Below are 230,686 nucleotides of genomic sequence, written 5' to 3'. Positions count from 1 at the left end.
GTATGCTCATGAACGGCTGGCGGAGGCGAACGCGTTATTGGCAGCAGGCAAGGAGGATGCAGCGGCGCAAACGCTTCAGCTCTCCCTTGAGACGCAACAGCTGGCGCTAGAGAAGGTGTCTGCGAAATCCGAAACTAAGAAAGCAGCTGAAGCTATTCAGCCGGCCACTGTGAATACCGTAGAAAAGGAAGACGCCGATTCGGAAGCTGCAGCAGAAGCAGCTGCGGCTGTGAAGGCGGCAACGAAAGCAGAAGCAACCGAGGAAGCGGCAGAGGCTGTGAAGGCGAATATGAAGCAAAATATTGTTGCGCTAACGGCGGCTCTAGAGAAGGTTGGAAATCCGAAGGCACAGCTGGCGCTGCTTCGCAATATTGAGAAGTCTTTCGAGCACATGGAGAAAAAACTGGCGAAATCGGAGCAGAAGCCGGCAAAGGAGCCTGCGAAAGCAGAAGAAACGATAGGGGAAACGGTACCTGAAGCCGCACAGGTTACCTCTGCAGTCACAGCAGCATCCATTACGACATCTGCTGCTGTTGTGATAGAAACGGAGCAGGAGCTTAAAGCAAAGTCGCTCAAGGTAAAAGAAAACGAGACCGATACAGATGCAGAACACCCTAAGCAGCAAATGAAGCAACAACCAAAAGAGAAGAACGAGAATCACGCGAACGGCAAGGAAAAAGCACCTGGTCAGTTGAAGGAAAAGGAGAACGGAAACGATCGCGGAAAGCAGTAATCATACATACGATTATGAAAAAAAGAATCGCCTTACAAGCGCTTAAAGCACTTGCAAAGGCGATTTTTTTTACTTCCTCATGACGTATTCCCAATATTTCAGATGAGCGTAAGGATTCATAGCGACCCAATTGGCATCGTACATGCCGAAATGAAGATGAGAGACGAAGGTGCCCGAGGTTCCTTCCGGACCGTAGCCGGTGCTGCCTACATAACCGATCAGCTGCCCCTTTGTTACGGTTGCGCCTTTACTCATGCCTTGAGCATATTTGCTCATATGAGCATAGTACAGAATATATCCCTCGCTTGTACGTACGGTCAGCCTCCAGCCGCCAAGCGTATTCCAGCCGTAATTGATAACAACGCCATCCGTCGCCGAGTAGATCGGCGTTCCTTCAGCAGCCAGGATATCCGTTCCCTCATGCGTGCGGTCGCCGCCATAGGATCGCGACTCCGCCCACGTGTCGGTGAAGGGCTCATAGGTACTTGACCTTAAGGGGAACTGAGCATCCTTAAGAAAGGCAGGGGCGGAAGGTCCGGATTCTGCTGCCTTCATAGTCATATTGTTACTTGACGCTGTGAGCTTCAGGACTTGTCCAACATAAATGACATCGGAGGTTAGCTGATTAAAGCTCTTGAGTTCGGCAATGGTTAGACCATAATCCCTTGCAACGATAAATAGAGAGTCCCCAGCAATGACCGTATGAGTGGCATAAGAGCCTTTTTGGGCTGGGATAGACAGCACCGTTCCTGTCTGGAGGTTATCGGAGGTGAGCTGATTGCGCAGCTTGATATCCGCTACAAGCACCTGGTATGTCTGCGCGATTAAATATAAAGAGTCGCCTGCTTTCACGGTATAGCGGATCTCCGGAGCTGTAAGGCGCAGCGTTTGGCCTACGTAGATCATGTCGCCCGTTAATCCGTTCCACTGCTTAAGCTGAGCAATGGTTACGTTGTGTGCTGCAGCAATTTTCCAAAGCACGTCGCCCGCTTTTACTTGATAGGTTGGCTCCGCGGCATAAACGGGACCGAAGGCTGAGGCTGTGAGCGCCGCGGCGAGCGCTAGGGAAATCCAATTCTTGTTGGTCTTTTTCCTTTTCATGATGTCTCGGACTCCTCCCTTGGTTCTGGGTATACAACCATATTTATCGGAATTCATGTCTGCTTCGGTAAGAACCAAATAATGGAGCGGGGACAGATAAATTAACTGTTGTTAATTTTTGAGAGGGGTGGTAAAATGGCTATACTTCTATCCCTCAAATTGGCAGGTGTCTATGCAGTATTTAAAGAAGGAATTGAAAGAGCTTCTATTGAAGGTTGCCTTGCGACAGTTTTCGCTCTATGGCTATGAAGCAACGACCATGAGGAGTATATCGAAGGAAGCGGGCATTACGGCACCTAACATTTACCGGTATTTTAGCAGCAAAGAGGAGCTGTACAAGCAACTGGTTGTACCGGCTTATCATGTCATCAAAGACCTTTTTCGAATGAATGCGAATGCCACGTTAACTCCAGCTGAGGTAGGGCAGATACTGCTGGGACGTTTGCCGCAGCTATTGCAGCATTACCGGGATGAATTGATCATCCTACTCGACGGCAGTAAAGGAACCACGTTCGCCGGTGCGAAGGAAGAAATTACGGTAATTCTAAGTGAGGATATAGCAAGACATATCGGCGTTCTGAATAAAGAAACGGGAGCCCCAGTGTTTGACCAGATGATGGCAAGACCTATGGCGGTCAGCTTTCTTGAGGGAGTGATGGATATCATTCGCCGACATGAACATCCTGATGATATCGTCAAGCTGACAACCCAGTTCATTCAGATGTATTTTTTCTGGAGCGTACGAGTTTAAATTTTTTTTACTCCAATAATGAACGATTGTAAATTATTCATCATGAGCATAGATAAGGAGCGGACAGCCATGAACGGACAGGAAGTTGATTTGGCAAAGTTGAATTATGAAAATAGTATTGAGCTATTGATTGAGGGACAGTGTTACTTGCTGGAGGACAAATTGTTCGGGATGATCACTCAAATACAAGAAATCAGCTGGGAAGCGACGAAGGGAAATAACCTGCCCCTGATCATTCAAGAGCTTATTCAGCTCCAACAGGAGTTTTGCGTGCTTACGAGAGAATTACAGCGGCAATTAATGAGCTTCGATGGAAGCCTGGAGCTTAAAGAGAAGAAATGCGGATAAGTAGTCTCTTCGTCCTAGGACCCTATGGATGAAAAATGAATATTTTTGTAGATTCCACAACAGGAAGAGAGTATAATCATATTATTGACTAAAAATTTACCAAATAAATGCATTGAGGTGTGTCGTATGGATTCGAATCACTTTAGTCATTATACGGGAAATCACGATCAGCAATATGATGCCTTTGATAAGACCTACGGACTAGGACGTTCGGATAATCCTGTGTTCGTCGATGATTACTTCCGCACGGACGGAACTTATGTGAAGGCTCATGTGCGATCACATCCCGATCATAATCCGTTTAACAATTATTCCTATCCCGGGAATGTGAATCCGTTTACCGGTGAAGTGGCGACAGGGGACCCGCTTACTTATCTAAGCCATTATGACGTATCCTTTCAGAGTGTATTACAGCATGCCAATCCGCTTGCTCACATCCAAGAATATACAATGCCGCCGCTAACATTTAATTAATCCTGATCCCGGAAGGGGCCTGCAACTAGGATGTGCGGGTCTCTTTTTTCTTCCCTATTTGTTGTGAGAAAGGAGCTTGTTACTAACATGACGGGAATTGATTTAACATGGTATCGCACGCGAAGCCGGAAAATTATGGGTGCACTGGAGCGAATACAGGAGGCAGCGAAGCAGCTTGGTGTCGAATCGGCGGGGCACACGCTTGAATCGACGAAACGGGAACTAGCTGACGAGGTGTTTAAACTCGTTGTCGTCGGTGAGTTTTCCAGGGGGAAATCTACCTTTGTCAATGGCCTTCTCGGCAGGCGCCTGCTCCCATCTTCGCCGAGTCCGACAACAACAGTATTAAGCAAGCTGAAGTTCGCAGCCGAACCGTACTACTGTCTCCATTACCGTGACGGCAGACCTAGTGAGAAGATAACGGAAGAGCAATTTCAAAACATCGTTGCACCGGTTGAACCGGATACAGATGATTCCGGTGCAGTGTTGGAGCGGGAGCGGAGGATGGAGCAGCTTGGCGAGATTGCTCACGCTGAAATCGGATATCCGACGGCGATATGCCAAGGCGGGGTTGAGCTCATAGATACTCCGGGAACGAATGATCTGGATGCGGCACGGGAGGAGATTACCTATAATTTTATCCCAAGTGCCGATGCTGCGATCATCGTATTATCCGGAAGGCAACAGCTGACGGAAACGGAAATGAGTTTTTTGAAGGACAGGTTACTGAAGGCAGACATTCAAAAGCTTTTCTTTGTCGTCAATTTCAAGGATGTATTGAAAACGGAAGCTTCACAAAGAAAGGTAATGGACTACATACAGGAGCATCTTGCTCCGATCACAAAGAATGCGAAGGTGTTCCTCTTATCCGCCAAGCAAGCGTTGGCCGCACGCAGGCACGCTCTGGGCGAAGCGGTTAAGGGGGAGATCGTACCAATGGAGCAAACGGGTTACTTGGAATTCGAGGCGGCTCTCGGAGCCTTTCTAAGTGAGGAACGGGGAGGAGCTAAGCTGGCGAAGCCGCTCGAACGTGCGATGCGTATAGCAGATGAGCTGAAAAGAAATGCAATCCGGCTTCCGCTTTCCACCATTGGCATGAATCTCATAGAGCTGGAAACCCGGACGGCCAAAGTACAGGAGGAGCTCAACCGGGTGAGCCGAGCTGCAATGGAAACTGTACAGCGGTTGCGGACAGCGCTCACAAGCGGCGGCTTGCAGCTTCGTTCGCAATGGGAGTCGGGCCTGCATCAAGTCGCGACAACCGCTGTTCAGGCCGTATCCTTCTACACGGGTCCGCTCCAAAAGGAGGAATTGGCACGCACGATTGAAGCGGCTGTGGCCCCCGTACAAACGAAGCTGCAAGAGCGCATTCGTACTGAGCAGCATGCCCTTCTCGAAGAAGAGGTGAACCGGGCGAACCGCCGATTGGAGCAGGAATGGGAGGCCATTGACCGCACCATTGTAAAATCGCTGCTGCCCCGCACCGGAGACGAATCAGGGCAAGACGAGGAATATAGCGTATATTACGACGAGGACGAGGTCATTGTGAAGACAGGGCTCGGATCGCTGGGACTGCTTGGCGTGGTAATCGGACTTCATGTCGCCCTGCCGCTTGCCATACCGGCCCTCTTCTTTGGGGGTAAGTTCTTGTATTCTTATTTTGACGGAAAGGTCCGGGAACGTGCACTGGCTGAAATTCGCGTACAAGTGGAGCGGCGGTACCGGGATGTGATTCCGGGGATGTGTACTGATTTCGACAGGCAGTGGAGCCGTATGGTTGACGATACTATAGGACACTTTGAAACAGAAATTCGTCGAAAGCTCGGCTCCATTGAACAGCAGCTGCAGAGGGTGCTGGCGGAGAGGAATTCAGAAGCGTCGCAGATTGAGCAAAGAAAATTGTTCCTACACCGTCTTGAGAAGCAATTGAACGATATTATTGCAGGCTTAGCCCCTCTTGCCGAAGAACTGACGGGGAGGCAGCGTGCGCATACTTTAGGAGGAGGCACCCAGTGATGAGCAATTACGATATGGATAAGGAGCAATTGCTTGAGAGGCTGAACAGGGTACGGACGGCTGTAAGCGAGCTTCTCCCTGATTCGGTTTTCCTTACCCAATTGGAGGAGCTTCGATCGGAGCTTTATGACGATTTCTGTACGGTAGTGGTGTTAGGCGAATTCAAAAGAGGGAAATCGACCTTCGTTAACGCCCTGCTTGGCGAAGAACTGCTTCCGGTGGATGTGACCCCGACAACGGCTACCATAAATGCGATTCACTACGGGGAGCAGTCGGGGCTCGCCGTCTACAAGCAGGACGGATCCGTCGAGCGCGAGGAGCTGTCTGCAGAGGCTTTGCGTAAGTATTCCGTAGATGGAGCGGCGAACCCGGAAGAGGTTCGATATTTGAAAATAACCATGCCGGCGCCGCTGCTTCAGCCGAACGTCGTACTTGTCGATACGCCGGGTGTGGACGATCTGAACCGGCAAAGGGCAGAGGTTACCTATCAGTTCATACCTAAGGCGGATGTATGTATTTTTTTACTGGATGCAGTATCGCCGGTGAAACGCTCGGAAAAGGATTTTCTTACAGATACTCTCTTGTCCGAAGGACTGGATCGTATGATTTTTATTGCCAACTTCTATGACCAAGTGGACCAAGAGGAGGCAGAAGGACATCTGGAGAATATAAAAAGACGTCTGGCGGGGGTACTTGGAGGCCAGAAGCCGAAGGTGCTTCCTTTCAGCGCGACGGATGCACTCGACGCCAGAGTGACGAAGGACTTCGACAAGCTTCAGCAGTCCGGTTTTACCGCTGTGCTCGAGGCAGTAGAGGGGCTCATTCAGCACGGCTCCCGGGGTGAGACGAAGCTGACCCGCTTCCGCAGCCGTTTGAAAGCTCTAAACGGTTCTATCGGGAGGGAACTGGAGGGGCGCTTGGCACAATTGAACGAATCCAGTGCAGAGCTGGCCCTGAAGCTGGAGGGCGTGGAGGGATTGATTCGTCGTCATGGTGCGATCCGTGTCCAAATGGAGGACTATGCGAGGGACCGGGAAACCGAAATGCTGGCGATCGTCCGCAAATCGCTGCGGCACTTTGAAGAGCAGTTGAAGGAGGATATGCAGTTTACCGTCCAGCAGTATATGGGGCCCCAGTTAAAGGAATTTGTAGAAACGCAAATCCCTATGCAGGTCAAGCGTCGATTCAAGCAGTGGATCGAGCAGCATACTCCTTCCATACTAAAGCTGCTTCAAATGTTGGAGCAGGAGCTGGCCACGGCTCTTGCAACGGAGTTCAATACTTCGCTTCGATCGCTGGAAGTCAAGCAGCGTTCAGATGAAATCGATTCCCCGGAGGGAAATGTTTCAATCACCGCAGCAGACCTTTCCAATACGCCTATAATGGCGGGCCTGTTAGCAGGCGGCGCAGGCATGCTGGCAATGCTACTCGGCGGACCTTTGCTTCTGCCCTTGGTGGGAATGGCCGGATATCCTTTTATCCAGAAGCACATGATGCAGGATCAATTGAAGAAAGCAAAGGAAAAATTGCTGCCGGAGCTGGATGCGGTACTGGATCAGGTCATGGAGGAGTTCGGGCGAAGCGTCGAGCAGTGGCTGCTTCAGAATGCGGCTTCCATCCGGAAAGCCGCCGATTCACGTTATATGGAGATCGTGCGCATGCATCGAATGAGGATTGATCAGGATATCGCGGGAGTCATGCGCGCCCAGGAGGAAAAGGAGCATGAACAGCAGCGGTTGATCCAAGCAAGAGAGGATCTTATCACATGGGGGTACAGCCTATGATGCTGCCTCTCTTTGGCATTACCGTGCTGATCGTTGCCTTGATTGCAGGTCTTGGCTTACTGTGGTCCCGGCTAAGTCGTTCTGACTCCAAGGGAAAACCTTACGAAGCTTTGATAGAAGGAAGCTCTGATTTCAGTAAGCTAGAACAGGGGGCTTTGTCGACAGCATCACTTGTACAGAAGATAACGAGAATGTCCGCATCTGAGCTGAGCGCCATAAAGACGCCATCGTACCCCGCCATACCCGAGAAAGCATACTTGCTGCCTGCTGACGTCATGGTAGGTACAGCGGCGGAACGGATGGCTTCCCTCCTGGAGCCTTATCCAGAGCTGCAGGAGCACAAGCAAAAGCTGGAAAAGCTTGCACAGGATGCAGCCAAGCCGTTGCTCCTAGTCATTATGGGACAATTCAAGACCGGTAAATCCAGCTTTATCAATCAGCTTCTCTGCATGGAGGACTGCCTGAAGGTGGAGGTCACGCCGGCAACTGCCGCTGTGACGATGCTTAGCTACGGGGAGCAGCCCGAGGTTGTCGCCCACCTGCTAGACCGCACGGAGCAGCGCTTTCCGTACGAGAGTCTGCACTCCCTTTCAGCGGAAGGGGACGCGGAAGGAGCTCGCTTGAGGAGCGAATTAGATTATCTGGAGGTTCGACTTCCGGTCGAGCTGCTTAAGAAGGTTACCATTGTTGATACTCCGGGACTCAATTCCGACATCCAACACCACACGAGGGCGACAGAGTACTTTATCGACCGAGCGGATCAGGTGTTATGGCTGTTCTCCTATGGGCATGCGGCAACGAAGATGGAAGTTTTAACGCTGGGCAGACTCAGGGGAGCATGGAAGCCGATCGGTGTTGTGAACCGCATTGATGAACACGATCCTGAGGAGGGCGACTTGGATGCCTTCCTGAGGCAGGTGCATCGCCGACTGGGAGATCATGTGTGCCGCTTAGTGGGCGTTTCCGCCCTCCAAGCAGCGGAAGCCAGGACGAACAATGACGCGATGCTCCTCGCAGAAAGCCGATGGCCGCAGCTGGAGCAGGTGCTGCAGGAGGAACTATACGATAAGGCGGCGATGAAGAAAGGGGTTCGCCTGTTATCCTGTCTCCGGGAGATTGTGACCGGGCTGCATGAGCAAGTGCTTGCAGAGCACGCTCAATTCTCGCAGGCGGATGCGTTCGTAAGGGACCAAGAAAAAGCGATGGAAGCAGCGGCGGGTAACCGCAAGAAAGTAGCCGAGCTGCTCAGCATATGGTCGGGCTTCGATCCCGAAAGCGCCTTCTATCGGTTGAAATCCAACTATCCGCTGCCGGAGCTGATTCAAGAGCAGGACAAGCTAAATCAACAGGTGAACATGATGATCGGTGTCCAAGAGGAGCTGGGCAGGGAGCGGAAGCTGCTCGATCAAGCCTATGAAGCGAATCAGCAAGCCATTGAGCACCATAACAAGGAACATGTGCAGCTGGAGAAGGAGTATGCGGAGTACAACAAATCCGGGATGTTTGGAGGACGGCCCATTTTTGATTTCGACGGTATCAGCAAACGGCTTGATGCCCGTGCGAAGCTGCTTGATGAGCGGGCGAATGAGCTGAATTCGGAGAAGGAGCAGCTGCTCTCGCGGCACCAATTATTTCTTGCCCGTCTGGAGCGTAACGAGCAAGAAGCCTATGAGCTTTCGCAGCTTGCGGTTAAACACATCCAAGCTACACTGGATGAACTGGACAAGCTGCTGAATCATCAGGGGGAGGCTGAGGCGAAAGCAAAAGCTACGGCTTCGCAGTTGTATTGGACGGTAGCGGCGAAGCCGAAAACCGAGATGTTAGTAGGAGGCGAGCTTGCCGCCATTGTTACTTCGCTTGAGAGAGAAGTAGGGCTAGCTGATCGCGACAGTACAGCAGCGTCCTTAAACTATTCTTTAGCCCGATTGCAAGAGCTGGAGCAGCTACTTCTCTCCGAACCGGCTGAGGTGTACCATGGGGCGGCAGAAACAGCGGCTGCGGCAGAAGTCGGACAATTTGAGGCAATCCAGTCGGGCAAGAACCGAATTGCTGAACTCGATCTGCCGGCTTTGATCGCAGCATTGCAGCCGGGAGAGGAGCTTGTTTTGGAGAAAGGGACTTACATACTAACGCAAACTTTGGTATTAGACAAACCGATTCGTATACGAGGTGCCGGAAAACAAGCTACCGTTATTCAAGGAGCTATTGAGACCCTGCTTAAGCTGGACGGGAATCATAAGTGGTACATCGAAGGCATCTCTTTAGACTTGTGTAATACCGTTGGAACCATTGCCCGGATCGATAGCGGAGAAGCCCACTTCCAAAACTGCGGTTTCACCGGTGCAAGAACCGTGGAGCATCCGACGGATACGGAGGAAAGAGGGGCGGCTCTTGCCTGGAGAGACTCTTCCGCCGGCAGCATAATCGATTGTCATTTTCACGGCAACAGCGCCGGTTGCAGCATGCTTTCTTCAAGTAAGGTCACCGTACAATCCAGCCGTTTTTGGGACCATCCCTATACTGCGCTTTATGCAGGGGATCACACGACTCTAAAAGTAACAAACTCCGAGATCACGCATAGTGGAATAGGCGTCTACTTGGATGGGCAAGCCAAGGGATATTTCGAAGGGAACCGCTTGTGGTGCAACGAAGTGGGAATCGCCGGAAGCGACGAAACGGAGCTTACTATCAAAGAGAATGAATTCAATCATAATGAAGAGGATGGCATTCAAGGACGCGGGAAGGCTTTTATCACCGCGCTTGGTAACAGCTGCTCGATGAACATTCGTGGCATCAGCTTGTTGGATTCGTCCAGCGGTTATATTGCTGCTAATGTTTGCACAAGCAATCTGTCTACTGGTATCAGCTATGAAACCAAAAGCTCGCTTATTGTTGAAAGGAATATCTGCACATGGAACGGAGAGGCGGGGATCTGCCATCAGGCCGACGGACCGACGCTGTTGGCCGGTAACGATTGCAGCCATAATATGCTGCATGGCATGTACTTCACGGGCACAGGCCAACATGCGGCGGAAGAAAACAAATGTAACCACAACCACGACGGCGGTATGACCGTGCATGATAATATAGTCCTAACAGCCAAGTCCAATGAATGCAGCGATAACTTCTTTGGTATCATTCTTTGGAAACAGGTAGAAGCTACGCTTGAAGACAACCGCTGTAATAACAACAGAACCGGGGGAATTTTCTGCGGCGGTCAGAGCAGTGTAACAGCGCTGCGTAACGAGTGCAACGGCAACAAGACGGGAATAGGCTTAGGAAATGAGGCACATGGCACCATATCAGAGTGTATGGCTAATAACAATGAGCTGTACGGTATCGGCTTCGGACAGCTATCGTCAGGGCGCGTTGTTGCGAATGCTTGCAGGCACAACGGTGAGGGGGGCATTGCTGTTATCGAGCAATCGGAAGCTGAGGTGTATAGCAATACGTGCAATGATAATAAGTTTGCAGGCATTCTCATCAGCAGCAGCGGAAAGTGCAGGGCTCATCAGAATCGGTGCATGACCAACGAGCAGGGGATCCAGGTTGCTTTTCAATCCAGTCCTGAGCTGAACAAAAATGAGTGCTATCACAACCGGGGCGACGGGATCGCCTTCACGGATGAGGCTGCAGGCTCCGCCGTGGAGAACGACTGCTACCAGAATGGGCTGGACGGTATATATGTCACCGGATTGAGTAAACCGCGGCTGGAGAGGAACATATTAACAAAAAATGGAAACAGCGGCATTCACGCGGATGAACGAGCCAAGCCTGTTATTCATTACAACGTGCTGAAACAAAACGAAGGTTATGGCATTCAATTGAGCGGACAAGCCCTTCCGAATATCGGAAAGAATACGATGCAAGCGAATGAAGCCGGAGACATTTCAAAATAATTCGATTGTTTGTTAACATAATAAATAATATGTAAACAAAAAGAAACCGCAGCTACCTCCCCAGAAGGGGAAAGGCTTGCGGTTTTTCCATTTTTTTCACTCTAGTCCGTAATGGGCTTTCCATCCAGCGTAATCGCATCACTGCTCTGAATGCGGTATACAGGGCCAAGCTTGGGCTGTATCGAGACGTTTCGGAAATGAATATCCCGTGCATAGGAGCACTCGACACCTTCGTTAGCAGTGACGGTCAGCCCATCGATTTCAATGCGCTCGATCGGCATTTCCGGCAAGCCCTTGAACAAGACGGCTTTTCCCGCCCCGACACAGAGGGAATCGTAAATATGGATGTCCCGGAACCTAGGCGTCTCCTCGCTAACCGGAACGGCGTCTTCTCCTGAAGGATCCTTCACCTCATAATACATGTTGAAGGTAATAGCCTCCCCGGCAATGTCCTTCATCCGCACGTTACGAATATGGATATGCTCGACTTCTCCGCCGCGGCCGCGTGTGCTTTTGAACCGCAAGCCTACATCCGTACCGATAAAGGTACAATCCGTAACCCACACATGCTTCACGCCGCCGGACATTTCGCTCCCGATCACAAATCCGCCATGACCGTGATACACCGTGCAATTCGAGATGAAGACATATTCGCAGGGCTTGCCCAGGCGGCGGCCGTCCTCATTCTTACCGGATTTCATGCAAATCGCATCATCCCCGACGTCAAAATGGGAATCCAGGATTTGTACATAGCGGCACGATTCCACATCAATACCGTCTCCGTTTTGCGCGTACCACGGATTTCTTACGGTCACGTTCCGGACGGTTACGTGCTCGCACAGCCAAGGGTGGAGGTTCCAGCTGGGTGAATTTTGAAACGTCGGCCCCTCCAGTAATACGTTTCGGCACTGTCGAAAGCTAAGGAGAACAGGTCGAAGGTAATCTCTTGCAGGAGTGAACAGCTCGATATCCGTCGCCTCGGATGCCAGCAGCTCCTTGACAAGAGCTTGTGCCTGAAGGGCTTTCTCCGTCGGCCACCAGATCTCTTCCTTGCCGTGATCCACCACACCGCCTGACTGAACGAGCTTGCTCCACTGGCGATCCGTCATCTTCCATTTTTTCACCGGGCGCCACGCATCGCCTGAGCCGTCAAAAACGCCGCTTCCTGTAATTGCGATGTTCTCCGCGTTCTCGGCTGTCAGCGGGGAGGTACAGCGAACCGTACGCAAGCCCTCATACGTCGAGTAGATCAACGGATAGTCGTTGAAGTTCGAGCTGAAGATGACGAGGGCACCGGCTTCCGCATGGAGATTCACATTGCTTTTTAGATGGATAGGACCGGTAAGCCAAATACCGGCTGGAATGACGACTCTGCCGCCGCCGGAAGCGGAGCAGGCCTCGATCGCCTGGGAAAATGCGGATGAATTGTGGAATATTCCGTCCCCGACCGCACCGTAATCGGTAACGAGGAAATCCCGGTCCGGAAACTGCGGTACGACGACCGGGGGCATATCTTGTATGGATTGCTGCCATTGTTCATGTACTGAAGCTTTCATACGATCTCTACCTTTCCCTGAGTCATGTTGTTGAACACCTACTATTATTAGTGAAACGGGTTAAAAAATCCATCATTCGCAAGAAAGGACAAGATAGAGAAGCCAAGGGCAATATATGAGAAGTTCAGGGAAGCTTACTAGGAAGGCGAGTGGTTTTGTAAAATAAACTGAAAATTCAGAACAAAATTCGTTCTGATTCCCAAGGTTTGGGAATATTAATGTATCGTGTACGATAGTGTTTGTTGTCTCCCATAAAGAGCAGTGAAGGATCCATGTCATGTAAGATCTTCATGCGAGCGTTTACTAAGCTAACAGGAGGCTATCGCGAGAATTGAAATGGGACACGCTTGCAGTATTCTGGAAACAAAATGAGGTGATCGCTCTGGAAGCAGCGAACAAGGAAGCCATGCTATCCTCGACGGATCAAGTAAGGCTAAGGAAGGCATCGCCGCTTAAGAAAATGAGTAAGGTTTGGCAGCTGTACGTACTGATAGCCCTCCCGGTGATTTATATTTTCCTCTTCAAGTACATCCCGATGTACGGGGCTCAAATCGCATTTAAAAATTATGTCGTCACCAAAGGAATTTGGGGCAGCGACTGGGTGGGGTTTCGGCATTTCATCCGATTTTTTCATTCTTATGAATTTTGGCGGCTCATGCAGAATACGCTGGTTTTGAGCTTTTACAGCCTGCTGGCCGGGTTTCCGTTTCCCATCATTCTTGCGTTAAGTCTTAACTATGTGAAAAACCGGCTGTTTAAAAAATCGGTCCAGATGATCACCTACGCGCCGCACTTCATTTCGGTTGTCGTCATGGTGGGCATTATTCTCGAGCTGCTGGATCCGAGAAACGGCATTGTCAATATGATTCTGAAGGCTCTGGGCTTTGAAGCGATCAATTTTATGGGCGTACCCGAGTACTTTAAATCCATTTATGTATGGTCCGGCATCTGGCAAAGCGTCGGCTTCTCCTGCATCATCTATCTCGCAGCCCTCTCGAGCATCGATCCGGCGCTTCATGAAACGGCGGTGGTGGACGGAGCAAGCAAGCTTCGCAGAATGTGGCACATCGATCTGCCGGGAATCATGCCGATCGCCATCATCATGCTGATTATGAACACCGGCCACGTGCTGGACGTCGGATTTGAGAAGGTGCTGCTTATGCAAAATCCGCTTAACCTCCGCACGTCCGAGGTCATTGATACTTACGTGTATAAGGTGGGGCTCGCTTCCCAAGCGATGAATTATTCGTATTCCTCCGCCATCGGTTTGTTCAAATCGGTCATCAATTTGATTCTTCTGATTCTCGTCAATAAGATTGCTCAGAAAACGAAGCAAAACAGCCTATGGTAAAGAGAGGAGGGACAGAAATGGAGAACCTCCGAGAGTCTGCCGGGGACCGATTGTTTTCGATCATCAATTATACGGTGCTGTCCTTATTTCTCATTACCATCCTGTATCCGCTAATCTATATTGCAAGCGCTTCAATCAGCGATTCGCAGGCCGTCATTGCAGGCGAGGTGTGGCTATGGCCCGTAAATCCAAGCTTGGACGGCTACACTGCAGTATTCAAGCACAAGCTCATCTGGATCGGCTTTCGGAATTCACTGTATTATACGGTGGTCGGTACCCTGATCAATGTCGTCATGACGATTCTTGCGGCCTATCCGCTGGCACGGAAAGATTTTTACGGGAAAAACGCTTTCATGTTTTACTTCGTCTTCACCATGATGTTCTCGGGCGGCTTGATTCCTACTTACATGATCGTGAAGGATCTCGGGCTGCTCAACACCACTTGGGCGATGCTTCTTCCCGGGGCGCTCGCCGTCTGGAATATGATCATTACCCGGACTTATTTTCAAACGACGATTCCCGACGAGCTGCTCGAGGCCGCACAGCTGGACGGCTGCAGCGATTTCGGTTTTGTGTGGAGGATCGTCATTCCGCTTTCGGGACCGATCATCGCCGTAATTACCCTTTTCTACGCAGTGGGCCATTGGAATTCCTTCTTTAACGCGTTCATCTATTTGAAAAATCAAAACCTGTACCCGCTTCAGCTCGTCCTTCGGGATATTCTTGTGCAAAATGACGTCGATCTGACGATGCTCACCGATGTGCAGGAAGCTGCGAGAAAGGAAGGCTTGCGGGAGCTGCTGAAATACTCTCTCATTGTCGTTGCCACACTGCCGTTGCTTGTCGTGTATCCGTTCGTCCAGAAATATTTTGTCAAAGGCATTATGATCGGTTCTCTAAAGGGGTAATGGCTGAAAAGGTCCTAAGGAGGGGTTCCATTGAAAAAGTGGTCTGTGCTTTTGGTTGCCCTTGTATTTGCCGTTGTCACGGTGCTTAGCGGTTGTTCATCGGATTCGGGCCAAGGGGGCGATTCGGGCGATGCGAAAGGAAAAACGGCGATCACTCCGCCAGGTCAGCTGCCCATTGTGAATGAGAAGGTCACGCTCAAAGTACTTGTACGAGGCAACAGCTCGGTAGAGGACTTTGCAACGAACGAATTTACGAAATGGCTGGAGGAAAAAACAAACATCCACATTGACTGGGAGGTTGCCCCCGAGAAGTCGGCGACGGAAAAGCTGAACCTGGTGCTCTCCAGCGGGGAATATCCCGATGTGATCATGGGCTTCGGCGTGTCCCCGACACAGATGATGATCTTCGGCACCCAAGGCGTCTTTCTCCCGCTGAACAAGCTGATTGAGGAATACGGCGTCGAGACGAAGCGGATGTTCCAGGAAACGCCGAGCGCTAAGGATTTGATTACAGCCCCGGACGGCAATATTTATGCGCTGCCTCAGGTCAACGAATGCTACCATTGCTTCCTGTCCCAGAGAATGTGGATCTACAAGCCTTGGCTCGATAAGCTTGGGCTCGCCATGCCGACAACGACGGAGGAATTCCGCGAGGTGCTGAAGGCGTTCAAAACGAAGGATCCGAACGGCAACGGCAAGGCCGACGAAATCCCGATGGCCGGTAATCCGATTAATTTCCGCGACGGGGTCGATTCCTTCCTCATGAATTCCTTCATTTATAACCCGGCGGATAAGAGGCTATTGCTGAATAACGGCAAGGTAGATGTGTCCTTTAATAAGCCGGAGTTCAAGGAGGGCCTGAAATACCTCCGAAGCTTGTATGCGGAAGGCCTTATCAGTCCGCTCTCGTTCACACAGGACGCCAATCAGCTAAAGCAGATGGGGGAGAGCGAGGTACCGATTCTGGGGGCTTCGTCCGGTCATAATATGGGAACGCTGGCTACGCTGAACGGCAAGAGCGGTCGATGGCTGGAATATGTCGCCGTACCGCCGCTGAAAGGACCGAAGGGGGTGCGGCTCGCCGCTTACAATCCCTACGCCGTAAGCAACGGCCAGTACGTGATCACCAAGTCGGCGAAACATCCGGAGGCTGCCTTCCGGTTGGCAGACTATATGTACAATCAAGAAGTAACCTTGCGTTCCATCCACGGCAGGATCGGGCAAGAGGTGCGGATGGCGGAGAAAAACGAAATCGGCATTAACGGCAAGCCGGCGCTTTGGAAGCAGCTCGTCGGTTGGGGACAGATCCAGAATGTCCATTGGAGCCAGACCGGACCGAGCTACCGCACGAGCGACTTCCGCTTAGGGGAGGTGGCGAGCCCCGACCAGCCTCTGGAGCCAACGCTGTACAAGGAGACGAAGGAAAAGATGGAGCCCTACAAGGTATCGCTTGATCAAGTGCTGCCGCCCCTGTTCTTTACCTCTGATCAGGCCTCCGAGCTGGCGGATCTCGATAAGGTGATCAATGATCATGTGAAAGAAATGATTGCCCGCTTCGTGACAGGAGATGTTGATCTCGACAAGGGCTGGGACGGATATATAAAGAATCTGGAGAATATGAATCTGAAGCGTTATTTGGATATTTATCAGCAAGCCTACGATGCAAAGTTTAAGAAAAAGTAGCCTTAGTCAGCTTGTCCCCGAGCCATCGTGACTCGGGGAGCTTTTTTATCTAGCGGTAATTTCGTTTGTAGTCCAAGGGGGTGATCCCTTCGTGCTGTTTGAAGACGGCGCAAAAATAGCTGGTATCCCAGAACCCTACGCTCCTGCCGGCCTGCGTAATGGTGACGTCCCTCTCAAGCAGAAGCTCCTTCGCTTTCTGCAAGCGAAGCTTGGTCAGGTAGGCGGTCGGGGTCATTTGCATCGTCTGTTTAAAAATCCGGCATAAGTACTGATGAGAAATCCCTGCGGCGCCGGCCATCTCGCTCAGAGAGATATTCCTGTCGTAATGCTGCTCCATATACTCCTGCACTTGATTCAAGAGACTGTAGGCTGCCGTATTGGCGGGAGTTCGCTCATCCACGACGCAGCTCGGCAAATCCAGGAGAAAGTTGTACAGCTTCCCGGTGGTGTTCAAGCCGATATCGTGATGCTTGCTGCAGGCGGCGGTAAAAATGTCATGAATGTGCCTTTCCAGAAGCTGTGCGTTTTGCAAACGGTATACCTTGGATTTCGTCATGAGAAGCTTTTGCAGCAGCGGCCGTATCCCGAAACCGTGAAAGGCGATCCAGTGGGTTTCCCATGGCTCCTCGAGCGAATGGTATTTGTGCGCGACTCCGGGGTAGATCAGCATCCCCATATTCGGTTCCAGCACATATTCCGCTGCGTCCAGCAGCAGCCGGCCTTTCCCTTGAATCGTATGAAGCCATATAAACTCCGTATAGCCGTGCTGGCGATGGATCGGGATTTGGTTCTCCATTCCCCCGACGCTATATAAATACACAGGCAGCAGCGACCGGTTCGTTATGACAGGAACAATAAATTGCCTCATCGCGTTCTCCTTATCGTTTCAAAAATCAATAGAATACGAAATATTTCGGATTGATAACGCCATGGAAACGCCTTACGATGGTAGAGAAACAAAGGTTATCAAGGGCTGTGTGTATGCTAGTTTTACTTTAATATATTCTTATAACTGATTCAATGGAACAAAAGAAAGGAGCCATCCATTTAATATGAACCAACAGGAGCTGCTGCTTTGGTATAACAAGCCGGCTGAAGTATGGGAGGAAGCTCTTCCTATAGGAAACGGACGGCTGGGCGGTATGATGTTCGGGGGTACGCAAAAGGAGCTCATCCAATTGAACGAGGATACGGTATGGTCCGGTCCTCCGGGTAGGGAGGAGATGGACCGTCCGTTTGCCGGTTTGGATCGGGTAAGGAAGCTTATCGCCGAGAAGCAATTCGTGGAAGCGGAGAAAATCATCGCGCAGGAGGTGCAGGGACCGTATACGCAATCATTTCTGCCCTTGGGGGATTTGCATATCGACTTCCATGGAACGGAAGCCGTCACATCCTATAGGCGGAAGCTCGATTTGCGAAATGCCACAGCCCAAGTGGAATATGAGCAAGCAGGGCGGAAGTACGGTCGGGAGGTATTCGCCAGCGCGCCGGAGCAGCTTTTGGCCGTAAGGCTTTCCTGCAGCGAACCGACGCTTCGATTCTCAGCCTCGCTCGATTCGCAGCTTGAGCACAGCATCGAACGTCTTTCCGATCGTCATCTCGTACTGAAGGCCAAATGCCCGACCCATGTGGAGCCGAACTATCGCCGGCATATCGAGAATCCTGTTCGCTATGAGAATCGGCCCAGTGTGGAGCTTGAGCTTCATTTGTATGTACATATTGAGCAGGGAGCGGTTGTAACGAATGACGCAACTCATGTTGAGATACACGATACGAGCTCCGCGCTATTGATTATAACGGCGGCTACATCGTATCCCGATTTGACGGCGGAGGACCGACATGATCGGCTAAGAGCCCAGTGTATGGAAAGGTTACAACGCGCTCTCTCTATGACCTATTCCGAGCTGTACCTTAGGCATCAAGAGGAGCACCGGTCGTTATTCGACCGGGTAGAGCTTGATCTCGGCATCACAGAGGCTGCCCATCTGCCGACCAACGAACGGTTGGACCGATTTCGCCATGGCTCGGATGACCCCCAGCTGGCAGCGCTTTTCTACCAGTTCGGCCGATATTTGCTGATTGCCTCCTCCCGGGAGGGTACGCAGCCGGCCAATCTGCAGGGCATCTGGAATCGGCAGCTTCGGCCGCCCTGGAGCTCCAACTATACGACCAATATCAATACGGAGATGAATTACTGGCTTGCCGAAACCGGTAACCTAAGCGAATGTCATGAGCCTTTATTTACGATGATTCGCGAGCTAAGCCAATCAGGTCGCAAGACGGCGGCAACGAGCTTCGGCTGCCGCGGCTGGACGGCTAACCATAACGCGGATCTTTGGCGGCTCAGCAACCCGGTCGGGGAAGAAGGAGGCGACCCCAAATGGGCGTTCTGGCCGATGGCCGGGGCGTGGCTCTGCCGTCATCTTTGGGAGCACTATGCATTTGGCCTCGACGAGGATTTCCTAAGGAATCAAGCTTATCCGATCATGAAAGAAGCGGCGCTATTCTGCCTGGATTGGCTAGTTGAGGACGCCACCGGGTACCTCGTAACAAGTCCGTCCGCCTCTCCGGAAAATAAATTTATTGCGGATAACGGCCAAGAGGCCTCGATCAGTATGGCCTCCACAATGGACATGTCGTTGATCCGGGACTTGTTTGCGAACTGTATAAAGGCAATCGACATCGTGGGGGAAGACGCAGAGCTCCGGGAGCAGCTAAGAAAGGCGAGCGAGAGGCTGTACCCGTTTAAGATCGGGAAGCACGGCCAGCTGCAGGAGTGGTACCTGGACTTTGAGGAGGCAGAGCCGGGGCATCGCCACATTTCCCATCTATACGGGCTGTACCCCGGTGACGAAATACAGCTTCGCCGAGATGCGGAGCTTAGCGAAGCGGCCCGCATATCGCTGGCGAGAAGACTGGAGCACGGCGGCGGGCACACCGGCTGGAGCTGCGCCTGGATCATCAACGTCTTCGCACGGCTCGAGGATGCCGCTAACGCCTATCAATACGTGAAGACGCTATTGCAAAAATCCACCTATCCGAATCTGTTCGATGCACATCCGCCTTTCCAGATCGACGGGAACTTCGGAGGTGCAGCCGGAATCGCGGAGATGCTGCTGCAAAGCCATGCCGGAGAGATCAGTCTGCTGCCCGCGCTGCCGGAAGAATGGAAGAAGGGATCCGTTAAGGGATTGCGGGCACGAGGTAACTTTGAGGTCGACCTGTCCTGGGATGCAGGCCGATTGCGGGAAGCATCCATTCGGTCGGGTTCGGGCGGACGCTGTATCGTTAGAACGAAGCATACGGTCATCAAAGTCACAACGGATGGCGAACCGGTTGCTTGGGAAGAAGCAGGCCCGCTGCAAATTTCATTTTTAACCGAAGCGGGAGCCGTATATCGAATTTATTGCTGAGCTTCAGCATGAGATTAGTTAATGTAAAGAGGAGGGGCTCGGAATGGACGTAGTACACAAGCCACGGCAAATGGAGCGGATCGGGCGCGGTTTGGTAGCGATGAAGGCGGATGCAGGAGTATATGTCGGATGGCGGCTGCTCGGAACTGAGCCGGAGGACATCGGATTTCATCTGTATCGGGATGGGGTAAGGGTGAATTCCGAGCCTATTACCACTAGCACCAATTATATGGATACGGAAGGACAGCCCGATTCCAAATACACGGTTCGCGCGGTGGTTGGCGGCGTCGAGCAGCCTCCTTCCGAAACGGTAGGGGTGTGGGATACGAATTACACGACAATCCCGCTCCAGAAGCCCGAAGGAGGTATTTCACCGGATGGCGTCGCCTATACGTACAGCGCGAATGATGCAAGTGTAGGGGATGTCGACGGGGACGGCGAATATGAAATCATCCTCAAATGGGACCCTTCGAACTCACATGATAATGCTCATTCCGGCTACACCGGAAATGTATATTTGGACGCCTATAAGCTGGACGGACGTTTCCTGTGGAGAATCGATCTGGGGAGAAACATTCGCGCAGGGGCACATTATACACAGTTCCTAGTTTATGATTTGGATGGTGACGGCAAGGCGGAAATCGCTTGTAAAACGGCGGACGGCACGATCGACGGCGAAGGAAACGTCATCGGAGACCCCGAGGCGGATTACCGCAATGAGCGGGGCTTTATCCTTGAAGGCCCCGAGTACCTGACCGTATTCGGCGGAGAGACGGGCAGGGCGCTGGCAACAACGTTCTATGAGCCTCCTCGGGGAAATGTCGCCGATTGGGGCGATAGCAAAGGAAATCGCGTCGACCGGTTTCTTGCCTGTGTCGCTTATTTGGACGGAGAACGCCCAAGCCTGGTCATGTGCCGCGGATATTACACAAGAGCGGTGTTGGCGGCGTACAATTGGAGAGGCGGAGAGCTGACGAAGGTATGGACCTTTGACAGCCATGAGCCCGGAAATGAAGGCTATGCAGGACAAGGCAACCATAGCGTAGCCGTCGCCGATGTCGATGAGGACGGCAAGGACGAGATCATCTACGGCTCCTGTGTAATCGATCATGACGGGACGGGACTTTATACGACAGGGCTCGGACATGGCGATGCCATGCATGTAAGCAGCTTGAACCCGAACCGGCAAGGGCTGGAAGTGTTCCAGGTTCATGAGAATCCTTCGGAGCATGGCATCGAGGTCCATGACGCCCGGACGGGAGAAATTCTCTGGGGGCTGCCTTCGGCCAGCGATATCGGCAGGGGGATGGCGGCGGATATTGACCCGCGTTATGACGGAGCGGAGGTTTGGGCGTCGGACAACTGGAAAACCGGCGGCTTCGGGCTGCACAGCGTCTCCGGGGAGAAGATATCGGACCGCACCCCGCAATCCTTTAATTTTGCGATATGGTGGGACGGGGATTTGCTTCGTGAGCTTCTGGATCACGACTTTGATCCGGGGACAGGGATCGGCGTAGGCCGGATCGATAAGTGGGACTACATGAATGAGCGGCTTGTGAACCTAATCACCTTCGAGGGAACCCGCTCCAACAACTGGACGAAGGGAAACCCTTGTCTTCAAGCGGATCTGTTCGGGGACTGGAGAGAGGAGGTCATCTGGCGTACAGAGGACAGCACTGCCTTACGAATCTACTCGACCGCAGATGTGACGGAGCACCGGATCCATACCTTAATGCATGACCCTGTATACCGGCTCAGCGTAGCATGGCAGAACGTCGCCTACAATCAGCCGCCGCATCCCAGCTTCTTTCTGGGGCACGGGATGAAGCAGCCCCCGAAGCCATCGATTTATGTAACCCGATAGACGGATCTATACGATACAAAATGCACCCCTTATCCTTATCGGCCCCAAGCGGAGTCCGATTCGAAGATAAGGGGTGCATTCCTGTTTAGCAAGCCATATCAGGGAAGTTTTCTCTGCTGCCAAGCCGAGTATTGCTCATTGATTTCCCGGATATAATCGCTCCCGCCGCTTTGATTCCATCTGTCCATGGCCGCACGATGCCCGGCTTCATCAATTTCTCCGTAGATGAACCTGACGAGCGCCTCCTTGACGATCCCATCCAGCTTCTCGCCCTGCGAACCATACGTTTCTGAAGAAAAGGGCTCCGCAGGATTGAGCACGAAGTGCTTCTCGCTGGACTGCATCAGGGCAGGGAACGTTTGCCTTAGCCGGGTCGGCTGCGGGGAGTGGTATCGCTCCTCAGGAATATACATCAGCATCTGATTCAATCCGAAGATCTCGCTATTATTTTTGGTCGACTTTACATACCCGCCCTCAAGCTCGTAATGCCGGCCCTCCAATCCGTTCGTCAGCAGGCTCTGCAGCTCCGGCTCATTCAGCCGGTCCAGGAAGCCGAGAACCTTGCGAAGCTCCGCTTCGGACGACACCGAGGACTTCGGAATGACAAGCATCCCGTTATAGCCTGACGTAGGAAGGAGGCGCAGGCCCTTGGGTCCGGCAGCTCCGGAAATCGCATCCATTACGTCGGCTTTAGGATCCTTCTTGCGAATCCCCGTTTCGATTTGTCCCGCCCGCTCCAATACATCAATGACAGCACCGGCCTTGCCCTGTATGACAGGGAGATTCCAGCGGCTGGAATCCATCACTGCGAAATCAGGGTTGATCAGCTTCTCGTCGTACAGCCTCTTAAAAAACCTTAGAGCCTCCATGTACTCTTCCGTGAGATGAGCGGGGATGAGACGGCCCTGCGGATCGACTCCCCATTTATTAGGAACTCCCAGCCAGGTGCCCATGATGTCAAAGGGACCGAAATACTTGGTGATCACCATGCCGTAGGTGTCGTCGACGCCGTTCCCATCCGGATCTTGATATGTAAAAGCATGGAGCATCCGGTAAAAATCCTCTACGGTCGTCGGTCTCGGCAGGCCCACCTTGTCAAGCCAATCCTTTCGAAAGGCGATTCCGTAACGTCCCATCGGTCTGGAACGATAGATGGAATAGATTCGGCCATTCACCGAAAGATTGTCCAGTACTGTGCGGTTCGACTGACGCAGATGCGGGAACTCCGACAGGTAAGGCCCCAGCTCCCAGAACAAGCCCGCCTCGGCAGCCTTGATGAAAGCGGCGGATTTCTCCTTCATGACCATGACGGTCGGCTTACTGTGCGATTCCAGTTTGATGCTAACCTTATCGTCATAGATTGGATCCGGTACGAATTCGAGCTCCAGATCGACATTCGTACGCCGCTCGAGCTCCTGAATGACGGGAGAGTCCGCGCTCGGGTAATTGCTGCGCCCGGTAGGGACCATGAAACGAATCTTGAGCTTTGCCTGTGCTGCGGCATCGTGGATCCTGTCGGCAGAAAGAGCGGCAATCCCCTTCGTCTCCAGACCGGAGCAGCCGGTCATCACACCCGTAAGGAGCAGGAGCATGCCGGCCGTATAAGAATACAGCGCCGGGTGACGCTTGGCCATTTACGGTTTCACCCCCATGGTGCCTTCATAGCGGTCCTGATAGGCCTCTCTGAACTGGGTGGGAGTTACCCCCTCCAGCTTTTTGAATATGCGGTTGAAATAGCTTTGCTGGTAACCGGACCGCTCCGCAACTTCTTGTACCTTCAAATCCGTATTCAGTAATAAATCCTTGGCGTTTGAGATTCGCAGCTCCGTTACATAATCGATAAAGTTCTGTCCTGTAATTTGCTTAAAGGCTCTGCTTAGAAAATAAGGATTGGTTCCAAACTGGTCGGCACAACGTTCCAGAGAAAGATCGAAATCAGCATAGTGCAGCGACAAATAGTCCTTGGTTCTGTGCACCAACAGCTTGGCTTGATCATTGGCACGGTCCTTCATTCCCTCGAGATAGGGGAAGACGATCATATCGCGCAAGTATTCCACCATCCTCTCCGGCTCCCGGATCTGCGCCAGCTGTTCAAAATGGTTTGTTCCCTTACCCGGGCGCTTTAGGCTGAACCCCGCATACATCGTGGCATGCTGAAGGCTGCCAAGAAGCTGAAGCATGCCCTGCTGCACATCGATGTCTTTCATCTCGCCATTGGCCGTAAGCTCTGTTAGAAACGCCTCGATCCACTGCATCGTTTCCAGCTCGCGCCCTCTGCGGAGGGATTGGATGATTTCCTTCTCCAGATGAAACGGATACCGGATTTCCTTGTCCTCGTGCGTTTCATGCCAGGGGCCGATCTCAAGGATTTGGTTCTCGGCCTCGTAGCTTCGGTATCGAAGCGTGCGTCTCGCGTCCTCAACAATGGAAGGAATCCGCGAGGGGGAGAGGGTAGGGCGACCAACGGCCGCCGTAATCTGAAGCTTGAGGATGCGATTGACGGCTTTGGTGAAATCTTGGATCAGTGCTTGAAGCTGATCGGATGAGAGCACTTGGGCAGGGAAGAGAAGCAGTCCGACGGTGACATCCTGAAAATCTATCGCCTCAAACTGGTCCGTATACTTCGCCGTTGTTTCCTCAATTATATTGGCTGCGGCAAAAGAAAGGAGAGACTCATCTCCATTGGCAAAACGATCTTTCACGTTTGCAAGGCCGGTCAGCTGGATATAGATCACTTGAATTCTGCGGTTCGTTATCGTCCAGCCATAATGCTCCATTCGTTTCACCAGCTCGCTATCGGTATAGGAGCTGAGGTAGCCAAGCACCAGCTGCAGCATAAAGCCTTTGCGCGTCACAGGCAGCTGTTCCTCCAGCTTGGTTTGAAGCTCCGAGGTTTTAGAGGTTACATGTTTCCATTGCTCTTCAATCAATTGGAATTCATCCTCGTCCCTAGGGAGGGAGCGCTTCTCGCCGGAGAGCAGACGAACCAGTTTATCCAGAGGGACGTAAAGCCGTTTGGAAGCATGCCATGACAGTGCGAAAGCGACAATCAGCACGGCGCAGCCCAGGAACAGCAGCAGTTTGGACACGAAGATTACCGTATCCGTGATGACATGGAGCGGAGCTGCGGTCACATAATACCAATTTGTATTGAGCTTGGGATATTTTCCAAAGGTTACGGTGTAGCGGTTATCATTCCAATCGAGGAGGAAGGAGCCCGCTTCCATGTCCCGCTCTGAAGACAGTGATATGAGCTTCTCCGTAATCGCCTGAGATATGCCGGATAAGGCAGGGGGTTCTCCGCTGGAAACCAACGGAGTTCCGTCCTCCTGCAATAGGAGGGAAAGACCGTTCTGATAAGGAGTCATCGTTTTGAGCAAATCCGTTATCTTATCCTTATCCAGCTGTACCAGGAGCGTGCCTTTTTGCTGGGATTGATTCGACGCAATTTTATGAACTAAGGTCACCTGCTTCGGCTCGGAGCCATTTAAGTCCGAAGACCAATTGGACCAGAATACCTTGTCCTTCTGATTCGAGAGCGTCCGATAGTTCGCCAGTGCGGCTTCCTCCGACATCGGAATATAATCCGGTTTGAATAACGTCGGCTGGGGGCCGTCGATAAACAGCTCGATCTTGGAAGCAAGCGGGTGAGAGCCCTGCAGAACCATCAGGCTTTTTGAAATATTCCACGTTTCTTGAAAGCCCTTAACAAAATCCTTGTGATTCAAAGCCGATTGGAACATCGGATCAAACGTCCAATGAACCATCGAGTGCTCCAAATGAGTAAATTGATCGTTCAGTACTTGGATTCTTCGTGCGATTTGGGCGGTATGAAGCTCATAGAGCTCCCGCTCTACGCGGCCGCCTACAAGCCAATAGACGATAGAAGCGACAGCGATGCCGGGAAGCGTGCTGACGAGTAAGATGATCAGCAGGCTTTTCTTGAAATGATGTCCCTTTTGGAAGAACGAAAGCGATTTCAACGGCATATACAGCCGCTTCATGCTAGGAATCATAAGCTCCTCCCTGAACGAAACAAAATAATAACAAGATATTCAAAATGAAATAAAACCTATTCCTTATTCTTACAGACAAATACAAAAAAGGCAAGCCTCACAAACAGATATCGGATCTGCTTGTGCAGCTTGCCTCATAACAGCCTTATTTCGCCGCGGCGGATTGCAGCGCCTTGTTCGATTCCTCTTCTGCGGTACGCAGCATGGTGTTGATATCCATCTCGCCGTTGATGACCTTCACAACATCCTTCGTATATTTCCCCAAGACGGCAGCTTTGCTTTCACTTACTGTTTTCTCAGCCATGGCCGGGAACTTGGAGAAGAAAGCATTGAAGTTTCTATCCTTGTACGGCGTATCCTGACCGAGCGTTTTTTGAATGGCTTCGTTCTTTAACACCGTCATATTTCCTTTCTTCGAGGCTTCCGTCTGATATTCGTCCGAGGTCAGGAATTTGATAACCTCCATCGCCGCATCCTTGTTCTTGGACATCTTTGTGACGGAAATAATGCCCGGGTAAGCTTGGGCGCCCACCCCCGGAAGCTCCTTGAACGCAGGGAACGTTACGACATCCCAGTTAAACGAAGCCATGTCCTGGCTGAATACGACCGGCAGCAGAGGTGAGGCCGTATACATGGCCAAGGTTTTCTCCTTGACGAAGGTATTCGAATCCGGCAGCTTTCCTTTCAGCTGCTCGATCTTCTTCTTATAGGCTTGACTTGCGGCAGGGCGGACGAGCATCGTATCTACGATTTTTTTCCATGTATCGTTATTGATCGTAGCTTTATTCGTCGCACTGTCTACAAGCGGCAAGGAGAAGGGGTTGGCCAGAAATACATGATTGATGGAGGCGGCCAAGCCGGTATAGATGACACCCGCATCCTCTTGGGTTATTTGATTGGACAGCTCGATGACCTCGTCCCAGGTCATGCCGTCCTTAGGATAAGGCACGCCGAATTTATCGAAGATATCTTTGTTGTAATATAACGCCATCCGGTCGTTATATAGCGGCAAGCCGTAAAGCCCTCCTCCGGACATCTTCTCCAGCGCGCTGATGATGCTCGGCTCGAACCGGCTGAGATCGATATTATGCTGCTTGATTAAATCCTTCATATCAAAAGCCGTTCCGCTGTCCAGCACCGAGCCGGTGAACGATGCAATGGAGTCCCATTGGATATCGATTTGCGCCCCGGACGTTAAGAGCTGCTGCAAATCCGTACTGTTCGGAACCCGTTGAATGTACTTAATAGTATAATGGGGGAATTTTTGGCGAATCGCATTGCCGAATCGTTCGTTGAAATTTTCCTCCGAATCCCGGCTCGTGGAATAAAACACAAGCTCAGCCGGCTCCGAGTTTTTTTTCGCTTCCGCTGCTTTGCCCTCGCCGGTGTTGCCTTGACCCGGTGCGGCGGTGCTGCAGCCTCCCGCGATAAGTGTGAATGCCGTAAGCAAGGTGATGGGGACCGCCCATTGGTTTCTCTGTTTCATTGTAATCCTCCTTGAAAGTAATGAAAGTACTTGCATTCAACATACTCTTCCGGTAAGGCGTTGTTCAATCGGACATATTTGATTGGAAACTGTCAGGTCAAAATCAAAAAAATCCGCTATGCATTGTCAGCTCATAATTGGCATCTATCCGTACAAAAAAGTGCAAACCAACGGATTTTACTCCCCAATAAGTACCGATCAAAAATGTGCAATTGACGGAAAGGCGGCACGTCACTATATTGGTAGGTGATTTCAATCAAAGTTGTCAACCAAGATGGGTTCTATAGGAGGAAAGGCATATGAGTTCTAAGGAAGCGGTTCCGATGCACTGGTTGAAGCGTCCGGCTTTGTCCGCGGCGGCTACTTGGGGTGTCCCTTGGGCGGAAGGTTCGTTACGCAGAGAAGAGGAATTATCTTTACATAATCCGAGCAGCGGTGCCTCCATACCCGTTCAAAGCTGGCCAACCGCTTACTGGCCCGACGGCAGTATTAAGTGGTCAGCCCATGCCGCCGTACTGGAGGGACAGGGTGCCGAGAACTATACCCTTACCAAAGGGAAACCTGCAATAGCGGAGCAACGATTGAGAACGGTCGATCATCCCGAATATATCGAAGTTGATACAGGAAGTATGGTGTGCCGTTTTCAAAAAAAAGGTACGGAGCTGATTCGCGACATTGTGATGGGGGGGCGGGTCATTTGCTCCGGCGGCCGACTGGTCGGCTTTCGGGAGGATCGCAGCGAAACGGAGGGCTTCGAAGTGCGGAAGAGCATCCCGTTTCAAAGCAGTCTGGCTTCCGTTGAAGTGGAACAGGACGGACCGATTCGTGCGGTCGTGAAGGTTAGCGGACGCCATCGATTATCCGGGGGAACGCGGGAATGGCTGCCGTTCACGCTGCGCTTCTATTTGTTTGCGAACCATCCTGAAATCAAAATCGTCCATACCTTTGTTTATGACGGGAATCCGCATCAAGATTATGTGAAAGGACTTGGCCTTGCCTTTCGAGTGCCGATGAAAGGACCGTTGTATAACCGGTATGTCCGGTTTGCCGGCGATACGGGCTTTTTTATCGAATCACCGAAGGGACTTATGAACTGGCGGCTGAGCGAGAAGGTGGAGGAGCTCTACAAACAGCAAATGAGAGGCATTCCTGTTTCCTTCGATAGCGACGAAGATGCCAAATTTCTGGGCATTTTGGACGATTCGGCGGTATGGGACGGATTCAAGCTGACCCAGCTGTCGGCGGATTCCTATGCGGTCTCCAAGCGGACGAAGGAGGGCTGCAGCTGGATCAAGGCGGTGAACGGGCGCAGGGCCGGCGGCCTTGGCTACGTGGGAAGCGAAAGCGGAGGGATGGCCGTAACGATGCGCCACTTCTGGAGAAAATACCCTTCGTCCTTGGAAGCTTTCCACCTGTCGAAGGACGAGGCGGAGCTCACGGCTTGGCTGTGGTCACCGGACGCCGATGCGATGGACTTGCGGCACTATGACACGGAAACGCACGTGGAGTCAGCTTATGAGGGCGCTCACGAAATGCGGAGCACGCCGTACGGTGTCGGCAATACCAATGAGCTTTCCCTTTGGTGCTTCGAGAGTACCCCGGAGCCGAAGATGCTCGAATCAATCGTGGAGGAAAACGAATCTCCCTCGCTGCTCGTTTGTCCGCCGGAGCGCTATCAAAGCACCTATGTGTTCGGTCCATGGAGCCTGCCGGATCGCAGTACACCGCTTAAAGCGTATTTGGAGGAGGGGCTGGAGGAGGTCGTCCGCTTCTACCAAGATGAGGTAGAACGGCGCGGCTGGTACGGCTTCTGGGACTACGGGGATGTGATGCACAGCTACGATCCTGTGCGGCACACCTGGAAATACGATATCGGCGGCTGCGCTTGGCAGAATACGGAGCTGGCCACGAATTATTGGCTTTGGTATGTATTCCTTCGTACGGGCAAGGAGGACTTCTTCCGTTTAGCGGAAGCGATGACGCGCCATACAAGTGAAACGGACATATATCATGCCGGTGAATATGCCGGTCTTGGCTCCAGACATAATGTCCTGCATTGGGGCTGCGGCTGCAAGGAGGCCCGGATTGCCATGGCCGGACTGCACCGGATGTACTATTATTTGACGGCTGACGAACGGATCGGTGATGTGATGGACGAGGTGAAGGACGCCGATTACTCGGTGGAGCATCTGGATCCGATGCGCTATTATTTTCCGAAGGATGAATTTCCGACTCACGTTCGTTCCGGTCCTGACTGGGCGGCGTTCTGCTCCAATTGGTCCACGCGATGGGAGCGCTATGAGGATACCCGTTACCGTGATAAAATGGTAAAAGGGATCGAATGCCTGAAGTCCATGCCGTATCGGCTTCTGACCGGACCGACCTTCGGCTATAACGCCAAAACCGGCGACCTGCTCTTCATGGGCAACGAGAATTCAGGACATCAATTGATGATGAGCATGGGCGGCGCCCAGGTATGGATGGAATTGGTTCATCTTCTCAAGGATCCGGAGTGGGAGGACATGGTGGTCGAGTTCGGGGAATTTTATAATCTCCCGAAGGAGGAGAAGGCCCGCCGGACCGATGGCGAGATTGTAGGGAAGGACTGGGGCATCCCTATGCTCTCGAGCCCGCTCGTCGCATTCGCGGCTGCCAAGAAACAGGATAAGGAGCTTGCGGACTTGGCATGGCAGCTGCTGCTCGGGGAAAATACGCATTGGCAGCTGAAGTTTCCTATGGAAACGAAAACGCCGGACCCTTGGGAATATGCCACTCCGGTCCGCGAAATTCCTTGGATGTCGACGAATACCGCGGCACAGTGGTCGCTGAATGTGATTATTTGCCTCGAGCTGATAGGAAATTACTTGCCCGGGGACGAAATAGTATAGGAGCTTCATTATAGATTAGGAGGACATTCGCATGACTTTGAAATTAGGAATTCGCGCTCATGATTTTGGCAAGCTTCCCTTGGAGCAAATGGCCGCAAAGGTCGGCTCTTTCGGGTTTCGTTCGATTCAGCTGGCTTTAGCGAAGGCAATCGCCGATATGGACAGCGGTCTTGGCAAGCTAAGCCCCGGCTACGCCAATCATGTTGCGGAGACATTCGGCAAGCATGGGGTCCGGGTGGCTGTTCTGGGCTGTTACATTAATCCGATCAACCCGGATAAGGCGGAACGCCGGTACGAAATCGACCGCTTTAAGGAGCACCTTCGCTATGCCCGCGATTTTGGCACATCACTGGTTGCTACGGAGACGGGCCGATTGGATACATACCTGAAGGACTACCCGAACGACTATAAGGAGAAAGCCTGGACGATTCTGCGGGAAACCGTAGAGGAGCTTGCGGAGCAAGCGGAGAAATACGGGGTGATTGCGGCCATCGAGCCGGCGACGTCGCTGGTCATTCATTCTACGGAAGGCATGCTGCGTATGCTGGAAGAGGTTCCGTCTCCGAACCTGGGCGTATTGATCGATCCGTGTAACCTTATGGATACGGACAATATTGTAAGGCAGGACGAGGTAATGAAGGAAGCGTTCGAGGCGCTTGCCGCCCGTACCGTATTAATTCATGCCAAAGATATCAAGGAAAACGAGAAGGGCCGGTTCGAATATACAGGCCTCGGAACCGGGTTGCTCAACTACCCGTTGTTCCTCCAGCTGGTCCGCCAGTACAAGCCTCATATCGATATTACACTGGAAGGCGTCACGGAAGAGCACCTTCCTGCTTCACTTGATTTCTTCACCAAAACATGGAATGAAGTCAAGCTGTAGGAAATCAATTCCCTGATTATTATCCTCATTAAGGAAGGGTTTACAGCGATAACACCGATAATCATCCTATTCGGTGCCATTGCCGTAGGCCCTTTTCTCTGTAAAGCCCGGCATTCAACCAATCATCGGATTATATACAAATGCCTGATATTGGTTTATCCTCAACTTTGTAAATCGAGGAGAGTGGGGGGCTATAACCGATGAGTCGGAAAAAGAAAGCGGTAAGGATCATCGCGGGCGCTGTGCTTATGGCTTTCCTTGCTGCTGGCTGTCAAGGTAAAAACGCTGCGGTAAGCGTTCCGGCAGATACCCCGGTCATTACTATGATGGCGAATTTGTTTACTACCGAAGTGCCGTCCGATCGCATCGAAAAGCTGCTTGAAGAGAAAACGGGGACAAGGCTGGAAATTCAGTGGGTGCCGGACGACAGCTATGAAGAGAAGCTGAATGCCGCATTTGCCACAGGTACGCTTCCTAAAGCAGCCTTTCTGAAAAATCAGACCTCGCTGCTTCTGTTCAAGGATGCCATACGAAATGATCAATTCTGGGAAATCGGGCCTTATCTAAAGGATTATCCGAATCTCCAAAGGCTGGATCCCCAGGTGTTGTCCAATACAGCTGTTGACGGCAAAATCTACGCGCTTTATAAGGAAACGCCGACAGCTCGCTCGGGTATTATTTACCGGAAGGACTGGGCTGACCGACTCGGCCTGACGGCTCCCCAGACGATTAACGACGTGTATAATATGCTTAAGGCCTTTAAGGAGAAGGACCCGGATCAAAACGGCCTCCAAGACACCATCGGGCTTGCCGATCGGAACGATCTTGTCTACGGCGCTTTCAAAACGGTAGCGTCCTGGTTCGGTACGCCGAATCAATTTGCGGTAAGCGGCGGCAGCATCGTTGCCGATTTTATGGATCCCTCCTATATGGAAACGATGAAATTTTTCAAAAAGCTGCATCAAGAGGGCTTAATGAACCAGGATTTCCCTGTCACCTCCAAGAACGATCAGCAAAACCTGTTGATTTCCGGCAAAGCCGGCATGTACATCGGTTCGATGGGCGACGTGGTCAGCCTGCATAAGAAGATGACGGAGGTTAACCCGAGAATCGAATTGGACGTGCAAAATGTTATTCAAGGCGGACCGAAGGGCTACGGCATCTGGGGGGTACCAGGCTTCGGCAATGCCGTGCTGTTCCCGAAATCGGCAGTCAAAACGGAGGCGGAGCTGAGAAGCTTGCTGTCCTTTTTCGACAAGCTGATGACCCCCGAGCTCGGGCTGCTGATCTACAGCGGTCTGGAGGGCGAGCACTATACGATGAAGGACGGCAAGGTGGCGCCGGTTCAGGATGTGAAGCTGACGGACAAGGAAGTCAAGCCATATCAATCCCTGCAGATCGGGGGGCCGAGCACAATCAGCAGCCTGGTGTTCTATCATGAGCTTCCAGTGAAGCAGAAGGCGGAGGAATTGACAATCGATAACGGTAAATACCTTATCCAAGACCCAACGTTGTCACTCGATTCCAAAACGTATATCGAGAAGGGCGCTCGTCTGCAGGAATGGATCAAGGACGCCACGTACATGTTCATCCTGGGTCGCATGGACGAAGCAGGCTTTCGTAAAGAAGTGGAACGCTGGAAGGCGGAAGGCGGCAATGAAATCTTGAAGGAATTTACCTTATCGTACCAAGCGGCTAAGAAGTAATCAGCAGGAAAGACCATAGACATACTTGTCTGACAGTCTTCTGTATATGGAGGAGAGGCATCATATGCAAATCATTGTGGCGCAAGACGGAACAGGAGATTATACCCGAATTCAGGAGGCTATCGATCATTCCCCGGACCATTCGAAGGAGCCGATCCTGATTTATATTAAAAACGGGGAGTATCGAGAGAAGCTGCACATCGAAAAGCCATGGATTACGCTTCTTGGCGAAAGCGCAGAGTCAACCGTCATTGCCTTTGACGATTATGCGAAGAAGGTCTACCCGAGCGGTGAGCTCTACAATACCTTCAACTCGTACTCTGTATTGATCGGGGCGAATGATTTCACCGCGAAAAATCTGACCATCGCCAATACGTCAGGAAGCGGGGACCTCGTAGGTCAAGCCGTAGCCGCTTATGTTGACGGGGATCGGATTGTATTCGACGGCTGCCGGCTGCTAGGTCATCAGGATACTTTATTTACAGGACCGCTTCCCGAGCAACCGATGGATCGTTCCACCTTCGGCGGACCCAAGGAGGGAGCGCCTCGCGTGTACGGACGACAGTACTACAAAAATTGCTATATCGAAGGGGATGTCGATTTCATTTTCGGCTCCGCTATAGCAGTATTTGAGCAATGTGAAATTTTTTCCAAGAAACGTTCAGCCGACCACGCCATTCAGGGATACATCACTGCGGCATCCACACCGGAGCACCTTTCCTACGGTTATGTGTTCCATCAGTGCAAGCTGACGGGGGATGCGCCAAAGCATTCGGTTTACCTGGGCCGACCTTGGCGGATCCATGCGAAGACCGCTTTTATCAATTGCTGGATGGGGGAGCATATTCATCCGGAAGGCTGGCACAATTGGAACAAGCTGGAAAGCGAACAGACCACCCGTTACTGCGAGTATAACAATACCGGACCGGGTGCCACTACTGATGCAAGAGTGAACTGGTCACATCAATTAACTCCCGAGAAGGCCGGCGCCTATGCAGTACGCGATATACTGGCCGGTCAAGACGGATGGAATCCGGAGGTAGACGTATGAAAGTATACAAAATAGGTCTTATCGGTCTTGGCAAAATGGGCCGCTCTTATTTGAAGCATTTGGCCGGCAATCCGAAATATGAAGTAGTGACGGTTTGTGACGTGAACCCGGAATCTCTCGCGTTGGCAAGCAGTATGCTTCCGGGAGTAACAACATCCCACCGCCCGGACGATATTTTCCTCGATCCGGAAATTGAGGTCGTCGGAATCTTTACTTACGCGGACACCAGACCGGACCTGATCCGTCAGGCGATCGCCGCGCGGAAGCATATCATTGCCGAGAAGCCTCTTGGAATGAGTATTCAGGAGGAAGAGAAGCTTCTTGAGGAAATCGAGCAAAGCGGACTCATGGTCGCCGTCAACTTATTCAATCGCAGCGCCTGGTACCATCGGGAGATACAGGACTTTATCCGCAGCGGCGAAATCGGACAGCTGTCCGTCATCCGTATTTCCCACCAGACTCCGGGAGATATGCCGACCGAGAGTCAACTGCTCGAGGTCGAGGGGGCGCCGTTCCATACCTGCGGCATGCATTATATTGATGTGGCCCGCTGGTACGCAGGCAGCGAGATCAACCGCTGGGATGCACAGGGTGTCAGGACTTGGGGCTGGAAGGAGCCTTGGTGGGTTCATGTGCACGGCAGCTTTCACAACGGAATCGTCTTTGACATCACGCAAGGCTTCACCTACGGACAAATGGCCCAAACCAAGACGAACAATTCCGGCATCGAGCTGCTGGGCACGTTAGGCTTGGTCCGGATGTCTCATGATTTCACCAACGCAACGGTTGAATATTTCGGTGTGAACCGAACCGACAGAAAGGTCGGACCTTACGGCGGCAAAAATATCGACGTACTCTGCTCCGAGTTCGCTCAGTCACTCGATACGAAGGAGAACGTCGGCTTCCCGACGCCTCGGGATAGTGTCATTGCTTCCCGCCTTTCCTGGGACATGCTGGAGTACGCCACAGGCCATGCTCCGGTCGTAGGCAGCCCGGATGAGATGGAGCGCATTCTCGCGCATAAAAAGCGGAAGCAATAAACTTCGTAGCAACAGTTATCTCAGCCATGACAAGGGATACATCTAAGTATTTCGGCCTGCTATGTTTATAGCGGGCTTTTTCGTTGTATCAACACCAGCAGTCAGGTATGATCCTGCTGAAAATGATACAAGATATAGGGAATCTAACCTAACATTTGCTAAAAAGGAATGGAGAACCTATGGATCCGAAATGGTGGCATAAGTCTGTTGTCTATCAAATTTATCCCAAAAGCTTCTATGATGCCAACAACGACGGTACAGGCGATATCCAGGGAATTACCGATAAATTGGATTACCTGCAGGCGCTAGGTATCGATATCATTTGGATATGTCCTGTGAACCGCTCTCCCATGGCCGATAATGGTTACGACATATCCGATTACTACGAAATCGCTCCTGAGTTCGGGACGAATGAACAGTTCGAGCAATTAATCGGGGAAGCGGATCGCCGCGGCATCAAGATTATGATGGATCTTGTTATCAATCATACCTCGGACGAGCATCCGTGGTTTATCGTATCCAGAAGCGGCAAGGATAACCCGAAGCGGGATTGGTACATATGGCGGGAGCCGAAGCAGGGCAGGGAGCCTAATAATTGGGCTTCCTACTTTAGCGGTTCGGCATGGGAATTCGATTCGTTGACCGGTGAATATTATCTTCATCTGTACTCAAAGCAGCAGCCTGACTTGAATTGGGAAAATCAGCAGATGCGCGAGGAGATTTACCGGGTGATCCGGTATTGGGCGGAAAAAGGGGTCAAGGGTTTCCGCTTTGATGTGATTAGTAAGCTGTCGAAACATCAGGATTTCCCGGATGTGCCGGATGTGGAGGAAGGAAGCTATGCGCTCGGAAGAAGATACTATTTGGACGGCCCCCGCATCCACGAGTTCATGAAGGAAATTCACCAGGTGTATGAGCCGTATGATATCGTAACCGTCGGTGAAACAAGCGGTGTTACGATTGAGAATGCCAGACTGTATACCGAGCCTTCACGGAAGGAGCTCGATATGGTATTTCAATTTGACCACATGGCTGTGGATGCGGGTCCTTATCCAGCCGGCAAATGGGAGGTCAGCCCCTTTCGATTTTTGGAATTCAAGGAAATTATGAGCAGGTGGCAGAAGGGGCTGCATGGGATCGGATGGAACAGCTTATATTGGTCCAATCATGATCAACCCCGCGCCGTGTCACGCTTTGGCAATGACGGAAAGTACCGAGTGAAAAGCGCGAAAATGCTCGCAACCTGCCTTCATCTGATGCAGGGCACTCCTTATATTTACCAGGGAGAAGAGATTGGCATGACGAACGTCAAATTCGAATCGATCGAGGACTACAACGATATCGAATTACTGAATATGTATAAGGAGAATCTGCAAAAAGGCCATACTCATGAAGAGCTGATGCAAAAAATTTGGGCGAAGGGCCGCGACAATGCGAGAACTCCCATGCAGTGGGATGACGGAGAGCATGCGGGCTTTTCCCAATCCTCACCGTGGCTTAAAGTGAATCCGAATTATAAACATATCAATGTGAAGACAGCCATTGCGGATCCCGACTCCCTATTTTACTATTACAAGCGTCTGATCGGGCTTCGCAAGGACAGCGAGTACAGCGACGTCATCGTTTATGGAAGCTACGATTTATTATTTGCGTCTCATCCGCGGTTGTATATTTACAAAAGATCACACATGGATAAGACGTTAGTAGTGATTTGTAATTTTTTCGATCAGACGGAAACGATCGACGTGAAGGATGAATTGCATTACAAGGAAATCCAATATGTCATCGGCAATGGCGATGTGACAATTCCTGGCGAGGACGGAAGCTTGTCATTGAGCCCTTATGAATGTATGGTTTATGAGATTGACTAGAAACTAGTTCACGAGTCCTTCGGAAACTGCGAGGGACTTTTCTTTGTGGCTTGTTTGTAAAATGCACAAAAGCTGCTCATCAGCTTATTATCCATATTGGATAAATCGATTTTCCATTTACTACAAAAGTCTTTGATTTATAATGAAATGTGAAAGGGGTTACAACGTTGGTGAATCCATAGTAGGGGGTTTTTCGATGAAGGGTATAAACAAAAGAGGCATCGCTTGTTTTGCGGCAATATCCATCGTAGCATTGTCCGCATGCACCGGCGGAGGCGCATCAACGGATAGTCCTAAGCAAGAGGGCCAACCGGTACGTGTGAGCGATGCGAAGCTGGAGGCGGCTGAGCTGCTGGTTTTGTCGAGAGTCGCTTCGATAACGCAAGAAGAGTTTGAGCGAACGATGGCGGCGCCGATTCGAGCCAAATATCCTCATTATAAGCTGAATTATATCATCGAAGGCAAGGATACCAACATTGAAAAGTTAATGGTTGCCGGCACCGCCCCCGACATTACGATCACTTCGCTGGCCGGTCTGCATACCGCATTAATGCCACGCAGCTTGGAGTACGATCTGACCGATCTCATTAAGAAATATAATTATGATATGAACCGAATCGAGCCCAGCTTGATTGAATCCCTGAAGAACGCAACGTCCAAAGGCGGTATTTATGGCCTGCCCAAGTACACGAACACCGTCGTCATGTTCTACAACAAGGATATATTTAACCGTTTTGGAGTCCCCTTTCCTAAAGACGGCATGACTTGGGAGGAAGTAACCCGGCTTGCAGCGAGCTTGACGCGCAATGAGGGCGGTATGCAATACCGCGGGCTCTCCATGTTCTTATCCAATATGCTGCTGGAGAATCAATTGTCGCTTCCGCTGCTGGATCCGAAGGAGGACAAAAGCTCTGTGAATGTGCCGGGCTTTCAGAAGCTGTTCCAGACCTACAAAGCCATTTACGATATTCCTGGAAATAAGCCTGAGGGGGATATTACGCCGGATAAGGAGCTCACTTCGTTCCATAAGGATAAGAATGTGGCTATGGTGCTTTCTCCGATGTCGGGCTTCGGCCGATTCGAAAGCGATCCGGAGCTGAATTGGGATATCGTTGCCGCCCCTACATTTCCGGATGCCCAGGGCATGGGCTATCAGGCGAACGGAATTTATTATTTCGTAAGCAATGCAAATAAGAAGGCGGAGCAAGCGTTCCAGGTCGCGGCGGAGCTGCTGTCCGATGAGGTTCAGCTGCAAGCGAGCAAGGAGGGGCGACCTACCGTTCTGAAGGACGAGAAGATTCACGCCAGTCTTGGCAGCGACCACAGGCTGTTTAAAGACAAACATTTCAAATCGATTTTCTATAACAAATTTGCTGCTGCGCCTCCGGCCAATGCCAATCTTGCTCCGTTGGTGAATGCCTCCAGCATACTGCAGACGGAATTTTTCACAATGATCAAAAACGGCACGGATATCAATACAGCGTTGCGGCAGGCGGATGAAAAGATCAATCAGGCGATTGTAACCGCCAAAAACAAATAACAGTTCCATCAGCAGATAGGAGGGGGAACGGTTATCGAAAAGGAATTTCTCCATCAATTTTATCCGAAAATTCTCGATGTTGTGCACCGTCCCGCCTCGTACTGGGAATTGCACAAATATCGCGTGGTGCGTCCGACGACAAGCCTCTACAATTTGGCGTTTATCTATGCGGGAGAAGGGGTGTTGGAATTAGACGGCGACGTCTATGAGCTGGGTTCCGGGTGCGTGTTTCATGTGAATCCCGGAAGGCGAATGGACTTGAAAAGCTCGCAGGAGCAGCCGCTGCAGTATTTTGGAGTTCACTTCCATCAGCTGCGGATTCAATGGGAAGGCGGTGATTATCAGGCATCGTTCACGGACACTCCTCTTCCGTTCCAGAGGCTGCTGGCTCTACGCGGCCATCCGGTGCATGAAGACATACGGACGATGTACGAGTGCTGGCATGTCAAAGCAGCCGGTTATGAGTGGCAGACCAAGCTCGGGCTGTTCCAGCTGCTCAACGAATTGTCCAATGTTGTGATAACGGAGAGGACGCTGCAGGACAGCTCCTATCGCAAAATGGAAAGCTCCGTCCGCTATATCCGGCAGCATTATGCCGAACCGCTTCAACGGGAGACGTTAGCGGAGCATGCGGATTTATCAGTCAGCCATTATTCGGCCATGTTTAAGAAGGTCATCGGGATCAGTCCGTTACAGTTCGTCGAGAAGGTCCGAATGGATCAGGCAAAGTCCATGCTAACCGGCACCTCCAAGCCCATCAGCGAAATCGCCAAGGATGTCGGGTATAGCGATCCCTTGTATTTTACCCGCGTATTTACCAAGGTTACCGGCATGGCCCCCCGTCAATACAGGGGCGGTTAGGTAGTGGTGATATAGATAGGAGAGGAGAGAGGCATATGAAGCAAGCAAAGCGGTATTCCGTGTTAGTGGTTGGTGCCACCTTCACCGGTCTCGGGGCAGCATGCGCCTTAAGGGAGCAATCGCTCGTTCTCGAAAAAACAGGGGCGGTGGGCTCAGAGTTTACCTCGTCCTACCGTGAGGGTAAGGTAGAGCTGGACCACATCGTATCGCCGCATGCATCAGAGCTTAGGCAAGAAGCCCTTCAGAGGAATATGCTCAGCGAAGCCGGAGGGATCCACTGGCCGGCCTTCGTTCCTGTTCTGCATCAACTAATTTCTAAGCAGAAGCTGGAGGTTTTGTTTCTAACAAGAATTATTGAAGTAACTGCGCTCGCAAGCGGCAGATTTGAGGTCGTTCTAATGAATGGAGCAGGATTGTCCAAGGTACGAGCGGATCGAATTATCGACACTACCAGCCTTTGTGATTCGGCTCCTGTCAGAGCTGCCGGGAAGGTGCGCAGCCAACGGCTGAATGCCGTTGTTGTCGGTCCGGAAGGAGGGGAGGAAATCCCGCCTCAGGTGGAAGGGTTCTCCTTTCACCAAGGCCGATTCCCCTCGGAATGGGTCGTTAGCTTTCCGATCGGGCCTAAGGACGATTGGTCCGCTGCGAGAGCGAGAGTACTCGCTAACTGGGCGGCCAGACCTGCAGCTTTGCAGCCTTGGAGACTGGCGACCATCGGCGATGCATTCGATGTCGACCTTACAATGACCGACGAGGAGCTGGAGCCGGACTGGCACTGGCATCCGTCATGCAGGTATACGGATCCGATCGCTGCATTCGAAGCGGGTATCCAGTACTCATTGGAGGTGCCGTCCAATTGATTCTTTCCGAACGATGGGATGACGAGGTTGTACAGCAATCCGCTGAGCCTGCTTTTGATGAAATGTATGACGTCATTGTAGTTGGGCTTGGGACTGCCGGCTCCATTGCAGCTATTCGCGCTGCACAGCTTGGACTGAAGGTGCTGGGTATTGAGCAAATGCATGGAATGGGCGGTGCCGGTACGCTTGGCGGCGTGACGGGTTATTATTTTGGAACGCGTGGCGGTATTTATGAAAAGGTGGATCAAGAGACGGCTGAGCTGGAGGCTGCCCTATTCCAGAAGGCCGGGGGAGTCAACGCCAATGCCAAGAGTATCGTCCTGGAAAGGTCGGCAGCGGAGGCGGGGGCCGTTTATTTCTATGATTCGACCGTACTTGGTGTGTTTATGGAAGGAAGGCAGGTCAAAGGATTACGCTGGATAGGTCCCGAAGGGATTCGGAGCACCGGAAGCAAGGTCATTATAGATGCGACCGGGGAAGCCGAGGTTTGCGCCTTGGCAGGATGTGAGGTGCGTCGAGGCCGTTCGGCAGACGGACAGGTGCAGCCTTTCTCCAACGTCGTACAGCTGCTCAGGGAGAACAAGGTTCAACACTACTATACGGATTCAGGCTATGTTGATGCTGCAGATCCGGTAGGCTTATCTCGTGCCATTGTTCAATCGTCATTATTGGAAACGCATTTGAAGCCCGTATATCAAGAAGAGGCGAGGCTGCTCAAAATCGTTCCGCAGCTGGGTCTGCGGGAAGGCCGTCTCATCGTAGGCGAAGAGACCGTAACCTTTAGGGATTTTATCGAAGACCGTTATACGGCGAAGCCGATTTTTTACGCATATTCGAATCTGGATAATCATAGCAAGGATATTGCTCTTGAAAGTGAAGCTCAGCAGGATTGGTCAGTGGTTTCGAGTCTATGGGGATTAAATTTCCGGCTTCCGATTCCGATGGGGACTCATATTCCCCGAGATACGGAGGGGCTCCTGATTGCCGGACGAAGTCTGTCATTGGATCATGATTTGGCAGGGTGTATCCGTATGAAGCGGGACATGCAAAAAAGCGGGGAAGCGGCGGCAGATATGGCTTTCTTAAGTATTACCAAAGACTGCACCCTGAAAAATGTGCCTTATGAGGAGCTCAGGACTCTGCTGGAGGAAACCGGCTGCTTCGAAAAGGATAAAGGGGTAGAGTTCAAAGATAGCTCCGTCCGCACGAACAACGACTTCCTTGCTTGCAAGTGGCTGACAAATCCCGAGGAGATTAAAGCGGGTTTGGCAAGCACCAAGCCGGGTATTGCGATCTGGTCGGCAAAGCGCTTAGGCGACAGGCTTGTTCCCCGGCTTCTTGATTGGATGGCAAATGCCGAAGGGTTGCATCTCGCTAGACATAGCGCAATGACGCTCGGCTTACTTGGCTATACTGAAGCGATGCCTGTTCTACGAAGCATGGTAAAGGAGCGGGATATGTTCGTTCCTTACACGAGCCGTAAATATAATCAGGCACGCGGCTATGCAGCCGTCTATCTTCTCGGGAAGCTTCGGGATAAAGAAATCGTGCCCGAGCTGCTGGACCTTATTCAGGATGCTTCTACATTGCCGCAGATGCAGACGGAGGAAAGAAATTGGGAGTTTATTTCCGACCCGCAGGAGCTCTATTTTCAATACTTCTCATATTCGGTGATGGCTTTGTTACGCATTGCAGACCGACATCCGGAGCTAAGAGAATCCGTAGCTAAGGCTATCCAAGAGCGGTTAAACGACCCTGAGCTGGAGCTGAAAATATCCTTTAAAGGCTCACGGGTCATCAAATATTCGATGAAGGAGCGGATTGCGCAGCTTGTCCGTAAGAGGACGGAGGACTGGAACATCACCGTTCAAACATAGATATAACATGGATCCCCCGGCTTACCCAAGTCAGGGGATTTTTGTATAATCCGGGAATAATTCAAATTGGAGCTGGGAACATTAGACACATCCTGATGAAGGTGTGTGAAGTCGATTGAGTCAAAAGTATGTAAACGAAACTAGAGTTATGAAAATCTCTCGGGTGTTTCCCCTTGATGTTAATAATCACAACACCTTGTTCGGCGGAAAGCTGATGTCTCTGATCGACGATATCGCTTCGATCTCCGCCTCCAAGCTATGCCGTGGAACCGCCGTAACGGCCTCAACGGATTCGGTAGACTTTCTGAAGCCGATCAGGCCTACGGACAGCGTTTCTTTGGAGTCGTTCGTTACCTGGACAGGCAGAACCTCTATGGAGGTTTTTGTGAAGGTCATGACGGAAAATCTGTATACAGGCAAAAGAGATATCGCCGCAACCTCCTTTTTGACCTTTGTCGGATTGGATGACAATAATCAACCGATCCCTGTCCCGCGGATTATTCCGGAAACGGAAGAAGAGAAGAAGCTGTTCGAGACGGCTCAGCAGCGGGCTGAAATGCGCAAAATCCGTAGAGAAGAAAGCAAGAAATTTGCGGACTTTTTGCTGACGAAATACCCTTGGGAGTGAAGAAAAAACCACATGAATGTGGTTTTTTCTTTTCCCCCGGATATATTGCGGAGGGTGTTACCACAAGGTGGGGATGACCTTGATTTTTTTGTCCAGCTTCGATAATACGGAATGATGGGCATTAAAAGTGAACATATGACGGATCCGGTAGGTCGACATGACAATAGCCGTTAACGCTTCACTTAACGAATATTTCAGATCGGGTCGTTCTATCAGCAAACGCCGCGACTCCAGCTCCAGCTCCGGGTTACCTGAAATGACCGTTAACTTCCCAAGTCCGGACGCCTTATCTACCGTATTGAGAAAATATTCAGCCTCCGCGTAACCAAATTCATTACGCAGCCATTCATGGACATCAAATAAAATATAGTTCGTCGTGACAAAATGCCGGTCAAGATCATCCAGGTCAATAAACAAGGATTTGGCTTTCATGTATTGAGGATTGGACGGATTCATAAACGCGGTAAACGCGGTTTCATCAATGAATACAGATTGGGGATAGGATTCAAACTCAGCCATCGCACTTACACCTCCGGTTATTTTCCACATAGGCCATCCAATAAGAGGAGTGGATTGTTCTCCTTTTGCTCCGTGGTTACTTGACGGGCCGAGCCGGTTTGACGGTGGGCCAAGTGCTGCTCAATAATGTAGTTCACGAGTCCTTGTACCGTGGTATCTTGTTCCTCCGCCGAGGTTTTCAAGCTTTCATACAAAGCGGGCTCCAGTTCAATCACAGCTTGATTCTCTTCATAGCGTGACAGTAGAAGCTCAGATGCGGAGCTTCTCATTTTATCAATGCGATTTCGCAGGTAATGCTTATAATTTGTCATGACGTTATCCCTCTTTCTTCGACAAATCCTGTAAAAATATTCGTGCTTCTTTGTATTTTTTTGGGTGTATTTCGGGAAAATGTTCTAATTACAGTAAAATATTAATGATATTAAACATTAATAACATCAAATTATGTCGAATACCAGATTTCAGTCTTCATGTTAAATTAATCCAAATTTCAGGTTATTTTCAGCTTTGTCGCCTATAATCATGCACAGGTTGACGACAGCAATTTCATGCACTACAATATGTAGTGTGAGGTGAGCGCAGATGAAGATCAACAACTTCAAATTTCATGAAAGGGGACTGAACCGATTTTTTGGACCGTTAGAAGCACGTATCCTGGAAATTCTATGGGAAACGCCGGGGCAATCGATTAAAGCGGTTCAGGAAAAGCTGGACCAGGAGAAATCAATCAATTTCAATACCGTGATGACGGTGATGAACCGGCTGGTAGAGAAGGGCATTTTATCCAAGAAGGTATCGGGGCGTACGTCGCTGTATAGTCCGACGCAATCGAAGGAGCTGTTTCTCGAAGAACAGTCGAAGGAAATCACGCATGAGCTGATTGAAGATTTCGGCCCCCTGGTTGTGAATCATATGATTGATGCCTTGGAGGAAGCGGATCCTGACCTTCTTGAGCAGCTGGAACAAAAAATTAAAGCGATGAAAAAGGAAAAATAACGTTATGTGGGAACGTCGTTCGAAAACGATTTTCTGGTCAACGGTGCTTTTGTCCGGCTTCATTTTCTTTCAAATGATCATGCATGCATCCCATCTCACCTTTCACTGGTCGCCGGGGTTTAATATTTTCGAAATCTGCAGCAGCTGGATCCAGTCATTAGGACTTTCCTTTGCAGTCTATCTAATGAATGCTTTGGTCATTTGTACCTTACTGCATTGCTGCTGGCTAGCCGTCAAGCAAGCTTACTTGGTTAGGCGGGCGGTTGTTAGGCTGGAGCGTAGTCGGAATGAAGAGCTTACACAGAAGGTTACGGAACGATACCGGCTAAACCAAGGAAGTATCATTGTTACAGACCATTCTGAAGCGGTTGCGATGACTATGGGCTTTGTTCGTCCTCAAATCGTCATTTCCGCCGGGTTAATTCAATTAATAAATGAAGCTGAGCTTGAAGCCGTATTGCTGCATGAGCAGTATCATTTGACGAAGAGGCATCCGTTCAAAAGCTTCCTGACATTGTGGTTTTCTTCTTCGTTATGGTTTATCCCGATCCTTTCCTGGTGGCACCGGTATTACAAAATAACTCTAGAGGTGCTAGCCGATAAATTTGCGATCCAAGTCAAAGGAGCGGAGACAGACTTAGGCAGCGCACTGTTAAAGCTAATGAAGCGGAATCAAGCATCGATACAGGCTGCCCACTCTGCATTCGCCGATACGTCGGTTAACTATCGGATCAAACACATGATCGACCCTGAAGCGGAACTGAAATTCCACTTACCATGGCATCATCAGTTGTTATCCTACTTGGTCATTATTTTTTTGACCGGTTTATTTGTCCTGCTGGGCAGATAAATTTTTTTACACTTAAACACTACGTTATGTAGTGTGATTCGGATAATAGGAGGAATAGAAAAATGAAGAAACAGATGTTATTTTCAGGTGTTGTTGTAGCGTTATTAGCGGGTGGGTACGGCGCTTACGATTATTATGCCGGGAATCATGTAGAAGTTAAGGAAGTGGTCTCCAGCAGCAGTGCAGCTCCAGTACAAGCGGGGAATGGGGCGGCTCAGCAGCTGAACGGCCAGTGGACGATTCAACCGGAGTCAGAGGTATATTTCTCCGTCACTACCTCCAAAGAGACGGTTAACTTTGCAATTAATGCGGTTCATGGAAATTGGCAGTTAGATTCCAGCGACGTCAGCAAAACGGCAGGGACCGCCAATGTCGACCTTACCAAGCTTAGTTCGGGGAACGGACAACGGGATAATCACATTAAAGGGAATGACTATTTGCAAGTAGAGAAATTCCCCGAGGCGAAATTCACGGTAAAATCGTTCGATAAGCTGCCGACGGCCTGGCAAGAAGGCGTGAAAGTGCCGTTCACGATGACGGGAACACTGGACGTCAAGGGGATTTCGAAGGAGGTTACCTTCCAGAACGAAGCTGTATACGACCAAGGACTGCTGAAAATGCAAGGGAAAACCGTCGTCACTTTTGCTGACTTCGGGATGAAAAACCCTCATACGGTTATGCTGGATACGGAGAATAACGTTACATTACAGCTGAGCTTGGTATTTAAGCGGCAATAGAGCAGAGGAAAAAGCCTGAGGATTCTTGGGCTTTTTTTGCTTCATGAGCTTTCATAGAAAGAGGACCTGGCCGCTGACCAGGTCCTGTTTGAGCTGCAGATTGATTTAAAAGAATGTCACAAGTTCCTTCTTAATCTCTTCATTGGTTCCGCCGACAACCTTTTGGAATTGCTGCATGCCGAAGAGAGCTTGGATTTGACTCGGATAGGTTTGAGTAATATTGCGCAGACGAATGGCTTCGTCGAACTTCGCCGGATGGGCGGTTGACAGGACTACCGTTACTTCGCCCGGCGGCGTAAGCTTGTCTGCCGCGGCAGCTCCGCACGCCGTGTGGGGATCGAGCAGGTATCCGTGTTTTTCATGATATTCGCTTATGGTGTTAAGACACTCTTCATTACCCACGCTGTGAGCACCGAAATCGGCTTGCACTTGCTTAAGCGCGTCGCCGGTGATGTCGATGCGTCCTTCGGCTTTGAACTGAGCCATGAGCCCGGTCACCGTTTCGCTGTTCTCCCCGTACAAGTAGAACAGATAACGTTCGAAGTTGCTTGCTACTTGAATATCCATGGACGGACTGTGCGTTCCGCGGAACTCGCCGGGCTGATAGACGCCATCCTTCACAAAACGGGCAAGGATATTGTTCTCATTCGTCGCAAGAATCAATTGATCGATGGGAAGGCCCATCTTTTTAGCCAAATAACCGGCAAAAATATCGCCGAAGTTGCCTGTCGGCACGCTGAAATTGATTTTTCCCGCAATCCCTTGGTTCGCCAACTGGAAATACGCGTAGAAATAGTATACGGTTTGCGCGAGAATCCGGGCGATATTGATGGAATTGATTGCGCGGAGATGATAGCGATGCTTGAATTCAACGTCTGCGAACAGTTCCTTAATGATGCGCTGACAGTCATCGAAGGTACCTTCTACAGATAAATTCAATACGTTAGCGTCATCGACTGTAGTCATCTGAAGCTCTTGAACCTTGCTCACCTTCTGGTGCGGATGCAGAATACAGATGCGGATGCCTTCCTTGCCCCGTACGCCTTCGATCGCGGAAGCACCTGTGTCCCCTGACGTTGCACCAAGAATGTGAATGATGGAATTCGTTTTACGGGAGACATAGGAGTACAGATTACCAAGGAATTGCAGAGCGATATCCTTGAAGGCGAAGGTCGGTCCGTGAAACAGCTCCAATACATATCGGCCTTCATGGAGACGGAGGACCGGTGTTACAGCCTCGTGACGGAATGTCGAATAGCTGTCGTCGACCAGCTTTTTCAGGTCCGCCCGTGGAATTTCATCATTCACATATAAGGAGAATACCTCCAAAGCCAGCTCCTGGTAAGTGAGCTTTTGCCATTGCTTCAGGGTGTCTTCCGATACTTGCGGAATTCGTTCCGGGACGAGCAAGCCGCCATCGTCGGCGAGTCCCATCAAAATGGCGTCGATGAAGCCGATAGGGGATACTTGTCCCCGAGTACTGACATAATTCATGTAAATTCCCCTTGTGTGAGTTATTTTAGTGTATTGTATCAAAAATTTGCGCTTCAAGACAGTGCTGAAAGCAAAAACTCCATACGATCCTGCCGGAATTCCCAATTTTAACCGCTTTCATGATGCAAGTCTTAACAGAGCAACATTTTTAAATAATGCAGCGGCACAATTTCAGATATAAATTTCATATAGTTATAGCAAATAGTCCACCCATTCCCTGTCATAATCTCTATTCTAGCAAGTAACAGTTTAGCGGTATCCGAACGGTTGGACGCCGGACTATGGCAGACGGGAGGCTGTTAATGAATCCAAGGGGGAATGAATTTTGAAAATGTGTAAGCGCTTACTGATATCATCGTTTCTAACTGCTTCTTTATTGACGGCTTCCGCATGCACCGGGACGGGAGGCTCCAATGAGACGGCCCCGAGCCGGATCAAAGAACAGAATACGAACCGGGAGCCTGTTGAAATCACTTTTTATCGGCCGAATACCGGAACGACGGAAGAGCAATTTATGGATCTCATGGGGAAGAAGATCAAGGAGAAGTTTCCTTTCGTGACACCGAAGTTTATTCCGTTCGGTACCGGAACAAGCGTGAATGAGGTAATCGCCTCCGGTCAGCCGCTGGATATCGTCATCCTTTCCATCGGGTTTGTACCGCAGTTCCACAACCTAAATTTATCTACTGATCTCGACGAATTGATCAAGAAGCATAATTATGATACGAACCGCTTGGAAACAACGACCTTTGACTTCGTCAAACAGTTCGGGAACGGCAAGGTTACCTTTCTCCCGATCTTCACGACTGCACACACTTTGATGTACAACAAGGATATATTTGATAGATTCGGTGTACCTTATCCTACCGAAGGAATGACTTGGGACGATATTTATGAATTGTCCAAAAAGCTTTCCCGCACGGACGGGGGAACGAAATACTACGGCTTCTTAACCTCAGTGGGCCATATGATGCGTACGAATCAATTGGCGCTCTCCTTCGTCGACCCAAAGACACAACAGCCTCTGACAGGGTCGGAAAAGTTTAAGCAGGTGGTCGAAAACTTTGCACGGTTTTATAACATGCCCGGCTCCGAGCTGCCGAAGGAAAAATACGGTAAAGAGGCCGACATGTTCCTTAAGGAGCGTACACTAGCGATGTATGCCTACTTCAACAGCACGATGGTGAGCGCACCGGCTGATTTGAATTTGGAGGCTGTGCAATTACCATCGTTTAAGGAGGCTCCCGGAGTCGGCTCCCAGATGTATCCTACCTTCGCAAGCGTATCGAGCACCAGCAAAAACAAAGATGTCGCGTTTGAAATATTGGCTTATTTGACATCCGATGAGATGCAAACCAAATTCGCCAAAGACGCCCTAGGCATGCCGATCGTGAAGAACAGTTCAAACATAATGGAGTCGTTCGGTGCAGACATAGCGACGTTAAAGGGGAAAAACTTGAAGGGTTTTTATCCCGTAAAACCAGCAGCCATAGCGCCCAAGACGATTTATGACGATCTAGCGGAAAAGCATTTGACTACTGCGTTTAGAGAATACGCACAGGGCGCAAGCGATGTGAATACCGCTCTCCGTAAGGCAGTGGAGTCCGCGGTGAAGGATATTGAAGCGGCGAAGCAAAAATAAGCGTAAGTTTCCATAGAAAGGGAGGGGGGTCAGGCTATAGTATTCGGAAAACTTCGAAGTTTTATGAAATATTCGTATAGTAAATGATTTTTTCGATAGGAAACCCGAACAATTAACTTGATTTAATCCGAAACCCTATGTAATATAATGATTAAGTTCTGAGTTATGGGTCAATAATCGTGCTAGAAGGTGATCCCATGCCCCCAATCGACACCAATGAATACAAGAAGAAGCTGTGTCACCTTTACAATGAAATTTCTAAGGAGCTATTCGGGTTTGGTACTACTTCATTGAAAGCTTCGCTGGAGGATAACATCATCACCCTTTATGCCAAGCACCGTAAGTCACCGCGCTCCACCGCCTTGGAAGGGGAAGCTCCTTTGTTAAAGCACGAGGTTGATTTTTACATGTCCTCGATATACAAGAAGCGGATCCGGGAGAAGCTGGAGCAGGAGTTTGGACTGACGATTGAAGCAGTACTGCGAGACTATGATCCGCATACTCAATGGTCCATTACGAACATAATTGTTAAGGAAAACTGAATACAAAGCCTGCGGTGATTCTCTTTTGATCTATCTTAAGTGTTTCCCGCCCCGTTTACAATTTAGATGTCACTTGGCTTCGTTTACGATGAAAAGTGCTCTTGTGAGAATGTTTTTTCTTCTTCCAAGGGTACTTTTCTTTTTTTTGGGGGATTTTCAGGGCAGAGCATGACTAGCATCGTTGGCTCTCGGGAACCATACTTGTAAAAATAGGCAAGGGTTTGCGGACAAAAACATGTAGAAATGAAAATGGGAGGAAAAAATGATGAAAAAGCATATGACTCGAAGCCTTATTTCTTTAACGATCGTTGGACTGGCCTTGACGGGCTGCGGGGCCGCTAAAGATCAAGCAGGGGGCGGTACGAACGCAGGAACCAATGCGGGAGCTGCCAAAAGCGGCGAGCCGACTCAGCTGGTCATTTCCACATGGGGCTTTTCCGACGATTTCTTCAAAAATGAAGTATATGCCCCATTTGAAAAGTCTCATAATGTCAAGATCGTTTTGGACAAAGGCAACAACGCCGATCGCCTGAACAAAGTTCGCCAAGGCACTTCTAACGTGGACCTTATTTATTTATCCGATTATTATGCCCAGCAAGGTATCGAAGCCGGCATGTTCGAAAAGATTGATCGCAGCCGCCTTACGAACCTCAATGACATTTACGATATGGCCAAGGCGCCGCTTGGTGAAGACTACGGCCCGGCGTATACGGTCGGCCAGCTCGGCATTGCGTACAATCCCAAAGCACTAGGGGGAAAAGAGATCACCTCATGGAGCGACTTATGGAGTCCGGAGCTTGCCAAGAAGCTGACCATGCCTAACATTACGGGAACGGCCGGTCCGATGGTTGTCGATGCCGCGTCCGTCGTAGCAGGGAGCGCGCAGTTCAATGAAGATCAGGCGTTTGCCAAGCTGACGGAGCTGAACAAAAGCGTCGTGAAGTATTACGGACAAACCTCGGAGTTTGTGAATATGTTTGCCCAGGGTGAAATCGCTGCGGGACCGATCATGGAAATGTACGTGAAGGATCTTCGCGCTTCCGTGCCGGAAACGAAGTTCATCACGCCTAAGGAAGGCGGATACGCTGTCTTGAATACGGTCAATATCGTAAAAGGCAGCAAAAACAAGCAGCTTGCCGAGGATTTCATTAACTACCACTTAAGTAAGGAAGTACAGGAGAAGCTTGCTAAGGCAAAAATCGATTCGCCGGTCAACACGAAGCTGCAGCTTACGGGAGACGATACGAAGGGCATCACCTACGGTGCCGAAACGGTAACCAAGCTGCGCAAGCTGGATATGAAATTTGTGAATGCGAACTTGAAAGGCTGGATCGACCGCTTCAACAAGCAAGTTGCTCAGTAAATAGGATTGGACAAGGGTATATGACTACTGCATGTACCCTTGTTTTATTTAACCCGTGGAAGGAGCACGTGTGATGAAGAAGAAAGTCATTCTCGATGTAGATACCGGGGTGGATGACGCACTTGGCATTATGCTCGCCGTCCGAAGCGGGCAATTCGACCTTCACGGGATTACGACGGTAAACGGGAACGTTTCTCTCGAGCAAGCTACAGTGAATACATGCAAAATATTGCAGCTCCTCGGGGCGGAAAACATACCGGTGATTCAGGGAGCTAACAAGCCGTTATTGCGCCCGGTTCATTATGAGCATCGGGTCCACGGAAAGGACGGTCTCGGCGGAGCCCTCCGGGACATGCAGCTGCATAAAAAGCCTAGTGAAGGACATGCAGCCGATTTCCTGGTCGACCAGGTGCGGAGTAACCCCGGCGAAATGACGTTGGTTATGACGGGTCCGTTAACGAATCTGGCATTGGCCTTGATGAAATATCCCGAGCTTGTGAGGGACGTGAAGGAAGTTATCGTGATGGGAGGCGTCGTCCTGGGCTTCGGCAATATTACGCCTACCGCGGAATACAATATGTTCGTCGACCCGGAGGCGGCCAAGCTCGTGCTTCAAGCAGGCTTCCCCTCGTTAACGCTGGTAGGCTTGGATGTAACACGCAAAGCGCTCCTGACCGAGGAGCACATCCGTGAACTGGGCGAGACGGACATCGGGCGATATGTATGGGAAAGCACGGCTGATTATCTTCAGCGTTATTATGATAGAAACGGGGTAAGAGCCTGTGCTATGCATGACCCGTTAGCGGTAGCCGTGGCGCTGAACCCGGAGCTTGTGACGACGAAGCGCTATTATGTCGATGTGGAGACAAGAAGCGACCTGTGCGACGGACAAACCGTTTGCGATTTCCAGAACCGTCTGCTTAAGGAGCCGAATGTAAATGTATGCACCGATGTGGCGGTGGACGCGTTTCTCAAATTGTTTATCCGCACGCTAAGGGAGCAGCGAACCGACGAACAGGAGAATCAAACATGAAGAAAGCGTATCTATCGTTATTACTGCTGCCGGGACTGTTGTTTTTGGCGGCATTCATGCTCGTTCCGATTCTATTGACGATCGGCTCGACATTTTTCCCGGAAGGCAGGCTGTCCTTCGGCGGCTATTCGCATTTTTTTCAAGACCCTTATTTTCTCAAAATATTAGGGACGACACTGCGGGTCAGCCTCGTTACTACGGTGATCTGTATATTGCTTGGCTTCCCGGTCTCTTACTATATTTCGCGGCGGCCTCCAAGGCAAAAGGCGCTGCTGCTGGCGCTGGCGATTTTCCCGCTGCTGACCAGCTCCGTCGTTCGCTCCTTTAGCTGGATGATCATCCTCGGCAAAAAAGGACTGCTCAACAACACGCTTGTTGCGCTGGGAATCGTAACCGAGCCGCTCGATATTTTATACACGCCGACGGCTATGATGATCGGATTGATTCACTTGTTTCTCCCGCTCATTATCATCACCTTGGTTGGGGTCATGGAGAATATCGATCCCGATTTGATGAAAGCGGCGGAGAGTCTCGGAGCTAGCCGCTTTCGGGCGTTTATGAGGGTCGTCGTGCCGCTTAGCGTGCCGGGCTTGATTATCGGGAGCATCCTGGTGTTCGTCGGAAGCTTGACCGCATATACAACGCCTGCACTTCTCGGGGGCAAACAAAGAGTCATTTCCACGTTTCTTTATCAGAACGCCATCACGCTGAACGACTGGCATTTGGCATCCGTGATCGCAACGATCATGATCGTAATCACTTTCGTCGTCATCGGACTGATGAACGCACTCGCCAATAAAGTAAATCCGAAGGGGTAGAAGGGATGCAGGAAAAAAATCGAGGGCTGGGCCTGTTTACTCTGCTGGTATATGTATTTTTGCTTGGTCCGCTGCTCATTATTGCCGCAGCTTCGTTCGAACCGGGTACCGTGCTTAAATTTCCTCCGCAAGGATTCTCTCTGAAATGGTACAGTAACATACTTGAAGAGGAAATGTTCTTAAAAACGTTCTACACCTCCATACTTGTTTCCTTCGCGGGAAATGTGCTCGCGCTGCTCTTGGGTATGCCCGCAGCCTACGCTTTAAGCCGCTTTAGTTTTAAAGGCAAGGATGCGCTTAACGCCATTTTTATTTCGCCGGTGCTGATCCCGGGTATTGTTCTCGGGTTTACCATGCTTAAGTATTTGATCGCCGTTTATCATCTGCCGATTTATGCGGCGCTGTTATTCGGACATACCATCATTATGCTGCCTTTTATCATCCGGGTCATCGCGTCCAGCCTCGCCAATTTCGATTTTGCCGTGGAGGAAGCGGCTTTGAGCCTGGGTGCCGGGCGATTGGCAACCTTTTTCAAGGTGGTGCTGCCGAATATAAAATCCGGTATTATTGCGGCCGTGCTTATCGCTTTTCTGGAATCGTTCAATAATGTCGACATCTCCGTATTTATGACGGGACCGGGCGTTAGTACGCTGCCGATCCAAATGCTTACGTATGTGGAAAACCATTTCGACCCGACGATCGCCGCCATTTCCGTTCTGCTGATGCTGTTTACGGCAGTGCTTATGTTTATGATCGAACGGCTGATGGGACTGTCCTATTTTACTAAACGATAATGGAGGCCTTCGTCCATGGCATTGCTTTCTTTGGAAAATGTATCGGTCGCTTACGGCCAGCAATATATTTTGAAAGACTTTAACCTTCAAGTGGAAAAAGGAAATCTGATTTCGCTGCTCGGTCCGAGCGGCTGCGGGAAAACGACCACGCTGCGCCTGATCGCCGGTTTTTTGGAGGCGAAGGACGGGAAATTCAGCTTAAACGGAAAGGACTATACGCGTGTACCGGTCAACAAACGCAATTTCGGTTTTGTTTTTCAAAGCTACGCTTTATTTCCGCACTTGAACGTATTTGACAATGTCGCGTTCGGCCTCCGACTGCGTAAAGTAAGCGGGGCCGAATTGGAGCGGAGGGTAACCCGCATCCTCGAAACGGTCAGCTTGTCAGGCTTCGAGAAACGGCTGCCGAAAGAGCTTTCCGGCGGTCAAAGACAGCGGGTGGCGATAGCCCGGGCACTTGTCATCGAGCCGGATTTGCTGCTGTTTGACGAGCCGCTCAGCAATTTGGACGCGAATCTGCGCGTGAATATGCGGGTCGAGATTCGCCGCATCCAACAGGAGCTTGGCATTACGACTGTTTACGTATCGCACGATCAGGAAGAATGCTTCTCGATCTCCGATCAGGTCGCGATTATGAACAAAGGGATCATTGAACAGCTGGATAAGCCTTCCGTCGCATATAAATATCCGAAAACGGAATTTGTTGCACGCTTTATCGGATTTACGAACTTTATTTCCTTTGATGAACGGCATGACCATGGCGAGCAGATCACGTTAAGGGCTAAGGACTTCACGTTCCTCGCGGCTAAGGGGCCGGGTAGAGGGGAGCAAAGCGGGATGAAAGGTGCCATTCGGCCTGACGATGTGGTGCTCGGGTCCGTTTCGGAGATAGAGGAAGGCGCCAACCGTCTGACAGGCCGTGTGAAGGTAAGCACCTTCCTTGGAAGAAGCTACCAGTATGTCGTCGAAACGGGGCTTGGCGATTTTACCGTAAACAAAGAAATGGAACATCCTTATGCGAGCGGTCAAGAAGTCCGGCTGCTCATGCCAATGGAAAAGCTCGTATTAGTGGAATAGGGGACCTGGAGGTGCAGACATCATGCGCGTAGATTTATGGATAGACAATGCTAACATCTATAACAGCTATTTCAAAAAATTTATTCTCGGCAATGCGGCAGTTGTAGACGGGAAATTTGTATATATCGGTCCTAGGGGTTCAGACGGCTTCGAGGCAAAACAACGGATAGACGCGGGCGGCCGCTGGATGATCCCCGGTTTGATCGACATTCATTTGCATATCGAAAGCACGATGGTGACGCCGGAAACGTTCTCGCACGGGTTGATCAAAAACGGTGTGACCACTATTGTACCGGAGCCTCACGAAATTGCGAACGTGTTCGGTTTGGAGGGTGTAAAGCAGATCATTGCGGCGAGCAAGGAATGTGTTGCGGATATGTTCTACGCGCTCCCAAGCTCGGTGCCGGCGACCTCAATGGAAACGACCGGCGGCTCGATAGAAATCGAGGATATGGACGAGCTCCTTCGAACGGAAAGCATCATTTGTTTGGGCGAGATCATGAATTACGTCGACGTCATTACGGACCCGGACTGTAAAACAAACCGCATTTTACAGCATATTCGCAAGCATTATCCGCATCTTATCATCGAAGGCCATTGCCCGAAGCTGTTAGACCTGGATCTTCATCGGATCATTTACAGTGGCGTCGATTCCGATCATACGCATCAAACGATTGAGGGAATGGAAGCCCGAATCGCGGCAGGTATGTTCCTTGAAATACAGGAAAAATCGATGACGGCCGAAGTGATGGACTATCTGATCAAGCAAGATGTAGCCGAGCACTTCTGCTTTGTAACCGACGACGTCATGCCGGATTCGTTCCAGCGCCGCGGGCATTTGAACCACATCGTTCGCAAGGCGATCGGAATGGGGATGACACCGGAAAAAGCAATTTACGCCAGCACCTATACACCATCCCGGCGGATGAGAATGTATGACCGGGGAGTCATTGCACCGGGAAAAATTGCGGATTTCGTGCTTTTATCGAATCTTGAAGAGCTGACCATCGAGCAGGTATTCAAGTGCGGCCGGCGTGTTTACGACTCGAATGAGCCTTATCCGGTTAAAGCGGACACGTATCCGTTTCCGCCGCATTTTTACCGCAGTGTCAAGCTGTCGGAGCTGCGTGAGGAAGACTTCACGGTACCGGCCGACCTCGAAGACGGGCGTTATGCCTGCCGGGTCATGATGGTCAAAGACGGCTCTACGTTTACCGAGGAGCATATCGGCGAAGCGGAAGTCCGGGAAGGGCGGATACGCTGGGAGGAGAGCGGCTTCGGGCTCATCGCTACGTTTGAGCGTTACGGCAAAGGCGGCAGCCGCGCCTACGGCCTTATCGGGGGCGACACGATTCTGCGCGGCGCGATTGCCACCACCTACTCTCACGATAATCACAACCTGCTTGTCATAGGTCATAATGCAGCGGATATGATGCTTGCAGCCAACGAGGTCATTAAAGGGCAGGGCGGCTTTTGCGTTGTGGAGGATGGACAACTATTGGCCAGCCTCAGGCTCCCCATAGGAGGAATCTTATCCGACGCCCCGCTGGAGAAGCTGGCTGAAGAAACAGATCAGCTGATAACAGCGATGAAATCGTTAGGCTATAAACACTACAATCCCATTATGTCGATCAGCACGCATTCCTTACCTGTCAGCCCGGCGCTTAAAATTACCGATTTCGGGTTAATCAACGTCAACGAAGGAAAAGTTGTTCCTTTACTCATTCATAGCTAAACGGAGGACAGCCGCTCTATCCTTGGGGATATAGCGGCTGTTCTTTTATTTAGATCCGTATAGAGCCGAGTGAATCATTCGTTAACCCATGGTATAATTGGATAAATCACCCTATGAAAGCGCTTTATAAATAATGAAAGGGAGAATTCCAATGTCGGCTGCTACGTATTCTTTAAAGTTTCGCTTGATTTTGATTTTATTTATCAGCTCGATCACCCCCTTGGTCCTCATTGGCAGCATATCCTATTTCTCTATGACGGAGATTCTGCAGAATAAAGCGGAGGGAGGGGTCAAGAGTAAGCTGCATCAGGTCAAGCTTTCATTGGAGGAAACCTTGAGTCAATTAAATCATGCTTCCCAGCAGCTTGCCTTTGATGGCCGAGTGGGGAAAAGTGTGGAAAGCTACTTGTCGGCTGACATCTACGAAAAGAAAACACTTCAAGACGAAATTCGGAGCGCGCTTGGCCTTATTCATTTTACGAATCCCACACTAGGGCTGATGTATTATTATTTTGCGGAGGATAATCAAACGCTGTTCGCTAATTATAATGTGCGTGAGGACATTGACATCAAGAAGCTCCCCATCCTGATTCAATTCGATAAAATTTCTTATTTCGGGCCGCATTTGTCACTGAATCCCATTGACGGCAATCAAGTGCTGTCTGTATTTCGAAAGGTGGAGCTGCCTTCGAGGGACGATGTGTACGTGTATATAGAAACGAATTTTAAGTGGGCTGAAAACATCATAAAGGATACGGAACAATTCGGAGGTGAACTGGTTCATCTAATTATTGAGCCCGGCGGGAAGGTCGTATACAGTGAGAACACCGATGACTTCCCCTTAGGCATGGTACATGCCCTTGACAAGTCGAACCCATCGATTCACAGTAAATATTTTTTGTTCGAGGAAACGAGCAACCAAGCATGGAAGGTCGTAGCGGCGATTCCCAAATCCGTCTATCTTCTTGAAGTGAACCGTTGGATGAGACAATTCGCTTTTTTCGCGGCTTTGACGATTGCCGTCAGCGGATTTCTGGGATGGCTCATTTGGCGAATGGTTTACCGTCCTCTTCGGATGCTGCATCTTGATATCCGCCATATGAAATATCAGCATGAGGCCATTTCAGCAAGACAATCTCCTATTACAGAGTTTAGCGTAATTTATAGAGAGTTCGCCGATATGAGGAGACGTATTTACGAATTAATCGATGAGGTGGAGCAAAAGGAGAAAAGCAAGGCGCTTCTGGAGGTGGAGAAGCTAATGACGCAAATTAACCCTCATTTTATTCATAATACGCTTGATACCATTCGATGGCTTGCCAGAGCCAACGGGCAAAAAGAAATTGATCGATTGGTTTCCACGCTGAATAAAGTGCTCTACTACAACCTAGGCAAAGGGGGGCCGGCCAAAATAAGCGATGAAATCGAAGCCTTGAAGCATTATGTCGAGCTTCAGGGGATTCGTTATCACTTTGAGTTTGACGTGAGACTTCAAGCGGATCCTAAGGCGCTTAGTCTACCGATCCCCCGATTCATTCTTCAGCCTCTCGTGGAGAATGCGCTTTATCACGGGTTAGAGGACAAAGGGGTGATCGAAGTCAGTGTAAAGGAAGACGGCGAAACGCATGTCATGATTGAGGTGAGGGATAACGGAGACGGTATGACCGAGGAAGAGATGGAACGTATCATGAGCGAAGACACAGGGGAACGGAAGCAGGTCGGCATGGGCATAGGGCTCAAGTATGTTTACCGAATGGTGAAGTTCCAATTCGGCACGGCCGCCAGCTTCCGTATCAGCAGCCAGGTGGGATCCGGGACGACGATTTCGCTTCGCCTGCCGATTTCACGAACGGAGGGATGTTGATTGATCAAGGTGTTGGTTGTCGATGATGATCATTTGGTCCGCAAAGGTTTTATTTTGATGATGCCGTGGGCAGAACACGGGCTGGAGGTTGTCGGTGAAGCCGGCAATGGCAGGAAGGCACTGGAATTCATGGATAGTCACGAGGTGGATTTGCTCATTACGGATTTAGCCATGCCGGTCATGTCAGGGATCGATCTAATGAGGAATGTGAAGCAGCGTTACCCCAATGTCCATATGGTAGTATTGACATTTCATCAAGATTTCGAACTGATTCAGGAAGCACTTCGCCTTGGGGCGATTGATTATATCACGAAGGTGGAGCTTGAGCATGAGAAAATGGACCAGGTTCTTCAGAGAATCGTACATAAAATAGGGGAAAACCATCCTAAGGCGGTAGAGCCGGTTCTCCTAGCGGCAGCGAACGGGTATGAGCTGGAGGAGTCGGGTGCGTACTCTCCCGAGGTGAAGGCCAGTATACTCAAGGCGGTTCAAATCATTCATCAAGAGCTGCAGCAGGACCTTCATCTTCCCGATGTGGCGAAACGTGTGAACATGAGCCGAAGCTACTTCAGCCGCTGTTTTCGGGATATCGCAGGGAAAACGTTCAATGACTTCATTCGTGAGGTGCGCATAGAGCGGGCAAAGGAACTACTGGTCAATACGGGCAGGACTATCGGTTGGATTGCTTCGCATTCGGGTTATCCGAACGAGAAATATTTCGGCAGAGTCTTCCGTGAAATGACCGGTATGCTTCCCAGTGAGTTTCGTAAGCGGGAAGGGAAGGTCACAAATCGTCTACAATAAAGTTCACTTTCGTCTAAAATGGGTCTCTATGCCGAAACATGAGATGATTTATGCTCTAATCGCAGGACCGATTCTACCCACAACCATCCGGAGAACGATTATCATAAAGGTGTACGAAAGAAACGAGGAGGGGACGTATGAAGAAACAAGCGTTAGTAACTTTGACGACGCTGGCTTTGTTGATGGCTGCGTGCTCAGGAAACCAGGAAGGTGCGGGTAACACGGTCAAAGAACCGGCCGCTGCCGACCCGAATGCGAAAGTTGATCCGTTCAAAATGCCTAGCCCCGTTGAAGTAACCACCTTCAAGAGTGTAAGTGCCGGTGCCAAGCTGCCTGCCGGAGACACCGTAGAGAGCAATCAGTATATGAAATATATTTCGCAAAAAACGAATATCAATTTCAAAATTCTCTGGTACGCCTCCGGGCCGGATTATGATCAAAAGATGAAGCTGGCCGTAGCGAGCAATGATCTTCCTGATATGATGCTTGTTGACGAACAGATGTTTTTGGCGCTGGCTGAAGCGGGTCAGATTGAAGACTTAACGAAGGTGTACGAAAGGTATGCTTCCCCTCTTACGAAGGAATTGTATGCCTCCACGAATAACAAAGCGCTGGAAAAAGCCACCTATAAAGGAAAGCTGATGGGGATTCCGAACATAAGCGTACAAGCCGATGCTGCGAGCCTATTGTGGGTACGTAAGGATTGGCTTGACAAGCTCGGGCTTCAGCCGCCCAAAACGGTCGACGATGTCATTGCGATCGCCAAAGCCTTCGTCGAGAAGGATCCTGACGGCAACGGTAAAGCGGATACTGTAGGTTTGGCCGGTTCTGAAAGCTCGCTAAGCGTACCGGGAAAGGCTCAGAGAATCGATTTTAAGGGCTTCTTCCAGGCATTCGGAGCCTATCCTTCCAACTGGATCAAGGATAGCTCAGGCAAAATCGTTTATGCTTCGATTCTTCCTGAAACCAAGCAAGCGCTGGGCAAGCTGCGGGAGATGTATGCCGCCGGGCTGATCGACAAGGAATTCGCCTTGCTGAAGGACCCGAATCAGGTTGTCGTGAGCGGAAGAGCGGGCATGTTCTTCGGACCTTGGTGGTCCGGCGGGCTGATAGCGGACGCAATGAAAAACAATCCCAAGGTAGATTACGTTCCCTATCTGATTCCGGATGCCAAGGGAGTCGTTAACAATATGATGATCCCCGTTAGCAATCGTTTTATTGTAGTGAAAAAAGGAATGAAGCACCCCGAAGCAGCCATGATCTATGCGAATACGTTCATTGCAGCTCAGCGCAAGGTTGACCCGGATGCCTTGAAGCTTGATTTCACGGTTAGTGCGGAATATTGGCCGATCGGCAATGCCACCTATGATTATGCCGATGCCGTTGAGAGGAAGTCGGATACGCTGAAAAAGGCGATGAGCGGAGAAGTCAAGCCGGAGGCGCTGAATCCCGAAATGAAGGAAATGTACGATAAAGCGATGCGGGATAAGCAAAATCCGAAGGCTGACCTAAAGGACTGGTCGGGATATTACGGCTATACAGTACCGGCTGACTTACTCAAGACGAAAATGAATCAAATGTTTAGTGAATATACGGCTGTCACCAAGACGATGGAGCGGAAATGGGCGAACCTCCAGAAGCTGGAGAAAGAGACCTTCTTCAAAATCGTAATGGGCCAGCAGCCGCTTGAATCGTTCGACCAATTCGTAACGGACTGGAAAGCGCAAGGCGGCGATGAAATTACGAAGGAAATCACCGACGAAATAAACAAGGCCAAAAAGTAGAGTAAGCCCAATCCAAGAAAGCACCCCATATCGCTATTGGCGGTGCTTTCTTCATTCCTTAGCGTTAGAGGTGAGTCATCCATGAATATTAAGTCTTATTACAAGCACTACCATCTGATGCTCTTGCCGGGGATTCTGTTTCTCATCGTATTTCATTTGGTTCCGATGTTTGGGATCGTGATTGCGTTTCAGCATTTTAAAATCGGACTTGGCATATGGAACTCTCCATGGATAGGTCTGGAGAATTTCGAATACATGTTTCAAATTAAGGATAGCGGTCAGATCTTCTACAACACTGTGTTTATCTCCGTAGGCAAAATCATTGCGCACCTCATCGTTCCCTTGATTTTTGCTATCCTTTTGAATGAGGTTCGATTCATAGCCTTTAAAAGATGGGTGCAAACGATTGTTTATTTGCCTCACTTCTTGTCTTGGGTGATCCTGGCCGGTGTCGTCATTGATATGCTGTCGCTCAACGGGATTGTCAATCAAATCATGAAAGCCTTCGGATATGAGCCCGTCATGTTTTTGGCCAGCAACCAATGGTTTCCGGCCATCATCGTTTCCAGCGATATTTGGAAGGAATTCGGCTTCGCCGCCATTATTTATTTAGCGGCTCTTGCCGGAATCAACCCTGCTCTGTATGAAGCGGCCGAGATGGATGGAGCTTCGAGATTTCAGCAGCTGATCTACATCACTTTGCCGAGCTTGCTTCCGACCGTTGTTTTGCTGGCTACACTAAGCATCGGAAACATTCTGAATGCAGGCTTCGATCAAATATTCAATTTGTACAATCCCTTAGTCTATGAATCCGGAGATATTATCGATACTTATGTGTACAGAGTGGGACTCGTGCAGGCGCAATACGGGTTTGCTACGGCCGTAGGTCTAATGAAATCCGTTATCGGATTTATCCTGATCATCATCTCCTATAAGGTTGCTTATAAATATGCAAACTACCGTATTTTCTAACAAAGCAGGTGAATAAGAATGGTTCGGAACAAAACGTTACCGGCCCGAGCGGCCGAAGCTGTTTTATTGCTTCTAATGCTGTTGATATCTCTCGTTTCTATCGGTCCTGTGCTTCATACGATCTCCGTTTCATTCAGCGATAATGCAGCGGCGGCTGGCGGGTTTGTTAAGCTATGGCCAGTGGGCTTTAATTTTGAATCGTATAAGCGGATTATGGAAGAGCCTCATTTCGTCAATTCCTTCCTCGTCTCGGTCAAGAGAGTATTACTTGGAGGTACGATCAACCTTGTCCTTACCATCATGATGGCATATCCGCTATCGAGAAGCGTCAAGGAGTTCCCATACCGGAACATCTACATGTGGTTCATGCTCTTCACGATGCTGTTTAGCGGCGGCATTATCCCACTCTACTTGACGGTGAAGGGACTAGGTTTATTTAACACGATCTGGGCATTGGTTCTCCCGGGGGCCGTCCCCGTGTTTAATGTGATTTTGTTGATGAATTTCTTTCGTAATATGCCGAAGGAGCTTAGCGATGCAGGCTATATCGACGGGGCTGGGCCTTGGTATATGATGATCAAAGTTTTTGTCCCGCTTTCGCTGCCGGCACTCGCGACGGTAACGTTATTCAGCGTTGTAGGGCATTGGAATGCGTTTTTCGACGGCATGATCTTTATGCGCAGTGCGGAGAACTACCCGCTGCAAACCTACATTCAGCAGCTAGTTATTAATTTGAACATTGTAGAGCTCGATTCGACGCAAGCTGAACTGCTCTTGAAGGTGTCTGATAAAACACTCAATGCAGCCAAAATCGTCGTGTCGATGGTACCCATTTTAGTCGTATACCCATTTTTGCAAAAGTATTTTATCCATGGCATTATGCTTGGATCCGTCAAAGAATAGCCGGTGGGCTAATATGTGCCCCGAATACAAGGAGAGATGTCATGCGGTTGTATATCATTCGTCATGCCGACCCGGATTATGAACGAGGGACGATAACGCCGGACGGCCATTTGGAAGCGCAGGCGCTGGCAGACAGATTGATGGAGCACGGGCTTGACCGAATTTATTGCTCACCTATGGGTCGGGCGATCCACACGATGCAGTACACTACGGACCGGCTGCGCATGCAAGCGATTATTGTGGACTGGATGCAAGAGATAAATGGAATGAATGTAACTGTCGGTGAATGGGGAAGCATGAGCCCGTTCGAGCTGCCGGGAGAAGTGATCCTGGAGAAGGAGCCTTTCCCGGGACATCATAATTGGCACGAAAATCCTTTTCTTTCCGATGGGCGGTTACAAGCCAAAGTGAAAGAAATTCAAGAGAGTTCGGATGCGTTCCTGAGCTCTCTCGGTTATGAACGGGAAGGAGGCAGGTATCGCTGCGTTCGACCGAACGAGGAACAGGTTGCCGTTTTTTGTCATGGCGGACTCGGTCTAACATGGCTTGCCCATCTGTTGCAGCTGCCTACCTCGCTTGCATGGTCAGCGTTCTGGCTGGCTCCAAGCTCGGTTACCACAATTCTCATGGACCGGCGCTCGGACGAGTGGGCGGTTCCCCGCTGCATCGGGCTGGGGGATACGTCGCATTTGCATAAGGCAGGGCTGCCGATTAAGCCAAGAGGCATACTTGCGAATTATTATTAAAGAGTAACCTCATGGAATCTCCCGCGAATTTCTTGGGAGGTACGACAAAATCAATGGCGCATGAAGCTGCCGGCTACCGGATGGATGCATTGACTTATGCGGCTGTCGGTCGATATTTTTGAAACAATGTAAATTGACGAGCAGCACGAAGTTGTGCAATAATAATTTTGGAATCGGTTCCAAAATTGATGCGATGGGCGGTACGAAATGAACAGAATCGTAGTAGTCGGCAGTATTAATGTGGATATTGTAAGCAGAATTAAGCAGTATCCCGTGCCGGGTGAAACAATTAAAAGCGAAAGCACAGAGATACATTATGGAGGCAAGGGTGCCAACCAAGCAGTTGCCGCTGCCCTTTCCGGCGGCGATGTGACGATAATCGGGGCTGTAGGATCAGACCCTTACGGCCAGGATCTTATCCGGTCATTGCAAGGCCACGGTGTTGATACATCGATGGTGACAAGGAAACCCGGCACTTCCGGGATGGCCTATATTATGGTGGAAGCTTCCGGTCAGAATATTATTGTACTCGCAGAAGGGGCCAACGGAAAGCTGATGCCGGATGATGCGAGACTTGAAGCCGGGAAAGATACCGGGGGCATTTTGGTATTGCAAAATGAAATTCCCTGGGCAACAAATGAAAGTGTCATTCGTCGAGCCAGATCCTGCGGAATGAGTGTCATATTTAACCCTGCCCCGGCCGTCAAGATTCCGAAGGATGAGCTGCCGCTTATTGACACACTGATTCTTAATGAATCCGAAACCGAGTATATTACAGGCAGGGCAATCGGCGGTAAGAACGATGCCGAATTGGCCGCACGCCAATTGCTTGATGGAGGAGTCGGAGAAATCATTGTAACCATGGGAGCATTGGGCTCTCTATACATGAATTCCAATGGGGCGAGCGTCTATACGCCGGCACGGAAGGTTAAAGCAGTGGATACTACTTCAGCCGGAGACACGTTCATAGGCTGTTATGCCGCTGAGCTATGCGCCGGTAAACAAGTTGAAGAAGCCCTGCAATATGCATCTGCAGCTGCTGCCATTGCCGTCACGCGGAAGGGGGCCCAGTCTTCCATTCCGACACGCGATGAGGTAGAGCATTTTATGAAACTGGCTAACGGAGAAAGCGGAGATGCAGGAGAAACGGACGAAAGTAACCATTGATGATGTAGCTAAAAAGGCGGGAGTCGCCAAGTCTACTGTTTCAAGAATTATTAACAATGCGCCGGGGGTAAAGCCGGTTACTAAGCTCAAGGTAAATCGGATTATACAGGAGCTTGGCTTTACACCTAATCTTATGGCTCGGAGCTTGAAAACCAAGCTGCGCAGACAGATCGCATTGGCCATCGACGATATCCGAAATCCCTACTACCCGGAGCTTGCCTGGGCTGCGGAGCAGGTGGCCAAACAAAACGATTACAGGCTTGTATTGATCAACCATTACGGTAACCCTTCCGAGGAACTGGCGGTTATTAAGGAGGCGAACGATATGCACGTTGACGGTATCGTCCTGCTCTCCATCAGCCACCCGAAGACACTGCCTTCCGCCGTCAAACAATCGTCCATTCCGGTCAGCTTGATCGGCAGTTACGGTGAGGACATTCAAGCCGACACCGTAGGACTCAGCAGATCGGAAGGATACCTGGCAATGGAGCATCTGATCCGTATCGGCAGAAGGCGTATTGCTTATGCCGGCGGTCCTTCGACATTGCATCGCGGGGGGCGGTATGCCGCTTACGAGAAATCCCTTGCCTCCCACGCAATACCGCTCGATTCTTCGCTCGTGTTCACTGGAGAGAGACTAGCTCTGGAAACAGGAATAGAAGCGGCGCGGTATTTCTGTAAACTAGAGGAGCTGCCCGATGCGGTTTTCGCGGCCAATGACCTGGTTGCAATCGGACTCCTTCAAGAATTTACCGAGCAGGGCGTAAGGGTACCGGAGGATATAGCTGTATTAGGAATCGATAATATTCCATGGTGTACGCTGGTACGGCCCCAATTGACATCCGTTTCGAATTTAGTAACGGAAATGGGGCGGATTGCAGTTGAAATGCTGCTGAATCGAATCGATCGCGAAGTCGAGCTGCCTTTCCAAAAGGTGCTCTTGGAGCCGCGTTTGATCGTGAGGGAATCGACGGTGAAGCAGAATTGAGCAGTTGATGGCTGCCTTAATCATGGATGAATGGGGAGGCAGACCATCGGCACTCTTTTGCGAAAAATAAAACCGGTTCCATAATGATTATTTTGTTCCCTATATTTTAACAAAAAGAACCTACGGATGAGCGAGGGTGGTAGGACTTATGACGATTCAACAGGATTATGTAGAAAAAGTGTACGCCGGCTGGCTGGCCAAGGTGATCGGCGTCAGGCACGGAGGAAATATTGAGAATTGGACTTATGAGCGAATTGAACGAACGTTTGGTGAAGTAACCGAATATCTGCACGAATTTAAAAATTTTGCCGCCGACGACGATACGAACGGCCCGCTTTTTTTCCTGAGAGCGCTGGAGGATTATGTATGCGGACCCGAGATCACCGCTGAGCAAATGGGACTTACCTGGTTGAACTATGCGCCGGACGGCCATGGCTTTTACTGGTGGGGGGGCTATGGGAAGTCTACAGAGCATACAGCCTACTTAAATTTGAAAAACGGTATTATGGCGCCCCGCTCCGGCTCGATCGAGCAGAACGGGCTTGCGGTAGCCGAGCAGATCGGCGGTCAAATCTTTATCGACGTGTGGGGACTTGTGGCTCCCGGCAATCCGGAGCTGGCCGCGCATCTGGCTGAGAAAATCGCTTCCGTTTCGCATGACGGAAACGGGAAATACGGCGGCATGTTTGTTGCCGCGTGCATCGCCGCTGCCTTCGTAGAAACGGATATCGTGCAAATTATCGAGCGCGGGCTGGCCGTGATTCCCGAGGATTGCGAATACACGCGTGTTACGAGGAATGTAATCGCTTACTATAAAGCGCACCCGGACAATTGGCGCGACGCATTTCACTATGTAAAAGCAAACTTTGGCTACGATAAATATCCGGGGCAATGCCACATTATCCCGAATTCAGCCGTTATGATCTTATCGCTCATGTATGGGGAGGGTGATTTCAGCAGGACGATCAACATATGCAACATGTGCGGCTGGGATACGGACTGCAACGTTGCCAATGTAGCGACTATCGTTGGGGTAAGAAACGGGCTTGCAGGCATTGACGAGAAGTGGCGGAAGCCGATCAACGATTTTCTGTGCTGCTCCAGCGTCATCGGTTCCTTGAACATTCTTGACATACCGTGGTGCGCTTCCTACATCGCACGTCTTGGCTACAAGCTGGCAGGCGAGCAGATTCCTGAGAAATGGGCGCCCATACTCAAGAAAAGCGGATTGAAATTTCATTTTGAATATCCCGGCTCCACGCATGCGTTCCGTTTGGAGCATAATGACCCGCTTCATGTTACGGGCACGATTCGTAATACGGCTGAAGCAGCCGCTTCGGGAAGCCGTTCCTTAAAGGTGCTCTTCGATAAGGTGCAGGGAGGTAACGCGTATCGCGTGTTTCATCAAACGTACTATCGTCCGAGCGATTTTAACGACAGCCGTTATGACCCAAGCTTCTCTCCAATACTGTATCCGGGGCAGCATATCGAGGCGAAGGTGATGCTCCCTGGTAACGGCATTCGGCGTGTGAAAGTCCGTTTATATGTAAAAGACGGGAACAGCGGCGCCTATCATTACGGTGAAGCCGTTCCGTTGATCCATAACGAGTGGACACAGCTGCAATATCAAATTCCCCGCATGAGCGGCTGCTGTCTGGAGCAGGCAGGCATCGAGCTCGTTCCGATGGACGGTAAAGGAGCTCATGGCCCGAGTCTCGTTTGCTTCCTCGACGACTTTGAATTCGGCGGCAAACCAAGCTATCAGATCGATTTTGCCAAGGAGCGAATGGAGAAGTGGAACGGGCTCCATCTTGAAGTGAGCCAGCTGAGCTATTTGCGAGGTATATGGACGCTTGAGGACGGAGAGCTGAGCGGAAGCTACTTCGGAGAAAGTGCGGAGAGCTATACGGGATGCCTGGATTGGGATGATTATACGTTTGAAGCGGTCATGGTGCCGAAGCTCGGCGATCATCACCGAATCAATTTCCGTGTTCAGGGTGGGATCCGTTCGTATGCGGTCGGTTTCGCTCCCGGCGGCAAGCTGGCGCTGCTCAAGAACGACAACGGCTACAGCACGTTGAGGGAGGTCGACTTTGGATGGCAGCTGGGGCAGGCGGCGACCGTTACGGTGAAGGCCGTGGGCAATCGTTTTGAAATCTCCGTCAATGGGGTAACGTTAATGGAATATATGGATAACAACCATCCGTATCTGACCGGGATGATCGGGTTTTCGAACGCAGAGGGAAGCCATACGCATTACCGCGGCTTTTCGCTGACAAGCTTATAATTAGTGCAAAACCTTTGCCGATCTCCTTGCAGACCCATATGAGCGTAACAACTTTTCCGCCTTCAAAAAATGGTATAATCACTTTATGACGACCCCACCAAACGAAGGAAGTGGAAAACGATGAATTTTGAGACGGTTATGCAGGAGCTTGAGGCTCTCGGTAAAGAACGACTCAAGAAAATGTACCTATCCAATGGCGCGCGCGAGCCGCTTTTTGGAGTGGCAACGGGTGACATGAAGGCGATCTTCAAGAAAACCAAGCTCAATCAACCTTTGGCGGAGCAGCTTTATGCCACGGGGAATTACGACGCAATGTATTTTGCCGGAATCATAGCTGAACCAAACTCAATGACGGAAGCGGATTATGACCGTTGGTTGGATTCGGCCTATTTTTACATGCTGTCCGATTTTGTAGTGGCGGTCACTTTGTCGGAAGCGGATATTGCGCAAGATGTTGCCGATAAGTGGATTGCAAGTGGCGAAGATTTGAGAATGTCGGCAGGCTGGAGTTGTTATTGCTGGCTGCTCGGGAGTCGTCCGGATAGCGAATTCTCGGAAAGCAAACTTACCAGGATGCTTGAACAAGTGGAACATACGATTCACACTGCCCCCGAGCGAACGAAATATTCAATGAGTAATTTTCTGTACACCGTCGCGACGTCCTATGTACCGCTCCATGATAAGGCGGTCGCAACCGCCAAGGCAGTGTGCCCGGTAGAAGTCAAAAGCGATACGGGAAAAAGCAAGCTGTTAAACGCTCTCGATAATATTCAAAAGACGGTATATAGAGGGAAGCTTGGCTTTAAACGCAAGCATGTAAGGTGTTAACTTCTGCTATAATGTAGGATGAAAAAATAGTAGGGGTGCTAAACCTATGAAGACAATAGGTCTTATCGGCGGAATGAGCTGGGAGTCATCCTTGCTCTATTACCAAATCATCAATCAACGTGTAAAGGAAAAGCTAGGAGGGCATCATTCGGCAAAGAGCCTCATGTATTCGGTGGATTTCCATGAAATCAAAACGCTTCAACATCAAGGGAAATGGGATGATGCCACAAAAATAATGATCGATTCGGCGCAAAAACTAGAAGCCGGTGGAGCCGATTTACTAGTCATATGTACGAATACGATGCACAAGATGGCAAAAGAAGTAGAAGAATCGGTTTCTATCCCTTTGCTTCATATTGCTGATTCGACTGCACATGCAATTGTAAAGGATGGATTGAAGAAGGTCGCTTTATTGGGGACTGCTTTTACTATGGAACAAGATTTTTACAAAGGTAGACTCGTTGAAAAGTTTGGACTCGAAGTTATTGTTCCGGATGAAACCGAAAGAATGGTGATTCATGACATCATCTACCAAGAGCTTTGTCTTGGAATCATTAACGAAGAGTCTAGGCAATCCTACATAAAGATCATTAACAATCTTAGCCGTCAGGGAGCAGAAGCCATTATTCTTGGATGTACAGAAATAACGCTGCTTATATCACAGCATCATTGCAGTATCCCGATTTATGATACAACAAGAATTCATGCTGAGTCTGCTGTTGACTACGCATTAAGAGAAGCCTAAGTATCTGAATTAATGAAATCAACAAAAAGGAAGCTCCACTCGAATTGGGGCTTCCTTTTTGTATCGTTGCGTTTGTGTCGTATATGCTATTCCTTAACCGACCCTACTACCATGCCCTTCACAAAGTACTTCTGCAGGAACGGATACACCAGGAGGATCGGCAAAGCTCCGATGAAAATCTGTGCTGCCTTCACTGTATTGTTGGAGATGTTCTCCATCTCCCGGCCAAGGGTCGAGAGCTGAGTGGAATCGATCTGGATCAGAATGGTTTGAAGGAACGTGGCCAGGGGATAGTCCTCGATGCTCTTCAAGTAAATGAGTCCGTCAAACCAGGCGTTCCAATGTCCAACCATCTTGAAGAGGGACAATGTGGCAACGGCCGGCAGAGACATCGGCAGATAGATGAGCGTAAGGATCTTAAACTGCCCGGCCCCGTCGATCAGAGCCGCCTCCTCCAAGGCTAGCGGAATGTTGCGGAAGAAATTGAGCAGCAGCACGATCAGCCACACATCGATGGCACCGGGCAGTATGAGCGCCCACAAGGAGTTCATCAGGCCCAGCTTCTGAATGACGATATACGTCGGCACCAAGCCTCCGCCGAACAACAACGTAACGACGAAAAACCAAGAGTAGCCCGTACGGCTCCGCAGCACCGAGGAGTCCTTGGATAAAGGATACGCGGTGAGAAAGGTGACGATCATGGTGATGACGGTTCCGACCACCGTTCGCTGCACGGATACCCATAGAGAATGGAGAAAGTTTTGGTTGCTTAGTGTTTTCCTGTAGGCGTCCAAGGTGAAGTCGATCGGAAGCAGGCCTACGAGATTGGCATTGGCAGGCGCACGGCCGCTGAGAGAAACCGCTAACGTGTGAATGAGGGGAAGTATGCAAAGAAAAGCAATTACGGCCAGGAAAATATAATTGAACCATGTAAAAATCCGATATGGCAGCGTTTTATGATACAAGCTTACCCCCCCTTAGAAGATTCGGTAATTGGCTGTCTTCAGCGCAATCCGGTACACCGAAAGAATCAAGATACAGCTGACGATAGATTTGAATAAACCAATGGCGGTAGCGAAGCTGAGCTTTTGGCTGAGAATCCCGACACGGTATACGTACGTATCGATAATGTCGCCTTTGTCATAAACCAACGGGTTATACAGGTTATAAATTTGATCGAAGCCGGCGCTAAGGATACTGCTCAGCGATAAAGTAGCACAGACTGTCATAATAGGGATGAGACTTGGAATGGTAATATGGAAGGTCTGCTGCCATCGTGAAGCGCCATCCACCTCAGCAGCTTCGTACAGATCGGGATTGATGCCTGCCAGTGCCGCCAGATAAATAATCGTGCTAAAGCCGAACTCCTTCCAGATCTCACTGGTCACGACGGTAAACCGGAACCAGTTCCCATCCCCTAGAAAAAAGATCGGCGGAAGCCCGAACCAGCTCTGGAGAACCCGGTTGACCAGCCCTCCTTCAGGGGACAGCAGGTCCGTCAAGATAGCCCCTAGAATAACCCAGGAGAGGAAATGGGGGAGGTAAACCAGCGTTTGTACGACGCGTTTGAATGCCATTTTGCGTACTTCGTTTAACAATAGGGCAAATACGACGGGAACAACGATCATAAAAACTATCTTTAAGGACGCAATAAGCAGCGTGTTCCAAATCACCTGAAGACTATCGATTCGCTCGAAAATGGCGGTGAAATGCTTGAGTCCCACCCATTCGGAGCCGGTAATGCCCAAATAAGGCTTGTAATCCTGAAAGGCGATTATCACACCGAACATAGGAAGGTAATGGAACAAAAAGGCAAGGATTACACCAGGCAGCAGCATAAGATGAAAGGCCCAGGTTTTGTAAAATCTGCGGAGCAGCGGCGGCCCGCCGGCCGGACGTGGCGTCGCCTCCGGATGTGTTGTCATGTTCATTCTTTCACCTCTTTAGGGACGTATTAGCGCTTGTAACCACATTCTAGCATAGCCCCTAGGACAGCTATATACCGTTTTCTTAACACCTGATATTGTTTTGTAAAGGCATTGTGAAAGAAATGCCGCCATGTTAAAAAAAGAACATCTCGTCTTTATAATGTGTTATTTCCACGCAAAGCGGTAGTCCTTTATGATTTCATTAGGAAGACAAATTCGAAAGGTTAAGGGGGAACGCACGTTGCTTCTAACTACAAAGAAAATCATGTTGACCTTACTTAGCACGGTCTTGGCCGGCTCGGCCATCGGCTGCTCGTCCGGCAGCGGAGGCGGCAGTACGGCAAGCGATAAGCCGGAAACGGCTCCGCTCAAGCAGGTAAACGGCAAATTTGATCCGCCCGTTACCATTACTACGGTGAGGGGAGTACCGGGCCCAGCCACCTTCAAGAACGGGGAGAGCATCGACGATAACGTGCACACCCGGTGGGCGAAGGAGAAGCTGGGAATCGAAATCAAGAGCTTATGGTCGGTCGTGAATACGAATAACGCCTACGATACCAAGCTGAAGCTGGCTTTATCCGCCAATGAGCCCATGCCGGATATCGTCCATGCCAGCGGCGAGATGGCCCGCCTTCTCATCGAATCGGGACGGTTCCAGGATGCGGGCGCACTTTTCGACAAGTATGCGGGGGAGACATGGAAGAAGGCGATGGCCGAGGATCCTACCGTCTGGTTCGAATACTCGAGAGAAGGCAAACGGTATGGCATCCCGGCCTTGGACTACGATTACAACAATGATCCGGTAATGTGGGTTCGCGGGGATTGGATGAAGAAGCTGAATCTGACCCAGCCCAAAACCATCGATGAGTACGAAAAAATACTGGACGCCTTCACGAATCAGGACCCGGACGGGGACGGGCAGAAGAACACCTTCGGCTTGTCTGTAGGCTTTAAGAAGGCATTCGCCAATCACTTCGGTGTCAGCTGGCTCTTCGGAGCGTACGGCGCGATCCCCGGGATCTGGCAGAAGCAGCCGGACGGCACCCTCGCCTACGGCTCTGTGCAGCCGGGCGTGAAGGAAGCTCTTGCGAAGCTCAAGAGCTGGGTAGCCAAGGGCTATATACCGAAGGAAGCCCCCGTGTGGGATGAGGCCAAAGCAGGCTCTTTCGTCTCGGCAGGCCGGGCGGGCAGCTTCACAGGTCCCTATTGGTCCGAAGCATGGCCGATGGGCGACTTGACGAAGAACAACCCTACGGCAGAGCTGGCCACCTATACACTGCCGGTCGGTTCCAGCGGCAAGGGCATGCATTTTGCAACCCATCCGTATGCAGGTGCCATTTTTATCAATAAAGAAATGAAAAACCCGGAAGCCTTCTTCACCTACGGCAATTTCCTTTTTGACAATTTGGCCGATCCGAAGGCAGGCAGCGAGTTTGAGAACGGCTGGGCAAAGGGCTACGACTGGGATGTGGTGGACGGTAAGGTTACCACGGACCTGACCAAAATTCCAGGCGGCGGCGTACGCGTATTTTTCTACAGCCTGCTAATGACGCAAGGTCCGCGAATTCCGTCCCAGAACATTACCGCCTTAGTTAATTTGGCAAAGAGCGGCAATAAGCCGACAACGCCATACGAGCGTTACTGGTCCCAACTGGCGCCGCCTATCGAGCTGCAATCTTCCAGCAACGTTTGGAACCAGCGGGCGAACCGCGTCATGAACGCTTATACCGGCGGGGCTACGGCAACGATGACGGATAAGGGAGACTTCTTAAATAAGCTGGAGATGGAAACGTTCAGTAAGATCGTGTTCGGTGATGAACCCGTAGAAGCCTACGATAAATTCATCCAGACCTGGAAATCCCAAGGGGGCGACGCCATTACCAAGGAAGTCAACGACTGGTATAAGAGCGTAAGCAAAAAGTAACCCCATGGCAAAGAAGGAATTGACCGCCTCATAGAGAAAGGCATTAGTAAAACAATGTCAACATATGAGGGGAACGGTGAACCGGCAATGGATCGAAAGGTAACGATATTCACCAAAGCGGTAGTCATGATTTTAAGCATATTGATCCCCGTGGTGCTCCTGTTTGCCATTTCCAATCAAACGGCCGTTCATGTCGTTGAGGACGAAATGAAAAAAAACAACCTGAACAAGCTTCGGTTTCTTCACCAGCAAATGGAGCAGAAAATCGACCAGCTTTCGATGAATTCCATTGCCATGTCCAATGATGCCGCGATCCGGGAGCTGGAATACCGACACCAATCCGAGTCGTACTACGACCGGGAAAGACTGCTGCGCATGATTCTCGATAATATTACCCTGCAGTCCGGCATCAGCGGATGGCTGACGGACATCACCGTGTATTCCAGGCTCACGAAGGATATCATCTCAACCTCCAGCGCCTCGGTGGATCTGAAGGAGCAGCTGCTCATTAACGATATTGCCAGAGGCTGGAGCTACGCGACCGTCGATAACGGGAAAACGGTGAACCCTCAGTTCGTTTGGTTTGCCGTTCATCCTATTACGGCATTCGAGCATCCGGAGGCGGCGAAGCTGATTGTCAAAACATCCTTTTCGCCCTCGTACTTGAAGGATATGCTCGATCAATATAAGGCGGACGGACAGGGCGATCCGTTCCTGTATCATCCGAAGCACGGGGTGCTCGCTAACCGAACGGTGAATCAGGCCGGCTCAGCCGACTTAATCAACTATCTCCATTCGCAGACCCTGGAACAGTCCAGGCTTCATTTTACCGTGGAGATGAACGGCCGTAAGTCTCTGGTCAGCTATCTAAAGCTGAATAATCTGGGCTGGTACCTGGTAGACTCCGTTCCCTTGGAGGACATTCTGACGCCTGTAACGAAGACGCGCAATTTGTTCTACGGCTCGACGCTGCTGCTGCTGCTGCTCAGTGTGATCGCATCGTATGTGTTATACCGCAACGTTCAGGTACCCATACGGGCGCTCGTTCGTCATGTGCAGCGGATCAGGAAGGGGGATTATTCCTCTAGGATAGAGCTTACCGGCGGGACGGAATTCTCCTTCCTCATAACTCGGTTCAATGAAATGACAGCGCAAATTCAAGATTTGCTGGAGAAGGTGGTCGCCGAGAAGCTGCGATCCAAGGAAGCGGTGCTGAAGCAGCTGCAGTCGCAGATCAATCCGCATTTTCTGTATAACTGCCTGTTCTTTATTAAAAATATGGCACGTATGGGGGATGTGGACTCCATTGAGGCCATGTCGCTGAATCTTGGCGATTACTTCCGATATACGACACGGCTCGGCAACCAGTCGGCCACCTTGGAGGAAGAGCTGTCTCTGATTACCAACTACCTGGAGATTCAAAATCTGCGAATGCAGCGCATTGCTTACGACATTCAAGTACCGGAAGCGATGAGGGGTATTGTGGTCCCCCGTCTTATGCTCCAGCCGCTCGTTGAAAATGCCATTCTTCATGGCATCGAGCCTAAGGAGGGCAGGGGAATGGTCAAGATTGTAGGAGAGCTCCGCGATAACGGGGATTGCCGTCTCATCGTTACGGATAACGGAATCGGCATGGCTCCTGAGAAGCTGGCAGCGATGCAGCTGGCCATGGACCGCAAAGAAAGCGAAGAGGAAGGACGCTTCGGCTTTGGCCTATGGAATGTGAATCAGCGGGTGAAGCTGATGTTCGGTGAAGGGACCGGTCTGTTCTTTTTCGGTAATCCTGAGGGTGGCATAACATCAACCATTGTTCTTCGGACGGGGAGGGGGGATGAGCATGTATCAGCTGTTGATTGTGGATGATGAGCCGTCGGTAGTCGATACGATAGCGCATACGCTCCCATGGCAGGAGCTTGGTGTCGCCGAGGTCATGTGCGCCTATTCCGGCCGGGAAGCCTTGGAGCTGATTAAGAATCATGTCGTCGATATCGTCATCACGGATATTCGTATGCCTGGTATGGACGGTATCCAACTGATGGAGCAGAGCGCCAAATTTACGCGCAGCACGCAGTTCATTCTGTTAACCGGTTATGCCGAGTTCGATTACGCCAAACGCGCCTTGCAGCTCGGAGCGGCCGATTATTTACTTAAGCCCGTGAGTGACAGCCAGCTGATCGAATCGATCCGCAGAATCATACAGCAGCTGGAGGCGGAAGTAGCGGAGGCCGCTTCCTTCCAGCTCGCGGCAGAGATCCTCAGAGAGCATCAGCCTGCACTGAAATCGGAGGTACTGAGCAAGCTGGTGGAGGAAGGACGACTGGAGGCGGAGGATCACCTTGCCTTGCTTGGGATTCCGTTTATGCCGGAGGACTTGATAAGCTTGGTATTGATCCGGCTCGAAGGGCGCTTCTCACGCTACAACCAAAGAGACCGAATGCTCATGGAATTTTCCGTGCTTAATATGGCCGAAGAATTGATGGGGCCTTACTTGGAGCTGTGGACCTGCCGGGACCGTCATGAATACCTGGTCCTTGCGCTGAAAGGGAAGGAGAATGCGGAATCGGAGGAAGAACTCCAGCTGCTTCCGCGTATGTGCAGCCAGCTGCAGCATCATGTGATGAGGTATCTTAAGGGTGACATATCCGTTGTGATCGGAAATCCGGTAAGCTACCCGGATGCTGTGCAGGCCGGTTATCAGTCTGCTGTCAAGACGATGAGGCGTAGAATCGGCAAAGACGTTGGCCTGCTTATGACGGTAAACGATCCGGATTCCGGCCAAAAGGTGGCTGCATTGAAAACGCTTCACGAAGCGCCGACGCTCAGCCATTTGTTCGAAGCGGGCATGTGGGAGGAGGCCGTTCGCAAGATCGAGAACATTGCAGCGGAGCTCGAAGAGAACTGGGATGATTCGCCCGAATTGCTGGCCGAATGGTACCATACCCTCGTATCGGCCTGCTATCGGTATGCACACGCCAACGGTGAAACCCTTAGCCGGCTGCTCGAACGGATAGGAGTAACCGAATCCGTCCCGGAGCTTGGCACCCTGCTTTCCGTCGACCGGATGATGGAATGGGCGATAGACCTATGCCGGAAGCTGTCTATTGAGAATTCGGAGGAGTTGCACAGCTCCCGAGCGATGGTGATCGAGCAGGTTAAGGCTTACATCCATGAGCATTTGTCAGAGGATGTATCGCTCCATGTTCTTGCCGATCAAGTGAACCTTCATCCTGTCTACTTATCCAAGGTGTTTAAGCTGGAAACCGGCGAGGGCATCAAGGAGTACTTGCACCGGGTTCGGATGGAGAAAGCCGTTCACCTTTTAAAGCGCAGCGATTCGAAAATATACGAGGTAACCACTGCCGTAGGTTATTTGAATACGCCGTATTTTATCAAAGTGTTCAAAAAGGAATTCGGCATGACTCCTCAGGAGTACCGCGATCATCACAGCATTCGGCAGCAGTAAACTTATGAATCGGGAGGCTATTGAAGCATGCGAGACATTCAAATTCAGCTCGATCAACCCGCAGGTACATTGAAGGCGCTGCATGGAGTGAACAACGGTCCGGTTTGTTACGGATCGCTGATTGACGTATCCCACTATTATCAAGAAGCGGAAATTCCCTTAGTGCGCATCCATGATCCCAACTGGCCGCATGCCTGGGAGGTCGATATTCATACGATATTTCCGGACTTCAGCAAAGATCCTTCCGACCCCGAGAACTATGATTTCTCCCGTACGGACGAGTACCTGAAGACGATTCTGGACACAGGGGCGAAGATCGTTTACCGTCTTGGCGAAAGCATAGAACACACGAAAAAAAAGTACTACGTGCATCCTCCTGAGGATTATCAAAAATGGGCTGAGATCTGCGTCAATATCATCCGCCATTACAACGAGGGCTGGGCTGACGGCTACCAATACGGCATTGATTATTGGGAGGTGTGGAATGAGCCGGACCTGGGGGAACGGATGTGGTCGGGGACCCCGCTTCAGCTATACCGGCTTTATGAAGCCACGGTCACGGCGATTAAAGCTTATAATCCTGCATTGAAGGTAGGAGGTTACGCCGCCGCTAGACCGACGTTGCCGTTTCTCACGGAGTTTTTGGCTTATTGCCGGGAACGCAGCCTGCCCATCGATTTCTTCACTTGGCACACCTACACCGGCGATCCGCGCAAGATCGTAGAGCATGCCTATCACGTGCGGGCCGAGCTGGACCGGCATGGGTACATGGAGACGGAAAGTCACCTGAATGAATGGAACTATCTGGAAACCGATTTTACGAAGATATGGCATCGGGGCAACGAGTACGTACGCAAAAGCAACTTCGACCGGCAGAAGAACGCCCACGGTGCGGCTTTCGTATCGACCGTGCTGACGCTGCTTCAGGATTGCCCCGTGGATGCGGCCAATTATTACGACGGTCAGCCGACCGCATTATTCTGCGGACTCTTCGATTATCACGGTGTTCCGCAGAAAACGTATTATTCATTCAAGGCCTTTCAGCGAATGACACAGCATCCAGCTAGAGTAACGGCTGCCGTTGGAGAGAAGGCTTCTCATGTCACCTGTGTTGCCGGACTCAACGAAGCCGGCGGGGGAGCCGCGCTTATTACAAGCTACGGCGGCAGTGCCCGTCTCCACAGCATAGAATTGACGGGAGCACCGGGACCATATTTGGTTCGTATCTATACGGTCGACGATCATCACCGGTTGGATCTGCGGGAGGAGCGTTTGGTGGACGGAGCGGCCTTCGAATGGTTTCTGCCGTCTTATAGTGTAACGCTGCTGGAATGGACGCCGGTTCAGGCGTAGCGGAAGGTGACGAAATGAGGGTACTGATAGGAAGCTTAATTCAAGAGAGCAATACGTTCAGTCCATCTCGAAGCAGTCTGCAGGACTTTTATCAGCATCATTGGGTCACGGGGGAAGAGGTTCGTTCGATACAGACGCAGAACGAGCTGTGGGGCTTTATGCGCAAGGCGGAGGAAGAGGGGGTTGCTGTTGTCCCCGTGTTATCGGCGAACGCAGTATCCTCAGGGATGCTCGCAGCAGAGTCCTTCCGTGAATTGAAAATAAAACTACGAACACTGCTCCAGGCTGCCCTTCAACGGGAGGGAGGCTTCGATGGGGTCTATTTCGCCCTGCACGGAGCTATGGTTGCCGAGGACTGTGACGACACAGAAGGAGAGCTCCTTACAGTCATCAGGGATTGTGTAGGTCCCGATCTGCCGCTCGTCATTTCGCTGGACCTGCACGCAAACCTGACGGAGCGCATGGCTCGGCAGGTGAACGGCCTCATCGGCTTCCGTACCTATCCGCATATCGATTTCGCCGAGACCGGCAGCCGTGCGGCATCGTTGCTGTTTGCTGCCATCCGCGGGGAGGTGCAGCCGGTAGTGAAGCTGGTGAAGCTTCCGATGATCGTGCCTGCAGAGAACAGCCAATCGACCCATGGTCCCTTCGCTGAGCTGTGGGAAGAGGCGAGAGCCGGAGAGGAGAAGGGAGATGTACTGGTCACTTCCCTCTTTCCCGTACAGCCGTGGCTGGATATCGATGAAATGGGCAGCTCCGTTGTGGTCGTCGGCCATGCCGGGAAGGAGCAGGAGGCCGTTCGGGAGGCAGAACGGCTTGCCGGGCTCTTCTGGGAGAAGCGGGAAGCGTTCGGAATCGAGCTGTTTACCGTTCGTCAAGTGATAGGTAAGTTAAGAGAGCATCGACGTGATGAAGGTCCCATTGTCATCTCCGATTCGGCGGACAGCCCCAGCGCCGGCTCTCTAGGTGACAGCAATGCGGTGCTGAAGGAGCTGCTGGAGCAGCAGGTTCAGCTGACGCACCGTTGTCTGGTAACCTTGGTCGACGCCCCGGCGGTACATAAAGCCATAACCGCAGGCGTAGGGCAGGAAACGGTACTCTCGCTCGGTGGCTCCTTGCATGAGAGCCTTCCCCAACCGCTGTTCAGGCCTATTGAGGTGAGTGGACTTGTGAGACGAATCGGAGACGGGCGTTTTTATCTGAAGAACGGTTACGCCAAAAACACGGAGGCCTTTATGGGACGCTGTGTCGTATTTGACATCGGGTGGATTTCCGTGCTGATCACAGAGCGTGCCACCTTCTCGGGAGACCCTGCGATGTACCGGAGCATGGGTCTTGAGCCCTCCGAGGCGGAGCTTGTGCAGGTCAAGTCCGCCAACCAGTTCCGTGCGGAATACGGTAAACTAACACCGCACATTTATATGCTCGATTCTCCGGGCTATAGCCAGGCCAACCTGATGGCTTTGGCATTCCGGAAGCTGGTGCGTCCGTTCTATCCGCTGGATGAAGTAACCGATTGGAAGGAACATCCGCTGTACGGAACCAAAAGCACACAAAGAGAGGACGATATCGATGGTTTGTCATGACCGGGAGGCGGACGGCTCTGCTCCAAGCGGAAATGTAGAGAGAAACAGCCAGAAGGTGCGCAAAATCAGCTTTGAGGGCGATGCACTTCGCATGTCAATGGATTGGACGGTGGAGGATCTCGACAAGGTGCAGGTATTGGTGGAAAGCACTCACGGCGCAAGCCACCCGAGCTCCTATCATCTGGGGGAGCTCGTTTCCGAGATCGAGAAGGGGGTATTCCAAAGCGGCGGTAAGCCCGCACTTTACACCACGACGGATATTTGCGACGGTGTAGCACAAGCGCACGGCGGCATGCATTACTCTCTTCCTTCGAGGGACATGATTGCGAATATGGTGGAAATCCATGCCTTGGCCACTCCCTTCGACGCGATGGTGCTTAGCTCCGCAGGAGATAAGGCTGTACCGGCTCACCTGATGGCGATTGCCCGGCTCAACATTCCGGCGATTCACGTACCGGGCGGCGCGATGAGCGCAGGTCCTTGCTTGCGAAGCAACGAGGAGCTATGGCATATGAGCGTGGAGGTCGAGAAGAACCGAATGACCAAGGAAGAATTCCTTGCCTTCCAGCGCGCCTGCTGCCCGACCTGCGGCGCCTGCCAGTATATGGGCACCGCCGCCACCATGCAGGTGATGGCGGAAGCGCTCGGACTGGCGCTGCCTTGGACGGCGCTCATCCCCGCAGTCAACGCGGAGATTCGAAGAGCCTCACGTGCAGCCGGGCAGCAGATCATGGTGCTGGCGGAGCAGAACATTCGCCCGTCGGATATTCTCACCCGCGAGGCGTTCGAGAACGCTATCATGGTGCACTCGGCCATCGGCGGTTCGCTCAACGCGGTGATGCACTTAATCGCCATTGCGCGGGAAGCAGGCATTGAACTCGAGGCTTCCCGCTTCGACGAGCTGCACCGGACCGTTCCGGTTCTGGTCGATACGAAGACCGCAGGCCATTATCCGACAGAGCTGTTCTGGTACGCGGGCGGGGTTCCGGCTGTGATGGAGGAGCTGCGCGACTTGCTTCACCTGGATGTCATGACGGTGACGGGCAGTACCTTACGCGAGAATTTGGAGCAGTACCGCCGTAATGAAATGAGGAATTTCGCCGAAATGTTCCTCGCCAACTATAAGCTGAACCGTCGCGACTTGATCTATTCCATGAAAAAGCCTCTGAAGACCGAAGGTTCGCTCGCGGTGCTGCACGGCAACCTCGCACCGGAGGGAGCAACCATCAAGAAATTCGCCGTGGTGGATTCGATGCAGCTTCATCAAGGCCCGGCCCGGGTGTTCGATAGCGAGCGCGAGGCGGTGGATGCTTTGAAGGAAAAGCGAATTCAACCGGGTGACGTCGTGATCATCCGTTATCAAGGGCCGAAGGCGGTAGGCATGCCGGAAATGTTCTTCATGTCGGAGCTGATTGCCTCGGACCCCGTCCTTTCGCACACCACCTCGCTCATTACCGACGGCAGGTTTTCCGGCGCTACCCGCGGACCCTGTGTCGGCTATCTCGGACCGGAGGCGATCGAAGGGGGGCCCATCGCCATTGTAGAAGACGGTGACCTCATCCGCATCGATATTCATAACCGCTCGATTGATATCGTTGGCATCCGCGGGGAAGAACGCACAAAGGGGGAGATGTTAAGAGTGATCTCCGATCGGCTCTCAGCATGGGCTCCGCCGTCGTTCCGTCACACGGGGATTCTCGGACAGTATACCAAACTGGCAAGACCCGCTCTTCAAGGCGGATCTTGCAGATCAGGGGGAAGCAACGAATGAAGCTGCAAGGAAAAACAGCTGTTATTACCGGCTCTTCACGGTCGATCGGCGCAGCGGTAGCGAAGCGTTACGCGCAGGAAGGCGCCAATGTTGTTGTCAACTACCGCTCCCATCCGGAGCTGGCAGACCAAGTAGTAGAGGAGATTACGGCATCCGGCGGAACGGCCTTCGCCTTCGGAGCGGATGTATCCAAGGAAGCCGAGGTGGAGGCGATGGTTAAGGCGGCAGCGGACCGCTTCGGTACCGTGGATATATTGGTCAATAATGCCGCTATGGATCCGCGCAGGACCTGGTACGAAATTACGGCGGAGGAATGGGATGCTCTGATGGGCGTGAACGTTCGTTCTCAATTTCTGTGCGCCAAAGCCGTATTTCCCTACATGAAACGCCAGGGGTACGGCAAAATCATTAACGTGTCTTCGGTAACCTTCTTCACAGGCCAGAAGCAGTTCCTTCATTACGTCACCTCGAAAGGGGCGATCATCGGCTTCACCCGTGCGCTGGCGCGCGAGGTAGGCGAACACAGCATTACTGTTAATTGCATTACGCCGGGAGCCGTGCTGACGGAAACGGAATACGAGAAGGTGAGCGAGGCGACCATCCGCGAAAGCGGAGAGTTTCTTGCTAAGGCGCAGTGCTTCTCCAGACGGGAAACGGCAGCGGATGTCGAAGGAGCGTTCGTATTTCTCGCGTCCCGGGACAGCGACTTTATTTCGGGACAAACACTCAACGTGGACGGCGGCTGGATGATGCATTAGTCCATTGGCTCTTGAGGAGCCTATCAAACGAAACGAGGTGTGTCGGAAGATGAGGAGAAGAACAGGTACCAAGCGATTTACCCTCCTGATGCTGTGGTTTGTTTGTATGCTGGTGGCGGCGCCTGCTTTTTCCGCAGCACCGTCTCAGCCGTCCGGAACAGCACCTGAGCTGCAAGGCCGTAATTTGTTCATCCCGAATCAATATAACGGGCAGCTGAGAATCCGTTATTTAAACCTGGTACATAACAAGCAGTCAGGCGATGCCATTCTGGTTCAAACCCCCGACAACAAGACGATGCTGATTGACGCCGGGATCCCCGAGACCAAGGAACAGCTGCTTCGTTATCTGGATGCCCTCAACGTGAACGTCATTGACGCTGCCGTGAATACACACCCTCACATCGACCATGTAGGCGGCTTTACCGAGGTTGCGGCTAAGAAGCAGGTAAAGCAGGTGTACCGGCTTAACGTCCTTCCCGATAAATGGGGGGATTACTATAAGAATTTTGTTAAAATCATTCAGGACAAACAGATTCCGGACACCTTCGTCGAGGATGGGTTCGAATTTCAGTTAGGCGCGGATGTACGGGTTGAGGTCATTAATCCGCCAAAGGGCGCGCTGCCGAATTCACTGCCGAACCCAGACCACATTCCAGTCAATAACCACTCCATGGTGCTGAAGCTGACCTATAAGAATCAAACCTTTCTTTTCCCTGCAGACACCTACATGGAAAAAGAGCGGGAGCTGATCGGCCATTACGGAAGCCGCTTGAAGGCTGATTTTCTCCATGCGGGTCATCATGGGATGGTCACCTCCACCTCAATGGAGTGGGTAGAGACCGTAGCTCCTAAGGTGATTGTAGCGAGCTCCAACCACTATACGAATATAAAGCTGCAGAACCAGCTGAAGGAGAAGGGCATCGAGATGTATACGACCATGGACAACGGGAACATTCTCGTGGTGTCCAACGGGACGGAGATGAAGGTATTCCCTGAGCTGGAGGACGCGGATTGGGACCGGGTGAAGGATTCCCCTGACGAGCCTGTCCGGTTAACCTTCTATTACATGTTTTCAGGTACGACCTTTGAAAGCTTCATGGCAGGCCACGGCAATTATATGAAAGAGAAGTACCCGAATATTACGTTCAAGTATTTGCAAAATGAGCCGGGCTCCACACTCGATGATATCGCGGCTTCCGACGATTCGATTGATGTGTTTATTACAAACAACTCCGGCATGGCTGCCATCAAGGATAAGGGTCTTGGCCGGGACATTACGGATTTGATCGATCGTCATCACTATGACTTGAGCCGGTTCAATCCGTCCGTTATTGAATCGTTAAAGACGATGGGGGAAGGGAAGCTGCCCGGACTCCCGTTCCGCGTGAATTCCCTTGCTCTGTTTTATAATAAGTCGCTGTTCGATAAGTTCGGCGTACCTTATCCTCGGGAGGGCTGGACCTGGAACGAAGTCATGGAGGCGGCCCGCCAGCTGACGCGAAATGAGAACGGCGTTCAATACAGAGGTCTCGGGACACGAACCATAGGAAGTGTGCTGCAGCTGAACCAGCAATCTCTGCCGCTGCTGGATGCTCCGTCTGGTCGTGCAACGATTCATACGGAAGCATGGAAGCAATATTTCGCACAGATGACGCCTTTTTTCCAATTGCCCGGGTATAACGCCTCCTCATCGCTCCTGGGATCAGCGGCACAGATCGACTTATTCCAAAAGCAGCGGACACTCGGCATGCTGATTGCCATGAACTCGGACTATCCGAGAGCGGCCAGTGCCCCAGGCTTAAACTGGGATGTGGCTCCGTTCCCTGCCTTTGAAGGTCTGCCGGGCGTAGGCTCGCAGCCGGATCCCGTATATTATGCCATCTCGGCGAATAGCAAACACCCGAATGCTGCGTTTGCCGCCATTGCCCATATGGCCTCGGATGAGGTGCAGGCGCGGCTTGGCAAATCGGGGGTACCGACGGTTCTTAAGGATCTGTCGATCCGCGCGACCTACGGGTCTGAGAATGCGGATTTGAAAACGCGCAACGCCCGCCACATGCTGCCGGAGCAGAACGCCGCGCCAACGACCTACACGAAAAATACGCCGAAGGTAACGGCCCCGTTGTCCGAGGCCTTCACTAAGGTTATCCTACGTACGGCAACGATTGAGGATGCCCTGCGTGCCGCGGAAGACAAGGCGAACGCGGATATCGCGGCCGCCACGAAATAATTAGGAAACGGAGAGATTCCCATGGCTTCCTTCGAGCTTTCGAAGCAGAAATACCAAGAAGCACAGCACGATTTGGCCGGAGGTGTGGCCAGCTCCCTTCGATCGGCCATGAAGCCGACTCCCTTGTACGCGGAGTATGGCAGCGGCCCCCGGATATGGGACATTGACGGCAACGAGTATATTGATTACTTGCTCGGCTACGGGCCGATGATTCTGGGCCATGCACACCCTTCCCTCACGGAAGGGGTGCTGGAGGCCTTGCGGAAGAGCGCGACCTTCGGTCTGCAGCATGCGGGGGAGATCCGGCTGGCGCGCCGTTTAACCGGGCTGCTGCCCTGCGCCGACCAGGTGGCGTTCAGCGGCTCCGGCACGGAAGCGGTCATGCTGGCGCTTAGGCTCGCCCGCGCGCATACTGGTCGCGCTAAGATTGTGCGCTTTCACGGACATTATCACGGCTGGTCGGACGCTGTCTTTACATCCTTCCCCAGCGCGGATATGCGGCGGTCCTCCAAAGCTTCCGGCAGCACGACAAAGCGGATTGTGCCGGGTACGGGAGGGCAGAGCGGTAACAGCCTGGAGGATATCATACTGTTGCCCTGGAACGATCCGCACCTACTAGAGCAGACGCTCCGGGCACAAGGGAAGGAGATCGCCGCGGTCATCTCCGAGCCGATCATGTGCAACTCCGGCTGCATCGTGCCGAAGCCGGGCTACTTAGAGCTGATGCGCAGCTTAACTACGGAGCTCGGCATTGTCATGATCCTCGACGAAGTGATCACAGGCTTTCGCCTCGGGCTGAGCGGCGCTCATGGGAAGTTCGGCCTGCAGCCGGATCTCGTTACGGTCGGCAAGGCGTTGGGGGGAGGGATGGCCATCAGTGCAGTTTGCGGGCGCCGGGACATCATGAAGCTGATTGAGGACGGTACCGTCAGCCATCTTGGAACACTGAACGGCAATGGAGCGGCGGTGGGTGCTGCTCTAGCCACCATTGAAGCATTAGCCAAGGACGACGGTGCCGCCTACAGGCAAATGGAGATCATGGCAGACCGATTGGTTACAGGCATTCGATCCGCACTGCAAACGCACGGAATACCGGGACTCATCAATCATGCCGGGCCTGTATTCCATATGATGTTTACCGATGAGACTGAGGTAGAGGACTTTGAAGCCTTCAATCAAAGAGATGCTGCCAAGTATACCCGGTTCGCCGAGCTTATGCTGTACCATGGCGTCCTCGTACGCCCGAACGGTCTCTGGTACGTATCTGCCGTGCATACGGAGAACGATGTGGATGAGACCATTGCAGCGGTTGATGCCGTTCTTGCAGAGCTTAAGCGATAGTGACTAAGGAAAGGGTGTTTTTGCTTGAAGCTGGTTCACTTTTGGAGTAACGACCGGTTGGTTATGGGAGTAAAATCGGATAGAGGTATCCTTCCGCTATTTGGGTATTATTGTTCCATTGAAGCGCTTATGGAACATGGCAGGGAGGGTTTGCATCGGCTTGAGGCGCTGTTGCTGGAGGCTGAGGGAAGCAGCTGGGCATGGCTGGACGAGAAGGAGCTCCGCTTCGGCCCCTGCGTTCCCAATCCGGGTAAAATCATTTGTGTCGGATTGAACTACCGAAAGCATGCGGTCGAGTCGAAGATGCCGATTCCCGAGACGCCGGTGCTTTTCAGCAAATATAACAACGCGTTAAACTGACACCTACAGCCGGTTGCGATAGGGCAGGATGTCCGTCAGATGGATTACGAGGCGGAGCTGGCTATGATCATCGGCGTGGAAGCACGGAATGTTTCCGTTGATGACGCTTTGGAATATGTACTCGGATACTGTAATGCGAATGACCTTTCCGCAAGGGACCTACAGTTCCGGTCCACTCAGTGGCTTCTCGGTAAATCGTGTGACGGCTTTTGCCCACTGGGGCCTTACCTTGTCACTTCGGATGAGGTAAGCGATCCCGACCATCTGTCCATTACCTGCAAGGTCAACGGGGAGATTCGGCAAAGCTCCAACACCGCCGATATGATCTTTAGCACATCTGAGATTATCAGTTACGTCTCAATATATATGACATTGAACCCTGGAGATGTGATTCTAACGGGAACCCCGGAGGGTGTCGTGCTAGGCTCCCCGGAATCCGAGCAGCGATGGTTACGGCGCGGAGACATCGTTACTGTGGAAATCGAGGGTCTCGGAGCCCTCATCAACCAAATGGTTTAGTCGAAGCACCATAACGCCGGAACATCGGAGAAAGCGGAGGAGAATCTCGCACCCGGTATGGCATATTATCAGTCCCGCCGCTTGACACCGGAGGTTCCCGCAGGAATAAGGGGGATGCCTATGAAACGGAACATGGCAATAGCTTGTATGGCGGTTAGCTTGGCAACGGCATTGACTGTGGCGTGCAGCAGTGCACCGAGTGCATCGAGGCCGGAGGATCAGCAGCCCAAATCACAGGAGAAGCCGCCCGAGGTAACGAAGGCGCCGGTGGAGCTGACGTTCTACTACATGTATGCCGATTCGAACATGGATCAGTTTATGAAGGAGCACGGGAGCCTCGTCCAGAAGAAATACCCGAACTTTTCCTTCAAGTTTATCCAAAATACCAAAGGATCGACATTGCAGGATCTCATTGCGGCGGGCGAACATATCGATGTGTTCATAACGATTAATCCCAGCTTTCTGCAGATCAAAGAGGTCGAGCTGGATGGAGACATTACCGACTTGGTCAAAAAGTATAATTTCGATCTTAACCGTTTCGAGCCTTCGATCATCGATGGGCTGCGTAAGGTTGGGGAGGGTAAGCTCCCAGGACTGCCGTTTAGGACCAACACCTTGGGGCTGTTCTATAACAAGGATATCTTCGATCGCTTCGGTATACCGTATTTAAAGGACGGGATGACATGGGATGAGATTTACGATACTGCTAAGCAGCTGACGCGAGAGGATAGCGGGGTACAGTACCGAGGCTTTGGCATCCGGACGCTTGGCCAGCTTCTGCAGCTTAACCAGCTGTCCCATCCTTTGCTCGATCCGGCGACGCGAAAATCGACGGTCAACAATGATGCTTGGAAATCGTATGTCGACAATTTCTCCCGCTTCTACGGCATTGCAGGCTGGCAGCCTACCTCCGCGCTGACGCAGGACGCCAAACAATACGACATGTTCTTTAAGGAGAAATCGCTCGCCATGCTCGTACAGATGAATTCCGACTACCCGAAGGACTTCCAGAAGCTGGACGTCAACTGGGATGTTGTTTCCTTTCCGACCTTTAAAGAAAAGCCGGGTATCGGTCCGCAGCCGGACGTCGTCTATTATGCTTTATCCAGAAACAGCAAACACAGGGACGAGGCATTTCTCGCGATGGCGGAGCTGACCTCGGATGCCGTACAGCTGGAGCGGAGCAGGATCGGCAGCCCTTCGGTGCTTAAGAGCAAGGAGATTCGGGACGCCTTCGGAACAGCGACGACCGACCTGAACGGCAAGAACAAGGCCGGTCTCATACCACAGCAATATGCGTCGCCGACCCCATACACCAAATACAACCTAAAGGTGGTTGCTCCGCTGGCAGGCGCGTTCCGCAACAGCGTTACCGGGCAGAAGGATGTCAATACGGCGCTGCGGGAGGCGGAGGAGAAAGCCAACAAGGATATCGAGGCGATGATTTTATTGGAAGGCAATAAATAAACAAAGGAGGAGCTCTCTGAAAGAGGACATCAGGGCTAGACAAATCGATGTAAAAACGAATTGAACTATTAAATTATATTAATTATTAACCACATTTAATAAAAAGGTTAGTGAATTGACAAGGGGAGCAGATAGACCAAGCTAGTGCTCCCCGATTTGCGTTAAGGAAATTCGTTTATACCGTTAACCTTCGTGAGAATATATCACCAGCCGCCAGGTTCAAGAGTGAGGGTTTGTTAGAGATATTAGCTGTACCGGTCCGAACATCCCCGACCGGAGCTGTCCTTCTACAATGTAATGCGTTGGGCTGACCCCATGCAAATAGTTCGCTATTGTATTGAAAACTGTAACTTCAATCCGATTGCTTCCGACCGACAAGAACGATGTGATATCCAACCGGTAAGGAGACCAAATGCATACCCCGGCATCATGGCCGTTCACGCGAACCTCGGCTGTTCCCCTGATTTCGCCAAGGTCGAGCAGCAGCGTACCTTCCGGCGTCTTATCGATGGTCACGAAAGTTTCATACCGTATACCGCCGGAGTAGGTTTCCAAGCCCTGAATCGTCCAATCTCCGAGCTCCATGATGCCCGCTTCCATTCGATAGGTAACTGGTCCGCGAAGCAAGGCTCCGCCGTTTTTGCCGCGATTCGGGACAACGCGAAGCACAGCGGTTCTCTTGACGCCTTGCGGATTCGGAAGCGGCACGGATTCGCCCGCACCTGTGAAAGATACCTCGACACCGTCAACCCAGAGACGTGCCTCTCCATCCACAGGAATGGCAGCGTGACTTGCACCCGGCGGAAGCACCCAACGGAGCCATTCCACCTCGCCGTCCCCAAAGCTGCAGTCAACCTCGAGCTCGACGACGGTTCCATCCGCCGTTCTATCCTCCAGCCATTCGGCACCTGGAAGCGGATGCGGCCTGCGCGATAGCTCGTGGTACGCCGGTTCCTGTATGGACAGGTCGTTGATTTTCCAGTCCTGCCATAGCTCTGCCTGCCGTTCTGACTCTTTACGGCGAATAACCCAGTCGGTTCCCGACGTAAAGGTGAAGGTGTGTCCATCCTCCGATTCCGCCATGCCGTCGATGAGTATGCCCGATGCTTTACCGATATCCTCCATGACGACCTCTAACGTATTCTCTCCTTGACGGAATGAGGAAACGGTATAAGGAAGAACGCGTCTTCCCTTCGCATAAGGATCAAAGCCTCCCTGTCGTCCGACGACGGTTCCGTTCACGGAGAGACTTGCGGTCGTATCTGCCGCCATTTGGATCGTTCCCTTCACTGGGGAGAACGGAAGGTTAATCTTGCCGATGAATCTTACAAGGTCATCCTTGACATAGGGTGCCGGAACCTGCAGCCACTCGGGGCGGGAGAAACGCTCCACGTTACCTACGAATGCCCAATAAGCGCGAAGCTCCAGTTTGATTCTGGCGGTCAGCCGAATGTCAAGCGTGTTGATTCCTTCTTGAAGACGGACTTTGAAAAAGGCTAGATAGCCTCGGTCTGTTGTTGTAGCTTCCCGGCCGTTGATCCAGATCCGCTTGTCTGCACCGGCACCGATGGCCAGGTTCAGCTCCTGCTCTTCACCCGACCAGACACCGGTACGGACGAGTACCGCTTCCCCGGTATCCACCACACCGAAAGCCAGGAATTCGCTTGGTACGTGTGCCTTCGGACCGAGTGTACGGACATGAATCTTGTCATGCGAGATGCCTCGGGTAAGGGAGTACTCCGATGGCTTCCATTCCAATTCTGCGGCGAGCGAGGCTGCGTTATCAGAGGGAACGGGCAATTCGTTCTCCGGCAGAGGACCCGCCCATTGCGCATAAACCCCGTAGGTCGCCTGAACGCGCGCCCAACCGTCGGTATCACTCCCGGTTTGGTGCCACCCGGCGGATAAGCCGTCCGTACCGTCTGCTTCTCTTCGATGCTCGAAATACCAGGTTGAGACGGGAGGCGATCCAGTGCAATTCGGTTTGTCAAAGTCTCCGAACTTGTTTTCGATCGTCGGTACCAGCTCCACGGACCAGTTCTTGCCGATCTCAGCCAGCACCTCGTATTTGGCATCAAGCCCGCCAGCCGGCTTCCGTGGAGAAACCTCATTCTGCCCATCTGCTCTCCGCCATACAAGCACGGCGGCAGGGCCTTTATCGAAAGGTACGGTAATCACGCTGCGGCCTTCGCCGTCTTTCGAAACCTCCGCGGTATGACGCTCTCCGGTTAAAGGATCCCATAGCTCGGCCTCAAACACATCCCCCCGAACTGTTACATGGGATTCTCGAATATAACGGTCAGACGAAAATTGATAGTTCGGATATTGCCACACCGTAAAAGGACCATGTTCCGTGGCCATAGGAAATACAGAGGGCATGAACAGGACGTCATAGTCACCGATACGCCGGTGAAGCGTCGGTACGGCAGCATCGATTTCCTTCGGCAAGCCGGATAGTGCCTGCGGAAGCTCGTCGGCCGAAGCGATGAATTTCGCATGACCGCTTTCAAAAAGAGCCGCGAGCTTAGCCGACCATTCGCCGTTCGAAGCAAGAGGGCGGGGAGTGACGCCGACCGCGATCAGCAGTCCTCCGTTTTCCACGAAACGAACCAGCATCTCAGCCGTTCGCTCCCGTATGACAGAGCAAGCCGGAAGGAGAACCGCACGATAGCTTTCGTCCCGGATATACATGCGGCCGTCTTTAACGTCGGCTTCCGCTATGGCTTCATCGCTCAGTACGTCAAAATCCCGGCAGTCGCCGTCCAAAGCACCTGTTTTCGGCATGTTCCAGTACATTTTACCGACCAGGGCACGATAACAATCCCTCGCGAGTAAAGCCGGTTCAAGCGGCCCTTGGAGGGTTTGGTTGGCTTGAACCGTTGCTGTCGGGAACAGGAGTCCGATATCGCATACATGGCTTCCGCGTGTAAGCAGATAGCATAACCGGCTCACGCTGTTCGCAAATTGTGAATAATGCCGCCAATAGGGCTGACGCCAGCATGTGGATGGCGGAGCCCATTCATACCAGCCGCCTCGCGTGCTGTAATAAGCGGCGTGAGGATTGTACAGGTTTCCGCCTGCGCGAATCCATGGGATCAGCCAATCGTAGGTCTCCTCCAGTGTTCCGCCCCAGCCGCTGCTGTGAAATACTTCGATCCAAACCCGTTCACGGCTGTTTACATGCGCCAGTGAGCTGTGGATCTTGGTTTCACCATGATGATCGCTGCCGGGTGCGCCGTACCAACGATGGACCCGCAAGTAATCCGCATAGCTGCGGACGGCTCCCGGACCATCGCCTTCCCGGGCAGGTCCTTGCTGATCAAAGCCGCAGGTCAGGCCGTTCCGTTCATGCCATTCGAAGAAGGGGATAAAAAACGCTTCTTCCGCAAGTTCCGCACGAACCTCCTGATAGTCCATACGAACCTGCTGCGCTTCGTCATGATCGCCTTCCCACAGGTAGGCAACTTTAGAAAGCAAGTCATAGCCCTTACGTGCATGAAACTCTTCGATGAAAGTCGTCCCCCATGTGGGCAAGTTCGGCAGCTCGTCTTGAAACGAACCGACGATAACGCTGCCGAACCATTGGCCAAGCCGCCGCTCAAATTCATTGTGTACCATGTCCAGCAGCCGGCTGCAGGCTTCGGATGAGAAATAGTTGAAATTGCGTTGAATCGCATAGACCAGACGCAGCCGGTGCCGGTCTGTCAGCTCGATCGCGGCACGGCCGCCTTCAAGCGGTACCGGCACCAACGGGCCTATCGGCTTGCCTTCTTCATCCATTGCGATAGCTGATGCTGTCAGCGGTATACCACCCGAAGGACAAACAGCCTCCAGATAGCCCGTTCCTTCTGCAACAACGCACTCGATGTATTGTCCGCCATAGTCACTATTCTCACGCACCAGCTCACCTTGAAGGTTTGCTCCGGAAAAGCCGATCTGATCGTAAAACCAGATCCGAATGCCGATTTCGGCTGCATATTCACAAACGCCGTCAAAAATACTCCACCATTCCTCGGAGAGAAAACGAGGGCGGTCGGCGTCGGAGCCGTACATGGGTCCGGTCGGCGCAAGATTCAAAACAACCAGATTATAGACGCCGCCTTCTTTAAATCGATCCATTTGCCAGCGCAGGCGGCCCAGCTCCAGCTCGTCGCCGCTCCACCACCAGATAGGGGCGGGCGAATAATCTTTAGGCGGGTTCTTAAATTGTGAAGCGATGGTTTCCATTGAGATTCTTCCTCCTTCTTGTACGGTTTACGATTCATTGTATCCACACGGTATGCGTTGAGAAATGGAGGAGAGAAGGTTTTTTTGTAATTTGGTCGAAAAAACTTATTTAAATCGATATCTCTCCTATGCAGAATGGAGGAATGGTCATGTTTTCGGTACATCCTGTCCATTACCGGAATTTATCCCCGTACATTAGGTATGCCCATGAGCTTGATCTTAAGAAAGGATACCTGCTTCTGAATAGAATTATTTATGATCACGAATTCGTTTTCGGTATTTCCGGACAAGCCTTCGTCACGATGGACGGTCAATCGTACGTGATTAGGCAGGGGGACTTACTCCTCATTAAACCGCACGTTTCCCACACAATGAAGGTGGTGGACGATACGCCGTTCCGGAGTGTTTGTGTTCATTTTGACTGGACGGATCTGGGGCAGGCATCGGATTTTTCACCTATCGGGGTGTATCTCCATGTGAAGAAAGCTTCCGGTACGATACCGCCTCCGGAAGCGCTTGTATCACGACCTGCCGATGAGTTTGTTGAGTTCAACTGGCCGCCGCACCTGAGTACTAGTGAGTCTTTATCATTCCTGGCTGCATTTCGTGAAATCGTAAAGCATTTCAAAGATGACGGTCTCGGCCCGAAGCTGCAAATGAAGGCCGCCTTCCTGAGAGTCATCGCTCTCGCATTCGAGGAACTGACGACCGACGAGGGGATTCCGAAGGGATATCCTCATTCGGATCTTGTGCGTGATGCGATACGTACGATGAAGAAGCGGTATGCGGAGACGATTACCCATGCGGAATTGGCGGAGCAAAGCGGGCTGTCGCTGAAATACTTCGGCACCCTGTTCAAGGGAGCGACCGGCCGGACGATTACGGAGTATTTACTCGCCGTCCGTATGGGCAAGGCAAAGGAGCTGCTGAGGGCGACGACGTCACCGGTAAAGGATATCGCCGCTTCAGTGGGCATTCCTGATGAATATTACTTTAACAAGCTGTTTAAGCGCGTCGAGGGCATGTCCCCCGGGAGATACCGGAGAACGATGGGCAGATAATTTCGATAGAAGCTTTAAAACAATTGGTTGAAAATGGGTTTTCAACCGGAATCCTATATGATAACATAAATCCGAGCAAATGATTCATCTATGAGCATATGTCCACTTGAAAAACTTTCCATACAGAAAGAGGGATGATGTGATGGCTGCATTTTACCTGCTTAGGCACGGCGAAACCTTATGGAACGCCGACCGGAATCGCTATAGCGGACGGACGGATATTCCGCTGTCCCCCCGCGGTGAGCAGCAAGCTAAAGAGAGTGCAGAGGGGCTGGAAGGTCTTGGATTCACAGCCGTCTACTCCTCTCCGCTGAAGCGGACGCTGCAAACGGCCGAGCCGCTTGCTATTCGAAGCCGGCTGCCTATACAACAGGATGAGCGACTGATCGAGATCGATTTCGGTCAATGGGAAGGGGTGGCGGCCGCCGATATCAGAGAGCGGTTTGCATCGGGCTGGCAGGCATGGACGACGGACCCGGGCAGCACAGCAGCAGGAGGAACGGGTGAGACCGCTGCTCAAGTATATGCGAGAGTGCTCGATTTTTTTACGGAAAAAGCAAAGCTGCACCAAGGCCTGAATGAATCGGTTCTAGTCGTTACCCATGATACGCTGATCCGGATCTTCGTAGCAGGCATGCTTGAGATGCCGTTCCGGTCTTACCGCAGACTAAGGCAAAATAATGCGGCCGTAACGGTCATTCTAACCTCGGAGGACGGATTTGTTTTGAAGCATTTGAATCATTCCATGAAGCCGCTAAAGGAGAAATGAAAATGAATCAGTTTGCTCCGTTACATTGGAATGCACAGTGGATTTGGGGTGGGGAGGAAGAAAGCCCGCGGAACGAATGGAGGTGCTTCCGCCGATCGTTCGACGCTCCGGATCAAGGCTGGAGCTTGGGGAAGGTATCGATTACGGCCGATTCCCGTTATACGCTGTATATCAACGGTGAGCAGGTCGGGCGGGGACCGGCAAGATGCTGGCCGTTCGAGCAGTCTTACGATACTTACGATATCGGCCATTTGATCAAGCCGGGCCGGAGAAACACGCTGGCTGTGCTGGTGCAGCATTTCGGAGTATCCACGTTCTACTACGTTCGCGGGCGCGGAGGGCTTCTTGTGCAGCTGGATCTGACGAATGATGACAAGAACGTTTACAGCGTCACAACCGACCAAGCGTGGCGAACGATCCGGCATCCGGGACAGGATCCGCGGGCTCCCCGCATGTCATGCCAGCATGCGTTCGCTGAGCGGATCGACGCTAACGGGTGGGATGACCGCTGGATCGATACCGATTATTCCGATGTAGACTGGCCTTATGCGACCGTCCTGGGAAGTGTCGGTATGGAGCCGTGGGTAACGCTGAAGCCGAGAGATATTTTCCCGCTGACCGAAGAAACGATTTATCCTTCCCGTGTGGAAGGGTTAAGTAAAGTCGTTCCGGTTCCGTGGACGGCAAATCTCGAGCTGCGCAGTCAAATGATACCCGGCTGCGACGACGATGCGAACGCCTACGTGTACGCCGGCTATGTCGCAACGGTCATCCGGACAGCTTCGGCCGCCAAGGCCGTCATCGGGATTACCTACGCTCCGCCGCTGTTTGGCGGTATCATTGTAAACGGCGTAAGACATTCGAAGGCAAGCATGCGGGGAGAAAAGAACGAAAGATATTTGGACACGGAATTACGGGAAGGGGACAATTTGCTGCTGGTCGAGCTGTCGGGGAATGACCACGGAAGAGGTCTATTTATGGGAATCGATTGTAACGCTCCCTTCGAGCTTGCCGCACCTTTTCCCGCAGGCGAGGAAGCTTCGCCTTTTCTATCGATCGGTCCCTTTGAAAGCTATGAATACATAGATCATCAGTTCGATGAGCAAGCGAGAGCCAAGCATCGGATCATTAACGCATGCAAGGACGATAAAGCGGAATTATCCGGGCTGGAGCCGTCGGATTTGGAGAAGATCACGGCATTTCGCAAGGTGGGTAGAGCCGCTGCAGCGGCTGATCTCACTGAGTTCGAGCCATGGGTTCGCACGGTGCCCCGCCGATTTGTCAGCCCGGAATCGATTCTGTCGTTATCCATTATGAAAAAACAGTCCGAACCGTTGCCGGTACCTAAATCGCTACAGCATGTGGTGACGGCCAATTCCATTCCCGGCATCGTGCCCATATTTGAACAGGCGGATACGGAAATCATTATTGATTTCGGCTGTCAAACGGTTGGGTACATTACATTTGAGGTGGAAGCGGATGAGGGCACGATTCTTGATTTTTACGGCTACGAGCATATGCGCGACGGGTGGATCCAGCACATGAATTACTTGGAGAACTCGATTCGCTACATTTGCCGGCAAGGCCGGCAGCGATACACCTCTTACATACGTCGAGGCTTCAGGTATTTGGCGGTGACGGTCCGCGGTGCTGCGAAGCCGGTTAAGCTGTACGGGGTGCAGCTGCGGCAAAGTCATTATCCCGTAGCAGAAATCGGACAGTTCCAATGCTCGGATTCGCTGCTGAACGATATTTGGGAGATCAGCCGGACGACAGCGAGACTGTGTATGGAGGATACGTTCGTCGACTGCCCCGCTTATGAGCAGACGTTCTGGGTGGGAGACAGCCGCAACGAAGCCCTTATCGCTTATTATTTGTTTGGAAGCGAAGAAATGGTCAAGCATTGCCTGGAGCTGGTACCGGGGTCGCGTGGGCAAACCCCTCTTTACGTGGACCAAGTGCCGAGCGGCTGGAACAGCGTGATTCCGAACTGGACCTTCTTTTGGGTGAATGCTTGCAGGGAGTACTATTCGCGCACGGGAGATCAGAAATTCGCCGAATCCATATGGCCGCATGTCGCTTATACGCTGGATCATTACTTAAAGCTAATTGACGACCGGGGACTGCTGTTCATGGACGGCTGGAACTTCCTCGATTGGGCTCCGATCGATCAGCCTCGCGAGGGAGCGGTCACCCATCAGAACATGTTCTTTGTCCGTGCGCTTCTGAATGCTGCGGAGCTTGCGGAAATTGCCGGTGTGAAGGGGGAAAGCGACAAGTATCGGGCTTCCGCAGAGGCTTTGTGCAGGGCGATTAATCAGCATTTGTGGTCAGAGGAACGACAGGCCTACCTGGACTGCATTCATGCCGACGGACGGCCGTCGGATATTTTCAGCATGCAAACACAGGTGGTCGCTTACCTGTGCGATATCGGAGCAGGCATGCGGAAGGAAAGGATGGAGAGCTTACTTATCTCGCCACCATCAAATTTCGTGCCGATCGGCAGCCCGTTCATGTCGTTCTTCTACTATGAAGCGTTGGCCAAAATGGGCCGGCACAGGCAGATGATTGACGATATACGCCATCAATACGGCCAAATGATCGAGTATGGCGCAACGACCTGTTGGGAAATGTATCCTAAGCTGAAGGACGGCCGGATCCTCCCGAAAGAATTGACGAGAAGCCACTGCCACGCCTGGTCGGCCGCTCCGGGTTATTTTCTTGGAGCTTATGTGCTTGGCATAAGAGAAACGGGTCCGGGCTGGAGCCGTGTAACGGTAATGCCGGAGCCTTGCGGATTATCCTGGGCGAGGGGAAGCGTGCCGCTGCCGAACGAAGGGCGGATCGACGTTTCCTGGCAGCTTGACGAATCCGAAATGTTTCATCTACAGGTACGGCTCCCAGAGGGAATAGACGCGGACGTACGGCTGCCGGATGGATACGAGGGCACGATCGACATTCAACGCATCGGGTAAACGGGCCGTCATGCACTGACTAACGTTATTCACTGGAGGGACCGATTCTATGTACAGTCTTCTGATTGTCGACGACGAACCGAGAATTGTTAACGGACTTTATGAACAATTTTTGGATTGGAGGCAGGAAGAGCTAAGCGTTTATCGGGCATACACATCCGTGGAAGCTCTGCGTATACTGAACGCAATCAAGATCGACATCTTGCTCAGCGACATTCAAATGCCGGGTATGAACGGAATTGAGCTGCAGAAAAAAATTCACGAGGTGTGGCCTCGTTGCAAAGTAATCTTTCTTTCAGGTTACAGCGATTTCGAATACGTTCAATCCGCTATGCGTGACGGAGGTTTGGATTATATTCTTAAAGTAGAAGGCGATGAGCCCATTTTCGCCGCCGTCGGCAAAGCGATCGACCGATTGAAGGAAGAGCGAGTATCCGAGCAGCTTCTTCAGAAGGCTAAGCGGCAGCTGGAAGCTTCCAGACTGATGATGCAGAAGGATTATTTGACAAGCCTGCTTCAAGGAGATATTTCAGGCAATTCCGTGGGGCAGGACCGGTTCGACGAGCTGTACATACCGCTTTTGGCTCGCGAGAGGGTGCTTTTGGCGTTAGGCCGGGTTGATCGTTGGCCTGAAAATATGCGTCCTACGGACCGGTCGCTGTATATGTACGCCATTACCAATATTTCTTCGGAATACTTCAGCCAAGGCCAAGTGACCGCCATTGCGTTTTCGATCACCTCCTCCCATCTGGCATGGCTCATTCAGCCGGTCGGAAATGGTAACGGAGGAGTGATCTGCGAGGAAGAATGGGAGAAATGTTACTCTTTCGTCCGCGGGACGTCGTCCGATATCCAGGAGACCTGCAAAGTGATGCTGAAGCTCCCCGTTTCCATTGCCATTAGCGGTACCAGCAGCGATTGGCAGTCTGCGGCGGTACAGTATTTACGTTTGGAGCAGCTCTTTCAGCAAGGGTTCGGCCACGGTCGGGAAATGCTGCTATCCGACAGGACGCAGCAGGAGACGCATGAACTTGCTTATATACCGCAGGGACTGACCAGAGAGCATCTTGCGGTTCGCCTGAAGGCGGTTAAGCAGCTTGAGCTGTTTTTGCATAGCGGTCAGAAAGACGAATTTTTTGAGCTGTACGACGAAATCGAAGAGACGGCACGTTTACTGCAAGGCTCTTCTTCTTTACATCCCTTTCTCGTAGAAATCGAGTATGCGCTTTCCTCGCTTTTTTTATCCTATTTGAATCAAAGGGGATTATTGGATCGTATCTCAGCGAATATCGATACGAGTCCGCTGCTGCAGAGGGGCGCATTCTCTTCCTGGAGAGAAGCGGAGGCTTATTACCGGAAGCTTTCCGAGCAGTTGTTTACACAGAGAGCGGACGAACAAACGAACCGTACGCAGCAAGTGCTGACGACCTTGAATCAATACATCGAGCGGAATCTTGCAGATGATCTTTCCCTCGAGAAGCTCGCTGATCACGTATACCTTCATCCGACCTATTTGTCCAGGTTGTACAAACAAATATCCGGCGTGCGCCTTTCCGACTATATAAAAGAGGTGCGGTTGAAAAAAGCGGCGGAATTGCTGGCGAATCCGCGTCTGAAAATTCACGAAGTTGCGGTCGGCGTCGGATTCGAATCCGCTCACTATTTCACCAAGGTATTTAAGAAGGAAATGCACATGACTCCGCAAGAGTTCAGGGACCGATGTCAAAGTGAAAAAAGCTGAGGGGATCACTTATGCACTGGATGGAAAAGCTGCAAAGCATTTATCCTAAATTGCTCCTTTCGTTTGTCATAGTCATTACGCCGATTTGTTTGATTAGCTTGAAGATGAACGAATACGGCGAGAAAAATGTCAGGGAAAAAATTGAAGATTCCATTCAATCCCGCGTGTCCTTCTACAGCCGGTTGTTGGAAAACGAATTTTCGCGCATTACCGCTATGCAGGAGGAATATATCAACGACCGCATGCTGCGCAAGCTGATTTTTTCCGATCAGGTCATCAGCGATATCGAGCGCCACGAGGCCATCTACGCCATTCATAATCAGCTTGAACGCATGGTCAATACGAGTCCTTACATCCGCAGCGCCGGTGTTTATCTGCCCTCATCCAACCGATGGATTTCCGATTCCGAATCCTCCGTCATCGACGAGATACCGAAAGAACAATACTCTGCTTTAAAGTCGTTGCGAAACAAGTACAAAAACCGTTTTGTTTTATGGGATAACCGGTTGTTTATCAGCTTGGTATATTCCGGAAGAGTATTGGATCACGGACAAGAACCGATTTTTGTTGTCGGAGTAGAAATTGATCTGAGGCAAATAAAGCAGGTGCTTGACAGCTTTGCGATCGGCGGGAGCGGCGGATCAATGATTATCGATAGCGATGGTACCTGGGCCATACAGGGTGAAGTCAGCTCACTGCCGTGGTCCGAAATGAGGGACTTCATTGGCGGCCTATCTCCCGACAATCCCACACTCGTAAAGGAAGCGCGAATCCAGGGAAAGAAGTATTGGCTTTGGGCCGAGCAATCGCAAGCGTCGGGCATAACGCTGCTTTCGTACATGCCCGAATCGGAAATTGTAGGCTCATTGACGCTTTACCGGGCTTGGTACTGGGTTTTGTCCGGGGTATCTCTCTTGCTGATTGCCCTGTTTGCGTATTGGATTTTTTTGCAGACACACAAGCCGATGCGAATACTCATGCGTGCCCTCCAAAAGGTGGAAAACGGCAATTGGAAGGTTGCGATTCATCACAAACGGCAGGACGAGTTCGGTTACTTGTATATCCAATTCAACTCCATGGTCAGCAGGATCAATGAATTGATCCATGAGGTGTACGAACAGAAATATCGTGCCAATCTGTCTGAATTAAGACAGCTTCAATCGCAGATCAATCCCCATTTCCTCTACAATAGCTTTTTTATTTTATACCGGATGGCAAAAAATGAAGAAAACGAAAGCATAGCAAGATTCACGTCCTATCTAGGGCGATATTTTCAGTTTATTACCCGCACTCATAAAGCAAAGATTCGATTGGCGGAAGAAGTGGATTTTTCGCAAGCGTACGTCGAAATTCAATCCTTCCGATTCGAAGACCGGATTACAGCCCGGTTTGAACAGCTACCGGCAGCTTACGCTGATTTGGAGGTGCCGAAGCTGATTCTGCAGCCGGTTATCGAGAATGTGTACCAGCACGGGCTGCGCGATACGATTGATGGGGGGGAGTTTGAGGTTCGGTTTGAGCATCGGGACGGATGCTTAGTGATTGTGATAGAAGACAACGGGCAGGAAATGCCTACCGCCGAATATGAGGAGCTGAAGCGAAAGCTGCAGGTCACCGAATGGATCGATGCCGAAACGACAGGTCTTGTCAATGTCCACCGCAGATTAAGACTGGAATACGGGGAGCGGGGCGGCATTGTATTTAACCGGGCACCCGGAGGAGGAAATCAGGTTTTGCTACGTATCCCAATTGTCAAGGATACGGCGGCGTAAAAGCTTTTCAATTTCTTCAAACAACAAGTTGATATATTACATCGTTTGTTGAAATATTGCCCTAGAAGCTTCCTAAGCGGTCAGATACAATAAAGACATGGAAAAAAAGGAAATATTATCATATTCACACTAAACTGAGAGGGACGAGAGGGAGGGAGGGACGGCTTCGGGAATTCTCTGATCGAGGTTCATGGATCGGAGGACTTCTTTTCTTGATTAATTATCGGAATATTCAGTTATTAATGAATCTGAGAGGGTGGTTACTATAAAACAGGTAAACGCAAAATCATTTTTATTGCTCAGCGCGTCGGCGGTCCTGGCACTGACCTCGGCTTGTACAGGGGGCGGCGGAAATTCAGGGGGAACGGCAACGCCTCAAGCGACAACAGGAGCGGACAAAGGCGAACCGGTCGGTAAATACGATCCGCCGGTCACGATTACGATGGTCAGAGACCAGGAAACCAATACAACGTTTCCCGAAGGCGACTCTATGGAAAACAATGTATATACCCGTGCCTACAAGGATGAGCTTGGAATTGAGATTAAAAATGAATGGATTACGGATTCAACCCAATATTGGGAGAAGCTGAATATTGCCATCACCTCCGGTGACCTTCCCGATATATTCCGAGTAAAGCCATCCCAGCTTAAGGAGCTGGCAGAGGCAGGCATGCTAGCCGACTTAACGGAGGTTTATAAAAAGCACAGCGTGCCCTTGACAGATGAGAAATTTAAAGAAGACGGCGGAATCGGCTTGAATTCCGCAACGATTAACGGGAAATTATACGGTCTCCCTTACGTAACGGCCGCTATTGACGGTGCCACCATGCTCTGGGTTCGTAAGGATTGGTTAGACAATCTCGGGCTGCCGGAGCCTAAAACGATGGACGATATCATCAATATCGCCCGGGCGTTCAAAACGAAGGATCCGGATAAAAACGGCAAAGACGATACGCAAGGCTTCGGCTTCGTCAAAAATATTTTCGGCGGCGGCGGCGGTATGCTCGGTTTCTTCAACGGCTACCATGCCTATCCGAATATCTGGTTTAAGGATCCGAGTACGGGCAAGCTTGTTAACGGTTTGGTCAAGCCGGAAACCAAGCAGGCACTCGCAAAATTACAGGCATTGTATAAAGAAGGCTTGATCGATAAAGAATTCACTACGAAAAGCGGGATCGGGCCTGACGTTATCGCCGGAAAGGTCGGCTTGTTCTACGGGACCATGTCGAATCCGTTGAATCCGCTTCAGCAGACCTTGGACAAAGACCCGAATGCCAAATGGCACTACTATCCGATTACCTCCGTTGACAGCAAACCGGCCAAGCCGCAGATTTCGTATAATCCGCCGCATTATTATGTCGTAAGCAAAGACAGCAAGCATCCAGCCGCCCTTATCAAGCTCATGAACTTCTTCATAGAAAAAACGTTCGGTAAAACATCCGACTACAAGTACCAATACGTTGGAACGCATTCTTCACATAAATACGCATTTGTCAGAAACTTTGGAGTCACGAAAAACGTGGATAACTGGAAAACGATCAAAGAGGTGTATAAATCCGGTGATGTGAGCAAGTTAAACCCGGAGCAAAAGGGTTATTACGATCAAATGAAGCAGTATGAGGCCGGTACCGCGGCGATGTGGAAATATTCAAAAATTTTCGGCCCGGAGGGCTCCTTGTCGTTAGTGGATAAATATGTGAATGAAAAGCTGCTGCAAATCGATGAATTCTATGGATTGCCTACGGATAATATGGTTGAAAAAAGCGGTCCGATGAGCGATTTGGCTAATGAGACGTTTACCAAAATTATCCTAGGGGATTCAATCGATAACTTTGATAAATTCGTAGCGGATTGGAATAAGCTCGGCGGAGAATCGATTACAAATGAAGTCAACGAGTGGTACGCTAAAAACAAGAAATAATAGCAGAGCAAGAGATGTCCGGGGGGAGCGCACCTGAGTTCCCTCCGGTTACCCTTTTTACACTGGAGCGATGAAGCATGAGACTTGCAACGAAAAAGAACCGGATTCCATCGCGGCCGACATCGGCAAAATTCATGCAAGCGCAATGGCCCTTATATTTGATGCTGATTCCCGGCATCCTAGTTCTCATCATCTATCAATACTTGCCTATGTTCGGTTTTGTGATGGCCTTTCAAAATTTCAAGCCTGTTCTCGGTTTTTTTAGATCGGAATGGGTTGGCTTCGATAATTTCATCTATATCATGAAGCTCCCCAACATTTATCAGGTCATATGGAATACACTGTATATCTCTGTTATGAAGGTGATTGCGGGGCAAGTTTTTCCAATTCTTATCGCGCTTCTTTTGAATGAAGTTAGAATCGGCTTCGTCAAACGAAGCATACAAACACTTGTATATTTGCCGCACTTTTTATCATGGATCATTCTGGGCGGGATTCTGATCGACATCCTGTCTCCTTCGAAGGGGATTGTCAACCAAATTCTCAAATCGCTCGGATTGGAGCCGATTTTCTTTCTGGGCAATGCGGAAATTTTCCCTTATGTCTTAGTAGTGACCGATCTCTGGAAGGATTTTGGCTTTAGTACCATTGTTTATTTGGCAGCGCTTACCAGCATCAATCCGAATCTCTACGAAGCGGCGGTTGTCGACGGTGCGTCCCGCTTGCGGCAGACCTGGCATATTACGCTGCCCGGCATGCGACCGGTCATCGTCCTTGTCGCCACATTAAGCTTGGGTCACATTCTCAGTGCGGGATTCGATCAAGTATTTAATTTATACAATCAATCCGTATATGAAACCGGGGATATTATCGATACCCTCGTATACCGGATGGGGATTGTTCAGGCGAAGTATTCTTTGGCTACTGCCATCGGGTTATTCAAATCGGTTATCGGTTTCATCCTTATCGCCGTATCCTATGTATTGGCCTACCGTTTCGCTAACTACAGAATTTTTTAAAGGGGAGAGATCCGCTTGGTCAACGACTCCTCATTCTCGATGAGAGTATTTAGTATTTGCAATTATTCGTTTCTGATCGTCTTGTCCCTGCTATGCATATTCCCGCTTATTCATGTATTAGCGATGTCGCTCAGCTCGAGTATTGAAGTGGAAGCCGGACTTGTGGGACTATGGCCGGTAAACTTTACGACGGATGCCTACGCATTTGTGCTTAGCAAACCGGAATTTTTGAAATCCATCGGTGTTACATTACAGCGGCTGATATTCGGGGTAGCTCTTAATTTGCTGCTGACCATCCTACTGGCCTATCCACTTTCCAAAGAGGTCAAGGCATTCCCGATGCGCACCTTCTTTGCGTGGTTTGTCGTATTTACGATGCTGTTTAACGGCGGGTTAATACCGAATTATATGATCGTCAAGGAAACGAATCTGTTAAATAGTATATGGGCGCTTGTGATACCGGGGGCCGTTCCGGTTTTCCATGTCGTCTTGCTGCTAAATTTCTTTCGCGGAATACCTAAAGAGCTGGAAGAAGCTTCACATATGGATGGGGCGGGGCATTGGGTCACGCTGTTTCAAATCTACTTACCGCTATCCCTGCCTGCGTTGGCGACGATCGGCCTTTTCGCGACAGTCGGCCATTGGAACGCATGGTTCGACGGGATGATCTATATGAATACGCCGGCAAATTATCCGCTGCAAACGTATTTACGCACCATCATTATCGAGCAGGATTTGACAGTTCTCGGCTCTGACGACGCCATCAGACAATTGGAGAACGTAAATCCGAGGACGACCAGAGCAGCGCAAATTTTCCTCGGAGCTCTTCCGATCCTGTTGGTTTATCCGTTCCTGCAAAGATACTTCATGAAGGGGATCGTGCTGGGAAGTGTCAAGGAATAAGTACTCACTTTGAAAGTAGGAAATGTCATATGAAAATTCATGCGGTCGCTCCAAAGGGAGGAAGAGGACATGTCTTCCTTTAACTGGAGACGGATGCTTAAGCTTCTTAGTGTGATCCTTGTTGGCGGGCTGCTTGCGCTGGCTGCTTATGTGAAGGTTGAACCGGAGCAGACGGCGATATTACAGGAGGCAGCCTCTGTCAAACCAACCGGGGAAGGGGGCGGGGAAAAAGCCGTTCTGCGTACGGAAGAGGTTCTCGATAAAAGCAGAACAAAGGGGACCTTTTCTGTGAGATATTTTGATTTGCCCTCTGACGTGAAGTCGGGAGACGCGATCCTGATTGAAACGCCCGACGGGAAAACGATGATGATCGATTCCGGGATACAGGAAGCCAGCCCTAAATTGATGGAATATATCAAAAAATTGGGGATCGATTCGATTGATGCGGCAGTAAATACACATCCCCATGCGGACCATATCGGAGGTTATTCCTCTATTTTGAGGAATGTAACGGCAAAAATATTTTATATGATTAACCTACCTCACGTAAGCTCGTCCCAGTACGTCAATGTAACGTCCATACTTGCTGAGAAAAAAATAAAGACGGAGCTGCTGGAGGAGGGATCGTCTTTCTCCTTGGGAAATGAGGTGAAGGTGGAAGTATTCAGCCCGACCAAAGGCGTTCTTCCCGGTGCGGTGAAAACCTTCGATGCGAACGAAATCAATCAATATTCGATGGTGCTCAAGGTGACCTACAAGGATACCTCGTTCCTATTTCCAGGTGATATTTACCAGGCGACAGAGTTCACGCTTTCCGAAAAGTATCTGAAAGAATTGGATGCGGACTTTGTGCACGCCCCTCACCACGGTGCCGCGACCTCCTCGTCCATCACCTTCATCAATGCGGTTTCACCAAAGGTCGCGGTCATGAGCGCGAACATTTTTCAAAGCCGGGATGTCATGAAGCGATACGAAAGCTTAGGGTCAAAGGTTTACGCAACAGGCCTGCATGGAAATATTCTCATTACTTCCGACGGTAAAGATTTGAAGGTGATAACCGAGAAGGATTGGGAATGGAAGGTGAAGGCGAAGTGACCTATGAAGATGCGAACCCTTGCGCTGTTCACTGCCGTACTGTTTATCTCCATGCTGCCAATGGCTCAGAAAGCATGGGCTCATAATCTAAATAGCGGTTATTCATACGTCCACATCGGCGAAAGAGAAGTGGATTATGAACTGATATTGCCGCATCCGGTCCTTAGCGCCTATGATCTGGACCGGAATGGGACCATTTCGGATCAGGAGCTTTCTGCAAAACGCGATGAGCTCGAGAATTATATGAAGGAGCATCTGCAGCTGTATTCGGGTCTCTCGAAGCTTCGATTCAGTATGGAAGATGCGGTTGCAACCATTCAGGAAAAAAAGGAAGATCCTGTCGTGCGCTTTCATTTCCGCTTCTTCTCGGATATTCCCATTACGGAGCTCATGATCCGGTATCGTATCGTCATTGACGATGCCGATCCGTATCATCAGAACTATATCCAAATGTTCAAGGAAGGAAGCTTGATCGGTCATCAAGTAGTTGATAAGGATACTGATACGTATCGCTTTGCACCGGGCAGCCAGCCGACTGTTCACACTTCACTGATCGTATACAGCGTGATCCTCGGGGCGCAATTTATGTTAAAACCCGGAATGCTGTGGCTGCTGGTTCTGAGCTTGTGCCTGACGGAGCGCCGGTTTCGGCAAGCAACCGAAAAATTGATGTTCTTCACGCTTTCACATGCGGCCGGGGCTGCAGTATTTCATGAAAAACTGATGTTCGTTCCAGAAGTTTCGGTTTATTTTCTTTGCTCGGTGTTTGTATTTGCCGGCGTGTTTGGGTGGTTAAAAGATAAGGCGTTCGGCTGGATACTGCCGCTATTGCTCGCGGTCGGGGTTATTCACGGGGCCGTTATGTCCCCTTCGGGCGTCGGCTTGGGGATTGTCCCGGGCTTTCGGACGATCGGCGTCCTACTCTTCCACATGGGAATCGGATTAGCGATGGCCGGATCGTTATATCTGCTGCAAACGGCTATTGTACCCGTTAATCGGCCGCAAACTCATGAAGGGCTAAGACCGTTTCGGCCGTAATTTTGTTTTGTCAGGGGAGTGCTATCGTGGATGTGTTGTCGCTTATCTTGTATTACTTAGATCTCGGACTGGAGCATATTATTACGGGTTACGATCATCTTCTCTTTTTACTTGCTCTGATTATTGTCTCCAAAAAGTTTGCCGAAGTATTAAAAATTGTTACCGCCTTCACCGTAGCCCATAGCATAACACTCACTCTGGCCGCCATAGGCTGGATACCCGCGAATCCGAATTGGATTGAGGCTGGAATCGCGCTCACCATCTGTTATGTCGCGATTGAGAACTTTTTTGTCACTCCACCAGGATGGCGCTGGATGATAACGTTTCTCTTCGGCTTGATTCATGGTATCGGCTTTGCGACGGCTATCTCCGATATCGGTTTTGACCAGAAATATTTCATCACTTCCCTGGTCTCGTTTAATGTCGGCATAGAGCTGGGGCAGCTTGCATGCGTTGCGTTGGTACTTCCGATCTTAATCATGCTGCAGAAGAAGGAACGTTATTACACGTTCGTTTTTCGCGGAGCCTCGGCTAGCATTTTCGTGATTGCAGCTTTGTGGTTTGTCGATAGGTTGTCTTGATTTTTGGTGATAAGGAAATGAGGAGGATGCTGCATATGATTGGCAATCCCATAAAGCCCGTGAAGAAAGCGCGGATCGGATTATATTCGGTAGGACTACGTGCGTACTGGGACCAATTCCCCGGTCTTCGCGAACGGTTGATCGAATATGGCGCCTTCATCGAGCGACAAGTTTCGGCTTGGGCCGAAGTATACAACTACGGTCTTGTAGATACCGAAGGTGAAGGCCGGAAGGCAGGGGAGTGGTTTAACGAGCGGAATGTCGACCTGGTTTTGTGTCATGCTGCGACGTACTCCACAAGCTCGACCGTGCTGCCGCTTCATCAGATCAACAAAGCGCCGGTCGTTTTTTTGAATCTGCAGCCGACGGAACGTATCAATTATAATCATACGACTACCGGTGAGTGGCTTGCGCATTGCGGCGCCTGTCCTGTTCCCGAATTTGCAAACTCCTTTAACCGAGCCGGTATTCCGTTCCGAGTTGTTAACGGTCTATTGGGCTTGGACTATACGCCTGCGGTTTCGTTAACCAACGAAACGACCTGCGAGCGAAAAGAGGCGATCCGTGCATGGAGGGAAATTGAAGAATGGGTACGGGCCGCATCGGTTCCCCGGACGCTTCAGCATAGCCGCTTTGGATTCCTAGGCAACACATATAGCGGGATGCTGGACATGTACAGCGATTTTACCATGATTCAAGCACAGACGGGGCTGCATGTCGAGGTTCTGGAAATGTGCGATCTGAATCGGCTGCTGCAAGAAGTGACACCATCGGAAGTCGCGGCTAAATTGGATGAAGTTCATCGCATGTTTGAAATCAGCGGCGATTCCCCCAGCGATCCGATTGCTAAGAAGCCGACGGAAGAGCAGATGGAGTGGTCGTGCAGAGTGGCCGCGGCGCAGGAGAAGCTTGTCCGGGAGTTCAATCTTGACGCGTTGAGCTACTACTATCATGGAGCGCCGGGCGGGGAATACGAGAAATTGCAGGGCGGATTTATTGTCGGACATTCTCTGCTGACCGCCCGAGGCATCCCGTGCTCCGGCGAGGGAGACCTTAAGACCGCAGTGGCGATGAAAATATGCGATATTGTTGGGACAGGAGGGAGCTTCTCGGAGATTGTCGTCGTAGATTATGTGGACGAGACGATATTACTCGGGCATGACGGTCCGTTCCATATCGCTATTTCCGATGGAAAGCCGCTCCTCCGTGGAATGGGTCTTTATCATGGGAAGCAGGGAACGGGTGTTTCCGTCGAGGCCAAGGTGAAGTCGGGGCCGGTGACTACGCTGAATGTTACGCAGACGGGAGACGGCAAGCTCAAGCTGATCATTAGCGAAGGCGAGTCAACGATCGGACCTATCATGCGAATCGGCAATACGCAGACGCCGGTCAAATTCCGCAAGCATCCGGACGAATTTATGGAGCAATGGTTTATGGAAGCACCCACCCACCACTGCGCAATGTCAATCGGTCACAACGCGTCGCTGTTCCGGAAGGTTGGAGAATTGATGGGGATAAAGAGCGTTACTCTTTAGGGGTTTTAACGTGAAACAAAGTGTATTCTCTATGAATGAATATTGTATGTTCAGCCTCGAATCCCCTTACTATAATAAAGCTGAACTGGAGTCGTGTCGCCGAGCCTCCCTCGGCGCTCAGGGATCTGGATAAGGATGGGATCAGCTTTTCTTGAAGTAAACAATTTATTGGGAGGTTACATATTGAAAAAAATGAAAGCAGTTCCAGCCCTATTGGGTATTTCTCTATTCATGGGAGTAACGCTGATCGGATGCGGAAATGAAGATTCCGTCAGCACTCCCACAGCGAGCCCGGATACGTATAATAACGAGCCTGCATTATTAACCATCTATTCACATAACGCCGGGGTCATAAACGAAGCAGAGCTTGACGCACTTGTAACGAAGCCTGTCCAAGCCAAGTATCCGAATATTACAACGAAGCTGGTATCAGGATCGGGCGTAACCTTTGACAAGCTGATAGCAGCGGGTGAAATTCCCGATATTATCTTAACCAGCAATTACTATTTACTCGACCTGCTTCAACTGGACCTAGGTTCGGACTTAACGGACTTTGTCAAGCAGGATAATGTGGACTTCAATAAATTCGAACCGGAAACAATCAATGTAATAAAAAGCTTCGGCACTAAGGGTGAAATTTATGGAATTCCCTATGCTATGAACTATGGCGTTCTGCTGTACAATAAAGATATTTTTGACAAATTTTCGGTTCCTTACCCTACAGACGGCATGACCTGGAGTCAAGTTATGGAGCTGGCCCGCAAAGTTACCCGAATAGATCAAGGGACACAATACATCGGTATCGATCTGCAGAATCCGACGTTATTAACGCGAGCTTACGGCCTTGGAGTCGTTGACGAAAAGCAGGAAAAATCCGTTATTCATACTGACGCTTATAAACGGGTATTCGGGATTTATGAGCAAAATTATCAGATCCCGGGCACTGTCGAACCGATGAAGAAATACACTTATGGGATCGACTATTTCCTGAAAGATCAAAAGACGGCGATGTTCCCGTACTGGCATTCTGCTATTACCGCCCGCCTTCCCCAATTAAAAGAAACCGGCAAAAACTTTAACTGGGATCTTGTATCGTTCCCTTCTTTCGACGAAAAACCCGGGTACGGCAGGGAAATTGATTTCCATCTGGCCATGGTGACCCCAAACAGTAAAAATAAAAAGGCTGCTTATGCTGTCTTAAAAACGTTGATTAGCGATGAGGCGCAAAAGGCAATGAACAAAGGTACTCGCATTACCGTGCTCAAGGACCCGTCCTTAAAGAAAGAGGTATCCGTAGATACGAAGCTGTATGATGGCAAAAACCTGCAAAACATATTCTCCGTTAAGCCGGCTCCGCTGCCAAAAGCAACAAAATATGACGTTAAGCTTTATCCATTTTTGAACGAAGCGGCAAAAACGATGGCCTTTGAGAAACAGGATATGAATACGGTGCTTAGAGTTGCAGAAGAAAAGGCCAACCAATATATTCAACAGAACAAATAACGTATTTGGAATGAATCAGCGGGGACGAACTTAACCGCTTTATCACACACAAGTGAATGGAGGGAACATATGTTTTGTGGCCAAAGATGGCATCGATGCCGTACCGTTTTTTTCACCCTTTCTCTTTTGTTAGCCTCGATCGCTCCGGCAGGCGGCATTTCCGTTTCTGCAGATGATCGAATCATTGCCGCCGGTACAGACGCAGGACTTAGTCCGCCACCTGTATTGATTACGGAAATACTACCTGATTCTGTAGACATCCAGGGAAGCAGCGGCTCTGACGATGCTTATGAATACATAGAAATCTACAATAATTCGAACCGTCCCATGGATCTGAAGGATTATAAAATCATTTACCGATATCCGAACGGTAATGAAAGCGATGCGATTTGGAACCATGAACCGGAAAGCGTCATCCTGGAGCCGGGGAAAACGCTTTTATTTTGGCTGAAAAATGCAAATAATGCAAACGTCACGATAGATGACTTCAATGCGCATTATGGAAGCAATCTGGTGCTGAACCGGGATGTCGTGCGAATAAGCGCAGGCATGCATAGCGGTCGAACCCGTTGGATTGTAGTAGCAACGAATACGGGTCATGAAATCGTCAGTGCAGCCTATAACCTCGGGGTGGACGATACCCAGAGCGATTTGGGTGTGGTGTATCGATATCCGGAGGATGGCACGAACCAAATGGTAAAAATCAGCTCCAGAACCGTTCGGGCGACACCGGGGACGGTCGATTCCGGACAGGTGCCGGCCTCCTTGCAAGAGCTGCCTGAGGATACGACACCTCCCTTGTTGATCAATCAAACCGGATCGGAGGCAGAGCCTGCTTCCCCCGTTGAGTTCGCTGTAAAAGCGGAGGACAGCTCCTTGCTCAAAACCGTCAGCCTTCACTACAAAACGGACCGGCAGAACGCATTTACGAAGGTTCAGCTGAAGGGACAGGGTTTGGGATCCGTTTATCGGCATACCCTTGACGGCTTGCAGATCTTGGGCAGTAAATCGATTGAATATTACTTTACGGCTTCAGACGGATTTAACGAAACGACCAGTGAACAATTTACGACAAATATTGAGAACAGTTCTGTCAGCCCCAGAGTCAATCTGAAGGAAAATCGGTACATAACAGGAATGGAGTGGGTGAAAGGTACGGATAGCCGCTCCGAGCCGGATTCCCTGAGGATTACGATTGACGGCAATGAGATGGCTCCCGTGCGAAGAGGTTTGGAGCATAAAGCCTACTTTGCCTTCGATGCCAACGGAGCAGACAAAAATTATAAGAATGTGGTGAAACACAATGATACCGTCGTTCATCAATTTGATTACGGTGTTAGCGGTTATAAAACAGTAATGGTTCCCGTGGATGGAATCATCGAAGGTGCGAATCGGATATCCCTCGTTGCCGGTTCCTTTACAGCGCCGTATGACGGCACCTCTAAGGAGAATTTGGACGATTTCGATGTGCGTAACGTGAGGCTGCTGCTGGCTGACGGTACGATGCTGAGAGATCCGAAATACAGCAATCCATCTACGGTTCTGGACATGGGGGATAATGGAAGATTTCTTCCGGTCGTGGATTTCACCTTCACCATCTCCAAAGAACAGGCCCGCTCTGCTGTATACAAGTGGGATACAACTTCATTTTCCGACGGACCGCACCGTGTAACCGTAACGGCGTCGGATGGATTAACGGCGGAAGCTGCCGTTTGGGTCGATAACCACGGGCCAATCATCCAGACCTCGTTAATAGAAGGTAAATCGTACAAGGGCTCGATCGTAATTAACGGAACCATAACCGATGAGGTTTCCGGGGTTCGCAGCTCAGAGATTACTTTAGACGGACAAAAGATCTCATTGCCGTATCAGACGTCATCCGCCGAGCTGACGCCAGGCTCTCATACCTTAACCATAACGGCGCACGATCAACAGGGGAATAGGAGTGAAAAAACGGTACGTTTCTCGAGTGTGGAGGAGCATCCTTACCTTCCTGAGGCAGTATCTCCAGCGAACGGAGCCGAAGATATCAGATTAAACGCTGCCTTGCAAGTGAAGGTTAAGGACCCTACGGAAGACCCGCTTCAGGTGTCATTCTTCCGAGGGTACCGATATGGAGCGGATGTACAGGAGAATGTAACTGTCTTCTCCGGGGCATCGGATACGGAGCCACCCGTAGGATTATATATTCCCGGTGAGCGCCGGTTAACTGAAGAAGAGCTGACGTCGGTTAAGTCAGCTGACGGGTCCTTTCTGACTAACGATTCGACAATGAAGTTTCCATACCTTAGGTATGAAGTGAAACTGGAAGGACATTACTCGCAGGAGGATAAGGTCCAGCTTGCTTGGGAAGGTCGTTCCCTGCCCGGACGCAAAGTTACTTTATATGCTTGGAATTATTCCAAAAGCCGTTGGATTGCCCTCGACTCACGCACATCGATCTCAGAAGAAAGCTTCGTGCTTATGGGCACGGTAACGGCGCAGGAGTATGTTAAGGATCGTACGGCGCAATTTATCGTTCAGGATCAGCTGGATAACGGCGGTTCCGAAAAATACTCATTTGTCTGGCTTCCGGATACTCAATTTTATTCACAAACCTTTTCCCACATCTTCGATTCTCAAGTAAATTGGATCCGTGATCATGCCGAAGAAAACCAAGTGAAATACGTTTTTCATACCGGCGACCTCGTTGAGAATTATCACCAGGATTATCAATGGGCAAATGCAGACCGAACCATGAAGGTGCTCGAAGACGCAGGCATTCCGTATGGAGTTATTGCCGGAAACCATGATGTTTCTCCTACGAATGACTATACCATGTATTCCAAATATTTCGGAGCAAGCCGGTTCGAGGACAAACCGTTTTACGGGGAGTCATATAAAGATAATCGAGGCCATTATGATTTGATTTCAGCGGGCGGCGTTGATTATATCATGGCATATATGGGCTGGGGAATCGGTTCTGAGGAAATCGAGTGGCTGAATAAGGTGCTGTCGGAGCATTCGGACCGCAAGGCGATTCTGGGCTTTCACGACTACGTACTTGCAAACGGACAAATTTCCGCAACGGGGCAAATGCTGTTTGATCAAGTGGTGAAGCGGAATCCTAACGTATTTATGGTGATCAGCGGACACTATACCGGTTCTGCGCTTAATACCGTGAAGGTGGATGACAATGGCGACGGTACACCCGAACGGACGGTTTACCAGATTCTTTCCGACTATCAAGAGCTTGGCGAGGGCGGGGACGGCTATATGAAGCTGTTTACGTTTGATCCCGGCACCGGTACCGTCGAAGTAAAGACATATTCGCCGTATAAGGACGATTACAATTATTACGATCCGGTTCAATATCCGAACAAGGATGAATTCAACTTGAGCGTTGATCTGACACCGCAGGTCAAAAGGGTGGCCACCGATTCCATCGAAGTCAAAGTGTATTCTAAGGAGCTAATCGGCAGCCCACAGAGCGTAAGCAGCGGTCAAACGGCGGAAGTACGCTGGAATGACCTGGATCCAAAGCAAATTTACTTCTGGTATGCGGCGGCCCAGGATGCATACGGCGGGCACAGTATCTCCGATTTGTGGTCCTTCACCACCGCTAACATGCTTCCCGCTCCGCAGAATTTGAGAGCTGCCGAGGTAACGGATACGAGTATTACTCTAGCTTGGGATCCGATCCGTATCGGAGGGACTCGCTCCGTCACCTACGATGTTTACATGAACGGTATGCCCAATGCAACGGTAGCCGGAGCCGTCTACAAGATGACGAATTTGGTGCCTGATACCGAATACACCTTTTTCATTGTTGCCAATGACCGGACGGGAGCTTATTCGGAGCCAAGTCCAGCCATGACCGTTCAAACCAAAGTCAACTTATCGGTCATTCAGTTCTGGACGAATCGTTTCATCGCGTCCGGCGAACTTCGCGGTCCATTGGCCGCGCAGCTCAGTAACCAGCTGGAGCAAGCTGAGCACCAGCAGATCAAAGGCGATTTGGATAAGGCTCGAAAGCATATGGAGGATTTCCTCCGACATTTGAACAACCAAGCCATGGGCGAGCATATTACTCCTACTGCCATAAGCACACTTAACAGTAAGGTAAATGCTTTGTTAAAACAATAATAACAGAGGACCGCTTCATCCTGACGGCGTGCAGGGGAGAAGCGGTCCTCTTCTGTGACGATGACGAACAGACGTTCCGATTCCGTTTAACGTGTCTTAAAGACAATGATCCCAACGTTAATCAAACTGCTTACTATGTAAGCTAAAGCGTACATAATCCACACCATAACTAAATTTAATGCATCGGTGAATATGAAAAGCGATACTAAGGATGCGGCTGCAAACACAATAACTCCCAATCCAAGCGATTGCAGTATTAAAGCGGATCGTTTTGGGATTTTCTTAACTTTAAATAATACAAAACCTATGGATATGATTAATGCCAGCACCAGCATACCCATATTTAGGAATCCTTCTAAATCGATTTGTAACACCCCCCCTTCGTTTGATTTTATCTATTTCAACAAGCTTTGTATAGATGGGAGAGTTGTGAATGTTTCGACCCGGATGTATAGACCCCATTAAAGTGTACAGCGGTGGAAAAGGGGCCATGTACGCTTAGCCGGTCGTTAACGCTCTGCGCTGCTTCTGTACCCGCTTGGGGTCATAGCGGTCCAGCGCTTAAATTGGCGGCTGAAGTGGGCGCTTGTTTTATATCCAAGCATCATGGCTATATGATCTATAGGCAGGTCCGTCTGAAGCAATAGGCGCTGAGCTTCGCCTAATAAAATTTCCGACATATATTGGCGGGGAGCTTTCCGGTAAACGTGTTGAAATATCCGATTCACCTGGGACGGACTCAATTTTAAGGATTCGGCTATATCTTGGACGAAGGTTCTTTCACTGTCTTCCATTTGGCCATGAAGCAGGTTGCTGCGGATCGAATCCTCAATATATTGGGCGATGCGGCCGGCCATTAACTCCTTTTTTGTAAGCACGACGCTGTTGGTTTGGGACAGCTGCTCCACCAACGTTCTCAGAAGCTCAAACACGGCTGCGTACACCTTCATGCTTTTTGCGGCGGAAAGGGAAAGACTTCTGTTTCCGGTTGCAAGATTGAATAAGTCCGCAAGGACGGGGGCCAATTCCTTGACGAGGGGAGAGGAAGCTTCGTAGCAAACGGCTTGATGACGCTCCAGCTCCTTGGAGAAAGCGGGATCGGCTACGCTGAAATGAACGCAAAAATAAGTGAAGCCATTTGAGCCTGCCGACTTGCACGAATGGGTGATTCCCGGACGTATGAAAAGCAGGTCTCCCTTTTTTTGATCGTAAATCTGGCCTTCGACGACCATCTGCATGTCTCCTTCGATCATCCAATGAAGCTCGTACATAGGGTGTTCATGGGATGGATAGGTCCACCGGGAACCCACCTCGCGAACATGCAGTCCCATCAGATGAAGAGACATTCGAACGTCGGGAAGCCTGCCCAGTTCAACCGAATCGGCGATCATTTCAGACATAGTATACGTCCCCCTTGTTCATCCATTCTATTCCTATATTCATTATACAGCGCTTTCATGTGGAAGGAAATGCAAGAAATGGGTAAATGTTTTTCACGATTAGCGCATCGTCAACACCGTTGTAGTGGTGGTATGTTAGTATTATCAACAGCCAAAGGCAGCACAAAATGAATCCTCAAAGTAGGGTGGCTGGAATGAATGAATCCATGCAAAGAGGAAGGCGGGTTAAGCAAACTAAAGCTATCCGATTCACTCCCCTCAAGCCGGTACAGTAGGGTAACTTATCTTCCCGATTTTTTTGTAAGCGCTTGTAGGATGAATGCGGCTCGTTTTCCGATGGCGGGAGGGTCTTATGAGTATTCAGATTAACGCTTTAAGAGACAAAAGAGGACTCATTCGGGATTTCGTTTACGATACCTTGAAAAAAAACATTATGGAGCTAAGACTCGATCCGGGGCGGTTTATCTCGGAGAAAGAACTGGTCGAAATGCTCCAAGTAAGCAGGACGCCGATTCGAGAAGCGTTGGTTAAACTCACTCAGGAGGAATTGATCGCGACCACCCCTCAGAAGGGCTCCATCATATCGCTTATCGATTTGCAGCATGCGGAAGAATCACGGTTTGTCAGAAAAACATTGGAGTCCGCCGTTGTTCGGGAAGCATGTGAGCTGCTCGGCAAGGAACAGGTGCTTCACCTGCAGAATCTTGTTTCGCTGCAGGAATTGTGCGAGTCCGAAAAGAATTACGTGCGGCTGTTTGAGCTCGATGAAGAGTTTCACAAGTCGATTATGATCGGCTGCGGCCGGGCCCGTACGTGGAGACTAATTCAGCAAATGGCAACGCATGACAACCGCATCCGTTTTTTACGGCTTGCTTCCGATTCCGATTGGCAAATCATCCTTGCCCAGCATCATGGAATTGTTCGCGCCATCAAGGAGAAGGATCCCGACCAAGCGGAAAAAATGCTAAAGGATCATTTGGAACTGGTAATGATTGAAAAGGAAAATTTAACACAGAAGTATGCCAAATTTTTTAAATAAATCTAAGGAAGTGAAAGACGATGTTGAAAGTGGCTGTTATCGGTACCGGCGGTATTGCAAACTCGCATCTGGAGGCCTATGTGACCTCGTTTAGGGGAAGATGTCAAATCGTTGCGTTATGCGACATTTACGAGGAAAAGGCCGTCCGGTATAAAGAGAAATTTCAGCTCGACTGCCGGGTCGAACAAGACTACCGCGAGCTGCTGGACAGCGATATCGATCTGGTGTCGGTCTGCACCCCTCCGTATACGCATGCTCAAATCGCAATCGACTTGTTGCGCGCGGGAATGCATGTATTGGTAGAGAAGCCGATGTCTTCTTCCTTGGAGGAATGCGACCGGATGCTGGAGGCGGCTTCAGAGTCGAAACGCATTTTGTCCGTAGTCGGGCAAAATCGGTTCAGGGATCCGATCATGAAGCTAAAGCACACGCTCGACACCGGAAAGCTGGGCAAAATCGTACATGCACAGGTCGATTCCTACTGGTGGAGAGGGCACTGCTATTACGATCTGTGGTGGAGGGGCACTTGGGAAAAGGAAGGCGGCGGCTGTACGCTAAACCACGCCGTTCATCATATTGACATGCTGCAGTGGATGATGGGGATGCCGGACAAAGTCCATGCAGTGATGAGCAATACGTCGCATGATAACGCGGAAGTCGAGGACATTTCCATAGCCATTCTTTCTTACGGAAACGGAAGCCTGGCGCAAATTACAAGCTCTGTCGTGCATCACGGAGAGGAGCAGCAGCTTATATTCCAAGGGGAGAAGGCAAGGATTTCCGCCCCCTGGAAGGTTTATGCATCCACCTCCAAGGAAAACGGATTCCCGATCCGGAACAGTGCGCTCGAGGAGGAGCTCGAGACCACGTACAATAGCATGGCGGATCTTCCGTATTCAGGGCACGCCGGACAAATCGACGATGTGATGAAGGCAATTGAAAACGACTCGCTGAACGTGCTCATTGACGGCGGAGAAGGATGCAAAACGTTAGAGCTGATCACGGCCATCTACGAAGCGGCGGCTACAGGCAAGAGTGTAAGCCTCCCTCTAACCAAGGACAGCCTGTTCTATTCGAGAGACAGCCTGCTCGCGAACGCTCCGCATTTTTACGAGAAGACCTCGTCGGTAGTTTCGTTCTTGAAGAACGAGATTACGCTTGGCAGCGATTATAAGAAATAACACCAAACAGGAGATGAAGGCTATGCAAGCACAAGACGGTATGAATTACGCACCTCAAGGAAAGCCGGCCCCGGTTTGCGAAAAGGGTGATTTTTCGTTTGCGGCGGTCGGTCTCGATCACGGGCACATTTACGGAATGTGCAACGGGCTCATCGAAGCCGGGGGACAGTTGAAATGGGTGTACGACCCGGACCCCGCCAAGGTGAACAAATTCCTTGAAACGTATCCTGAGATCAAGGCGGCAAGATCCGAACAGGAGGTGCTTCAGGATCCGGATGTGAGGCTGGTTGCCGGCGCGGCCATCACATCGGAACGTTGTGACCTGGGCATGCGCGTCATGTCGCATGGAAAGGATTACTTTACGGATAAAGCGCCGTTTACAACGCTCGCGCAGCTGGAACAGGCCCGGCAAAAAGCTGCGGAGACCGGCTTGAAGTACGCGGTTTATTACAGTGAGCGAGTACATGTAGAGAGCGCGGTTTATGCCGGACAATTGATCGAGCGGGGCGCGATCGGTCGCGTACTGCAGGTGAGCGGATATGGTCCGCACCGGATCAACGTGCCGTCCAGACCGGGTTGGTTTTTCAACCGCGAGCAATTCGGCGGCATACTTTGCGATATCGGCAGCCATCAATGCGAGCAATTTTTGTTCTACACAGGTTCCAAGGACGCGAAAGTAGTGAACAGCCAGGTGGCTAATTATAACCACAAGCAATTTCCGACGTTTGAGGATTTCGGCGATTGCAACCTGGTGGGCGACAACGGTTCCACGGGATACTTCCGTGTCGATTGGTTTACCCCGAACGGCCTCAGCACATGGGGGGACGGCCGTACCATTATTCTTGGAACCGACGGATATATTGAATTGCGCAAATACGTGGATATAGCCAGAGAAAAAGGCGGCGGGCACGTGTACCTCGTTAATCATGAGGGCGAGCATTATTTCAACGTAAGCGGGAAGATAGGATATCCGTTTTTCGGGGAGCTGATTATGGACTGCCTGAACCGCACGGAGATCGCGATGACGCAGGAGCATGCCTTTAAAGCGGCTGAGCTTTGCCTGACGGCGCAGCGCGATGCCAGATTGATTGAAGGCGCTTGGAGGTTGTAGCTTATGAGAGCAATAAATAGCAGTCTTGCCCCGGATAAGAAGGAAAGCGCACTAATTTCACTGAAAAAAAAGAAAGGATTGTTTTACTATATAAAAGCGGATTACATCCTTTACCTGATGTTGATTATCCCTGTTGCCTATATAGTCACATTTAAATATGCCCCTATGTATGGCATACAGATTGCTTTTAAGGATTACAACATTTTTCAGGGCGTCAGCATGAGTCCGTGGAATCATTTTGCGACATTCGAGCAAATTTTTTCATCTCCACAATTTTATCAGGTTGTTAGAAACACTTTGGTGCTTAACGGTTTGGATTTGCTCGTTGGGTTTCCAGCGCCGATCCTTTTGGCAATTTTAATTAATGAGCTGGTATGGAATAAATTCAAAAAGGTAAGTCAGACCATATTGTATCTGCCGCATTTCCTTTCCTGGGTTATTATCGGCGGAATGGTTGCTCAGCTGCTCTCTCCCACAGGGATGGTAAACTCCTTAATTACTAATATGGGTGGTGAACCGTTACCGTTCCTCACGAACAAATACGCATGGGTTGCAACGTATTCTCTTATTGGAGTATGGCAGAACGCAGGATGGGGGACCATTTTGTATCTTGCTGCAATGACGGGAATCGACAAGCAGCTGTATGAAGCTGCTGAAGCGGATGGAGCCGGAAGATTCAGGAAGATTTGGCATATTACATTACCGGGCATCAGACCGACCATTGTGATCCTTCTGATCCTACAGCTCGGTAATATTATGGCTATTAACTTCGACCGTCCATTCAACATTCAAAATAACCTTGTCATGGATTTTGGTGATGTTATCAGTACCTATGTTTATCGTGTAGGTATTCAATCCGCGAACTTTTCGGTTGGTGCGGCTGTAGGTCTGTTCCAGTCTGTAATTTGTTTAGTCTTCCTGTTAACTTCCAATTTCATTTCCCGCAAATTAGGCGAAGACGGAATATGGTAAGGAGGTGCCGGTATGTCGCAAAATGTAAAAAATAAACTCATTGATTATACGGCGGCATTTATTGTATTAATTGCGGTTTTTATATGCCTGGTTCCTTTTCTCTATATTCTTTCGCAATCGCTTAGCTCCAATAGGGCGATTATATCCCATGCCGTTACCATCTATCCCATAGACTTTAATATAGAAGCCTATAAAGTGGTATTCGGGGATGCCGGCATGCTGTACTCCTTGTTCTATACGGTGATCCTGACGGCTGTGTTTGTGCTTCTTGCATTAACCGTTACCATATTGGCGGCGTATCCGCTGACCAAAAAAAGACTTAAGGGTAGAAATGGTTTACTGCTCATCATGTTGTTTACCATGTATTTTAGCGGAGGATTGATTCCGGATTATCTGAATATAAAGAACCTCAGTCTTTTGAACACTCCAATGGCACTGGTTCTTCCGGGTATGATGAGCGTTTACTATATGATCATATTAAAATCGTTCTTCCAGAGCCTTCCGGAGAGCCTGGAGGAAGCTGCACACCTCGACGGATGCAACGAGCTGCAGATTTTGCTTAAGATTGTACTGCCTCTTTCCAAGCCGGCACTTGCCACAGTCAGTTTACTGTATGCCGTATTCAGATGGAATTATTTTCAGGATGCTCTTTTCTACATTACAGATCAGGACCTGTATACGATTCAGCTTAAGCTCTATAATGTTATCAATATTTCTCAGCAAATGTCTGGAGAGAATATCAATGTGAATCTGCCTTCAGAGGCATTGAAAGCGGCAAGTATTATGTTTGGCACCGTTCCGATTCTACTAGTGTACCCGTGGCTCCAGAAATACTTTGTGTCCGGCATTATGATCGGTGCCGTTAAAGGCTGATATGCAATTTTCAAATATTAACTTTATAAAAGGAGTGGTTCCTTTGAAGTCAAAGGCAAAAAGATCTATCCATGTTTCTTTGGCAGCGCTAACCCTTGCATCTACATTGGCTGCCTGTACGAGTAATTCGCCAAGCAACACACCAAGTGGTACAGCAGGTGCTACAAAAGAACATCGAACATTAACGGTCGAAGTTTTCGACAGAGGCAAACCCGGACAGCCGGATTTGAATAATAACTTCTGGACAAAGTATATCAACGATAATTTCGGTAAGCAGTTTAATGCTACAGTCAACTTTGTTTCCGTACCTAGAGCCCAGGAGGTAGACAAGTTAAACGTATTGATGGCAGCCGGCCAGGCACCTGACATTTCCTTCACCTACAACACGGGTCTTGTTTATAATTATGTACAGCAGGGTGGATTGGCAGAGCTTGATTCCGTTCTCAAGCAGCATGGACCAACGCTTACAAAGTATCTTGGCGATGAGGTATTAAAGTATGGTAAATTTAACGGCAAGCAATATGCTATACCGGGCAAGAGAACGGTTCTCGCAGGTTCGAATACGTTTATCCGTAAAGACTGGCTTGATAAACTGGGTCTTCCTGTTCCAACTACGCCAGAGCAGTTCTATAACACCATGGTTGCATTCAAAGAGAAGAACCCTGGAAATGTAAGCGGAGTCATTCCTTATGGTTATTCCCTGCAGCCTTTAAATCCCGGGCTTGGCTATATACCGGAAGCCTTTAGACCGTCCAACCTTACTGAAGAACAGTTTGCTACACTTCAGCCGCAGCCTAGCTGGCTGGCGAACTGGAATATGCCGGGGTTTGATAAAGCGGTTCAGTATATGAACAAGATGTATAATGCAGGGTTGATCAGCCCGAATTTCGCAACGGACAAGGATGGAAAATTGCTCGACGCAGATATTTCCAATGGCAAAGTCGGAGCATTCCAGACGAACTGGGACGGTCCGTATAGGACAGCTCCCGGAACCTTGGCCAACCTTACAAAGAACGTCCCTGGTGCTCAGCTTATTCCTATCGATCCATGGCAGAATGATGCAGGCAAACATCCTAAGAACGGGTACAGCCCCAATGGTATGTATATCATTATTCCTAAATCAAGTAAGAACGTTGACCTTGCGATACAATACCTTAACTGGATGGCTGATCCCAAGGTAACCCTCTTCCTCCAGAACGGTCAGGAAGGTGTCGATTACAACATGGTTAATGGTGTTCCCAAACAGACAGGAACAACAAATTCCGGTGATAAGATGATGACGGTTGCTAACAACCTAGACTATGACATCCTTACAAACGGTATCGAGCTTGGTGATCAGCAGAAGAATAATGCAGCCATTTCTGCAGGTTACCCTGGATATGAAAAAGAGGTAGAGAACGCTTTAAAGGTAGGTATGGTGGACTATTACACGACATACTTCTATTCGTTGCCGAATGCGGCTGATGCAAAGAACAACACAGAGCTTAAAAATCTTTCAGCTCAAATGCTTGCAAAGCTAATTGTTGCTAAGCCAGCTGAAGTGGATAGCCTGTACAAAACATTGGTTCAACAGTACATGAGTCAGGGCGGTCAGGCAGTTCAAGACGAGTATGTAAAAAATTACAAGGCTCAAAATGGGAAATAATTAGTAAGTCTAATGGATGCGGTTTTTTAAAGCAAAGTGCGGGTTCCATTTATGCGGAATCCGCATTTGCTTCTTTTTTTATTGAATCCTATAAAAAATAAGCCTATGATTAGTATGGCGAATTGCTTGCCAAACTACGACTGAATGTGGGAGGGCTTATGGATTACGTCTATTTGGGAAGAAGCGGGCTGCAGGTTTCGCGATTTTGCTTGGGAACGATGACTTATGGCGATTGGGAAATGGATGAAGCTAGCTCGTTAGCCGTTATTGAGCGTGTGCTGGATGCCGGGATTAATTTCCTGGATACGGCGGATACGTATGGCCGGGGTACCAGCGAGGAAATTATCGGCAAAGTTCTCAAGGGCCGAAGGGATCGCGTTATTGTCGCCACGAAGTTTAAAGTGCGAACAGAAGAGGGACCCAATGGCGAAGGTGCCAGCCGCTACCGCATTATGAAGCAGGTTGAAGCGAGCCTGAAGAGATTGAATACCGATTACATAGACTTGTATCAGGTGCACCGTCCCGATCCGTATACCCCTTTGGATGAGACGCTTCGTGCACTTGACGATCTTGTTACGCAGGGAAAGGTGCGGTACATCGGGTGTTCGAACTTCGAGGCCTGGCGAATTGTGGAATCGTTATGGGTAAGCGAGAAAATGAACCTGGAACGGTTCATTACGAATCAACCGTCATATAATTTATTTAACCGATATATTGATCAGGAAATACTGCCCGCTTGCGAAAGACACGGGCTCGCAACACTGGCTTACTCACCGCTCGCCGGGGGCTGGCTTTCCGGCAAGTATCGGGCCGGGCAGCCGCTGCCTGCAGATTCACGCGGAGAGCGCATGAACCCGGATTTACCGGAAAACCGTGCCAAGTTCGAAACGGTTGAACGACTCGCACAACTGGCAGATGCAATGGGAATCAAGCTGGGACAGCTTGCTTTGGCATGGCTGCTGCGCAGAAAAGACGTGATCCCTGTCATAGGAGTTCGAAATGACCGGCAGCTCCAGGATAATCTGGGGGCGCTTGAAGTGAAGCTGGGGGATGAGGAGCTGAAGCTGATCGATCAGATTTGTCCGAATCCTTATAAGGATTTTTCCCAGGACGGCAGCTTCTGGTTTCGTGAGCCTCGTGCCTACCGGTTTAAATAATTATCGAAAAGAGGCTTGGAGAATGAAGCAAACGAAGGTTGCATTATGCCGATCAGGCGACTTTGACCCGGATCATGTGCTTGTTGAATCTTGTTGATCGCAAGGCTGGATATTAGCTTCAAATAGCTCATTCTAATAGGAAGGTGATACCTAGTGGCGCTTAAAAAAAGTGAAGTCGTCGCAGCTCAGCTGCGGACCGTAGAGCTGTTACGTGCAGCAGGAATTGTACTGACGCCAGAGGAGCAAAAGCAAATCGAGGTCGCATGCTTCGGGCTTAACGATCTGCCGCAACAAGGATTGGAATTGATTACATATATAAATAACGACCGTTATTGCGCGAAGGATCTAGTATTATTTCCGGGGCAAACCTGTCCGGAGCATCTCCATCCGCCGGTAGGGAATGACCCCGGCAAAATGGAAACCTTCCGTTGCCGCTGGGGAAAAGTACTTCTCTATGTGGAAGGGGAAGCGACGAAGCCAATACAAGCGAATATTCCCGCTCAGAGCGAACCATATTATACCGTGTTTCATGAAATCGAGCTGCTGCCGGGCCAGCAATACACCATTCAACCGGGAACTCTTCACTGGTTTCAAGCAGCGGATACCGGTGCCATTGTATCCGAATTTTCCAGTACAAGCCGGGATGAATTCGACATCTTTACCGACCCTCACATTCAGCGAGTCCCTGTAATTTTGAACGATTAACCAACACGACTTCTAATAAAGCAGAAAAGCACCTTGTTCTCTCCTTGGTTTGTTTCCGGATCCTTTAGCCTGTCAGCGCTGAAGCGGTTGGTCGTTCCCGTCATATGGGTAACCACTGAAGCAGATTTTGATTACCTTAAGCTGAAATATTAATATTCATAAAGGGGGGAAGCTATTCCGCCCCTTTTTGACTCGTTTTTTGCTAGAGTTCTGTGACTTCAGTGGATTCCGCCATATACTTTTTTACGTATTGTTTCGGAGTGGTACCGTAAATTTTTTTGAACATCTTTATGAAATAACTTGTTTCCATACCTACCTGCACAGCAACCTCATCAACAGAAATACCCGGATAGTGTTGAAAAAGTTGAAGCGACCGCCTAAGGCGAATCATCTGCAAATAACGCCCCGGTGTCATCCCATATGCGTTAACGAACAGCCTGTAAAAATGCTGCGACGAGTAGCCGATCGCACGGGCCACATTAGAGAGACGAATGTTCTCATTATAATGCTCCTGAAGAAATCGAGTGGCGATTTGAAGCCCTTTGTTCGAACGGTCTTGCGAATGGGCGGCGGGCTGCCGTTCCTCATACGAGCACTCCTTCTGTAATGTGATCAGGATGTTATACAAATAGCTCGAAGCTTTCCATAAGCCGTCCGGTTCATCGCTGTTGATGATATGCCACAACCGAACAAGATCCTCCCACAAGTTCATACGTTCCTCGTTGATCGTCCTAAGCTTGCCCAAGCCCGCAAGTGCGGCGATACTGCTCGCCGCTTCCCCCTGAAAGCCGATGAACCCGAGCTCCCATCCGTTGTCTTTGCTGCTCGGATAATATTCGTGCGGAACACCCTCTCCAAGAAGCAGTACCGTACCCGGCGTCATGGACAGCACCTCGTCTCCGAATATGCGGAAGCTTCCGTACCCTTTGCGCGTAAATAATATTTGATATACAGGAAACCCTTTGGGCCTGTAAATCGGTTTTTGTTCATGACAGCCAATACAATAAACGTAGACCGGAGGCAGAGGAGTGGGGATTGAATTATTGGCCAATGTTAACGGCAGCATAAATAATCACCTGTTCCTGTTATAATATTGGACGACTTTCGGGTACGACACGCCAATAATAAATGTTAAGATTGAACGATTTTATCTGAATATTGTCCAGTTACAATAAACCGACTATCACCTATAATTTAACATAAATGATAGCGTTTTCAAACACATATTCGGGGGGGTAAAAAAAGATGAAATGGATTAACCTTGTATCTTCCATTGTATTGATCACAGCAGTTGCAGGCTGCAGCCAAGGAACAAGCACACAGGTTGACACGGGGAGTGCTGACAAAGGAAGTGCTCCACCGAAAATTTCAAACGAACCGATTACTCTTACTCTCTACCAGCACGCGGCGATGAGCAATGATGATATTGACAAATTTATAGTCCAGCCCGTACAAAAAAAATATCCTAATATTTCTTTTAAAATTGTACGTAAAGGGACCGGCCAAAATCCAGAAGATTTAGTGGCTGCAGGCATCGTCCCGGATTTGATCTATACGACAGACGCTAATACTCCTCTATGGCGAGACCTTGATGTACCGGAGGATTTGAACGCTTTGATTAAAAGCAACAACTTCGACTTGAACCGTTTCGACCCTGCCGCCATAGACTCCATTAAAGTGTACAGCGGTGGAAAAGGGGCCATGTACGCTTTACCGGTCGCGCAAAACATCGCTGCTCTTCTTTATAATAAAAATATCTTTGATAAATTCGCTGTCCCGTATCCGAAAGACGGCATGAACTGGGATGAGATCATCCAGTTAGCTCGCAAGATAACCAGAACAGATAACGGGGTCCGATACATTGGACTGAGCGGTGATTCGATTTCCCGTTTAGGTTATGGACTTTCTTTGCCTTACGTTAATCCGGCTACCAACAAAGCGTCCATTAATAACGATAATTGGAGAAAAGCTTTCACCACGATGAAAGAGATTATCGATGTTCCCGGTTTCCTGGGAGAGGATAAAAAAATCACTTATGGATCGAATGAATTTTTTAAGGACGGGAACGTAGCCATGTTTACCCAATGGGTTCCCGATTTGATAGCGAGTCTTGATCCGAGCATCGCAAATAATATTCCATGGGATTTTGTCTCGCTTCCCAACTACGCTGAGGCCATCGGTACAGGCCGTGTCATTACCCCGCATACGATCATGCTGAATAAGCAAAGCAAATATAAGAATGAGGCTTTTGAAGTGATGTCGATCTTAACCTCCGATGAGGTGCAAAAAGAAATGAGCAAAAGCGGGAAAATTTCCGTAGTGACCACAGGGGACTTCCAAGCACAATATGGCGCAAATGTACCGTATCTCAAAGGCAAGAACATTGCCGGTATCTTTAAGTCAAAGCCACGCAAAATTAACGACCCCCTTACTGAATATGACGTCTTAGTCCGTTCAGCCATCGATGCTGCGGCCAAAGAATTGGCAGCCGGCAAAGATGTGAATACGGCCTTACGTGAAGCGGAGGAGAAAGCGAATAAAGCGATTGAAGAAAAATTAAAAAAATAAATCATTGGGTTACCGGAGAAGTCCATGGTTATCATGGACTTCTTCGTTTTGCTTCCCGGGAGCCGGTTGCCGCCGGCAGCTGCCCCCATTTTTTGTAAGGGCAGTAGAGTTCAAATATAGTCGTTATTTATTGGCCGATCTGAGCCGGATTCGGTTAGAATAATGCTGAGAGCTTAATACTGCTAAAAGGGAGCGACTCTCTAAATGGATAGAACGATAAATGAAAGATTAATAGAGGCGGACATCGTTTCGTTGCAGATGGCAATGGAATCGGGTGCGTTATCGTCGGAGGCTTGCGTTCGCTGGTATTTGGAACGGATCGAACGACTCAACCCGAAGCTGAAAGCGGTGCTGGAAGTCAACACGGACGCTATAGCGGTCGCAATGGCGCTTGACGAGGAGCGGCGGGAACGCGGAGCTCGCGGACCGCTTCACGGCATCCCGATCTTGCTCAAGGACAATATCGATACAGGCGACCGCATGCATACTAGTGCCGGTTCGGTAGCTCTTGCGGAACATTTCGCTGAGAGGGATTCGGCTGTGGCCGCGCAATTAAGGGTTGCGGGAACTGTATTCCTCGGCAAAGCTAACATGACGGAGTGGGCTAATTTTATGTCAAGCACGATGTGGGCAGGGTATAGCTCCAGGGGTGGCCTAACGCTTAATCCTTACGGTCCCGGTGAGCTGTTCGTGGGCGGCTCGAGCTCGGGCTCTGGAGTGGCGGTTACCGCGAATTTATGTACCGCAGCCATTGGCACGGAAACTTCCGGTTCCATCATCAGCCCATCCTCGCAAAACGGGATCGTCGGCCTAAAGCCGACAATCGGGCTCGTAAGCCGTTCTGGAATTATCCCGATTACACATAGCCAGGATTCGGCCGGTCCGATGACGCGTACGGTCAGGGATGCTGCGATCTTGCTCGGCGCCATGACGGCGGCGGATCCGGAAGATTCGGCTATGCAAGAGAATGGCAGAATAGCATATACGGATTATACGAATTTCTTGGACGCGAATGGTTTGCAAGGCGCAAGAATTGGCGTTCCGCGGCATTATTATCGAGGATTGGACGAAGCCCGGGTAAAGATTATCGAGAGGGCGATCGCTTTGTTCAAAGAATGCGGGGCTATAGTCGTCGACCCGGTAGCGTTGCCTTGCGAGAGTGCGAAGTGGGACTGGGATGTGATGCGGTTCGAGTTCAAAAAAGGGCTGAACAATTATCTGTTTAAAGCAGGCCAAGGCGCATCCGTTCGATCGTTAGATGAGCTCATCGCCTATAACGAGGCGAATCACGACGTCGCGCTGAAATATGGTCAAGACACGTTGATCTGGTCGAATGAAACAAGTGGAACATTAACTGAATCGGTATATACTGAGAGTTTGCGCCTTAACCGTGAGCTGTCCCGGAATCAGGGCATTGATCACGCTATCAGCGAATATCAGCTAGACGCGCTGCTGTTCCTTGGCAACGAGGAAGGGCTAGATTTGTCCGCGCGCGCGGGTTATCCTGCTATTACCGTGCCTGGCGGGTACGCAGAGACAGGCATCATCGCCGAAGGCGGCTATACGACTAAAGGGCCGCAAGGAATCACTTTCGTTGGAACCGCCTACAGCGAGCCCTTGCTTTTCCGACTTGCCTACGCCTACGAACAAGCGAGCAAATATCGTAATGCGCCTGCCGATCCGGCGTAGGCACGAATGTCTCGGGATTCTCCGACCTCAAGCACTCAAGAAAATGAGGGAGGTCGCTTTATTCTGTACTCCCCCTAAGGGAGTTTTTTTGCACAAGGGGGGCTCCAGACGTTGGTCTATTGAGCTCTCTTTTATAAATGTAAAAAAAACGTGGGAAACGGTCAAAATAGCGGCATGGTAAACGAAAGCGTTTATGAAACAATAAGGGAAGTTCCAAATATTAACTAAAATATAGTAATCAGGGAGGGTTGTACAGAAAATACCTTCACGGAAGAAAATGAATGCGCTTCATCGCGGTTTGAACGAATGAAACGTTGAAATCTGATCGAGAGGAAGGTTGAATCATGGCACCCCAAAGGAAAAAAATGAAAAAGTTGATCAACTACTTATGCATCACCTCCATGCTGTTCGGGTCGGTTGTCTTCGCAGCCCCCGGAGAAGCGCAGACGGAGGAGATCTTTAAGACGATCACCATTGACGGAAGAAATGTAGATCCGCATAACCGGTTTAAGGGATTCGGAACAGTAACGGCGAATAATACGTCCCGGCTGATGCTGGATTACAAGGAAGAGCATCCCGAAGCCTATTGGGAAATCATGAACAAGCTCTTTAATCCAAAAACCGGGGCAGGACTTACGCATGTCAAGGTGGAGCTGGGCGCCGACGTGAATTCCTCATCAGGAACCGAGCCGGCCACCATGCGTTATGCAGACGAGCCGGCGGATGTGCTTCGAGGAGCAGGGTTTCAATTCGCGGCGGATGCCAAATCCATTAACCCGGATATTACAACTGAAATATTGCGTTGGGGAGAGCCACGCTGGACATGGAACGGCGCTGCGAACAAGGAATACGAGAACCGGTATCAATGGTATAAGCAAACGATCGATGCCGTATATCGCGAGTACGGCTTTAAACTGGATTATGTCGGAATCTCTCAGAATGAGAGAGCGCAGAACAATAACGGCAAGAACGAATTGGAGTGGCTAAAATATTTCACTGCAACCATTAAGCAGGAGCCCAACTATGAATCGGACTACAAGCATATCAAGCTTGTCGCCGCTGACGGCTATCGCGATACATCTACCATTAGCCGCACCCTGCTCGAGCATCCGGATTTGATCGATGAAATCGATGTGATCAGCTCCCATTACGGCTTGACCGGCTCCAACGAACTAACCCAATTGCAGAACAAGCTGATCGCCGACGGCAAGAAGCCGAAGGAGATATGGGTTTCGGAAGGCATTGCGCCGATGATCAACGCCCGCTATCGTCAAAATATGGAGCCTCAGTATAGCGGGCTTGGAGGAAAGGCAGGCATCGTCGATGTTACCTCGCGGATCATTTCCGTTTATACATGGACAGGTGCGGGAAGAAATCCGCTGAGAGCGGTTTCGTTTGATTTTCAGCCTTCCGTCGCGGCCTTTTATGAAGGCTCAGCCTATAATCCTAAGCATCTGATCAGCGCATATGATCCGTGGTCCGGCTTTTACGAGGTAGACGGCGGTCTGCAAGGAGTCCGTCATGTCATGAACTTCGTCGGCCACGATGATCACACGACTCCGGAGAATGAACGATGGATGTATGTTCAGGATGCGACCTTCAGTGACGGCGCTTTCTTCGACGGAGGCGTGGATGTCGACACAAGCACTCATAATTACATGACCTTGAAGGATCCCTCAACGGACGATTATACAACGGTTTTTGCAAATAACACCAGGAACACGCGCAAATATCAGATCCAAGCGAAGCATTTGAGCGGGAAAGAAAACGCACCGGTTTACGTATGGGAAACTCGCGGCGCAGACGCAGGTCAAAGCTACGACGCAAACTGGTTGAAGCGGATCGGTAAGATCACGCCGAACAATGGTGTGTATGAGGTTGAAGTGAAGCCGTATTCCATCGTGACGATCACTACGTTAGATAAAGAATCGGAAGTGCCGGGCTTCGGATATGCGTCGCAGCCGGTCGATTTATCGAAGGATACGATCCTGGGATTGCCTTACAAGGACGATTTTGAATACAAAACATATCCTGTTGATGCAAAAGGCAGGGATTACATCGGCCGCCGAAGCGGTACGCCGCGTTATACCACAGACCAGACGGCCGCTTTCGAGGTCGTGAGAAAAGCTACGAAGCCGGTGGCCGCAGGAAGCTCGCTTCGTACGGATCTGGACATACCGGATGCTGGAGCTCACGGTAATATGCTTCAGCAGAAAATCACCCCTGACATTATCGGCGCGGATTGGGCTGTATGGGGCGGAAGAGACGGATCGGCTTCGAACGGCAACCCGACCGCAACGTTGGGTGATCATCGCTGGGCAAACTACAAAGCGTCCTATGATTTTCTGTTGGACACCCACACCCCTGAAGTAGAGGGCAGAAAAAATTATGCCTTGCTTGGGGTACGACAGGTGAAAGCAGGCGGAGCGGATTCCCATGCGCCATATAATGCACGAGTGTTCTCCGACGGAAGCTACGAAATACTGAAGCTGGATAAGGTCGTAGCAAGCGGGACGATCGAAGGCTTCAACAACAAGATTTGGCATAACCTGGCCTTCGAGGCGAAGGAAAATGTATTTACGCTGTATCTCGACGGTGTAAAGCTTGCATCATATACGGACGCCGATTCCGCTGTGATGGCGGGAAGAATCGCGTTAGGGTCCGGCTATTACGAAACGCTGATAGACAACCTGCGCGTGGAGCCGATCAAAGGCTACGCCTACGATTCGGTTAAATATGATAGTGCGCAAGGGAAGAAATTCGATACGGAAGAGCAAGCTTTACAGCATATCGACCGCTGGAATCCTCTCGCGTATGTCGGCAAGTGGAACTATACGCAAGCAGGCTATGCGCACTTCAACCGTACACAAATGACGGCACCTACGGATGTTCCTGTCTGGAACGGAGTGACGGTAGGCTTCAGGGATACGACCAGGGTACCGGGGACCTTAAACAAAGTATTGTTTACCGGCAGCTGGTCGTCCAACAGCACCAATGCGTGGGGATCCGCGGGCACTTCATTTGAAATTACTTTTAAGGGCACCGAAATCAGACTATTCGGCGTGACTAACCCGTCCAACGGTAAGGCGGATGTTTACTTGGACGGTCAATTAGCCGGTGAAGCGAGTTATGTGAATAACAGCGAAATTCATCAAGTGGTCTGGTCGGCAAAGGATCTGGAGGATAAGGTACACACCCTCAAGGTAGTGACAAGAGAAAAATATGCCAGCTTTACCAAAGCGGAGATCGAAACGACGGACCCCGTTATGGCAGTACAGAAGTTGGCTCCGAAGGATATTGTGAAGCTTACAGACGCTCAAGCGGGCAGTGTAGCTCAAGCAGTTTATGCGGCCGCCGTCCCGGGAGATAGCGTAACGAATATCGTTTATGCTTATCGGAACAACGGCAACGTCTGGGGGTCCAACGACACGAACGCATGGGCGCACTTTAACGATGATCCTTACTTGTACATTGTCTTTACCGGTACGGGACTGGATTACTTTGCCGGAACCTCCGTCAAATCAAAATATCGCTTTGAGCTTGATGGCGTAGAGGTCGGGAATTATAACGTGAATTCCGACGGTGTGATGTACTCGGTGCGGGGCTTGGAGGAGAAGCAGCATACATTGAAGGTTTCTCTGGGAGCCAACGTGAGGCAAGAGGATTATATGGATTACCGTGGAGTTAATATTTATAGTACCCCTAAGCCGATCAGCTCCAGCAGCAGCTTGATTTTCAAATTCGAGGGGTCGGGCTTCAATTTGTTCGGAGCGACGCCGGATGCCTTGATCGACGTGTATATCGACGGTATCCCGATTCATGAGAATTATAGAATTTACGCCAAGGGAGACAGGCAGACATCGTATAGCCTCCGTGGGTTGAGATCCGCCAATCATACGGCCAAAGTGGTGGTAAAAGGCGGTACGTTTACCTTGGACGGGTTGGATGTCATCATGGGTGTCAACAAAGTGGAAGTAAACAAAGAAAAGCTCCAGCAGTTATACGATGCCAATCAAGATAAAGATCACAAGCAGTACACCAAGGAAAGCTGGAAGCCATTCCATACGGCGCTGCAAACAGCCAAAGCGGTGCTGCACAATCCGAATTCCGGATTAGAGGAAGTGGCTGCTGCAAAAATCAATTTACAGACTGCGATCGCCGGTTTGATTGGAAATACAGGCAAATAGTAATTTATTTAGTTGATTGCTTCGATTTTCTATGCCATTCCACTTTCAGCTGTAGGTCATCGTTAAATGCCGCGAAATTCGCGGCTTTTTTGTTTTATGGGATGCGTCATGATCGTTGCCATCGGCGGACGAACTTTACTAAGCCGTTCAGATGAATAGTAAAAAAGATTCTCAAAAGTGAGCTGGGTATGGTAATCTGATGGAAATCACTTTGAAGCTGAAAGAGTACTACTGAAGCCGGAGGTGGAACCATGCATATTCGAGTATTGAACGAATCGGATGCTCCATTGTACCAGCAAATACGTTTGACTGCGCTGAAACGAAGCCCCGAGGCATTCGGATCATTGTATGAGAAGGAAGCTCAGTTTTCCATGGAAATGGTTAAGGAACGCATAAGACCGACGCAGTATAAGTTTGTTTTAGGGGCTTTCGATGACCGTGGATCTCTTGGAGGTATAGTAACCTTCGTTCGTGAGACCAGCCTTAAGATGGCACATAAAGGAAACATTTTCGGGTTTTATGTTTTACACGAATGCCGCGGAAAGGGGCTGGGACGAAGGCTGCTGTTGGAATTACTTAGCCAAGTAAAAGCATATGATGGACTGGAGCAAATGAACTTGACCGTTGTATCGGACAATCATCCTGCTAAACGGTTATATGAATCCCTGGGCTTCGAGACATATGGCGTGGAAAGACGTGCCTTGAAATACAATGGACAGTATTATGATGAGGATTTGATGGTGCTTAGGCTTTAACTTGGATTAATTAGCCGTGTGGCCTTGTCACAGACCCGAACTCGTATGAGATTTCGGGTCTGTTTTGCATTCAGTTAAAGAAGGAAAGAGAGATATTCTTATCGAAGGCAAAATTCGCAGCCCCCAAAGCGCCTCCAATGTCCATATACTGCGAGGTAGTCACAATGGTGTCCGCGGAGAGAGGACGCATGGCCCGCTGCCGCATCGTTTTGGTTGCGGTATCGACAAACAGCCTGCTGGCATTGGGTATGGTACCTCCTAAAATAATCGCCTCCGGGTTAAACGTATTCAACATATTCGCCATTGCAATCCCAAGATAGGAGGCGGCTTTTTTCACTACCATAGCAGCCATATCGTCTCCCGCCTCAGCTAATTCACACACATCATGTGCTTTCAAAAATTGCAAATCCATCGATTCATCGGCAAAGGGGGAGGTATGCTCGTATGTGCGTACCAGTTTTCGGAACTCCTGCTCAATCGCAGGGCCTGCCGACAACACCTGAAGACAGCCTTGATTTCCGCATGGACATAGAGGACCTTCCGGTTCTATCGTTATATGCCCGATCTCTCCGGCTCCGCCCATGGACCCCGACATCAGCTGGCGATCGATAAAAAAACCGGCGGCTATCCCCATCCCCACCCCAATGTAGATCATGTTACGAAACGGCTGACCGGCGCCGTAACGACATTCGGCCAGGCCACGGGCCCGATGACGGTTAACGACAACCGTCGGCCACCCGATTGCTTTCTCCATTAGCTCCGCCACCTCGACATGCTGCCACCCCAAATCCGCGGCGCTCCGAATAGCCCTGTGCTTCCAGTCAATGAGCCCCGGGACCCCCAAGCCTACTAAGGGAACCGACGAGACATCCAGACTCTTCGAGAACGAAGTGATTTCTTTCGAGAGGGTACTGAATGCGTGCTCGGGTTCAAAGGAATGGATGGGTATTTTCATCACTTTGACCGCATTGCCAAGTAAATCAAAGGCTCCGAGGGTCCATGCTTTATGATCCAGGTCGGCCCCGAGTATCACTCTGGAATGAGGTACCAGCTCCAGTGTGGTGGCCGGTCGGCCCTTGGTAACCAGACGGTTCTCGGTTTCGTATACCAGCCCATTCTCCATCAGCTCTCCAATCGAGATGGAGATCGTAGCACGGCTTAGTCCTGTCAATCTTGTTAAATCGATCCGCGACATACTTCCGTGAACCCGTAAAGCTTGCAGTATGGCTAGCTTGCTGCCCTTCTGGTCTTTTAGCTCGATTTGGCTCATAATCAACACCCTACAGTGAGTTTGTTTACATTTAGAAATAAGAATTAGGATTCCCATAACATAAATACACAGGATCACCATAGGATAGAAGTAAATAATTTAAATCCTTACAAAACTGGTGGTGGTACTCATTAACCAGTCTTGATGATTCAGAAACATTCGGGAGGAATGGATGAATGCTAAGAGGGATACCGCCTATCATTTCACCGCAGCTGATGCAGGTGTTAATGGAGATGGGGCATGGAGATGAAATCGTTCTGGCCGACGGCAACTTCCCGGCCGCCTCTTTGTCCAAACGACTCATTCGTTGTGACGGGCATGTGATTAAGGATCTGCTTGAAGCAATCATACCTTATTTTCCGTTGGATTATGCCGTGGAACGCCCTGCTGCGGTTATGTCGCTAAGAGACACTGAGCATCCTCCGGGAATATGGGAGCAATACCGAACGATGCTTCAAACCGGTCACGCCGATTTTGTCGATTTCGAATATGTAGAAAGATTCGAATTTTACAATAGGGCCAAGGAGGCTTTCGCCGTCATTGCCACAAGCGACCAAGCCTTTAAGGGAAATCTGATACTGAAAAAGGGCGTGGTCCGGAATATGTCCGAAGGGGAGGGGAGAAAGTGAAAAAGCGGAGGCTCGGAGCGTCAGACCTGCATCTTAGTATACTCGGCATGGGCTGCTGGCAATTTGGCGGCGGAGCCTATTGGGGTGAGCAAAGCCAAAAGGATGTAAATGAAGTTGTACACTGTGCGCTTGATATCGGTATGAATTATTTTGATACGGCGGAGGTTTATAATGAGGGAAATAGTGAGATTGCCTTGGGGATCTCACTCAAAGGGCGGCGGCACCATGCTGTGATTGGCAGCAAAATCAATACGGCAAATGCAAGACCCGATTTGCTGCGTAAAGGCTGCGAGGATAGCCTTAAGCGCTTGCAGACCGATTACATCGATTTGTATATGCTTCATTGGCCGATCTCCCCGTTATCGATTAAGCATTTTACAGGCAACGCCGAATTAATCGCCAATCCCCCAACGGTTCATGAGGTGTTTCATACGCTGCAGGAACTGCAAAAGGAAGGGAAAATCCGATATATCGGCATCAGTAATCACGGCGTAGAGCAGATGGAGGAGGTCCGTGCGACCGGCGTGAAGGTTATAGCAAACGAACTCCCGTATAATCTGATCTCGCGTGCCATTGAGGATACGATCTTACCCTATTGTGAGCAGCATCAAATAGGCGTTATCGGTTATATGCCTCTTCAGCAAGGAGTATTAACTGGCAAATATGCCGATTTATCCGATGTGAAGCCGATGCAGGCCAGATCGAGGCACTTTCATCACAGCAAAGGGCATGGAACCCGTCATGGGGAAGAAGGGGCCGAAGCGGAGATTAATGCGCTGCTGAAGGAAGTGTACGAAATCGCTAACGAGCTGGATGTTCATATGAGCGTGCTTTGTTTGGCGTGGTCTATAGCCAATAGTTCGATTACTACAAGCATCGTAGGCTCCCGCAATGTAGAGCAGCTGGAGCTTAACTCCCGGGCTGCAGCCCTTGACCTAAGTCCCGCCGTATTGGAGCGGCTAAACCGGATCAGCAAGCCGGTATTGGATAAACTGGGCGTCAGTCCCGATTATTACGAGAATAGGAACCATAACCGTATACGCTAAGTACAGGGTCAGTTCCACAAAGCTGAATCGAAAAGCTGCAGGCCCTTTTGTAAACGCTTTAATCACCTGGTTTTACAATAATATAAAAAGGATGTGCTGATCATGGCGAATCAACCGATTACTTTCTCTGTATTCACTAAGCCTTGGAAATCATTATCCGTTTGGGAGCTAGGCAAGTTTGTAAAGGATTTGGGCTTCGACGGCGTTGAGTTCCCGCTTCGTGACGGCTATCAGCTTGAGCCCTCCAATGCGCATCAGCTTCCGGAGCTGGCCAAACAATTCGCTGATCACGGTCTGCGCATATTTAGTATCGCGAGCAGTACGGATGAGCGGGTATTTGCCGGATGTGCAGAGGCGGGAATTCCCATGATCCGAATCATGCCATCCATTTCACATGAATTAGGGTACATGGAATCGGAGAAGCGCGAGCGAGAGAAGCTGGAAGCATTAATCCCTTTATGTCAAAAATATGGAGTAAAGGTCGGCTCGCAGCAGCATTACGGAAACCATGTGACCGATTCGATGGGACTGCTGCATCTGCTTGACGGGCTTGCGCCGGAATGTGTCGGAGCGATCTGGGATTCCGCACATGATGCTCTTGCGGGCCAACAGCCGGAGTTCGGCTTAGATATCGTATGGCCGTATTTAGCTATGGTGAATTTGAAAAACGCGTACTACAACAGACTGAACGGGCCTGAAGCGCAGAACGCCGAGTGGAAGCGGTATTTCACATCGGGACGTCAAGGACTCGCATCCTGGCCACGAGTGGCGAACTATCTGAAGCAGCGTGATTATAACGGAGTGATCTGTTTAACGGCGGAATACACGAACGAGCATGACGTTGATCGTTTGATTCGGGAAGACATCGTTTATGCAAAGTCACTATTCGAATAAGGGAGGTACCACCATGTCCAATAAAATCAGAATAGCAATCATCGGTGCCGGCCGTATGGCGAATTCAGTTCATTACCCGTCCCTAGCTGCCATAGAGGACGTTGAAATTGCCGGAATTTGTGATCTGAGTCCGGTGGCACTAAAGCAAACGGCTGACCAGTATGGCATCGCCAATCGTTATACCGACTACCAACAGATGATCGAGGAAGTCAAACCCGACGCGGTCTATGCCATCGGTCAACCGCACATGATGTATGACATATGGCTTTGGTGCCTCGAACAAGGCTTAAACTTATATATCGAGAAGCCCTTGGGGATTACGATTCACCAAGCACGGGCCTTAGCTTATATAGCTGAAAAAAACGGGTGCATTACTCAAGTAAGCTTTCAACGTCGGAGCTCTCCGATGGTCACGAAGCTCCGCGAGGAATGCTTGAAGCGGGGGCCTATCACCCATGCGGTGTGCCGGTTCTACAAATCGGAGATTGAGCCGTTTCTAAGGGCCAGGGACAGGATGATGGATGACACGGTGCATTCCATCGATACGCTGCGCTGGATGTGCGGCGGAGAAGTTGTCAAGGTAGAAAGTATGACACAAAGGGTGCAGGTGCCGGATATCAATTTCATTTCGGCCACACTTCACTTTGATAACGGCTCTATGGGCTATTTAATTAACAGCTGGTCCAGTGGCCGCCGTATTTTTTCAGTGGAAATGCATGCCCCTAACATTTGCGCAGAAGCCGAACACGAAACAAAGGGCTATCTTTATGCAGACGGCGATACCAAAGGGATTGAATACGATGCCCGTGAAGTGGCGGGAGGCCAGGAGCTGTTTCAATACGGCGGTTTCTTGGCGAAGCACCAGGAATTTATCCGCTGCCTGAAGTCAGGCACGCTGCCTTCCTCCCACTTTGGGGATGCACTGAAGACCATGGAAGTGGCCGAAACGATTCTTGCCCAAGCGATGCTTGCCGGAAGATAAAACGCATAGTTCTATTACCGTAGGAGGTGGTTAAAGTGGAAACGGCAAGTGCGAAGCAAAGCTCCTCCTCGATTCGTCTCAGCAAATCCAAACAGCTGCTACGGGGCATGCGGAAGGTTTGGCAGTTGTATTTACTTATGTTGCTTCCGTTCGCTTATATCATCATATTTAAATACTTTCCGATGTACGGTGCTCAAATTGCGTTCAAGAACTTTGTCGCAAACAAAGGGATCTGGGGGAGCAGTTGGGTCGGCTTCGATCATTTTGTCCGCTTCTTTGAATCCTACGAGTTCTGGAACATTATGTGGAATACGATGGCTCTAAGCTTTTACCAGCTGGCTGCGGGCTTTCCGTTTCCGATCCTGCTTGCCCTGAGCTTGAATTATGTGATGCATGAAAAATTTAAGAAGACGGTTCAAATGGTGACTTATGCACCGCATTTTATTTCTGTGGTTGTCATGGTCGGCATCATCTTTCAAGTGCTTGATCCGAGAATCGGCATTATTAATGAAATCGTAAAATGGTTCGGGATGGATCCGATCAACTGGATGGGGGAGGCCTCCTACTTCCGCAGTATTTATGTATGGTCAGGAGTCTGGCAGAATGTTGGCTTCAGCTGCATTATTTATTTGGCTGCCCTCGCCAGCATCGATCCTTCACTTCATGAGGCTGCCGTCGTAGACGGGGCATCAAAGCTTCGAAGAATGTGGCATATCGACCTTCCGGGGATTCTTCCCATCGCCATTATCCTGCTTATTCTGGATGTAGGACGTATGCTTGAGATCGGCTTTGAGAAAGCATTCCTCATGCAGAACCCGCTCAATTTAAGAACGTCTGAAATCGTGGATACTTACGTTTATAAGGTCGGTTTGGCCTCTAACATAGTCAATTTCTCGTATTCGTCCGCCATCGGGCTCTTTAAGAACGTCATTAATCTGATCCTATTGATTTCCGTGAATAGACTTGCCAAAAAAATCGGCCAAAGCAGTCTGTGGTAGGAGGACCCCCTATGAGTCCTAACATAAGAGAAGCTACCGGCGACAAAATTTTCAACATCGTCAACTATGTGATGTTATCGCTTTTTTTTATTGCTGTCCTATATCCGCTTATCTATATTATCAGTGCGTCCTTCAGCTCAACGGAGGCGGTCATTTCCGGAAGGGTATGGCTGTGGCCGGTAGAACCGGGCCTTAAAGGGTACGAGGCTGTATTTAGTAATAAGGCCATATGGAGCGGATTTGCCAACTCGCTGTTTTACACTGTGGTAGGAACCATCGTCAACGTCGTATTGACTCTGATGGCAGCCTACCCGCTGGCCCGGAAAGATTTTATCGGAAGAAACCTGATCATGTTCATCTTTGTCTTCACGATCATGTTCTCCGGCGGACTGATCCCCAATTATATGCTAGTTAAGGATTTAGGTCTGCTCGATACGAGATGGGCAATGATTATACCGTCGGCTCTTAGTGTGTTTAATGTGATTATCACAAGAACGTACTTCCAGACGAATATTCCGAATGAAATGCTGGAGGCCGCCCAGGTGGACGGTTCAACCGACTGGCAGTTCCTGACGCGAATCGTTCTGCCGCTCTCCGGTCCGATCGTGGCCGTCATTTCCCTGTTTTACGCCGTCAATCATTGGAATTCATATTTCAGCGCCCTGTTATATTTGAAGGATCGGGATTTATATCCGCTGCAGCTGGTGCTGCGCAGTATCCTCATCCAAAATCAGATCGATCCCAGCATGGTGATGAGTGAAGAGGATCTCGTTGCAAGACAAGGCTTGGCGGATCTGCTTAAATACTCGCTAATTGTTGTCGCCACTGTCCCGGTATTGATCATTTATCCGTTTGTGCAAAAGCATTTTGTGAAAGGAGTGATGATCGGTTCGATTAAAGGCTAGAGCAAGGGTCATGTCGTGGAAATTATCTCAGGGGAGGTTAAGACATGCGCAAAAGGCTGGCATTGGTATGGACCATTGTCTTCTGTTTCTCGCTTTTGCTGTCGGCTTGCTCGTCGGATCCCGGTGAAACGGCCAAGGAAGGAGAGAGCAAAGAAACTCCGAATGCAACCAAAGTGAATCCGCCCGGCCAATATCCCATTGTGAACGAGAAAGTGAAACTGAAGGTGCTTGTCCGAGGCAATAGTCTGGTGGAAAATTTCAACACGAACGGCTATACCAAATGGCTTGAGAATAAAACCAACGTACAGGTGGAATGGATTGTTACGGATGAGAAGAACTATTTGGAGCAGCTGAACCTGGCTCTCTCCAGCGGAGACCTGCCGGATGTCATCATGAACATGGGGATCTCGCCCGAACAGCAGATGGTTTACGGTGAACAGGGTGTATTTGTATCCTTTACCGAGCTGATTGACAAATATGGACCGAATACGAAAAAAATATTCCAGGAAATGCCCGAAGTTAAGGATGCCATTACAGCTCCCGGCAATAAAATCTACAGCTTGCCGTACGTCAACGAGTGCTACCACTGCTCGATGAACTTCAAGATGTATGTTTATAAGCCATGGCTCGATAAGCTCGGGTTGAAGGAGCCTACCACACTGGATGAATACTACCAGATGCTGAAGGCGTTCAAAGAGAAGGATCCGAACGGCAACGGGAAGGCGGATGAGATTCCTCTCGTCGGTGCTACCGGATCAAGAACATTGATCGACCCGTTCATTATGAACTCTTTCATTTATGATGACGGTATGAAACGAATGATTGTCAACAACGACAAAATTGATGTTGTATATAACAAGCCTGAATGGAAGGAGGGCTTGAAGTACTTAAATAAGCTTTATAAGGAAGGTCTCATTGCCCCTCAATCTTTTACTCAGGACGACGCGGGTCTGAAAAAAATCGCCGAGAATCCCGATATCGCCATCGCCGGCGCCATGCCTGCGCATTCGCCCTCCACGATTACGATCGTTGAGGGACCGAGCGGAAGATGGCTGGAATACCAGCCTATCGCGCCGCTCAAGGGGCCTTCCGGCAAGCAGACTTCGTTCTGGAATCCGTATGATAAGATCCGTACGGGTAACTTTATTATGACGAACGCCAATAAATATCCGGAAGTTACGATGCGCTGGGCCGATACGATGTACGAGTTCGAAGCCAACCTCTACTCCAACTTCGGGGTGGAAAACTCCGCCTGGTCTAAGCCACAGCCGGGAGACCTGGGAAGGGACGGACAGCCTGCAAAGTACCGTCTGCTCATTCCATTCGGCCGGGTGCAGAATGAAGGCTGGGCGCAATACGGCCTGAATTACCGGACGGATAAGGATTGGTATGCCGGTCAGGCGGTACTGAAGCTGCCGGATAAGGAGAAGATGTACTACGAGATTACAAAGAAGAACTACGAGCCGTTTATTCCGGGCATCAAGACGCTCGTGCCTCCGCTCTTCTTCCCGCCAAGCGATTCGCAGGTACTCGCCGAGCTGGATAAAACGATCAACGATTACGTAAAAACGATGATAGCCCGCTTTGTGACAGGAGACGCCGATATCGACAAGGAATGGAACAATTATGTCAGCACCCTGGATAAAATGAACATCAAAAAATATCTCGAAATTTATCAGAAGGCTTATGATGCTAAGCTGAAAAAATAGATCCGGTACCTAGCAGAGTGAATGGGGTAGATGCCTGCTTTAGGTCTACCCCCTGTATGATTCCAACCGAAGGAGATGGAACCTTGTGCGTAATATTTTGGTTCAGATTCCCAATCATCAGCTCAGTGCTTTTCTTACGGAGGAAACCAAGACGGCACTGCAGACGCTGGGTCATGTGGAATGGAACCCTTACGACCGGCCCTTTAGCAAAGAAGAGCTTGCGGAGAAAGTGAAGGAGGCGCATGTCGTCATCACGACGTGGAGAACCTGTCCTCTGGATGATGAGATTCTGGAGCAGGCGAACCGGCTGGAGCTGGTAGCGCACATGGCCGGATCGATTCGACCGGTGCTGCCGACCACGATGGTCTTTGAGAAAGGCATCCGTGTGCTGAACAGCAACTATGCCATTGCCGTATCCGTCAGTGAATCGGTGCTGGCGCTTATTCTGGCACTCGGTCATAACATTCTTCCTGTCCATCAAATCATGTCCAGCGGCGGTAATGCCAAAATAGCGTCGATGGAAACCTATGAGCTGCGGGGAAAAACGGTCGGCTTGGTCGGGCTCGGCATGGTGGCGCGTGAGGTGATTAAGCTGCTGCGGCCATTCGGCGTGAAGATGCTTGGCTACGATCCTTTCTTTGCAGAGGAGATGGCTGCAGATCTGAGCGTTAAGCTTTGTCCACTCCACGAGCTGCTGTCACAATCCGATATTGTCTCGCTTCATGCGCCGAAGGTGCCGGAAACGTACCATATGATTGGAAAGGCGGAGCTATCGCTGATCCGTGATGGCGCCATGCTGATTAATACGGCTCGGGGCGATCTGATCGACGAAGACGCGCTGCTTAGCGAGCTGCGAACGAAGCGCTTCAAGGCAGGCCTGGACGTATTCACGGTGGAGCCGCTTGCTGTCGACAGCGAATTCAGGCAGCTGGATAATGTGATCGCAAGACCGCATCTCGCCGGGGTGAATCCGGACTCTCGTCTCCGCATCGGAAAGCTGATGGTAGAAGAAATCAGGCGCTTCTATGCGGGTGAGTCCCTTGCCTTCGAAGTGAAGCGGGAGCAGCTGGCTATTATGACCTAAGATGGGGGGATCACGATGTACCGGAAGCTGCGATTGGCTGTTGTCGGGTTAGGACGTGTTTCCAAATCCCACTTACCCGCGATCCGAGAGCTGAGCAATAAGATCGAGCTCAGAGCCCTCGTGTCGCGTGATGCGGAGAAGCTGAAGAAAGAGGCCGCTCAATGGGAAGGCGTTGCAACTTATACATCCTATGAGGAGGCGCTTCAGGATCGTGATATCGATGCCTTCCTGCTGCTGCTTCCTCACGATTTGCATGCAAATTATACCGTTCGTGCCTTACAGCATGGAAAGCACGTGCTTGTCGAGAAGCCGATGGCCATGAACCTACAGGAAGCAAGGGTTATGGTCACCACAGCGGAGCAGAACGGGGCTGCGCTGATGGTAGGACAAAGCCGCCGTTTCTTCCAGCCTGTGATGGACTCTGTCCGCCGCATTCGTTCTAAGGAAATCGGTGACCTGATCAATATCAACGCACTGCTGTTGGCTCACATGGATCAACCGGCTGCAGACTGGTGGAAGGACGAAACGAAGATCGGCGGCTTCATTATTCCTCTGTGGGGAAGCCATATCCTGGATTATATCCTTTGGGCATATAACCGAACACCCGTTTCCGTTTATGCCCAGGGACATTCGAATAATCCGAACTGGAGCGGAGAAGACGAGGTGGCTATCTCTTTGAGCTTCGGTCAAGGCCGAATGGCCAATATCTTACTATCCTTTAACGCGGGCAGCCGTCCCACGGACGAGGAAGGCTTGACAGGGAAACGGATCTGGTCCACGCAAAACAGCATCTATGACCGCTATCTGATCGGGCAGAACGGCATGCTGCATCTGAAGGATGAATACGAGCTGGAGCTGAATGGCGAGAAGGTCGCCGCTTGTGAAAGATCGAACAGCAATTTCACTTGGCAGCTTGAAGAGTTCGCAGGCGCGATTAGGGAGGGCCGCGAACCGCTGGCATCCGGCCGGGAAATCCTGAGAGTGATGCGTGTCATCGACGGCTGCTTCGAGTCGATGCGTACTGGTAAAGTCGTTTCCATTCATGATGATCGGGAGGAATCAACTGATGAAGCCTAAAGCTTTAGTGCTTTCCCCAAAGTCCCGCCTGGATGAGGTTTGCTCCGACCTATGCCGGAAGCAGCTCAATGACTATTTTGAAACAACGTGGAATGAAACCGGTCGGGATTATACGAAAGAGGAGCTCGCAGGGCTGATCGTTGATGCCGAGGTGGTCATCACAAGCTGGGGCTCTCCGGGGATTACAGATGAAATTCTGGAGAAGGCCGTGAAGCTGCGAGCCGTAGGACATGCGGCGGGAACCGTGAAGCATCTGGTGCCGAAGCAAATCTTTGAACGGGGCGTTAGAGTATTCTCGGCAGCGCCTCGTATCGCATCAAGCGTAGGCGAATATTGTCTCGGTGCACTGCTCGCCTCGTTACGTCATATGAGCAGCCTCGACCGCTCCATAAGGGAAGGCGAGTGGAGACCGCAGGGATGGAAGGGCAGAGAGCTCGCTGGAAGCACCGTCGGGATCGTATCCGCCAGCTCGACGGCACGCGCTTTCCTCAAGCTTTTGGCTCCGTTCCAGGTGAACGTCCTGCTTTATGATCCTTTCCTCACAGAGGAAGCGGCAGCCAGGCTTCAAGTGAAGCGCGCAACACTTGAGGAAGTAATGCAATGTCCGATAATATCTCTTCACGCTCCGAAGCTGCCCGCAACGGAACGAATGCTGACACGAGAGCTGCTGTCTTTGATTCCCGACGGCGCCGTTGTAATTAATTCCTCCAGGTCGAGTGTTATGGATGCGGAAGCCTTCTTGGAGCAGTTACAAACCGGCCGATTCTTAGCGGCGCTGGATGTTTTCGAGACGGAGCCGTTACCTGCAGATAGTCCGATCCGATCCTTGCCTAACGTACTGCTGACTCCTCATATTGCGGGAGCATCCGTTCAAGGCCATCTGGCTCTGATGGAAGCCGTCGTGGGAGATATCATCCGCAGCATGGAAGGCAAGAACAGCCAAGGCTATGAGGTAACCGAGAGAATGTGGGAGGTAATGGCTTAATGGTAAGGAAAATGTCAGTTCCGCCAATGGAATTGGTTGATTACGATGGACCCGGAACCCAAATGTGCGCTGTAATGGACGCGATTGGAGAAATCAGCGTAAAACGTGCTTTGATTCCCGAGCCAAAGGAAGGCGAGGTTCGGGTCAAGGTCAAATGGGTGGGAATATGCGGGAGCGACGTTGAGGTGTTTCGAGGCGCGCGGGAGCCGGAGTTTATTACGTATCCAACCCGTCTCGGCCACGAGGTCGCCGGTATCATCGACAAGGTCGGACCGAATGTGATCGGGGTAAAAGAGGGAGATCATGTCGCATTGCGATATGTATGGGGCGCTTTTGCCGAGTATGTGTGCTGCAGCCCCTTCTCCGTCAAAGTGCTTCCTAAAGACCTGCCGCTCATCGAAGGCTCACTCATTGAGGTGCTTCCGGGAATTCTTCACGCAGCGGAGCTTGGTGACATTTCACCGCATAAGAATGTCCTTATCACCGGGCAGGGAGTCAGCGGTCTGGTCATGACACAGGTGATCAGCTTGTTCAGCCCCCGTAATCTGGTCGTCACCGATCTATTTGATGAGAAATTGGCTCTGGCACGCAAATACGGAGCGACGCATACCTATAAAATCCCGCATGAGCACGTCAATACCATGGACATCGTAGGCAAGGATTTTCCTGACGGCTTTGATGTAGTGATCCCTTGCTTACTTGAAGGGGCAGGAATGGTGGATGCCATTCATGCGGCGGCTCAGAACGGCAGAATTGTCATGTACGGCTGCATTGGCACCTGCCATAAGCCAGTTGACTTTTTTAAAGTACATAAGAAACGGCTAGATATCCTGTCAACGGAACCGAAAAGAGATATCGATAATCGTCGTTATTTCGAGGAAGGACTGAGACTTGTGCTTGACGGTCTCGTTAACACGGAAGAGATGATCACACATATCGTGCCGCTGGCCGAGGTAGATCGCGCTTTCCAATTACGCAACGAGCACAAGGGAGATACAATCCATGTCATGATCGATTGCGAAAGCAAATAGTGCGTGGAGCAAAAGGTACAGTCTCTAAATGGAGGCTGTACCTTTTTTGTCGAATCATTAGTGCACCAACCATTGCTATGGTTAATGAAACAGGTGAACGGGATGAAATAAAAAAACAGAAATTTACAACACCATTTCAAAATTTCACTTCATTGTAAAGGTATCTGCCTTCCCTTATGATGGAAATGTAAACGATTTCCGGAGGTGAAGGAATCAATGACTGAAATCTATGCGAGAGCTGAAAGAGCACCTACTCATTCAAAGCGGTCAACCATTACATTATTCAAGCTGAAAGATTTGGTAACCATTTACCTTATGGTAGGCATTCCTTACCTTCTTTTCGCGGTATTCGTGGCGGGGGGGCTCCGCTTGGCGAGGAGCGAGCTCGGCGGGCTCAAGGTTACTATGACGATTCCGCTGAAAGGAGGCGAGCCATCATTGACGACGAGCCGATCATCGTAGACGGCTTGTACGAACTTGGAGCTGACGATTTATAAAGCCTATTCCGCTGTGGAAGCGCTCGAGACCAGGCTAAAGGCTGATATATACCTGACTTTATAATTAGGTTACATAATATATATTCTGTTTTGGACTTTTGCAAGTTATCGTGACGGTGACATAATTATCGTGCCGTCCCCGGGAGTTATGGGATGCGTCCTTGGAGGTTATTGTTACCAACTGGTATTCACATTAATCCCTTGTTGGCTTTGACTTTTTACAATGAAATGTTGATACTTTGTATATATGAATTCATCGGTGGGATCGTCATGTTCCGAGTTCAAAACGTGGATACCTATTGGGTAAAAAAGGGTCATGAAGTATGGTAATCTAGTTTGATAGCGGTGATTTAGTCAGGTTGAACTTCTTGAGGCGATCGTAATTTACCCGAGCATTGAAGAGCTAAAGATCATTTTGGAGAGGGCAGGAGAATCTGCTCGGGCTGAAGCCAAAAAGGCTGGGGCTTCCATTTATTATATGCTGGATGGCAAAGGTATACATGAATCGGCATCTGGTGAGAAGTTCGAAATCACTTATGATGAATCTGGAAACAGGGAAGAAACATTATTGTACGAATGACTGGACGATTATTGGTTATCAATCCGGCCTATTAGATGATTCTGACATACAATTTCTTGACTCTAGCTTGTTCCAAATTGTGTTATAATGGTAACACTATGGTCAGGGGATGAAGAATAATGAATTTCGAGAAGATCGATAAACTAAAGTTAGAGCTTGATTCACTTCGACCTCTGCCACCCGCCGCTGTGAGAAATTTGGATGAGATCTACCTCGTTGAGTGGACATACAATTCAAATGCAATTGAAGGAAACACGCTGACCTTACTAGAAACAAAAGTGGTCTTAGAAGATGGACTAACCATAGGTGGCAAAAAGCTACGGGAGCATTTTGAAGTTATCAATCACGCAGAGGCTATTCATTACGTTAAGGATATCATTGACCGAAACATTGAATTATCTGAATACGTCATTAAGTCCATACACCAACTCGTCCTAAAAAATATTGATAACGAAAATGCAGGCCGTTATCGAATGATCAATATTGGAATTTCAGGTTCACAACACACTCCACCTAACTTTGCTATAGTTCCTGAGAAAATGGAACAATTGATCCAATGGTATCAACTTAATAAGAATATTTTACATCCCGTTGAACTAGCGGCGCGGCTCCATTTCCAGTTTGTCTATATTCACCCTTTCACAGATGGTAACGGACGAACTGCTCGATTATTAATGAACTTACTATTAATGTGCTTCGGATACCCTCCAGCAATTGTCAAAGCTGAGAACGGAATTCGTATAAAGTATTACGAAACATTTGAAGAAGCCAGTGTACAAGATCATTTGAATCCATTCATTAACTTGATTACAGAATGTGTTGAGGATAGTTTACAGAGATATATTTCCTCGGTTAAATGAAACTGTGAGGGAGACGTCGAAGCAGACCCCAGACTGTCCGAGGGCACAGAAAAATCATTTATACGAAATAGGTACAGTTATTGAAAAACCAAGAAGTATGTTATAATTAATAAAAAAAGCACTTATTCGGAGGGATACACATGATCCCCAAAAAAATCGATCAACAAACAACTATTGCCATTAAATCTATTCTTGAAAAATTAAATATACAACATACTCGGGTATTGTTTGATCTTGAGAAGCAAACGGTTGAAACCCAAGATGAGGACTACTCCATAGACGACTTACTTGAGGCAGCTGGTACACTTTCTCCTGAAAGGGGCAAGGAGCTCCTTGACCAAGTAAGCAGGTCGCGTGAGGAATGGGATACATGAGTAGGGGATATTTATTAGATACAAATATTGCAATTGCAATACTTATAAACGATGAAAAAGTTATCGAGTTTGCTAAGCAAACCTCCCGAGATAAAACCCCAATTTACTTCTCGACAATTACAGTATGTGAAGTTTTTGCCGGGCTTAGGCCGGAAGAACAACTTCGAGCAGAAAAGCTCTTTTCAACGAAAAGATGTTTAGAAGTTTCTTCTGAAGTAGCGAGATTAGCTGGTTCCATCCGCAGGGACCAGAACAGCAAGGGTAGAAAGTTAAAAACTCCAGACGCCCTTATTATCGCAACAGCTAGTGTTCATGAACTTATCTTAGTATCAAGAGATACGGATATGAATTTTATTCAAAATGAACTCGAAATTTCTTTAATTAAAATATAAATGTTTGCTCGAGCCGTAACTTTGAGAAGTTAACGGCTTTTTGCTTTGAAACGTATGTAAAAAAATTACATTACATTTTGTTTACATTACGGAGGAGTTAGATGATTGAACTACAACATCAACTTGAAAAGGCGCTAAATGAAATAGAAGCCCTTAAGCAAGAAAATCAACTGCTAAAATTACAATTATCAAAATATGAACCACAAGAAGAAAAATCAGAAATATATGAAAATAAGATTGCTGAGACGACAAACGTTGTTGAAGTTACTCCAAAACCTTCAATGATACGTCCTTGGAGGTTATTGTTGATTGGTATTCACATTAATCCAAGATTGGCTTTGACTTATTACAATTAAATGTTGATACTTTATACAAATGAATTCATCCGAGGGATCGTAATGTTCCGTGTTCAAAAATGGGATAATAGCTTGGGAGTGCGACAAGATTATCATCACGAATCGCAGAAACTTCTAGAGGCGATCGTTACGTACCCGAGCATTGAAGAGCTAAAAATCATTTTGGAGAGGGCAGGACAATCTCCTCAAGCTGAAGCCCAAAAGGCCAGGGCTCCATTTATTATATAATGGATGGCAAACGTATTCGCGAATCGGCATCCGGTGAGAAGTTCGAAAACATATGTGATGAACATGGAAACAGGAAGAAACATTTTTATACGAATGAACCCGATCATTGGCTTATGATGGATCGAAAAATCAAAACACTGACATACAGTTTCTTGACTTCAGCTTGTTCCAAATTGTGTTATAGTGGTAACACTATGGTCAGGGGATGAGGAATAAAGAATTTCGAGAAAATCGATAAACTAAAGTTAGAGCTTGATTCACTTCGACCTTTGCCACCCGCTGCTGTTAGAAATTTGGATGAGATCTACCTAGTTGAGTGGACATGTAATTCAAATGATATCGAAGGAAACACGCTGACATTAATGAACCTGTGAATAAGACTCCCAGATTGGTCTGGGGGTCTTATTTCACAACAAACCTGATCCTGTTGGAAGCCAAACAGGCCGGAGCTTCTATTTATTCTACTACCCAGAACATATATTCTGTGACAATATACTGTCAAAATAATATGTTTTACTTAATTTAATAGCTCCTTCGGACGATCTAACCGATTGATATTACGCGAAAAATGTCAAATTTAGATTGTTCAATTTGTGTCGTATATATTATAATTAGCTTTACTAGGAAATTTGTACTATAGAGCGACACAATTTCTTGAAAATTATCGTGTCTGCTATATACGAAATAAATTCAAAATGTGAGGTTGGACGATGACTGTGTTAGAGACAGCAGTGAAGGATGCAGATCCGCAAACAGAATTAGAGAAAACAGTAGGTCGCTTTCACGAAATCAATATTTTGCTTAACTCGAATATGCAGGATGTTCTTTTTTGCGCTCAGAACTCAACGGCAATGACACAAGAACTGATGGAGAAGCTCCAGCAAATCTACAATGATTCAATTGAAAGGCTGACTGCCGAAGGGAAGGACTTGTCTAAGCAACTCCAATTGCTGGAGAAGGCTGCTCTGTCCGAGATGGCCAGAGTGGAGAACAACTCCAATAAACAAGCCTTCAAATATCATGAGTCCCTATTAGAGGCCAGTAAACAGTTGATAGAGAAATGCCAATCGATAGAAAATCAATTGACCAAACAAGAGGAACAGCTAAAGCAAGGCATCGAGCTCGTCTTGACTGACAGCATGAAGAAGCACAATGAAGTAATTTCGCGTTTGCATGCCTCCATCGAATCCCATGGCAAGAAGACAACAGAGCAGCAGGCAAAGCTAGCGGGGTTAATGAACCAAACGATGGCGCAGCTTGGGTTATACGAAAACGCAGCAAAGAGCCGGGCGGACGAACAAACGAAGCTGCTAAGGAAAAGCCAGCGCAAATGGATGATCGCGTTAATTCTACTCATAATCCTCGGATACTTTGTCTAAGGAGTACATCACGCATGAAACCAACGTTGTTATTCACAGGGCATGATGTCCTTTTCAAAGACAGTCAGGGCAACCACTCCTTATCTCCTTATTATTTTGATGGAGCTGCCGAAATGCTTGTTGGCAATCAAGTGAGCAAGGCGCTAGATCTGTACCCCATGTCAATCCGCAACATATTTGATGAAGAGGGGCCTGACACCACCGACGCGTACCTGCGGGCGCTGCAGCGACATATTGCGAATGCTTTCGCGGCAAAGGATTATAACGTTCAAATTGACTCGCAGCTCCCATGGTTACTCCCTTGCGTCAAGCGGAGTATACCGGGTCATACGACCCAATTAAGCCACTGCAGAACAAGAAATAAGCTGTCCGAGCCATGGGATAAGGACGTCCGCGACGCCCTATCTACCGTTATAGCTGTAACCTTGGTTCAATCCGGTAAAGTGAATCCGCATCTGTACGATAAGCTCAAAAGAATAGTGCAGCTTCGCGTTGATTTTCATCTGCTAGAGCTCATGGATCTGGGGGAGACAACGGTTCGCATGAAGCTTGTAGATTCGAAAGGCAATGTACAAACGGTAAATGAGCGGGTTGGAGAGGAGATACAAGCGCTGAAGCGGCTAGTTGAGCTTTACCGAAAGCCGTCGGTCAGCAATGCTGAGATCATGAAAGCACTGTACGGCATGTCGGATGAGCATTATAAAGTGACCTTCATCAGCCCGTTTTCCTACGGGAAATCAACGCTGATTAACAGTCTTCTCGGCGAGAAACTGCTAAAAATGGACATTCGCGCGGAAACGGCCATCGTTACCAAGGTGGTTAGCGCCGATATCAATCGACTCTACGTTAAATACAACGAGAATCGGATTGAACGGTATACATTCGATACATACGAGGAATTGAAGGAGAAACTGGCCGGTCTAACCAGCGTACGCGGCGGAGAGATTCCGCAGGAGGTACAAATTTGCCATACGCTTGGCCGGCTGCCCTGCATTTCCCTGATTGATGCACCCGGCTTGAATTCAAGACATAGCGATCATAATGAGAAGGCTCTAGACGCTTTCCGCATCAGCGATCTTGTCTTTTTCTTAATCAATCCGGGCCATATCGGGGAAGCGAACTTTTCCCGTCAAATTAAGGAATTTCTCAGTGCGATCCAAAGCGACGGCTTGAAGAAGCGGTACGGCTTCATCCTTTCCAAGCTTGATCTATACGTAGACGATTATGATGTGATCAAGAACGAGCTGGAAATCGTATTGAAAACGATGGATCCCTCCCATATGGAGGATCGCATATTTTTCGTTTCCGGCTATTTCGGGCTCATCGGCAAAATGCTGCTGGAAGGAAGGATGGAACTGTCCGAGGTTCGGAAATCACATGGAGTGTATGTGATCGATGAGGATGATATTATATCGGGACGCGCGCTTGAGCAGTACCATGCAAAGGATCTTCTAAAGTTTAGCCAAATCGAGCGATTGGAGCAGTTTATCCAAGGAAGAGGTGAAATCGCCCGTGCTTCAAGCTAACGCCATCTGGGTGGTCGAGAGCAAGAAACAACTGGACGTACTGAACATCTTAAGGCCTAAGCTGCGTTACAGAACAGCGGTTACCATGTCAGAATGCGATGTGAGAACGCTGCCTGATTACGATATGGTGCTTTTTCTGCTGACTCCGACACAGATCGGCAACGTCTTCTTTGTCGAGGCGATTCAGGAAGTGCTGAAGGTCCGAAGGAACGCCAAGACATTATTCTTCGCGATCGACGATTGCTACCGGCTAGAGGAACGGGAACTTGTGAAGGTGGTTCTCGAGCTGAAGGCATCCATACGGAATTTCATTTCCAACCCTGCGGTTTATACTGTCTCGACCTATTATGCGATGCTGCATGAGCAATACGAGAAGGGCGACATTACATTGGAGGATCTGAGACATAATCGTGATGTGCTCATTCCTCTATCCGATTCGGAGGTTTTGACGGGCCGTCAACTTATGAGTGAACATATTCAGGAGCTGCTGACGCTTAGCAAGCTAGACCAGCTTTATGCCCTCATCGAGCAATTCGGCAAAGGGCTGTATAGCGCAGGTATCGATACCGCTAAGCAGAACTGGCTTATCACCGGTCCCTCTCGTGCGGGGAAAAGCCTGCTTGCCTCCTTGCTGCAGTCCCATAGTGAGTTGGCGGACAGCATCCATTTTGCAGATGACACATCGGATCCGACCTCGGCAAGCAGCTATTATGACGGACTCATCCTTGTGCTTCCTCCTGAACTCCGTCAGTGCACCGAATATTTGGAGCAAATCGGCTCAACTTATGCCGGACTGAGAACGATCATCGTAATAAACAAATTCGACTCCTTCATGTATTTCGGCTGCGGCCGGACCAAGCTTCAGGAGGAGCTGCTGACGGGCTTACGCGGCTTAACGGGGGATCCGGTATATTTCGTATCCGCTTATTACTATGAGCAGTATGAGCAATGGAACAAGCAGAAAGTATCATATGAGGACATCATCGCTAACCCCGAGCTGGTTTTAATGGACTCCATGGAATTCCCTGTCTCCAAACAGAAGCAGGGAGCTCAGTTGCCCGAGTTACTGCTTGACCAGTCCGGATTTCCTCAATTACTACAACACTGGGAGTGAATAGCTTGCTGGAAAGATATGCGGAAACGAAAAAATATTTGTTACAATTTACTAAGGAGCTCGAAAAATGCGACGCGATTGATCCCTACATTATAAGCAACTCCATGCTCGAAGATGAGCTCGTCCGTCTCGAGAAAGGTGATTTTAAAATCGCATTGGTCGCTCCATTCAGTGCGGGTAAGTCGACGTTCATCAATTCGATTATCGGCAAGGACCTGCTAAGTATGGATATTCGCGCAGAAACTTCGGTTATTACAAAAATCAGCTACGCGCAGCAAATTAAAATCGAGATCGCCTATTTTCAACATACGCAGGTGGAAACGATCGAAACGGACGAGCTCGGTCAGCCGCTTACTTACGAGACCTGTAAGGCGATGCTGAGCAAAATTACGACCGTCCGGGACGAGACCAACGAGGAAAGAATCAAACAGGTCGTGGTCTACTGCCCGCTTGAAATATGCAAGGATAACGTGGAGATCGTGGATACGCCAGGTTTATTTTCCAGACACGAGAAGCACGAGGCCATCACCAATAACATTCTCCCTCAAGTCAATGCGGTCATCTTCATGATCGATCCGAATAGCGTGGGTGAGGAGCATTTCACCGAAAAAATTAGAAACTATGTGCAATCGGCTAAAAACTCCAGCCTGGAGGAAGACGGACGACACATTTTCTTCGTCATTAATAAAATCGATGTGTTCGATGCGGAGGATATCGCAAAGGCCCGTCATGAGCTTGAGGAAGTGCTTTCCGGCATCCTTAGACAGCCCAATATACATGAAGTCTCCGCTTATTTCGGAATGAAGGGTAAGCAGCTGCAAAGCGGAGATCTTTCGATCATTGATATTCAGAAGGATAAGAAAATTAAGATTGCAGACCCAAGCGACCCGGAGTACACGATTGCCGGCAGGCAAATTACGGAGCAGCACGTTGGAAATATCATCAGCTTCAGTAAAATCAAGCAATTGGAAGCATCCCTAGGCGAATATTTGCAAAGTAAAAACAAATATTTGTTAACAAATGTCATCTCTACGGTTCGCTCGATATTGTCGGACAGCTTAAACAAGCTGAAGTTTGAGGTGCACGAAATTCAGGCATCGCTGCAGCAGGATAAAACGGTGTACATAGAGAAAATTGACAGACTGCGCGCCGAGATCGATTCTCTTAAGGTGGAGACGCTCCAAAGCATTCAAGGACTTGTCTCCAAAAGAATTCGCGGGGGCATTTCCGGCCAAAGCCTAGGGGATGAGATCTCGGAGGAAATCAGCGGCTATTTAATCGATGTAGCGAAGGATATCGAAAGAGAGCTTTTCAAGCGGTGGTCTAAGGCCAAGCAGGGGATTGATCGTTACAACGCCGAAGAGGTCGTGCAGTCGGTGATTCTTGATGCGGAGGAGTACCTCGTCCTAAAGGTGAAGGAGATGGTGCGCAAATCCTTCTTAACGATCAAGTCGATTATCTCCACGCTAATCGGCGATATCCAACAGCAGCTGGATCAGGTGACAGAGAAGCTTGAAGAGGCTGAAATGAAAAACTTAGGCACTAAGATGGATCGAATCGGCAACCTGAATGTCGAAAACCTTGTCGGGGAAACAATGAATAAGATTGAACGGGAATTTTCGGACATCCTCGTCTCCATCGCGAAAGACTGCCAGGACAAGGTGCAATCCGCTTATGACGCCTCCACTTCCATGGTGAAGGTCAAGGGGGTATGGAATTGGTTCAAGGGTCTGTTCGGCGCGGCCGATTATGAGGAGAAATTTGATATCTATCGCTTTAAGCGTGAGCTGGACGGAATGATGGATGACTTGACGGAAACAATGCGCAGCAAGCTCTTGGAAAGCGAAGCCCTCATCTGTGAGCCTATTGTTGACATGACGACAGACATTGCCAACGATATCAACAAAGAGGTAGGGAAGGTCATTACTAACGTAGTTAAAATAAAGCAAACGGTATTGTCTAACCTGAAGAAAGAGATGGACAAAAACGAGGACGAGAAGAAATCATCTGTGCTTCAGAAACAGAAGAATATGAAGAAGCTGGACGAAATCAGTCATCGCTTCGAGCAGAGAATGTCGGAGCTCACAGAGGAGGACAAGCATGAATTTTCCGGACAAGATCGAGTCTATCAATCAATATCTAGATAAGCTTTATGCGAAGCTTATCAAGGACAGCACGATGATGAATGACTGGAGCGTACTGCACAAAAGCCTGAGCTTAGAGCCCCGCAAACTGTCGGTGTACGCAGATGCGATTAAGGAGGAGCTGAAGACCGAGCTGTATGGCCTGCCGGCGTATAAGAGCATGTCGGAGCAGGATAAGCAGCGTGTGTTGAAAGCAATCGATCAAGTTCATGAGCGAATGGCCGTTCCGGAGTTCAGACTGAATATGGAGGAATGCATGGAGGAAGCTTTCGTGACCGAAAGCCGTCCTGCCGTTCCTCCCAAACAGGCTCAGCCGCAGCGGCTTATCGGGCCCGCGGCCGGGGCCGTCGTAGGCTTGGGTCTGGGCATGCTGTTCACGAAGAGTGTCCCGGTCGTGCTGCTCACCGGAATAGGTGGAGCGCTGGCGGGTCAGCTGCTAACCAGCTCGAACCGGAGGCCGCAAACGATGTATTCGCCGTCCGGCACCCGCTCAGGCTCGACGGCAACAGCTGCTGCAGCCCAACGTAAGCTAAGCCATCGCAAAGTAGAAACAGTCATTAGGAAGCGCAAGGAAGCGGTGAGGACTCACTTCCTTCATTATTTAAAGCAGCTGGAAGAAGTATGCCTGTCGGTTGGATAAATCATAACGTAGGAAGAGAGTTGCATCTGCCGTATGGAGCAAATCAGTGAATGGAAGCGGCTTAAGGCTCATTTGCAGGAAAGCCGCTTCAGCCATCCATCTGTGCCGATGGAAAGCTATCGGTTCTACCGAATCCATAGAATCACCGTGACGGACGAGTTGAGTAAGGAGCAGCTACAGAGCTTCGTTCATGAGCGGATTCAGCAATTCATCGCTTCTTGCTCGGATAAGCAATCCCCGCTTGTGCTGAGAATTCGCAGCGATCGTTCCAATCGGACGATCTCGATATTTATAGGAGAAAAGATTAGAAGCGGCAGTTCCATAGCGGATCGCTTCAGCGCTTTTTTTCAGTCGGTGCAATATGAAGAGGCTGCGCTGCGGCCCGCGCATGAGGAGTTCGCCGAGCAGCTCCTCGTCACCGGTATTCCTGTTAAGAATGAATCAGCCCGCTTTCAATATATCGAGCCGTTTCTTCGCATGATTCAAGGGAAAGACGCAATGCTGGAGATTGTCGCCAGGCCTGTCCACAGGGCTGCCGTGTTTCAGCAGCTGCAGCACATAACCGAGCTAAGAACGACCAATTCCAAGCGCTTAAGCTTAAGCAGGTCCGAGAGTAGGGCGGAATCTGAGACGTATTCCTCAAGTCATGGAGAAACGATGACGGATGCGAGCAACAGCGGAGGCAATCTGATTCTCGTCAATTCAGGGAGTACGCTGAGTGAAGGAACAACAAGTACCAGCTCGGATTCAAGAGGAATGACGGAAACTATCACGACCAATATACAATATGCGGAGCACGAGGCGGTTCAATTCGACCGCTTGCTCGAGACACATGCGGAACGGATGAATGCTGCGCTGTCCTCCGGGTTATGGAAGACATCGATCTCCCTCTACGCTCACGACAGTGCCGACCTGACAGCCATGGCCGAAGTCTACCGTTCCCCTTATAGTCCCGGCGCGGTAGAGCCATATCAGCTGCTGAAGCTTAGCAGATCATATGAGACGATCAGTTGGCAGGACAAGGCTTCGATTCAACACGGCTTCCGTCTAAGCAGCGAAGATTTCCGGGAGTTCAGCTTCTTGACTGGGGAGGAGCTGGCATATGCTTGGGATTTGCCGAAGGAAGAAATTCACGGCTACGAGCTTACCCAATCGCCCCGGTTCGGTCAGAATCCTCCACCCCGATCGGGTATCGTTCTTGGTAGGGTGTATGACGGCGACAAGCTTACCGCGACAACGTTCTCCATGGATCGGGAGCAGCTTGTCAGACATATGCTTGTGGCTGGAATTACAGGCAGCGGCAAGACCAACACCGTCTTTACCATCTTACAAAGCGTAAATGTACCGTTCCTTATTATTGAGCCGGCCAAGAAAGAGTATCGGATGCTTAAAGCATCGTTTCCTGACCTTCGAGTGTATACGCTTGGCAATGAGTCGGTCAGCCCGCTGCGGATCAATCCGTTTTATTTTCCGCCCAGTGTACATATTCAGCAGCATATCGACAATCTGAAGGTCATCTTCAATGCTTCCTTCACGATGTACGCCTCCATGCCGAATATATTGGAGCAATGCATCACGAATGTTTATATGAAAAAAGGGTGGAGCCTTAGCGCTTCCCGCAATATATATCAGAGCGATCCGCAGCTGTACCATAAATATTTTCCCACGGTAGAGGATTTATATCATGAGATTGATTCCTATACCAGGGAGCTCGGTTATGCACAGGAGCAGATGCAGAACATTCGCGCTGCGCTTCTCACGCGTATCAAAAGTCTGATGACCGGGGGCAAGGGCTGGATGCTCAACACGGTGGATACGATGGATATCCAGGAGCTGCTTCGGTATCCCACCGTACTGGAGCTGGAGGCTGTGGCGGACGATGACGAGAAGTCGTTGGTGATCGGACTCATCTCCGTATTTATCTATGAATATCTTAAGGTGCAGCAGCTTCCCTTCTCAGGAGAGCTCAAACACTTGCTGGTGTTTGAGGAGGCCCATCGCATCTTTGCCAACGTGAATCAGCAGGGCAGTCAAGAGGAAGTCAATATCAAGGGGAAGGCCGTTGAAAGCTTAAGTCATATTTTGTCTGAGATTCGAGCGTACGGCGAAGGAATGATCATTGTAGATCAGGTTCCTACGAAGCTCGCACCGGATGTACTGAAAAATACGAATACCAAAATTATTCACCGGATCGTTTCCAAGGATGATGCGGAGTATGTTGCGAATTCACTGGCGCTGCCGATGGAAAAGACGACTTTCATCAGTAAATTGACGAATGGGTCGGCCTTGATCTATTCGGATGGAATGGATACTCCGTCTCATCTGCAAATGCATCATGGCAAAGCACATCTGGGTTATGTCAATGATCGTATGATAAACGACGACTATGTATCGAACGACACGTTAGGCATCAACAAGGAACCCATACATCCGCTTGCGGAGATCATATTGCAAAATGTGAATACCTACAGTGAGCTGATTGCTGCGGTAAGCAGATTTTATCGTCTATTGATCGACGACAGCCTGATCCATCTTCAGCGTAATTATGGCAATGCGAAGGAGGAGGTGCTTCGTCTTGCCGGCGAGTACGGTTTCGACTTGAATATCGACGTCGAGCACTTTGTCTTCACCTTTATTCAGCATGGCCTGTACTATACGATTAAAAAGAACGCTAAGATGACGAAAAAGATCAACAAGCAAATTTTTGTGGAACGGTACGTGGAATCCTGTCTTGAGCTGGTATCGAAGGATTATGAGACATATAAGAAAGAATATTTGCTGTTAGAGCTTAATAAACAAAAGCTAGGTGGTGACAGCGATGTTTGAGTTTATTGCCGAAGGAGTAAAAAAAGCAGGTGCAGCCGCCGAGACTGTAAAGCAGTCCATTGAGAAGCTCCCCATGGAATCGATGGATTCATTGGATGAATATAAAGAGGCTATCACCACCGAGGATACGATCGAGTCCAAGGAGAAGCTTAAGGACAACACAGATTCCGACCTTGAGGCACCGAACGAGGCAGCTCCGTATATGACCGATGATACTGGACTTAATGAGCGCACGAAGGAATTTGCAGATACCGATTACATTAATCGGATACGTGAAGGAAATGAGAAAGTAGACGCTGTGCTGTCGCGGCAGGAAGAGGTGCTCTCGGGTAATCCCTCAGAGCTGGAGTACCAGCGGGCGTTCGAAACGCTTGACCGGTACAAGGGGACCATCTTCGAGCAGGAGCTGAAGCATTCGCTGATGGACCAGTTCGAAACGGCCGATGCTGAGCAGCAGGTAGTCCAAACGGAGTTTGGCGCTACGAAGCCGGATATCGTGATGCGCGGAGCGCTTGAGGATATTAGAATCGGGGACCTGGAGATAGGGCAAGGAGAGGACCTCTACATCGAAGCGAAGTGCGGCTCCTCCGACTACATCCGTAATGAAATGGGCCATATCCTGAGACAAGTAGAGGGTCATGGGGACAATTCACTGGTAGTAGTAACGAATGACTACTTGGAGCTAAGCACCGATGTGCGAGCCCAGTTTGAAAAGCAGCTGGCAGAGAAGGGTGGCCATATCTACGTTGCCGATATATCATCGACCGAGCTGCAAGCAGGGTTGCTGGGCTCACTCAAGATCTAGCGGGGAGGGGAAGGCATGAGACAAACATACTATGGCGTAAGCTCGGAAACCTTCACTGCGTTGGAGGACAAGCTTAAGCAGTATAGCGAGCTTACAAAGCAGTTGTTTCATCCGAGACTCGAGAAGGAGCAGCGGATGATTGCGCTGACGAAGCGAACGGAGCTTAAAAATACCATTCAAGCAGAGCTGACGGCTTCCGGTGTACTGCTGGGCTTTATTAATGATGGTCAGATCGAAGAGTGGGAAGCCACGGTCTCTAAAATAGAAAACGAAGAGATCGGGCAGCTTCTCCGCAGCAATTGCATTCCGTTCTCGAGGCTGGAAAGCGTCTTGGCCGGGTTGATGAGCGCGCAGGCGAAGGGCAGCGTTATGGAAAAAGCAGCTTTTTTTCTGGAAAGGGCCGAGCAACAGCGTCAAAACGTTATTGTTTGGATTGTGTAGGTGGTGCTGATGGACTTCACCGCAATTAAGAAAGAGATTACGAAGTACTTGGATAAGCAGCATTCCAATTTGTTGGCCAATCCTCATTTACTCAAAACTACTGTAAAAAAGCTTGAACTGTATGTAGAAAGCTTTCATGACGAAATGAAGGAAATGCTGGAGGCCGATGGAGTGAAGCTTGCTCTTTCGCCGGCTGTGCAGCTTCGGAAGCCTTTTAGTAGGTCCTTTGAAATGGATAACCCTGCGCATCATTCGGACAAAACCAGGGTCAAGCTTGTATCCTTGTCTACACAGCTGATGAATGAGACTCACCGCCGGGGCAAGTATATTAGATCCGCTTGGAGCGGTGCAGCTTCGGATGTTTATTCATATCAAGACACAGTTAAAAAAATAATTGGTAGAGAAATTGACTTTATTTATGACGGCACCTTACTGAAACAAGTAGTGGAGAGAATATATTATCACCTCTGGAAATGGCAATGGGAGCAATCGGTTATGGCGCTTGAGCGTCTGTATCAGGAGCTCCGAAGTCCCCGTGTTTTGGAGGATTTGAAAAATAGCGGCGGGTCAAGCTTGGAGTCCGTTGCCAATCAGGTCATCGCTCCGTATCGTACATATTTTGCCGAATGTTTGAGCGAATACGCGAAACTCTACTTGATCGACCCTACACCGCAAGATACCGTCCCGTCGAAAAAGGCAGTATGCGAGAACGTACCGGCAGCGAAGCCGCTTGAAGCGATTCAGGAGGATGCAGCGGACTATGAGGAGACTGATGAAGCGAGCAAATCGGGTACGGACATAGCGGTTCATGATATCCCGGTTCCTGCGCCCATGTCGGAGCCTCTGCATAATACAATTGAAATTGAATCGAACGTTACAGATGGGATGTCGACTTCAGAACAGATACATTCTAGAGAGCCGGAAGTAATCATTGTTCACTTAAATAATGGGGATATAATTAATTTAAACATAAAGGATGCTTCTAAAGAATTTATGCATGAATTGTTGCAGCTCATCTCGTTGCAAGCGGTTAGAAATATTAGTGAGTAATACGCAACAAAATGCGTATACACTTGGCTAACAAGTACCAAGTGTATGCGCATTTTTCTTTTTCATATTTTGAAACTTTGACATCAGAGATAAGTATAAGTATAGGTCCGGCTGGGGTAAAAAATGTTTCTCGTTAAACTAAAAATTAGATCACAAAGAGATTTAGCCAAGGAGGCACATTCACAAGTAGAACATAATCACTATTATGTGACTTTGGTAGTATCTCCTGAGAATATCTTGGGAGGTTTTTGTTATATTTTGGAGGATTTTAAGTCTTTCTGTTGAATATTTAACATACAAATTGAATTAATTCAGTATTTGTCACTTTACAAGCAAAATTTTATACGCATGTCAAAAGACAATCCTGATAACGAAAAGTTAAACTTAAAGTAGGATAATTTTATACCGGAGGGTAATTATGAATAACAAAGTTAACAGTGTGGAAACCTTTTTTTCGCAACTTCCAAGATTAAATGAAAAGATGGCGGGCAATATTTTTTACAGAGGACAAAGTGACATAGAATATAAACTTGTCCCCTCAGTTCTTAGAGAAAACTTTCGTTTGAGAGAACATGAGATATATTCAGAAGTAATGATCGAATGCTCTCACGAATTTGATAATTGTAAGTTTCATAATGAGATTCTTTCTAAGATGCAACATTATGGTGTTCCTACAAGACTACTGGATGTAACAAGTAATGCTTTGGTAGCCTTATACTTCGCATGTGAAAATCACAATGATCGAGATGGAGTAGTTTTTGTAATTAAGACTGATAAGTCAAGTATCAAGCAATTTGACAGTGATTGCGTATCAATATTGTCAAGTTTACCGAGATTTGATAATCATGAGAAAGAATCCATTTCAAAACTTGCAGCTGAGGCTAAAGGGAAAATAGATCAGGATCCAGAAAATAGTGACGACAGCTTTTGAAAATATAATTCAGCCATCTGATTTATTGATTAACTATTATTTTACTCCCCGGAAGACAAATGCTCGGATAATCAGGCAAAGCGGAGCATTTATTATTTTTGGATTAGAAAATCATGAGATAAAAATAGAAAAGACATACCACGATCGGGAAGCAGAGTTATCTTATAGAATTATTGTTGATGGAAATAGTAAACGAGAGATAATAGATCAACTATCACGTTTCGGAATATCGAAAGCATCCTTACATCCAGAATTATATAAAGTTGCTGAATATATAAAACAATATCATCGAATTTATTGAAATATTTCACTTTAACTGGTCATTTAAATTCAAGTAAATGGGAACGGTATCTCGCTATAACGGGGGATTTATAGATCCACTTAACAATCAAAGATTAATAATAAATCTACTAAATATGCTTGATACATAAATACATATCCTCTAAGACATATAATTGTTATTATGAGAACATTAATTCCCTGACAGACTAATGTCAGGGAATTAATGTATTATTGTATACATAAGCACAGGAAACTTAGCAATGTAAAAATAACTTTTTCTAGTTTGGGTTGTTCTATGAGTTTACTTCACTCGTTTAGCTTCATCTCGCTCAGCCTGTAAGGTTTGTTTTTACTACTTGGATCTCTTACAGGCTGGGTATTTTCCCAAGGGGCGTGGATCCAAAAATTTAGATTATGAGGACGCAGCCGATATTACAGAACCGTTCCAATGGCTTACAGGAACGGGATCCGGGATTACGGGGACAGAACCACGATATTATTGTCACCTTAGCAGCTAATGGGTCCTAATAATGAATCTTATCGGACATGTCAGGTATTTCTTATGGGTACGCCTGACTTCTCAATTAGGTTACATAATATATATTATAGGACACAAATACAAGGTTCCATTTATACCCCTGAAACACTTCCCCCCCCAAAGAAATAACTACTTTTAGGGGGGCTTTTTTCTTTTTATACCAGTTCTCCGTCGTCGTAAGACTCAACGTCCACATATAACGTACAATTGGGATGGCTGCGAAGAACCGTAGCCGGACACGCAGTCGATACAGGTTGAGTTAGCGTATTGCGTACTGCTTGACGCTTGGTTGGACCTGGCACCATGCAGAACAGCCTTTTACCGGACATTAGCGCCGGGATCGTCAGCGTAATGGCGTGTGTCGGCACCGAACTCAAATCCGGGAAGCACCCGTCGTTCACTTGCTGTAGTCGGCACGCTTCCTCAAGCGGAACCGGCTTGATCATCTCCTGGTCTGCGAAATCAGCAACGGGAGGGTCATTGAAGGCGATGTGTCCATTCTCCCCAATACCGAGACAAACGATATCAATTGGTGCTTCCTGAATCAGCTCCTCATATCTACGGCATTCCGCTTCTACATCTTCACAGCCGTCGATCAGATGTACTGTGCCCGGACATACCTTATCGAAGATATTTCTCCTTAGAAATTCGGAGAATCGCTGTGCCGCACCTTTCCGCAAGCCAATGTATTCGTCCATATGAAACGCCGTAATTCGGCTCCAGTCAATCCCTTCCTCACGGCACAGCTGCTCGAGAAATTCATTTTGTGATGGAGCCGCTGCAAACACGATACGTACTCGATCCTGCTCTCGTAATCGTTCACGGATAGCCTCCGCTGCCTCTTGGGCAGCGGATATACCAAGCTCGCTACGTCCAGGGTAGACTTGGACTTGCAGCTTGTCAACCGTCCATTTTTTATCAGGTGCTATGAATATAGTCATATCGTCCCTTCTCCTCCCAATGATCTTTCACCAATTACCGTCGTTACTACTTGCAGAGTCCCCGCTTCGTCAGGGCTCTTAAACAAGGTGAAATTCGCCATATTCCCCTGTTGGAGCCAACACGTTTCCGGTAAACCGAGCGCCTGAGCCGGGCGTGCCGTAACAGCCTCCACCGCCTCCGTCAACGTAATCCCGGCCAAGCATACGGCGTTAGCGACGCCCACATCCAATGCTTGCGCCGAGCCTGCCAGAATCAATGGATTCTCAACCGGCGTAAGCTTACCGTCAGGATGAAGCTCGACCATGCTTCCAATCACACTGGAATACCGTCCTGGCTGCATTCCTCCGAATTTGACACTGTCGCTGACCAAAATAAACTTGTCGCGCTTAGCTCTTAACATGGCTTTTAATACCGGCGCACGCAAGTGATGTCCGTCTGCGATAAAGGTGGCGCACAGCCGGTCTTCCGCCAATTGATCCCAAATGTAATTGGGATGTCTTGGAAGAAACGGATGCGCCGCGTTGCCGAGATGTGTAGACAAGGTTGCACCTGCTTCAACTGCCAGCTCTATCTCAACTGGATTGGCGTTAGTATGGCCTATGCTCACTGCAACACCAACCTGCTTCAGCTTCTTGATAAAGGAAATGGCCCCCCTTCTTTCCGGAGCTACTGTCACAAGCCGAATGCGGTTCCCCGATGCCTCCTGCCATTCGATAAACTCCTTCCAATCCGGATCCCTTACGTACGCTATATCATGCGCCCCGCGCGGACCGTCTTCGGCTGAAATATACGGACCTTCCAAGTGAATACCAAGCACTGACCGATTCACATGGGGGTACAGACCGCAGGCATCGGAGATCGCAACCATCGCCTGCCTAATTCGCTCATAGCTGCCCGTTATGACGGTCGGTAAATAACCGGTCACCCCTTTCGTCAGCAAGGCATCCGTGACTCCCGCTACATCAATTACTGAGGTGGTCTCACCGTTAAAGTCAAACCCGCTAAACCCATTCACCTGAAGGTCGATCCAACCGGGCGAGAGCCAAGGCAGCCCTGCAGCCTCCCCCTCCATTCGCTTGATGGAAGTGACCAACCCGTCACAGATGTCCACTTCAACCGGTTCATAAGTATCATATCGTTTGCCCCGCAGCTTCATAGGCTCCCGCTTCCTAGAATGACTTCGCTTTGAAGCCTCGAAGATTCGTACGTTCCGAGGATGATTTCAAGTGAATGAATTCCTTCTTCGCCTGACACGATCGGTGTACGCTTCTGCTTCACGGCAAGAGCCATGTCCCGCAGCTGCATGCGATGTCCATCAGGAATCACGCTGAAGGGCTCGAATGCGGGAATCCGCACCTCTTCCCCATTCACCCTCAGGAGCTCGATATCGTCTTCTTTGATAATCAATGTACCCTTTTCCCCATGGATTTCTAAACGTTGACCAAGGTCCGGCTGCACGGTCGTCGTGATCTCCATCACCCCCATCGCCCCGTTCCGAAAGGTGAGTAAGGATACGGCGGTATCTTCCACTTCGATCGTTCTGAGCAGCGTCTTGGTCCGGCCGTACAACGATGTAACAGGGCCTGCGAGCCACTGCAGCAGGTCAACGGTGTGAATGCCTTGATTCATCATGGCTCCGCCGCCGTCCATTTCCCATGTCCCTCTCCAGCCGGCACTGTCATAGTACTGCTGGCTGCGATAGATTTTCACATATGCGTCGCACAGGCTCAGTTTCCCCAATCCGCCGCTTTCGATAAAGTTTTTGGCAAACTGTGCAGCCGGCGACATGCGGCGAGGAAAAATGGTAGACAGCAGCACGCCCTTTTCCCTGCACTCGCGAATCATTCGATGAACGTCAGCGAGCTGAATCGCCATCGGCTTCTCGACGACCACATGCTTGCCTGCTTGGGCTGCCAGTATCGTTTGTTCAGGGTGAAGAGCGCTTGGCGTGCAAATGCATACCACTTCGATCTCTTCATTCCTGAGCATTTCCTCCAGCTGCACATATGGCTTGGCGCCATGCTTGTCGGCAAAGCTCCTCCCCTTAACAGAGTCCTTGTCGTAAACGGCGACCAGTTCGGCCTCCACTACCTCGCGAATGGCATTGGCATGCACTTCTGCAATCACGCCGCAACCGACAATGGCAAATTTGGTTTTTTTGTTTTCACTCATTGCTGTTGCTCCTTTTCGTTCATGTGCAAGCAGGTTACAAGTGCGTCCGCAGCGATGGTGGCCTCGCAGGCTTTTACAATGTCTTGATGGCTTAAAATCGATGTGCTGCCTTCTATCCGTCGAATGAAATCCTCCGTTATGGTCCAAGGAGGCTGCTGCAACGGAACGAACGCCGTCGGTTCCTTATGGGTTACTTGAATCATCAGGGCTTCCTCTCGAACCAACGGATCGCCGGCGAGACGCAGCTCGGCAAAGCCTTCCGTGCCTGTCACAAAAATGCGCCCGTCTCCCCACGTCCAGCTTCCGTTCGGCGTATGCCAGTCGGCATAAAGCTGGCCAACGATGCAGTCTTGCATAACGACTTGGACACTCACCGAATTATAGAAGGTTGGGTGCTCAGGTAAGAGCGTCTTCCCGATATAACCGCCCATCGTTGTGATTTCTTTGCCGGTAAACCAACGAAGCAGATCGAAATCGTGAACGAGCAGATCGATCAAAATACCACCGGATCGCAGCTTGGAAAAAAACCATTCCGGGCGCTTCTCCGCATCCAATCGGTGAGGCTTGCGCATACCGACTGAAACAATATCACCTAGGAGGCCTTGGTCGATATGCTGCTTCAAGGTGTAAACGGCGGGATGAAACCGCTCTGTAAGCAGCATGCCGATTTGAATGCGTTCTCTCTCAATAACGGCCTTCAGCCGTTCAAGCCCGTCAGCGCTGGTTACCGCTGGTTTATCGATCATAACGTGCTTACCACGGCTTTCGCACAATTCGATCACGTCGATTTTCTCTTCGTTAATCGAGGCGCAGCCAACGATAGTAACGCTTTTATCCAGCAATGCTTCTTTATCCTCCACTAAGGGGATGCCGAATTTATCAGCGATGCTGCGGGCTAACTCATGGTTTTCCTTTTCATAAATGCCGCTACAGCTATAGCCAAGCTCTAACATTTCCCCGATGAATATGCCAATATGTACATGCTGACAACCGATAATGGAAAACTTGCCTGTGCTCACAATGCTTCATTCCTTTCTGTACTCGGGTACAAAATGCAGAAGCCCGCTCAAAAGCGGCCCTCTGTAGTCAAGCTATACCCTCAATTGTTGTTCTTTTCGAATACTTTATCAGCTTCCTTGCGGAATTCCGCGACCGCTTCATCAATTGTCAATTTACCGAACTGTTGTTTTTGTACCGTTTGCTCGAACAGCTTCGACACTTCTCCTGTGCCCTTCGGTCCGCCATCATACATGGACGGCTGGATGCTAGTGATATGCTGCAGCATGGCAACCATCTTCTTGTCGCGATCGGTGAATTTGGGAGTAAGATATTCCAGAATCTTCTTGTTTTCCGGCAGCCCTCTCTCCATTTCCAAAATGTCCGCCGCTTCCTTAGAATTCAGGAAGAAGTCAAGAAACATTGCCGCTTCCTTCGGATGTTTCGTTTGTGCCGACGTAGAAAGAAACATCGCAGGAAGGATGGCACTTCCCGTTTTCTGATCCCTGGGAATAGGTACCATGTCGATCTTGTCTTTCATTATGTTCTCGTATGCAGGGAACGTGGCCGTGAACTGTGGTCCCATTATCGGCACGTTGCCTTTCATCAAAGCATCCTTATTAGGGTCTGCATTGCCAATAGGCAGGAACGAAGCCGTCACGGTCGCCGGCGGTATGATTCCTTCCTTACGGGCGTCGTCCCACATCTTAAGCCAATTCTTGAAGCTTTGATCGTTATAGCCGATCCGGTTGTTCTTGTAGAGCGTGTCCCCGGTCGAGAACAAATAATACATATAGGCTTCCATCGAGGTTGACATGTCGAACGCACCGTATACTTTATCGCCTAGCTTCGCTTTCATTTCTCTCGCTTTATCGAAATAGTCTTTCCAGGTCATATCCAGCTTGGGCGGCTCTACTCCAGCCTGTTTGTACATCTCCTTATTGTAGATCAGGACAGCCGCGTTATCGGAGACGGGCAATCCGGTTAGCTTGCCGCCTACCGTTCCCTGATTTTTTAGAACATCCGCATTCAGCTCCGCTACTTGAATTTCCTTGCCGGTATAAGGCGTGAGATCGCCGAGTACCCCTCGATCCGAGTACTCCTTGATATACAGAATACTCATCTGCATAATGTCAGGCGTGTTGCTGCCTGCCACCTGAGTGGACAGCTTTTCCCAATAGCCGTCGAACGCCGAATACTCCGGCTTGATTTTGATGTTCGGATGAAGCTGTTGAAACTTCTCGATTACCTTCAACGTTCGGTCATGTCTCCCCTGACTGCCCCACCACGCGAAACGCAGCTCCACGTTTTGGGAGCTCTTGGCCTGCTTGTCGTTTGTACCTGAAGCCGATTGTCCGGTCGTTTTCTTCTCCGTAGGAACACAACCGGCTGCAATTCCTCCAAGTAGGGTCAAAGTGAGAACCGAGGTTAAAAATCTGCGGCCCGTAAAATGATGCCTTGCCATAGTCGATACACCCCTTGTTTTTTACTTTCTTACAATGTCATTATAGGATTTTCGGATTTGTATCAAAATAAGAGAAATCTATAAAATATACTAAGAATATACGCTCTTAATTGTTGAATTCGGAAGGATTCAGCCCTGTATGCTTTTTGAAGAGCTGACTGAAATAAGCATTGTTCTTATACCCGACCATTTGGGAGATTTCAAATATTTTATAGTTTCCAGACAGCATTAGCTCCTTGGCTTTATCCATACGGATCCGCGTCAAGTAATTGTTATAGTTCTCCCCGGTTTCCTGCTTGAAGATTTGGCTCAAGTAATTACGCGTCAAGTACACCTTCTCGGCTATGACGTCCAGCGTAATTTCTTCAGCGTAGTGCTCTTGCACATAACGCATAATGAAATCAATGGTTTTCCTATGCTTCTGGGATCCCCTTCGGTTCATGACCTCGCTGATTGGAATGAGAAGCTCCCGCAGCCATGCTGCAAAATCCTGAATACTATAAAGCCGCTCGAGCTCTCTATATACATTAAATTCAGAGTGAATGTCTTCGATTTGCAGGCCGTGGTCGTGCAATCCGAGAGCAATAATCCCTACGATATCAATAGCAAATTCCCTAAGTACGTTAATGCTGGGGGCAGGCTCATGATGAAGCGCTTTCGTCAATTCGTTGATTCTCTCTTCCACCAGGTCTTCCTGCCCCAGAATGACAGCGTCGGCAATGGCTTGATAGCATTCCATCGGGCGTCGTGAAGCAGCCTTCCCTTTTTCCAGTACATCCTCTCCCGTGATCAGCTGCTTGTCCGATACCCTTACCCGTTCAGCAAGCAAATCGACAGCGGCCGAATAGGACTTGGGAATATCCTTGACGTCATCAGCGACCATGCCGACCGATGCCCATACCTTCAGCTTTAAATACGATTGGATGTGTTCCAGAAACTCCATAGCCGCTTGTATAGCGCAGCGCTTTGCATACTCATTTTTCATGTGCGCAGGCGTCGAAACGATCACGGTAATAACATTTCGCTGTATGTCCGCCACATAGACCCCTTTTTTATTTTGCGACAGCTCATCCACGATATTTTTGACGGCATAGGCAAACAGTGACAATTCGCTCGGCTTGTAGGAGGTGCGTTCTCGGTTGATGAAAAATTCGATCAGCACAACGGTAAAGCATTGATTTGTAAAGTCCATTTCCAAATAATCTGACACTTTACGGAAAAACGCCGAGTGGCAAAACTCAGGCTCTAGCAGGCCCTTCAACAGCTGCTGTCTAGTCGTAGGCAGGTTGTATTCCAACAGCTCCCTAAGTTCTTTATCAACCTTATCTGATTGCTCCTTCAGATTGAGTTTGTCCACCGTTTCCTTTAACACACGTTCGATCTCTTCCAGCGTAGCCGGCTTGGATAAATAATCGTTCACCTTGAGCTTCACAGCGGATTGTGCATATTTAAAATCCTCATAACCGCTTAAGATAATCACTTCCGCGTGATTACCTTCTTCTCGGACAGCCTTAAGCATTTCGATGCCATCCATCACGGGCATAAAGATATCGGTTAATATTATATCAGGTCGATGCAGCCGAATTTGCTCTAGGCCGTCCTTCCCGTTCTTGGCGTTTCCTACCACCTGGATTCCAAAGTCGCTCCATCTTACGGAGCGGGTCAATCCCTGAATCGTAGTCATATCGTCATCAATAATAACGGCTTTCATCATGGGTATTCCCCTCCGGTTGATTTTCTGGCTCCGATAATACCTTCGGCAGCGATACGGTGACTTTGGTTCCATGATTCAGCTTGCTTGAGATTTCCACACCATACTTTTCACCAAAATAAAGTTGAATTCGTTCATGCACATTACGAATCCCGTTGTGTTCTCGATGCAGCGCCGCTTCCACGTCCATTCCTTCTCCGTCATCTTCGATTACAAAATACAAGCTATTCTCGTCTTCCGATCCGGAAATTCGAATCATGCCGCTGTCGCTCGAATGCAGTCCATGAAGGAGCGAGTTCTCCACAAACGGTTGTATGATCAGCTTAGGAATATAATAATGATGTAACGTTTCGGGAACGGATATGATAAATTGGATTTGCTGCTGATACCGAATTTTTTGCAGCTCAGCGTAACAATGCAGATGCTCCATCTCCCGTTGCACATTGATAAAGGAGGCACCGCTGGAAAGGCCGATTCGCAGCATTTTGCCAAGCAAAGAAAGCATATGACTGACCCCGTGGGCACCCGATTCAATCGCATGCCAGTTCATGATATCCAAGGTGTTATATATAAAATGAGGGTTGATTTGCTCTTGCAATACTTGAATTTCCGCTTCACGTTTCCGGCGGTTCTGCTCGTTCACCTGGACAATCAATTGATCAATGCGCACGGCCATCTGGTTAAAGTTCTCGTTCAAATGGCCGAACTCATTGTGGTATTCATTCTTGATGAGTACATCCCATCTGCCGAGCTTCAGCAATTTCATGCTCTGAATCAGCTTGCGAATTGGAGCAGCGAATTGTTTGGATAAGAAATAAGCCATGATCACCGCAATCAGAATGCATAAAGCAGCTGCAGCTATGATTACTTTCTCGATTCGGCGACTGCCTCTCGTAATGTCTTCCCATCGAATAATATCCATAGTAACCCAAGACGTTCTTTGCTGTTTATTCCATATGACCAAACTCTTCTCATCTAGTAAATGAGTGATTGCAGCCTGCTCGTCAGAGGAACCGGTTTCGTCAAGAATGGCTGTTATCGCAGCTTTTATGTTTTCATAAGGAATGGAAGGACGTTGAATCCCGTCGAATTGGACAATCAGCCTGTGATTCGTGTCCAAAAGGAAGCGCATCGCCTCTGAGGCACTGCTGGCGGTCAGCTTTTGAATAAAAGAAGCTTTCATATTGATTACAAGCACGCCTACTTCCTTACCCGAGGTCGAAAGAACCTTTCTTGCAAAGCTTACGACCATTCGTTCATCCACCGGATAGCTGGGCACCTCGAGCTCATGAATGCCGATCCAGCAATAATCAGCGTCTTTAATTTGATGAAACCAGGAGCTGTTCTGCAAAATTCGGTAGTCGTACACGCCGCTTGAGGCAACATGAATGTTCACGGACGAATCTTTGGCATACAACTGAACGGATTGAATTCCTTCCTTCACATAACTTTGCCGGCTGAGCAAATCGATCATGTCCGAGTTTTGGCCGATCCGCTCGAACGAATTTTCGTTAAGCTGCAGGTAGTTGATTAGCTTGGGATTGCTGGCCAAAACTAAGGAATCGTATTCGACCGATTGGAGCTGATAATCGAGCTGCTTGTTAATCTCGCCCAGCAAAAGCTTTCTCGAAGAGATCGTCTGCTGAACGACCTCCTGATTCGTAATGTAATAGCTTGTAATCCCGAGAACGGATAGTAATAACGCGGATAGAATGATAAAAGAAGTAAAAAAGGTTACTTGAAATGAAAACGTTTTAAATGGATTTTTCATTCGGAACTACCGCCTGTTGTCAGCATATTCCCTTTAGCATAAGACCTTTCAACAAGCTTGTAAACCATCACCCTTTAATGCCCGTCGTACTGATTCCTTCCACAAAGTATTTTTGTGCGACTAGGAAAATGATGAAGCAAGGAAGCACTGACAGCAGGGACATGGCATACATTGGCCCCCAAGTCACCACGGACGTATTATCTAGGAATAAACGCAACGCCAGTGGGACCGTATATTTTTCCGTATCCGTTAAATAGATCATTTGTCCGAGAAAGTCGTCCCAGGTCCATATGAAGCTGAAGATAGCCGTCGTAATAAAGGCCGGTGTGCACAAGGGAAGTACAATTCTAAAAGCAATGCCAAGCGTGCTGCACCCGTCGATCTTCGCGGATTCATCAAGATCCTTCGGGATGCCGCGGATAAATTGAATCATTAAGAATACAAAGAACGGGCTTACTGCGAGATAATGCGGAATAATCAGGGGAAGCGTGGTCCCTACCCATCCGAAGTATTTAAACAAAATATACTGTGGTACTAACGTTACCTGAGTCGGCAGCATCAACGTCAGCATCAAGATGCCAAACCACATGCTCTTCAAAGGGAAGCTAAGCCTGGCAAAACCAAACGCAACGAATGCGCTCGATAAGATGGTTCCGATTACAGAAAGTACAGCAATGAACAGGGAGTTATAAAAGAAGTGCGCGAAGCTGAAATCTGGGATGGCAACCCACCCGTCCGAGAAGTTTTCCCAACGAAATTTTGACGGAATGAGGTTGGATTTCGGAATTTCTTCATTGGATTTCAGAGCGTTACTAATTAACCAGAAAATGGGGTAAATCATAATGATACTGACGATAATCAAGGAACTGTAATGAATTAGTCTCGTTTGTCTCATAGTTCAGCCACCCCGCTCGTTACTTCAGTTTTCATAGTGAACCCACCTTTTGGACGACCAGAACACCAGTGCTGTAAATAGACCGATAATCAAGAGCAGCACCCATGCAAGTGCGCTGGCGTAGCCCATCGTAAAGTAAGCAAATGCTTTTTGGTACAAATACAGAGCATATACCAGCGTAGAATTAATAGGACCGCCCTTCGTAACTACGAACGCTTGAGTAAACATCTGAAAGCTTCCGATCATTTGCATAACAAGGTTGAACAAAATAATCGGCGTCAGCATCGGCAGTGTAATGGAGAAGAACGAACGAAATTTCGATGCTCCGTCGACGGAAGCCGACTCATAAAGATCGCGTGGAATTTGCTTTAAGCCGGCTAAGAAGATCACCATGGAGGAACCGAACTGCCATACGGCCAGCGCCACTAAAGTGTATAATGCTGTCCCTGGAGTATTGATCCAGTCCAGCCCCTCGAGCCCAAACATACCGATGAATTTGTTAAGAAAGCCATCCATGCCGAACAGGTTTCTCCATATTGCTGCAATGGCCACACTACCTCCGACAAGGGAAGGCAAGTAGAATATAGCTCGAAACAGGGACATGCCGCGAATGCCTTTAAATAAAAGCATGGCTACCATTAATGCGAAAAACAGCTTTAAAGGCACCGACAGCACCACATAGGTGAGCGTGACTTGAAGCGCCTTGCGAAACACTTGGTCCTCCATCAAAATTTCCTTGTAATTCTCAAGCCCGACCCAAACCGGCAGCTCCAGCAAATTGTATTCCGTTAACGATAAATAAAAGGATTGGGACATCGGCCCGACGGTTAGTAAAAATAAACCTATCAACCATGGAGAGATAAACACATAGCCCCATAGGGGTTCTTTAAATCTGCTAAAGCTTCGGGTGCCTTTTGAATTCGTTCGCTTTTTTTCGGTCATCCATGTTCGTTCTGCCATTCATTTCACTCCCATTAGGTTATATATGCAATTAAGTTGTAACCACATACTACCGTTGGAGAGTCGTAAAATAAATGAGGGAAATCTATAAATAATAATAAAAATATACACGTTTTGAATTGCTTCGCAGTGCACGTTTCCATTTTTTCCATATGGCAAACCGTCCGTGGTTCAGCTATAATATTTCGATGAAAAGTAAATCCTACTCTATGAGAAGGTTTTTTCAAAACGAATAGGACGGTGAGAAAGTGAGAAAAGCAGCAGTAGTAACATCCCTGCTTGCCTTCATCCTTTCCAACGCCCTTGTAGTTGCGAATAAAGCAAATTCTACAGGGTATGAGAATACGATTCAGCCATCACCTTCTACGGTAAGTGTTGAAGCTATTCAAACGGAAAGCGATACGCAAGTGATCATGGATCAGCTAGGCTCAGAAGCTACAGCCTTCAAGGCAATGGAAGCTTCTACTAAGCAGCCCGAGCCTGAACCGGCAACACTGGCGCCTGCCGCTACGTCTGAAAATGCTGGAATTTCGGATGAAGAAATTGATTTGCTCGCGAGAATTGTCAGTGCGGAAGCCAAAGGCGAACCGTATCAAGGACAAGTCGCTGTAGCGGCCGTTGTTTTAAACAGAGTAGAAAACAACTTTGGAAGCTCTATTTACGATGTGATTTATGCAAAAGGACAGTTTCAGCCTGTCCGCAATGGGGAGATTGACAAGCAGCCCGTTGATTCCGCATATGACGCGGCCAAAGAAGCCATTAACGGCAACGATCCCACGGATGGGGCGCTTTATTTTGCCAATATGGACATTGCAGAGCGCCATCCTAATAAAAATGCGAAACCAACGGTTACCATAGGCAACCATACCTTCTATGTGTAACCCGTTCATATATATCTTTTCACAAAATAAGCACTTTGACTCATTGGTCTAAGTGCTTATTGGTATTTCATTGAAAGAATCAGTTTCGGATTATAAGGGAATCATTTCTTTCAACGGCTTTATCTCAAGGCAAGGAGTGATTGCACATGGTTCATTCTGAAATGGAACCTGATCAATTGAAACAATTAACATTTATAATGAGCCATGCAGTTTCCATGGAACTGAGGGTCGATAATGCCGATGTGGGAACAACGGTACATTTTATGGAAGGCATGGGCTTTCAACGTCGTAATATTTGGGCTTCCGTGCATTTACCGAACCATTCGGTAATTGATTTTTGGAGAAAAGAGCTTACAAGGTAATGAATTTCAAATAGGTCTACTCCCCTAAAGGTAAAAGCTTATCGTTGTCTGTGTTCAGACATCACGGTAAGCTTTTTTCCATGGGCAAGCGCAAAATATGATCATTGTCACCTGATCATCCGTCTGGTACGATAAATCATCATAAACAAGCTCCGGTGCTTCAGTCAATCAGCCGAGAATCGATTCAACAAGAAGGTGGCCGCACGAATGCAAAAATTATGGCTTCATTTCAACGAGCATCAACGATTTTTACTTCGCAATGTATCCATCATTGTCATTGGTTTATTCATCAATCAATTGCTCCAAACCGTAGGCAGTATTATCATTGCCAGGATGGTCAACGATCCGGTTCAATTCGGGGAGGTAAACCTGCTCCTGCAAATATTCGGCATGATCGCTCTATTCCTTAATGTCGGGTTTAACTCTGCCTTGGTGTATACCTTTTCGACAAATACGCAGGAAGCCGTACAAAATAAATTTCGTTATGCCTTGGCGGGAAGTACCTTCTTTGGCATCGTAATCAGTTTTATTGTGGCTGCCCTTTCCCCTTTGCTGGCTAGCGTGTATCGGCTCCCTGCCCTACAGACAGCTCTTGTGCTTGGGTCCATCATGTTTATATTTAACTCCATAGTCAATATGGGGGTATCCTCGTTCTCCGGTAACCGAAACTTTGCTACGCAAGCGGTTTTTATGGTTATTATGACTACCTTCTCCACACTCGGTACGATTGCCGGAGTCCTTTGGCCGCTATTCGGGGATCATGATGTGCTCTGGGGGATTTCCTTCTGGATGGGGATCGGCGCCGTCCTGACAGCCATGATCACCAGCTGGAGAGTCCATGCGGTCCATCGGCCCCGATGGTTTGGCCCGCTGCCCCTTTCCGAGCTGAGGGAGATGATGAAATACGGCGTACCTCTATGGGCGGGAAACATTGCGAAAGCGTTCCAGCAGCCGTTTCTGGTGATGATGATCGGTTCGACATCGGTTGTTGCCGTCGGTCACCTGGCTAATGCCTCTAGAATTACGGGGTTTATCGGAATCGTAACCTGGGCGTTTATGATCGTCACCTTTCCCTTCGTTGCGGAAAGCTCGCAAAATCTCCAGGAGAGCAAGCGCAGGGGGACGCTCTGTATTCGTTATAACAATATTATTTTATACCCGCTGACGTTGTTGATCTGTATGTACCCCGATCAAATAAACGGATTTCTGTTCGGCGCGGAATATGCAACCGGTGAATCGGCCATCTATATCCGGCTCTTGGCACTTGGTGTATTCTTCTCCTCCGTCAGCAGACTGGGAGGCAATATTCTCGCCGGGATCGGCCGAACGAAAGCTAACTTCTGGGTCATGATCGTAGCCGGTATTTTCGTCATTACCCTTGTACCGCTCATTGCTTCTAATAACCCGGTTCTAGCCGTTTGGATTTATACGGGCGGCTGGGCAATATCAGCGTTGTCGATGATTTGGTTTTTCTACTTGGAGAGCTTTACGCTGGATTGGTGGGAAGCTTACGGGGAACCGCTGCTGCCATCAGCACTTATGGGAATTATGATGGAAATAGGTCATTATACCGGGAGCGGATTTCCCGTATTCGTCGTCATAGCCATGATCAGCTTGATTGGAATGACGGCTTGGATTGAAGCACGGACCAAAGCTCGAGTGGAAACACATAAAAAATCGGCATAAGTTAAATAATACCTCTATCAAGTCTTGATAAAGGAGGTTAAGAGTCCATGGAAAATGAAGAAACCCTGCCGGAGGAGCCGGAAGGGCAAGAAGATGTTATGGACGTAGCTGAAGAAGAGGAAGACCATGTTCATATCGAATGGGCAGGATATATTTGAGCATCCTGTTGAAGTAGCCTGCGGCCGGCGAGCTGTCAGGCTATTATTTTGTCGCGGCAGCCTCTCCATGAACCGCTACGTACTTTTCCATTCTTCGCTCATCGGTAATTCTAGGGCATGTGTAGCAATACCGGTCTTCCCCCGGCAGGCAGAAGCTCCAGCAGCATTTGGATCGGATTAGGATCCTTTCATTGGCGTCGATGGGTGACGGAACCGCCCGAAAATCGACGGAAATTTCCTCTACCTTCTCCGCTATGAACAGATAATCGTCTTGAATTCGTGCTTGAAGCTCGGGGTCTTCTTCCCTGTAGCTAGGCGCTTCCATATAATAAGCCAGTAAGTAGGACAAGGTGGCCCATAAGGTTGGACGATCGATTCCCATGAGTTCCGATACTCGTGCAAACAACGGCTCGGTATGCTCGTAAAAAACATGCCGTATAAAATAATCCCGCTTCTCTTCATGCGAACCTTCATATGGCAGGCAACCATCGGCCAGCGTAAACTGTAGACCGGATCCGTTCAGGCTAACGCTGACATGAGTAAAAGATAAGTTCAACAGCGCATCCCAACGGGAAAACGCATAGAAAGCCCCGGCGATCAAGGAGCAATACCGTTTCACCCATAGCGAGCCGGTAACCTTGCCGCAGGGTGCGGCAGCCTGCTCAGCAAAAGCTTGCAATAGCTCTTCTAATACGCCCGGAGCAAGTAAGCTTGCATGCTCAGACGAGGATGGGGCTTCTGTAAGTAAAATTCGAAAGGTTGACCGCAATTGCTCCTTGTTCTCTGATGACAAGGTCATTTTATCACCACCATCACACTACATTCATGACAATGATAATCCTTCTCAACAAAAGAGTCAACCATATTCGTGAATAAAAAAGAGTGCAGCAGAACTTTTCCAGCGCACTCTTGCAGTTGTTAATTTAATTAATGTGGTTAATAACTAATATCAGTAATTAAAATTCACTCGTTATCTTTTATCATTTCATCATACTTGGCATATCTAGAGTCAACCTCTTGAGCCATTTTTCGATATTGCTTCGTTTCTTCAACAACGGGATCGATTTCTGCTTGAATGCGCACCTCTGTGCGTCTAGGCAGACGCTTGCGTGCAGCCTCCTGCGTATTCACCCGCTCCATTTCGCCCTCCTGCAGCGTATGTGCCAGCTGCTCCTCCAGACTGCGTTGATCCACGGCGTTTCGCCACCCTTCCATTGTGTCTTTTTTATTATTGTATCCATATCAAGGAAAAGTATCATCTTGATGGTCCTTTACACCTTAGGACGAACTCGATTGGTAGGTAAGGCCGTAAGCGGATCATCGGGCCAATAATGCTTCGGATATCTTCCCTTCAAGTCCTTCTTCACATCGAAATAGGTACTGGACCAAAAGCTCGCTAAATCTTTAGTAACTTGAACCGGGCGTTGTGCGGGTGATAACAGATGCAATAACACCGGCACTCGCCCGCGTGCCAAACGGGGGGTATCTTTCCATCCGAAAACCTCCTGAAGCTTGACGGAAACCACCGGCTGCTCGACCTGGCTGTAATCAACGGCAATCCTGGAGCCGCTTGGAACGGTGACATGTGTAGGCGCTTCCGAATCCAGTTGGCGCCGCTGCTCCCATGTAAGCATGGATTCAAGTATTTCAGTAAGCTTAAGACGCTCGAGCTGAGCACGATTCTTCAAGCCCAAAATATGCGGCTTCAGCCACTCCTCCAGCGACCCCAGCAGCGCTTCATCACGGACGTCCGGCCAGCTGCCAGAATCGAATCGGTGTAGAAAGCGGATTCGCTGCTGAAGCTGTCTGGATGCCCGGTTCCATGGAAGCAGCTCCAGTCCCTCCAGGGCGATACCCTCTACTAATGCTGAGGCCACGCGGTCCGGATCAGCTTGAGGCAAGCTTCCTTCTCGAAGGATCAGCGAGCCGAGCTTTTCCCTTTGGACCGCTCGAACGGAGCCCGTAGAGGAATCCCAGCTGACAAGCTCCTCACGCTGAATCCATTCGGATACATTCTCCTGCAGCTCCTTCAGCTGGACGGGCGCAGCCAGAAGAATGCGGCTGTCGGCCCCTTGATCATCAAGTTGAGCGGCGACAAGATAAGAAGCCTGGGACAAAGGCTGAAGCTGAGCGAAAGCAGCTCCTCTTCCATTGCTGAGCAGAAACTTGCCCGTTTCCCTCCGCTGGGCAATCCGGTCGGGGTAAGCATAGGCTAATAACACCCCGCAGTGATCGATGTGATCCTCGTCCTGACCGCTGCTCCCAAGCTCTCTCTTCCATGCCCGTGCTTCCGCCAGCATTCTTTCACGGGCGGAAGCATCTGCGCTTCGCAGGTGAGGACCGCTCCCTCGTAAAGCTTCTACGCGCAGCCTAAGGTCCGCATTTCCCGACAGACCGCTTCCAAACATATCCCGATCGCTCAGGACAGCCGCTAGGTCACAAGCAAGATTGGCAAGCCCCCGCTCCTGCCCCTTTAGCATCATATGTGCCAAACGCGGATGCGCCGCAAGCCCGACCATTCGTTTCCCCATATCGGTTATCGTTCCATTTTCACGAATTGCACCAAGCAAGGTTAACAACTCTCTCGCTTGGTTCACTGCCGGTGCAGGGGGCGCTTCCAGCCAATCGAGCTCGGAAGGCTCGGTGATGCCCCATGCGGCCAATTCCAAAAGCAGCGGTGTCAAGTCCGCGTCTTGGATCTCCGGTGTGCTTCGCTCCGCTAAATGATCCTGCTCTTGCTGTGTCCACAGCCGGTAGCATACCCCCGGGCCTAAGCGTCCTGCACGGCCTCGCCGTTGGTCCGCGGATGCTTTGGAGACAGGCACGGTATCCAGCCGGCTCATTCCTGTTCTCGGTGAGAATCGCGACACCCGCATCAAGCCGGAATCGATAACAACCTTAATCCCTTCTACCGTTAAACTGGTTTCCGCAATGGGGGTTGCCAATACGATTTTACGTTCACCCGGAATACTTGGCGCAATCGCGCGCTCTTGCTGCTCCTGTGGCAGAAGGCCGTATAAAGGCGCAATCCGCACATGTTCCCCAAGTCTCCGCTCCCGAAGCTGGTTTTCCGTTCTTCGGATTTCACCGGAGCCCGGCAGGAACACCATAATGTCTCCGTCTTCGTTCGCTAACGCTCGCTGTACGGCATCCGCCACGCGCACCTCCAGCCTCTCTTCTGTTCGTGCCGACAAATAGTGCGTCACCACCGGGTACATCCTGCCCTTACTAGAAAGAATGGGGGCATCACCCAGCAAGGAAGCGACCGGCTCAGCTTGCATTGTGGCTGACATGACCAGGATCCTCAGATCCTCCCTAAGCAATGCCTGTGCCTGCAGGACAAAGGCCAAACCGAGATCCGCGTGCAGGCTGCGCTCATGAAATTCATCGAATATGACTAGTCCTACGCCCTCCAAGGCAGGATCATTTTGCAGCATGCGGGTTAAGACCCCTTCGGTCACCACTTCGATTCTCGTATGCTTGCTAATCTTCGTATCGAGGCGTACGCGATACCCTACGGTTTCTCCCACCTGCTCCTTCCGCTTTGCCGCCATGTAACGCGCCGCCGCACGAGCGGCCAGACGACGTGGCTCAAGCATGATGATGCGTTTTCCCCGGAGCCACGGTTCCTCAAGGAGCGACAACGGCACTTGTGTCGTTTTCCCGGCCCCAGGCTCGGCAATGAGCACAGCGCTCGTACGGTTCAAGAGAGCTTCTTTCACTTGCGGCAGCACTTCATCTATAGGTAATGACAGCATGTTCGTACTCACTCCGTTTACCAATATTCCGTCCCACCATCGTAACACAAAAAGACGCTGACCAACAGCCTCAGGGGCTGTAGATCAGCGTCAGTGGTTATGCCGCGGCCTTAGGAGTGGAAACGGCGGCGGATTTGCGATTCGAGGCTACGGTGTATAACACGAGTGCGCTCCAGATCAATGCAAAGCTGACCATGTGAGCCTGCGAGAAGGCTTCCTTAAAGACGACAACGCCTAAAAACAAGGTGATGGTCGGTCCGATATACTGCAGGAAGCCAAGCGTCGAAAGAGACATTCTCTTGGTTGCTTGAGCAAAAGCCCAAAGCGGAACCGCTGTAGCCGCTCCAGCCAGCAGCAGCGCCATCAAGGAGGAAAGCGGCAAAGTACCGACCGTGCTTGCTCCCGTAATGTAAATATAGCCCAGGTACAGCAAGCCGACCGGAAGGACAAGCACCGTTTCACCGACAAGACCGAGCATCGAGTCAAGGGGAAGCTTTTTCTTAGTTAACCCGTATAGACCAAAGGTCAATGCGAGCGTCAAGGAAATCCACGGAAACTTCCCATAAATAAATGTCAAGTAGGCAACCCCGGCAAAGGCCAGAGCAATCGCCAGCCATTGTCCGAAACGGGGACGTTCCTTCAGGAACAGCACCCCCATCAAAACATTGAAGAGCGGGTTCATATAATAGCCTAAGCTGCTCTCAATCACGTGGTCATTGTTGACCGCCCAGATGAAGATCAGCCAATTGCAGCTGATGAGAAGGGAGCTGGCGCATACGACAAGCACCACCTTTCGGCTTGCGAACATTGCCTTCAATTCTCCCCATCGCCTCATGACCGTGACGACCAAAGCAACAAATACGAAAGACCATAATACTCTGTGTGCCAGAACCTCCCAAGAGGACATGGATGCAAAGAGCTTCCAGTATAAGGGCAGCAGCCCCCAAATAAGATAAGCGAGCACAGCATAGCCGATGCCCGCTTTTGTTTGATTCGTTTCCATATTACCCTCCAAGCACGACCCGATCATCCGCGAATTTCTCGCCGCGAATGCGCTCGAATTCATGCAGCAGCCGCTCAACGGTTAAGCCCATTTTGTCCTGTTCAGGCACGTCCAGAATAATGCGGCCCTTATCCATCATAATGAGCCGATTCCCTAACCGAATCGCTTGTTCCATGTTATGAGTGACCATGAGTGTAGTCAGCTTCAATTCTTGGACGATTTGCTTCGTCAGCCTCGTGATCAGCTCCGCACGAGCCGGGTCCAACGCCGCTGTATGCTCATCCAGCAGCAGAATCCGCGGCTCCGTGAACGTCGCCATCAGAAGACTAAGAGCTTGCCGCTCGCCGCCGGATAGAAGTCCAACCTTGGCACCGATTCGATCCTCCAGCCCCAATCCCAGTCGGCTAAGCTGCTCTCGGAACATAGCCTTCTTACGGCTGGAAACTCCGATGCTGAGCCCTCGGCTTTTGTTACGGGCATACGCGATCGCCATATTTTCCATAATCGTCATTGTAGGAGCCGTTCCTGCCATCGGATCCTGAAACACTCGACCGATCCATTGACTGCGGCGGTGCTCCGGCAGTGCTTCTACCGCATTGCCGGCAATGCGAACTTGCCCGGCATCCGGCCTCATGACGCCGGAGATGATGTTCATCAGTGTCGATTTACCCGCACCGTTGCTTCCGATGACGGTTACAAAATCGGCTTCCTTCAGGTGAAGCTGAATACCGGACAGTGCAACCTTCTCATCAGGAGTACCGGGATAAAAAAGCTTTGAAATATTGGACAGCTCCAGCATTATTTCGTCCCCCCATCTACGGTAGTATCTGTGCCGGGTTGCTGCAGGAGAGACATACGCTTGCGGACAAGCGCCTTTTGCTTATACGATTTGTTGATCATCGGCAGCATCAGAGCGACAATAACGATGAGAGCCGTCATCAGCTTCATATCCGTAGCTTCCAAGCCGACGCGAAGCGCCACGGCAACCACCAGTCGGTAAATAATCGCTCCGAAAATAACGGCAAGCGTAGCCCGAACAATTGTTCTTGCACCGAAAATCGCTTCACCGATGATAACGGAAGCAAGTCCAATCACAATCATCCCTACACCCATCGTAATTTCGGCAAAAGCGGAATACTGTGCAATAAGCGCACCTGACATCGCGACCAGGCCGTTGGAAAGACTGACGCCGACGATGATGGTCGAATCCGTATTCACCCCAAAGCTGCGGATCATTCGCTGGTTATCGCCCGTTGCACGCAAAGCCAAGCCAAGATCCGTACGGAAGAACCAATCGAGTCCAAGCTTCACAACCAGGACGATAATGGGCATCACCAGCAGCACATTGGCGTCGGAGAGCAGCGTATCCACGCCCAGCATGGAGATATTGGACTTTTTCCCCATAATCCTCAGATTAATCGAGTAGAGCGCAATCATCATAAGAATACCGGACAAAAGCGCATTGATTTTCCCCTTCGTATGCAGCAGGCCTGTACAAGCTCCGGCAATGATTCCTCCGCAGAAGGCCGCAGCGGTTGCCAGCAAGGGAGAAGAGCCTCCCGTAATCATTACTGCCGCAATGGCACCACCCGTGGTGAAGCTGCCGTCAACGGTCAAATCCGGGAAGTCTAGAATACGAAACGTTATATATACACCAAGTGCCATGATCGCATATAGCAATCCAAGCTCAAGGGAGCCAATCGTGGCATCTAACATCTTGTGTTACCCTCCTAAGAAATGAAGAGTGACCTCCCAAAGGCAAAGGTCACTCTAGCAAAATTATTTGGTAGGACCAGTAAGCAGGTTCTTCGGATCCTGCATTTTCTTCTTCATGGAATCCGTAATCGTGACACCTTGCTTGGCAGCGGCATCCGAGTTGATGATAAGGTCGAGCTTGTCCGGATAGCTTACCTTCATGTCGGCAGGCTTCTTCCCATTCTTCAGAATGTCGGCAGCCATTTTGCCCGCTTGATAACCGTGATCGTAATACTTGAAGCCGTAAGTTGCGAGAGCACCTTTCTCAACCGTGTCGCGGTCGCTTGAGAAGAATGGAATTTTCTTTTCGTTGGCAATTTTGATGATCGTATCTACTGCCGCCACAACCGTGTTATCCAAGGTGATATAGAACGCGTCTACACGACCGACAAGCGATTCGGCTGCTTGTTTAACCTCAGAGCTGTTCGTTGCATTCGCTTTCACCAGCTTGATATTATGCTTAGCAAGAGCCGTTTCCGCCGTCTTCAGCATCACCGCTGCGTTAGGCTCACCTTCATTCACGACAATTCCTACATTCTTCACTTTCGGGAACTCGGAGGCGATGAAATCCATCAGCTTCGGCACCGCGTCAGGATGAGTATCTGCTGCTCCGGTTACGTTAGCCCCTGGATTATCAAGCGATTTCACCAGCTTGGCTCCTACCGGATCCGTGATGGCCGCGAACACCACTGGCGTATCCTTTACATTCTGTACCACCGCTTGTGCGGACGGTGTGGCAATGGCCAAAACCAGATCTTTCTTATCTGAAGCAAATTTTTGCCCAATGGTCAGGTTATTGGTCGGATCTCCCTGAGCATTCTGGTAATCGACCTGCAGGTTATCCTTATCGATAAAGCCTTCGTCCTTCAATGCAGCCAAGAAGCCTTCTCTCGTGGCGTTAAGCGATGGATGCTCAACAATTTGGCTAATGCCGATTTTGACAACCTTCTTCGGTGTGCCGGAAGTCCCTCCGCCAGCCGCAGAACCGCTCGATTCCGGTGCCTTGGAGCCGCAGCCTGCTGCAAAGATCAGGGGTACCGCTACTAGAAGCGATAATAGTTTCGTAGATTTCATGCGCAATGTGTGACCCTCCCATGTAGTGTACAGTGAAAATGCTTTAAAGCATTAATGTTATCTTATTACGAGCGGTATCTATCAGTCAACAATAAATCAATAACATATTCCATTATATGTTAGTTTTTGTATGATTTTTGTGGTTTTTTATTATATAAACAGGAATATTGTAATCTGATGGTTAATTTCTCATGGAGATCATTGTTTACATATTATATGTTATGTTAACTCTGTTCCCTCTTTTTACAACATATCTCTTCATGTGGGATTAGCCTCCCATTAAAATGCCATACTATCGAATGGAAAGGTTGTGAGCTGCATGGAGCTGATTCATCGATTAAACATTACCTATAATGAAGGAATACATGTCACCGTTACCACTGTAGAACCGATGCTGGCCTCAGCACTAACAGCCAAAGCATTTGAGGCTATCCTGACTCAACTGGTATGGGACGGCTCCAAAGAAACGTTGGAGTGGATTGAAGCGGAGGTTGCTGAAGCTGTTGGAAGTCGAACCGGTAATGAAGGAGTGTGATGAAGTATCATGACACCTAACAAGTATGAAATGGAAAACGATATATACGGTATCCTTTCGAAGGAAATCGAAGTCGATACCGATGTGAATGAGGATGCGAACCGGGAACGCTTGCTCGACGATGCATTGGATACGTTCCTTGAGGTGCAAAATCAACAATCCACTTAAGTACCAGGGGAATGAAAAGCCACTGCCCTAATCTCGTGAGCAGTGGCTGAACAAACCCTTTACAAAGTACCTCTGTTCTTGAAAAAACCAAAGGCTGCGGCAGGATCAAAATCATCATCCTCGATCTGATTGGCAGGATCATGCTTGATCGCCTCCGCCTCACCTTCGGTCAGGTGCCTCTGATTGCCTGTAAATTTGGGTTCAAGCTCGCGGATTTCTTCCTTGTCCATTGTCGCATTCCTCCTTTTCTTTCTAGTTTGCCGCGACAAGGACATCTTATCCATCAAACCGGAATGTTAACGAAAAAAAAACCGGTCAGCCTCACCCTTAAGGTGCAACTGACCGGTCCTGAGCAGCTCTATTCGCTGCAGCCTGAACGAACTTCTTCTTTGCCTTCTTCCACGTTAATTCTTTCGGAAATCGTATCGCGAATGACAGTCATCACCAGCTGCAGAAGATAGTTGATGTCCTCCTGCGTTTGCTTGAATTCGCTGACGATCGGAATCGCATCCAGCTCATCCTGCAGCTGCTCGATTTCTCCTTCAATCTTATCTACCATCTTCTGATTCTCGAACGTCTCGAACGCGACAATTTCCTTCTGCTTCTTCTTGATCGCGCTAATCAGCGTCTGGATGTGGTCATTGTTCGCGATTTGCTTCTCCGCCTTCTGATAGAACTGCACCTCGTTCGAGGTGGACAGCAGCTCGGCCAGCTCTTTCGCTTTGGCTAAAATATCCTCGCGCAAAATCATTTCCGTATTGGTGAAGGTTTCCACCGTCTCACAGCCTGGCTTGGAATGATCATGATCATGATGATGCTCTCCCATTACCTCTCACGCCCCTTACTCCCATGAATTAAACTACTGGGCTACCGCTTGCTCGCGTACCCAGTCGCCTTTAATATAGAACGTCTGTGTGCCCGTAATATGCACATTCACAAATTTGCCGATCAGGTCCTTCGGACCCTCGAAATGCACCAGCTTGTTCGTCCGTGTGCGTCCCGCAAGCACGTTCGGATTGTTTTTGCTCTCACCGTCAACCAGTACTTCTACGGTTTGTCCGAGCAATCGGTCATTGCCGCGCTTACTGTACTCATTCAGCACTTCATTCAAACGGTACAGCCGCTGCTTCTTCACCTCGGCAGGCACATTGTCCTCCATCGCTGCCGCAGGAGTACCCTCTCTTGGAGAATAAATAAACGTAAAGGCACTGTCGAACTCCACTTCGCGGACAAGCTTGATCGTATCCTCAAACTGCTCGTCCGTTTCGCCCGGGAAACCGACGATAATATCGGTCGTCAGCACGACATCCGGAATGGCCCTTCTGATTTTGCCGACTAGCTCCAAGTACTGCTCACGAGTATACTTTCGAGTCATCTTCTTCAAAATTTCATTGCTGCCTGACTGTACCGGCAGGTGAATCTGTTCTACGAGATTGCCCTTCTTGGCAAGTACCTCGATCAAATGATCGTCAAAATCGCGAGGATGCGAGGTTGTAAAACGAATCCGCGGAATATCGATTTTGCTGATATCATCCATCAAATCACCGAAGCGGTAGTTGATATCCTCGAAATCCTTGCCGTAGGCGTTCACATTCTGGCCGAGCAGCATAATCTCCTTAAAGCCTTGACGGGCCAGCTCGCGCACTTCGGCAATGACATCCTCCGGACGGCGGCTTCGCTCCTTCCCGCGCGTGTAAGGCACAATACAGTACGTACAGAACTTGTCGCAGCCGTACATGATGTTAACCCATGCCTTTACGCCTTCGCGCTTCTTAGGCAAGTTCTCAATGATGTCGCCTTCCTTGGACCACACCTCGATGACCATTTCCTTGCTGAAAATCGCTTCCTTGATCAGATGCGGCAAACGGTGAATATTGTGCGTTCCGAAAATCATATCCACGAACGGATGCTTCTGAAGAATCCGGTTGACTACCGCTTCCTCCTGCGACATACAGCCACAGACACCGAGCAAGAGCGATGGCTTCTCGATTTTCAGGTGCTTCAAGTGTCCCAGCTCACCGAACACCTTATCCTCTGCATTCTCTCTCACGGCACACGTGTTAAGCAAAATGATGTCCGCTTGACGGCGGTCCTCTGTCGGTTGATAGCCCATTTGCTCCAGCAGGCCCATAATCGTCTCGGTGTCATGCTCGTTCATCTGACAGCCGTACGTTTGGATAAGGTAGTATTTGTCCTTCCCTAGCTGCTGCAGCTCCTCCGGGATCGCGAAGTCGTAATGCACCTGAATATCTTCCCTGCCGCGCTTCTTCGCATCGGTCAAGGACGGCGGCTGAAAATATATAGAATAATCTTTGTCAGATTTCTTAGTCGTCATGAATCAAACTCCTCCTGAAATGGCGAATTCCCGCAAACAATCATACTCTCTATTCTACCACGCTTGCAGGGTCCATTTCAAAAGAATTGTCTGCCTCTACGACAAAATGGTGGCCATATCGCCTGTTTTTGCGCCTGCCGCATTAGCTTCATCCGTGTCAATGTGCATATCAAGCGCATATTGGTCGGATACACGGGCTACGACATTCTCCAGAATCAGCCCTCGTTCCCCCTCCAGGCGAACCGTAAGCTTCTGTTTATCAGCAATGCCCCATTTCGCCGCATCGTCCGTGTGGAAATGGATATGACGCGCAGCTACGATCACGCCTTCCGGAATGTCCACTTCCCCGGCAGGTCCCACAACCTTGATCCCCGGTGTTCCAGCGATATTACCCGATTCCCGTACAGGAGGATTGAGTCCCAGAGAGAACGCGTCCGTTCGCGATACCTCCAGCTGTGTCATGCCGCGAGCCGGACCCAGAATACGAACCTTATCGAATCGACCTTTAGGCCCCACTACGGCAACTGTCTCCTCCGCCGCGAATTGCCCCGGCTGGGACAGCTCTTTCAACACCTTCAGCTCGTAACCTTCACCGAATAACGCTTGAATGTGCTCCTTCGATAAATGAATATGTCTTGCCGATACGCCAACGGGAACTTGTTTCATATGTATTCACGCTCCTATCCTATTCTGATAACAGTATACCCCAGTATGCACCAAAAAAGCATGCGGACGAGCCGCATGCTTCTACAATATTCATACAATTATTTAAATTCGGACACCAATTTTTCAAACTCTTGCTCACTCAGCTTCAGGTTCGCGTTCACAAGGCCCTCTTCCTTAAACCCTGCAACCATGTCTTCGTAGCTCTTTTTGCTCTTATCTTGATAGATGAGGCCTGTAACCAAAGAGTTGGTTTCCATGATTTTGTTCATGGCCATCACGCGGTTGGACGGATCGTAATCCGGTGTTTCTTCCAGATCTACGATATTTTCTTTAAACCACTCGTACGTGTTGACTTTGTTGAAGGTTACGCATGGGCTGAAAACGTTGATAAACGAGAAGCCCTTATGCTGCATACCTTGCTCGATCAGAGAAGTCAATTGCTTAAGGTTGCTCGAGAACGATTGGGCAATGAAAGTCGCACCTGCGGCTAGAGCTACCTCAAGTGGAGACAATGCGGATTCAATCGAACCGGATGGTGTCGACTTTGTCTTAAAGCCTTCTGCACTTCGCGGCGAGGTTTGACCCTTCGTCAAGCCGTAGATTTGGTTATCCATTACGATATAAGTAATGTCGATGTTACGTCGGATCGCATGAACCGTATGACCCATACCGATCGCGAAGCCGTCACCATCTCCTCCTGCAGCAAGCACGGTCAGCTCGCGGTTCGCCATTTTCAAGCCTTGGGCGATAGGCAGGGAACGTCCGTGTACCCCGTGGAAGCCATATGCGTTAATATAACCGGAGATCCGGCCGGAGCATCCGATACCGGATACAACAGCCAGCTGCTCAGGCTCAAGGCCAACGTTAGCTGCGGCTCTTTGAATGGCAGCCTGGACGGAGAAGTCTCCGCACCCAGGGCACCAGTTCGGCTTAATGTTGTTGCGGAAATCTTTTAACGTTGCCATACAAGGTTCAACTCCTGACAGTATTTAGTGATTTCAGCCGGCAAGAAAGGATTACCATCGTATTTGAGCAGGTTATGGATTTTGTCCGCATAGCCCGCGTTCAGTTTGATCAGGTTGGAAAGCTGTCCGGTAGCGTTGTTCTCAATAACAACGACCTTCTTCGCCTTCTCAAGGTAAGGCTTCAGCTCAGCAGCCGGGAACGGATGCAGCAAACGAACGGTAATATGGTTCGACTTGATGCCGTCGTTAGCCAAACGGCGACGAGCTTCGTCAATCGTACCGCCTGTTGAGCCCATGCCGATGACCAGAAGATCCGGTTGCTCATGCGGAGCATCAACCTTAATGGCATTGGTTACCTTCACGTGATTGAGCTTATCCATCCGCTTATCCATCATGCGCTTACGGTTGATCGGACTTTCGGAAGGACGTCCTTCTTGGTCGTGCTCAACGCCCGTAACATGGTGAATACCGTTCTTTTGCCCTGGTACCACACGCGGAGAAACACCGTCATTGGTGAACTCGTAACGCTTGAACAGCTTGTTAGCTTCCAGAGCCGGCAGCTCGCCTTGCTGCAGCTTGCCGCGCTTGATTTCGATTTTGCTGTAATCGAGCAGTTCGGACGTTTGCTTACCCAAGGAAAGCTGCAGGTCCGTCAGCAGAATAACAGGCACTTGGTATTCCTCAGCCAGGTTGAACGCTTCGATCGTATCGTAGAAGCACTCTTCAATCGTGGACGGGGAAAGAACGATCTTAGGAATTTCACCATGCGTACCGTAGATCATGGCAAGCACGTCGGATTGCTCTTGCTTCGTCGGAAGACCTGTACTTGGACCGCCGCGCTGCGTATCAACGATAACGACAGGAGTTTCCGTCATACCGGCTAGGCCGATCGCTTCCATCATCAGGGAAAGACCAGGACCTGCGGAAGCCGTCAAGGTACGAACGCCGCCGAAGTTAGCGCCGATCGCCATGGTAACCGCTGCAATCTCGTCTTCCGTTTGAATTACTGTACCGCCGAATTTCGGCAGCGTCTTGATCAGGTATTCCATAACCTCGGAAGCCGGCGTAATCGGGTAAGCAGGCATGAAACGGCAGCCTGCGGCTACAGCACCCAGACCGATTGCATCGTTACCGATCATGAACAGCTTGGTTCTACCGTCCGCAGGCTCCAGAGCGAACTCCTGCAGCGGACCGCCTGTCAGCTCAAGTACGAACTCAGCAGCCTTACGAACCGCTTCAATGTTCTTCTCAACGACGGCAGCGCCCTTGCGTCCGAATTCTTCTTCTACTGCTTTATTAAACACTTCAAGCGGCAAACCGAGCAGTGCCCAGGATGCGCCGGAAGCAGCCATGTTTTTAAATAAGGATGTTCCGAGCTCTTCCGCAATCGCCGTAATCGGAACAGGAAACAAACGAGCCTTAACACCTTCTGGAACAACAGGATTTACTTTCGCATCTGCAATGATAACTCCGTTCTCACGAAGCTCATGTGCGTTCAAATCGATTGTTTCTTGGTCGAAGGCTACAAGGATATCCAGATCGTCGGAAATTGAGCGAATCGGCTTCGTGCTGATTCTGATCTTGTTGTTCGTATGGCCACCCTTAATCCGCGAGGAGAAATGACGGTATCCATACAGATAGTACCCGAGACGAGTCAGCGCCGTGGAAAAGATTTTGTCTGTACTTTCCACGCCTTCCCCTTGTTGTCCTCCAACCTTCCAAGATAATTGGCTAATCACCGTTGTCCACTCCTTTGAGATCGTCACTAAACCGCTATGCACTAGTAAAAAATCTTTGCCGAAGGAAATTTAATATATGGATCTGGTAAAAACGTGTATATAAAAAATTTCTTTCAGTTGTCAAACAAATTTTATGCCTTACAGAGTTAAAAAGCAAGTGATTTTAACGAAATTGAAGGATAGCTTTTTTAGATGAAATCCATATCAAAAATAGATCAATACAAGTTTGTTATATCTCTAATGCAGATGTTAATTTTTAGTGAAGAGGCAATTGACTTTGTAAAAAACGATACCAGTTTCCACAAAGGATGCCCTCCACCAGTTCATTCTTATAATGCTTGCTAAGCAGCTCCGCGAAAGCGCCGTACTGACCGGCATGCTCCAGACCGACTAGCCATTTATCAATTCCGTCAAAGTCCGAGCCTAACGTAATGCAGTGCGAACCGCCCAATCCGCAAATATGCTCGATATGCCGCAACAACGCCTCGCTTTTCACCATACCGCCCGATTGAACGAACCATGGGACAAAGGTCAGTCCGATCCGACCGCCGCGCATTATAATTTCTCGGAGCTGATCATCGTCCAAATTTCGGGGATGATTGCATACGGCACGCGCATTGGAATGACTGGCGACGAACGGTTTCGTGCTTGCTGCCGCTAAATCCCAAAACGCCCTGACGGAAAGATGGGACACATCCAATAGGATACCCAATTCGTTGCAATCTTTAATAAACGATTTTCCTCGCTTCGTAAATCCGCCCTGCCTTGGCTCCAGAACGCCGTCCGCCGCCCAGTTGGCATAGTTCCACGTAATTCCGATCGCCCGCACGCCGAGATAATAGAGCATTTGTGTATGCAGCAAATTACCATGGAGTGCGTCAGCGCCTTCCAATGTAAGCACGGCTCCCAAACGATCCCCATTCATCACACGGTCCAAATCCGCTTGCGTCCTAATGACGATAAAGCGCTCGTCCTGCACAATTTTCTGATAAAAAATTCTTATATACTCTAAGTAATGGTCAAAATGCGGCTGCGTTATTCTCTCCGGCAAATAGATCGCAAAAAACTGCACTTTTACACCGGACTTCAACATCCGTTCGTAAGTAACATCCAATCCGGTCGTTCGCGGGTCGTAGAAGCTAAGCGCGCTGTTTTCATACATTTTATATAGCACATCGCAATGGCCGTCAATAATCTTCATCTTGAATTCCTCCCCGTGAATCGGAAATGAAAGCCAAAAAAAACCTGTCTACGGAGTAAACAGGTGTCTGGTGCAAATATCATATGTGATTATAACAGCAGTTTGCAGGTTATCTCGGTTCCACGATCAGCTTAATGGCCGTCCGGTCTTCCCCGTCGATGACAATATCCGTAAAGGCTGGTATGCAGATCAAATCAACCCCGCTAGGAGCCACAAATCCTCGTGCAATGGCTACTGCTTTGATTGCTTGATTCAGAGCGCCCGCTCCGATGGCCTGGAGCTCAGCTGCCCCGCGTTCACGCAAGACCCCCGCCAACGCGCCTGCTACGGAGTTTGGATTGGATTTTGCTGACACTTTTAATACTTCCATGAAAAGTACCTCCTCGGGAATGATGATAGCTTCCAGTACTATTCATATTCTAGGAATTTGCGGTTAATTCCTTCATTCCGAAGAAGGTATTTTCTAATATTTTCGAATAGTCAGACAATTGATGACTTTTATTTATTCAAACATCAGTTGGTCCTCATCCATCCGAACGAGCTCAATTTTTTTAGCTAATCCAGTAGCGGGATCCAAATGAACGACCACCGCGTGGAAATGCCATTTCCCCTCATCCACCACAAAGCGAGCCGGCAGACCCGTCTTAAATTTATGGAGAACCGCCGTCCGTTCCATACCTAGAATGCCATCCATAGGACCTACCATACCGACATCCGTAACGTAAGCCGTTCCTTGCGGCAATACCCTCGCATCGTTGGTCTGCACATGTGTGTGGGTGCCCACAACCATGGACACACGTCCATCCAGATGCCAGCCCATGGCGAGCTTCTCCGAGGTAGCCTCCGCATGAAAATCAACTAGCACGTATTTCGTTTTTTTCTTGACCTGCTCCACAAGCTCATCGGCCTTTTCAAAAGGACAATCCGAAGGAGGCAGGAAGGTGCGACCCTGCAGGTTAATTAAGGCAAGCTCCTGATCCTTCACTTTGACGATCGTATGTCCTCTTCCGGGTGTCCCCTTAGGAAAATTGGCGGGGCGGATAAGGCGTTCCTCCTGATCGATAAAATCAAAGATCTCCTTCTGATCCCAGGTGTGGTTTCCCATAGTAATTCCATGCACGCCCATGTCGAAAAACTCTTTGACAATACTCGAATTGATGCCGCGGCCCGCAGCGGCGTTCTCTCCGTTCACGATGATAAAATGCGGATTATATTTCAGCTTGAGCTTCGGCAAGCAAATTTTCAATGCATTGCGACCCACTGCTCCAACGATATCTCCGATAAATAAAATTTTCATACTGCTTCTCTCCTTACGTTAACTGGGACGGGAACTTCTATACAATATAAGAGAAGTGGCTTCACAGCCACTTCTCTCAGGTAGTCTATGCAGTTATTTAGCGTATTCTACCGCACGCGTCTCACGAATAACAGTGACCTTAATATGTCCCGGATAATCCAGTTCACTCTCGATCTTCTTCGTAATGTCACGTGCCAGGCGGAATGCTTCGGTGTCGTCCACCTTCTCAGGTTGAACCATTACGCGTACTTCCCGCCCTGCTTGAATCGCGAAGGACTTCTCTACGCCATCAAACGATTCGGAGATCTCTTCAAGCTTCTCCAGACGCTTGATATACGTTTCGAGTGTCTCACGACGTGCCCCAGGTCTAGCAGCAGATAATGCGTCCGCCGCGCCAACCAGCATAGCGATTACGGACGTAGCCTCGACATCGCCGTGGTGAGAAGCGATACTGTTGATAACAACAGGATGCTCCTTATACTTCTTCGCGATTTCTACGCCGATTTCCACGTGAGATCCTTCGACCTCGTGGTCAAGCGCCTTTCCGATGTCGTGCAAGAGACCGGCACGCTTCGCCAATGTCACGTCTTCCCCGAGCTCCCCTGCCATCAGTCCGGTTAAATAAGCGACTTCCATGGAGTGCTTCAGGACGTTCTGACCGTAGCTTGTCCGGAATTTCAAACGGCCCAAAATCTTGATCAGGTCCGGATGCAGTCCATGAACGCCGGTTTCGAACGTAGCTTGTTCACCGTATTCACGGATCCGCTCGTCCACTTCCTTACGGGATTTCTCCACCATTTCCTCAATACGAGCCGGATGAATTCGGCCGTCCGCCACCAATTTCTCGAGGGAGGTACGGGCGATTTCTCTACGGATCGGATCGAAGCCGGACAGGATGACTGCCTCCGGTGTATCATCGATGATCAGATCGATACCCGTAAGTGTCTCCAAGGCCCGGATGTTGCGGCCTTCACGACCGATGATTCGGCCCTTCATTTCTTCGTTAGGCAGCGCCACAACGGATACCGTTGTTTCGGCTACGTGGTCGGCTGCACAACGTTGGATGGCAAGCGTGATGATATCGCGTGCCTTCTTGTCGCCTTCCTCTTTCGCTTGCTGCTCGATTTCCTTGATGAGCTGAGCTGTCTCGTGGCGAACCTCCTGCTCCACATTCGTGAGGATAATTTGCTTCGCATCCTCCATGGTCAAAGCGGAAATTCGTTCCAGCTCCGCAACTTGATCCTTATAGATCTGATCAATTTGCGATTGCGTTTCTTCGATACGCTTCTCTTTGTTGGCGACCTGCTCTTCTTTTTTCTCGAGAGATTCTAATTTTTTATCCAGCGATTCCTCTTTTTGCAACAATCGTCTCTCTTGTCGTTGAACTTCATTTCGACGTTCACGAATGTCTTTTTCAGCTTCGGTTCTGAGCTTGTGAATTTCATCTTTCGCCTCCAGAACCGTTTCCTTCTTCAGTGCCTCTGCTTCCTTCAGCGCGTTCTCGCGAATGAGGGCAGCAGCCTGTTCAGCACTAGAAATCTTCGCCTCTGCAAGGGACTTGCGGATAAAATAACCAATCCCTAAGCAAGAAACACCAACAACGAGAACGATCAGGGTCCAAAAGATCGGGTGCATCCTGTTCACCTCCTCGTTGCCTTCTCCAAGGGGTAAGCTTGGGATAATTAGGTTGTTTAATCCGATTGATACGCTTAAGAAAAGTAAAAATTGGCGATTTTACTTTGCGAACCCTATCCATAAACTGGAGTAAGGATCCTCGTATAATATGATTATACAATAATTATTTTAGCTTTTGGCGAAGAATCTTGTCAAGCTATATACACTGGGATTGCATATGATTAATACCATTAATCATTAATAACATGAATGGGAACTAGGATTCATCCCATTCCGTCCACTCTTCTTCCTCGCCTGCCGCCTCAATCGGCAGCTGACGAAGCACCCTGGTTACGACTCCTCCCGGATAGCCCCTTCGAGCTAGAAACCCGGCGATTTTCCGTCTTGTCTTCAGCGGATCCTCCGTTTTTAGCTCATTTCGATACTTTTTGCTCGCCAGCTCATAAGCCATTTGAAATTCGGTTTCCTCGTCCACCTGGCTGATCGCCGTCTGGATCCGCTCCTTGCTGACACCCTTCTGCTGCAGCTCCTGCTTGATAAAATGCCTTCCCTTCTTTTGGGAATGGAGCCGCTGACGGGTCAACTGATCGGCGAACATCGAATCATTGAGGTACCCTTCCGTTTTCAGCCGCTCCACGGTTTCTTGAACGATTTCTTCCGAGAAGCTCTTCTGCTTCAACCGGGTTTTGATTTCATGCTCTGTCCGCAGGCGGCTGGATAATAGGCGTACGGCATTCAGATAAGCCTTCTGCCGCTCCTCCTCGAGTACTATCGCTTCATACTGCTCCTTCTCGATTTCTTCGCCCTTAAACAGGCGATATTTGATCAGGACATCCTCATGTACGGAGAAGGCATATTGATCGTTTATGTACAAGTTATATCGGTTCTGTGCTCGGGCTTGCCGTTCTACCTTGGTAATGATCCCTGAAGCTAACACTGGCTCAGACATGGGACATGCCCTCCTTCCTTTGAAAACTGGCTCCGTAATTCCTAGGCGAACTTAAACAAGGAAAGGCACCCTGCAACAGGTGCCTTTCCTCCTAATCCCTATTCACCGAGCAATGCCAATTCTTCTTCTTCATCCTCATCATCCTGATTGGACATGACAGGAGCCACCAAATTGCTATTATCGCGAATCTTCTTCTCGATCACATCAGCAACATGCGGGTTTTCCTTCAGGAACTGCTTGGAGTTCTCACGGCCTTGTCCCAAGCGGTCGTTATTGAAGGAGTACCATGCGCCGCTCTTCTGAATGATATCCATCTCCGTACCGATATCGATGATGCTTCCTTCCTTGGAAATCCCTTCCCCGTACATAATATCGATATCCGCCTGCTTGAACGGAGGAGCAACCTTATTCTTTACGACCTTAATGCGTGTGCGGTTACCTACCATATCGTTGCCTTGCTTAATGGTCTCGATTCGGCGTACATCCAAACGAACGGAAGAGTAGAACTTCAGAGCTCGTCCGCCTGGTGTTGTCTCCGGATTACCGAACATGACGCCTACCTTCTCACGAAGCTGGTTAATAAAAATTGCAATCGTCTTCGACTTGTTGATCGCACCGGACAGCTTACGAAGCGCTTGAGACATCAGCCGCGCCTGAAGACCCACGTGTGAATCTCCCATCTCGCCTTCAATCTCAGCCTTCGGTACTAGAGCCGCAACGGAGTCAATAACGATTATGTCAACTGCACCACTACGAACAAGTGCTTCTGCAATCTCCAACGCCTGCTCGCCCGTGTCCGGCTGGGAGAGCAGCAAATCGTCAATGTTAATGCCAAGCTTGCTGGCATACAGCGGATCCAATGCGTGCTCTGCATCGATGAACGCTGCTGTTCCGCCGACCTTCTGTACCTCAGCGATCGCATGGAGCGCTACGGTGGTCTTACCGGAGGATTCCGGACCGTAGACCTCTATAATTCTACCCCGCGGAAAGCCGCCGATACCGAGTGCGATATCCAATGCTAGAGATCCGCTAGGAATCGTTTCTACCTGCATGTGGGTGGATTCACCCAGCTTCATAATCGACCCTTTGCCAAACTGCTTCTCAATTTGACGGAGGGCATTTTCCAGTGCTGCGCGCCGATCTGCCAAAAAACTCACTTCCTTCTTCCAAATTGGTATAGTTCTATCATAACTTGTTTTTGACCCGTTGCCAAGTATTTTTTCGAACATACATTCGCATCAGTGGCAAAAGAAAAACCGTAACAAATTGATGATGAACTTGTTACGGTGCTTCCGTTATAAGAAATTATAGCTTACTTTCTATGGATTGGCAACTATGTTTTTAGCAGCTTCCACAGTTGGTATAAAGCGCTTTTCGCCGAGCGAAGCTTGATAGATTCCCGGTTTCCCGAGAGCTGCAGCGGAAATACCGTCGTTTGCCCGCCGCGAACCGCAAGTCCAACGTAGACAGTTCCGACCGGCTTGCCTTCCGATTCGTCCGGACCGGCAACCCCTGTGACGGATATGCCGTAATCCGCCGTCACCCGAACAAGCAGCTGCTCTGCGAGTGTTCTCGCCGTCTGTTCGCTGATCGCCCCCAGAGCCGACGGCCCCTCCAGCTGCTCCATAGGCACCCCCAGGAGCTTATGCTTCAGCTCATTGGAGTAACAGACAATGCCTCCCGCAAACGCTGCGGAGCTGCCCGGTATGGCCGTCAGCATATCGCTCAGCAGACCGCCGGAGCAGCTCTCCGCTACAGCCAGCTTCTGTCCGCGCTCCTTCAGCATCCGCACGATTTGCTGTTCGATTGTAATATCCTCCGAAGCATATACATGCTGTCCTAAACGCCGGCGAATTTCTTCTTCCAGCGGCTTAAGCCTGCTCTCTGCCTCTGCAGCCGTAGCTGCCCTAGTAGTCAGACGTATCGCTACCTCTCCTTCCTTTGCATAAGGCGCGATGGTAGGATCCGTCTGCTCCTTTATTAAATCAATCAATTCATGCTCCAGCAGCGATTCGCCGATTCCGGCAAATTTCAGCATCACCGAATGCAGCGGCTGTACTCCCTCCAGTCTGGACTGAATCCATGGAGCTGCATAGCGGTCGAACATCGGCTTCATTTCCTTCGGTGGCCCCGGCAGCAGAATAAAATGTGTTCCCTCGAAAGTTAACGCTACTCCAACGGCAAGACCTGTGTCATTCTGCAGCGGATCGCTGTGCTCCGGCATCAATGCCTGACGGGCATTGCTCTCCACCATCGGCATGTTCCGTTTGCGGAACAGCTCCTCGATCTTCTCCATGGAAGGCCGGTGCAGCACCAGCTTCTGCCGAACCAGCTCGGCCAGCACATCCTTCGTCAGGTCGTCCTGTGTCGGTCCAAGCCCCCCTGTACAAATGACAACATCTGCTCGGCTCATGGCAATACGAAAGGTTTCCATCATTCTCTCCGGGTTATCTCCAACCACGGTCTGATAATACACGCCTACCCCGATATCCGCGCAAGCACGGGCTATGTACTGTGCATTCGTATTGACGATCTGGCCCATCAGCAATTCGGTTCCTACCGCAATGATTTCGGCTTTCATGTTATGTACCCGCTTTCGGCGTGGGATAAAATACAAAAACAATAGGCGAGGCCTACTGTTTATGCGTCATCTAAGTTCATGACATGCTTATTTTTCACAAAATAATCGTAACCGGAATACAGGGTGATAATGGCAGCCACCCAGCTTGCTATTACATCGAATCGGAAATTGATGAGCGCGAATGGAAAATTGTTAATGAGAAGCGCGATAATAGCCGTAATCTGAACGCCGGTCTTCCATTTGCCCCACTTGCTGGCCGCCATGACATGGCCTTCCAGCAAGGCGATTTGGCGCAATCCCGTCACGGCAAACTCGCGGCTGATGATAACAATCGCAATCCATGCATCAAGCTTATCCATCTCAACCAGAGATACAAGCACGGCGGAAACAAGAAGCTTATCCGCAAGCGGGTCGAGAAGCTTGCCCAAATTCGTGACAAGCTTTCTCTTCCGTGCGATATAACCGTCGAGACTATCCGTGCTGGCAGCAATAATAAAGATCAGCACGGCGATAATTTGATTGTAGGTAATGCTGAATTGCTCGATCCGGATGTGTGGAAATTTCACCTTTACGAGCAAAAAGAACATAATGATGGGAACTAAGAGAATCCTAACCAAGGTGATGCGGTTGGCCAGGTTCATGCCACAACCTCCCCGGACAAATCGAACTCGAACGAGTGGGTAATACGCACCTTGGCCATTTGGCCGATGGCAAGCTTAGCTCCGCCGACGAATACTTCTCCGTCGATTTCCGGAGCGTCGTACTGGGAACGGCCTACGTACACATCGTTGCGTCCGTCGTACTTCTCGATCAGCACATCGATTACTTGTCCGATGCGGTGCCCGTTACGCTCATTGGAAATTTCGCGTTGGATTTCCATCAGCACATTCGCCCGGTATTCCTTCACATCCTCAGGCAGCTGGTCAGGCAGGCGGGATGCCGGTGTATCCTCTTCTTGCGAATACGTAAATACGCCCAAACGATCAAACTGCATTTCACGAACGAATTGCTTCAAATTCTCGAAATCCTCTTCCGTTTCCCCCGGGAAGCCGACGATGAGAGAAGTTCGCAGGGATACGTTCGGAATCCGCTCCCGGATTTTCTTGACAAGCTCGCGCGTATCGCGCTGGCGGCCCGGTCTTCTCATCCGCTTCAGTATCGAATCCTCGCTGTGCTGCAGCGGCATGTCAATATACTTGCATACCTTAGGGTTCGAGGCTATCACATCGATCAGCTCGTCCGTAAAGAAGCCGGGGTAAGCATAATGAAGCCGTACCCATTCAATACCGGGTACCTCACTAACCTTATTCAGCAGTGCGGGCAGCATAAATCCGTCATACAAATCCGTACCGTAATTCGTAGAATCCTGTGCAATGAGACTGATTTCCTTCACGCCTTGAGACGCAAGCTGCTGCACCTCATCAAGGATGGATTCCATGCTCCGGCTGCGGAATTTTCCCCGCATGATCGGAATACTGCAGAACGTACATGCATTGTCGCAGCCCTCAGCGATTTTGACATAAGCGGTATACCGAGGCGTCGTTACGCGTCTAGGCAGCTTCTTCTCGTAATTAAACACCGGATTGCCGACCAGTACCGGCTTGCGTCCGCTTAACGCTTGGTCGATGATCTCGTTGATTTTATCAAAATCACCGGTTCCTACGATTCCGTCGATCTCCGGCATCTCCTTCATCATCTCGTCCTTGTAGCGCTGCGTCAAGCAGCCCGATACGATGAGCGCCTTGAGATTCGCCGTTTGCTTCAGCTCAGCCATATCCAGAATCGTATTAACCGATTCCTCCTTGGCTGCATCGATGAAACCGCATGTATTGACAATGATAACCGTAGCCTCTTCCTTCTCGGTGACAAGCGAATACCCGCGCTCATGGATGAGACCGGACATGATTTCCGAATCCACCAGGTTCTTCTCACATCCGAGGGTAACCACTTTAACTTTCTCTGTCATGAATGATCCTCCAAACTTTTTTCCCTAGAAAACTGCATGCTACAAGTATAATATAAGCGAATCAAGAGTGTCAAAAAATAAAGGCCCCTGCTTTCCAGATGGAAAGGCAAGGGCAAGCTCTATCATCCGCACATTATCGGAAATTGATAAACTGCAAATCCAAGGAAATATCCGATTTGCGCAGCAGCTGCATGACAGCTTGAAGATCATCCTTGCTTTTGCCGGTCACACGGATTTGATCGCCTTGAATCTGGCTTTTGACCTTCAGCTTAGAATCCCGGATCAGCACGTTGATCTTCTTCGCGTTATCCTGATCCACTCCCTGCTTCACCTTGATGCGCTGGCGAACCGTACTGCCCGCAGCAGGCTCAACCTTACCGTAATCAAGATTTTTCAATGCAATACCGCGCTTCGCCATCTTCGATTGTAAAATATCGAGCACATTCTGAAGCTTAAATTCATCATCGGAGATAACGACCAGATCCTCCTTCTCCAGCGCAATGCTGCTCTTGCTTCCTTTGAAGTCAAAACGAGTGGCGATCTCCTTCTCCGCTTGATTAATCGCGTTATTCAATTCCTGCAAATCGACCTTCGAAACAATGTCAAATGAATTTTCTGAGCTCATTGCCGCACTTCCTTTACTGACGATTAAAATGTTCACTCCCCTATTTTACCAAAAAAGACACCCTCAGCACAAAGGCTAAGCGTGTCTTCCCGTTACGATACTCCTATTATGTACCTTGCTTCACCAAATCCACCTGTATACGCTTTGCATTAGGGGTGTCCCCTACGGTAACCGGAGTTCCGTTCACAAGCAGCTCTACAGCGTTGGATCTGCCGAAGATAAGGAAGGCGGAATTCGGAAGCTCCCAGGTTTTCTCGCTTCCGTTATGGTAGGTTCCCTGATCGATTACGGAGCGCTTCTCACCCTGGATCGAATCAACCTCAACCCAGCACATTTCCCCGGTCACCTTCATGACAATCTGCAGTTTGTCCGTGTTGGTCACGGTGTAATAGTCAGTCCCCCGTTCACTCCGGTCCAGCTTCACTTCAATCTTCGGAGGCTCGGGCGGCTTCGCGGCCACCTGCTCGGGGGGCTTAACGGCAAGCGTACCGGTGCCCCCGTCCGGATTGGCCGCGGGAGCAGGGTTAGGCGTGCTCGGAATAACGTTATCGGTCACCCTGCGAGGCTCATTGCTGACGTCGCTCGCCGGACCTTGGTAGTTGTTCTGAAGGTAATAATAGATGATCCCTAGAATCAGAACGACAAAGGAAATCATCATCACATTGGAAGCCCATTTGCCGATCCGCTCCGTATTGCGCGAGGTTCGCTTGCTGCGGATCGGCTCCACATGCTCTGGCTCCGGCGAAGGGATGACGCTTTGGTAAAGATTCAGCACTTCGTTCGGATCGAGGCCTACCGCTTCCGCGTACGTTTTAATAAAGGCACGTACATAAAAATTCCCGGGAAGCATCTTGTAGTTTCCTTCTTCAATCGCTTCCAAGTAGGCCTTGCGAATTTTGGTCGTTTCTTGAAGATCCTCGAGTGATATTTTTTTCTCCAATCGCGCTTTCCGCAGCAATGAACCGAGATCGGACATTTTGTCACCCCTTCAGCTGATGGTTGTCAGTAATGCTTCAATAGTCGTCGAAGCCGCTGGTGAACGATTCGTAATTAATTTCCTCATCCGGCGAATTCCGCAGCTCTACAATATAGTCGAAACGATCATATGTATATTCCGATTCCCTGATAAAAATATCTGGATGCTCAATAACCTTTGTGGAAGGCATATTCATGATTTCTTGGAGAAGCGCGTGATGCTTCTCGTTAGAACGGATCGTGGAAACGATACCGTCAATGATGAACACGTTGTTCGGATTCATTTCATCCTCGGATAATTGGCTGCGAACCGTCTGTCTCAGCAGGGTGGAAGATACAAAGGTCCAGCGCTTGTTAGAGCAAACGCTTCCTGCGATAATCGATTCGGTCTTACCTACACGGGGCATGCCTCGAAGTCCTACAACCTGGTTGCCTTCACGCTTGAAGATTTCCCCGAGAAAATCGACAAGAAGGCCTAATTCATCCCGAGTGAAGCGGAACGTTTTGCGGTCGTCCGAATCTCGTTCGATGTAACGGCCGTGACGAACGGCAAGAATATCCACCAATTTCGGCGGTCTTAAAGCAGTAATAGTTATATTATCCACTTTTTTCAACATTTTACCCATTAATTCGATTTTTTCCTCATCATGGGTTTGCAGCAGCAATCCGCGCGTACGGTCTTCTACCCCGTTAATTGTGACTATATTAATATCCAGCATCCCCATAAGCGAAGCGATATCCCCAAGAAGACCCGGACGGTTCTTATGTATTCGGTACTCCATATACCACTGCTTAACTTCATTATGTTCGTTGGCCATGTCGAAAGCTCCGTTCTTCATTTTTGTCATTTGTTACAAAAATATTCTACAAAATTCGCAAAAACCCTTCTTAAAATTCATAATATTTTTAAGAACTCTTGATTACCTTCATTTCGTTAGTTTGATATACCCTCGAACCGGGCTTCAACGTGTGGGAAACCAGCTGTTCCCGAATATCCTTCAAAATAGCATCCCACTGCAGGTCCACTACGGTTGAGGCCAGATTCATTACAGGTACCTGCAATGTTCTTAATCGTTGCATTGATGCTGAATCGATTGGAGCGTAAGTCACAATCCAAGCGGGGCCGTGAGATTTCACTTGAAACTGCAGCTGCTGAAACCAGCCGTTTGCGTCGGCAAGCGTGATGCACTCCGCCTCTTCGGATGGCGCCCAATCGGCCGGAATCGGATACGCGGCAGTGGTCACCCATTCGATCATACGCCCAGTTACAAGCTGCTGTCTAACCCACTCGTCCCATTCCGATTGGATGAGCCCTTCCGGAACATGACGCAAAGAGATATGTTTCTCCGTTATAGCCGGAACGGCTGCTCCCATGGCGTCATCAAGAAAAATCCAGCGCTTCTCCGGCATGGAGGAGGCTAACGGCAGCAGGTTGCGAACCGGTTCGGTTCCAACGACAATGATATAATCATATGCACCTGCACGGACTTTTGCTGTTTGCTCCTCCTGCAGCGCAGCCGTGCCAGGAAGCCATTCGTAGGCGATATGGTGCTGATCTCTCCAGCTGTTCAACGTTTGTCCGATTTGGGCGTAGAGCGCGTCCGGTAGATGAGGTCTGGTAATCATCAAAATCGAGGATTTGGATTCCAGAAGCGCAGGGTCAATAACAGGAATGTTTCTACCGCAAGCGGCTAATGACATCAAGCTCAAAAAACACAAGCATAATAAAGTCCACTTCACTCTGTACATCTTCGTTCAAACTCTCCTGTTTCCCATGATTGTTTCCCTAGTATAGCATGAAATGCAAGGAAAAGCCTCCCACAAGAGGAGGCTTGCATTATTGCCGTATACCGTTAGTTATTATTTTTCGCAAGCTTGACCATAATTTTCGCAAGCGTTTTTCTCTCGGTTTCGTCACTTACGTCCCAAAGCTCTTTCAGTACGCGTTCTTCTTTGTTCTCCGGATCTACTTTATCGGAAAGGAACTCACCGATTTGGAAAGCCAGCTTGGAGATTGTCTCTTCGGACATCCCCGCTTTTTCCGCCTGCTCTACGCGGTTACCCAAAAATTCTTTCCAACGCTCGAACACCTTCAATACAGTTGCCATGATCCGATTCCTCCTTTGTAATGATAAGTGGTCGTTACAAAGGTTAAGGTTCACCATTTGGGCTTTGATTATACCTTAATCAGGTCAGCCAGCCTCCGTTAGGACTGATGATTTGACCGGTAATATAGCCTGATTCAGGCAGTGCAAGAAAATAAACGAGGGAAGCGATTTCATCCGGCTGTGCGAATCGGCCTACAGGAATATCGTTTTCCAGCGCCGCCTTCTCCTGGTCATTGAATCCGGACAGCATTTGCGTATCTACCGCGCCGGGCGCTACTGCATTTACCGTTACTCCCGACGGGGCAAGCTCTTTGGCCAATGCCTTCGTGAAGGCATTTAAGCCCCCCTTGGCTGTCGAATAGGCAACCTCGCAGGACGCTCCGGAAATGCCCCAGATGGAGGATACGTTTATAATTCGCCCGTACTTACGGGCAATCATCGGCTTCATAAAGTGCTGACTCATCAGGAAGGTACCTTTGAGATTAATATCCATTACTTCGTCCCATTGCTCTTCCGTTACATCGGACAGAAGCCCGTAATGAGAAATACCGGCATTGTTTACTAAAATATCGGGTATCAGTCCGTGATGCTCCAGCTTCTCCTGCATGCGCTCAATCTGCTCCTTGGAACGGAGATCCGCTGTAACGGTAAGAACCTTCGAGCCGTGACTCATACAGCTCCGCGCCGTTTCGTTCGCAGCCTCATGGGACTGCAGGTAATGAATCACCACATTCATGCCAATGGAGGAAAAGCGCCGCGCAATGGCGGCGCCGATTCCACGGCTGGCTCCTGTAATGAGTACCGTTTGTTCAGTAAAAGGCTTAGGATCTATACTCATGCGTTATCACTCTTCACGATCGATACTGCAAGCTGATTCCAGTCGAAATGCCGCTGCAGCTGTTCGTTTACATCAGCCAGAGTCAATTCTTCATACACCGGAGCAATGTCGAACAAATCGATATCCTTAAATCGATATTTGGTAAATTCATTAGCAATCGCTTCAGGCGAGTTAAGCTGGCGAAGAAATCCCCCCACCTTTTTTCTTCTGCTTCGTTCAAAATCCTCTTCGCGGATGCCGCTTCCCTTGACCGCGTTGATTTCCGCTTTGACACGCTCAATCAATTGATCCGGATCCTTCGTATCTCCGCCCATGACAGAGAAAGCGTAGTTCTCGCCAATGTTGTATTCCGTACCGAAATTATCCGATATCAGCTGCTCATCGTACAGCTTCTGGTAAATGGCGGAGCTTGGGCTTAAGAGAATATCAAACAGCAGCTTCATCGTAAGCTCCCGCTTCAGAAGCTCCCGTCCCTTTAAGGATTGCTCGGGCTCTTTACAGCCAAACAAGCATTTGGGGAGTGATACTGGCAGAACCGTCACCCTTCTCGGCTCCTTTACGGAGGCCGGCTCCTGCTCGAAGAACCGTTTGATCTCCCCCTGCGGTTGGTAATCCTTCTTCGCCTGATTGTCCCGAATGAGCTCCAGAATTCGCTCAGGGTCCACGCCTCCCACCACAAAGACACTCATGTTACTGGGGTGGTAGAAGGTGTGGTAGCAGTCGTACAGCATTTCCTTGGTAATTTGACCGATGGAATCAATCGTTCCGGCAATGTCAATATGGACCGGATGTGTATGATACATCGTCTCAATCAAACCAAAGTAAGATCGCCAGTCCGCATTATCGCGGTACATTTGAATTTCCTGACCGATAATCCCCTTTTCCTTATCTACATTCTCGTCGGTAAAATAAGGATTCTGCACAAAGTTGAGCAGTGTGGTTAAGTTTTCTTCCACCATTCCGCTGGCTGAATATAAGTACACGGTACGATCAAAGCTTGTAAAAGCATTCGCCGACGCTCCTTGAGCAGCGAATTTGGAGAAGATGTCTCCCTCCGGCTCCTCGAACATTTTGTGCTCAAGGAAGTGGGCAATTCCATCCGGTACCCGCTTCTCCTCGGATCCGACGACTTGAAAATGATTATCGATGGAACCGTATTTTGTCGAGAAGGTGGCGTATGTTTTCTGAAAGCCTTCCTTCGGAAGCACAAAAACCTGCAGGCCGTTCGGAAGCTGCTCATGGTATAGCTTTTCCTTAACATGGGGGTATGGAATTACCTGCACCATTTTATTCACCTCCCTTTCTATCGCGAAGGAAATAGATCGTATCCAGCTTTACTTTTTGCGCTTGCGCTTGAATATCCGCTTTCGATACCGCCTCAATCTGCTCGATCAGTGAAGGCACCGTACGATCCGCCCCTGAGAGAACGTTGTTAAAGTCGAAGGAGATCAATTCAAACGCCGAATCCTGCAGCTCGCGAAGATGACCTGTAATCATCGCCTTCGTCTGCCCCAGCTCCACATCGCTGATTTGGCCGTCCTGCATCGCCTGAAGCTGTTCCTTGATGATAGTAACCGCCTTCTCATAATTGCCGATTTCAATCCCCGATTGAATCGTCATAATTCCCTTGTGCCCGTCTAACCGCGACGATGCGTAATATGCCAGACTCGCCTTCTCCCGGACGTTCGTGAACAGCTTGGAATGCGGGTATCCTCCCAAAATTCCGTTGTACATTAATGCCGTAGCGTAACCGGGATCTCCATAGGTAGTGTATACGCGCAGCCCCATGTTCAGCTTCCCTTGATTCACATCGATACGCTCAATTACCTCACGTACCTCATGTACGCTCCGATGCTCAATCCGGCCGGAATATCCGGCTGCCTGACCGCGTTCCAAACCGAAGTGCTTTTCAATAAGCGGTACCACTTGCTCCAGCGTCGTATTCCCAACTACATAAACATCGATTGGTGCCGCTTCAAGCCAATTGCGGTAGTAGGCGTACAGCGACGCAGGCTCGATGGCCCCGAGCTGTTCGATCTTCCCAAGCGGATGAAGCCGGTATGGCTCCTCCTTACACATTTCTTCAATACAGCGCTCGGCGGCGTATTTGATTTTATCGTTGATAATCGATTCCAGCCGTTTTTGCAGCGTCGTTTTCTCAGAATCCACATACTTCTTGACGAAGGCACCGTTCTCCAGCGCAGGGCGAGTCATTGTCTCTCCCAGAAACTTCATCGCTTCCGCAAGTAAAGACTCTTTGCTGGAAACAAATTCGTCTTGAATCACGTCCATCCGGAATTGAACCATTTGCTGGTCTCCGCGTTTATAGATATCGAACCCGAACCCGGCTCCATACAAATCATCCAGTCGTTCCCGGTACTGCTTCGTGTCAGGGTATGTCTCATTCCCTCTGCGCAGAACAAAAGGGGTTAAAGCGGTTTGGGTGACACTGTCCTCCTGGAGGGGACACCCTACATAGACGGAAATGGCAAATGTCTTAAACTGCTCTGTCGGAAGCACATGAACTCGAATATTTCGGACCGCGCTTCGCTCGAATTGAATGGTTTTCAAAGCAACCGCTCCTTTCATTCTACCCCGCCTCTCTTGCATATCCATTATATTCCTTCACAAATAGAAGAAGCAACCGCTTGGGGTTACTTCTTCTTTGGCAAATTCAAATCGTTACATACAGAAAATATGCTTGCCGATCTGCTTCACCTGCGGTCTTGACCAAATCCATTTGGATGTGGCCGTCACCGGGTTAAAGTAATAGATACAGCCTCCGGTCGGATCCATGCCGCTTAAGGCATCCTGTACTGCTTTACGCGAGGTTTCATTCGGTGTAAGCCAAATTTGACCGTCGGCTACCGCAGTGAACGCTCCCGGCTGGAAGATAACCCCTGATACCGTATTAGGAAAGCTTGCTGACTCCACACGGTTCAAAATAACGGCGGCCACGGCGACTTGCCCGATGTATGGTTCGCCTCGGGCTTCCCCGTGTACCGCATTAGCCATCAAATCCAGATCCTGCTGTGACAAACCAAGACGCGTCGCGCCGGTCATCCCCGCTGTATGTGCGGTGCCGCCCGTACCGGCTCCTGCTCCGGCACCACCGCCAGCTCCGCCAGCGGCAGCTCCGCCCCCGCCAGGTAGTTCAGCTGCAGTGGGCTTGTAGTTCTTGGTTGCCTCCCACAGCTTCAGCTTCGTTTTGGCTCCTGCAACGCCATCCACCGTCAACCCGAACTCGGATTGGAACCATTTCAGCGATTTTAACGTGTTGTAGCCGAAATCACCGTCCACATTGCCATAATAGAACCCAAGATATTTCAAGCGTCCCTGCAGCTCATAAACATCTGACCCTGTAGCACCGTAACGGATTTCATTCGCGCTGAACGTTTGTGTTACGTTGTTCATGCGATGCGTCATGTGGTACCCTGCAAAAAGAACAAAAACCAAACAAACCGTAATGAAAACTAGCCGCTTGTTCATCTGCTTACTCACCTTTCCCACAATCGTAATGGACAACCTTTTTAAGGTTATTATGAGAAAGGCGGTAAGCTTCTATTCAAGCTGGAAACAGCAAGCAGCTTAAGAGCTCATACGGTTCATATGGTATTGTTCTAACGTGACTAAAACCTCTCTTGGCTTGCTGCCCTCGTAAGGACCGACAATGCCCTTGGCTTCCATAGTATCGATTAGGCGAGCCGCACGGGTATAGCCTACTCTCATGCGCCGCTGAAGCAGCGAGACGGACGCCTGCTTCGCTTCCAAGATGATTTGAACAGCCTGATCGTAAAGCTCATCCTCTACCTCGTTCTGGACATCCTGCTGCTCCTCAACATGGGGAACCATATCCTCAACGTAGTTAGCCTGTCCTTGGGTCCGAACGAAGTTCACGACAGCTTCCACCTCTTGATCGGATAGGAAAGCGCCTTGTACCCGGACGGGCTTGGAAGCTCCCATTGGAAGGTACAGCATATCCCCGCGCCCAAGCAGCTTCTCCGCCCCTACCATATCCAATATCGTTCTAGAATCCACCTGGGAGGATACTCCGAACGCAATACGGGATGGTATGTTCGCTTTAATGACCCCCGTAATAACATCGACGGACGGCCGCTGTGTTGCAATAATAAGGTGGATACCGGCGGCACGCGCCATTTGGGCCAGACGTGTGATGGAATCCTCCACGTCATTAGCGGCAACCATCATTAAATCCGCAAGCTCATCCACAATGACTACAATGTAAGGTAGGGGTACACCGGTTTGGGTCTCCAGCAGCATATTGTTGTAGCCTTCAATATTCCTCGTCCCGCTCTTGGAAAACAGCTCATATCGCTTTTCCATCTCGACAACGACCTTCTTCAGCGCCAGCGAAGCCCGGCGCGGATCCGTAACCACCGGTGCAAGAAGATGCGGAATGCCGTTATACACATTGAGCTCAACCATTTTAGGGTCAATCATTAGAAACTTAACTTCATCCGGTTTAGCCTTATAAAGTACGCTCGTAATAATCCCGTTAATACATACGGATTTACCGGACCCCGTTGCACCCGCTACAAGCAAGTGAGGCATACGGGCCAGATTGCCTACGATCGGCTGGCCCGAGATATCACGGCCGAGCGTAATCGACAGCTTTGACCCGGCATCCTGGAAGGCGGCCGTTTCCATGACCTCCCGCATGGTCACGATCGATACCTCCGTGTTCGGTACTTCAATACCGATCGCGGATTTACCGGGGATCGGCGCTTCCATACGAATATCCTTGGCAGCAAGGGCAAGCGCAATGTCATCCGTCAAACTGACGATTCGGCTTACTTTCACACCGACATCAGGCTGAATCTCATATCGTGTCACCGAAGGCCCTCTGACCACCTCGAGCACCTTGGTCCGAACGCCGAAGCTCTCGAGCGTAGTCTCAAGCTTTCGCGCCACAGCCTTGTAATCTAAGGAATCGGCGCCTTTGCCCATATTGGGCTTCGCGAGCAGCTGCAAGGACGGTAGTACATAAGGGACAGCTAAGGGCTTGTTCTTGACCTCGAAGTCCTCGGCAGCTTCATCCCCTATAGGCTCCTCCTTGGCGTGGGATACGTGAGGCGTTGCCTGAACAGGTACAGAGGTAGAAACAGATGAGGTAACGGCTTCACTCTTGACGTGCTCTTGGAAATCACGAATGACGGGGATCGCAGGATCCTGCTCGGGCTCCTCAGCTTCCAATCGGTCCAGCGGCAAATCGTCCGCCCGGTAAACCGAAACTTCCTCCTCCGCCTCCTCGACAGCAACAGAAGCCCCCTTTTTCTCTGCCTTCGCCCGGTTCTCGGCAGGCTTCGGCTGAAGAAGATCGAAGAACAGCGGACGCTTCTTAGCACTCTTCTTCTCCTTGCGTTCTGGACGAAAATTCTCCTCATCGAATTCCTCGTCATCGACCGGAACAAAGGTCGTTGCAGGCTGCTTCTTCTTGGCCTTTGCCATGGCCGTTTGTTTGGCCTGCTCCCGTTTCGCCAGCATTTGTCTTATGTATTGTCCGAGCAGCGTATCCGCAAACGACTTACGACCTCTTAAACGCTGCAGCACATCGGTAAGCGACCAGCCCGTCATTAATGTAAATCCGGCTATAAACAGCATGTATTGAATGAGCTTCGCCCCAAGCTGGCTGAAGAGAAAGTACAATACGCTGTAAAGCGCGGCTCCGACTATCCCTCCGCCTACTTCATAAGTAAGAATGGCTTGTCCTTTCCCAGACGGGCTCAGTCCGTTCACCATGCTGTTCCACGTTTGCGACATGATTTGACCTGCTGTAAATTGTCCCTTCGGATACAGCTGGGCAAACAGACTGATATGACTCATCAGCAGCAAAGCGAGCACAATGAGCAGCAGCCCTGCCTTGCGGCTCGTCCGCCATATCGGCCATTCCCGTTTCATCATAACAAAGAGACCGACATAAATAAAAAGCAGCGGTACGATAAAATCCCAAGTTCCAATCATAAAACGGAACAAATACGTTAACGAGCGGGCTACTGAGCCCTCCCGGGATAAGGCAATAATCGAAAGCGTTAAGATCACGATGCCGTATAATTCAAACTTCAGATTCGCCTTCAAACCTTTGCTTTGCTTCTTCCTTCTAGACAAGAAAAGCTCACCCCCAAGTTGGTATTATACCATAGTTTGGGTGTGAGCAGAATGAGCGTGCTATGTTTTTCAAATACCGACCGGCTGAAATTCAATAATGCGTCCAGGAGTATATTGCGGATTAAGGAAGTCCTGCGGATTGCAGCTGAGCAGTCTCACAATAGAGGCTTGATGGCCGTTTAAAGGCTTCACCTGCATCATGATCCCGTTAAGGTTAAGCTCCACATAAGTTTCCTTCTCCATCTCATCCATACCATGTAGGACAGACTCGATAGGCAATATAGTATATAGCGTCATTGGAGAGGGCCCTCCGTTTTCGTTTTGCGCCGCTCCTCGATTAGGCGGTTCAGCTCGCGAATGGCATCCCCAATTCCGCCTACACGGTCGATTAAACCGTATTTTACGGCATCGGCACCAATGACCGTAGTCCCGATATCTCGGGTCAGCTCACCGGTCTTAAACATAAGCTCCTTTATTTTTTCCTCCGTCACTTTTGAATGACTGGTAATAAAGCGAATGACGCGTTCCTGCATTTTGTCCAAATATTCAAACGTTTGCGGTACCCCGATGACTAACCCGTTCAAGCGGATCGGATGAATCGTCATAGTTGCTGTTTCCGCGATAATGGAGTGATGGGAAGAAACCGCGATAGGCACACCGATGCTGTGACCTCCGCCAAGCACAAGCGTAACGGAAGGCTTCGACAAGGTCGAAATCATCTCAGCGATCGCGAGGCCTGCTTCTACATCGCCGCCAACCGTGTTAAGAATAATGAGAACTCCTTCAATTTTCGCATTTTGCTCGGCGGCAACCAGCTGCGGGATGAGGTGTTCATACTTCGTCGTTTTATTTTGCGGCGGCAGCACGATGTGTCCTTCTACCTGCCCAATAATGTTCAAACAAAAAATATTGGATTCCCCGGTTGTTGCCGGGCTCGTTACCCCAAGCTGTTGAATGCTTTCCACAGTTGCGTTCTTCTTGTCCTCCTCGGACATTGGCTGCTCCTGCTTGTTGCTGTCCACGTTCGAAAAATTAGGCATGGTTTGCGTCCCCCCGTTGGCTAAATGTACTCTTCTAGTATGATTCAGCCAGATGCAGGATATGCGCGGCATTGAAAAAGCTTCCTGCGTGTGCCTTCTCAGGCTGCAGGAAGCTTGGATTTTCGTTTTTATTTTGCTAATGGGTTAAGTGACTAATGCGAGATATTAGACTTCCATGATGATCGGTAGAATCATCGGTCTTCTTCTGGTTTGTTCATAGAGGAATCGTCCCAGTGCATCCTTCACATGTGTTTTGAGAGATGCCCACTCGTTCACGTTCTCATTCATTAATCGGTGCAACGTATTCGTTACAATCCGGTTCGCTTCATCCAGCAATCCTTCGGATTCCCGTACATAAACGAAGCCTCGGGAGATAATGTCCGGTCCGGACAAAATCGTTCCGTCCTGCTTACTAAGTGTCACAACGACTACCAGGATGCCGTCCTGCGACAATAGTTTGCGGTCACGAAGCACGATGTTGCCAACGTCCCCCACGCCCAGTCCGTCAATGAGAATGTTGCCTGCCGTTACCTTGGAGCCCTTGCGCGCTACGCCGTCTTGAATCTCCACGGTTTCGCCGTTATCGACGATAAAGATGTCTTCCTTCGGAATGCCGACAGATTCCGCAAGCAATCCATGCTGTCGAAGCATCCGGTATTCACCGTGAATCGGAATAAAGTAACGAGGACGCATCAGATTCAACATCAGCTTAAGCTCTTCCTGGCTTCCGTGTCCCGAAACGTGTACTCCTGTAATGGAGCCAGGGCCGTAGATGACGTGTGCGCCAATCCGCATGAGCTCATCCACTGTTCTGCCTACATAACGCTCGTTACCTGGAATCGGTGTAGCCGCGATGATAACGGTATCCCCCGGCAATATATCCACTTTACGATGAGTGGACCGCGCCATCCTCGTCAAGGCCGACATCGGCTCGCCTTGGCTGCCTGTCGACAAAATGACCACGCGATCGGCTGCCATTTTGTTGATTTCTTCCGGTTCGATCAGCATCCCGTCCGGTATCCGCAAGTAGCCCAGTTCATGCGCGATGCTTACGACATTCACCATGCTGCGCCCAATAACCGTAAGCTTCCGTCTGGTAGCTTCGGCCGCGTCAATAACCTGTTGAATCCGGTGAATGTTCGAAGCAAACGTAGCGATAATGACGCGCTGCTTCGCCTTACGGAACACTTCCTCGATCTCAACGCCTACGCTTTTCTCTGATCCTGTATAGCCTGGACGCTCCGAGTTCGTGCTATCCGAGAGAAGGGCCAGTACACCCTTGCGACCGATTTCCGCCATCTTATGCAGATCGGCATATTGTTCGTTTACGGGAGTCTGATCGAACTTAAAGTCTCCCGTATGAACTACATTGCCTTCCGGTGTCTCCACACAAACCCCGACCGAATCTGGAATACTGTGGTTCGTCTTGAAGAAGGTCGCCGTCAGGGTATTGCCCAGTTTCAGTTCACTATCGGCTGTAATGACAATCCGCTTCGTATCACCAAGCAGGTTCGCTTCCTTCAGCTTCGTTTCAATAAGACCCATCGTCAAACGCGTGGCATAAACCGGAACATTCAAGTGCTTGAGCACATAAGGAAGTCCGCCGATATGGTCCTCGTGTCCATGAGTGATGACAATACCTCTTACTTTATCGCGATTCTCCGTCAAGTAGGAGATGTCCGGAATCACAATATCGATCCCCAGCATGTCCTCTTCCGGAAATTTTAAACCGCAGTCAATGACTACGATGTCGTTTGCATATTGAACTACATACATATTCTTACCGATTTCACCCACGCCGCCCAGGGCAAAAATCGTAACTTTATCTATATTCTTCTTTGACAATGAAATAAACCTCCTCTATGTAATTGACGACGATTCAAGTATGAGCTGCAAACCAAAATCTACCGCACCAGTCACTTGCCATCATTATACATGATTAAAATAGGGAATTACAAGTAAACCAACATTACAACTATATTACTGCCTATTGTATCCGAAAAAAGTAAAACCGATGCCGTCCCCGGCACCGGTTTCCCCTGACATCTATCACTGGAACAGAGATGCTATATAGCGTCCTTCCTCTTCAGTGGCTTGGATGAGCGGCAATCGGACGCCTCCTACAGGCAACCCTTTATAATTCAATGCAGCCTTCACCGGAGCCGGACTTGGGAAGGTGAACAGACCTTTAAACACAGGAAGCAGTTGACCGTGAAGACGTGCAGCCTCTGCAAAATTTCCCTGCAGGAAGGCGTTGATCATTTGCTTCATTTCATTCCCTACCACATGACTGGCTACGCTGACAATTCCATGTGCCCCGACTGACATGGCAGGCAAGGCGGCACTGTCATCTCCACTGTAAACAAGAAAACCTGGAGCTGCGTCTCGAACGATCTCCGTCAACTGATCCGTTCCTGCGCAATCCTTGGTTGCCACGATGTTCGGGATATGGGAGAGCCTCACCGTTGTAGCAGCATCGATATTGACGCCTGTACGCCCAGGAACATTGTAGATCATCACAGGAATCCGGACAGACTCTGCAATCGCTTTAAAATGCTGATACAAGCCCTCTTGGGACGGTCTGTTATAATAAGGAGCTACCAAGAGCAGTGCGTCGACTCCGCGCTTTTCCGCTTCCTTCGAAAGATGAATCGAATGCGCCGTATCGTTGCTTCCCGTACCTGCGATAATTTTCGCTCGACCCTTCGAGTGTGTAACGGCGTACTCAAAAAGCTTCAGCTTTTCCTCCTCCGTCAGCGTGGGAGACTCGCCCGTCGTGCCGGAAATGACTAAGCTGTCACTGGCTTGCTCTTCAATAAGATGATCCATGATGTTGCCCACTTGCGTCCAATCGATCTGGAGCTGGTTGTCAAATGGGGTCACCATAGCGGTAATTAATCTGCCGAAATCCACAGGTGCCTCTCCTCCTACTCTCTTGTTTTGTGAAGCTGAAATTGGGAATGGAGCGCCCGAACCGCATTCTCCATGTCCTTGCCTTGAACCAGGACCCAAATGGTTGCATTCGAGTCGGCCGATTGAAGGATTTGAATATCGTTTTTTGTCAGCGCTTCGACGATATGCGCCATAATACCGGGTACTCCGTTCATTCCGCCTCCAATGATGGAAACTTTGGCGCAATGCGGTGTCAGCGTCGGCTCGTACCCCAGCTCCCGGAGAGTATGAAGTGCTCTATCCGATTCGTAATCAAACACGGTATATACAACGCCAGACGGATTCACATTGATAAAATCAACGCTGATTTTCGCATCCGCCATGGCTTTAAATACCTTCAGCTGTAGATCAAGACTTCCGTCCGCCGCAGCTACTTGAATTTGTGTGATATTGGAGAAGTTCGCAATCCCCGTTATTAACCGATCCTGAACGTGATCCGTTTCCTGAATGGCATTCGAATGCGTCACTAGCGTTCCCGTATCCTTCGTGAAGGTCGAGCGAACACGTACGGGGAGGTTGGCATGCATGGCCACCTCGACCGCTCTGGGATGAATGACCTTGGCTCCCAGATGGGCCATATTGCATATTTCCGTATACGAGACGACCGAAAGAGGCTGCGCTTCCTTTACTATGCGTGGATCCGCAGTCAATATACCGTTCACGTCGGTGAAGATGTCGACCAGCTCCGCCTTGAGTGCCGCACCTAACGCGGTTGCTGACGTATCGCTACCGCCTCGTCCGAGCGTGGTGAAGTCTTGCGACCTGGTCGCTCCCTGGAACCCGGTCACGATGACAACCTGACCTTGCTCCAGAAGCTCCAGCACCCGTTTAGGCTGGATGGATACGATCTGGGCATTGCCGTAATCATTATTCGTCAAGAAGCCCGCTTGAGCACCTGTTAAAGCCGTGGCCCGGATCCCTTCGGCATGAAGTAAGCTGCACAAGGTCGCAGCAGAAATAATTTCCCCGCAGCAGAGCAGCAGGTCCTTCTCTCTCGCAGGCAGCCTGTCTCCATTGTTCCGGATCCAATCGAGCAAGGTATCCGTAGCGTAAGGCTCACCCTTCCGCCCCATGGCCGATACGACGACGACTAGCTTGTACTGTTGCTGTAACGCATCTTTAATGTGTTGTATGACATGTGCTCTGGCTTCGGCTGTGGAAAGGGAGGTGCCCCCAAATTTCTGCACCAGAATCTTCATGAAGATTTCCCCTTTCAGTCAGAAATTGCCGTCAAACTCTTAAGCAAAAGCTTGGCTTCCTCTTGTGAAGGAAGCCAGTTTCGATCATTACTTTTGCTCAATAGCAATATATTCAGCAATTTGAACTGCATTCCAGGCTGCGCCTTTTAACAGGTTGTCGGACACGATCCACATATTAAGCGCACGCGGATTGCTGAGATCGCGGCGAACACGGCCTACGAACGTCTCCAGCTTGCCTGCTGCATCCGTAGCAAGCGGGTACAGCTGCTCTTCCGGATTGTCTTGCAGCACGATACCCGGAGCATCGGCTAGCAGCTGCTTCACTTCATCAATGTCGAAATCGGATTTCAGCTCCACATATACCGACTCGGAGTGACCGTAAACGACAGGAATCCGAACGCAGGTTGCCGTCACTTCAAGGGATTCATCGCCCATGATTTTCTTCGTTTCGTTAATCATCTTCATTTCTTCGTACGTAAATCCGTTATCGACAAATTTGTCGATTTGCGGAATCGCGTTGAAAGCAATTTGGTGCTTCTTCGGCAAGGAGCCTACCGGCAAAATTTGCGGTTCCACCGCGTTGCCGGCCAGAACCTCCTTGGATTGACGAAGCATCTCGGCAATGGCGCTCGCACCGGCACCGGATACGGCCTGATAAGTGGACACGATGATGCGGGAGATGCCATAACGGTCGTACAGCGGCTTCAGCGCTTGCACCATTTGAATCGTCGAGCAGTTCGGGTTGGCGATGCAGCCCTTATGCTCATTGATTTTGTCAAAGTTCACTTCCGGTACGACAAGCGGAGTTTCCGGATCCATACGGAATGCGCTGGTGTTATCGATACATACGGCACCGTGCTTCACAGCCTCAGGCACCAGCGTACGGCTGACGTCGCCGCCGGCGCTGAACAAAGCGATCTCCACGCCCTTGAAGCTATCCGGGGTTGCTTCTTCCAATGTGATTTCTTGGCCTTTGAAGTTCAGCTTCTTGCCAGCAGAACGAGCCGAAGAAAGCAGCTTCAGTTCATTAATGGGGAAATTCCGTTCTTCGAGCAAACGGATGATTTGTTCTCCTACGGCACCTGTTGCGCCTACTACTGCGACGTTAAAAAGCTTTTGACTGGACATTAGTACGTCTCTCCCCTAATAAATTATATATAATGCCGGGTAATCAATAGTTAAACCGTTCAATCAACATCGGCTGCAGCTGCTTGCCCATTAACGCCGCCTCGCACGTTTCCATGATCAGATCCATACGGGCCACCAAGGAATTCGGCTTCGCCGTCGGCGCATCCTGACCAAAAGGCACAAAGTAAATGTTCTTCGTGATCAGCAGCTTACCTACGTTCATCGCATTCAAGCCCAAACCGTCATTCGTGGAAATGGCCAGCACCAGAGGACGCTGATTGCGCATCTGTGCTTTGGCGGCCATCAGTACCGGACTCTCCGTCATCGCATTGGCCAGCTTGCTTGTCGTATTGCCCGTGCAGGGCGCAATGACCATAACGTCAAGCAGCTTCGAAGGGCCTAACGGCTCAGCATCTACAATTGAAGAAATAATATCATTTCCTGTGATGTCTTTCAACTGTTTTTGCCAATTTTCCGACGTTCCGAATCGGGTATCGGTTGTCATAATCGTATTGGATACAATTGGAATGACTTTTGCCCCGGCATCCACAAAACGCTGGATTTGCGGCATCACCTCGTCAAACGTGCAATGTGACCCTGTCAATGCGTACCCTACTGTTTTTCCCTGCCAATTCATTCCGCATTCCTCCTTGTTCGGGCATCTTCCATGATGATTCTGGACATCGAGTCGGCCATTATGCGGCCCGCCGTCTTCGGAGCGACAATGCCGGGCAATCCCGGCGCCAGGATCGCTTTGATCCCCCGCTTCTCCGCAAACCGGAAATCCGTCCCTCCCGGCTTGGAGGCCAGATCGATAATAACGGCCCGATGCGGCATATGTGCGATTACTTGGGCGGTAATGATCATCGAGGGAATGGTGTTGAACAGCAGATCGACGTCGCGGACATGACTCATCAGCTTCGAGGTATAGAATGGGTTCAAGCCCATTTCATGTGCCCTCGCATAATATTCGGGTCGGTTCACCCCGACTTGGACTCTTGCTCCGATGCCCTGCAAGGTTCTTGCCATGGTCAAGCCGGTACGGCCAAAGCCAAGGACCATGCAGCTAGATCCATGAATCGTGATATCCGTATTCTGTATGGCAATCATCAGCGCGCCTTCCGCTGTAGGGATGGAATTGTAAATCGCCACGTCATCAAGGCTAAACAGTTCGATCAGCTCAATAGAGTATTTGGTGCACAGCTTGCGTAAGTAAGGCTTCGCCATGCCCGTAAACACCTTGGCATGCTTCGGCAGTGCGGCGATATGTTCGTCGGTCAATTTCAATACGACAGATGAGAACAACGTCTCCACCTGTCCTTCGTCATCGGTGCCTACGGCCGGGAGGATCACCGCATCCATCCCTTGGAGCACTTCCGGCGACAGCTCCGCTTTGGTGATTCCGCTGAATTGGTTGCTCAGGTTGTCAAAGCCGAAGAGGAACACGGTGGCATCGAGCTCGGAGCATTTGTGTACGACCTCCAATTGACGCGCATCCCCTCCGATAATGGCCACTTGTAATCCGGTCAGCATCCCTTTCACCTCTTTCTGAATCGCTATCGATAACACATCCTATGCGATAGCCCAGAAATGGGTTCCAACCTAGGCGGAACAAGAAAAAAACTCCCTACCTTCCCGATGGGAAAATAAGGAGTTTCTGCTCACTTGGTGCCGGTATGGCCGAAGCCTCCGGCGCCGCGCACCGTCTCGTCAAGCTCTTCCACCTGAAGCAAACGAATTTGCGGAACGATCTGAAATACCATTTGGGCGATCCGTTCGCCCCGTTCAATTGCAAAGGGCTCCTGCCCGTGATTAATAAGAAGCACCTTCACTTCCCCGCGGTAATCCGCATCGATGGTTCCGGGCGCATTGAGTGTAGTGATGCCGTGCTTATATGCCAGTCCGCTTCGCGGACGAATCTGCGCCTCCAGCTCCTCCGGCATCGCGACGGCGAAGCCGGTCGGGATCAAAGCACGCTCTCCAGGACGCAAGAACACACGTTCCCCCACCGCTGCGTGCAGATCAAAGCCGCTTGCCAGAGCAGACATCTTCTGCGGCAAGGGAATATCCTCATTCCCGGGAAGCCGCTTGATTTGAACGTCGAATTCCGTTCGGCTAGACAAGCTGATCCCTCCTTAAGCCATCGATGGCCTGATGGTTCTGCCCTACCATAGCCAATGCAAACGGCTCGGACATCATCTGGGAAATCAGCTCGCGGATATGGTCCATTTCGACCTGCTCGATTCGCTCGATGATCTCATCAAGGCTGTAATGCCGGCCAAGCATCAGCTCGTTTTTGCCAAGTCGGTTCATCCGGCTGCTGGTGCTTTCGAGACTAAGGATCAGGCTGCCCTTCATCTGCTCCTTGCCTTTCTTCAGCTCGGCTTCGGTTAAGCCGCTTTGCTTCAGCTCCTCGAGCATCTCCATGGTCACCTTCAGCACCTCATCGGTCTGCTTAGGAGCCGTACCGGTGTAGATCGTGAACATCCCGCCGTCCTGGTAAGACGTGTGGTAAGAGTAAACGGAATAAGCGAGGCCCCGCTTCTCCCGAATTTCCTGGAACAGCCGCGAGCTCATGCCGCCTCCGATGGCGTTGTTGAGCAGCACCATGGCGTACAGCCGATCATCCTTCGCGGATAGTCCCGGAAACGATAAGCAAATATGGTTTTGCTCCGTTTTTTTCTGAAAATATTTCAAGTCGCTATGGAAAACAGGGTTAATCGTACTCTCTTCAGCGCCCGTCTTATCAAAACCTGCGAAGTGCTTCTCCATCAGCTCGACTACATCATCATTGATGTTGCCTGCGATACTGATGACGGTGTTCGCCACCGTATAATGCTGCTTCATGTAATCGCGAAGCGTATCCGAATTCATGGCCGCCAGATTCGGCTGATTGCCAATGATCGTATAGCCTAATGAATGTTCGCCGAAAGCAGCCTTGGCGATCAGATCGTGCACCATATCGTCCGGCGTATCCTCGTACATCGCGATTTCCTCGAAGATGACGTTCTTCTCTTTCTCCAGCTCCGACGCATCGAATACGGAGCGGAAGAACATGTCGGATAATACCTCTACCGCAAGCGGCAGATGTTCATCCAGCACCTTGCAGTAATAACACGTATATTCCTTGGAAGTAAATGCATTCACGTTACCGCCGATACCGTCGAAGATCTCCGCGATATCCTTGGCGGAGTACCGATCCGTGCCCTTGAAAAGCATATGCTCGATAAAATGCGAAATACCGTTCAGGCTTTCGCTTTCATAACGCGATCCCGTCTTCACCCAGATGCCGAATGCAACGGAGCGGCACGTAGGAATTTGTTCCGTAACGACTCGCAGTCCGTTAGAAAGTGTATATTTATTCAAACTCTAGAGCCTCCTTAAGTCGATCGTTATACTATGATGCTCCGTATAATAGTTAGATATTAACATTATTGCGGGGCTGACTCAACCGCGGGGACTCTGTCCGGCGAAATCACTTGGCTTACCGTACCGAAATGCAAGCCTTTGGCCCGGATGATCTTGATCATTTCCGGAAGTGCGCTCCGGCTTGAATCCGTCGGGTGCATCAGAATCAGCGTCCCGGGCTCCAAACTTCCTCTCAGCCGGCGGACGATCGTGGAGGGGTCCGGTTTTCTCCAGTCGATGGTATCGAAGGTCCATAGAATCGTGCGAAGCTTGAGCTCATGCGCAATGTTAACGGTCTCCTGATCGAAATCTCCGGAAGGCGGTGCAAACAACCGGTTGGAAGCCCCGACCTGCTTGGTGAGCAAATTCTCGGTTTTCATAATTTCTTGAACAGCCTGGCTGCGGGACAGCTTACTCATATCCTTGTGAGAGTAGGCGTGGTTGGACACCTCGTGCCCTTCCTCCATGATCGCCTTCGCCTTATCAATGTTCTTACTAAGCCACATCCCGTCAAAAAAGAAGGTCGCCTTAATCTTCTCGCTGCGGAGCGTTTCGAGCATGCCTTCCAGGTACTCGTCCCCCCAAGCCACGTTAATCATGAGTCCGACCATCGGCTTCTGGGGGTTACCTTTGTAAATCGGGTGCGGTCCAAGCTGGTCCAGTCCTACGGCTGGCGGAACTTCACGGTAGACGAGCTGCGGCTTCTCCGGGAATTGCTGTTCCTCTGCAAGCTCCAGCGTCTTCTCAAGGTCAACTTCCAGACCGTTATACCCCGGAACCGCCTTCCATACGGGATCCAATTTGGCATTAACCGGCGCGATATAATGCTTCTCCGCCTCCTGCTTAATCTTCTCCAGCATCAGCGTACGTTTTTCCTCTAAGCGTTCCTTGTGGGTTGAGGCCAGCAGCGGGACATCCAGATGGTACGGTGCGGAAACGACCGTATTGTCCGTTGTCCCTTTCGCATAGTCTACGAATGTATCGACATCCTTGGATAGCTGAAGACCTGTCCACACTGCTGCGAAACCCACAGCCGCGAATATCAGTTTATTCAACTTCATCCCTCTACTCCCCGTCATAAATGGCTTATTATGTCCCATTGTATGCGAGATAGGACAAGAGTAGACCTTCTTCGGAAGCTTGACAGACAGCACTTTGGAACACAACAAAAAAGAGACAGACTGCTCTGACTCTTTTCTACTGCATTCGCATAGGTTGTATTAAGCTTGCGCCGGCTCTTCCGCCGTCAGTACCGCTTTGCGGGACAAATTGACACGACCTTGCGCATCGATTTCGGTCACCTTCACGGTGATCTTGTCACCCAGCTTCAGCACATCCTCTACCTTCGCTACGCGCTCTGTAGAGATTTGCGAAATGTGCACAAGCCCTTCCTTACCCGGTAAAATCTCGACAAAAGCACCGAACTTCTCGATCCGCTTCACCGTACCTAAGTACACCTCGCCGACGATAACCTCTCTCACAATGCCCTCAATGATTTCACGGGCACGCTGATTCATTTGCTCGTTCGAAGAAGCGATAAATACGCGGCCGTCCTGCTCGATGTCGATTTTGACGCCGGTTTCTTCGATAATCTTGTTGATGATTTTCCCGCCTGCCCCGATCACATCGCGGATCTTATCCGGATTGATCTGCATGGTAAGGATTTTCGGCGCGTATTGCGACAGCTCGGATTTCGGCTCGGAGATCCGCTCGAGCATTTTGCCGAGAATGTGCATACGGCCTTTTTTCGCTTGCTCCAGCGCTTGATTCAAGATGTCGCGGTTAATGCCGTCGATCTTGATGTCCATCTGCAGTGCCGTTACGCCCTTGGCGGTTCCTGCCACTTTGAAGTCCATATCGCCAAGGTGATCTTCCATACCTTGAATATCCGTCAGGATGGAGAAGTGATCGCCATCTTTAATGAGACCCATCGCCACACCGGCTACAGGAGCTTTAATCGGAACCCCTGCGTCCATCAACGCCAAGGTGCTTGCACAAATACTCGCTTGGGAGGTGGAGCCGTTGGATTCCAATACTTCAGACACGACGCGGATCGTATATGGGAAATCCTTCTCGTTTGGAATGATCGGCTCAAGAGCCCGCTCACCGAGTGCGCCGTGACCGATTTCGCGGCGGCCCGGAGGACGCAGCGGTCTTGCTTCCCCTACGCTGAACGGCGGGAAGTTGTAATGATGCATGAAACGCTTTGTTTCTTCGAGGTCGAGACCGTCGAGAATCTGTACGTCGCCAAGTGCTCCCAAGGTACAAATGCTGAGCGCCTGCGTTTGGCCGCGTGTAAACAACCCGGAGCCGTGAGTTCTTGGCAGCAGATTGATGTCGCATTCGATCGGACGAATTTCATCCAGACCACGACCGTCAGGACGAACCTTGTCATGCGTAATTAGACGACGAACCTCTTCCTTCACGATATCGTACAGCGTTTCCTTGACATCGCTAAGCTTGTCCGGTGTTTCCGCATATACGCCTTGGAAATGCTCTACGGTTTCCGCGTTAATCGCGTCAATCGCTTCCTGACGAGCATGCTTCTCAGGAATTTTAATTGCTTCGACCAGTCTCGCTTGGGCGAAGGCGCGTACGTCGCTGTTCACTTCCGCATCAACCGCATGGAGCTTCACTTCCATCTTCGGCTTGCCTGCCTCCTGCACGAACTGCTCCTGGATCGCCACAATCTTACGGATTTCATCGTGCCCGAACATGATCGCTTCCAGCATCACTTCTTCCGGCACCTCATCCGCGCCTGCTTCTACCATCATGATGGCATCCTTCGTGCCGGCAACCACCAGATGAAGATCGCTCTTCTCCGCCTGCTCCAGCGTCGGGTTAATCACGAATTGTCCGTCCACCCGTCCGACGATCACCCCGCCGACAGGTCCGTTAAACGGCACATCCGAGATGCTGAGCGCTGCGGAGGTACCGATCATGGCAGCCATTTCCGGGGAGCACTCTTGGTCCACGCTCATGACGATCGCAACGATCTGTACATCGTTACGGAAGCCTTCCGGGAACAACGGACGGATCGGACGGTCGGTCAAACGGCTGGCCAAAATCGCCTTCTCGCTAGGACGGCCCTCCCGTTTGATAAAGCCGCCAGGGATTTTACCGACGGAATACAATCTTTCTTCATAGTTCACCGTGAGCGGAAAGAAATCCAAATCCTTCGGCTCAGCCGAGGCCGTAACGGTACACAGTACGACCGTATCGCCGTATTTCGCGACGACCGCAGCATTGGCTTGCTTCGCCAAACGGCCGGTTTCCAGTGTAAATGGGCGTCCGCCCAATTGCATCTGAACTTTTTTCTCCATTCGCCTTCCTCCTCCAAGTTTTGCGGAGCACATCTTATTTCGTAAGCATTCGCCCGGTGCATTGCGGAGCAAAACGGCTACGTAAGTCTCCGCTTCTTATGTTCGCCACAGCCATAGCGGCATCGTAAAGATATACGCGCGTTATGTATGCTTTCCTTAAACCATTCTGCATAATGGCTAGTATTTCCTTCTTTTCGGTAAAACATTAGCAAAAAAAGCAACCGCCGACTCATCTCGCTGCCTACGCCCGAGCCGGACGTGGACAGTGGACTAACGTGGTTGCTTCGTTTGTCGTTAGACCGATTAGCGGCGAAGACCGAGCCTAGCGATCAGCGCGCTGTAACGGTTAACGTCTTTGTTCTTCAAGTAAGTCAGCAGCTTACGGCGTTGACCTACCATCTTGAGCAGACCGCGACGAGAATGATGATCCTTCTTGTGCGTCTTCAAGTGGCTTGTCAAATTCGTGATGTCTTCCGTAAGGATAGCAACTTGCACTTCAGGAGAACCTGTATCCGTGTCGTGAGTCTTGTACGTCGAGATCAGTTCCTGTTTGCGTTCTTGAGTCATAGCCATCCGTGTTCACCTCCATAATAATAGATATCCCCATAAGCCGAGAGAAGCGTCGGAGTGATCGGATCTCCAAGCCCAGGTTAGTTACCTGATGCTACTGCTCTAGGCAACGTTAGATAGTATAGCATATCCCGCAGATAAAAGTAAAATAGATTGCGAAGAAATGATCAACGATGGGATGAGAACAGCTCCCGAGCCTGCTGAGCATCATTCTGAATTTGCGCTACCAACTCGTCTATGGAAGAAAACTTACGCTCCGGGCGAATATACTCTAAGCATTCTACCGTCAGCTCGACTCCATAAAGATCGCCCTCATAATCAAATAAATGCGCTTCAAACGTCGGACGGGGCAGGTTCGTGACAAACGTTGGCTTATAGCCGATGTTCATCACTCCTCCGAAGGCTCGTCCGTCAGGCAAGAGGACTCGCACGGCGTAAACTCCGGTCGCCGGTGTAATATAAGGTTCCGTCACGTCAACATTCGCCGTCGGGAAGCCGATAGTACGTCCGCGTGCATCGCCATGGATGACGGTACCGCGGATCGAGTAAGGCCGGCCCAGCAGCTGTGAGACCTCTGCCATCTCGCCTGAAGCGAGTAGCTCCCGCACTTGAGTGCTGCTCACTTTTAATCCGTTACGATAAAATGGGCGCACCACCTCTACAGCAAAGCGCCCGTGAGCGAGCTCACACAGCGTGTCCGGCGTTCCGGCTCCGCGGTAACCGAACGTAAAGTCAAAGCCGACAAATACGGTATTGATTCCGAGCGGCTGCAGCATCTGGCCTACAAACTCTTCCGGCGTCACTTTCATCAGGTCTTCGTCAAACCTCACGACAAAGGTCATATCGACACCCAACTGCTTGAGAAGCTCCAGCTTGACGGGCAGCGGAGAAAGAACCTTCTCGTACCGGACATTGCCCATCACCTGACGGGGATGCGGATCAAACGTCATAATCGCCGAAGGAAGCATTAACTGGGCTCCCGTCTGTACTGCACGCTTGATTACCTCTTGATGTCCAAGATGAACGCCGTCAAAATCCCCAATCGCCATCACAAAGGGATGTGCCCCGGAAAGCAAATTGCTGATCAATTCACTTTGGAGAGGGTAGGACAACTCAACCGTTTGCATCATTATTCACCCACATTCTCTGTAAGCAGCAAAGCGGCCGGTTTAAGAAAAGATCTTAACCGGCAGCAGCTGTTGTTGCTCTGGATCCCATTCGAGTATCCCGACCAGCTGGCGATCCGCATATGCGGCATACCTTTGGTCGGAAGCTTCCTGTTCAGGCTTTCGGGCCAATCGGAGCTTCTGCCCTTGTGAAGCCCTCTGCGCTTGCTCAGCTGTAAGCTGAAGCGATGGCATATGGGATAATGCCTCGTCCATCGGGATTAAACGTTCCCCCAAACGTCCCTCCCGGTGCAGCTCCTCGACCTGTTCCAATGTAAGACAAGCTTCCGGACCGATATTGCCCGTAGAGGTACGGATGAGCTCGGCCATAACGGCGGGAACACCTAAGGCCCGTCCGATATCGACACATAAGGTGCGAATGTATGTTCCCTTGGAACAGCGTACACGGAAACGCACTTCCGGGTACTCCGTCTCCCACTCCATCGAGAGGATTCGGATTTGTTCGATCGTAACGCGCCTTGACTTACGTTCGACCTCCACCCCTTGGCGAGCCAGCTCGTACAAGCGCTTCCCGTCTACTTTCACAGCTGAATACATAGGCGGCACCTGATCGATCTCGCCAACGAAGCGGGAGATAACCTCCTGCACTCTTTCCGCTGTGACTTGCTCCTTCACCGCTGGCATCCGCTCCAGGACTTCCCCGGTCATATCTTCCGTGTCCGTAGCCAAACCCAATCGCAGCACCGCTTCATATTCCTTCGGCAGCTCTTGGATATACTCCACAAGCCGGGTCGCCCGTCCGATGCAGAGCGGCAGCACTCCCGTAACCGCAGGGTCGAGCGTTCCCGTATGGCCGATCCTTTTAATTCTAACTATGCGCCGAACCTTGGCAACCACGTCATGGGAGGTGAAGCCCACAGGCTTCCATATCGGCAATATCCCTTCCAGCGTCATGCGAGAGCCCTACCTACTTCCTCTACTACTTGTTTAATGGCTTCATCCAGCGTTCCCAGCACGGTGCAGCCTGCCGCACGGACATGACCTCCGCCGCCGAAGCGGGAAGCAAGTTCCGCTACATCGACTTTGCCGGCCGATCGGAGACTTACCTTGATCACCCCGGGCTTTTTCTCCTTAAACAACATGCCGACTTCCACCCCTTCAATGTTGCGAGGGTAGTTGACAAGCCCGTCCAAATCGTCTGAGGAAGCGCCGGACCTGGCCAAATCCTCCAAGGAAACCGACAGCCAGGCTGCCTGCTGCTCGTGGGCGAACCCAAGAGTCGCAAGGGCAGACTTAAGGATAGTAACCTGAGGCATGGTAAGCGATTCCAGCAGCCGTTCCGCGAGCTCATACCCTTTCACGCCCCGGGACAGCATGTCCGCAGCAATTTGCATAACCTTCGGGGACGTATTGGAATAACGGAAGCCGCCTGTATCCGTTAACAATCCCGAATAGATGCAAACGTTTAGTTCATGGGAAAAAGGCAATCCAAGCTCCACGTTCAAATCGTAAAGTACCTCGACCGTCGCCGCGGCATCCGCACGAACCAGGTTCACAGCGCCGAAGTCATCGTTCGTTGCATGATGATCTATGTTCAAAAGCTGAACGTTCTCTTCGAAGCAGGCGCTTACCTTGCCGATTCGATCGAAGTCAGCGCAATCTACGGAAATAACCCGCCCGAACTTACGCTCGGGCGGTTCCGTTTCATGATTGAGAATACGAAGCTGCGAATGGGTCATGTACATAAACTTCTCAGGCATGTGCCCCTCATTGATGAGAGTAAACCTTTTGCCGAGGGCAAGAAGCATCCAAGCCATTGCAAAGGTGGAGCCGGCGGCATCCCCATCCGGCTGGATATGGGACACCACCAAGAAGTCATCATTCTCACGGAGGAAGGACGCCGCTTGGCTAAGCCTATCCGTGTAAGAAAGAACGGTCATACATCCGCATCCCTCTCATGAATTTGATGGAGCAACGATTCAATTTTGCTTCCATAATCGATCGAAGCATCAAATTTAAATAGCAGATCAGGGATTTTGCGCATCCGGATCCGTTTGCCAAGCTCGGAACGAATGAAGCCGGAGCTGCGGGTAAGAAGCTTAATGGTCTCTTCCCTCTGCTCCTCGCTTCCCATGACGCTAAGGTAAACCTTAGCTTGGGAAAAATCATTCGTCACATCGACACCCGTTACGGTAATGAAGCCGATCCGTGGATCCTTCAGCTCGGTCTGGATGATTTGGCTGATTTCCTTCTTAATTTGTTCTCCGACTCTTCCTACTCTAACTTTTGCCATAGCGGATCACCTCTCTACAGTTTCCATGACGTAGGCTTCAATCGTATCTCCTTCTTTAATATCATTAAATCTCTCCAGAGATATACCGCACTCGTAGCCCTGCGCCACTTCCTTGGCGTCGTCCTTAAACCGCTTCAGAGCAGCAACTTCGCCGTCAAACACGACAATACCGGCACGGATAAGCCTAACTTTGGCATTTCGTGTAACTTTACCCGAGGTAATCATACAGCCCGCAATGGTACCGACTTTGGAAACCTTAAAGATATTGCGGACCTCGGCAGAACCGATGACAACTTCCTTATACACTGGATCCAGCAAGCCCTTCATGGCCGACTCGATCTCCTCAATCACCTTATAGATGATGCTGTGCAGACGAATATCGACCTTCTCTTGATCTGCCGTGTTTTTCGCTTGCGGTTCCGGACGAACGTTAAAGCCGATAATGATAGCGTTCGAAGCAGAAGCCAAGATAACATCCGACTCCGTAATCGCACCTACACCGTTATGCAGGATTTTGACACGTACGCCTTCGATATCGATCTTCTCCAGCGAGCCGCGGAGCGCTTCCGCCGAACCGTGAACGTCAGCCTTGATGATGACGTTCAGATCCTTCATTTCGCCTTCCTGAATTCGTTTATGCAGGTCGTCGAGCGTTACGCGAACATTCGCACCCATCTCGGATTGGCGAAGCGTTACGGCGCGCTTCTCCGCGATCGCTCTTGCCTTGCGCTCATCCTCGAAGACGATAAACGGATCGCCGGCTTGCGGAACTTCGGTCAAGCCGGTAATTTCCACCGGAGTCGAAGGTCCTGCCTCTTTAAGGCGCTTGCCTTTATCGTTAACCATTGCACGAACCTTACCGAAATGTACCCCTGCAACGAAAGTATCGCCTACGCTCAAGGTACCGTGCTGGATCAGAATACGAGCAACAGGCCCCTTTCCTTTATCGAGCTCAGCTTCAATCACCGTTCCGCGCGCACGCTTGTTCGGATTAGCTTTGAACTCCTGTACTTCCGCTACAAGCAGAATCATTTCCAGCAGATTGTCGAGACCGATGCGCTGCTTCGCTGAAATGTTCACGAAGATCGTATCGCCGCCCCATGCTTCCGGAACCAGCTCATGCTCGGTCAGCTCCTGCATGATCCGATCCGGATTGGAGTCCGGCTTATCGATTTTGTTCACGGCTACGATAATCGGCACCTTCGCCGCTTTGGCGTGGGCGATCGCTTCAACGGTTTGCGGCATGACGCCGTCGTCAGCTGCTACGACGATAATCGCAATGTCCGTTACCTGTGCGCCGCGGGCACGCATCGATGTAAATGCGGCGTGACCCGGAGTATCGAGGAATGTAATTTTTTTACCGTTTGTTTCCACCTGGTAAGCACCGATGTGCTGTGTAATCCCGCCGGCTTCGCCTTCGGTTACGTTGGTCTTCCGGATGGCGTCGAGAAGGGTCGTCTTACCGTGGTCAACGTGACCCATAATGGTAACGACCGGCGGACGCTCGAGCAGATCCGCTTCCTCGTCCTTCTCTTCGAAGTTCTCGAATTTATCTTCTTCGACAGCGATTTTCAGTTCTACCTCCACCTTGTAATCGGAGGCAAGCAATTGAATCGCATCGAGATCCAGCTCTTGGTTAATGGTAGCCATAACGCCAAGGAACAGAAGCTTCTTGATTACCTCGGAAGCATCCTTATGCAAAGCCTTGGCCAGCTCGCCCACCGTCATCGTACCGCGAACGATAATCTTCTTTGGCGTATTGTCAATCTTCGGTTTCGGCGGCTCTTGTTGACGGCCTCTGTTTTGGAACTTGCCGCCCCGGTTATTAGGACCTCGTCCTGCACCCGGCTTATTATCGTCAAACCGCTTCGGTGACGGCTTCGTCTTCTTCGCTACCGTCGGTTTCCCTGCCTCATCCGAATCCAGGTCGATGTTCGTAGGTACGGTTTTCGGCGGTTGCAGAACCGGACGTGTGCTGTGATTGTTGTTTCGGTTGCGGTCATTGCTGCGGGAATCGAAGCTTCTGCGCTCCGGTTGAGCCGCGGATGCCGCCGGCGCTCCTCCTTGCGGACGAGCTGCACCGCCGCGGTTGCCTTGGTAGCCCCCGCCACCCTGGCCTCCTTGACCTTGACCGCCACGGTTGCCTTGGTAGCCGCCGCCTTGGCCTCCTTGACCTTGACCGCCGCGGTTGCCTTGATAGCCGCCGCCTTGGCCTCCTTGACCTTGACCGCCGCGGTTGCCCTGATAGCCGC

The 230,686-nt window shown here is 49.9% G+C and carries 189 protein-coding genes and 1 pseudogene (1 of these 190 cut by a window edge); 115 read left to right on the top strand and 75 right to left on the bottom strand.

Translation table 11 applies throughout. The annotated features are described in order from the left end of the window. On the top strand, positions 1 to 733 hold the 3' portion of the coding sequence (locus RAC89_RS00945; protein ID WP_306611192.1) for a DUF5667 domain-containing protein. 272 nt of this gene lie to the left of the window's left edge; only the last 733 of its 1,005 coding nucleotides appear in the window; its start codon lies beyond the left edge, outside the window; it ends in the stop codon at positions 731 to 733. A gap of 69 nt (positions 734 to 802) precedes the next feature. Here RAC89_RS00945 and RAC89_RS00940 read toward each other — a convergent pair whose 3' ends face one another. Continuing rightward, on the bottom strand, positions 803 to 1,834 hold the full coding sequence (locus RAC89_RS00940) for a LysM peptidoglycan-binding domain-containing protein (protein WP_306611191.1): 1,032 nt from the start codon (positions 1,832 to 1,834) through the stop codon (positions 803 to 805). Between the two features lie 172 nt (positions 1,835 to 2,006). Between RAC89_RS00940 and RAC89_RS00935 the strand changes: the two genes are divergently transcribed. From RAC89_RS00935 to RAC89_RS00910, 6 genes are all read left to right on the top strand, one after another. Then, entirely contained in the window at positions 2,007 to 2,585 is a 579-nt protein-coding gene (locus RAC89_RS00935; protein WP_306611190.1) for a TetR/AcrR family transcriptional regulator, read from the top strand. Between the two features lie 69 nt (positions 2,586 to 2,654). Next, entirely contained in the window at positions 2,655 to 2,933 is a 279-nt protein-coding gene (locus tag RAC89_RS00930; RefSeq protein WP_306611188.1) for a hypothetical protein, read from the top strand. Between the two features lie 126 nt (positions 2,934 to 3,059). After that, entirely contained in the window at positions 3,060 to 3,407 is a 348-nt protein-coding gene (locus RAC89_RS00925; RefSeq protein ID WP_306611186.1) for a hypothetical protein, read from the top strand. Positions 3,408 to 3,494: 87 nt separating this feature from the next. Continuing rightward, positions 3,495 to 5,423, top strand: a complete 1,929-nt coding sequence (locus tag RAC89_RS00920) for a dynamin family protein (protein WP_306611184.1) — start codon at positions 3,495 to 3,497, stop codon at positions 5,421 to 5,423. Beyond that, a complete protein-coding gene (locus RAC89_RS00915) occupies positions 5,423 to 7,207 on the top strand; it encodes a dynamin family protein (RefSeq protein ID WP_306611182.1) in 1,785 nt (594 codons plus the stop codon). The genes RAC89_RS00920 and RAC89_RS00915 overlap by 1 nt, the downstream gene beginning before the upstream one ends. After that, complete coding sequence (locus tag RAC89_RS00910; protein ID WP_306611181.1) at positions 7,189 to 11,106, top strand: right-handed parallel beta-helix repeat-containing protein; 3,918 nt, start codon at positions 7,189 to 7,191, stop codon at positions 11,104 to 11,106. The genes RAC89_RS00915 and RAC89_RS00910 overlap by 19 nt, the downstream gene beginning before the upstream one ends. 101 nt (positions 11,107 to 11,207) lie before the next feature. On the opposite strand, the gene RAC89_RS00905 is transcribed toward RAC89_RS00910, so the two are convergent. Continuing rightward, positions 11,208 to 12,662: a glycoside hydrolase family 28 protein gene (locus tag RAC89_RS00905; protein WP_306611180.1), complete on the bottom strand. Its 1,455-nt coding sequence runs from the start codon at positions 12,660 to 12,662 to the stop codon at positions 11,208 to 11,210. 460 nt (positions 12,663 to 13,122) lie between these two features. Here RAC89_RS00905 and RAC89_RS00900 point away from each other — a divergent pair, with 460 nt between their 5' ends. The 3 genes from RAC89_RS00900 to RAC89_RS00890 are packed head-to-tail and all read left to right on the top strand — an operon-like array spanning position 13,123 to position 16,604. Beyond that, positions 13,123 to 14,013: an ABC transporter permease gene (locus tag RAC89_RS00900; protein ID WP_373429997.1), complete on the top strand. Its 891-nt coding sequence runs from the start codon at positions 13,123 to 13,125 to the stop codon at positions 14,011 to 14,013. 17 nt (positions 14,014 to 14,030) lie between these two features. Then, complete coding sequence (locus RAC89_RS00895) at positions 14,031 to 14,921, top strand: carbohydrate ABC transporter permease (protein WP_306611178.1); 891 nt, start codon at positions 14,031 to 14,033, stop codon at positions 14,919 to 14,921. Positions 14,922 to 14,951: 30 nt separating this feature from the next. Then, complete coding sequence (locus RAC89_RS00890; RefSeq protein WP_306611177.1) at positions 14,952 to 16,604, top strand: ABC transporter substrate-binding protein; 1,653 nt, start codon at positions 14,952 to 14,954, stop codon at positions 16,602 to 16,604. A 49-nt stretch (positions 16,605 to 16,653) separates the two neighbouring features. Here the strand turns inward: RAC89_RS00890 and RAC89_RS00885 are convergent, their stop codons facing one another. Continuing rightward, the gene (locus RAC89_RS00885; protein ID WP_306611175.1) at positions 16,654 to 17,472 is read right to left on the bottom strand and encodes a helix-turn-helix transcriptional regulator; all 819 of its coding nucleotides are present in this window, start codon (positions 17,470 to 17,472) and stop codon (positions 16,654 to 16,656) included. Between the two features lie 184 nt (positions 17,473 to 17,656). Between RAC89_RS00885 and RAC89_RS00880 the strand changes: the two genes are divergently transcribed. Both RAC89_RS00880 and RAC89_RS00875 read left to right on the top strand, forming a co-directional pair. Continuing rightward, entirely contained in the window at positions 17,657 to 20,017 is a 2,361-nt protein-coding gene (locus tag RAC89_RS00880; RefSeq protein WP_306611174.1) for a glycoside hydrolase family 95 protein, read from the top strand. A 43-nt stretch (positions 20,018 to 20,060) separates the two neighbouring features. Further along, positions 20,061 to 21,881, top strand: coding sequence for a rhamnogalacturonan lyase (locus RAC89_RS00875; protein WP_483874678.1), 1,821 nt, complete (start codon positions 20,061 to 20,063; stop codon positions 21,879 to 21,881). 98 nt (positions 21,882 to 21,979) lie between these two features. Here the strand turns inward: RAC89_RS00875 and RAC89_RS00870 are convergent, their stop codons facing one another. From RAC89_RS00870 to RAC89_RS00860, 3 genes are all read right to left on the bottom strand, one after another. Beyond that, positions 21,980 to 23,515 (bottom strand): extracellular solute-binding protein, encoded by a 1,536-nt coding sequence (locus RAC89_RS00870; RefSeq protein WP_306611173.1) that lies wholly within the window; start codon positions 23,513 to 23,515, stop codon positions 21,980 to 21,982. Continuing rightward, positions 23,516 to 25,897: an AraC family transcriptional regulator gene (locus tag RAC89_RS00865; protein ID WP_306611172.1), complete on the bottom strand. Its 2,382-nt coding sequence runs from the start codon at positions 25,895 to 25,897 to the stop codon at positions 23,516 to 23,518. 145 nt (positions 25,898 to 26,042) lie between these two features. Further along, positions 26,043 to 27,383 carry an ABC transporter substrate-binding protein gene (locus tag RAC89_RS00860; RefSeq protein ID WP_306611171.1) on the bottom strand — a complete coding sequence of 447 codons (1,341 nt, stop codon included), beginning with the start codon at positions 27,381 to 27,383 and terminating at the stop codon, positions 26,043 to 26,045. A gap of 299 nt (positions 27,384 to 27,682) precedes the next feature. Between RAC89_RS00860 and RAC89_RS00855 the strand changes: the two genes are divergently transcribed. The 11 genes from RAC89_RS00855 to RAC89_RS00805 all read left to right on the top strand — a co-directional run bounded on the left by RAC89_RS00855 (position 27,683) and on the right by RAC89_RS00805 (position 42,588). After that, a complete protein-coding gene (locus tag RAC89_RS00855) occupies positions 27,683 to 30,271 on the top strand; it encodes an exo-rhamnogalacturonan lyase family protein (RefSeq protein WP_306611170.1) in 2,589 nt (862 codons plus the stop codon). Positions 30,272 to 30,302: 31 nt separating this feature from the next. After that, positions 30,303 to 31,154 (top strand): sugar phosphate isomerase/epimerase family protein, encoded by an 852-nt coding sequence (locus RAC89_RS00850; RefSeq protein ID WP_306611168.1) that lies wholly within the window; start codon positions 30,303 to 30,305, stop codon positions 31,152 to 31,154. Between the two features lie 200 nt (positions 31,155 to 31,354). Beyond that, positions 31,355 to 32,860, top strand: coding sequence for an extracellular solute-binding protein (locus RAC89_RS00845; protein ID WP_306611167.1), 1,506 nt, complete (start codon positions 31,355 to 31,357; stop codon positions 32,858 to 32,860). Positions 32,861 to 32,924: 64 nt separating this feature from the next. Then, a complete protein-coding gene (locus RAC89_RS00840) occupies positions 32,925 to 33,911 on the top strand; it encodes a pectinesterase family protein (protein WP_306611166.1) in 987 nt (328 codons plus the stop codon). Then, positions 33,908 to 34,951 (top strand): Gfo/Idh/MocA family protein, encoded by a 1,044-nt coding sequence (locus tag RAC89_RS00835; RefSeq protein WP_306611165.1) that lies wholly within the window; start codon positions 33,908 to 33,910, stop codon positions 34,949 to 34,951. The genes RAC89_RS00840 and RAC89_RS00835 overlap by 4 nt, the downstream gene beginning before the upstream one ends. A 179-nt stretch (positions 34,952 to 35,130) precedes the next feature. Continuing rightward, positions 35,131 to 36,822 carry a glycoside hydrolase family 13 protein gene (locus RAC89_RS00830; protein WP_306611164.1) on the top strand — a complete coding sequence of 564 codons (1,692 nt, stop codon included), beginning with the start codon at positions 35,131 to 35,133 and terminating at the stop codon, positions 36,820 to 36,822. Between the two features lie 196 nt (positions 36,823 to 37,018). Beyond that, positions 37,019 to 38,362, top strand: coding sequence for an ABC transporter substrate-binding protein (locus tag RAC89_RS00825; RefSeq protein ID WP_306611163.1), 1,344 nt, complete (start codon positions 37,019 to 37,021; stop codon positions 38,360 to 38,362). Between the two features lie 108 nt (positions 38,363 to 38,470). After that, positions 38,471 to 39,223 carry an AraC family transcriptional regulator gene (locus RAC89_RS00820; RefSeq protein ID WP_306611162.1) on the top strand — a complete coding sequence of 251 codons (753 nt, stop codon included), beginning with the start codon at positions 38,471 to 38,473 and terminating at the stop codon, positions 39,221 to 39,223. 35 nt (positions 39,224 to 39,258) lie between these two features. Further along, positions 39,259 to 40,083, top strand: a complete 825-nt coding sequence (locus RAC89_RS00815) for an FAD-dependent oxidoreductase (protein ID WP_306611161.1) — start codon at positions 39,259 to 39,261, stop codon at positions 40,081 to 40,083. Next, entirely contained in the window at positions 40,080 to 41,960 is a 1,881-nt protein-coding gene (locus tag RAC89_RS00810; RefSeq protein WP_306611160.1) for an FAD-dependent oxidoreductase, read from the top strand. Before RAC89_RS00815 ends, RAC89_RS00810 begins: the two co-directional genes overlap by 4 nt. 115 nt (positions 41,961 to 42,075) lie before the next feature. Further along, the gene (locus RAC89_RS00805) at positions 42,076 to 42,588 is read left to right on the top strand and encodes an acyl-CoA thioesterase (protein WP_306611159.1); all 513 of its coding nucleotides are present in this window, start codon (positions 42,076 to 42,078) and stop codon (positions 42,586 to 42,588) included. A 57-nt stretch (positions 42,589 to 42,645) separates the two neighbouring features. Here RAC89_RS00805 and RAC89_RS00800 read toward each other — a convergent pair whose 3' ends face one another. Together RAC89_RS00800 and RAC89_RS00795 are read right to left on the bottom strand one after the other, a co-directional pair. Continuing rightward, on the bottom strand, positions 42,646 to 43,107 hold the full coding sequence (locus RAC89_RS00800) for a type II toxin-antitoxin system VapC family toxin (RefSeq protein ID WP_306611158.1): 462 nt from the start codon (positions 43,105 to 43,107) through the stop codon (positions 42,646 to 42,648). A gap of 17 nt (positions 43,108 to 43,124) precedes the next feature. Continuing rightward, positions 43,125 to 43,418 carry a hypothetical protein gene (locus RAC89_RS00795; protein WP_284639533.1) on the bottom strand — a complete coding sequence of 98 codons (294 nt, stop codon included), beginning with the start codon at positions 43,416 to 43,418 and terminating at the stop codon, positions 43,125 to 43,127. A gap of 271 nt (positions 43,419 to 43,689) precedes the next feature. Between RAC89_RS00795 and RAC89_RS00790 the strand changes: the two genes are divergently transcribed. The 3 genes from RAC89_RS00790 to RAC89_RS00780 all read left to right on the top strand — a co-directional run bounded on the left by RAC89_RS00790 (position 43,690) and on the right by RAC89_RS00780 (position 45,690). Continuing rightward, positions 43,690 to 44,103, top strand: coding sequence for a BlaI/MecI/CopY family transcriptional regulator (locus tag RAC89_RS00790; protein ID WP_306611157.1), 414 nt, complete (start codon positions 43,690 to 43,692; stop codon positions 44,101 to 44,103). Between the two features lie 4 nt (positions 44,104 to 44,107). Continuing rightward, entirely contained in the window at positions 44,108 to 44,953 is an 846-nt protein-coding gene (locus RAC89_RS00785) for a M56 family metallopeptidase (RefSeq protein ID WP_306611156.1), read from the top strand. A gap of 62 nt (positions 44,954 to 45,015) precedes the next feature. Then, positions 45,016 to 45,690, top strand: a complete 675-nt coding sequence (locus tag RAC89_RS00780) for a YceI family protein (protein ID WP_306611155.1) — start codon at positions 45,016 to 45,018, stop codon at positions 45,688 to 45,690. 105 nt (positions 45,691 to 45,795) lie between these two features. On the opposite strand, the gene thrC is transcribed toward RAC89_RS00780, so the two are convergent. Next, positions 45,796 to 47,184 (bottom strand): threonine synthase, encoded by a 1,389-nt coding sequence (gene thrC / locus RAC89_RS00775; RefSeq protein ID WP_306611154.1) that lies wholly within the window; start codon positions 47,182 to 47,184, stop codon positions 45,796 to 45,798. A 331-nt stretch (positions 47,185 to 47,515) separates the two neighbouring features. Between thrC and RAC89_RS00770 the strand changes: the two genes are divergently transcribed. From RAC89_RS00770 to RAC89_RS00680, 19 genes are all read left to right on the top strand, one after another. Beyond that, positions 47,516 to 48,826, top strand: a complete 1,311-nt coding sequence (locus tag RAC89_RS00770; RefSeq protein ID WP_306616011.1) for an ABC transporter substrate-binding protein — start codon at positions 47,516 to 47,518, stop codon at positions 48,824 to 48,826. Positions 48,827 to 49,023: 197 nt separating this feature from the next. Next, positions 49,024 to 49,368 (top strand): DUF2294 domain-containing protein, encoded by a 345-nt coding sequence (locus tag RAC89_RS00765; RefSeq protein ID WP_306611153.1) that lies wholly within the window; start codon positions 49,024 to 49,026, stop codon positions 49,366 to 49,368. A gap of 265 nt (positions 49,369 to 49,633) precedes the next feature. After that, positions 49,634 to 50,731 carry an ABC transporter substrate-binding protein gene (locus RAC89_RS00760; protein WP_306616010.1) on the top strand — a complete coding sequence of 366 codons (1,098 nt, stop codon included), beginning with the start codon at positions 49,634 to 49,636 and terminating at the stop codon, positions 50,729 to 50,731. A 73-nt stretch (positions 50,732 to 50,804) separates the two neighbouring features. Continuing rightward, the gene (locus RAC89_RS00755) at positions 50,805 to 51,764 is read left to right on the top strand and encodes a nucleoside hydrolase (RefSeq protein WP_306611151.1); all 960 of its coding nucleotides are present in this window, start codon (positions 50,805 to 50,807) and stop codon (positions 51,762 to 51,764) included. Then, positions 51,761 to 52,582, top strand: coding sequence for an ABC transporter permease (locus tag RAC89_RS00750; RefSeq protein WP_306611149.1), 822 nt, complete (start codon positions 51,761 to 51,763; stop codon positions 52,580 to 52,582). The genes RAC89_RS00755 and RAC89_RS00750 overlap by 4 nt, the downstream gene beginning before the upstream one ends. 5 nt (positions 52,583 to 52,587) lie before the next feature. Further along, positions 52,588 to 53,376 carry an ABC transporter permease gene (locus RAC89_RS00745; RefSeq protein WP_306611147.1) on the top strand — a complete coding sequence of 263 codons (789 nt, stop codon included), beginning with the start codon at positions 52,588 to 52,590 and terminating at the stop codon, positions 53,374 to 53,376. A 15-nt stretch (positions 53,377 to 53,391) separates the two neighbouring features. Further along, entirely contained in the window at positions 53,392 to 54,453 is a 1,062-nt protein-coding gene (locus RAC89_RS00740) for an ABC transporter ATP-binding protein (protein ID WP_306611146.1), read from the top strand. A gap of 22 nt (positions 54,454 to 54,475) precedes the next feature. Further along, positions 54,476 to 56,188, top strand: a complete 1,713-nt coding sequence (locus RAC89_RS00735; RefSeq protein WP_306611145.1) for an adenine deaminase — start codon at positions 54,476 to 54,478, stop codon at positions 56,186 to 56,188. A 151-nt stretch (positions 56,189 to 56,339) separates the two neighbouring features. Continuing rightward, the gene (locus RAC89_RS00730; RefSeq protein WP_306611144.1) at positions 56,340 to 58,052 is read left to right on the top strand and encodes a sensor histidine kinase; all 1,713 of its coding nucleotides are present in this window, start codon (positions 56,340 to 56,342) and stop codon (positions 58,050 to 58,052) included. Positions 58,053 to 58,061: 9 nt separating this feature from the next. Next, positions 58,062 to 58,856, top strand: a complete 795-nt coding sequence (locus RAC89_RS00725) for a response regulator transcription factor (protein ID WP_306616009.1) — start codon at positions 58,062 to 58,064, stop codon at positions 58,854 to 58,856. Positions 58,857 to 58,993: 137 nt separating this feature from the next. Next, positions 58,994 to 60,640: an extracellular solute-binding protein gene (locus RAC89_RS00720; protein WP_306611143.1), complete on the top strand. Its 1,647-nt coding sequence runs from the start codon at positions 58,994 to 58,996 to the stop codon at positions 60,638 to 60,640. 81 nt (positions 60,641 to 60,721) lie between these two features. Further along, the gene (locus RAC89_RS00715; protein WP_306611142.1) at positions 60,722 to 61,612 is read left to right on the top strand and encodes an ABC transporter permease; all 891 of its coding nucleotides are present in this window, start codon (positions 60,722 to 60,724) and stop codon (positions 61,610 to 61,612) included. 18 nt (positions 61,613 to 61,630) lie between these two features. Further along, complete coding sequence (locus RAC89_RS00710) at positions 61,631 to 62,515, top strand: carbohydrate ABC transporter permease (RefSeq protein ID WP_306611141.1); 885 nt, start codon at positions 61,631 to 61,633, stop codon at positions 62,513 to 62,515. A 41-nt stretch (positions 62,516 to 62,556) separates the two neighbouring features. Then, positions 62,557 to 63,261: a histidine phosphatase family protein gene (locus RAC89_RS00705; RefSeq protein WP_306611140.1), complete on the top strand. Its 705-nt coding sequence runs from the start codon at positions 62,557 to 62,559 to the stop codon at positions 63,259 to 63,261. A gap of 207 nt (positions 63,262 to 63,468) precedes the next feature. Further along, positions 63,469 to 64,428 (top strand): ribokinase, encoded by a 960-nt coding sequence (gene rbsK, locus RAC89_RS00700; protein WP_306611139.1) that lies wholly within the window; start codon positions 63,469 to 63,471, stop codon positions 64,426 to 64,428. Next, the gene (locus tag RAC89_RS00695; RefSeq protein WP_306611138.1) at positions 64,397 to 65,416 is read left to right on the top strand and encodes a LacI family DNA-binding transcriptional regulator; all 1,020 of its coding nucleotides are present in this window, start codon (positions 64,397 to 64,399) and stop codon (positions 65,414 to 65,416) included. The genes rbsK and RAC89_RS00695 overlap by 32 nt, the downstream gene beginning before the upstream one ends. A gap of 148 nt (positions 65,417 to 65,564) precedes the next feature. Beyond that, entirely contained in the window at positions 65,565 to 67,703 is a 2,139-nt protein-coding gene (locus RAC89_RS00690) for an ADP-ribosylglycohydrolase family protein (RefSeq protein WP_306611137.1), read from the top strand. 120 nt (positions 67,704 to 67,823) lie between these two features. Further along, positions 67,824 to 68,531, top strand: coding sequence for a DNA alkylation repair protein (locus tag RAC89_RS00685; protein WP_306611136.1), 708 nt, complete (start codon positions 67,824 to 67,826; stop codon positions 68,529 to 68,531). 46 nt (positions 68,532 to 68,577) lie between these two features. Continuing rightward, positions 68,578 to 69,276 (top strand): aspartate/glutamate racemase family protein, encoded by a 699-nt coding sequence (locus tag RAC89_RS00680; RefSeq protein ID WP_306611135.1) that lies wholly within the window; start codon positions 68,578 to 68,580, stop codon positions 69,274 to 69,276. 86 nt (positions 69,277 to 69,362) lie between these two features. Here RAC89_RS00680 and RAC89_RS00675 read toward each other — a convergent pair whose 3' ends face one another. Further along, complete coding sequence (locus RAC89_RS00675) at positions 69,363 to 70,241, bottom strand: carbohydrate ABC transporter permease (protein ID WP_306611133.1); 879 nt, start codon at positions 70,239 to 70,241, stop codon at positions 69,363 to 69,365. A 12-nt stretch (positions 70,242 to 70,253) separates the two neighbouring features. Beyond that, positions 70,254 to 71,207 carry an ABC transporter permease gene (locus RAC89_RS00670; protein ID WP_373429887.1) on the bottom strand — a complete coding sequence of 318 codons (954 nt, stop codon included), beginning with the start codon at positions 71,205 to 71,207 and terminating at the stop codon, positions 70,254 to 70,256. A gap of 262 nt (positions 71,208 to 71,469) precedes the next feature. On the opposite strand from RAC89_RS00670, the gene RAC89_RS00665 reads away from it, so the two are divergent. From RAC89_RS00665 to RAC89_RS00615, 12 genes and pseudogenes are all read left to right on the top strand, one after another. Further along, positions 71,470 to 73,128: an extracellular solute-binding protein gene (locus tag RAC89_RS00665; protein ID WP_306611131.1), complete on the top strand. Its 1,659-nt coding sequence runs from the start codon at positions 71,470 to 71,472 to the stop codon at positions 73,126 to 73,128. Between the two features lie 87 nt (positions 73,129 to 73,215). Then, positions 73,216 to 74,991: a sensor histidine kinase gene (locus tag RAC89_RS00660; protein ID WP_306611130.1), complete on the top strand. Its 1,776-nt coding sequence runs from the start codon at positions 73,216 to 73,218 to the stop codon at positions 74,989 to 74,991. Continuing rightward, entirely contained in the window at positions 74,966 to 76,591 is a 1,626-nt protein-coding gene (locus RAC89_RS00655; protein ID WP_306611128.1) for a response regulator, read from the top strand. The genes RAC89_RS00660 and RAC89_RS00655 overlap by 26 nt, the downstream gene beginning before the upstream one ends. A gap of 27 nt (positions 76,592 to 76,618) precedes the next feature. Then, positions 76,619 to 77,944 (top strand): GH39 family glycosyl hydrolase, encoded by a 1,326-nt coding sequence (locus RAC89_RS00650; RefSeq protein ID WP_306611126.1) that lies wholly within the window; start codon positions 76,619 to 76,621, stop codon positions 77,942 to 77,944. Then, positions 77,923 to 79,530: a M81 family metallopeptidase gene (locus RAC89_RS00645; protein ID WP_306611125.1), complete on the top strand. Its 1,608-nt coding sequence runs from the start codon at positions 77,923 to 77,925 to the stop codon at positions 79,528 to 79,530. Before RAC89_RS00650 ends, RAC89_RS00645 begins: the two co-directional genes overlap by 22 nt. Then, positions 79,517 to 81,301, top strand: coding sequence for a dihydroxy-acid dehydratase (ilvD, locus tag RAC89_RS00640; protein WP_306611124.1), 1,785 nt, complete (start codon positions 79,517 to 79,519; stop codon positions 81,299 to 81,301). Before RAC89_RS00645 ends, ilvD begins: the two co-directional genes overlap by 14 nt. Next, on the top strand, positions 81,298 to 82,059 hold the full coding sequence (locus tag RAC89_RS00635) for an SDR family NAD(P)-dependent oxidoreductase (protein ID WP_306611123.1): 762 nt from the start codon (positions 81,298 to 81,300) through the stop codon (positions 82,057 to 82,059). The genes ilvD and RAC89_RS00635 overlap by 4 nt, the downstream gene beginning before the upstream one ends. Positions 82,060 to 82,108: 49 nt before the next feature. Then, on the top strand, positions 82,109 to 84,289 hold the full coding sequence (locus RAC89_RS00630; RefSeq protein ID WP_306611122.1) for an extracellular solute-binding protein: 2,181 nt from the start codon (positions 82,109 to 82,111) through the stop codon (positions 84,287 to 84,289). 21 nt (positions 84,290 to 84,310) lie between these two features. Further along, entirely contained in the window at positions 84,311 to 85,630 is a 1,320-nt protein-coding gene (locus tag RAC89_RS00625; RefSeq protein WP_306611121.1) for an aspartate aminotransferase family protein, read from the top strand. A gap of 129 nt (positions 85,631 to 85,759) precedes the next feature. After that, complete coding sequence (locus tag RAC89_RS31625; RefSeq protein ID WP_373429886.1) at positions 85,760 to 85,990, top strand: hypothetical protein; 231 nt, start codon at positions 85,760 to 85,762, stop codon at positions 85,988 to 85,990. A 15-nt stretch (positions 85,991 to 86,005) separates the two neighbouring features. After that, positions 86,006 to 86,509, top strand: a pseudogene (locus RAC89_RS31620) (fumarylacetoacetate hydrolase family protein); the annotation flags it as partial. A gap of 120 nt (positions 86,510 to 86,629) precedes the next feature. Next, positions 86,630 to 87,976 carry an ABC transporter substrate-binding protein gene (locus RAC89_RS00615; protein ID WP_306611120.1) on the top strand — a complete coding sequence of 449 codons (1,347 nt, stop codon included), beginning with the start codon at positions 86,630 to 86,632 and terminating at the stop codon, positions 87,974 to 87,976. Between the two features lie 219 nt (positions 87,977 to 88,195). Here RAC89_RS00615 and RAC89_RS00610 read toward each other — a convergent pair whose 3' ends face one another. Then, on the bottom strand, positions 88,196 to 92,203 hold the full coding sequence (locus RAC89_RS00610) for a glycosylhydrolase-like jelly roll fold domain-containing protein (RefSeq protein ID WP_306611118.1): 4,008 nt from the start codon (positions 92,201 to 92,203) through the stop codon (positions 88,196 to 88,198). A 149-nt stretch (positions 92,204 to 92,352) separates the two neighbouring features. Between RAC89_RS00610 and RAC89_RS00605 the strand changes: the two genes are divergently transcribed. The 14 genes from RAC89_RS00605 (at position 92,353) to RAC89_RS00540 (ending at position 114,241) form a co-directional block, all read left to right on the top strand. Then, positions 92,353 to 93,264, top strand: a complete 912-nt coding sequence (locus RAC89_RS00605; protein WP_306611116.1) for an AraC family transcriptional regulator — start codon at positions 92,353 to 92,355, stop codon at positions 93,262 to 93,264. 142 nt (positions 93,265 to 93,406) lie between these two features. Continuing rightward, positions 93,407 to 94,033 (top strand): histidine phosphatase family protein, encoded by a 627-nt coding sequence (locus RAC89_RS00600; protein WP_306611115.1) that lies wholly within the window; start codon positions 93,407 to 93,409, stop codon positions 94,031 to 94,033. A 2-nt stretch (positions 94,034 to 94,035) separates the two neighbouring features. Beyond that, a complete protein-coding gene (locus tag RAC89_RS00595; RefSeq protein ID WP_306611114.1) occupies positions 94,036 to 97,008 on the top strand; it encodes a family 78 glycoside hydrolase catalytic domain in 2,973 nt (990 codons plus the stop codon). A gap of 49 nt (positions 97,009 to 97,057) precedes the next feature. Further along, positions 97,058 to 98,749 carry a response regulator transcription factor gene (locus tag RAC89_RS00590; RefSeq protein WP_306611112.1) on the top strand — a complete coding sequence of 564 codons (1,692 nt, stop codon included), beginning with the start codon at positions 97,058 to 97,060 and terminating at the stop codon, positions 98,747 to 98,749. An 11-nt stretch (positions 98,750 to 98,760) separates the two neighbouring features. Continuing rightward, complete coding sequence (locus RAC89_RS00585) at positions 98,761 to 100,521, top strand: sensor histidine kinase (protein WP_306611111.1); 1,761 nt, start codon at positions 98,761 to 98,763, stop codon at positions 100,519 to 100,521. A gap of 256 nt (positions 100,522 to 100,777) precedes the next feature. Next, entirely contained in the window at positions 100,778 to 102,442 is a 1,665-nt protein-coding gene (locus tag RAC89_RS00580) for an extracellular solute-binding protein (RefSeq protein ID WP_306611110.1), read from the top strand. Positions 102,443 to 102,519: 77 nt separating this feature from the next. After that, complete coding sequence (locus RAC89_RS00575) at positions 102,520 to 103,461, top strand: ABC transporter permease (RefSeq protein ID WP_373429885.1); 942 nt, start codon at positions 102,520 to 102,522, stop codon at positions 103,459 to 103,461. Between the two features lie 39 nt (positions 103,462 to 103,500). Next, complete coding sequence (locus tag RAC89_RS00570; protein ID WP_373429884.1) at positions 103,501 to 104,364, top strand: carbohydrate ABC transporter permease; 864 nt, start codon at positions 103,501 to 103,503, stop codon at positions 104,362 to 104,364. 69 nt (positions 104,365 to 104,433) lie between these two features. Next, entirely contained in the window at positions 104,434 to 105,459 is a 1,026-nt protein-coding gene (locus RAC89_RS00565) for a ComEC/Rec2 family competence protein (RefSeq protein WP_306611108.1), read from the top strand. Positions 105,460 to 105,462: 3 nt separating this feature from the next. Then, a complete protein-coding gene (locus RAC89_RS00560; protein ID WP_306611107.1) occupies positions 105,463 to 106,497 on the top strand; it encodes a hypothetical protein in 1,035 nt (344 codons plus the stop codon). Positions 106,498 to 106,523: 26 nt separating this feature from the next. Beyond that, entirely contained in the window at positions 106,524 to 107,078 is a 555-nt protein-coding gene (locus RAC89_RS00555; protein WP_306611105.1) for a HupE/UreJ family protein, read from the top strand. A gap of 59 nt (positions 107,079 to 107,137) precedes the next feature. Beyond that, positions 107,138 to 108,613, top strand: coding sequence for an L-fucose/L-arabinose isomerase family protein (locus RAC89_RS00550; RefSeq protein WP_306611104.1), 1,476 nt, complete (start codon positions 107,138 to 107,140; stop codon positions 108,611 to 108,613). A 192-nt stretch (positions 108,614 to 108,805) separates the two neighbouring features. Continuing rightward, entirely contained in the window at positions 108,806 to 110,116 is a 1,311-nt protein-coding gene (locus tag RAC89_RS00545; protein WP_306616006.1) for an ABC transporter substrate-binding protein, read from the top strand. 126 nt (positions 110,117 to 110,242) lie between these two features. Then, on the top strand, positions 110,243 to 114,241 hold the full coding sequence (locus tag RAC89_RS00540) for an FIMAH domain-containing protein (protein ID WP_306611103.1): 3,999 nt from the start codon (positions 110,243 to 110,245) through the stop codon (positions 114,239 to 114,241). A gap of 86 nt (positions 114,242 to 114,327) precedes the next feature. Here RAC89_RS00540 and RAC89_RS00535 read toward each other — a convergent pair whose 3' ends face one another. After that, on the bottom strand, positions 114,328 to 114,582 hold the full coding sequence (locus tag RAC89_RS00535; RefSeq protein ID WP_306611102.1) for a hypothetical protein: 255 nt from the start codon (positions 114,580 to 114,582) through the stop codon (positions 114,328 to 114,330). A 168-nt stretch (positions 114,583 to 114,750) separates the two neighbouring features. Beyond that, on the bottom strand, positions 114,751 to 115,641 hold the full coding sequence (locus RAC89_RS00530; RefSeq protein WP_306611101.1) for an AraC family transcriptional regulator: 891 nt from the start codon (positions 115,639 to 115,641) through the stop codon (positions 114,751 to 114,753). Positions 115,642 to 115,993: 352 nt separating this feature from the next. Here RAC89_RS00530 and RAC89_RS00525 point away from each other — a divergent pair, with 352 nt between their 5' ends. From RAC89_RS00525 to RAC89_RS00490, 8 genes are all read left to right on the top strand, one after another. Continuing rightward, positions 115,994 to 116,680 carry a GntR family transcriptional regulator gene (locus RAC89_RS00525; RefSeq protein WP_306611100.1) on the top strand — a complete coding sequence of 229 codons (687 nt, stop codon included), beginning with the start codon at positions 115,994 to 115,996 and terminating at the stop codon, positions 116,678 to 116,680. Positions 116,681 to 116,700: 20 nt separating this feature from the next. Next, the gene (locus RAC89_RS00520) at positions 116,701 to 117,861 is read left to right on the top strand and encodes a Gfo/Idh/MocA family protein (RefSeq protein ID WP_306611099.1); all 1,161 of its coding nucleotides are present in this window, start codon (positions 116,701 to 116,703) and stop codon (positions 117,859 to 117,861) included. 22 nt (positions 117,862 to 117,883) lie between these two features. Then, on the top strand, positions 117,884 to 118,972 hold the full coding sequence (locus RAC89_RS00515) for a Gfo/Idh/MocA family protein (RefSeq protein WP_306611098.1): 1,089 nt from the start codon (positions 117,884 to 117,886) through the stop codon (positions 118,970 to 118,972). Between the two features lie 3 nt (positions 118,973 to 118,975). Continuing rightward, entirely contained in the window at positions 118,976 to 119,944 is a 969-nt protein-coding gene (locus tag RAC89_RS00510; RefSeq protein WP_306611097.1) for an ABC transporter permease, read from the top strand. A gap of 12 nt (positions 119,945 to 119,956) precedes the next feature. Next, a complete protein-coding gene (locus tag RAC89_RS00505) occupies positions 119,957 to 120,817 on the top strand; it encodes a carbohydrate ABC transporter permease (protein WP_306611096.1) in 861 nt (286 codons plus the stop codon). A 43-nt stretch (positions 120,818 to 120,860) separates the two neighbouring features. Continuing rightward, the gene (locus RAC89_RS00500) at positions 120,861 to 122,462 is read left to right on the top strand and encodes an extracellular solute-binding protein (RefSeq protein ID WP_306611095.1); all 1,602 of its coding nucleotides are present in this window, start codon (positions 120,861 to 120,863) and stop codon (positions 122,460 to 122,462) included. A 158-nt stretch (positions 122,463 to 122,620) separates the two neighbouring features. Further along, positions 122,621 to 123,619: an aldo/keto reductase gene (locus tag RAC89_RS00495; protein ID WP_306611094.1), complete on the top strand. Its 999-nt coding sequence runs from the start codon at positions 122,621 to 122,623 to the stop codon at positions 123,617 to 123,619. 189 nt (positions 123,620 to 123,808) lie between these two features. Beyond that, positions 123,809 to 124,324 carry a D-lyxose/D-mannose family sugar isomerase gene (locus RAC89_RS00490; protein WP_373429996.1) on the top strand — a complete coding sequence of 172 codons (516 nt, stop codon included), beginning with the start codon at positions 123,809 to 123,811 and terminating at the stop codon, positions 124,322 to 124,324. Between the two features lie 202 nt (positions 124,325 to 124,526). Here the strand turns inward: RAC89_RS00490 and RAC89_RS00485 are convergent, their stop codons facing one another. Continuing rightward, positions 124,527 to 125,390, bottom strand: a complete 864-nt coding sequence (locus RAC89_RS00485) for a helix-turn-helix transcriptional regulator (RefSeq protein WP_306611092.1) — start codon at positions 125,388 to 125,390, stop codon at positions 124,527 to 124,529. A gap of 179 nt (positions 125,391 to 125,569) precedes the next feature. On the opposite strand from RAC89_RS00485, the gene RAC89_RS00480 reads away from it, so the two are divergent. From RAC89_RS00480 to RAC89_RS00465, 4 genes are all read left to right on the top strand, one after another. Further along, positions 125,570 to 126,892 carry an ABC transporter substrate-binding protein gene (locus tag RAC89_RS00480; RefSeq protein ID WP_306611091.1) on the top strand — a complete coding sequence of 441 codons (1,323 nt, stop codon included), beginning with the start codon at positions 125,570 to 125,572 and terminating at the stop codon, positions 126,890 to 126,892. A gap of 204 nt (positions 126,893 to 127,096) precedes the next feature. Continuing rightward, positions 127,097 to 128,581 (top strand): amidase family protein, encoded by a 1,485-nt coding sequence (locus tag RAC89_RS00475; RefSeq protein WP_306611090.1) that lies wholly within the window; start codon positions 127,097 to 127,099, stop codon positions 128,579 to 128,581. 344 nt (positions 128,582 to 128,925) lie between these two features. Next, positions 128,926 to 132,768, top strand: a complete 3,843-nt coding sequence (locus RAC89_RS00470) for an S-layer protein (protein WP_306611089.1) — start codon at positions 128,926 to 128,928, stop codon at positions 132,766 to 132,768. Between the two features lie 251 nt (positions 132,769 to 133,019). Beyond that, positions 133,020 to 133,523 (top strand): GNAT family N-acetyltransferase, encoded by a 504-nt coding sequence (locus RAC89_RS00465; protein WP_306611088.1) that lies wholly within the window; start codon positions 133,020 to 133,022, stop codon positions 133,521 to 133,523. Positions 133,524 to 133,593: 70 nt separating this feature from the next. Here the strand turns inward: RAC89_RS00465 and RAC89_RS00460 are convergent, their stop codons facing one another. After that, on the bottom strand, positions 133,594 to 134,793 hold the full coding sequence (locus RAC89_RS00460) for an ROK family transcriptional regulator (RefSeq protein ID WP_306611087.1): 1,200 nt from the start codon (positions 134,791 to 134,793) through the stop codon (positions 133,594 to 133,596). 176 nt (positions 134,794 to 134,969) lie between these two features. Here RAC89_RS00460 and RAC89_RS00455 point away from each other — a divergent pair, with 176 nt between their 5' ends. From RAC89_RS00455 to RAC89_RS00325, 27 genes are all read left to right on the top strand, one after another. Continuing rightward, on the top strand, positions 134,970 to 135,422 hold the full coding sequence (locus tag RAC89_RS00455; RefSeq protein ID WP_306611086.1) for an RbsD/FucU family protein: 453 nt from the start codon (positions 134,970 to 134,972) through the stop codon (positions 135,420 to 135,422). Then, positions 135,419 to 136,468: an aldo/keto reductase gene (locus RAC89_RS00450; RefSeq protein ID WP_306611085.1), complete on the top strand. Its 1,050-nt coding sequence runs from the start codon at positions 135,419 to 135,421 to the stop codon at positions 136,466 to 136,468. The genes RAC89_RS00455 and RAC89_RS00450 overlap by 4 nt, the downstream gene beginning before the upstream one ends. Positions 136,469 to 136,570: 102 nt before the next feature. Continuing rightward, a complete protein-coding gene (locus tag RAC89_RS00445; protein WP_306611084.1) occupies positions 136,571 to 137,362 on the top strand; it encodes a sugar phosphate isomerase/epimerase family protein in 792 nt (263 codons plus the stop codon). Positions 137,363 to 137,375: 13 nt separating this feature from the next. Further along, positions 137,376 to 138,344, top strand: a complete 969-nt coding sequence (locus RAC89_RS00440) for a Gfo/Idh/MocA family protein (protein ID WP_306611083.1) — start codon at positions 137,376 to 137,378, stop codon at positions 138,342 to 138,344. Between the two features lie 107 nt (positions 138,345 to 138,451). Further along, complete coding sequence (locus RAC89_RS00435) at positions 138,452 to 139,342, top strand: ABC transporter permease (protein WP_306616005.1); 891 nt, start codon at positions 138,452 to 138,454, stop codon at positions 139,340 to 139,342. A gap of 11 nt (positions 139,343 to 139,353) precedes the next feature. Then, entirely contained in the window at positions 139,354 to 140,247 is an 894-nt protein-coding gene (locus tag RAC89_RS00430; RefSeq protein ID WP_306611082.1) for a carbohydrate ABC transporter permease, read from the top strand. A gap of 44 nt (positions 140,248 to 140,291) precedes the next feature. Beyond that, the gene (locus tag RAC89_RS00425; RefSeq protein WP_306611081.1) at positions 140,292 to 141,956 is read left to right on the top strand and encodes an ABC transporter substrate-binding protein; all 1,665 of its coding nucleotides are present in this window, start codon (positions 140,292 to 140,294) and stop codon (positions 141,954 to 141,956) included. Positions 141,957 to 142,041: 85 nt separating this feature from the next. Continuing rightward, positions 142,042 to 143,040: a hydroxyacid dehydrogenase gene (locus RAC89_RS00420; RefSeq protein ID WP_306611080.1), complete on the top strand. Its 999-nt coding sequence runs from the start codon at positions 142,042 to 142,044 to the stop codon at positions 143,038 to 143,040. A gap of 15 nt (positions 143,041 to 143,055) precedes the next feature. Beyond that, positions 143,056 to 144,117, top strand: coding sequence for a Gfo/Idh/MocA family protein (locus RAC89_RS00415; RefSeq protein ID WP_306611079.1), 1,062 nt, complete (start codon positions 143,056 to 143,058; stop codon positions 144,115 to 144,117). Beyond that, positions 144,107 to 145,102, top strand: a complete 996-nt coding sequence (locus RAC89_RS00410; RefSeq protein WP_306611078.1) for a hydroxyacid dehydrogenase — start codon at positions 144,107 to 144,109, stop codon at positions 145,100 to 145,102. Before RAC89_RS00415 ends, RAC89_RS00410 begins: the two co-directional genes overlap by 11 nt. Continuing rightward, positions 145,102 to 146,133, top strand: coding sequence for a zinc-dependent alcohol dehydrogenase (locus RAC89_RS00405; protein ID WP_306611077.1), 1,032 nt, complete (start codon positions 145,102 to 145,104; stop codon positions 146,131 to 146,133). The genes RAC89_RS00410 and RAC89_RS00405 overlap by 1 nt, the downstream gene beginning before the upstream one ends. A 216-nt stretch (positions 146,134 to 146,349) precedes the next feature. After that, positions 146,350 to 146,595, top strand: coding sequence for a hypothetical protein (locus RAC89_RS00400; protein ID WP_306611076.1), 246 nt, complete (start codon positions 146,350 to 146,352; stop codon positions 146,593 to 146,595). Between the two features lie 734 nt (positions 146,596 to 147,329). After that, positions 147,330 to 148,070 (top strand): Fic family protein, encoded by a 741-nt coding sequence (locus RAC89_RS00395; RefSeq protein ID WP_306611075.1) that lies wholly within the window; start codon positions 147,330 to 147,332, stop codon positions 148,068 to 148,070. A gap of 140 nt (positions 148,071 to 148,210) precedes the next feature. Further along, a complete protein-coding gene (locus RAC89_RS00390) occupies positions 148,211 to 148,444 on the top strand; it encodes a hypothetical protein (protein WP_306611074.1) in 234 nt (77 codons plus the stop codon). Then, positions 148,441 to 148,836: a type II toxin-antitoxin system VapC family toxin gene (locus RAC89_RS00385; protein ID WP_306611073.1), complete on the top strand. Its 396-nt coding sequence runs from the start codon at positions 148,441 to 148,443 to the stop codon at positions 148,834 to 148,836. The genes RAC89_RS00390 and RAC89_RS00385 overlap by 4 nt, the downstream gene beginning before the upstream one ends. Before the next feature lie 101 nt (positions 148,837 to 148,937). Further along, complete coding sequence (locus tag RAC89_RS00380; protein WP_306611072.1) at positions 148,938 to 149,192, top strand: hypothetical protein; 255 nt, start codon at positions 148,938 to 148,940, stop codon at positions 149,190 to 149,192. Positions 149,193 to 150,151: 959 nt separating this feature from the next. Further along, on the top strand, positions 150,152 to 150,799 hold the full coding sequence (locus RAC89_RS00375) for a hypothetical protein (protein WP_306611071.1): 648 nt from the start codon (positions 150,152 to 150,154) through the stop codon (positions 150,797 to 150,799). 14 nt (positions 150,800 to 150,813) lie between these two features. Continuing rightward, positions 150,814 to 152,325 carry a dynamin family protein gene (locus RAC89_RS00370; protein WP_306611070.1) on the top strand — a complete coding sequence of 504 codons (1,512 nt, stop codon included), beginning with the start codon at positions 150,814 to 150,816 and terminating at the stop codon, positions 152,323 to 152,325. Continuing rightward, on the top strand, positions 152,312 to 153,439 hold the full coding sequence (locus RAC89_RS00365; RefSeq protein WP_306611069.1) for a P-loop NTPase family protein: 1,128 nt from the start codon (positions 152,312 to 152,314) through the stop codon (positions 153,437 to 153,439). Before RAC89_RS00370 ends, RAC89_RS00365 begins: the two co-directional genes overlap by 14 nt. Positions 153,440 to 153,444: 5 nt before the next feature. Beyond that, entirely contained in the window at positions 153,445 to 155,586 is a 2,142-nt protein-coding gene (locus tag RAC89_RS00360; RefSeq protein ID WP_306611068.1) for a dynamin family protein, read from the top strand. Further along, on the top strand, positions 155,540 to 156,223 hold the full coding sequence (locus RAC89_RS00355) for a hypothetical protein (RefSeq protein ID WP_306611067.1): 684 nt from the start codon (positions 155,540 to 155,542) through the stop codon (positions 156,221 to 156,223). The genes RAC89_RS00360 and RAC89_RS00355 overlap by 47 nt, the downstream gene beginning before the upstream one ends. A gap of 33 nt (positions 156,224 to 156,256) precedes the next feature. Further along, a complete protein-coding gene (locus RAC89_RS00350) occupies positions 156,257 to 159,049 on the top strand; it encodes an ATP-binding protein (protein WP_306611066.1) in 2,793 nt (930 codons plus the stop codon). Beyond that, a complete protein-coding gene (locus tag RAC89_RS00345; protein WP_306611065.1) occupies positions 159,042 to 159,854 on the top strand; it encodes a hypothetical protein in 813 nt (270 codons plus the stop codon). The genes RAC89_RS00350 and RAC89_RS00345 overlap by 8 nt, the downstream gene beginning before the upstream one ends. A gap of 15 nt (positions 159,855 to 159,869) precedes the next feature. Then, on the top strand, positions 159,870 to 160,295 hold the full coding sequence (locus RAC89_RS00340; RefSeq protein ID WP_306611064.1) for a hypothetical protein: 426 nt from the start codon (positions 159,870 to 159,872) through the stop codon (positions 160,293 to 160,295). After that, complete coding sequence (locus RAC89_RS00335) at positions 160,296 to 161,345, top strand: hypothetical protein (RefSeq protein WP_306611063.1); 1,050 nt, start codon at positions 160,296 to 160,298, stop codon at positions 161,343 to 161,345. 418 nt (positions 161,346 to 161,763) lie between these two features. Beyond that, the gene (locus tag RAC89_RS00330) at positions 161,764 to 162,276 is read left to right on the top strand and encodes an FRG domain-containing protein (protein WP_306611062.1); all 513 of its coding nucleotides are present in this window, start codon (positions 161,764 to 161,766) and stop codon (positions 162,274 to 162,276) included. After that, the gene (locus RAC89_RS00325) at positions 162,260 to 162,577 is read left to right on the top strand and encodes a hypothetical protein (protein ID WP_306611061.1); all 318 of its coding nucleotides are present in this window, start codon (positions 162,260 to 162,262) and stop codon (positions 162,575 to 162,577) included. Before RAC89_RS00330 ends, RAC89_RS00325 begins: the two co-directional genes overlap by 17 nt. A gap of 674 nt (positions 162,578 to 163,251) precedes the next feature. Here RAC89_RS00325 and RAC89_RS00320 read toward each other — a convergent pair. The 9 genes from RAC89_RS00320 to RAC89_RS00280 all read right to left on the bottom strand — a co-directional run bounded on the left by RAC89_RS00320 (position 163,252) and on the right by RAC89_RS00280 (position 174,008). Next, on the bottom strand, positions 163,252 to 164,037 hold the full coding sequence (locus RAC89_RS00320; protein ID WP_306611060.1) for a glucosamine-6-phosphate deaminase: 786 nt from the start codon (positions 164,035 to 164,037) through the stop codon (positions 163,252 to 163,254). After that, the gene (locus RAC89_RS00315) at positions 164,034 to 165,194 is read right to left on the bottom strand and encodes an N-acetylglucosamine-6-phosphate deacetylase (RefSeq protein ID WP_306611059.1); all 1,161 of its coding nucleotides are present in this window, start codon (positions 165,192 to 165,194) and stop codon (positions 164,034 to 164,036) included. Before RAC89_RS00315 ends, RAC89_RS00320 begins: the two co-directional genes overlap by 4 nt. Beyond that, positions 165,191 to 166,210, bottom strand: a complete 1,020-nt coding sequence (locus RAC89_RS00310) for a Gfo/Idh/MocA family protein (protein WP_306611058.1) — start codon at positions 166,208 to 166,210, stop codon at positions 165,191 to 165,193. Before RAC89_RS00310 ends, RAC89_RS00315 begins: the two co-directional genes overlap by 4 nt. Then, positions 166,207 to 167,229 (bottom strand): Gfo/Idh/MocA family protein, encoded by a 1,023-nt coding sequence (locus RAC89_RS00305; protein WP_306611057.1) that lies wholly within the window; start codon positions 167,227 to 167,229, stop codon positions 166,207 to 166,209. Before RAC89_RS00305 ends, RAC89_RS00310 begins: the two co-directional genes overlap by 4 nt. Before the next feature lie 80 nt (positions 167,230 to 167,309). Continuing rightward, positions 167,310 to 168,671 carry an ABC transporter substrate-binding protein gene (locus tag RAC89_RS00300; protein WP_306611056.1) on the bottom strand — a complete coding sequence of 454 codons (1,362 nt, stop codon included), beginning with the start codon at positions 168,669 to 168,671 and terminating at the stop codon, positions 167,310 to 167,312. A gap of 106 nt (positions 168,672 to 168,777) precedes the next feature. Then, positions 168,778 to 170,385, bottom strand: coding sequence for a response regulator transcription factor (locus RAC89_RS00295; protein WP_306611055.1), 1,608 nt, complete (start codon positions 170,383 to 170,385; stop codon positions 168,778 to 168,780). Next, positions 170,363 to 172,153 (bottom strand): sensor histidine kinase, encoded by a 1,791-nt coding sequence (locus RAC89_RS00290; RefSeq protein WP_306611054.1) that lies wholly within the window; start codon positions 172,151 to 172,153, stop codon positions 170,363 to 170,365. The genes RAC89_RS00295 and RAC89_RS00290 overlap by 23 nt, the downstream gene beginning before the upstream one ends. 67 nt (positions 172,154 to 172,220) lie before the next feature. Further along, a complete protein-coding gene (locus RAC89_RS00285) occupies positions 172,221 to 173,048 on the bottom strand; it encodes a carbohydrate ABC transporter permease (protein WP_306611053.1) in 828 nt (275 codons plus the stop codon). A 24-nt stretch (positions 173,049 to 173,072) separates the two neighbouring features. After that, the gene (locus RAC89_RS00280) at positions 173,073 to 174,008 is read right to left on the bottom strand and encodes a carbohydrate ABC transporter permease (RefSeq protein ID WP_306611052.1); all 936 of its coding nucleotides are present in this window, start codon (positions 174,006 to 174,008) and stop codon (positions 173,073 to 173,075) included. Positions 174,009 to 174,256: 248 nt separating this feature from the next. Here RAC89_RS00280 and RAC89_RS00275 point away from each other — a divergent pair, with 248 nt between their 5' ends. The 3 genes from RAC89_RS00275 to RAC89_RS00265 all read left to right on the top strand — a co-directional run bounded on the left by RAC89_RS00275 (position 174,257) and on the right by RAC89_RS00265 (position 176,937). After that, positions 174,257 to 174,889 carry a cell wall hydrolase gene (locus RAC89_RS00275; RefSeq protein WP_306611051.1) on the top strand — a complete coding sequence of 211 codons (633 nt, stop codon included), beginning with the start codon at positions 174,257 to 174,259 and terminating at the stop codon, positions 174,887 to 174,889. A gap of 146 nt (positions 174,890 to 175,035) precedes the next feature. Next, complete coding sequence (locus RAC89_RS00270; protein ID WP_306611050.1) at positions 175,036 to 175,251, top strand: hypothetical protein; 216 nt, start codon at positions 175,036 to 175,038, stop codon at positions 175,249 to 175,251. Positions 175,252 to 175,458: 207 nt separating this feature from the next. Next, positions 175,459 to 176,937 (top strand): oligosaccharide flippase family protein, encoded by a 1,479-nt coding sequence (locus RAC89_RS00265; protein WP_306611049.1) that lies wholly within the window; start codon positions 175,459 to 175,461, stop codon positions 176,935 to 176,937. Between the two features lie 201 nt (positions 176,938 to 177,138). Here the strand turns inward: RAC89_RS00265 and RAC89_RS00260 are convergent, their stop codons facing one another. The 7 genes from RAC89_RS00260 to RAC89_RS00230 all read right to left on the bottom strand — a co-directional run bounded on the left by RAC89_RS00260 (position 177,139) and on the right by RAC89_RS00230 (position 184,685). Next, the gene (locus RAC89_RS00260; RefSeq protein WP_306611048.1) at positions 177,139 to 177,894 is read right to left on the bottom strand and encodes an IucA/IucC family C-terminal-domain containing protein; all 756 of its coding nucleotides are present in this window, start codon (positions 177,892 to 177,894) and stop codon (positions 177,139 to 177,141) included. A gap of 164 nt (positions 177,895 to 178,058) precedes the next feature. Further along, entirely contained in the window at positions 178,059 to 178,289 is a 231-nt protein-coding gene (locus RAC89_RS00255; protein WP_306611047.1) for a hypothetical protein, read from the bottom strand. Positions 178,290 to 178,366: 77 nt separating this feature from the next. Then, a complete protein-coding gene (gene hrpB / locus RAC89_RS00250) occupies positions 178,367 to 180,853 on the bottom strand; it encodes an ATP-dependent helicase HrpB (protein ID WP_306611046.1) in 2,487 nt (828 codons plus the stop codon). Between the two features lie 97 nt (positions 180,854 to 180,950). Then, complete coding sequence (rarD, locus tag RAC89_RS00245; protein WP_306611045.1) at positions 180,951 to 181,856, bottom strand: EamA family transporter RarD; 906 nt, start codon at positions 181,854 to 181,856, stop codon at positions 180,951 to 180,953. 1 nt (position 181,857) lies between these two features. Beyond that, positions 181,858 to 182,655, bottom strand: coding sequence for an ABC transporter ATP-binding protein (locus RAC89_RS00240; protein WP_284639230.1), 798 nt, complete (start codon positions 182,653 to 182,655; stop codon positions 181,858 to 181,860). After that, a complete protein-coding gene (locus RAC89_RS00235; protein WP_284639228.1) occupies positions 182,655 to 183,572 on the bottom strand; it encodes an ABC transporter permease in 918 nt (305 codons plus the stop codon). The genes RAC89_RS00240 and RAC89_RS00235 overlap by 1 nt, the downstream gene beginning before the upstream one ends. Before the next feature lie 63 nt (positions 183,573 to 183,635). Beyond that, positions 183,636 to 184,685 (bottom strand): ABC transporter substrate-binding protein, encoded by a 1,050-nt coding sequence (locus RAC89_RS00230; protein WP_306611044.1) that lies wholly within the window; start codon positions 184,683 to 184,685, stop codon positions 183,636 to 183,638. Between the two features lie 319 nt (positions 184,686 to 185,004). Here RAC89_RS00230 and RAC89_RS00225 point away from each other — a divergent pair, with 319 nt between their 5' ends. Together RAC89_RS00225 and RAC89_RS00220 are read left to right on the top strand one after the other, a co-directional pair. Continuing rightward, positions 185,005 to 185,220, top strand: a complete 216-nt coding sequence (locus tag RAC89_RS00225) for a hypothetical protein (protein WP_306611043.1) — start codon at positions 185,005 to 185,007, stop codon at positions 185,218 to 185,220. Between the two features lie 9 nt (positions 185,221 to 185,229). Then, positions 185,230 to 185,388 carry a hypothetical protein gene (locus RAC89_RS00220; RefSeq protein ID WP_306611042.1) on the top strand — a complete coding sequence of 53 codons (159 nt, stop codon included), beginning with the start codon at positions 185,230 to 185,232 and terminating at the stop codon, positions 185,386 to 185,388. Positions 185,389 to 185,447: 59 nt separating this feature from the next. On the opposite strand, the gene RAC89_RS00215 is transcribed toward RAC89_RS00220, so the two are convergent. The 43 genes from RAC89_RS00215 to infB all read right to left on the bottom strand — a co-directional run. After that, on the bottom strand, positions 185,448 to 185,618 hold the full coding sequence (locus RAC89_RS00215; RefSeq protein WP_284639222.1) for a hypothetical protein: 171 nt from the start codon (positions 185,616 to 185,618) through the stop codon (positions 185,448 to 185,450). A gap of 128 nt (positions 185,619 to 185,746) precedes the next feature. Continuing rightward, complete coding sequence (locus RAC89_RS00210; RefSeq protein ID WP_284639220.1) at positions 185,747 to 186,214, bottom strand: YlbF/YmcA family competence regulator; 468 nt, start codon at positions 186,212 to 186,214, stop codon at positions 185,747 to 185,749. 33 nt (positions 186,215 to 186,247) lie between these two features. Then, the gene (miaB, locus tag RAC89_RS00205) at positions 186,248 to 187,723 is read right to left on the bottom strand and encodes a tRNA (N6-isopentenyl adenosine(37)-C2)-methylthiotransferase MiaB (protein ID WP_306611041.1); all 1,476 of its coding nucleotides are present in this window, start codon (positions 187,721 to 187,723) and stop codon (positions 186,248 to 186,250) included. 96 nt (positions 187,724 to 187,819) lie between these two features. Then, complete coding sequence (pduL, locus tag RAC89_RS00200) at positions 187,820 to 188,389, bottom strand: phosphate propanoyltransferase (RefSeq protein WP_306611040.1); 570 nt, start codon at positions 188,387 to 188,389, stop codon at positions 187,820 to 187,822. Between the two features lie 98 nt (positions 188,390 to 188,487). After that, complete coding sequence (locus tag RAC89_RS00195; protein WP_306611039.1) at positions 188,488 to 189,354, bottom strand: 2-oxoacid:ferredoxin oxidoreductase subunit beta; 867 nt, start codon at positions 189,352 to 189,354, stop codon at positions 188,488 to 188,490. Continuing rightward, positions 189,342 to 191,093: a 2-oxoacid:acceptor oxidoreductase subunit alpha gene (locus tag RAC89_RS00190; RefSeq protein WP_306611038.1), complete on the bottom strand. Its 1,752-nt coding sequence runs from the start codon at positions 191,091 to 191,093 to the stop codon at positions 189,342 to 189,344. The genes RAC89_RS00195 and RAC89_RS00190 overlap by 13 nt, the downstream gene beginning before the upstream one ends. Positions 191,094 to 191,349: 256 nt before the next feature. Beyond that, complete coding sequence (locus RAC89_RS00185) at positions 191,350 to 192,294, bottom strand: dipeptidase (protein WP_306611037.1); 945 nt, start codon at positions 192,292 to 192,294, stop codon at positions 191,350 to 191,352. A gap of 109 nt (positions 192,295 to 192,403) precedes the next feature. Next, the gene (locus RAC89_RS00180) at positions 192,404 to 192,664 is read right to left on the bottom strand and encodes a stage V sporulation protein S (protein WP_006286829.1); all 261 of its coding nucleotides are present in this window, start codon (positions 192,662 to 192,664) and stop codon (positions 192,404 to 192,406) included. A gap of 132 nt (positions 192,665 to 192,796) precedes the next feature. Then, entirely contained in the window at positions 192,797 to 193,591 is a 795-nt protein-coding gene (locus tag RAC89_RS00175; protein ID WP_306611036.1) for a TIGR00282 family metallophosphoesterase, read from the bottom strand. Positions 193,592 to 193,684: 93 nt separating this feature from the next. Further along, positions 193,685 to 195,226 carry a ribonuclease Y gene (gene rny / locus RAC89_RS00170; RefSeq protein ID WP_284639171.1) on the bottom strand — a complete coding sequence of 514 codons (1,542 nt, stop codon included), beginning with the start codon at positions 195,224 to 195,226 and terminating at the stop codon, positions 193,685 to 193,687. Positions 195,227 to 195,482: 256 nt separating this feature from the next. After that, positions 195,483 to 196,175 carry a RecX family transcriptional regulator gene (locus RAC89_RS00165; protein ID WP_306611035.1) on the bottom strand — a complete coding sequence of 231 codons (693 nt, stop codon included), beginning with the start codon at positions 196,173 to 196,175 and terminating at the stop codon, positions 195,483 to 195,485. 98 nt (positions 196,176 to 196,273) lie between these two features. Further along, positions 196,274 to 197,323, bottom strand: a complete 1,050-nt coding sequence (gene recA / locus RAC89_RS00160) for a recombinase RecA (protein ID WP_306611034.1) — start codon at positions 197,321 to 197,323, stop codon at positions 196,274 to 196,276. Between the two features lie 185 nt (positions 197,324 to 197,508). Further along, positions 197,509 to 198,756 (bottom strand): competence/damage-inducible protein A, encoded by a 1,248-nt coding sequence (locus RAC89_RS00155; RefSeq protein ID WP_306611033.1) that lies wholly within the window; start codon positions 198,754 to 198,756, stop codon positions 197,509 to 197,511. A gap of 59 nt (positions 198,757 to 198,815) precedes the next feature. Continuing rightward, positions 198,816 to 199,397 carry a CDP-diacylglycerol--glycerol-3-phosphate 3-phosphatidyltransferase gene (gene pgsA / locus RAC89_RS00150; protein WP_284639165.1) on the bottom strand — a complete coding sequence of 194 codons (582 nt, stop codon included), beginning with the start codon at positions 199,395 to 199,397 and terminating at the stop codon, positions 198,816 to 198,818. After that, positions 199,394 to 200,722 carry a 30S ribosomal protein S12 methylthiotransferase RimO gene (gene rimO, locus RAC89_RS00145; protein WP_284639163.1) on the bottom strand — a complete coding sequence of 443 codons (1,329 nt, stop codon included), beginning with the start codon at positions 200,720 to 200,722 and terminating at the stop codon, positions 199,394 to 199,396. Before rimO ends, pgsA begins: the two co-directional genes overlap by 4 nt. Before the next feature lie 133 nt (positions 200,723 to 200,855). Then, positions 200,856 to 201,347 carry a YajQ family cyclic di-GMP-binding protein gene (locus tag RAC89_RS00140; RefSeq protein ID WP_284639162.1) on the bottom strand — a complete coding sequence of 164 codons (492 nt, stop codon included), beginning with the start codon at positions 201,345 to 201,347 and terminating at the stop codon, positions 200,856 to 200,858. A 106-nt stretch (positions 201,348 to 201,453) separates the two neighbouring features. Further along, positions 201,454 to 202,323, bottom strand: a complete 870-nt coding sequence (locus tag RAC89_RS00135) for a helix-turn-helix domain-containing protein (RefSeq protein WP_306611032.1) — start codon at positions 202,321 to 202,323, stop codon at positions 201,454 to 201,456. Positions 202,324 to 202,360: 37 nt separating this feature from the next. Continuing rightward, positions 202,361 to 203,140 carry a DUF3388 domain-containing protein gene (locus tag RAC89_RS00130; protein ID WP_306616004.1) on the bottom strand — a complete coding sequence of 260 codons (780 nt, stop codon included), beginning with the start codon at positions 203,138 to 203,140 and terminating at the stop codon, positions 202,361 to 202,363. 88 nt (positions 203,141 to 203,228) lie between these two features. After that, a complete protein-coding gene (locus RAC89_RS00125; RefSeq protein ID WP_306611031.1) occupies positions 203,229 to 204,026 on the bottom strand; it encodes a hypothetical protein in 798 nt (265 codons plus the stop codon). Positions 204,027 to 204,175: 149 nt separating this feature from the next. Next, positions 204,176 to 204,430 (bottom strand): DUF3243 domain-containing protein, encoded by a 255-nt coding sequence (locus tag RAC89_RS00120; RefSeq protein ID WP_306611030.1) that lies wholly within the window; start codon positions 204,428 to 204,430, stop codon positions 204,176 to 204,178. A 79-nt stretch (positions 204,431 to 204,509) separates the two neighbouring features. Beyond that, a complete protein-coding gene (gene ymfI, locus RAC89_RS00115) occupies positions 204,510 to 205,268 on the bottom strand; it encodes an elongation factor P 5-aminopentanone reductase (RefSeq protein ID WP_306611029.1) in 759 nt (252 codons plus the stop codon). Continuing rightward, entirely contained in the window at positions 205,265 to 206,551 is a 1,287-nt protein-coding gene (gene yfmH, locus RAC89_RS00110) for an EF-P 5-aminopentanol modification-associated protein YfmH (protein WP_306616003.1), read from the bottom strand. Before yfmH ends, ymfI begins: the two co-directional genes overlap by 4 nt. A gap of 4 nt (positions 206,552 to 206,555) precedes the next feature. Further along, a complete protein-coding gene (gene yfmF / locus RAC89_RS00105) occupies positions 206,556 to 207,857 on the bottom strand; it encodes an EF-P 5-aminopentanol modification-associated protein YfmF (protein ID WP_306611028.1) in 1,302 nt (433 codons plus the stop codon). Positions 207,858 to 207,950: 93 nt separating this feature from the next. Beyond that, the gene (gene sleB / locus RAC89_RS00100) at positions 207,951 to 208,757 is read right to left on the bottom strand and encodes a spore cortex-lytic enzyme (RefSeq protein ID WP_306611027.1); all 807 of its coding nucleotides are present in this window, start codon (positions 208,755 to 208,757) and stop codon (positions 207,951 to 207,953) included. 99 nt (positions 208,758 to 208,856) lie between these two features. After that, positions 208,857 to 211,394, bottom strand: a complete 2,538-nt coding sequence (locus RAC89_RS00095; RefSeq protein ID WP_306611026.1) for a DNA translocase FtsK — start codon at positions 211,392 to 211,394, stop codon at positions 208,857 to 208,859. Positions 211,395 to 211,463: 69 nt separating this feature from the next. Next, positions 211,464 to 211,691, bottom strand: coding sequence for a YlzJ-like family protein (locus tag RAC89_RS00090; RefSeq protein ID WP_306611025.1), 228 nt, complete (start codon positions 211,689 to 211,691; stop codon positions 211,464 to 211,466). After that, positions 211,688 to 212,434 (bottom strand): ClpP family protease, encoded by a 747-nt coding sequence (locus RAC89_RS00085; RefSeq protein ID WP_284639140.1) that lies wholly within the window; start codon positions 212,432 to 212,434, stop codon positions 211,688 to 211,690. The genes RAC89_RS00090 and RAC89_RS00085 overlap by 4 nt, the downstream gene beginning before the upstream one ends. Before the next feature lie 165 nt (positions 212,435 to 212,599). Next, entirely contained in the window at positions 212,600 to 214,279 is a 1,680-nt protein-coding gene (locus tag RAC89_RS00080) for a ribonuclease J (protein WP_284639138.1), read from the bottom strand. A 204-nt stretch (positions 214,280 to 214,483) separates the two neighbouring features. Further along, a complete protein-coding gene (gene dapA, locus RAC89_RS00075; RefSeq protein ID WP_306611024.1) occupies positions 214,484 to 215,347 on the bottom strand; it encodes a 4-hydroxy-tetrahydrodipicolinate synthase in 864 nt (287 codons plus the stop codon). Positions 215,348 to 215,361: 14 nt separating this feature from the next. Continuing rightward, the gene (dapG, locus tag RAC89_RS00070) at positions 215,362 to 216,585 is read right to left on the bottom strand and encodes an aspartate kinase (protein WP_306611023.1); all 1,224 of its coding nucleotides are present in this window, start codon (positions 216,583 to 216,585) and stop codon (positions 215,362 to 215,364) included. Positions 216,586 to 216,672: 87 nt separating this feature from the next. Continuing rightward, the gene (locus tag RAC89_RS00065; protein ID WP_306611022.1) at positions 216,673 to 217,713 is read right to left on the bottom strand and encodes an aspartate-semialdehyde dehydrogenase; all 1,041 of its coding nucleotides are present in this window, start codon (positions 217,711 to 217,713) and stop codon (positions 216,673 to 216,675) included. A 43-nt stretch (positions 217,714 to 217,756) separates the two neighbouring features. After that, on the bottom strand, positions 217,757 to 218,350 hold the full coding sequence (locus RAC89_RS00060) for a dipicolinate synthase subunit B (protein ID WP_306611021.1): 594 nt from the start codon (positions 218,348 to 218,350) through the stop codon (positions 217,757 to 217,759). Next, the gene (gene dpsA, locus RAC89_RS00055; RefSeq protein ID WP_306611020.1) at positions 218,347 to 219,246 is read right to left on the bottom strand and encodes a dipicolinate synthase subunit DpsA; all 900 of its coding nucleotides are present in this window, start codon (positions 219,244 to 219,246) and stop codon (positions 218,347 to 218,349) included. Before dpsA ends, RAC89_RS00060 begins: the two co-directional genes overlap by 4 nt. A 128-nt stretch (positions 219,247 to 219,374) precedes the next feature. After that, a complete protein-coding gene (gene dut / locus RAC89_RS00050; RefSeq protein WP_306611019.1) occupies positions 219,375 to 219,836 on the bottom strand; it encodes a dUTP diphosphatase in 462 nt (153 codons plus the stop codon). Continuing rightward, positions 219,829 to 221,079, bottom strand: coding sequence for a M16 family metallopeptidase (locus tag RAC89_RS00045; RefSeq protein ID WP_306611018.1), 1,251 nt, complete (start codon positions 221,077 to 221,079; stop codon positions 219,829 to 219,831). Before RAC89_RS00045 ends, dut begins: the two co-directional genes overlap by 8 nt. Before the next feature lie 65 nt (positions 221,080 to 221,144). Continuing rightward, positions 221,145 to 222,182 carry a polysaccharide deacetylase family protein gene (locus RAC89_RS00040; RefSeq protein ID WP_284639122.1) on the bottom strand — a complete coding sequence of 346 codons (1,038 nt, stop codon included), beginning with the start codon at positions 222,180 to 222,182 and terminating at the stop codon, positions 221,145 to 221,147. A 159-nt stretch (positions 222,183 to 222,341) separates the two neighbouring features. Continuing rightward, on the bottom strand, positions 222,342 to 224,444 hold the full coding sequence (gene pnp / locus RAC89_RS00035; RefSeq protein WP_306611017.1) for a polyribonucleotide nucleotidyltransferase: 2,103 nt from the start codon (positions 224,442 to 224,444) through the stop codon (positions 222,342 to 222,344). Between the two features lie 303 nt (positions 224,445 to 224,747). Beyond that, a complete protein-coding gene (gene rpsO / locus RAC89_RS00030) occupies positions 224,748 to 225,017 on the bottom strand; it encodes a 30S ribosomal protein S15 (RefSeq protein WP_284639118.1) in 270 nt (89 codons plus the stop codon). Positions 225,018 to 225,181: 164 nt separating this feature from the next. Continuing rightward, positions 225,182 to 226,141 (bottom strand): bifunctional riboflavin kinase/FAD synthetase, encoded by a 960-nt coding sequence (locus tag RAC89_RS00025; RefSeq protein WP_306616002.1) that lies wholly within the window; start codon positions 226,139 to 226,141, stop codon positions 225,182 to 225,184. A 42-nt stretch (positions 226,142 to 226,183) separates the two neighbouring features. Further along, entirely contained in the window at positions 226,184 to 227,095 is a 912-nt protein-coding gene (truB, locus tag RAC89_RS00020; RefSeq protein WP_284639117.1) for a tRNA pseudouridine(55) synthase TruB, read from the bottom strand. After that, positions 227,092 to 228,081: a DHH family phosphoesterase gene (locus RAC89_RS00015; RefSeq protein WP_306611016.1), complete on the bottom strand. Its 990-nt coding sequence runs from the start codon at positions 228,079 to 228,081 to the stop codon at positions 227,092 to 227,094. The genes truB and RAC89_RS00015 overlap by 4 nt, the downstream gene beginning before the upstream one ends. Beyond that, positions 228,078 to 228,434, bottom strand: coding sequence for a 30S ribosome-binding factor RbfA (gene rbfA / locus RAC89_RS00010; protein WP_284639113.1), 357 nt, complete (start codon positions 228,432 to 228,434; stop codon positions 228,078 to 228,080). Before rbfA ends, RAC89_RS00015 begins: the two co-directional genes overlap by 4 nt. 6 nt (positions 228,435 to 228,440) lie before the next feature. Then, on the bottom strand, positions 228,441 to 230,686 hold a 2,246-nt coding region (gene infB, locus RAC89_RS00005), incomplete at its 5' end, for a translation initiation factor IF-2 (RefSeq protein WP_306611015.1).

Origin of the sequence: Paenibacillus sp. GD4 (genome assembly GCF_030846225.1) — a bacterium.
Classification (GTDB): Bacteria; Bacillota; Bacilli; order Paenibacillales; family NBRC-103111; genus Paenibacillus_G; species Paenibacillus_G silviterrae.
This window is presented reverse-complemented; position numbering and strand designations above follow the sequence as displayed.

Excerpts from the sequence above, each read along its gene's own strand:
- RAC89_RS00660 (WP_306611130.1), top strand. The coding sequence starts at position 73,216 with ATGGATCGAAAGGTAACGATATTCACCAAAGCGGTAGTCATGATTTTA.
- RAC89_RS00195 (WP_306611039.1), bottom strand. The coding sequence starts at position 189,354 with ATGGCAACGTTAAAAGATTTCCGCAACAACATTAAGCCGAACTGGTGC.
- RAC89_RS00610 (WP_306611118.1), bottom strand. The coding sequence starts at position 92,203 with ATGGAAACCATCGCTTCACAATTTAAGAACCCGCCTAAAGATTATTCG.
- RAC89_RS00445 (WP_306611084.1), top strand. The coding sequence starts at position 136,571 with ATGGCGAATCAACCGATTACTTTCTCTGTATTCACTAAGCCTTGGAAA.
- RAC89_RS00635 (WP_306611123.1), top strand. The coding sequence starts at position 81,298 with ATGAAGCTGCAAGGAAAAACAGCTGTTATTACCGGCTCTTCACGGTCG.
- RAC89_RS00670 (WP_373429887.1), bottom strand. The coding sequence starts at position 71,207 with ATGAACATGACAACACATCCGGAGGCGACGCCACGTCCGGCCGGCGGG.
- RAC89_RS00680 (WP_306611135.1), top strand. The coding sequence starts at position 68,578 with ATGAAGACAATAGGTCTTATCGGCGGAATGAGCTGGGAGTCATCCTTG.
- RAC89_RS00025 (WP_306616002.1), bottom strand. The coding sequence starts at position 226,141 with ATGCAAACGGTTGAGTTGTCCTACCCTCTCCAAAGTGAATTGATCAGC.
- rbsK (WP_306611139.1), top strand. The coding sequence starts at position 63,469 with ATGAACAGAATCGTAGTAGTCGGCAGTATTAATGTGGATATTGTAAGC.
- RAC89_RS00405 (WP_306611077.1), top strand. The coding sequence starts at position 145,102 with ATGGTAAGGAAAATGTCAGTTCCGCCAATGGAATTGGTTGATTACGAT.
- RAC89_RS00840 (WP_306611166.1), top strand. The coding sequence starts at position 32,925 with ATGCAAATCATTGTGGCGCAAGACGGAACAGGAGATTATACCCGAATT.
- RAC89_RS00460 (WP_306611087.1), bottom strand. The coding sequence starts at position 134,793 with ATGAGCCAAATCGAGCTAAAAGACCAGAAGGGCAGCAAGCTAGCCATA.
- RAC89_RS00865 (WP_306611172.1), bottom strand. The coding sequence starts at position 25,897 with ATGATTCCTAGCATGAAGCGGCTGTATATGCCGTTGAAATCGCTTTCG.
- RAC89_RS00225 (WP_306611043.1), top strand. The coding sequence starts at position 185,005 with ATGGAGCTGATTCATCGATTAAACATTACCTATAATGAAGGAATACAT.
- RAC89_RS00570 (WP_373429884.1), top strand. The coding sequence starts at position 103,501 with ATGAGAGTATTTAGTATTTGCAATTATTCGTTTCTGATCGTCTTGTCC.
- RAC89_RS00315 (WP_306611059.1), bottom strand. The coding sequence starts at position 165,194 with ATGAAGCTGCGGGGCAAACGATATGATACTTATGAACCGGTTGAAGTG.
- RAC89_RS00310 (WP_306611058.1), bottom strand. The coding sequence starts at position 166,210 with ATGAGTGAAAACAAAAAAACCAAATTTGCCATTGTCGGTTGCGGCGTG.
- RAC89_RS00875 (WP_483874678.1), top strand. The coding sequence starts at position 20,061 with ATGGACGTAGTACACAAGCCACGGCAAATGGAGCGGATCGGGCGCGGT.
- RAC89_RS00785 (WP_306611156.1), top strand. The coding sequence starts at position 44,108 with ATGTGGGAACGTCGTTCGAAAACGATTTTCTGGTCAACGGTGCTTTTG.
- RAC89_RS00515 (WP_306611098.1), top strand. The coding sequence starts at position 117,884 with ATGCAAGCACAAGACGGTATGAATTACGCACCTCAAGGAAAGCCGGCC.
- RAC89_RS00175 (WP_306611036.1), bottom strand. The coding sequence starts at position 193,591 with ATGAAAATTTTATTTATCGGAGATATCGTTGGAGCAGTGGGTCGCAAT.
- RAC89_RS00040 (WP_284639122.1), bottom strand. The coding sequence starts at position 222,182 with ATGAAGTTGAATAAACTGATATTCGCGGCTGTGGGTTTCGCAGCAGTG.
- RAC89_RS00925 (WP_306611186.1), top strand. The coding sequence starts at position 3,060 with ATGGATTCGAATCACTTTAGTCATTATACGGGAAATCACGATCAGCAA.
- RAC89_RS00295 (WP_306611055.1), bottom strand. The coding sequence starts at position 170,385 with ATGATGAAAGCCGTTATTATTGATGACGATATGACTACGATTCAGGGA.
- RAC89_RS00285 (WP_306611053.1), bottom strand. The coding sequence starts at position 173,048 with ATGAGACAAACGAGACTAATTCATTACAGTTCCTTGATTATCGTCAGT.
- RAC89_RS00215 (WP_284639222.1), bottom strand. The coding sequence starts at position 185,618 with ATGGACAAGGAAGAAATCCGCGAGCTTGAACCCAAATTTACAGGCAAT.
- RAC89_RS00565 (WP_306611108.1), top strand. The coding sequence starts at position 104,434 with ATGTCTTCCTTTAACTGGAGACGGATGCTTAAGCTTCTTAGTGTGATC.
- RAC89_RS00545 (WP_306616006.1), top strand. The coding sequence starts at position 108,806 with ATGAAAGCAGTTCCAGCCCTATTGGGTATTTCTCTATTCATGGGAGTA.
- RAC89_RS00720 (WP_306611143.1), top strand. The coding sequence starts at position 58,994 with ATGAAGAAACAAGCGTTAGTAACTTTGACGACGCTGGCTTTGTTGATG.
- RAC89_RS00595 (WP_306611114.1), top strand. The coding sequence starts at position 94,036 with ATGAATCAGTTTGCTCCGTTACATTGGAATGCACAGTGGATTTGGGGT.
- RAC89_RS00740 (WP_306611146.1), top strand. The coding sequence starts at position 53,392 with ATGGCATTGCTTTCTTTGGAAAATGTATCGGTCGCTTACGGCCAGCAA.
- RAC89_RS00410 (WP_306611078.1), top strand. The coding sequence starts at position 144,107 with ATGAAGCCTAAAGCTTTAGTGCTTTCCCCAAAGTCCCGCCTGGATGAG.
- RAC89_RS00715 (WP_306611142.1), top strand. The coding sequence starts at position 60,722 with ATGAATATTAAGTCTTATTACAAGCACTACCATCTGATGCTCTTGCCG.
- RAC89_RS00495 (WP_306611094.1), top strand. The coding sequence starts at position 122,621 with ATGGATTACGTCTATTTGGGAAGAAGCGGGCTGCAGGTTTCGCGATTT.
- RAC89_RS00340 (WP_306611064.1), top strand. The coding sequence starts at position 159,870 with ATGAGACAAACATACTATGGCGTAAGCTCGGAAACCTTCACTGCGTTG.
- RAC89_RS00645 (WP_306611125.1), top strand. The coding sequence starts at position 77,923 with ATGGACGCCGGTTCAGGCGTAGCGGAAGGTGACGAAATGAGGGTACTG.
- RAC89_RS00780 (WP_306611155.1), top strand. The coding sequence starts at position 45,016 with ATGAAGAAACAGATGTTATTTTCAGGTGTTGTTGTAGCGTTATTAGCG.
- RAC89_RS00535 (WP_306611102.1), bottom strand. The coding sequence starts at position 114,582 with ATGGGTATGCTGGTGCTGGCATTAATCATATCCATAGGTTTTGTATTA.
- RAC89_RS00015 (WP_306611016.1), bottom strand. The coding sequence starts at position 228,081 with ATGACCGTTCTTTCTTACACGGATAGGCTTAGCCAAGCGGCGTCCTTC.
- RAC89_RS00525 (WP_306611100.1), top strand. The coding sequence starts at position 115,994 with ATGAGTATTCAGATTAACGCTTTAAGAGACAAAAGAGGACTCATTCGG.
- RAC89_RS00625 (WP_306611121.1), top strand. The coding sequence starts at position 84,311 with ATGGCTTCCTTCGAGCTTTCGAAGCAGAAATACCAAGAAGCACAGCAC.
- RAC89_RS00480 (WP_306611091.1), top strand. The coding sequence starts at position 125,570 with ATGAAATGGATTAACCTTGTATCTTCCATTGTATTGATCACAGCAGTT.
- RAC89_RS00320 (WP_306611060.1), bottom strand. The coding sequence starts at position 164,037 with ATGACTATATTCATAGCACCTGATAAAAAATGGACGGTTGACAAGCTG.
- RAC89_RS00830 (WP_306611164.1), top strand. The coding sequence starts at position 35,131 with ATGGATCCGAAATGGTGGCATAAGTCTGTTGTCTATCAAATTTATCCC.
- RAC89_RS00855 (WP_306611170.1), top strand. The coding sequence starts at position 27,683 with ATGAGTTCTAAGGAAGCGGTTCCGATGCACTGGTTGAAGCGTCCGGCT.
- RAC89_RS00755 (WP_306611151.1), top strand. The coding sequence starts at position 50,805 with ATGAAGAAGAAAGTCATTCTCGATGTAGATACCGGGGTGGATGACGCA.
- RAC89_RS00800 (WP_306611158.1), bottom strand. The coding sequence starts at position 43,107 with ATGGCTGAGTTTGAATCCTATCCCCAATCTGTATTCATTGATGAAACC.
- RAC89_RS00530 (WP_306611101.1), bottom strand. The coding sequence starts at position 115,641 with ATGTCTGAAATGATCGCCGATTCGGTTGAACTGGGCAGGCTTCCCGAC.
- RAC89_RS00520 (WP_306611099.1), top strand. The coding sequence starts at position 116,701 with ATGTTGAAAGTGGCTGTTATCGGTACCGGCGGTATTGCAAACTCGCAT.
- rimO (WP_284639163.1), bottom strand. The coding sequence starts at position 200,722 with ATGACAGAGAAAGTTAAAGTGGTTACCCTCGGATGTGAGAAGAACCTG.
- RAC89_RS00395 (WP_306611075.1), top strand. The coding sequence starts at position 147,330 with ATGAATTTCGAGAAGATCGATAAACTAAAGTTAGAGCTTGATTCACTT.
- rny (WP_284639171.1), bottom strand. The coding sequence starts at position 195,226 with ATGCACCCGATCTTTTGGACCCTGATCGTTCTCGTTGTTGGTGTTTCT.
- RAC89_RS00300 (WP_306611056.1), bottom strand. The coding sequence starts at position 168,671 with ATGGCAAGGCATCATTTTACGGGCCGCAGATTTTTAACCTCGGTTCTC.
- RAC89_RS00345 (WP_306611065.1), top strand. The coding sequence starts at position 159,042 with ATGTTTGAGTTTATTGCCGAAGGAGTAAAAAAAGCAGGTGCAGCCGCC.
- RAC89_RS00385 (WP_306611073.1), top strand. The coding sequence starts at position 148,441 with ATGAGTAGGGGATATTTATTAGATACAAATATTGCAATTGCAATACTT.
- RAC89_RS00330 (WP_306611062.1), top strand. The coding sequence starts at position 161,764 with ATGAATAACAAAGTTAACAGTGTGGAAACCTTTTTTTCGCAACTTCCA.
- RAC89_RS00280 (WP_306611052.1), bottom strand. The coding sequence starts at position 174,008 with ATGGCAGAACGAACATGGATGACCGAAAAAAAGCGAACGAATTCAAAA.
- RAC89_RS00685 (WP_306611136.1), top strand. The coding sequence starts at position 67,824 with ATGAATTTTGAGACGGTTATGCAGGAGCTTGAGGCTCTCGGTAAAGAA.
- RAC89_RS00140 (WP_284639162.1), bottom strand. The coding sequence starts at position 201,347 with ATGAGCTCAGAAAATTCATTTGACATTGTTTCGAAGGTCGATTTGCAG.
- RAC89_RS00790 (WP_306611157.1), top strand. The coding sequence starts at position 43,690 with ATGAAGATCAACAACTTCAAATTTCATGAAAGGGGACTGAACCGATTT.
- ilvD (WP_306611124.1), top strand. The coding sequence starts at position 79,517 with ATGGTTTGTCATGACCGGGAGGCGGACGGCTCTGCTCCAAGCGGAAAT.
- RAC89_RS00940 (WP_306611191.1), bottom strand. The coding sequence starts at position 1,834 with ATGAAAAGGAAAAAGACCAACAAGAATTGGATTTCCCTAGCGCTCGCC.
- RAC89_RS00475 (WP_306611090.1), top strand. The coding sequence starts at position 127,097 with ATGGATAGAACGATAAATGAAAGATTAATAGAGGCGGACATCGTTTCG.
- RAC89_RS00845 (WP_306611167.1), top strand. The coding sequence starts at position 31,355 with ATGAGTCGGAAAAAGAAAGCGGTAAGGATCATCGCGGGCGCTGTGCTT.
- RAC89_RS00235 (WP_284639228.1), bottom strand. The coding sequence starts at position 183,572 with ATGTTAGATGCCACGATTGGCTCCCTTGAGCTTGGATTGCTATATGCG.
- RAC89_RS00735 (WP_306611145.1), top strand. The coding sequence starts at position 54,476 with ATGCGCGTAGATTTATGGATAGACAATGCTAACATCTATAACAGCTAT.
- RAC89_RS00850 (WP_306611168.1), top strand. The coding sequence starts at position 30,303 with ATGACTTTGAAATTAGGAATTCGCGCTCATGATTTTGGCAAGCTTCCC.
- RAC89_RS00220 (WP_306611042.1), top strand. The coding sequence starts at position 185,230 with ATGACACCTAACAAGTATGAAATGGAAAACGATATATACGGTATCCTT.
- RAC89_RS00630 (WP_306611122.1), top strand. The coding sequence starts at position 82,109 with ATGAGGAGAAGAACAGGTACCAAGCGATTTACCCTCCTGATGCTGTGG.
- RAC89_RS00920 (WP_306611184.1), top strand. The coding sequence starts at position 3,495 with ATGACGGGAATTGATTTAACATGGTATCGCACGCGAAGCCGGAAAATT.
- RAC89_RS00430 (WP_306611082.1), top strand. The coding sequence starts at position 139,354 with ATGAGTCCTAACATAAGAGAAGCTACCGGCGACAAAATTTTCAACATC.
- RAC89_RS00665 (WP_306611131.1), top strand. The coding sequence starts at position 71,470 with ATGTTGACCTTACTTAGCACGGTCTTGGCCGGCTCGGCCATCGGCTGC.
- RAC89_RS00135 (WP_306611032.1), bottom strand. The coding sequence starts at position 202,323 with ATGTCCGATCTCGGTTCATTGCTGCGGAAAGCGCGATTGGAGAAAAAA.
- RAC89_RS00230 (WP_306611044.1), bottom strand. The coding sequence starts at position 184,685 with ATGAAATCTACGAAACTATTATCGCTTCTAGTAGCGGTACCCCTGATC.
- RAC89_RS00415 (WP_306611079.1), top strand. The coding sequence starts at position 143,056 with ATGTACCGGAAGCTGCGATTGGCTGTTGTCGGGTTAGGACGTGTTTCC.
- dapG (WP_306611023.1), bottom strand. The coding sequence starts at position 216,585 with ATGAAGATTCTGGTGCAGAAATTTGGGGGCACCTCCCTTTCCACAGCC.
- RAC89_RS00765 (WP_306611153.1), top strand. The coding sequence starts at position 49,024 with ATGCCCCCAATCGACACCAATGAATACAAGAAGAAGCTGTGTCACCTT.
- RAC89_RS00510 (WP_306611097.1), top strand. The coding sequence starts at position 118,976 with ATGAGAGCAATAAATAGCAGTCTTGCCCCGGATAAGAAGGAAAGCGCA.
- RAC89_RS00485 (WP_306611092.1), bottom strand. The coding sequence starts at position 125,390 with ATGCTGCCGTTAACATTGGCCAATAATTCAATCCCCACTCCTCTGCCT.
- RAC89_RS00455 (WP_306611086.1), top strand. The coding sequence starts at position 134,970 with ATGCTAAGAGGGATACCGCCTATCATTTCACCGCAGCTGATGCAGGTG.
- RAC89_RS00180 (WP_006286829.1), bottom strand. The coding sequence starts at position 192,664 with ATGGAAGTATTAAAAGTGTCAGCAAAATCCAATCCAAACTCCGTAGCA.
- RAC89_RS00120 (WP_306611030.1), bottom strand. The coding sequence starts at position 204,430 with ATGGCAACTGTATTGAAGGTGTTCGAGCGTTGGAAAGAATTTTTGGGT.
- RAC89_RS00435 (WP_306616005.1), top strand. The coding sequence starts at position 138,452 with ATGCGGAAGGTTTGGCAGTTGTATTTACTTATGTTGCTTCCGTTCGCT.
- RAC89_RS00370 (WP_306611070.1), top strand. The coding sequence starts at position 150,814 with ATGAAACCAACGTTGTTATTCACAGGGCATGATGTCCTTTTCAAAGAC.
- RAC89_RS00575 (WP_373429885.1), top strand. The coding sequence starts at position 102,520 with ATGAGACTTGCAACGAAAAAGAACCGGATTCCATCGCGGCCGACATCG.
- RAC89_RS00425 (WP_306611081.1), top strand. The coding sequence starts at position 140,292 with ATGCGCAAAAGGCTGGCATTGGTATGGACCATTGTCTTCTGTTTCTCG.
- RAC89_RS00290 (WP_306611054.1), bottom strand. The coding sequence starts at position 172,153 with ATGAAAAATCCATTTAAAACGTTTTCATTTCAAGTAACCTTTTTTACT.
- RAC89_RS00560 (WP_306611107.1), top strand. The coding sequence starts at position 105,463 with ATGAAGATGCGAACCCTTGCGCTGTTCACTGCCGTACTGTTTATCTCC.
- RAC89_RS00870 (WP_306611173.1), bottom strand. The coding sequence starts at position 23,515 with ATGGCCAAGCGTCACCCGGCGCTGTATTCTTATACGGCCGGCATGCTC.
- RAC89_RS00260 (WP_306611048.1), bottom strand. The coding sequence starts at position 177,894 with ATGACCTTGTCATCAGAGAACAAGGAGCAATTGCGGTCAACCTTTCGA.
- rpsO (WP_284639118.1), bottom strand. The coding sequence starts at position 225,017 with ATGGCTATGACTCAAGAACGCAAACAGGAACTGATCTCGACGTACAAG.
- RAC89_RS00935 (WP_306611190.1), top strand. The coding sequence starts at position 2,007 with ATGCAGTATTTAAAGAAGGAATTGAAAGAGCTTCTATTGAAGGTTGCC.
- rarD (WP_306611045.1), bottom strand. The coding sequence starts at position 181,856 with ATGGAAACGAATCAAACAAAAGCGGGCATCGGCTATGCTGTGCTCGCT.
- dpsA (WP_306611020.1), bottom strand. The coding sequence starts at position 219,246 with ATGCTGACCGGATTACAAGTGGCCATTATCGGAGGGGATGCGCGTCAA.
- RAC89_RS00400 (WP_306611076.1), top strand. The coding sequence starts at position 146,350 with ATGACTGAAATCTATGCGAGAGCTGAAAGAGCACCTACTCATTCAAAG.
- yfmF (WP_306611028.1), bottom strand. The coding sequence starts at position 207,857 with ATGAAAGGAGCGGTTGCTTTGAAAACCATTCAATTCGAGCGAAGCGCG.
- RAC89_RS00930 (WP_306611188.1), top strand. The coding sequence starts at position 2,655 with ATGAACGGACAGGAAGTTGATTTGGCAAAGTTGAATTATGAAAATAGT.
- RAC89_RS00210 (WP_284639220.1), bottom strand. The coding sequence starts at position 186,214 with ATGGGAGAGCATCATCATGATCATGATCATTCCAAGCCAGGCTGTGAG.
- RAC89_RS00600 (WP_306611115.1), top strand. The coding sequence starts at position 93,407 with ATGGCTGCATTTTACCTGCTTAGGCACGGCGAAACCTTATGGAACGCC.
- RAC89_RS00350 (WP_306611066.1), top strand. The coding sequence starts at position 156,257 with ATGGAGCAAATCAGTGAATGGAAGCGGCTTAAGGCTCATTTGCAGGAA.
- RAC89_RS00750 (WP_306611149.1), top strand. The coding sequence starts at position 51,761 with ATGAAGAAAGCGTATCTATCGTTATTACTGCTGCCGGGACTGTTGTTT.
- thrC (WP_306611154.1), bottom strand. The coding sequence starts at position 47,184 with ATGAATTATGTCAGTACTCGGGGACAAGTATCCCCTATCGGCTTCATC.
- RAC89_RS00090 (WP_306611025.1), bottom strand. The coding sequence starts at position 211,691 with ATGACGCTATATACTATATTGCCTATCGAGTCTGTCCTACATGGTATG.
- RAC89_RS00825 (WP_306611163.1), top strand. The coding sequence starts at position 37,019 with ATGAAGGGTATAAACAAAAGAGGCATCGCTTGTTTTGCGGCAATATCC.
- RAC89_RS00265 (WP_306611049.1), top strand. The coding sequence starts at position 175,459 with ATGCAAAAATTATGGCTTCATTTCAACGAGCATCAACGATTTTTACTT.
- RAC89_RS00895 (WP_306611178.1), top strand. The coding sequence starts at position 14,031 with ATGGAGAACCTCCGAGAGTCTGCCGGGGACCGATTGTTTTCGATCATC.
- RAC89_RS00860 (WP_306611171.1), bottom strand. The coding sequence starts at position 27,383 with ATGAAACAGAGAAACCAATGGGCGGTCCCCATCACCTTGCTTACGGCA.
- RAC89_RS00710 (WP_306611141.1), top strand. The coding sequence starts at position 61,631 with ATGGTTCGGAACAAAACGTTACCGGCCCGAGCGGCCGAAGCTGTTTTA.
- RAC89_RS00690 (WP_306611137.1), top strand. The coding sequence starts at position 65,565 with ATGACGATTCAACAGGATTATGTAGAAAAAGTGTACGCCGGCTGGCTG.
- pnp (WP_306611017.1), bottom strand. The coding sequence starts at position 224,444 with ATGGAGAAAAAAGTTCAGATGCAATTGGGCGGACGCCCATTTACACTG.
- RAC89_RS00390 (WP_306611074.1), top strand. The coding sequence starts at position 148,211 with ATGATCCCCAAAAAAATCGATCAACAAACAACTATTGCCATTAAATCT.
- RAC89_RS00185 (WP_306611037.1), bottom strand. The coding sequence starts at position 192,294 with ATGAAGATTATTGACGGCCATTGCGATGTGCTATATAAAATGTATGAA.
- RAC89_RS00730 (WP_306611144.1), top strand. The coding sequence starts at position 56,340 with ATGTCGGCTGCTACGTATTCTTTAAAGTTTCGCTTGATTTTGATTTTA.
- ymfI (WP_306611029.1), bottom strand. The coding sequence starts at position 205,268 with ATGAGTATAGATCCTAAGCCTTTTACTGAACAAACGGTACTCATTACA.
- RAC89_RS00900 (WP_373429997.1), top strand. The coding sequence starts at position 13,123 with ATGAGTAAGGTTTGGCAGCTGTACGTACTGATAGCCCTCCCGGTGATT.
- RAC89_RS00060 (WP_306611021.1), bottom strand. The coding sequence starts at position 218,350 with ATGAATTGGCAGGGAAAAACAGTAGGGTACGCATTGACAGGGTCACAT.
- RAC89_RS00130 (WP_306616004.1), bottom strand. The coding sequence starts at position 203,140 with ATGGCCAACGAACATAATGAAGTTAAGCAGTGGTATATGGAGTACCGA.
- RAC89_RS00905 (WP_306611180.1), bottom strand. The coding sequence starts at position 12,662 with ATGAAAGCTTCAGTACATGAACAATGGCAGCAATCCATACAAGATATG.
- RAC89_RS00380 (WP_306611072.1), top strand. The coding sequence starts at position 148,938 with ATGATTGAACTACAACATCAACTTGAAAAGGCGCTAAATGAAATAGAA.
- RAC89_RS00835 (WP_306611165.1), top strand. The coding sequence starts at position 33,908 with ATGAAAGTATACAAAATAGGTCTTATCGGTCTTGGCAAAATGGGCCGC.
- RAC89_RS00465 (WP_306611088.1), top strand. The coding sequence starts at position 133,020 with ATGCATATTCGAGTATTGAACGAATCGGATGCTCCATTGTACCAGCAA.
- RAC89_RS00760 (WP_306616010.1), top strand. The coding sequence starts at position 49,634 with ATGAAAAAGCATATGACTCGAAGCCTTATTTCTTTAACGATCGTTGGA.
- RAC89_RS00770 (WP_306616011.1), top strand. The coding sequence starts at position 47,516 with ATGTGTAAGCGCTTACTGATATCATCGTTTCTAACTGCTTCTTTATTG.
- RAC89_RS00880 (WP_306611174.1), top strand. The coding sequence starts at position 17,657 with ATGAACCAACAGGAGCTGCTGCTTTGGTATAACAAGCCGGCTGAAGTA.
- RAC89_RS00505 (WP_306611096.1), top strand. The coding sequence starts at position 119,957 with ATGTCGCAAAATGTAAAAAATAAACTCATTGATTATACGGCGGCATTT.
- RAC89_RS00915 (WP_306611182.1), top strand. The coding sequence starts at position 5,423 with ATGAGCAATTACGATATGGATAAGGAGCAATTGCTTGAGAGGCTGAAC.
- pgsA (WP_284639165.1), bottom strand. The coding sequence starts at position 199,397 with ATGAACCTGGCCAACCGCATCACCTTGGTTAGGATTCTCTTAGTTCCC.
- RAC89_RS00655 (WP_306611128.1), top strand. The coding sequence starts at position 74,966 with ATGTATCAGCTGTTGATTGTGGATGATGAGCCGTCGGTAGTCGATACG.
- truB (WP_284639117.1), bottom strand. The coding sequence starts at position 227,095 with ATGACGCTGGAAGGGATATTGCCGATATGGAAGCCTGTGGGCTTCACC.
- RAC89_RS00240 (WP_284639230.1), bottom strand. The coding sequence starts at position 182,655 with ATGCTGGAGCTGTCCAATATTTCAAAGCTTTTTTATCCCGGTACTCCT.
- RAC89_RS00910 (WP_306611181.1), top strand. The coding sequence starts at position 7,189 with ATGGGGGTACAGCCTATGATGCTGCCTCTCTTTGGCATTACCGTGCTG.
- RAC89_RS00745 (WP_306611147.1), top strand. The coding sequence starts at position 52,588 with ATGCAGGAAAAAAATCGAGGGCTGGGCCTGTTTACTCTGCTGGTATAT.
- RAC89_RS00705 (WP_306611140.1), top strand. The coding sequence starts at position 62,557 with ATGCGGTTGTATATCATTCGTCATGCCGACCCGGATTATGAACGAGGG.
- rbfA (WP_284639113.1), bottom strand. The coding sequence starts at position 228,434 with ATGGCAAAAGTTAGAGTAGGAAGAGTCGGAGAACAAATTAAGAAGGAA.
- pduL (WP_306611040.1), bottom strand. The coding sequence starts at position 188,389 with ATGAAACAAGTTCCCGTTGGCGTATCGGCAAGACATATTCATTTATCG.
- miaB (WP_306611041.1), bottom strand. The coding sequence starts at position 187,723 with ATGACGACTAAGAAATCTGACAAAGATTATTCTATATATTTTCAGCCG.
- sleB (WP_306611027.1), bottom strand. The coding sequence starts at position 208,757 with ATGAACAAGCGGCTAGTTTTCATTACGGTTTGTTTGGTTTTTGTTCTT.
- RAC89_RS00270 (WP_306611050.1), top strand. The coding sequence starts at position 175,036 with ATGGTTCATTCTGAAATGGAACCTGATCAATTGAAACAATTAACATTT.
- RAC89_RS00590 (WP_306611112.1), top strand. The coding sequence starts at position 97,058 with ATGTACAGTCTTCTGATTGTCGACGACGAACCGAGAATTGTTAACGGA.
- RAC89_RS00440 (WP_306611083.1), top strand. The coding sequence starts at position 137,376 with ATGTCCAATAAAATCAGAATAGCAATCATCGGTGCCGGCCGTATGGCG.
- RAC89_RS31625 (WP_373429886.1), top strand. The coding sequence starts at position 85,760 with ATGGAACATGGCAGGGAGGGTTTGCATCGGCTTGAGGCGCTGTTGCTG.
- RAC89_RS00615 (WP_306611120.1), top strand. The coding sequence starts at position 86,630 with ATGAAACGGAACATGGCAATAGCTTGTATGGCGGTTAGCTTGGCAACG.
- RAC89_RS00605 (WP_306611116.1), top strand. The coding sequence starts at position 92,353 with ATGTTTTCGGTACATCCTGTCCATTACCGGAATTTATCCCCGTACATT.
- RAC89_RS00585 (WP_306611111.1), top strand. The coding sequence starts at position 98,761 with ATGCACTGGATGGAAAAGCTGCAAAGCATTTATCCTAAATTGCTCCTT.
- RAC89_RS00795 (WP_284639533.1), bottom strand. The coding sequence starts at position 43,418 with ATGACAAATTATAAGCATTACCTGCGAAATCGCATTGATAAAATGAGA.
- RAC89_RS00470 (WP_306611089.1), top strand. The coding sequence starts at position 128,926 with ATGGCACCCCAAAGGAAAAAAATGAAAAAGTTGATCAACTACTTATGC.
- RAC89_RS00695 (WP_306611138.1), top strand. The coding sequence starts at position 64,397 with ATGCAGGAGAAACGGACGAAAGTAACCATTGATGATGTAGCTAAAAAG.
- hrpB (WP_306611046.1), bottom strand. The coding sequence starts at position 180,853 with ATGCTGTCATTACCTATAGATGAAGTGCTGCCGCAAGTGAAAGAAGCT.
- RAC89_RS00155 (WP_306611033.1), bottom strand. The coding sequence starts at position 198,756 with ATGAAAGCCGAAATCATTGCGGTAGGAACCGAATTGCTGATGGGCCAG.
- RAC89_RS00065 (WP_306611022.1), bottom strand. The coding sequence starts at position 217,713 with ATGTCCAGTCAAAAGCTTTTTAACGTCGCAGTAGTAGGCGCAACAGGT.
- RAC89_RS00815 (WP_306611161.1), top strand. The coding sequence starts at position 39,259 with ATGAAGCAAGCAAAGCGGTATTCCGTGTTAGTGGTTGGTGCCACCTTC.
- RAC89_RS00165 (WP_306611035.1), bottom strand. The coding sequence starts at position 196,175 with ATGTCTGAGCCAGTGTTAGCTTCAGGGATCATTACCAAGGTAGAACGG.
- RAC89_RS00355 (WP_306611067.1), top strand. The coding sequence starts at position 155,540 with ATGAATTTTCCGGACAAGATCGAGTCTATCAATCAATATCTAGATAAG.
- RAC89_RS00885 (WP_306611175.1), bottom strand. The coding sequence starts at position 17,472 with ATGAGGCAATTTATTGTTCCTGTCATAACGAACCGGTCGCTGCTGCCT.
- RAC89_RS00085 (WP_284639140.1), bottom strand. The coding sequence starts at position 212,434 with ATGCCTAATTTTTCGAACGTGGACAGCAACAAGCAGGAGCAGCCAATG.
- RAC89_RS00650 (WP_306611126.1), top strand. The coding sequence starts at position 76,619 with ATGCGAGACATTCAAATTCAGCTCGATCAACCCGCAGGTACATTGAAG.